The organism is Leifsonia sp. 10N434 (assembly GCF_056394405.1).
In genome coordinates this window covers 1-228,554 of sequence record NZ_JBFTHV010000002.1, presented here as the reverse complement: position 1 = coordinate 228,554, position 228,554 = coordinate 1, and the positions used below count along the sequence as shown (strand labels likewise).

The following is a 228,554-nucleotide window of genomic DNA, read 5'->3' as shown; positions in this document are numbered from 1 at the left end:
AGCCGTGAGTAGTCGGCGAGGCCCTCGTCGCCGAGGTCGGTGATGCGGTGGATGCGCACAGGAGGCCGCCTTTCGTGGTCGGGTGCAGCATCCAGATTGCCAGTAGCCGGAAACAATTCGGAAAACTCCGGTGTTTAGACTCAGGGCAGGCTGTATCAGGAGGTGTCGATGGCTGCGTTCACGACCGAGGTCCCGCCCGAGCTGGCGAGCGATCTCGACCGCGCTGTCGACATCCTGTCGGGGCGGCGGTTCGCGATGCTCACCGGCGCGGGCGTGAGCACCGATTCGGGCATCCCGGATTATCGGGGCGAGGGCGCGCCCAAGCGCACTCCGATGACCTTCCAGCAGTTCCTCGCCGACGAGGAGTACGCCAAGCGGTACTGGGCCGGCAGCCATCTCGGCTACCGGCGATTCGCCGCCGCCTCGCCGAACGCGGGCCACCGGGCGATCGCCGACCTGGAGCTCTCCGGCGCTGCGAACGGCGTCATCACCCAGAACGTCGACGGGCTGCACAAGCAGGCCGGCTCGCGAAAGGTCGTGGACCTGCACGGGGCCATGGACCGCGTGCTCTGCCTCACCTGCGGTCAGATGTTCGCCCGTGAGAGCGTGTCCGCGCGCATCGACGACGCCAACCCGTGGCTCGACACCGAGGGCGCCGTGGAGATCGCGCCCGACGGCGACGCGATCGTCACCGACATCGACTCGTTCGTGGTTCCGACCTGCACGGTGTGCGGCGGCCGTCTCAAGCCCGACGTCGTCTTCTTCGGCGAGTTCATCCCCGCCGAGAAGTACCGCGAGGCGAGCGCCCTGGTGCGTTCGTCGGACGCGCTCGTGATCGCCGGCTCGTCCCTGGTGGTCAACTCCGGCATCCGGCTGCTCGAAGAGGCACGGCGCAAGCGCCTGCCCATCGTCATCGTCAACAGGGGCGTGACCAAGGGCGACACCCGGGCGACCGTTAAGCTGGACGCCGGGACCACGGAGACTCTGGTCGAACTGGCCAGGCGCCTCGCCTGACCGCCGCGCGTCCTGCGACGAAAGGACGCGCGTGACCCGGATCTCCCTCGTACGCCACGGTCAGACCGACTGGAACCTCGCCAAACGCATCCAGGGCTCCAGCGACATCCCGCTCAACGCCACGGGACGGGCGCAGGCCGAGGCGACGGGTCGCGCCCTGGCCGGCGGCACGTACGACGCGATCTACACGAGTCCGCTCGGGCGGGCATCCGAGACGGCGGCGATCATCGCGGAGCACACCGGGCTGGATGCTCCCCTGCCGTTGCCCGCCGTGGCCGAGCGACGCTACGGCGAGGCGGAGGGGCTGACCGGCTCTGAGATCCTCGCGCGCTGGCCGGAGGGCACGCCCGTCCCCGGTCGCGAGTCGCGGGACGCCGTCGTCGAGCGGGCGCTGCCCGCGCTGCTCGAGCTCGGCGAACGCCACCCGGGGGAATCGATCATCGTCGTCAGCCACGGCGGCGTCATCGGATCCCTGGCGCGGCACGTCACCGACCACGCACGGCCGGGCCCGAACGAGGTCATCCCCAACGGCTCGGTGCACGAGTTCGTCTACGACGACGGCGCCCTCACCCTCGACCGCTTCAACCTCACGCCGGAAGAGCGCGACCTCTACACCGCTTCGGTCCTCTAAGGACGAAGGCGGGGCCAGCTACCTCCGGCGCCGGTCGGCACGCCCCACGACCGCCGTGAGCACCGTCAGCAGGTGCTCCGCCGACGCCTCCCAGGTGAACCGGGCCGCCTCGGTGCGCGCGGCCGCCGACCGCGCCGCCCAGACCCCGGATTCCTCCAGGTGCCGGATGCGCGCCGCCAGGTCTCCGGCGCTCGTCGCCTCGAAGTAGAGCGCGGCGTCTCCCCCGATCTCGCGGAAGATCGGGATGTCGCTCACCACCACCGGCGTCCCGAGCGTCATCGACTCCACCAACGGGATGCCGAAGCCCTCGTCGAGCGAGGCCGTCACGAGCGCCGTCGCCGAGGCGAGCGTCTCCGCGTACTCCTCGTCGCTCGCGCCGTTGTGGAACACGATCCGGGCATCCGGTGCGATGGCGCCGAGGCGCTCCCGCTCCGCATCGCTCACCCTGCTCATGAGGTGCAGCTCGTAGTCAGGCAGCAGCGCCGCCGCCTTCACGAGCGTCTCCGCGTTCTTGTACGGCATGAAGGAGCCCATGTAGACCAGGCTCTTCGTCTCGGGCAGGCTGCGGGCCGCGCGCTCGGGGGCGATGGGCGGCATGTCCGCCGCGTTCGTCACGACATGCACCGGCCGGCGCGTGAGGCGATGGTCGGCGATGAGCTGCTTGGTGGTCTTCGAGACGGTGACCACCGCATCCGACCGGTTGAGCAGCATCCGCTGCGGCCACCAGGCCAGGTGGTACAGCCGCCAGAGCAGCCGGATGGGCGCGGGGAGGTCGCGCGGAGGCGTGCGGTTGCGGTAGTAGATGAGGTCGTGCACGGTCAGCACGAGGCGGTACCGGCGGCCCCAGCCTCCCATCGTCTGCATCGGAGTGAAGACGACATCCGGGGCAAGCCTGTTGACCTGACGGGCCACCCACGGCTCCCCCGCACTCGTCGGCGAGCTCACGAGCTCCCAGGGCAGGTCGGGGAGCATCTCCAGCTGCCGGTGGTCGCTGATCAGCATCGTGACCGCGTGACGCTTCGCCAGCGCCGAGACGAGTCCGGCCGTGTAGCGGCTGATCCCGTCGTGCCTCCCGATCCGCGTGTAGCGGCAGTCGAAGACGATCTTCACCGGACGTCCTCTGCCAGGAATGCGTCGATCGCCTGCGCGGCCTCACCGGGCGTCTCGTAGTGGATGAGGTGGCCGACGCCGTCGATCACGACGAGCCGGGCATCCGGGAACAGGGTCTGCAGGTGGTATTCGGCCGCGATCGGAGTGATGTCGTCCTTCTCGGCGGCGATCAGCAGCGTCCGCTCCGGGATGCGCGCCGCGTACTCGCTCACATCGTGCGAGACCGACGCGCGGAACGCCTCCAGCACGACACCGCGGTCGCTGAAGGCGCTGAAGTAGCGGTCGTGCTGGTCGTGGATCCAGCGCCGCAGCCCCTTCTTCCTGGTCTTGGCCATTGTCATGCTCATGACACGCACGATGACGCCGTTGCGCAGCAGCCAGAAGCCGAGCCGCTCGGGCAGCACCGCCGCGAGCCAGTAGTAGAAGATCGCGAGGCGCGTGAACACCCCACGCGGACCTTCGAGCGCCGGCTGGCCGATCGGGTTCACCAGGATGACCGCGTCGGGCTCGAGCGCGTTGGGCACCGCGTGGTCGGCCAGCGTCGCCGCCACCACGATCGAGCCGAACGAGTGCCCCAGGATGACCAGGCGCCCCTGGATGCCGAGGGCGGCAACGAACTCGCGGAGCCAGCGGGCGTAGCCGTCGATGTCGTGCGCGGTCTCGCGCAGCGGGTCGGACTCCCCGAAGCCGGGTAGGTCCGGCGAGACGATCCGGACGCCCCGCAGGTTCGCGACCACCGGCTCGAGCCCGTGGTGGTCACCGCGGAAGCCGTGCACGAGCACGATCGTCGTCGTGGCGTGCGGGTCGCCGTAGTCCCAGTAGCGCGTGACGCCGCCCAGGATCGAGGCCTGATCTGCGCGCACGGGTATGCGTCCGAGCGCGTCGGCGTATGGTGAGGAAACGGTCATCGCAGACCAGTCTAGGCAGCAGGGCTGGACGCTCCCGGCAATACGCCGCTGGGACTGGACAGGCCACCCTCGCGTGCACCTAGACTCGTGTGGTTGTAATCGCTTGCAGTCGGCCGCCGCGCCAGAAGGAGAACCGTGAGTTTCACTGCGCCCATCACGCTCCCCGGGCTGACGCTCGACCCCCAGTGGTATCGGCGGTCCGTGTTCTACGAGGTGATGGTGCGGTCGTTCGTCGACAGCAACGGCGACGGCTCCGGTGACATCGCCGGCCTCACCTCCAAGCTGGACTACCTGCAGTGGCTCGGCATCGACGCGCTGTGGCTCCCCCCATTCTTCCAGTCGCCGCTTCGCGACGGCGGCTACGACGTGTCGGACTTCCGCGCGATCCTGCCGGAGTTCGGCACCATCGACGAGTTCAAAGACCTCGTCACGAAGGCGCACGAGCGCAACATGCGCATCATCATCGACCTTCCGATGAACCACACCTCCGACCAGCACGAGTGGTTCCAGCAGTCGCGCTCCGATCCCGAGGGCCCGTACGGCGATTTCTACGTCTGGGAGGACACCGACGAGAAGTGGCCGGACATCCGGATCATCTTCGTCGACACCGAGGACTCCAACTGGGCGTTCGACGAGGCCCGCCGCCAGTTCTACTTCCACCGCTTCTTCTCCCACCAGCCCGACCTCAACTTCGAGAACCCGGCCGTGCACGAGGCGATGTTCGACATCGTGCGGTTCTGGCTCGACCTCGGCGTCGACGGATTCCGGCTCGACGCCATCCCGTATCTCTACGAGTCCGACGAGGGCAACGGCGAGGGCGAGCCGAAGACCCACGAGTTCATCAAGCAGCTGCGCTCGATGGTCGACCGCGAGTACCCCGGACGCATGATGGTCGCCGAGGCGAACCAGTGGCCGCGCGAAGTCGCGGCCTTCTTCGGAACCGAGGACGAGCCGGAGTGCCACATGGCCTTCGACTTCCCGGTGATGCCGCGCATCTTCTACGCCCTGCGGTCGCAGCAGGCCGCGGAACTCATCCGGGTGCTCTCCGAGACCACCGACATCCCGGATGGCGCGGGCTGGGGCGTCTTCCTGCGCAACCACGACGAGCTCACCCTCGAGATGGTCAGCGAGGAGTACCGCCAGGCGATGTATGGCTGGTACGCCTACGACCCGCGGATGCGCGCAAACATCGGTATCCGCCGCCGCCTCGCTCCCCTGCTCGACAACTCGCGCGCCGAGCTCGAGCTCGCCCACGCGCTGCTGTTCTCCCTGCCCGGCAGCCCGTTCCTCTATTACGGAGACGAGATCGGGATGGGCGACAACATCTGGCTGCCCGACCGCGACAGCTCCCGCACGCCGATGCAGTGGACGCCCGACCGTAACGCCGGATTCTCGACGGCCGACCCCGGCAAGCTCTTCCTGCCGGTGGTGCAGTCGCTGGTGTTCCACTACAACCAGGTGAACGTCGAGGCCCAGCTCGCCCAGTCGCGCTCCCTGCTGCACTGGATCCGCAACGTGATCCACGTGCGCAAGGCGCATCCGGTGTTCGGGCTCGGCGAGATCCGGGTGCTGCAGACCAACCACGAGTCGGTGCTGGCATTCGTGCGGTCGTATGCCGGAAGCGGCACGCACTTCGGCGACCAGCCGGAGGACGTGCTCTGCGTGTTCTCGTTCGCGCACAATCCGGTGTCGGTGTCGCTGGAGGCGTCCGAGTTCGCCGGCAGCACGCTCTACGACATGTTCGGCGGAGCCGAGTTCCCGACCGTCGCAGAAGACGGCCGGTTCACGCTGACGCTGGGCACGCAGAGCTTCTACTGGCTGCACATCGAGCAGCGCCACAACTGACGCGCCGACCGGCCACCACGGCGGTGACGGTGGTCCCGCTTACCCTGGTGCCATGAGCAACTGGCACGATCAACTGGGCGTCTTCGATCTCGAGACCACGGGGATCGACGTCGAGTCGTCCAGGGTCGTCTCAGCGCACGTCGGACTGCTCGACGACACCGGGCGCGTCGTCGAACGGCACGACTGGCTCGTCGACCCCGGCGTCGAGATCCCGGCCGGTGCGACCGCCGTGCACGGCATCAGCACGGCGCACGCCGCCGAGTTCGGGATGCCGGCAGCACAGGCGGTCGCCGAGATCGTCGCCGCCCTCCGTGAGCTGTTCAACCGGGGAACGCCCGTCGTCGCCTACAACGCGCCGTACGATTTCACGCTCCTCGACCGCGAGGCACACCGCCACGGCATCTCGCCGCTCGTCGCGCCCGGCCCGATCATCGATCCGCTCGTCATCGACAAGGCGGTCGACAAGTACCGGCGCGGCAAGCGCACGCTCGAGGTCACCGCCCTGCACTACGGCGTCGACCTGACCGACGCGCATGACGCGGGGGCCGATGCCATCGCCGCCGGTCGTGTCGCCCAGGCACTCGCCCGGGTGCACACCGAAGCGCTCGCCCTGGAGGCGGCGGAGCTCCACCGACTGCAGATCAATTGGTGTCAGCAGCAGGCGGAAGACTTCCAGGCCTACATGCGGCGCGAACGCGACCCGTTGTTCACCACCTCGGGCGCGTGGCCCGTCCGCTAGGGTCCTTCCCCCGGCACCGTGCGCCGCACTAGAGTCGGCGCATGAGCACACCAGAGCAGCCTCCGCAACAGCCTGAGCAGCAGCCCCCGTCTCAGGAGCCGCAGTCTCAGCAGCCGCAGTACGCACAGCAGCCCGCCTACCCGCCGGCGCCGCAGTACGGGGAGCAGACGTACCAGGGCGGCGCTCCGCAGCGCGGCTACAACACGATGGCGATCGTCGGCTTCATCCTGTCGTTCTTCATCTCTCTCGTCGGCATCATCCTCGGCTTCATCGCGCTCTCGCAGATCAAGAAGAGCGGCGAGCAGGGTCGTGGCTTCGCGATCGCCGCCATCATCATCGGCTTCGCCGAGATCGTGCTCGGCATCATCTTCGCGATCATCTTCGTCGCCATCGCTGCGAACGTCGGCTACCAGTACAGCACCACCTGATCGGCTGCGCGGCGGCGGTTCGCCGGCACAACTCCGGAACTCGAACCCGACACGCCGCCACTTGCCGCTGAACTCCGGAACGTCGGGGCGGCGTCGGTTCGAGCATCCGGAGTTGTGCTGCGGCCGGCGTCGGCCACCGCAATCAGCCGCCGTCAGCCGCCGTCAGCCACCGACAATCGGCGTCGGCGCGTGCAGCGTTGCCAGGAAGAGTGCACACAGCACGACGCTCGCGCCCATCGCCATGACGACCGGCACCCATGCGCGAGGGCGGCGGGCACTCAGGATGACCGCGAACGCCGCCGTGGCGCCGATCGGAATCGGGATGAGCGCACCGGCGGCGGCACTGCGCGCGTCCGAGCCCAGCCGGTACAAGTCGTCCTTGCCGGAGATCTCTCCACCTCCGACAGCGGACGAGACCTGCAGCACGACGACCAGCAACAGCACCGCGAGCAGCACATGCGCTCCGATGAGGGCGAGCGCCACCAGTATCGGCTTCCACCGCTCGAACCCGGTCGGCTCCGACGGGAACAGCACGTCCGCGGTCGACGGACCGCTCTCCTCATCCGGCATGTCCGCCTCTCCCCCGACACCGTTCCCCGACTGCTCCGCGCCAGTCTAGGTCGGCCGTTCCGGGCTCCGGATCCGTCTGCAGAACGATCTAACTCCGGAACTCTGATCCGACACGCGGGTCGCTCCCGCATAACTCCGGAACTTCCGCCGGAATCGCCGCCGAACTTCCGGAGTTGCGCCCCGAGGCACGTCCCGCTGCCCGCAGCGCACACGCAGAACGGCCCCCGCCGGAAGGCGAGGGCCGTTGAACGGAAGAAGCGGTGAGCTTACTTGCCGAAGTTCTTGTAGCGCGAGTTGAACTTCTCGACGCGGCCGGCCGAGTCGAGGATGCGCTGCTTGCCCGTGTAGAACGGGTGCGACTCCGAGGAGATCTCGACGTCGATCACCGGGTAGGTGTTGCCGTCTTCCCACTCGATCGTCTTGTCGCTCGACACGGTCGAGCGGGTAAGGAACGTCGCACCCGAGGCCAGGTCGCGGAAAACGACGGGAGCGTAGTCGGGGTGGATGCCAGTCTTCATCAGGACTTCCTTGTTGCGTAGTTGTGTGTGGTCGTGTCCAGGGCTCTGCCGGGACGGGAAGCTAGTGGCGCGAGTCAACAACCTCGTCGGCCAGCTATCGAGTTTAGCAGATGATGCGGCGTGCTTCGGCCTTCACTCCGCCGCGGCCTGTCGGGCACGTGCCGAGTAACGACCGTCCTGCTCCGTGAGCTCGATCTGCAGGCCGAAGGTGTCGCTCAGACGCTCCGACGTGATGACGTCGGCCACGGTGCCCTGCGCCGCGACGCGGCCGTCGGTCAGCAGCAGCGCATTGCCGAACCCGAGCGGGATCTCCTCGACGTGGTGCGTGACCATGATGATCGCCGGCGAGCGGGGGTCGCTCGCGTACCCGCCGAGCAGCTGGAGCAGCTCTTCACGTCCGCCGAGGTCGAGGCTGGCCGCCGGCTCGTCGAGCAGCAGGATCTCGGGGTCGGTCATGACCGCACGCGCGATCTGCACCCGCTTCTGCTCTCCGTCGCTGAGGTTGCCGAACGTGCGCTCGGCGAGGTGGTCGAGGTTCCACTCGGAGAGCACGCGGTGCGCGCGGCGCTCGTCGATCTCCTCGTACTCCTCGTTCCATCGGCCGGTGACCGCGTATGCGGCCGTCATGACGACGTCGAGCACCGTCTCGTTGCGCGGGATGCGGCGCGCGAGCGCGCTCGACGCGAAGCCGAGCCGCGGACGCAGCTCGGCGAGGTCGCTGTGGCCGAGGGGCTCTCCGAGCACCGTCGCCACGCCGGACGTGGGGTGCATGGCGGCCGCCGCGATCTGCAGGAGGGTCGTCTTGCCCGCACCGTTCGGGCCGAGGACGACCCAGCGTTCGTCCGGCTCGACGGTCCAGTTAACCGAGTCGAGAATCGAATTCTCATCACGGACGACGGACACATCTTCGAGCTTGAGAACGCTGGCCATGACCTCTAGCCTAGCGGCGTCGTCAGCTCACGAGTGACCGGTAGATCGCTCGTGTCTGCTCCCCGATGGACGTCCAGCTGAACGCCGTCTCCGCCCGGAGGCGCCCTGCGGCGCCCATCAGCGCGGCACGCTCAGGATCACTGACCACGTCGATCAGGGCGGCCGCGAGTTCGGCCACGAACGCATCCGGGTTCGTCGGCGTGCCGGTGCCGTCGTCCGCCTGCTGGATCGGCACCAGCCGGCCCGTGACGCCGTCGACGATCACCTCGGGGATGCCGCCCGTCGCTGTTCCGACGACCGGGAGACCACACGCCATCGCCTCGAGGTTCACGATGCCGAGCGGCTCGTAGACGGAGGGGCAGACGAACACCGTCGAGGCCGTCAGCGCCACCCGCAGCTCCTCCTGCGACAGCAGCCGGTCGATCCACACGACGCCGGCGCGCTCGGCCTGCAGCGCCTCCACGCCGCGCGTGACCTCCGCCATGATCTCGGGGGTGTCCGGCGCCCCGGCGCACAGGATGACCTGCACCTCCTTGGGCAGCAGCCGCGCCGCCCGGAGCAGATAGGGCAGACCCTTCTGGCGGGTGATCCTGCCCACGAAGACCACGGCCGGGCGCTCGGGATCGATCCCCAGCGCGCGTGCCCTCTCGTCGTCCTTGAGCGGCTTCCAGCGGTCGAGATCGATGCCGTTGTACACGACCGTGACCTTCTCGGGATCGAGAGCCGGATACGCGTGCAGGATGTCGCGGCGCATCCCCTCGCTGACCGCGATGACGCGATCGGCGCCCTCGAACGCCGTCTTCTCGATCCAGCTCGACACACGGTAGCCGCCGCCGAGCTGCTCGGCCTTCCACGGGCGCAACGGCTCGAGGCTGTGCGCCGTCACCACATGCGGGATGCCGTGCAGCAGCTTCGCGAGATGGCCTGCGGCGTTGGCGTACCAGGTGTGCGAGTGCACCAGATCGGCGCCCCCAGCATCCTGTGCCATCTGAAGGTCCACGCCGAGTGTGCTGATCGATCCGTTGGCTCCGGCGAGCTCCTCGGGAACGCCGTACCCGAATGTGTCGGGCTCGTCAACGGGGTCTCCGAAGGCCCGGACGATCACGTCGGTGTCCGTGCGCAGCGCACGGACCAGTTCGGCCACGTGAACACCGGCCCCGCCGTAGATGTTGGGCGGATACTCCCTGGTCAAAAGATCGACGCGCATGAGGTGAACGCTAGTACACCACCTCGGTTGCCTCTACTGTGGTGGCATGGCAGGCAAGAAGATCTTCGGCATTGTTCTCGCGGGTGGCGAAGGGAAGCGCTTGATGCCCCTCACCGCCGACAGAGCGAAGCCGGCCGTCCCCTTCGGTGGGCAGTACCGTCTCATCGATTTCGCCCTCTCGAACCTGATCAACTCGCAGCTGCGACAGGTCGTCGTGCTCACCCAGTACAAGTCGCACAGCCTCGACCGTCACGTCTCGCAGACCTGGCGTCTCGACGGGATGCTCAACTCGTACATCGCGTCGGTTCCGGCGCAGCAGCGCCTCGGCAAGCGCTGGTTCAGCGGCTCGGCCGACGCGATCCTGCAGAGCCTCAACCTGCTGCGCGACGAGAAGCCCGACATCGTCGCCGTGGTCGGCGCCGACCACGTGTACCGCATGGACTTCGGCCAGATGATCGACGCGCACATCGCGTCCGGCGCGCCGGCGACGGTCGCGGCCATCCGGCAGCCGATCTCCCTCGCCGACCAGTTCGGCGTCATCGAGGTCGACCCGGCGCATCCGGATCGCATCGGCGCGTTCCGTGAGAAGCCGTCGGATCCGATCGGCCTGCCCGACTCCCCCGACGAGGTGCTCGCCTCGATGGGCAACTACGTCTTCGACGCCGACGCCCTGATCGATGCCGTGGTCCGCGACGGTGACCGCCCCGACTCCAACCACGACATGGGCGGCGACATCATCCCGGACTTCGTCGCACGCGGCGAGGCGGGCGTCTACGACTTCAATCGCAACGACGTGCCCGGCTCCACCGACCGGGACCGCTACTACTGGCGCGACGTGGGAACGATCGACTCGTTCTTCGAAGCGCATCAGGACCTGATCTCTGCGCTGCCGGTGTTCAACCTCTACAACCGCGAGTGGCCGATCTTCAGCCAGGTGCTCAACTCGCCGCCCGCGAAGATCGTGCGCGACGGCCGCGGAGCGCTCGGCACGACCATCGACTCGATCGTCTCCCTCGGCTCCGTGATCTCGGGCGCCCACCTCGAGCGCAGCGTGCTCGGCCCGTGGGCGAAGGTCGACTCCGGCGCGAAGGTGGTCGACTCCGTCGTGTTCGAGCGGGCCGTGATCGAGCCCAACGCATTCGTCGGCCGCGCCATCCTGGACAAGGACGTGGTCGTCGCCGAGGGCGCCAGCATCGGCGTCGACCCCGAGCGGGACCGCGCGCGCGGCTTCACCGTCACCGACTCCGGTCTCACCGTCGTCGGCAAGGGAGTGCACGTCGTTCCATGACGCTCAGCAGTCCCCCGAACCGAACATCCCCGCGTTTCCTCGTCGTGCTCGACGCCGACTCGACCCTGATCCACGATGAGGTGATCGAGCTCCTCGCCGAGGAGGCAGGAGCCCGCACCGAGGTCGCCGAGATCACCGAGCGCGCCATGCGCGGCGAACTCGACTTCGCGCAGAGCCTGCGTGAACGGGTGAAGACCCTGGCCGGACTGCCGGCCGAGGTCTTCTCTCGCGTCGGAGAGCGCATCCGGGTCACCGACGGCGTGCCCGAGCTGATCGCCGGCGTGCACGCCGCCGGGGGTCTGGTGGGCGTCGTCTCCGGCGGCTTCCACGAGACGCTCGATCCCCTGGCCAAGCGTCTCGGCCTCGACCACTGGCGGGCGAATCGCCTCGAGGTCGTCGACGGCGCACTCACCGGCGCGACCGTCGGCCACGTCGTCGACGCGCAGGCGAAGGCGGATGCGCTCACCGAGTGGGCGCAGGCCGCCGGCATCCCGCATGCGCGCACCGTGGCGATCGGCGACGGCGCCAACGACCTCCGGATGATGGAGATCGCCGGACTCGCCGTCGCCTTCAACGCCAAACCGCGGGTGCGGGCCGAGGCCGACGTCGTTATCGATCGCCAGGACCTCTCGCAGATCCTCCCGCTGCTCGGCCTGCGCGGCTGACCGGCTAGTGGCCCATGCCGAGGCCGCCGTCGACCGGGATGACCGCGCCGGAGATGTAGCCGGCATCGTCGCCGGCCACCCACGCCACGACCTTCGCGACCTCGGAGGCCGTGGCGAAGCGCCCGGCCGGGATGTTCTTCTTGTACTCGGCCTGCTGGGTGTCCGGCAGCGCCGCCGTCATGTCGGTCTCGATGAAGCCGGGTGCGACGACGTTCGCCGTGATGCCGCGGGCGCCGAGCTCGCGCGTGATCGACCGCGCCATGCCGACGAGTCCCGCCTTCGACGCCGCATAGTTCACCTGTCCGGCCGAGCCGTAGAGCCCCACGACGCTCGAGATCAGCACGATACGGCCGAACCGCGCCTTGAGCATGCCCTTCGAAGCACGCTTGACGACGCGGAACGATCCGCCGAGGTTGGTGTCGACGACCGTGTCGAACTCCTCGGCCGACATCCGCATCAGCAGCGTGTCGCGGGTGATGCCGGCGTTCGCGACCACGACTTCGACCGGGCCGAGCTTCTCTTCGATCTCGGTGAACGCCGCGTCGATCGCGTCGACGTCGGTGACATCGGCGCGTACGGTGAGAGAACCCTCAGGACCTTCGCCGGAGCGAGCGGTGACGGCCACCCGGTGACCCTGGGCCAGGAACTCCTCGGCGATCGCGTAGCCGATCCCGCGGTTTCCTCCGGTGACGAGCACGGTGCGTTGGGTGGTCATTCAATATCCTCTCGAAACGGAACGGGTACCAGTTTATGGACGTAGGCTTGACCCAACGGACATGAAGCATCAGCAGCAGCAGTCGATAACGAATCTTCCGCTCTCCCCCGACGACGAGCGACGACACCGGATGATCAAGTATTCGGTCGCCATGGGCGTTCGTGTGCTCTGCATCATCGCCATCCCGTTCTGCCCGGGTCTCTGGTGGATCATCCCGGCCATCGGTGCGGTGTTCCTTCCGTACTTCGCCGTGGTCGTCGCGAACGTCGCGAGCGACCCGCGTAAAGAGGACGTTCAGCGTCCAGGCAATATCCTTCCCATGACGCCTCCGCCGCCGGCGGGAGGCCGCGACGACACGAAAGGCCACGACGCGTGATCGGGTTCGGAGAGCCGGAGCGATTGACCTGCTCCCGGGCGGGATGCTCGGAGACCGCAACGTCGCGCATCGAGTGGCGCAATCCGAAGATCCACACCGCCGACCGCGTCAAGGTGTGGCTCGCCTGCGACGAGCACGTCGACTTCCTGCGCGAGTTCCTCGCCGCCCGTGACTTCCCGGTGGCGGTCGTCGCCATCGACGACGAGCGGACCACCGCGTGAAGGCCAGCTGGGGCTTCGCCTTCTCGCGGCGCTGGCTCGGGTATCTGGCGTTCGCCATCGTCTTCGCCATCGCCTGCGGCTGCCTGTCGGCCTGGCAGCTCGCCCGCAGCAAGGAGGCCGCCGCGGCCAACGCGCTGATCTCCGCGAACTTCGACTCCCGTCCCGTCCCGCTCACCGACGAACTCACCAGCCTCGACGCCTTCAGCGCCGACCAGCAGTGGAAGCGGGTCAGCGTCACCGGCACGTACGTGCGCGATCAGGAGCTCCTGGTGCGCAACCGGCCGTTCAACGGCGGCCCCGGATTCGAGGTGCTGACACCGCTGCGCACCGCCAGCGGGGCGCTCTTCATCATCGACCGCGGCTGGCTGCCCACCGGCAACTCCGACGACAAGCCCGATTCGGTGCCTCCTGCCCCGGCGGGGGCCGTCTCGGTCGTCGCGCGCCTCAAGCCCAGCGAGCCCGGCATCCCGGGGCGCACCGCCTCCGGCGATCAGGTCGGCACGATCCAGCTCTCGGTCGTCAAGCAGAAGCTCGGCGGCGCCGATGTGTACACGGGCGCGTACGGGCTGCTCGACTCGCAGAAGCCGAGCCCGGCGACGGCACCGACGCCGACCGTCACCGATCCCCCGACGCAAGACGAAGGCCTGCACTGGTCGTACATGATCCAGTGGATCATCTTCGCGCTGATCGGCTTCTTCGGTCTCGGCTACGCGCTACGCACCGAGTACCGCAAACGCAATGAGGACGACCCGGAGGAGCGCGTGCGCGCCGCCGAACGCGAGCGCAAACGGGCGCTGAAGCGCACCGACGCCGACGTGGAGGACGACCTGCTCGACGCCGCCCGCTGAGCCCGATCAGGCCGGCGAGGCCGGGCCGATCAGGCCGGCGAGGCCGGGCCGATCAGGCCGGCGAGATCAGGCCAGCGAGATCAGGTCGAGGTAGTCCTTGTTCCAGTGGTCTTCCTGACCCTCCGGCATGATGAGCACCCGCTCCGGATTGAGCGCCTCGACGGCGCCCTCGTCGTGGCTGACCAGAACGACAGCGCCCTCGTAGTGGGCGAGCGCATCCAGGATCTCTTCGCGGCTCGCCGGGTCGAGGTTGTTGGTCGGCTCGTCGAGCAGCAGCACGTTGGCGCCGGACACCACGATCATCGCCAGGGCGAGGCGCGTCTTCTCGCCACCGGACAGCACGCCGGCCGGCTTGTGCGAGTCGTCGCCCGTGAACAGGAACGATCCGAGTACGCGGCGCGCCTCGGTCTCCGTAAGGTTCGGGGACGACGAGACCATGTTCTCGAGCACGGAACGATCGACGTCGATGGTCTCGTGCTCCTGTGCGTAGTAGCCGATCCGCAGACCGTGGCCGGGCTCGATGGCACCTGTGTCCGGCTTGTCGACGCCCGCGAGCATCCGCAGCAGGGTCGTCTTGCCCGCGCCGTTCAGGCCGAGCACGACCACCTTGGAGCCGCGGTCGATCGCGAGGTCGACGGCGGTGAAGATCTCGAGCGAGCCGTAGCTCTTCGACAGGTCCTTGGCCTGCAGCGGCGTGCGGCCGCACGGAGCGGGAGTCGGGAACCGCAGCTTGGCGACGCGGTCGACAGCACGCACGTCCTCGAGGCCGGAGAGCAGCTTCTCGGCGCGCGCCACCATCTGGTGCGCAGCGGCGGCCTTCGACGCCTTCGCACCGAACTTCGCGGCCTGCAGCTGCAGAGCGCCGGCCTTCTTCTCGGCGTTGACGCGCTCCTTCTTGCGTCGCTCCTCGTCGGCCGCTCGCTGCTGCTGATAGTGGCGCCAGCCCATGTTGTAGATGTCGATCTGCTGACGGTTCGCGTCGAGGTAGAACACGCGGTTGACGGTCTCGCCGACCAGTTCGACATCGTGCGAGATCACGATGAAGCCGCCGCTGTAGCTCTTGAGGAACTCGCGCAGCCACACGACGGAGTCCGCGTCGAGGTGGTTTGTCGGCTCGTCGAGGATCATCGTCTGGGCATCCGAGAACAGGATGCGCGCCAGCTCGATGCGTCGGCGCTGACCGCCGGAGAGCGTCTTCAGCGGCTGGTCGAGGATGCGGTCGGGCAGATTGAGGTTGCTGGCGATCGACGCGGCCTCCGCCTCGGCTGCGTAGCCGCCGAGCATGTGGAAGCGCTCTTCGAGTCGCCCGTACGTCTTCATGGCGGCTTCGGAGACGGCGGACTCGGTGCTGGCCATGTCGAGCGTGGCCTGCTGCATCCCGAGCACGATCGACCCGAGGCCGCGAGCATCCAGGATGCGCGTGCGGGCGAGGTCGTCGAGGTTGCCGGAGCGCGGGTCCTGCGGCAGATAGCCGAGGTTGTCGCTGCGCTCGACCTTGCCGCCGTTGGGCAGGAGGTCGCCGGCGAGCACCTTGGTGAGGGTGGTCTTGCCGGCGCCGTTGCGGCCGACGAGCCCGATCTTGTCGCCGGCGGCGACGCGGAAGCTCACGTTCTCCATCAGGAGGCGGGCTCCGACTCTGAGCTCAAGGTTCTGCACGTTGAGCACAGGCGTCATCCACTTTCGTTCGTCGGGGGGAAGCTAACAGTATATTGCGGGCATTACACGCGTGAGGCCCCGGCAGCAGCCGGGGCCCACGTCGTCATGGTCGGATCAGTCGGATCTGTCGCAGCGCCTAGATCGCGAAGCCGAGCGCGCGCATCATGTCGCGCCCGTCGTCCGTGATGCGCTCCGGGCCCCACGGCGGCATCCACACCCAATTGATGCGGAACGCCTCCACGATGCCGTCGAGCGACTCGGCGGTCTGCTCCTCCAGCACGTCGGTGAGCGGGCAGCCCGCCGAGGTGAGCGTCATCGAGATGATGAGCGCGTTGTTCTCGTCGTCCCAGGCCAGGTCGTAGATCAGGCCCAGGTCGACCACGTTGATCCCGAGTTCGGGGTCCATCACGTTCTTCAGCGCCTCTTCGACCTGATCGAAGAGCGCCGGGCTCAGTGTGGCGGGCATGCGTCCAGCCTACGCTTCCGCGCCGATGGGGGCATCCGCGTCGATGGCGTCGGCCTTGGCGGGCTCGGGGGCGTCGACGAAGCGGTCGTAGCCCTCTTCTTCCAGACGCTCGGCGAGCTCGGGGCCGCCCTCCTCCGCCACGCGGCCGGCGACGAACACGTGCACGAAGTCCGGCTGGATGTAGCGCAGGATGCGCGTGTAGTGGGTGATGAGCAGGATGCCGAGGCCGGTGTTCGCCTTGGCGCGGTTGACGCCCTCGGAGACGACCTTCAGCGCGTCAACGTCGAGGCCCGAGTCGGTCTCGTCGAGAACGGCGAACTTCGGCTTGAGGAGCTCGAGCTGCAGGATCTCGTTGCGCTTCTTCTCGCCACCTGAGAAGCCCTCGTTGACGTTGCGCTCGGCGAACGACTTGTCCATGCGGAGCTTGTCCATCGACTCGCGGACGTCCTTCACCCACGAGCGGATCGAGGGCGCCTCGCCGTCGATCGCGGTCTTCGCCGTGCGGAGGAAGTTGGTGTTGGTCACCCCGGGGATCTCGACCGGGTACTGCATGGCGAGGAAGAGACCGGCGCGGGCGCGCTCGTCGACGGTCATCGCCAGCACATCGGCGCCGTCGAGCGTGATGGTGCCCTGGGTGACGGTGTACTTCGGGTGACCGGCGATCGTGTACGCGAGCGTCGACTTGCCGGAGCCGTTCGGGCCCATGATCGCGTGGATCTCGCCCTCGCGGATGGTGAGGTCGACGCCGTTCAGGATCGGCTTGATGCCCTGCTCGGTCTCGACGGTGACGTGGAGGTCGCGGATTTCGAGAACTGACATGAATCTAAATCTCTTTCGTTGCGTTCGGGTCGATGAAGACGTCTCCGTCGATCAGCTCGACCTGGTAGACGGGTACCGGCTCGTACGCCGGGAGGTTGAGGGGTTTGCCGCTGATGAGCGAGAACTGCGAGCCGTGGGCCCAGCACTCGAGGGTCTCGCCCTCGACGAAGCCCTCGGAGAGCGAGATCTCGCCGTGAGTGCAGGTGTCGCCGATCGCGTGCACATCACCGGCGGAGTCTTTGACGACCGCCATGGGCACACCGTCGATGACGACGCGTGTCGCCTGGTCGACCACGAGCTCGTCGAGCGAGCACACTCGCGTCCCCATCAGCGGGTCGCTACCGTGACGGCTTCCAGCTCCGCCTCGATGGCGGCCTGAAGCCGCTCCTGCAGCGCGGGCGAGCCGATCTGCTGGACGATCTCGGAGAGGAATCCACGGACGACGAGGCGGCGCGCCTCGTCTTCGGTGATGCCGCGCGACTGCAGGTAGAAGAGCTGCTCGTCGTCGAACCGGCCGGTCGCGCTGGCGTGGCCGGCGCCGACGATGTCGCCGGTCTCGATCTCGAGGTTGGGAACCGAGTCGGCGCGGGCGCCGTCGGTGAGCACCAGGTTGCGGTTCTGCTCGTAGGTGTCGGTGCCGACCGCCTTCGGGCCGATCAGCACGTCGCCGATCCACACCGTGCGGGCGTTCTCCCCCTGCAGCGCACCCTTGTAGGTGACGCGGCTGCGGGTGTTGGCGGCGTCGTGGAAGACGTACACCTGCTGTTCGAGGTGCTGTCCGGCGTCGGCGAAGTAGGCGCCGAAGAGCTCGGCGTCGGAGCCGGCGCCGGCGAGGTGGGCCGCCGGGTTGAGGCGCACGACACCGCCCCCGAGCGTGACGGCGATGTGCTTCAGCTTCGCGTCGCGGCCGATCGTGGCGAAATGCGTCGCGACGTGCAGAGCGTCGTCGTCCCACTCCTGCACCGTGACCAGCGTGAGCTGCGAGCTTTCGCCGAGCACCAGCTCGACGTTCTCGGCGAGGTGCGCCTGACCGGTGTTCTGCAGGATGAGCGTGGCGCGGCTGAACGGCGCGGTCTCGATGATCGTGTGGGCGGCCCGCGGAGCGTCGCCGAGCGAGGACCGCGTGAGCGTGACCTCCTTGGCGTCCTCGCCGCTGATCGAGACGACGAGCGCCTGCTCGAACGCGCTCCAGGCATTGGCGGACGCGCGGTCCTCCGGCTTGCCTGCAGCTCCGATGCGCGCGTCGTCGCGGCCGACCCAGCCGGTGGTGACACCGGGTGCGGTCGTGACGTCGTACACGTACGACGCGCCGTCGAGCACGCCCGAGATCAGTTCGGCGAGCCGGGCGACCGGCGTGTACTTCCAGCCGGCCTCGCGGCCCGTGACGGCCGGGAAGTCGGCGACGTCGGTCGAGTGGAAGCGGTCGTTGCGCGTCTGAACGGGCACAGCACTGCGCATGTGCTTGGGTGCGGCCTCGTGTGCGGCGTCGGTGGTCTTCGTCGGTGTGGTGGCGGAGGTCATCATTTAGCCGACAGAGCCTTCCATGCCCATCTCGATGAGCTTGTTGAGTTCGAGTGCGTATTCCATGGGGAGCTCGCGTGCGATCGGCTCGATGAAGCCGCGCACGATCATGGCCATGGCTTCGTCCTCGGGGAGGCCGCGGGACATCAGGTAGAAGAGCTGCTCCTCGCTGACCCGCGAGACGGTGGCCTCGTGGCCGAGCTGCACGTCGTCGACCCGGATGTCGATGGCCGGGTAGGTGTCGGAGCGCGAGATCGAGTCGACCAGCAGCGCGTCGCAGCGCACGGTGTTGGCCGCGTGATGCGCGTTGGCGTCCACCCTCACCTCGCCGCGGTATCCGGCACGTCCGCCGCCGCGCGCGATCGACTTGGAGACGATCGACGACTGGGTGTACGGAGCCATGTGGATCATCTTGGCGCCGGCGTCCTGGTGCTGACCCGGACCCGCGAAGGCGACGGAGAGCGTCTCGCCCTTGGCGTGCTCGCCCATCAGGTAGATCGACGGGTACTTCATCGTGACCTTGGAGCCGATGTTGCCGTCGATCCACTCCATGGTGGCGCCCTCGCCGGCGGTGGCCCGCTTGGTGACGAGGTTGTAGACGTTGTTCGACCAGTTCTGGATCGTCGTGTAGCGCACGCGGGCGTTCTTCTTCACGATGATCTCGACGACGGCCGAGTGCAGCGAGTCCGACTTGTAGATCGGCGCCGTGCAGCCCTCGATGTAGTGCACGTAGCTGCCCTCGTCGGCGATGATCAGCGTGCGCTCGAACTGGCCCATGTTCTCCGTGTTGATGCGGAAGTAGGCCTGCAGCGGGATCTCGACCTTGACGCCCTTCGGGACGTACACGAACGAGCCGCCCGACCACACAGCGGTGTTCAGCGCGGCGAACTTGTTGTCGCCGGCCGGGATGACCGTGCCGAAGTACTCCTCGAAGATCTCGGGGTACTGCTTGAGAGCGGTGTCGGTGTCGAGGAAGATGACGCCCTGCTGCTCCAGGTCCTCACGGATCTGGTGGTAGACGACCTCGGACTCGTACTGAGCGGCGACGCCGGCGACGAGGCGCTGGCGCTCCGCCTCGGGGATGCCCAGCTTCTCGTAGGTGTTGCGGATGTCCTCTGGCAGGTCCTCCCAGGTCTGGGCCTGCTTCTCCGTGGAACGCACGAAGTACTTGATGTTGTCGAAGTCGATGTCCGACAGGTCGGCGCCCCAGGTGGGCATCGGCTTGCGCTCGAAGAGCTGCAGGGCCTTGAGGCGGCGCTGCAGCATCCAGTCGGGTTCGTTCTTGAGGGCGGAGATGTCGGTCACCACCTGCGGTGAGATGCCGCGGCGTGCTGAGGCACCCGCTGCGTCGGAATCCGCCCAGCCGAACTCGTATTGCCCAAGGCTTTCGAGTTCGGGGCGGTCGATCAGGATGTCTGACATATCTACCTCGTTTCCTTCCACTCGTAACCGGCTATCAATCCGGCTCATTCCCTACTGCGGCCGACAGCGTCGATCGAAGCGGTTGGTGATTGTGCGGGTGGCTGGTGTGCGTACCTAAACTGTTCAAGAACACGGGCGACGGTGCCCCGGCCGCACTGCGCGATAGCAGGGCGGGCACGCGCAGGACTGCGCGTTTCTCGAACCCACCAATTCTACAGGTGCAAAGCGGTAATAGTAGAGGCGCGCCTGCACGTTGGCCGAGTATCCGATCCAGAAGCAAGGAAACATCCCGAGAATGAAGCGCATCATCCAGTGGCTGCCCGACCGTGTCGACGTGCGGCTGCGCGTGATCGCCTGGGTCTACCTCGTCGCTCAGATCATCCTGGTCGGCACGGGCGGCCTCGTCCGTCTCACCAGCAGCGGGCTCGGCTGCCCCACCTGGCCGTCGTGCACCGGCAGCTCGCTGGTGAACACGCCGGAGATGGGCGTCCACGGCGTCATCGAGTTCGGCAACCGGCTGCTCGGCGTCGTGCTCGGCCTCGTCGCGATCGTCGCCTTCCTCGCGGTCCTCCGGCTGCGCAAGACGCGCCCCGAGCTCTTCTGGCTCACCCTCCTCGCCGGCCTCGGCATCCCGATGCAGGCGGTCATCGGCGGACTGAGCGTGCTCTCCGACCTGAACCCCTACGTCGTCGGCCTGCACTTCGTCGTCTCGATGGTGCTCGTCGCGCTGTGCACCGCGTTCCTGCTCCGGGTCTACGCCGTCCCCGGCCCCCGTGCACGAGCCGTGCCACGGTGGTTCGCCATCCTCACGCACATCACGAGCTTCGTCGTCGCCGTGACCATCCTGGTGGGCATCCTGACGACCGGGTCCGGACCGCACGCCGGCGACGCCAAGGCGCCCCGCAACGGCCTCGACCCCGAGATCCTGCAGCACGTCCACGCGATCCCGGCCTACGTCACGTTCGCGCTGACGCTCGTCCTCGTAGTCGCGTCGCTGCGCATCCGTACGACGCCGGTGCACCGCTACACGATGTATCTGCTCGCCGTCGAGGTGCTTCAGATCGCGGTCGGGCTGATCCAGGCGAACACGGGACTGCCCCCCATCCTGGTCGGCATCCACATGACGCTGGCCGCGCTCCTCGCAGCGGCGATGACGGCGGTCGTGCTGTCGCTCAAGGCGCCGGTCGCCGATGCCGCAGACCCCGCGGTGGCGTCAGCCGCGCCCAGCGCCGTCGCCCGCTGAGCGGGTACGACGCGTAGCACGCGCGGAGTCGGCCGCGCGCACGCGGGCTTCGGCTGCGCGCACGTCATCGGCCGGCGCACGCAGATATCCGATCCGCGCCGGCCGCTCGTCGCCGAACGCGCGGGTCGATCCCGGCTCCTCGTCGAACACGAAGCCGACGCTCTCCGCCAGCCGCCTGCTCGCCGAATTGCCGTCGAGGTGCTCCCAGCGCAGCCGGGTGAACGCCATCCCGTTCGCGTCGAGCGCGAACGCGACCACTCTGGCCAGCCCCTCCCGCATGTAGCCGTTGCCCCGTGCATCCGCTGCGAGCCAGCAGCCGACCGACGCCGATCCGACCGTGCGATCGCGCCGCACTTCGACGACCCCCAGCAGCGGCGCATCGTCGATCCGGAGCGCCCACACCGTGAATGCGCCACTCGCCTCGCCGTGCGGGACATAGCTGCGCACGAAGAACTCGGCGCTCTCGACCGTGTACGGATTCGGCAGCGGGATCCAGCGCAGGATGTCCGCGTCCTGGCAGGCGCGGTAGACCGCGTCGATGTCCGACTCGCGTGGCGCATCGAGGCAGAGCCTCTCCGTGCGCAACGCGATCATCGTCAGAACGGCAGCAGCGGATCGATGGCGACCGCGAGGAAGATCAGCGTCAGGTAGGCGATCGAGCCGTGGAACACGCGCATCGGAGACACCGTCTCGTGGCGGATCGAGAGGTTGTAGAGCCGGTGCGACTCGTAGATGAACCAGCCTCCGGCCACGAGCGAGACCGCCGTGTAGAGCAGGCCCATGTGGCCGACCGGGATGAGCAGCAGCGAGCACGCCACCATCGCCCACGCGTACAGGATGACCTGCAGCCCGACGACCGCGCGACCGCGGACCACCGCGAGCATCGGGACGCCCGCCTCCTTGTAGTCGTTGCGGTACTTCATCGACAGCGGCCAGTAGTGCGGGGGCGTCCAGAGGAAGATGACCCCGAACAGGATGAACGGCGCCCAGTCGAGCGAGCCGGTGACGGCCGCCCAGCCGATCAGCACGGGCATGCAGCCGGCGACTCCGCCCCAGACGATGTTCTGCGCGGTGCGCCGCTTGAGGATGAGCGTGTAGAAGACGACGTAGAGCAGGATCGCGACGAGCGAGAGCCCTGCTGCGAGCCAGTTCGCGAAGAACCCGAGCACCAGGATCGACGCGATGCCGAGCCCCCAGGCGAACACCAGGGCCTCGCGATCCGTCAACTCCCCGGTGACCAGGGGCCGGTTGCGCGTGCGCTTCATGACCCGGTCGATGTCGCGGTCGATGTAGCAGTTGAAGGCCCCGGCCGAGCCTGCGCTCATGTACCCGCCGATGACGGTGGCCAGCACCAGCCAGAGGTTCGGGATGCCGCCCTCCGCGAGGATCATTGTCGGCACCGTCGTGACGAGCAGCAGCTCGACGACCCTGGGCTTGGTGAGAGCGACGTACGCCTTCAGCTTGCGACCGAAACCGATACGGTTCGACTCGACACGGCTCTCTACAGCGACGTCCATTGCTCCTCTAACGACTCGGTGACCCCGAACGAGTCTACGATATCGTTCCCCGGCTACCCCGCTCGGAGGATATGCACAACCGGCAGGGGGAACACTCCACGTTTCGTGCGTGTTACCTATACTTGGAGGTGCTCGCCAGCCGAAGCCGCCACAATCCGCCCGTCCTTTGTAGGACGTGGACGGGATGCGGCCCCGGTGCCGATGACGTCCACGGCGCGCACTACCTCAATCGGTGCGGGACCATGACGGCCCTCACCATCTCTACGAAGGGTCAGTTTTCACGTGGCAGCTCTGCAATGGGATCCCATTGACAACAAGGCAGTAGACACCGCTCGCGTTCTCGCGGCGGACGCGGTCGAGAAGGTGGGCAACGGTCATCCCGGCACCGCGATGAGCCTCGCCCCCGCCGCGTACCTCCTGTTCCAGAAGGTGATGCGCCGCGATCCCCACGACCAGCACTGGCTGGGACGCGACCGGTTCATCCTGTCGGCGGGTCACAGCTCGCTCACCCAGTACATCCAGCTCTACTTCGGCGGCTACGGCCTCGAGCTCGACGACCTCGAGAAGCTCCGCACGTGGGGCTCCCTCACCCCGGGTCACCCCGAGTACGGCCACACCGACGGCGTCGAGATCACGACCGGACCTCTCGGTCAGGGCATCTCCTCCGCCGTCGGTTTCGCATATGCGAGCCGTTTCGAGCGAGGACTGTTCGACCCCGAGGCCGACCAGGGCACCAGCCCGTTCGACCACTTCGTCTACGTGATCGCCGGCGACGGCGACCTGCAGGAGGGCGTGAGCAGCGAGGCCTCCTCGCTCGCCGGCCACCAGCAGCTCGGCAACCTGATCGCGATCTACGACAGCAACCAGATCTCGATCGAGGACGACACCAACATCGCCTTCACCGAAGACGTCAAGGCGCGCTACGAGGCGTACCACTGGCACGTGCAGGTCGTCGACTGGAAGAAGACGGGCGTCTACACCGAAGACGTTCGCGAGCTGAACGACGCGATCGTCGCAGCCCAGGGCGTCACCGACAAGCCCTCGCTGATCATCCTGAAGACGATCATCGGCTGGCCGGCCCCCAAGAAGCAGAACACCGGCAAGATCCACGGCTCCGCCCTCGGCGCCGACGAGCTCCGCGCCGTCAAGGAGGTGCTCGGGTTCGACCCCGAGAAGACCTTCCAGGTCGACCCCGAGGTCATCGAGCACACCCGCAAGGCAATCGAGCGCGGCGCAGAGCAGCGCGCCGAGTGGACCGTCGCATTCGACGCATGGGCCGCCGCCAACCCGGAGCGCAAGCAGCTCCTCGACCGTCTCCTCACCGGCGAGCTCCCGGAGGGCGTCGAAGCGGCGCTCCCCGTGTTCGAAGCGGGCAAGGACGTCTCGACCCGTGCCGCCAGCGGCAAGGTGCTGAACGCGCTCGGCCCGGTCATCCCGGAGCTGTGGGGCGGTTCGGCCGACCTCGCCGAGTCGAACAACACCACCATCGAGGGCGCGGCATCGTTCGTGCCGACCGAGCACTCGACGCACGAGTGGACGGGCAACCCGTACGGCCGCGTGCTGCACTTCGGCATCCGCGAGCACGCGATGGCGGCCATCCTGAACGGCATCGTCCTGCACGGCCCGACGCGCGCGTTCGGCGGCACCTTCCTGATCTTCAGCGACTACATGCGCCCCGCGGTGCGTCTGGCCGCGCTGATGAAGGCTCCGTCGATCTTCGTCTGGACCCACGACTCGGTGGCGCTCGGCGAAGACGGTCCGACCCACCAGCCGATCGAGCAGCTCTCGGCGCTCCGCGCCATCCCGCAGCTCGACGTCGTGCGTCCCGGTGACGCCAACGAGGTCGCGTACGCCTGGAAGACCATCCTCGAGCGCCGCAAGGGACCGGCCGGCATCGCGCTGACCCGCCAGAACATCCCGGTGTTCGAGCGCGGCGACGGCGACGCCACGGGCGACACCTTCGCCTCTGCCAAGAACGTCGTCAAGGGTGCGTACGTGCTCGCCGAGGCACCGGGCGGAACGCCCGACGTGCTGCTGATCGCGACCGGCTCCGAACTGCAGATCGCCGTGGATGCGCGCGAGGTGCTGAAGGGCGAGGGCATCAACGCCCGCGTCGTCTCGGCCCCGAGCCTCGAATGGTTCGAGGAGCAGAGCGACGAGTACAAGGAGTCGGTGCTGCCGTCCGCCGTCAAGGCGCGCGTCTCGATCGAGGCCGGCCTGGCTCTGAGCTGGCGCAAGTACGTGGGCGACCACGGCCGCAGCGTCTCCATCGAGCACTTCGGTGCCTCGGCGGACTACAAGACCCTGTTCCGCGAGTTCGGCATGACCACCGAGCACGCCGTCGCCGCCGTCAAGGAATCGCTCGCGTCGCTTTGAGCGCGGGCATACGAGGAGAAACAGAAGAAATGACCGACACCACTCCCACCGCACAGCTCTCCGCCGCCGGCGTCAGCATCTGGCTCGACGACCTCTCGCGTGAGCGCATCAAGACGGGCGGCCTCCAGAAGATCATCGCCGAGAAGAACGTGGTCGGCGTGACCACCAACCCGACGATCTTCGCCACGGCCCTCTCCAAGGGCGAGGCGTACGACGAGCAGGTCCGCCAGCTCGCCGCCGCCGGGCTCGATGTCACCGACGCGGTCTTCGAGATCACGACCGATGACGTCGCCGAGGCCAGCGACATCTTCGCCGAGGTGTTCGAGAGCTCGAACGGCGTCGACGGACGCGTTTCGATCGAGGTCGAGCCCGGCCTCGCCCACGACGCAGCCGGCACGATCACCGAGGCCAAGAAGCTCGCGGCCAAGGTCGACAAGCCGAACGTGCTCATCAAGATCCCCGCGACGGTCGAGGGCCTCGAGGCCATCACCGAGACCATCGCCGCCGGCATCAGCGTCAACGTGACCCTGATCTTCAGCCTGCAGCGCTACCGCGAGGTCATCAACGCCTACCTCACCGGTCTCGAGAAGGCCAAGGCCGCCGGCATCGATCTGGCGGGCATCCAGTCGGTCGCATCGTTCTTCGTGTCGCGCGTCGACACCGAGATCGACAAGCGCCTGACCGCGATCGGCACCGACGAGGCCCTCGCGCTCAAGAGCAAGGCCGGCATCGCCAACGCACGTCTCGCCTACCAGGTGTACGAGGAGACGTTCGCCAGCGAGCGCGCCAAGGCGCTCGTCGCGGCCGGCGCCAACGAGCAGCGTCCGCTCTGGGCATCCACCGGTGTCAAGGACCCGAGCCTGCCCGACACGCTCTACGTGACCGAGCTCGTCGCTCCGAACACCGTGAACACCATGCCCGAGAAGACGCTGGACGCGACCTTCGACCACGGCGTCATCACCGGCGACACCGTCACCGGCAACTACGACGACGCCAACGCCGTGCTGAACGCGATCGACGCGCTCGGCATCTCGTACGACGAGGTCACCGAGCTGCTCGAGAAGGAGGGCGTCGACAAGTTCATCGTCTCCTGGAACGAGCTGCTCGACACCGTCACCAAGGCGCTGGAGGCCGCGAAATGAGCTTCAAGATCCACGTGACCGGCGCCGCTGAGGAGGCCGTCAAGACGGTCGTCCCTCAGCTGGTCGCCGATCTGGTCGCGTCGGGCATCACCGCTCAGGACCCGGCACTCTGGGGCCCGGATGCGGAGGCCGAGTCCTCCAAGCGTCTCGGCTGGACCGAGGCCGTCGCCATCTCGCGTCCGCTGGTTCCGGAGATCGTCGCCCTGCGCGACGAGCTGCGCAGCAAGGGCGTCGACCACATCGTGCTCGGCGGGATGGGCGGCTCCTCGCTCGCCCCCGAGGTCATCACGCGCACCGCCGGATACGAGCTCACGGTGCTCGACTCGACCGAGCCCGGCCAGGTCCTCTCCGCCCTGCGCGACCGCCTGGAGACCACGGCACTCGTGATCTCCAGCAAGTCGGGTTCGACGCTGGAGACCGACAGCCAGCGCCGCGTCTACGAGAAGTGGTTCACCGACGCCGGCATCGATCCGCGCGAGCGCATCGTCGTCGTCACAGACCCGGGCTCGCCGCTCGACGCGTCGGCCCGCGAGGCCGGATACCGCGTCTTCAACGCCGACCCGAACGTCGGTGGCCGGTACTCCGCGCTCACCGCATTCGGTCTCGTCCCCTCCGGCCTCGCCGGTGTCGACCTCGAGGAGCTTCTCGAGGAAGCGGAGACGATCTCGCTCGAGCTCGCCATCGACGACCCGACCAACCCCGGGCTCATCCTGGCCGCCGCGATCGCCGGCACCAACCCGCTCAAGGACAAGCTCGGCCTGATCGCCGACGGCACGCACATCGTCGGCTTCCCCGACTGGGCGGAGCAGTTGATCGCCGAGTCCACCGGCAAGCAGGGAACCGGCCTCCTCCCGGTCGTGCTCGACCCGCTGGCGCCGGAGCTCAGCGAGAACCTGAGCGATCTCCAGATCGTCCGCCTGGTCGACAACGCCGAAGCCCACCACCTGTTCCCGAGCAACCGTCACGAGGGCGAGATCCTCGTCTCGGGCAGCCTCGGCGCCCAGATCCTGGTGTGGGAGTTCGCGACGGCCGTCGCCGGACGCCTGCTCGGCATCAACCCGTTCGACCAGCCCGACGTCGAGGCTGCTAAGGTCGCCGCACGCTCGCTGCTCGACAACCGCCCCGAACCGGCCACCCCGGCCTTCGTCGCCGACGGTGTCGAGGTCCGCACGGTCGGCGACTTCCTCGGCGACGCATCCACGCTCGATGCCGCCGTCGACGCGCTGCTCGCGCAGCTCGGTCCCGACGGCTATGTGTCGATCCAGGCATACGTCGACCGCGTGGCGCTCCCCCAGCTCGCCGGTCTCCGCGACCTCCTCGCTGCCAAGGCGAAGCGTCCGGTCACCTTCGGATGGGGTCCCCGCTTCCTGCACTCCACTGGTCAGTTCCACAAGGGCGGCCCCGCGGTCGGCGTGTTCCTGCAGATCACCGCTCAGGCCACCGAGGATCTCGAGATCCCCGGCCGTCCGTTCACGTTCGGTCAGCTCATCCAGGCCCAGGCCGCCGGCGACGCGAGCGTCCTCGGCGAGCACGGACGCCCGGTCCTGACCCTCAACCTCACCGACCCAGAAGCGAACCTGGTGCCGCTGTTCGAGGCCCTCAACTAGCTACGCACTCCCCGCATCCAAGGAGCTTCATGTCCCCGGTGGAAATCACCCCGGAGTTCAACCCGCTGAGGTTGCCCTCCGATCGCCGCCTCAACCGCATCGCTGGTCCGAGCAGTCTCATCATCTTCGGCGTGACAGGCGACCTGTCCCGCAAGAAGCTGATGCCGGCCGTCTACGACCTCGCCAACCGCGGCCTGCTCCCTCCCGGCTTCTCGCTGGTGGGGTTCGCGCGCCGCGACTGGGAGGATCAGGACTTCGAGAAGGTCGTCTACGAGGCGGTCAAGCAGTACGCCCGCACCCCCTTCCAGGAGGAGGTGTGGCAGCAGCTCGCGCAGGGCATCCGGTTCGTCCCGGGTGAGTTCGACGACGACGCGGCGTTCGAGCGTCTCAAGGAGACGGTCGACGCACTCGACAAAGAGCGTGGAACGATGGGCAACCACGCGTTCTACCTGTCGATCCCGCCGAAGGCGTTCCCGCTCGTCACCGAGCAGCTGCGCAAGTCCGGTCTCGCCGATCAGCGCGAAGGCGGCGGCTGGCGCCGTGTCGTCATCGAGAAGCCGTTCGGCAGCGACCTGAAGTCGGCGCGCGAGCTGAACGCCGTCGTCGAGACGGTCTTCCCGCCCGACTCGGTCTTCCGCATCGACCACTACCTCGGCAAGGAGACGGTCCAGAACATCCTGGCCCTGCGCTTCGCCAACGAGTTGTACGAGCCGATCTGGAACGCCAACTACGTCGACCACGTGCAGATCACGATGGCGGAGGACATCGGGGTGGGCGGCCGTGCCGGCTACTACGACGGGATCGGCGCCGCGCGCGACGTCATCCAGAACCACCTCCTCCAGCTCCTCGCCCTCACGGCGATGGAGGAGCCGATCTCGTTCGACGCCGCAGACCTGCGTGCCGAGAAGGAGAAGGTCCTGGGCGCCGTGCGCCTGCCGAAGGACCTCGCCACCTCGACCGCCCGCGGGCAGTACTCCAGCGGCTGGCAGGGCGGCGAGAAGGTCGTCGGCTTCCTCGAGGAAGACGGGATGAACCCCGCCTCCACCACCGAGACGTACGCCGCGATCAAGCTCCTGATCGGCACGCGCCGGTGGGCGGGCGTTCCGTTCTACCTCCGCGCGGGCAAGCGCCTCGGCCGTCGCGTCACCGAGATCGCCGTCGTCTTCAAGCGCGCTCCGCAGCAGTTGTTCGCGGAGAGCCAGACGTCGGCCCTCGGCCAGAACGCGCTCGTCATCCGCGTGCAGCCCGACGAGGGTGTGACCATCCGCTTCGGCTCGAAGGTCCCCGGCGCCGGCATGCAGGTGCGCGACGTGAGCATGGACTTCGGATACGGCCACGCCTTCACCGAGGCGAGCCCCGAGGCCTACGAGCGCCTCATCCTGGATGTCCTCCTCGGCGACCCGCCCCTCTTCCCCCGTCACGAAGAGGTCGAGCTGTCGTGGAAGATCCTCGACCCCATCGAAGAATTCTGGGCGACCCAGGGCCAGCCGGAGCAGTATCGTCCCGGAACCTGGGGGCCCAGCTCCGCGGACGAACTGCTCGCCCGCGACGGCCGCGTTTGGAGGCGTCCATGATCGTCGATCTGCCCGACACCACGACGAGCAAGGTCTCGAAGGCCCTCGTCAAGATTCGCGAGGAGGGCGGCGCCGTCGCCCTCGGCCGCGTGCTGACGCTCGTCATCGCGACCCACCTCGGCGAGGAGGAGGAGGCCATCGAGGCCGCCAACGACGCCTCCCGCGAGCACCCGATGCGCGTCATCGTCGTGTCAACCGAAGAGGAGCGCACGTCCACCGGCGATGGCCGCGTGGATGCGCAGATCCGGGTGGGCGGCGACGCCGGCGCGAGCGAGGTCATCGTGCTCCGCGCCTACGGCGAGACCGCGAGCGACGAGGAGGGACTGGTCACCGGCCTGCTCCTGCCCGACGCGCCCGTCGTCGTCTGGTGGCCCGGGCTCGCCCCCGAGGTCGTCTCGAAGTCGCCGCTCGGTCGCATCGCGACGCGCCGCATCACGGATGCGTCGGCGCAGCCCGACCCGCAGGCAGCGCTCCGTCACCTCTCGCGCACCTATGCGCCCGGCGACACGGACTTCTCGTGGACGCGGTTGACCCTGTGGCGGGCGCAGCTCGCCGCAGTGCTCGACCAGCCGCCCTTCGAGCCGATCGAGAACGTCGAGGTCGCCGGCGCCGCCGACTCCCCCTCGACGCTGCTCCTCGCGGCCTGGCTCTCACTGCAGCTCCAGGTGCCCGTGCAGCACGACCTGACGTCGCGCGCCAACGGCTCCAGCGGCATCCACGGGGTGCGCATGGGACGCGCATCCGGTGTCATCGAACTCGAGCGGGAGATCCCGAACGTGGCACGGCTCTCTCAGCCCAACCAGCCGACGCACGACCTGTCGCTTCCGCGCCGGAGCCTGCGTGATTGCCTGGCCGAGGAATTGCGTAGGCTGGACCCCGATGATCTGTACGGTGAGGTGATCACCAAAGGCCTCGATCAGCTCGAGGCAAACGACACGGGAGTGGGCGTCACGGCATGACGAACGAACGGCGGGTGCTTGTACACCCCGATAAACAAGCGCTCACCGGCTCGGTGGCGGCGCGTTTCCTGACCAAGACCGTCGACATCCTCGACGACCTGGGTGAGGCCAACGTCGCCCTGACCGGCGGAACCGTCGGCATCGCCGTGCTCGAGGCGGTGAACAGCTCCCCCGCGCGCGACAGCGTCGACTGGAGCAAGGTGCACTTCTGGTGGGGCGACGAGCGCTTCGTCGCAAAGGACAGCGAGGAGCGCAACGAGCGCCAGGCCCGCGAGGCCCTGCTCGACCACATCGCCGTTCCGCCGGAGAACATCCACCCGTTCCCCGCGTCGGACGAGATCGCGGACATCGACGAGGCGGCCGCGGTGTACGCCGCCGAGCTCGAGGCGTTCGCCTTGGATGGCGCGCGTCACCCGCGGTTCGACATCACGTTCCTCGGTGTCGGGCCCGACGGGCACATCGCCTCACTGTTCCCCGACCGTGCCGGCATCCGTGAGACGGAGGCGACGGTCATCGCCGAGCGTGACGCGCCGAAGCCCCCGCCGCAGCGCCTCAGTCTCACGCGACCGGTGCTCAACGCGTCCGACCGCATCTGGCTCGTCCTCGCCGGCGCCGACAAGGCCTCGGCCCTCGGCCTCGCACTCGCGGGCGCGAGCTACACCGAGGTCCCGGTCGCCGGCGCCAAGGGACGCAAGCGCACGGTGTTCTTCGTCGACAAGGACGCCGCAGTCGACGTTCCGGAGAATCTCATCGCGCCGAGCTACTGACCTCGCGCACAACGCATGATGCCCCGCTGCCGCATCGACGGCAGCGGGGCTTCGTCGTCGGTGGGGGTGCCTTCGCGGATCGCCGGGCGCCGGCACCACGCAGAAGGCCCCGCGGGTGAACCGCGGGGCCTTCTGCGTGGTGCCGGCTAGTTGGTGGCGCTCAGCTTGCCGCGCCGGGCGCGAAGCTGGTTGAGTGCGTCCTCGAGAAGCTGCTCGGCCTCTTCTTCGGTGCGACGCTCTTTGACGTACGCCAGGTGGGTCTTGTAGGGCTCGAGCTTCGCCACCGACGGTGGGTTCGCCTTGTCGCGACCGGCCGGCAGGCCGGACGACGGCGAGTCGATGACGTCGGGGATCTCTTCGTCGGGCAGGTTCGCCGCGAAATGACGGACCGTCTCGTTGCCGAGGGCGTCCCAGTACGAGACCGAGATGCGTTCCGCGTGGAAACCGCGGTCCTGCTCCCCCATCGGGCCCGCGCCGACGCGCGAACCTCGAATTGCGCTTCCTCCGGATGCCATGCTGCTCCTCGCTGTGTGTACTTGGGCGCCTACGCGCCGGAATCGAACTTCGTGATGAGGCCCAGAACGACGATGCAGGTGATCCAGATCAGTCCGAGGATCACCGTGATGCGGTTGAGGTTGCGCTCCGCCACCCCGGATGCGCCGAGGTTCGAGGTCACGCCGCCGCCGAACATATCGGAGAGGCCGCCACCACGTCCCTTGTGCAGGAGGATGAGCAACGTCAGCAGGAGGCTGGTGATGCCCAGCAGCACCTGCAGGACGACCTGGAGAATTTGCACGAGAAACCTTTCGCAGTGCGACCGGGTCGGATGCCCGGGAAGACCAACGACCAGTATAACTGCAGGCGGCTCCGTGAGCCGCCTGCAGTTGTGTCGGACCTGGAAGACCTAGAGTCCGACGTGCTTCTGGTAGCGCACGATGCTCGCGAATTCCGCGACATCGAGGCTCGCGCCTCCGACGAGAGCGCCGTCGACGTTCGGCTCCCGCATGAAGCTGGCGATGTTGCTCGACTTCACCGAGCCGCCGTACAGGATGCGCGTCTTGGCGGCGACGTCCTCACCGAGCACCTCGACGAGCACGGCACGCAGCGCTGCCGCGACCTGCTCGGCCTGCTCCGGCGTCGCCGCCTGACCCGAGCCGATGGCCCACACCGGCTCGTACGCGACCACGATGTCAGCCGCGGAGGTGACGTTCGCCAGTGCGGCGCGCAGCTGCGCGACCGGCACGGCGCTCGCGCCGTGCACTTCGAGGTCTTCCGCCGTCTCGCCGACGCAGATGATCGGGGACAGGTTGTGTGCCAGCGCAGCAGCGACCTTGCCGGCCACCTGCTCGTCCGTCTCGCCGTGCAGCGTGCGGCGCTCCGAGTGACCGATGATCACGTAGCGGCACTCGAGCTGGGCGAGGAACGTCGCCGAGATCTCACCGGTGTACGCGCCCGACTCGTGCTCGGAGACATCCTGACCGCCGAAAGCGAGCGGCAGCTTGTCCGCCGATACCAGGGTCTGCACACTGCGCAGGTCGGTGAACGGCGGGAAGACCGAGACCTCGACCGCCGTGAAATCATGCCCGGCGTCCTTCAGGCTCCAGGCGAGCTTCTGAACGAACGCGATCGCCTGCAGGTGATCGAGGTTCATCTTCCAGTTGCCGGCGATGAGCGGCGTACGCCGCACCGACGAGCTCACTGCTGCCATCCGAGGACCTCCAGTCCCGGCAGGTGCTTGCCCTCGAGGAACTCGAGACTCGCACCGCCACCCGTTGAAATGTGACCGAACTGGTCGTCGGAGAATCCGAGTGCGCGCACCGCGGCCGCGGAGTCGCCACCGCCGACGACACCGAGGCCGTCGATTTCGGTCAGCGCCTGAGCGATGGCCTTGGTTCCGGCCGCGAAGGGGGCGAGCTCGAACACGCCCATGGGCCCGTTCCAGAAGACCGTGCGCGCGGCGCGGATGTACTCCGAGAACAGCTCGGCGGTCTCCGGGCCGATGTCGAGCCCGAGTCCGCTCGAGCCCCAGTCGGTGTCTTCGATGCCGTCGATCGGACGCACGACGTGTTCGGCGTCCGCCCCGAACTTCGAGGCGACGACGACGTCGCGCGGCAGCACGATCTCGACACCGAGCTCCTCTGCCTTCGCCAGGTAGCCCTTCACGGTCTCGATCTGGTCGGTCTCGAGCAGGCTCGACCCGACCTTGTGCCCGAGGGCGGCGAGGAAGGTGAAGAGCATGCCGCCGCCGATCAGCAGCGAGTTCACGCGCGGCAGCAGGTGCCCGATGACCCCGAGCTTGTCCGACACCTTCGAGCCGCCGAGCACGACCGCGTACGGCCGCTCGGGGTTCTCGGTGAGGCGATCGAGCACGTCGAGCTCCGTGGCGATGAGGAGCCCTGCAGCGCTCGGAAGCGCCTTCGCGAGCTCGTACACACTGGCCTGCTTGCGGTGCACGACGCCGAAGCCGTCGGAGACGAACGCATCGCCGAAGGCGGCGAGCTTGGCGGCGAACGCCTCCCGCTCGGCATCGTCTTTGCTGGTCTCCCCCGGGTTGAACCGCAGGTTCTCCAGCAGGGCGACGTCGCCGTCCGTCAGGCCGGCGACCGCGTCCTGCGCTCCGGAGCCGACCGTGTCACGGGCGAAGGTCACCGGCTTGCCCAGCAGCTCCGAGAGCCGCTGGGCGACCGGCGCCAGGCTGTACTTCGCGTCGGGCGCGCCCTCCGGGCGGCCCAGATGGGAGATGACGACCACCTTCGCGCCCTGATTGATCAGGGCGTTCAGGGTGGGAATCGACGCTCGCACGCGGCCGTCGTCCGTGATCTGTCCGTCTTTCAGAGGGACGTTCAGATCACAGCGGACGATGACCGCCTTGCCGGCGAGCGAACCGAGTGAATCAAGTGTGCGTAGCGTCACGTCGGTTCCCTTGGTGCTAGAGGCGCTCGGCCACGTACTCGGTCAGGTCGACGAGACGGTTGGAGTAACCCCACTCGTTGTCGTACCACGACGCGACCTTGACCGTGTTGCCGATGACCTTGGTGAGGCCCGCGTCGAAGATCGACGAGTGCGGGTCGCTGACGATGTCGGTCGAGACGATCGGGTCCTCGGTGTACTTGAGGATGCCCTTGAGGGGACCCTCGGCTGCAGCCTTGTAGGCGGCGTTGATCTCGGCGACCGTTGCGGTCTTCTCGAGCTCGACGGTGAGGTCGGTGATCGAGCCGGTGATCACGGGCACACGCAGGGCGTAGCCGTCGAGCTTGCCGACGAGCTCCGGGATGACCAGGCCGAGGGCCTTGGCCGCGCCGGTCGAGGTCGGGATGATGTTCGCGGCGGCGGCGCGGGCGCGACGGAGGTCGCTGTGCGGGCCGTCCTGCAGGTTCTGGTCGGCGGTGTAGGCGTGGACCGTGGTCATCAGACCGCGCTCGATGCCGAAGTTGTCGAGCAGCACCTTGGCGAGCGGCGCGAGGCAGTTCGTGGTGCACGAGGCGTTCGACAGGATGTCGTTGACCGCGCTGTCGTAGGTCTCCTCGTTCACGCCGAGGACGATGGTGGCGACGTCGTCACCGGTGGCCGGAGCCGAGACGATGACCTTCTTGGCGCCTCCGGCGATGTGCTTGCGCGCATCCTCCGACTTGGTGAAGCGGCCGGTGGACTCGATGACGATGTCGACGCCCAGCTCACCCCACGGCAGGTTGGCCGGGTCGCGCTCTTCGAGGACGATGATCGGCTTGCCGTTGACGACGATCTTGTCGCCGTCCAGCTCGACGGTCGCGTCGAGACGGCCCGTGATCGAGTCGTACTTCAGAAGGTGTGCGAGCGCCTTGTTGTCGGTGAGGTCGTTGACGGCGACGATCTCGAGGTCGCTGCCTTTGGCCAGAGCCGCGCGGAAGAAGTTACGACCAATGCGACCGAACCCGTTGATTCCGATCTTTACGGACACAGATGTCTCCTGTTACTGAGAGGCGCCGACGGCGCACTTGTATGGGATGAAAACGGACGGCGGTGTCCCGGGAGGCAACCCTTCCGGGACACCTCTCCCCGCTACGACAGTAGCAGCAGGCCCGATGTCTTTTCGCGCGCCCGGGTGAAGCGCTCGTTAACGTCGCCCCAGTTCGTAATGTTCCAGAACGCCTTTACGTAGTCCGCCTTGACGTTCACGTAGTCGAGGTAGAACGCGTGCTCCCACATGTCGAGCAGCAGCAGCGGGATCGTGGCCGCGGCGAGGTTTCCCTGGTGGTCGTAGAGCTGCTCGATGATCAGCTTCTGACCGAGGGAGTCCCACGCCAGGATCGACCAGCCCGAGCCCTGGATGCCCAGGGCCGACGCGGTGAAGTGCGCACGGAACTTGTCGAAGGACCCGAAGAACTCGTCGATCGCCGCGGCCAGTTCGCCGGTGGGCTTGTCTCCGCCGTCGGGCGACAGGTTGTTCCAGAACACGGTGTGGTTGACGTGGCCGGCGAGGTTGAAGGCCAGGTCTTTCTGCAGCTTGTTCACGTACGTGAGGTCGTCGGCGTCGCGAGCCTCGGCGAGCTTGGCGATCGCGGTGTTCGCACCGTCGACATAGGCCTTGTGATGCTTGTCGTGGTGCAGCTCCATGATCCGACCGCTGATGTTCGGCTCAAGCGCCGAATAATCGTACGGAAGGTCTGCGAGCGTGTAGTCAGCCATTACTCATCTCCTCATATGGTTCCCGGCCCGAGCGGTTCGGAGCGGGCTTCGAGCGACATTTTCAGTCTAGTAAGGGCAACCGATTCGACCAGGGGTTGCTTCCCGGACGTTACACCTCGTCGAGGTCGGCCGGGAGGTTCGCGTCCGTCCCGGGGATTCCTTCGTCTGCAGCGCGCTTGTCCGCCATCGCGAGCAGCCGGCGGATGCGACCGGCGACCGCGTCCTTCGTCATCGGCGGGTCGGCGTGGTGGCCCAGCTCGTCGAGGCTCGAGTCGCGGAAGTTGAGGCGCAGCTCGCCGGCGTAGCGCAGGTGCTCCGGCACCTCGTCACCGAGGATCTCGAGGGCGCGCTCGACGCGGGCGCAGGCGGCGACGGCGGCCTGGGCGGACCGGCGGAGGTTGGCGTCGTCGAAGTTGACGAGGCGGTTCGCGGTCGCGCGCACCTCGCGGCGCTGACGCAGCTGCTCCCAGTTCTCGACGGTCTTCGTCGCACCCATGTGCACGAGCATCGCGCTGATCGCGTCGCCGTCGCGGATGACGACCCGGTGCACACCGCGCACCTCACGCGCCTTCGCGGCGACACCGAGACGGCCGGCGGCGCCGACGAGGGCCATCGCCGACTCATTGCCGGGGCAGGTGACCTCGAGAGCGGCCGAACGGCCGGGATCGGTCAGCGAGCCGTGGGCGAGGAAGGCGCCTCGCCAGACGGCGGCCAGTTCGTCGCGGGAGCCGGTGGTGAGGCGATTCGGCAGGCCACGGATCGGCCGGCGACGGGCATCCAGCAGGCCGGTCTGGCGGGCGAGCGTCTCGCCGCCGTCGAGCACCCGTACCAGATACTGGCTCGTGCGCCGAAGCCCGGAGGCGGAGATCACTGACACTTCGCTGCGCACTCCGTAGAGTTCTGCGAGGTCTTTGCGCACCCGACGGGCGAGCTCAGGGGTGTCGAGTTCGCTCTCCACCGCGATCCGGCCGCTGATCAGGTGCAGCCCACCGGAGAACCGCAGGATCGTTGCGAGCTCCGCCGCGCGGACCGTGGTCTTGCTGATCTCGACCTTGGTGAGTTCGTCTTTGACGTCGGCGGTGAGAGCCAATCGGGTTCCTATCTGTCGTGTCGGCCGTTGTGCGGCCGTAAGTCGGTGGCCGGCGTCATTCACGGCCGAGATCGCGGTGTTTCGTGTTCACCGCGACCCCCGGGAGTTCCTGCAATCGAGTGGCGAGCTCTTCCGCAATCGCCACCGAACGGTGCTTTCCCCCCGTGCAGCCTACAGCGATCATCGCGTGCCGTTTGTTCTCACGCTGGTAGCCGGCCAGGATCGGGCGCAGCGCGGCGACGTACGCCTCGACGAACTCCATCGCGCCCTCCTGCTCGAGCACGTAGTCGCGCACCACCTCGTCGAGCCCGGTGAACGGGCGCAGTTCCGGGTTCCAGAACGGGTTCGGAAGGAAGCGCGCATCCGAGACGATGTCGGCATCAGGCGGCAGTCCGTACTTGAACCCGAAGCTCATCACCGTGACCTGCACGCCGGCCGTGTTCTCGGCAGCGAACGTCTCGGTGATGTTGGTCGCGAGCTGGTGGATGTTGAGGTCGGAGGTGTCGACGATGATGTCACTGGCCTCGCGGATCTCGCGCAGCCGGGAGCGCTCGGCGGAGATGCCGTCGAGGATCGTGCCGTCGCCCTGCAGCGGGTGAGGGCGCCTGACCTGCTCGAAGCGCCGCACGAGAACCGAATCGGTGGCCTCCAGGAACAGCACGCGCACCTTGGTGCCCTCGCGCAGGCTCTGGATCATGTCGCGCAGATCGGTGAAGAAGTTGCGGCCGCGCACGTCGACCACCGCGGCGATTCGGGGCAGCGTCGACCCGGCCCGGTTCGCGAGTTCGATGAGGGGCCGAAGCATCTGTGGAGGCAGATTGTCGACCACGTACCAGTCGAGGTCTTCGAGCGCATTCGCAACCGTCGACCGCCCTGCCCCCGACATTCCAGTGACGATCAGCACTTCTTGCTGCTCGTTGTCGGTGCTCATCAGGCGCGCTCCTCGTGCTCGGTGGTGCCCCCAGCCTATCGACTGGCGAGTCGTTCATGGATGGCCCCAGCAAGGGTGGGGCCGACACCGCGCACCTCGGCGATCTCGTCGACGCTCGCCTTCCTCAGCTGGGCGACGGAGCCGAAGTGCTTGAGCAGCTCCTTCACCCGGGACGGCCCGAGACCCGGGATCTCGCCGAGCACCGACCCGATGTCGCGCTTGCGCCGTGCGCGCTGGTACGTGATGGCGAAGCGGTGCGCCTCGTCTCGGATGCGCTGGATCAGGAAGAGCGCATCACTGTTGCGCGGCAGGATGACCGGGAAGTCGGAGTCGGGGAGCCAGAGCTCCTCGAGTCGCTTCGCGATGCCGACGAGCTGGATGCCCTTCACCCCTGACTCCTCGAGCGCACGCCGCGCCGCCGCGACCTGTGGCTGGCCGCCGTCGACGATCAGCAGATTGGGCGGGTAGGAGAACTTCTTGCGCCGCTTCTCGGCCGCCTCCTGGAGCTCGGCGTCGATATCGATCGTCGGATCGTCGCCCGCGTCGTCGTCGCCCGCGCCGTCCGCGCCGGCGTCGATCGCCGACGCACCGTTCGCCGACGCACCGTTCGCCGACGCACCGTTCGCCTCCTGGACCTCCTGGGCCTCCAGCGCCGGGTCCTTGAGGTAGGCGAGCCGGCGCGTGATCACCTGGTAGATCGACTCGGTGTCGTCCGTCGACTCCGGGATGCTGAAACGACGGTACTGGTCTTTGCGCGGGAGGCCGTCTTCGAACACGACCATCGAGGCGACGATGTTGGTCCCGCTGAGGTGCGAGACGTCGTAGCACTCCATCCGCAGGGGCGCGTCGAGCATGCCCAGCGCATCCTGGATGTCATTGAGCGCCTTCGAGCGCGCGACGAAGTCGGAACTGCGGCGGGTCTTGTAGAGAATCAGCGCGTTCTTCGCGTTCATCTCCACGGTCTGCACGAGCGCGGCTTTGTCACCGCGCTGGGCCACCCGCAGCGCGACCTTGCCGCTGAGCGAACCGCGCGGCGAGGCGGGATCGCCGATCTCGTGCCGGCGCGCGGTGAGCCACTGCTCCAGTTCGGCGGCGTCCTCGGGGAGCTCGGGGACGAGGATCTCGCGGGGCGGGGCGTCCGACCCCTCGTAGGCGTTCTGCACGACGGTCTCGACCAGGTCGCCGAGCTCGACGTCGAGTTCCTTGTCGACCACCCAGCTGCGCACACCGCGTATCCGGCCGCCGCGCACGATGAACTGCTGCACGGCGGCGGCGAGCTCGTCGTGGGCGATGCCGAAGACATCCGCGTCGACGTTGTCGGGCAGCACGACGGCGCTCTTGCCCATCGCGGCCTCCAGGGCCTGGATGGCGTCGCGGTGGCGGGCGGCGGCCTCGTAGTCCTGCGTGCTCGCAGCTTCGCGCATCCGCTCGTTGAGGGCGCGGATGTATTTCGTGTCGTTGCCCGCCATGAACGACACGAAGTCCTCGGCGAGTTCGCGGTGCTCCTCCGGGCTGACCCGGCCGACGCAGGGTGCGGCGCACTTGCCGATGTCGCCGAGCAGGCAGGGCCGGCCGGTGAGCTCGGCGCGACGGTAGACGCCGTCGGAGCAGCTCCGCACGGGGAACGCCTTCAGCATCAGGTCGACAGTGTCGCGGATCGCCCAGACCTTCGTGTACGGGCCGAAGTACCGCGCGTCCTTGATGCCGCGATTGCGGGTCACCATGACGCGCGGGATGCGGTCCCCCAAGGTCACCGCCAGGTACGGATACGACTTGTCGTCGCGGAACTGCACGTTGAACGGCGGGTTGAACTCTTTGATCCAGGTGTACTCGAGCTGCAGGGCCTCGAACTCGCTCGCGACGACCGTCCACTCAACCGAGGCAGCGGTGGTGACCATGCGCCGGGTGCGGTCGTGCAGGCTCCGCAGCGGCTGGAAGTAGTTGCTCAGCCGCGCACGCAGGTTCTTGGCCTTGCCGACGTAGAGCACACGCCGATTCGGATCACGGAAGCGATAGACGCCGGGCTGTGTGGGGATCTCCCCGGCCTTCGGCCGGTAACTGACGGTGTCTGCCACGCGGGTATCCTACGCAGCGCCCCGGGCGCTCTCCGCCCCCTGCAGGATCTCCTTGAGGAAGTAGCCCGTGTGGCTGCCCTTGGCGTCCGCGACCTGCTCCGGCGTGCCCGTCGCGATCACCTGGCCGCCGCCGGCGCCGCCTTCCGGACCCATGTCGATGATCCAGTCGGCCGACTTGATCACATCGAGGTTGTGCTCGATGCAGATCACCGTGTTGCCCTTGTCGAGCAGCCCGTTGAGCACGAGGAGCAGCTTGCGCACGTCTTCGAAGTGGAGACCGGTGGTGGGCTCGTCGAGCACGTAGACGCTGCGTCCGTTCGATCGACGCTGCAGCTCCGTGGCCAGCTTCACACGCTGCGCCTCGCCGCCGGAGAGCGTCGTGGCGCTCTGGCCGAGCCGCACGTAGCCGAGGCCGACGTCGACCAGCGTCTGCAGGTATCGGTGGATCGCCGAGATCGGCTTGAAGAACTCCGCCGCCTCGCTGATCGGCATGTCGAGCACCTCTGCGATGTTCTTGCCCTTGTAGTGCACGGCGAGCGTGTCGCGGTTGTAGCGCGCTCCCCCGCAGACCTCGCACGCGACGTACACGTCGGGGAGGAAGTTCATCTCGATCTTGATCGTGCCGTCGCCCGAGCACGCCTCGCAGCGCCCGCCCTTGACGTTGAAGCTGAACCGACCGGGCAGATAGCCGCGGGTCTTGGCCTCGATCGTCTCCGAGAACAGGGTGCGGATGCGGTCGAACACACCGGTGTAGGTCGCCGGGTTCGAGCGCGGGGTGCGGCCGATCGGCGCCTGGTCGACGTGCACGACCTTATCGAGGTTGTCGAGACCGGTGACGGTCTTGTGCTTGCCCGGCAGCTTGCGGGCGCCGTTGAGCTTGTTCGCGAGCACCCGGTAGAGGATGTCGTTGACGAGCGACGACTTGCCCGATCCGCTCACGCCGGTGACCGCGACGAAGGTGCCGAGCGGGAAGTCGACCGTCACCTTCTTGAGATTGTTGGCCTCGGCGCCCACCACCGAGATCATGCGCTTCTTGTCGATCTTGCGCCGTTTCGAGGGGATGTCGATCTCTTTGCGACCCGCCAGGTAGTCGCCCGTGAGCGACTTCGTGTTCGCCAGCAGATCGTCGTACGAACCCGAGTGGACCACATGGCCGCCGTTGACTCCCGCGCCGGGGCCGATGTCGACGATCCAGTCCGCCGTGCGGATGGTGTCTTCGTCGTGCTCGACCACGATGAGCGTGTTGCCCAGGTCGCGGAGGGCGACCAGCGTGTCGATGAGCCGGCGGTTGTCGCGCTGGTGCAGGCCGATGCTGGGCTCGTCGAGCACGTAGAGCACGCCGGTGAGGCCCGACCCGATCTGGGTCGCGAGCCGGATGCGCTGCGCCTCGCCTCCGGAGAGGGTCGCCGCGGCGCGCGACAGGTTGAGGTAGTTGAGCCCGACCTGGATCAGGAAGTCGAGACGCACCTTGATCTCGCGCAGCACCTGTGCGGCGATCTTCTCCTCGCGCTCGGTGAGGTGCAGCTTGTCCATGAAGCCACGGGCGTCGCTGAGGCTCAGCTCCGCCGCGTCGGCGATGCTCGCGCCGTGCACGAGAACCGCGAGGACCTCCGGCTTGAGCCGCTTGCCGCCGCACACCGGGCACGGCACCTCACGAAGGTACTCGGCCCAGCGGGCGCGCTGCGTGTCGGTCTCGGCCTGCAGGTACTGGCGCTCGATGTAGGGGACGACGCCTTCGAACCCCGAGGTGTAGCTCATCTCGCGGCCGTAGCGGTTCTTCCACTTGACCTTGACCTCGAAGTTGTCGCCGCGCATCACGGCCTCGCGCACCTGCTGGCTGAGCTTGCGCCACGGGGTCTTCAGCGAGAACTTGAGGTCGCGGGCGAGGCCGTCGAGCAGCTTCTCGTAGTAGTTGAAGAGCCCCTTGCCCTGGGTGGTCCAGGGGATGATGACGCCTTCGGCGATGCTCAGGTCGTCGTCGCCGAGCAGCAGATCCTCGTCGACCGACATGCGCGTGCCGAGGCCGGAGCACTCGGGGCACGCACCGAACGGCGCGTTGAACGAGAAGGTGCGCGGCTCGATCTCGGTGAGCTGGATGGGGTGGTTGTTCGGGCACGACAGCTTCTCGCTGAACGTGCGCCACGCGTCCGGGCCCTCTTCGTCGACGAAGTTGATCTGGACCAGGCCGTCGGTGAGACGGAGCGCCGTCTCGAGCGAGTCCGTGAGACGGGTCAGCAGCTCCGGCCCGGCGACCAGGCGGTCGACCACGACGGAGATGTCGTGCTTGTACTGCTTCTTCAGCACGGGCGGATCGCTGAGCTGGATCTGCTCGCCGTCGACGATCGCACGCGAGTATCCGCTCGCCGCGAGCTCCTTGAAGAGGTCGACGAACTCGCCCTTCTTCTGCGAGACGACGGGGCTGAGCACCTGATAACGGGTGCCGGGCTCGAGCTCCATGAGCTGGTCGGCGATCTGCTGCACGGTCTGCCGCTGGATGGGCTCGCCGCAGATCGGGCAGTGCGGAACACCGATGCGCGCCCAGAGCAGACGCATGTAGTCGTAGATCTCAGTTATCGTGCCGACGGTCGACCGCGGGTTGCGGTTGGTGGACTTCTGGTCGATCGACACCGCCGGGCTGAGACCCTCGATGAAGTCGACGTCGGGCCGGTCGACCTGGCCCAGGAACTGACGCGCATATGCGGACAGCGACTCGACGTAGCGGCGCTGCCCCTCCGCGAAGATCGTGTCGAAGGCGAGGGACGACTTGCCCGAGCCCGACAGGCCCGTGAAGACGACCAGCGAATCGCGTGGGATCTCGAGGTCGACATTGTGCAGATTGTGCACGCGTGCGCCCCGGACGCTGAGGTGGGATCCGGTCACCTTACTGATACTCACTCGATCAATTCTCCGCTAGTTGTGGGTGGTGCCTGGCCGTGTTCGCCGAGCGCGCATCGAAGATATGTTCGATTCTAACCGATGGGGCGCACACGGGACCCCGGGCACGCGGCGAGTCTATGCCGCACCACCGACATTGCAAGGTCAGTCCCGGGGCCTCCGGAGGAGCGGCCCCGCGAGCGCGATCACCAGGACCACGAGAGCCGCCGCCGAGACCGCCGCCAGCCAGAGCACGGATGCCCGCGAGAACGCCGTCGTCAGCGCTAGCGCGCCGGCCGCGACGAGCTGCACCGGCGCCTGGATCAGCAGGAAGCGCCGCGCACTCGGCCCCAGTGACGCCGGATGGACGAGGGCGCGCGGGCTCACCACGAGCATCCACGACGCGAGCACGTGAAGCGCATGCGCGCCCGCGATCAGCACGTAGGGTCGCCAGTCACCCACGGACTGATCGCGAAGGAGCACCGTGAACGCCAGGAGCCCGATGAGGAACCACGCGGTCAGCCAGCGCGGCATCGCGATCGCGAGCGCCGCGAGCACGAGGGCGACAGCCACCCATTGGGTCTCGGCCTCCGCCAGGCAGAGCGCGACTGCGACGGCACCGAAGGCCACGCGCAACCACCAGCCGGGGAAGACGCGTCCGATCCCGAGCGCGGATTCCACCGCGACCGCGTCGCCGGCCCGCGGCGCAGCCGGCGCATCCGGCGCGCCCGGTACGACAGGGCCCTCCGTCGCGCGGGTCATCGCGGCCGCCTGGGCATGCTCAGCTCGCGGAGCCGCGCACCACGGGTGTCGCCCGCCTCGTCCTGCCATCGCATCACGTCGATGCCGCCGGCCGCGAGCCTCCGGAACCGCAGAGTGCGCTCCAGCTCGACCACCCGGAGCGCCACGCGGTCGCGCGGAGTGAGATCCGAGGTGAGCCGGTCCGGCAGCGTGTCGACGGCGATCACCCGATGCCCGGCGGCGCGCCAGACGAGGGCGAGGCCGAGTGCCTGCTCGTCGAGGAACGTCGACAGCACGAAGACGAGCGCGCCCGGTGCGAGCACGGGCGCGCGGACGCGCTCCGTGGCGATGCCGCGCGGCCCGGTCCGGGCGACGGCGCGGAGCACGCGCTGAAGATGCCGGGAACCCGAGCGCGGCGGGATCCCCCGGCGGGCGTCCGCCAGGTCGTCGAACCCGACCCGGTCGCCGGCCGCCGCGTACGCGCTCGCCAGGCTGGCCGCCGCCTCGCGGGCGAGATCCTGCGAGCCGATACCGGGGCGGGGGTACGCCGCCGCCCAGTCCGCGACCCGGCCCGTGAGGTCGTCGCGGCTGTCGATGACGAACTGGATCGCCGCATCCGACGTCGCCATCGTTCGCCTGACGTAGAGCTCCCCCGCAGTCTGCGCCCGGCGCGCTGTCGCCTTCCAGTCGATGCGTCGCAGGCGATCCCCGGCCGCGAACAGCCCGACGTCGCGGAACTCGCCGCCGTCCCCGGGGCGTGCCGAATCGTGTGGTCCGGTGAGTCCGATCAGGCGCGACGGGAGCGGCAGGCTGCGTACGGCCCGCACGCGCGGCGCCACGACGCGTTCCGCAGTGACGGGTGGTGTCGGCTCGGTGACGATCGCGGCATCGGCGCCGATCATCCTGGTCTCGACGGAGACCAGGCGCTGAGGGCCGGAATGCCCCGCTGTCAGGGTTCCAGTGAGGCGCTCGGCACGGCGACGGGACACCACCGCGTCGATCGGCGGCTGCCCCCTCAGCGAGATCCGAAGCTCCACCGCGTCGGCTCCGGCATCCGACGTCGCCTCGACCGTCGAGGTCAGCCGAGCCCCGCCGGCCGCGTCCACCCTCGCCGAGACACCGACCCGCGCCTGCTCCCCCGGACGTCGATCCCAGGCGATCGCGGCGGACACGAGCAGCGGGATGCCGACGAGCGCCAGATCGACGCGCGACGCGAAGAACCCGGCGGCGGCGCAGACGACGCCGACCACGACCGCCGCGGCGACGGCCGGGCTGAGGTTCCAGCGCGCTGTGAACCAGGTCAGCCGGCGCGCTCGCGCGGCGTCCGCCTGCTCCTCCGCCTGCTCTCCGGTCACACCGTCGGTCCGTCCTGGCCGCTCGCCGTCACATGCGCTCGGGTTCCGACGACGGGCGGCCCGGCCACCGAGTTCACGACCTCGTCGACCACCTGCACGGCCTGCACACCGCTCGTCCAGGCCTGAACGGTGAGGGTGAGTCGATGGGCGAGCACGGCCCCGGCGACCGCCTTGACGTCGTCCGGGATCACGAAATCGCGACCGGCCATGACGGCCCGCGCCCGCGCCACCAGCAGCAGTCCCTGCGAGCCGCGCGGCGACGCCCCGACCTCCACCGCCCGGTGCCGCCGCGTCGCCGTGGCGAGGGACACGCAGTACGCCGCGATGTCCGGGTCCACGTCGACCAGCTCGACGCCGGCCTGCATCGAGCGCAGGGTCGCCGCATCGATGACGGCGTCGACCGAGGCGCGCTCCCTGCGCCTGCCGACCCGCGCGAGCAGCACCCGGCGCTCCCCCTCCGGATCCGGGTAGCCCACGGCGAGGCGCACCATGAACCGGTCGAGCTGCGCTTCAGGCAGAGCGTAGGTGCCCTCGTACTCGATCGGGTTCGACGTGGCCACGACGTGGAACGGCCGGGGCAGCGGGAAGCTGCGTCCCTCGACGGTCACCTGGCCCTCGGCCATCGCCTCGAGCAGCGCCGACTGCGTCTTGGGTGACGTGCGGTTGATCTCATCCGCCAGGAAGAGCCCCGTGAAGACAGGACCGGGCCGGAACTCGAACGTACCCGACGACGGCACATAGACGTACGAGCCGGTGATGTCGGCCGGGAGCAGGTCTGGCGTGCACTGCAGCCGGCGGAACTCGAGCCCGATCGCCGACGCGATGCTGCGGGCGGCCAGCGTCTTGCCGAGCCCCGGCACGTCTTCGAACAGCACGTGACCGCCGGCCAGGATGGTCGCCAGGGCCAGCTCGAGCGCGGGCCTCATGCCGACCACTACGGTCGACACGCGCTCGAGCACCTCTTCGCTGAGCCGGGCGATGTCCGCGACCGCCAGCGGCGTCGCGTCGTCGATCATCGTGTCGTCATCGGTCATCGGGGTTCTCCTCGGGATGGGCTCGGGGTGGCGGGCGCGCCAGTGGCGGTCGGGACAGTGCCGGTCGGAACAGGGCCGGTCGGATCGGGGCCGGTCGGATCCGGGCGGGCCGCGCCAGAGCCGACCGCGGCCACGCCCGCGTCAGCGGTGAGCGGGCCGGGACGAGCGGCGGCCAGCCGGTCGAGGCGATCGAGCACCGACGCGTACGTGGCGCGACGGGGCAGCTCCGACGACCCACGCCGGATGATGCGCAGCACGTCCGCACCGAGCACGCGCTCGATCTCGGCGCGGTCGCCCGGCGCATCGAGGTCGAGACCGTGCAGTTCGAGCGCCTGCGCGGTCAGGGTGCGCAGCCGTCGTACCGCCTCCGGCGCGACGGTGCCGCGGCGGGTATGAAGCGCCCAGCCGAGCTGCACCACATCACGCCGCGATCCGTCCCGCTGAACGAGCGGGTCGGGCGCACGCTCCACGCCGGCCTGGTCCCCCACCATCGACAGGCAGGCCGTGGCGGCGAAGACCACCCCGCCGATCCCGAACGCATGGGCGACGTCGACGCCGAGATACCAGGAGGCACCACCCACCACGAGGGCGAGCACGAGGCACCAGATCATCCGCCGGCGGTAGGGCGGCCGCAAGAGTGACCGCCGTCGTTCGATCGTCGTCATCGCGCGGCTCCCCCACCCGCCCCTGAGCGGCCGCGGGCGACGCCCGTGCTCCAGGATGCCTGCAGCGCCTCGATCGCCGACGTCGCGCGCGCCAGGTCCGCGGAGGTCACCGGAGCGTCGCCGAACCGCGCGCGCAGATAGAGGTCGAGCAGTGTTCTGGCCGCCGAGCGGTCAGCGCCGACCCGCGCCAGCACCCGCGCGGCGAATTCGCCAGGGGTCTCGGCGGGCAGGCGCCGCACGCCCGAGTCCTCCGCCGCGTCCTGCAGGCTCAGCCACGCCTGCTCGATCGCATCGCGCGGCTCGCGGTCGTCGTCGAGGAGGTCGAGCGCTCGGTCGAGGCCACGGCGCAGCTGCGGTGCATCCGGCTCGGCCTCCGGGGCGGGCTCGACGTCGCCGAGCGCTTCGACCTCCAGCTCTACGTCCGGGTCGGGCGTGCGCTGCAGGCGCTTGCGCACGGCCCGCCAGATCAGGATGGCGACCACTCCGAGCACCACGACGGCCACCAGCAACGCGAGCCACGACAGGTCGATGCGGGTGATGTGCTGTGCAGCCGGAGGGGCGCTCGCGCGCGGCCCCGGCGTCTGCGTGATAGCGATGCTCGGCGCCGGCTGCGGAGCGAACTCGGGCACCCAGACGATCCCGCCGAGCACCGGAGCGCCCTGCAGAGCCACGGCCAGGATAATGAGCAGAGCGAGCGCGGAGCACACGAGGAGCGTTCGATGATGCTTCATCGGCCGTCCCGTCGCGTCCCCATGCTGCCACCGTATCGCGGCCGGTCAGGTGGATGCTGCAGGAGCCTCGACGGGCGGCGCAGGAGCGTCAGCCGAGGTGGCCCGCCTTCTCCATCTGGCGCAGATCGCGCTTCAGGTCGCCCAGCTCGTCGCGCAGGCGCGCGGCCAGCTCGAACTTCAGCTCGGCGGCGGCCGCGAGCATCTGATCGTTGAGGTCGGCGATCAGCGACTCGAGCTCCGCACCGCCCTGGGCGGCGATTCCGCCCTTGCGCAGATTCGGCGTCGGGCTCTTCTTCTTGGCGTCGCGTCCCGCGAGCATCGCGGCGGTGTCGGCGCCCTCGCGTGCGAGTACGTCGGTGATGTCGGCGATCCGTTTACGCAGCGGCGTGGGATCGATGCCGTTCACCCGGTTGTACTCGAGCTGCCGGTCGCGTCGGCGGTCCGTCTCTTCGATGGCGTTCTTCATCGAGTCGGTCAGGACATCGGCGTACATGTGCACCTGGCCGGAGACGTTGCGCGCCGCGCGTCCGATCGTCTGGATGAGCGACGTCGACGATCGCAGGAAGCCTTCTTTGTCGGCGTCGAGGATGGCGACGAGCGAGACCTCGGGGAGGTCGAGGCCCTCTCGCAGCAGGTTGATGCCGACCAGCACGTCGTAGACGCCCGCGCGCAGCTCGGTGAGCAGTTCGACGCGGCGCAGCGTGTCGACGTCGGAGTGCAGGTAGCGCACCTTGACGCCGGCCTCGGCGAGGAAGTCGGTGAGCTCCTCGGCCATCTTCTTGGTGAGCGTGGTGACGAGCACGCGCTCGTCGCGCTCGACCCGCTGCCGGATCTCCTCGAGCAGGTCGTCGATCTGCCCCTTGGTCGGCTTGACCACGATCTCCGGATCGACGAGGCCGGTCGGGCGGATGATCTGCTCGACGATGCCGTCGGCGATCCCCATCTCGTACCGACCGGGCGTCGCCGACAGGTACACGGTCTGCCCCACCCGGTCTTTGAACTCGTTCCACTTCAGCGGACGGTTGTCGAGCGCGCTCGGCAGGCGGAAGCCGTGCTCCACCAGGGTGCGCTTGCGCGACGAGTCGCCCTCGTACATCGCCCCGATCTGCGGAACGGTCACGTGCGATTCGTCGATGACGACGAGGAAGTCGTCGGGGAAGTAGTCGAGCAGGCAGTTCGGGGCCTCGCCGGCCGAGCGGCCGTCGATGTGCCGCGAGTAGTTCTCGATGCCGGAGCAGAAGCCGATCTGCTCCATCATCTCGATGTCGAACTGGGTGCGCATCCGCAGCCGCTGCGCCTCGAGCAGCTTGCCTTCGCGCTCCAGCTCGACCAGCCGGTCGTGCAGTTCGGTCTGGATCGTTCCGATCGCACGCTGCATCGTCGCGGGGCTCGCGGCGTAGTGCGTCGCCGGGAAGATCGAGACCGCGTCGACCCGGTCGATGATGTCGCCGGTGAGCGGGTGCAGGGTGTAGATCGCCTCGATCTCGTCGCCGAAGAGCTCGATGCGAACGGCGTGCTCCTCGTACACGGGGATGATCTCGATGGTGTCGCCGCGCACCCGGAACTTGCCGCGCGAGAAGTCGACGTCATTGCGCTCGTACTGCATGCCGACGAACCGCCGGATCAGCTTGTCGCGTCCGACGTTCTCGCCCACCTGCAGCGCGACCATCGCCTCGAGGTACTCCTCCGCCGCGCCGAGGCCGTAGATGCAGGACACGGTGGACACGACGATCACGTCGCGCCGGCTGAGCAGCGAGTTCGTGGTCGAGTGCCGCAGTCGCTCGACCTCGGCGTTGACCGAGGAGTCCTTCTCGATGAAGGTGTCCGTCTGCGGGACGTACGCCTCGGGCTGGTAGTAGTCGTAGTAGGAGACGAAGTACTCGACGGCGTTGTTCGGCATCAGCTCGCGGAACTCGTTCGCGAGCTGCGCCGCCAGGGTCTTGTTGTGCGCCAGCACGAGCGTCGGCCGCTGGACCTGCTCGATGAGCCATGCGGTCGTCGCGGACTTTCCGGTTCCGGTGGCGCCGAGGAGCACGACATCCGTCTCGCCGGCATTGATGCGACCCGCGAGCTCGGCGATCGCCTGCGGCTGGTCGCCGCTGGGCTGATACTCGCTCACGACCTCGAAGGGACGGACGGCGCGCGTGGGTTCCATAGCTCAAGTCTAAAGAGCACCACCGACATCGGGCTCGGGATGCGCTCAGAGCGGAACGGGCGGGAAAAGCCGAACGGGCATCCGGTCAGGCGGTCAGCCGGCTCCAGAGCAGATCGGTCTGCTCGAGCGTCTGCTCCAGCGTGCCGTCGGTGTCGATCACGATGTCCGCCACGGCCAGGCGCTCGTCGTCCGACGCCTGCGACCCGATGCGTCGCTCCGCCTCCGCACGCTCCATGCCGCGCAGCGCGACCAGCCGCTCCACCCGGGTGGCCGCATCCGCGTGGGCGACGACGACGAGGTCGAACGGATAGGCGTTGGCCGACTCGACCAGGAGGGGCACGTCGTAGACGACCACGGCATCGGGGTTCTCGGCGGCGGCCTGCTCGAACCGGGCGGTCGACGTGCGGAGCACGGCGGGGTGGGTGATCGCGTTCAGCCGCAGCCTGGCCTCCTCGTTCGCGAAGACGATCGCTCCGAGAGCGGGCCGGTCGAGACTGCCGTCTGCCGCGATGACTCCGGGCCCGAACGCCTCGGCGATCTCGGCGAGGGCGGGGGTGCCCGGCTCGACGACCTCGCGGGCGATCCGGTCCGCGTCGACGACGACGGCGCCGTTCTCGGCGAGGCGACGGGCGATGGTCGATTTGCCGGAGGCGATCCCGCCGGTGAGTCCGATCAGCTGCACTCCCCCATGCTAGGCGAACCGCCGCCGCGCGAGAGTGCCGTTAACGCCGGAACGGCCGGCCCCGAAGGACCGGCCGTACCGTGACGTGCTGCTCGATCAGTTGTTCGAGCTGAGCTTCTCGCGCAGAGCGGCGAGCGACTCGTCGTCGGCGAGGGTGCCGGCCGAGGTCGGCTCGCTCGAGAACGTCGAACCACCGGTGGATGCACCTTCGGTGGCAGCCTCCTCGAGACCCTTGGCGACCTGCTTCTTGTGGGCCTCCCAGCGAGCCTGGGCTGCAGCGTAGTCCTGCTCCCACTTCTCGCGCTGGGCCTCGAAGCCTTCCTTCCACTCGTTCGTCTCGGGGTCGAAGCCCTCCGGGTACTTGTAGTTGCCCTGGTCGTCGTACTCGGTGAGCATTCCGTAGAGCGCCGGGTCGAACTCGGTGCCCTCGGGGTCGACGCCCTCGTTCGCCTGCTTCAGCGAGAGGGAGATGCGACGACGCTCGAGGTCGATGTCGATGACCTTGACGAAGACCTCGTCGCCGACCGACACGACCTGCTCGGCGAGCTCGACGTGCTTGCCCGACAGCTCCGAGATGTGCACGAGGCCCTCGATGCCGTCTGCGACGCGAACGAACGCACCGAACGGAACCAGCTTCGTGACCTTGCCCGGTGCGACCTGTCCGATCGCGTGGGTGCGGGCGAAGACCTGCCACGGGTCCTCCTGCGTCGCCTTGAGCGAGAGCGACACGCGCTCGCGGTCCAGGTCGACCTCGAGGATCTCGACGGTGACTTCCTGTCCGACCTCGACGACCTCGGAGGCGTGCTCGATGTGCTTCCAGGAGAGCTCGGAGACGTGGACGAGACCGTCGACGCCACCCAGGTCGACGAACGCACCGAAGTTGACGATCGACGACACGACACCCTTGCGGACCTGACCCTTGTGCAGGTTGTTCAGGAACGTGGTGCGGCTCTCGGACTGGGTCTGCTCGAGCAGAGCGCGACGCGACAGGACCACGTTGTTGCGGTTCTTGTCGAGCTCGAGGATCTTGGCCTCGATCTCCTGGCCGAGGTACGGCGTGAGGTCGCGCACGCGGCGGAGCTCGATGAGCGAAGCCGGGAGGAAGCCACGAAGACCGATGTCGACGATGAGGCCGCCCTTGACGACCTCGATGACGGTACCGGTGACGACGCCGTCAGCGTCCTTGATCTTCTCGACGTCGCCCCACGCACGCTCGTACTGCGCGCGCTTCTTCGACAGGATGAGGCGGCCTTCCTTGTCCTCCTTCTGGAGAACCAGTGCCTCGACGGTGTCGCCGACCTCGACGACCTCGCTGGGGTCGACGTCGTGCTTGATGGAGAGTTCGCGGGAGGGGATTACACCCTCGGTCTTGTAGCCGACGTCGAGGAGGACCTCGTCGCGGTCGATCTTGACGACGGTTCCTTCGATGAGGTCTCCGTCGTTGAAGAACTTCAGCGTCTTTTCGACCGCGGCAAGGAAGTCTTCAGCAGATCCGATGTCGTTGACGGCGACCTGCTTGGGTGCCTTGTCGGTCGTTGCGGTTGTCATGTAGTGAGTGCTCCGTTATGGACATAATTCAGGCCGATCGCGTGATGCTGCATTGTTAGTTCCGCGAACGGCAGGCGGATAGAGGTGTCACAAATGTGACAGTCTAGTCTAGCTGTGCGCGGGGGTGCGCGGCAACCCGCGTGCCGTCACGATCTCCCGCACCGCCGGCTCGAGCTCCGGATGGTGGAATTCGTAGCCCGCGTCGAGCAACCGTTCGGGCACCACCCAGCGGCTCTTGAGCACCAGTTCGGTCTCCGTGCGGATCACCGCGGACCCGATCTCGAGCATCCACCGGTACGCCGGCAGGCCGAAGGGCCGGCCGACGACGCGCCGAAGGGTCGCCATCATGGCCCGGTTCTCGACCGGGTTCGGCGACGAGACGTTCAGCACCCCGTCGAGCTCCGGATGCTCGCGCACGAAGTCGATCGTCCCGAGGACGTCGCGGATGTGAACCCAGCTGAACTGCTGCCGCCCGCCGCGCGCACGGAACTCGTGGAAGGTGCCGGCGTTGCGCCGCGCGGCCGTCGCGAACCAGCGACCGTCGCGCTGCGGGCCGCCCAGGCCGAACTGCGTCAGCCGCATCAACGGGATGAGGGCGCTCCCGTCTCCGAGGACGATCGCCATCCGCAGCGCGACGCGCCGGGTGCCTGGCAGGTCGCGGGCGAAGAACGCCCTCTCCCACGCGGTGGCGACATTCACCGAGAATCCGGTGCCGATCTCACCGGTCGCCTCGGCCATCGGCCGGTCCTCCGCGTGACGGTAGATCGTCGCCGTCGAGGAGTTGATCCAGAGCGGCGGCGGATTCACGCTCGCGGCCACTGCATCGGCCAGCGCCCGCGTGGTGTCGAGCCGCGAGCGGAAGATCTCGGCACGGTTCACGTCGTTGTAGCGGCAGTTGACGCTCTTGCCCGCGAGGTTGATGAGGAGGTCGGCTCCGTCGACCACGCGCAGGATGCTCTCGGGGTCGCCCCACGACGCGTCCGGCCCGTTGCGGCCGATCAGCCTGACGGACGCGCCACGGCGACGGAACGCGTCGGCCAGGTAGGCGCCGATGAAACCGGATGCACCGGCGATGACGATGCGCTCGCTCACGCGGTCCGCTCCCCCGTTCGGATCTCGTAGCGGAAGTCCCCCGCGTACTCGTAGAGCCTACCGATCAGCGGCACCTCGACCACGATGGAGACACGCTGCACGTCGCGCTCGGCATCGAACCGTTCGGAGAGCTCCACCCGTGGCGCAGCGAACCGCGGTATCCGGATGCGCACCCGCCCGAACCGCACGCCCACCGCCGTCGAGCTGAGTCGCAGGCCGCCATCCACCACCCTTGCCTCGAAGCGCGCGACGATGCGCTCCGGGCGCCCGAGCCGGTCGACGATGGCTCCGGCGACGACGCCGATCTCGTCGACCATGGTGCGCTCGCCCGAGCGCAGCCCGAACGTGCGCTCGGCCGCCACCGCGGGCTGACCGTCGGCGGACACCACCGGCCGGTTGACGACCGTGAACGCCACGTCGCGTTCCCACACCGGGAAGGCCACGCCGGTACGCGCGGCCACCCAGAGTGCGGGCCACAGCCACCGCCGGGGCGTGCCGACGGTGTCGAACACGCCCCGGCCGAAGCCGTGAGCCGTGGGAGGGATCGCCTCGAAGTACGGCCGGAGACGCGGGTGGAGCCGATCGAGCTCATCGCCGAGCACCGCCCGGTACGGCGACACCGCGCCGGTCTCGCGGCGCGGGCCGCCCGCGTCGTCGCTCACCCGCGGCCGCGTCAGTCGAGCAGTGCCGACTTCAGGGTGTCCAGGCCGACACCGCCGATGTCGAGCGCCTTCTTGTGGAACGCCTTGATGTCGAAGGCAGCGCCTTCGCGGCGGGCGTACTCGTCGCGCAGCTGCTCCCAGATGCGCTGGCCGATCTTGTACGACGGCGCCTGTCCCGGCCAGCCGAGGTAGCGGTTCACCTCGAAGCGCACGAACCCGTCGTTCATGTTCACGTTCTCGCCGAGGAACTGGAAGGCGTACTCGCCGGTCCACGGTCCCGATCCGTCCGGCAGGGGCTTCTCGAGGTGCACGCCGATGTCGAGCACGACGCGGGCCGCGCGCATCCGCTGGCCGTCGAGCATCCCGAGGCGGTCGGCGGGGTCGTCGAGGTAGCCGAGCTGCTCCATCAGACGCTCCGCGTACAGCGCCCAGCCTTCGGCGTGCCCCGACGTGCCCGCGATGCGCCGCCACGAGTTGAGCTGCGCCTTGTTGTAGGTCGCCTGGGCGATCTGCAGGTGGTGTCCGGGAACACCCTCGTGATAGACGGTCGTGAGCTCGCGCCAGGTGTCGAACTCGGTGACGCCCTCGGGGACGCTCCACCACATTCGGCCGGCGCGCGTGAAGTCGTCGCTCGGACCGGTGTAGTAGATCCCGCCCTCCTGGGTCGGGGCGATCATGCACTCCAGCCGGCGGATCTCGGTGGGGATGTCGAAGTGCGACTTTCCGAGCTCCTCGATGGCACGGTCGCTGGTCTCCTGCATCCAGCGCTGGAGGGCGTCGGTGCCGTGCAGCTTGCGGCTCGGGTCGCCGTCGAGGAACGCGATGGCCTCGTGCACACTGGCGCCCGGCTTGATCTCGCGGGCGATCGACTCCTGCTCGGCGACCATGCGCGCGAGCTCTTCGATTCCCCACTCGTACGTCTCGTCGAGATCGACCGTCGCTCCCAGGAAGTCGCGCGAGGCCAGGGAGTACAGCTCTCGGCCCACGGCGTCCTTCTCCGGAGCGTGCCCAGCGAGCTCGTTCTCGAGGAAGTCCGCCAGTTTCGCGTACGCGGCGGCCGACTCCTGCGCTCCCGCGGCGAGGTCGGAGGCGAGCGACGCGGGGAGTTCGCCGTCGCCGGCCTTCGCGTCGCCGGTGAACTCGAAGAAGAAGCCGGTGGAGGCGACCTGCTTCTTCGCCTGGGTCAGCACCTCTCGCACCTGCCGGATAGCCGGGACGTTTCCAGCGGCGATACCGCTGCGCAGCGTCTCGATGTAGCCGTCCATCGCGGCGGGCAGGTTGTGCAGCCGCTTGGCGACGTTCGACCAGTCGTCTTCGGTGTCGGTCGGGACGAGGTCGAAGATGTCGCGGAGCTCCTGCGCCGGCGACGCGATGACGTTCAGGTCGCGTTGGCCGAAGCCGGCGTCGTGCTTCTCGACCTGCAGTTGCAGGTCGCGCGTGAGGTCCATCTTGGTGACGCGATCGATGTCGTCGACGGGCTCCGCCGCCTCGATCTTGGTCAGCGCCTTCTTGACCTCGGCCACGGCGCGTTCGGCGCCGGCCGGCGAGTAGTCGGCGTACTCGCCCTCACGTCCGGGGCGGCCGAGCCACACGTGGAACTCGGGGAACAACTCCAGCTGGGTGTCGACCCACTCCTCTGCGATCGTGTCGATCGGAGTGGGCTCTCGCTTCTCTGCGTTCGTCATGCTTCGACCTTATTGGCCGAGGGGCCGGACGTGCCAGGCCGAGCAGCCCCCGCGTGTCAGTGCGCGGCGGCGTCCCAGTTGTCTCCCCGCCCGACCTGCACGTCGAGGGGCACCCGCAGGTCGGCGGCGTGCGCCATGCGGTCGCGCACGATGGCCTCCAGGGCGTCCCACTCCCCCGACGAGACCTCGAAGATCAGTTCGTCGTGCACCTGCAGGAGCATGCGCGACGAGAGCTTCTGGTCGATCAGGTCGCCGGCGATGCCGAGCATGGCGATCTTCATGATGTCTGCGGCCGAACCCTGGATCGGCGCGTTGAGCGCGGCGCGCTCGGCGTTGTCGCGCAGCACGCGGTTGGTGCTCGTGAGATCGGCGAACGGCCGCCGGCGCCCGAAGATCGTCTCGGTGTAGCCGTCGACCCGCGCCTGCTCCACGACCCCGCGCAGATAGTCGCGCACGGAGCCGAAGCGCTCGAAGTAGTCGCTCATCAACTGCTTGGCCTCGGCCGTCTCGATGCGCAGCTGCTTGGACAGGCCGAACGGGCTGAGACCGTATGCGAGACCGTACGACATCGCCTTGACCTTGGTGCGCATCGCGGGCGTGACCTCGGCAGGCGTGACCCCGAAGATGCGCGCACCGACGAAACGGTGCAGGTCTTCGCCGGCGTTGAAGGCCTCGATGAGTCCCGGGTCTTCGGAGAGGTGCGCCATGATGCGCATCTCGATCTGCGAGTAGTCGGCCGTGAGCAGGGTCTCGAACTCGTCGCCGCGGCGGATGGCCGAGCGGATCTCGCGACCCTCCTCCGTGCGAACGGGGATGTTCTGCAGGTTGGGGTCGTTGGAGGAGATGCGTCCGGTGCTGGTGCCGGTCTGGTCGTAGGTCGTGTGCACGCGACCGTCGGTCTCGACCGAGCGCTCGAGCGTCTCGACGATCTGCTTGAGCTTCGTGGCGTCGCGGTGCTGCAGCAGCAGACCCAGGAACGGGTGCGGGTTCTTCTCCTGCAGATCGGCGAGCGAGGCCGCGTCGGTGGAGAAGCCGGTCTTCGTCGCGCGCGTCTTGGGCATCTGCAGCTCGTCGAAGAGCACCTGCTGCAGCTGCTTGGGCGAGCCCAGGTTCACCTCGTGGCCGATCTCGGCGTAGGCGCGGGCGGCGTAGTCGTTCGCCTTGTCGGTGAGCTCACCGCGCAGTCGCGCAAGCACCTCGGGATCGATGGTGACGCCGGTGAGCTCCATCTCGGAGAGCACCGCGACGAGCGGCAGCTCGATGTCGTCGAGCACGGCGCGGGTGCCGTCGTCGAGGGCCAGCGCCTGGGCCTCGGCCACCCGTCGCAGGTACCACGCCTCGGTCGCGGGGCTGACGGTGTCGGTGAGTGCGACAAGCTGATTGGGGTCCGAGACGGGCAGCGTCTCGCCCAGCACCTCGTAGACCTGTTCGGCCAGCGACTGCGGTGCGCTGCCCGGGCGGACCAGCCACGAGGCGATCCTCGTGTCGAACGCCAGACCGTCGACGATGAGCCCGGCACGACTCAGCGCCTTGAACTGCGGTTTGGCGTGGAAGAAGTGCTTGGGCGCGCTCGAGGCGAGCCACTCTTCGAGCGCCTGGTAGTCCATCCGGCCCGCGGCCCACGGCACGTACACGGTGTCGTCGGCGCCGGCGAGGCCGAAGCCGATGATGCCGGCCGGACCGAGTTCGACCTGCACCCCGATCGCCGCGCCGTCCGCCGAGTTCTTGGCGAGCCAGTTCGCGAGCTCCTCGTCGACCATCGTGCGGACCGGCGGAATCGTCACGGCACCGGTCTCGATCGCCTCGCTGAACCCGCCGGACGCGTCGTAGTGGCCCTCTTCTGCCGCGGTCTTGAGCAGGCGCTCCAGCAGGGTCTTGAACTGCAGCTTGGCGAAGATGTCGCGCACGGCGATCTCGTTGAGGGCGCGCCGTTCGAGATCGCCAGGGCGGACCGGCAGCTCGACGTCGGTGAGCAGGCGGTTGAGCCGGCGGTTGCGGAGGGCGTTCTCCTTCTGGTCGCGCAGGTTCTGCCCGACCACGCCCTTGATCTCGTCGGCGTGCGCGACGATCTCGTCGACCGTGCCGTACTGCTGCACCCATTTGACGGCCGTCTTCTCGCCCACCTTGTCGATGCCGACGAGGTTGTCGCTGGTCTCGCCGACCAGTGCCGCGATCTCCGGATACTGATACGGCTCGATGCCGTAGCGCTCGCGCACCGCGGCCGGGTCGTAGACCTTGAGCTCGGAGACGCCGCGCACGTTCGGGTAGAGCAGGGTGACGTCGTCGTTGACGAGCTGGATCGTGTCGCGGTCACCCGAGACGATGAGCACGCGGTAGCCCTCGGCCGCGCCCTGCGTCGCCAGGGTCGCGAGGATGTCGTCGGCCTCGAAGTCCTCTTTGGTGACCGTCGTGATGTTCATGGCGTGCAGCGCCTCTTCGAGCAGCGGGATCTGCCCGACGAACTCCGGCGGGGTCTCGCCGCGGGTGCCCTTGTACTCCGGATACTCGCGTGTGCGGAACGAGTACCGCGAGATGTCGAACGCCACAGCGATGTGCGTCGGCCGCTGCTGCGAGAGCAGGTTGATGAGCATCGCGATGAAGCCGTGGATGGCGTTGGTGTGCTGCCCGTCACGGTTGACGAAGCTGTCGACCGGCAGAGCGTAGAAGGCCCGGAATGCCAGCGAATGGCCGTCGATGATCAGGAGGGTAGGCTTTTCGGAGTCTGACACCAGGACAGCCTACAAGGCACCTGTGACAAGAGAATCGCCCCTGCCGACGAAGGTGAGAGAGACCCGGATGACCGAGGATGCGCTGGCATACGTCAACGAGAGAGGGCTCGGCAGACTGGCCGAGAAGATGGGGATCGAGATCCTCGAGTTCACCATCGAACGCGCTGTGGCCCGGATGCCCGTCGAGGGCAACACGCAGCCGGCGGACCTCCTCCACGGCGGCGCCTACGTGGTGCTCGGCGAGTCCCTCGGGTCGATGTCGGCCAACCTGCACGCCGGCAAGGACCGCCTCGCCGTCGGCATCGAGATCAACGCGACGCACACCCGCTCGGCCACGAGCGGCTACGTCACCGGCGTCTGCACGCCCATCCACCTCGGCCGCACCCTGACCACGCACGAGATCGCCGTCACCGACGACCAGGGGCGACGCTGCTCGACCATCCGCATCACGAACCTGATCAGGGATCTCTAGAGGCGCATCCAGCCCCCAGCAACGCGAAAACGCGGCTCCCGGTGATCCGGGGCCGCGCTTTTACGATGTTCGGAGGCTGCTCTGCTTACTTCTTGGCAGCGAGCTGCTCGATGATGGCCTGGGCCACGTCGTGCATGGTGAGGCGACGGTCCATCGACGCCTTCTGGATCCAGCGGAAGGCCTCGGGCTCGCTGAGCCCCATCTTCTCGTTCAGCAGACCCTTGGCGCGGTCGACCAGCTTGCGGGTCTCGAAGCGCTCGACCATGTCGGACACCTCGGCCTCGAGCGCGATGATCTGCGCGTACCGGGCGAGGGCGATCTCGATGGCGGGGAGCAGGTCGTTCGGCGTGAACGGCTTGACGACGTAGGCGAGGGCGCCGGCCTCGGTCGCCCGCTCGACGAGCTCCTTCTGGCTGAAGGCGGTGAGGAGCACGACGGGGGCGATGTGGCCCTTCGACAGGCGCTCCGCCGCCGAGATGCCGTCGAGCTGGGGCATCTTGACATCCATGATGACCAGGTCGGGTCGCAGCTCGGTGGCGAGTGCGACGGCGGTCTCGCCGTCTCCGGCCTCCCCGACGACCTCGAATCCGTTGTCACGGAGGATCTCGACGATGTCGAGCCGGATCAGGGATTCGTCTTCCGCGACGACGACGCGTCGCGGGGTGGTTGAGGTAGCTTCCTGGTCAGTCACGGGTAAAAGCCTACGGTATTCTGTCGATGTTGTTGTGCGCCGGTGTGGCGGAATGGCAGACGCGGAGCACTCAAAATGCTTTGTCCGAAAGGGCGTGTGGGTTCGAGTCCCACCACCGGCACCGACGCTCATTGCACATCTGTGCAGAGTGATCGGAGGCCGACGACACCGGCGCGGTGACCGTCTCGCCTACGCGATGGTCCCCTTGCGCGGATCGCCGAACGGCACGTTCTCGGTCACCAGCACCTCGGGCTGGCCGTCGAGATGTCCGGCGTTCAGACGGTTGAGCTCCGCGATGGCCGCGCCGGCGGAGTGCGCCTGCAGGTCGGCCAGCTCGGTCCAGCGCTCGACGACCACCACCCGCGTGCCGTCGGTGTGGACCGCGTAGAGCTCGCATCCCCGCTCGGCGTGCACCAGCGGAGCGGCCACCTCGAAGGCGTCGAGGACGTTCTGCGTGTGACCGTCGAGCGGGGTGAGAACGGCGACGACGACAGGCATGGGCTTCTCCTTCTGATGCTTTCTTGGGCCGGATCAGTGCTGCCGCAGCGATGAACTGCGGGAGCGGCGCCTCCAGCCTGGCGCGACGGACGCGGTGGGTCAACACGGCTGGCGCGACGCCCGGGCGCGCGACTAAAGTGCACGGAGGCCCCCGTTCGGGGGTGTTCGGTGCTGAACGGAAACGGTGACTCCATGACCACTCGATTCGACTCCCCCGCCCCGCGGACGCCCATCCGGCGCTCGCTCGGAGCGACCGCCGCCACCGTGGCGCTCGCCCTGGGGCTGACCCTCGTCGGAGCATCCGGCGCCCAGGCCTGGGATCCGGGCCCCGGCGGCGGGCACGGCGGCGGCCATTCGCAGACACTCGCGCCGCGCACGCAGTTCACGATGGCCCCCGACGGCTCCAGCGGCGCGAAGGTCGGCGGTGAGGGCATCCCGAACATCGACTCGGACAAGAAGACGATCGCCACCTACTACGGCGACCCCGGAACCGGCATCGCGAACAAGACCGCGTCGCCGTACATCACCGAGATGGCCTCGATCGTCTCCCGCGAGACCGCGAAGCTGAGCTCGCTGTACCGTGACGCCAAGCGTCACGGCGAGAAGCCGGCCATCGTCTTCGACGCCGACGACACCACGCTGTGGACGTACGACATGGAAGTCGGCGACATGCACTTCAACTTCAGTCCGGCCGAGCAGGACGTCTGGGTGCAGGACCAGAGGTTCCCCGCGACCCCGAGCATGGTCGCCTTCGTGAACAAGGCCGCCGCCATGGGCTTCGCCGTCTTCGGGCTCACCGGACGCAACGACGACCAGAAGGCGGCAACGCTGGGCAACCTCAGCAAGGTCGGGTACACGCCGTTCAACACGCAGAACTTCTTCACGAAGTGGACCGGAGTCGGCACCTCCCAGCAGCCGTCGTACATCACCTGCGTCACCGCCAAGTGCACGACGGTCGAGTACAAGGCGCTCACCCGCAAGCACATCGAGAGCCTCGGCTACGACATCGCGCTGAATGTCGGCGACCAGTGGTCCGACCTGCAGGGCGGTTACGCCGACCGCGCACTCAAACTGCCGAACCCGACCTACTACCTGCCGTCGGCGAACCTTCCCGGCGTCTCGCAGCCGTGGCTGGCACCCCGCACGCACTTCACGATGGCGGCCGACGGCTCCAGCGGTGCGAAGGTCGGTGGCGAGGGCATCCCGAACATCGACTCGGTGAAGTCGACGATCTACACCTACTACGGCGACCCGGGCACGGGCATCGCGAACAAGACCGACTCTCCGTACATCCGTGAGATGCGGTCCCTCGTCCAGCGTCAGCTTCCGGCCGTCGCCGCGGCGTGCTTCGTGGGCAAGAAGCTGCATAAGAACCCGGCCATCGTGCTGGATGCCGACGACACCACCCTGTGGACGTACGACATGGAGGTGGCCGACATGCACTTCAACTTCAACCCCGCCGAGCAGGACGTCTGGGTGCAGGACCAGCGCTTCCCCGCCACGCCCTCGATGGTGACCCTCGCCTCGGTCGCCCAGAAGTCCGGATGCACGATCGTCGGACTGACCGGCCGCAATGACGACCAGAAGGCAGCCACCCTGGGCAACCTCGCCAAGGTCGGCTATACGGGCTTCACCGCCGCGAACTACTACACCAAGTGGACGGGCGTCGGCACGTCGCAGCAGCCGTCGTACATCACCTGCGCGACCGCGAAGTGCACCACGATCGAGTACAAGTCGCAGACCAGGGCGCACGTCGAGTCGACGTCCGGCGGACGCTACGACATCGTGGCGAACTTCGGCGACCAGTTCAGCGACCTGATCGGCGGCCACGCCGACCGCGCCATCAAGCTGCCGAACCCCACGTACTACCTTCCCTGACCGGATCGGGAGGCCCGCGGCGCGCCGCTGCGGGCCTCTCTCCCGGCCCCGCTCGATCAGAGCCGGGGGTCGACCGGCTCCGACTCCATCGCGAGCACGGCGAACACCGCCTGGTGCACCTGCCACAGGGGCGCACCGCCCACCAGCCGCTCCAGCGCCTCGAGGCCCAGCGCATACTCCCGCAGCGCCATCGAGCGCTTATGGGCGACGTTCCGGTCGCGGAGACGCACCAGGTTCTCGGGCTCGGTGTAATCGGGTCCGTAGATGATGCGCAGGTACTCGCGGCCGCGCACCTTGATGCCCGGCTGAGCGAGCCCGGAGTCGGTGCGCACCAGGTTCGCGAACGGCTTGACGACCATCCCCTCGCCTCCGGATTCGGTGAGCTCCGTCCACCAGGCGGTCGCCGCCGCGACCGACTCGGCATCGTCGAGGTCGATCGGCAGGCGGCGGGTGCGCCGCACGAGCACCGGATCGGCGGCGGCCACACGGTCGACGATCGCGAGATGCCAGCCGTGGTCGTGGTCGGCGAACTGCCTTCCCTCGGCCGCGAGCACCTGGAACGGCGCGAGCTGCACCCCCGTGAGTCCATCGGCGTGGCCGACGTACCGGCGGTAGGCGTCGACGTACCGGTCGGCATCGCGCTCACGCATCCTGGTGCTGGTCAGGAGCGCGCCGACCTCGATGCCGCGAGCCGCCGCGGCCTCGAGCGCCGCCACCGCGGGAGGCAGCGCTGCGCGTGCGGCAGCGCCGACGGTCGCGTACTGCTCGCGGATCATCGCTCCCGCCTTCAGCGACCACGGCAGCAGTTCGGCGTCGAAGAGCAGCCAGTCGGTCTCCAGCTCGTCCCACACTCCGGCCGTCGCGACCGCACGGTCGAGCCGTCGAAGGAACCCCTGCTCCAATCCCGGCTCGAAGAACCGGCGCCCGGTGCGGGTGTGCACGGTGCCGAGCCATCCCGGCTCGCCGCCGAACCGCTCGGCATCGTGGGTCAGCAGCACGACGGCGCGCGAGCCCATGTGCTTCTCCTCCGCCAGCAGCCGAGTCACGCCCTCGCGCCGATACGCCGCGAACGCCTCATCCGGATGCTCGAGCAGTCCCTCGCGCGCGCTCGCGTTCGGCGGCGACATGGTCGGCGGAAGGTAGAGCAGCCTGCGCGGATCCACGGCCCAGCGGCTCATGACCTCCAGCGCCCCCGCGGCGTTCTCCTCCCGCACGCCGATGCGGCCGTGTGTGGATGTCTCGATGATGTGCTTGCCGAGCACGTCGTCGATGCGCAGCAGGCCGCCCTCGCGCTCCGGAGACGTGTCGCCGTCGCCGTCCTCGGGGAGGAACGGCCGGGCGGGCTCGTACCAGACCCGTTCGGCGGGCACCGAGACGACCTCGCGCTCGGGGTAGCGCAGAGCGCTGAGCGACCCGCCGAACACGCAGCCCGTGTCGAGGCACATCGTGTTGTTGACCCACTCCGCCCGCGGGGTCGGCGTGTGCCCGTAGAGCACGGTCGCCGATCCACGGTAGTCGTCGGCCCATGGCAGGCGCACGGGCAGGCCGAACTCGTCGGTCTCCCCCGTGGTGTCCCCGTACAGCGCGAACGAACGAACCCGGCCGGATGCCCGCCCCTGGTACGCCTCCTTAAGTCCAGCGTGAGCGACCACGAGGCGTCCGTCGTCGAGCACGAGATGCGACACCAGGTCGTGGCAGAAGGTCTCCACCCGGGCACGGAACTCGGGTGTCTCATCTGCCAGCTGCGCGAGCGTCCGCTCCAGCCCGTGGCTGACCTGCACCTTCGCCCCGCGGAGTGCGCGCACCAGCTTGGCCTCGTGGTTGCCGGGCACGGCCAGGGCGTGGCCGTTCTCGACCATTCCCATCGTCAGGCGCAGCACGCCGGGGCTGTCAGGACCGCGATCGACCAGATCGCCGAGGAAGACGACGCGCCTGCCCTCCGGATGCTCGGCGTCGACCGCGCGCCCCTCATCGTCACGGCGCAGCGCGTAGCCGAGCGTCGTCAGCAGGCCCTCGAGTTCCGACAGGCAGCCGTGCACGTCGCCGATGGCGTCGAACGGCCCGGTCTCTCCGCGCCGGTCGGTGAGCAGCGGAACCCTCTGCACCCGCGCCGCGGCGATCTCCGCCACGCTGCTCAGCACGTGGACGGAGCGGAACCCCTCCGTGGCGAGGAATCGAAGGGACTTGCGCAGCTGCCCGTGCTGGCGATGCACCACGGCTGCGCCGAAGTCGCGGTCCGGCCTCGCGGCGTTCCGCTCGACGCAGATGCGCTCGGGCAGGTCGAGGACGACGGCCACCGGGAGCACGTCGTGTGCCTTGGCCAGGTCGACGAAGCTCTTGCGCGAGCTCTGCTGAACGTTCGTGGCGTCGATCACCGTCAGCAGACCGGCCTCGAGACGTTTCGCGGCGACGAACCGCAGGGCATCGAATGCGGCCGCCGTCGCCTCCTGACTGTTCTCGTCGTTGGAGACCAGCCCGCGGAAGAAGTCGCTCGACAGCGTCTCGAACGGCGCGAACTTCTCCCGTGCGAAGGTCGACTTGCCCGAGCCGCTGACGCCGACGAGCACCACCAGCGACAGGGCCGGAATGCGCAGTTCCGCCGGCTCGGCGATCGATCCATCCATCCCGGTCATGCGTCCTCCCTCCGGAACAGTGCGAGCTGGGTCGGCGACCCCCGGCGCTCATCGACGTCGCCCACGTCTCTGAACTCGACGCCATAGCCGGTGCGTCCGGCCACACCCGTCGCCCATGCACGGAACTCGCCCCTGCTCCACTCGAACCGGTGATCCGGATGGCGCATCGCCCCGGCTGACAGCGACGGATAGAGCTCGTTGTACTCGCGGTTGGGCGTCGTGACGATCACCGCCGCCGGACGCGCGGCAACGAACACCGCGCGCTCGACGGCCGCGTGGCGTTCCGGATCGATGTGCTCGATGACCTCCATGAGCACGACGGCGTCGAGCCCGGCGATCCGGTCGTCCTGGTACGTCACCGACGACTGCAGCAGTCGCACCCGGCCCTGCTGGGCATCGCTCAACCGGCCGAGCTGAAGACGTTCGGCCGCCACGGCCAGCGCGCCGGCGGACACGTCCGTTCCGACGATCTCAACGTGCGCGCGGTCGTCGAGCAGCGGGCGCAGCAGGGCTCCTGGTCCGCAGCCGAGATCGGCGACACGGCGAGCGCCGAGCTCGCGGAGGATGCCCAGCACGACCTCGGCCCTCACGCGGTTGAGCGGAGCGCGGTCGTCGCCGGCGACCGCCCCTGCCTCCGCAGCATCTGCTGCCTCCGGTGTCTCCGGCCCCTCCGCGGCGAGCGCCGGCACACCGTCCGCCTCGGCGAGCCGTGTCGCCGCGTCGTCGATGTACGACCGCTGGTGCTTCAGGTAGCGCTGCGTGATCAGTTCGCGTTCCGGATGCCCGGCCAGCCATCCCTCGCCGGCGCGCAGCAGCTTGCCCACCTCGTCGTCGCTCACCCAGTAGTGCTTCGCGTCGTCGAGCACAGGCAGCAGCACGTACAGGTGCCGGAGAGCGTCGGCCAGCCTCACCGTGCCCTCCAGCCGGATGGCCTGGTAGGGAGAGGATCCCCACTCGGGGAAGGCGTCGTCGAGCGGCTGCTCCGTCGCCGTGACCTGCCAGCCGAGCGGCTCGAAGAGTCGGGCGGCGAGATCGACGGGCCCGCGGACGGGGACCGCGCTCAGCTCGATCACGAGCGGCATCGGATTCGCCACGAGGTCAGGACGCGCGTCGCTGCGACCGGTCATGGCTGTGCGGAAGACGGCGCCGACCGCCGTCGCCATCATCGATCCGGATGCGTACGGCCGGTCGTTCACGTAGTGGGCGAGCGTCCCGTCGCCGGACCCGCGGAACCGCTTGCTCCGCACCAGCTCGATCGGGTCGATCTCGAGCAGCAACGCCGCCGTGCACTGCGCGTCGTCTGCGACCGGGTAGAAGACATGCGCTCGCCCGACGCTCAGGTCGAACACGTGCGCACGCTCCGGGTTCTTGTGCAGCAGGAAGCCGAGGTCCGTCGCCGACGGTCCGGTGTAGGTGAGAGTGACGAGCATCGGGCCCCCAGGTCGCGTCAGGCCACCCTATCGGCCCGGATGCCGTCAGAGCGCGCGTACCCGGTTGTTCCGTGCGTCGTGCGTGAGTTCGGCGAGACCGAGCGCCTCGAGCAGCGGTGGCAGGTACATCCCGAACCGTCCCCGGTAGCCCTTGCGCAGGCCGTACCAGCCACCCACCGGGTTGGACTCGTCACGTCCCCACGCCTCCACCGTGCCTGCGGCGGCCTGCTTCTGCTCGTCGGCGGCGCCGAGCGGCACCCAGTCACCCTGTTCGCGCAGCCACCCCGCGAGATCGTCGATCGCGCTGAGGTGGTATTTGAGGGTCGTCGGCCCCACCTGGCACACCAGCGCGGGTGGGTCGCCCGCCTCGTCACGCCACATCGAATACTCCGACGATCCGGGGGCCGTCTTCAGGAGCCACGGGTCGTCCTTCGTGCCGTCGGCCATCGTGGCCTCCTTCTCGAGGGATAAATCGAGTATGCGGCTAGATGCGCGCGCCCACCACCGTGTTGGCGAAACGGCGGGCGCGCTCGGCGAGCCCGGCGATGCGGTCGGCGACCACCAGGTCGGCATCGAAGCCGACGTACGAGGGCGGCGGGGTGCGGCGCACGTTCTCGCAGCACTCGAAACCACCGCACAGCAGCGTGCCGACAGTGTCGCCGTTGCGGCCGGCCTGCCCCGCCCGCTTGGCCACGTACAGGTACACGTCGTGGGTGAGGTGCACGTCTTGGCACCAGCCGCACATCGTGGGCGCGTGTGAGCGCATCGACGCCTCGGATGCCCGCAGCACGATACCGACCGGACCGTTCTCCGTCGGAACCACCACGTAGCCGCGCTGCGGCACGCGGGGATCGCGCCAGCCGAGATACTCGCGGCGCGACCAGTCCACCTCGTGGAGCCCCGGCGGCATGGGGAGTTCGGCGGCCTCGCTGCGGGAGCAGTTCACGAACGCGTCGCGGATCTCCGCCTGCGAAAGGATGTCCATGCTTTTTCCTCCTCCTCCATGCTGTCACAGCTTGACCTTGCCCCTGGGGTCACGGTCTAACCTCGCCGCATGACTCACCTCACTGCTGTCACCGACGCCACCTTCGACCAGACGGTACTCTCCGCCGACAAGACCACCATCGTCGAGTTCTGGGCCCCGTGGTGCGGGCCGTGCCGGGCACTCTCGCCCATCCTCGAGCAGCTCGCCGCGGAGCACGCCGACACCATCACGATCCTCAAGATCAACGCTGACGAGAACCTGAAGTCCGCCATGGAGTACCGCGCGATGTCGCTTCCGGTGATGAAGGTCTTCCAGGGCGGCGAAGTGGTGAAGACGATCGTCGGCGCCAAGCCCAAGCCGGCGCTCGAGTTCGAGCTGGCGCCCTACCTCACGTGAGGTGGTCGTTCGCGCCGGTGACCCACGCGATGTAGCGGTCGGCCGAGCGCAGCACCGCGCCCCGCGCATCCTGGAGCACGGAGTTGCCCAGGTTGCCGTAGAGCCGGTCGAACGGCCGTTCGCACACCGCATCGGCCACCCGCCGCGCCACCGCCCCCGAGAGCGGGATGTCGTTCGGGTAGCTGCGCTGGAACGTCACCCAGCGACCGGACGGCCCGGGGAACACCGTGTCGCCGGAGAGCACCACGCCGCGATCCCAGTGCACCACCGCACTGCCGGGGAAGTGGCCGCCGATCGTGCGCAGCGTCACCCCCGGGAGCACCTGGCGCTCCCCCGACCAGGTCTGGATGCACGGCTCCTCGCGTTGCACCCACCGGCGGTCGCGCTCGTGCACCAGCACCGGGACGTCTCCGAGCAGCCGTGACCACGACGTCTGCGCCCCGAGCATGTGCGGGTGGCTGGTGGCGATCACGGATACACCGCCGAGGGCGCGCACCGCGGCGGCCGCCTCCTCGTCCACGTAGCCGGTCGGATCCCACAGCAGGTTGCCCTGCGGAGTGCGCAGGAGCATGCTCTGCTGACCGATGCCCACCTTCGGTTCGGACCGGAGAGCATAGAGGTCGGGTTCGAGTTCGGAGACGCCGATGCGCTCGCCGTCCGACGCGAGCTGCTGAAGCGAGGTCCACACCTGACCCGTGGGTGGCACGTACTGCCGTTCGTCCTCGCAGATCGGGCACGTCACCGGATGCTCCGCGCCCGCCGGATACTCGACGGCGCACGTCGCGCACAACCAATCGACCATGCGGAGACCATACTCCCCGGTCAGCCATTGCTTGCGGCCGCATGCCGGGAATAGCCTGTGCCTGCGACACCCGATCTCCCCTCCTCGACGTTCCTCGAAAGGTACGAGCACATGGCGAATCAACCGGTGATCTTCATCCACGGCCTCTGGCTCCACGGCACCAGCTGGCAACCCTGGATCGAGTACTTCCAGAACGAAGGCTTAGACGCGGTCGCGCCGGGCTGGCCCGGCGAGAAGGAGACCGTCGCCGAGACGCGCGAGCACGCCGACGACGTCGCCGGCAAGAGTATCGACGAAGTGACGGACCATTTCGCGAAGATCATCGACGGCTACGACCAGCCGCCGATCATCATCGGCCACTCGTTCGGCGGTCTGATCACCGAAAAGTTGCTCGGCCTCGGCTACGGCAATGCCGGCGTCGCAATCGACCCGGCACAGATCAAGGGCGTGCTCCCGCTCCCCCTCGCCCAGCTCAAGGCCGCGCTCCCCGCCCTCGGCAATCCGGCGAACATTAACAAGGCGATCAGCCTGACGGAGAAGGAGTTCAAGTACGGCTTCGGCAACGCGCTCACCGATGAGGAGTCCAAGCAGCTCTACGACGCCTGGACCATCCCGTCGACGGTGCGCCCGCTCTTCCAGGCCGCCGCGGCCAACTTCACGCTGCACTCCCAGGCCGCAGTGGACACCAAGAACGAAGACCGCGGCCCGCTGCTGCTGATCTCGGGCACGGCCGACCACACCGTCCCGGATGTCACGACCGACGCCACGATGAAGCAGTATCGCGACTCCAACGCGGTGACCGAGCTGATCAAGTTCCACGGCCGCGGGCACTCGCTGACCATCGACCACGGCTGGCACGACGTCGCTACCGAGGTGCTGGTCTGGCTCCGCCAGCAGCACGTCGGCGACTGACACCCGCAAACCGACATCGACGCCGGGCGCCGCCGGGGCAGGAATACCGGCGGCGTCACCGGCCTTGGGATGAACGTGAAACGCATCGGATTCCTCTCCTTCGGACACTGGCAGCCGATCCCCGGCTCGGTCTCTCGCACGGCCTCGGATGCTCTGCTCCAGTCGATCGACCTCGCGGTCGCGGCCGAAGAGGTCGGGATCGACGGCGCCTACGTGCGCGTGCATCATTTCGCCCGCCAGCTCGCCTCGCCGTTCCCGCTGCTCGCGGCGATGGGCGCCCGCACCAGCCGCATCGAGCTGGGCACCGCGGTGATCGACATGCGCTATGAGAACCCGCTGTACATGGCCGAGGATGCCGCGGCGGCCGACCTCATCAGCGGCGGCCGGCTCCAGCTCGGCATCAGCCGGGGATCACCCGAGACGGCATTGCAGGGGTACGAGTCCTTCGGCTACGCGCCGAACGACGGTGAGACCGACGCGGATCTCGCCCGGCGCCACACGGAGGTGTTCCGGGCGGTGATCGCAGGTGCGGGCGCGGCGATGTCGAACCCGCAGATGACCGGGGTCGAGCAGCCGCTGGCGATCGAACCACGCTCGGAGACCCTGCCCGACCGCATCTGGTGGGGCTCGGGCACACGGCAGACGGCGGTCTGGACGGCCGAGCAGGGCATGAACCTGATGAGCTCGACGCTGCTCACCGAAGACACCGGCGTGCCGTTCGGAGACCTGCAGGCGGAGCAGATCCGGCTGTACCGCGAGGCCTGGGCGGAGGCCGGCTGGGAGCGCGAGCCGCGCGTCTCGGTCAGCCGCAGCATCCTGCCGATCACGAACGACCTGGACCGGCGCTACTTCGGGGCGACGGCGCTCGGCGAGCGCACCGACCAGCTCGGCCACCTCGACGGCGGCATCGCCCGGTTCGGCAAGACCTACGCCGGGGACCCGGAGCAGATCGTCGAGGAGCTGCGCGACGATGCGGCGGTGCGAGACGCGGACACCGTGCTGGTGACGGTCCCGAACCAGCTCGGGGTCGAGTACAACGCCCACCTGCTCGAGACGATCGCCACCCAGATCGCGCCCGCACTCGGCTGGCGCGACTGACCCCGGCCGCCGGGCCGGCTGCGGTGCACACCCCCTCGAAGACGGGGCACCGGCCGTCGTGGCACCCGCTGGCGCGCGCGGCACACCACCTGACAGAATGAGTGCGCTGCACACCCGAAGCGCGGCGACGACAACGACGAAGGGGTGTGCTGTGCCTGCGTTCAGGGTGAGATCGGTGGTGGTGAGTGCGCTCGCCGGCGCGATCGTCGCGGGAGGATCGCTGATCGCCGCGGCCCCCGCCGTCGCGGTGCAGAACAGCACCGAGGGCTCCGCTCCCTCCGCCATCACCAGCATGTGGGCGTGGGGCAACCCGATCGATCCGGCGACGGATGCGCGTGGCCTCGGCCAACCGCAGTTCGAGCCCGCCGCCCTCGTCGCGTTCGCTCAGGAGCACCACCTGCGCTCGGTCTACCTGTCGGTGCCGTGGGCCGCCAACCAGGGCGCCTTCGCGACCTGGTTGCCCGAAGCCGTCACCGCACTGCACGAGGCGGGCATCTCGGTGTCGGCGCTCGGGGGCGACTCCGGATGGACGACCCAGCCGTCGCTCGCCGCGCAATGGGTGACCGATGCCCTGAGCACCGCGCCGTTCGATGCTGTGCAGTTCGACGTCGAGCCGTGGGCGGGCATCCCGAACCCGGATCTCGCCACGATCGTGCCCCAGTACGCGGCGATGCTCGACGCGGCGCGCACCGCCGCGGGCGATGTGCCGATCGGGGCCGACCTCCCCTGGTGGCTCGCCGCGCATCCGGTCGGTGACGGCACCGCGTTCGACGCGCTCCTGCCGCACCTGCAGAGCGTCGCGATCGTCGCCTTCTCCGATCACGCCGCCGGATCCGACGGGATCATCGCGCTCGCGGAGCCCGCCGCTCAGGCCGCCGCCATCGCCGCCGTGCCGTTCACGATCGGCGTCGAGACGGACACCCCCGCCGTGGCCGGCGGCGCCCAGTACACCTTCGGCGACGACTCGCCGGTGGCTCTCGAGACGGAGACCGCGCTCGTGCGATCGCACTTCTCGACCACCGCCGGGTACGGCGGCGTCACTGTCGAGCACCTGCTCGCCTGGCAGACGCTCCTCGGCTGACCCCGTCCCGCCTCTCGGCTGCGCTCAGGCGGCGTCGGCGGCGGCTTCGAGGGCCGCGATGTCAAGCTTGCCCATCGAGAGCATGGCCTCGGTGGCGCGGCGCACCCGAGCCGGGTCCGGATCGGAGAACAGCCGGTCGAGCGCGGTCGGCACGATCTGCCACGACAGCCCCCAGCGGTCTTTGAGCCAGCCGCACTGGCTGGGTTCGCCGCCATCGGCGATGAGGGCGTTCCAGAGGCGGTCGATCTCCTCCTGCGTCTCGACCTGCACCATGAACGAGACCGCCTCGGTGAACGGGAACAGCGGCCCGCCGTTCAGCGCTCCGACCTCCATGCCGTCGATCTCGAACCGCACGGTCGTGACGCCGGCCGCCTGACCCGGCGCGTCGTCTCCGAACCGCCTCACCTCGAGGATGCGCGAGTTCGGAAAGAGCGAGACATAGAATTCGGCAGCCTGCTCGGCCTGGTCATCGAACCACAGGTACGGGGAAATGGTTTGCATCGCGGTACTCCTTCACGTCTGGTCGCGCGTCGATGCGCGTCTGAGTGGATCGTTCTGTGGGGCACGTGCGGCCCATGGTACGCGCGACGGGTAGCGTAGCTATGTGTTTACGAGTTACATCGCCATCGGCGACAGTTTCACCGAGGGTGTCGGCGACGAGCTTCCCGACGGACGCACGCGGGGCTGGGCCGACTTCGTCGCCCTCGGTCTCGCCGCGGCGTCGAGTGAGCCGGTGCGCTACGCCAACCTCGCCATCCGCGGTCGCAAGCTCCGGCCGCTCATCACCGAGCAGCTGCAGCCGGCGATCGATCAGCGACCCCAGCTGATCAGCCTGAACGGCGGCGGCAACGACATCATGCGGCCCAAGGTGTCGATGGAGTCGGTGGTCACGATGCTCGACGACGCCGCCACGCGCGTCACCGCCGCCGGGCTGCACATGCTGCTTCTCAGTGGCGCCAATCCGACCGCGCACCTGCCGCTCGGGTCAGTGATGCGGCGTCGTGGCGACGAGCTCGACGCGGCCGTACGCGCTCGACTCCCCCTCGACAACGTGACCTTCGTCGACAACTGGGTCGACGAGGGACTCGGTGACATCCGGTACTGGTCCGTCGACCGGCTGCACCTCAACTCCCTCGGGCACGCCCGGGTGGCGAGCAACGTGCTCACCGCCCTGGGCGTTCCCGTGCCCGCCGAATGGGGCGTCGACGAGGTCGCGGCCGCCCCGGCCGGCGAGAAGTCCCGCCGCACCGTGGACTACTACCGCCGCTACGTGCTGCCCTGGATCGGCCGCCGCCTCACGGGGCGGTCGTCGGGCGACGGCCGCACGGCCAAGATCCCGTCGCTCACGATCGTCGACCCGTCGGCGGCCGCCCCGCTCTGAGGCTGAGCCCGCCGTCAGTCGTTGTCGCCGCCCGTCGTGTCGAGGCGGGTGCGCTTTGTGCCGCCGCCCCACGCCCATTCGGCGACCTCGGGGATGTCCTCTCCGTGCTCGCGCGTGTACTGACGCGCCCGCAGCCGGGCATCCTGCATCTCCTGCCGGAAGGCGCCCTCGCGCTCCCCGAGCCCGGGCACCCGGTCGAGTACGTCGATCACCAGGTGGTACCGGTCGAGGTCGTTGAGCATCACCATGTCGAACGGCGTCGTGGTGGTGCCCTCCTCCTTGTACCCGCGCACGTGCAGATTGGAGTGGCCGTTGCGCCGGTACGTCAGCCGGTGGATCAGCCACGGATACCCGTGATAGGCGAACACCACCGGCTTGCCCGTCGTGAACAGCGCGTCGTACTCGCGGTCGTTCAGGCCGTGCGGATGCTCCCCCTCGCTCTGCAGGCGCATCAGGTCGACCACGTTGACCACCCGCACGCGCAGCGACGGGATGCGCTCGCGCAGGATCGACGCCGCCGCCAGCACCTCGAGGGTCGGGACGTCCCCCGCGCAGGCGAGCACCACGTCGGGCTCTTCGCCCTCGACCTCGGTTCCGGCCCAGTCGAAGATGCCGATCCCGCGAGTGCAGTGCTCGATCGCCTCCTGCATCGTCAGCCAGTTGGGGGCCGGCTGCTTGCCAGCCACGACGACGTTGACGTAGTCCACCGACCGCAGGCAGTGGTCGTAGGTCGAGAGCAGGGTGTTGGCGTCGAACGGCAGGTACACCCGCACGACGTCGGCCTTCTTGTTGATGACGTGATCGATGAATCCCGGGTCCTGGTGCGAGGCGCCGTTGTGATCCTGGCGCCAGACATGGGAGCTCAGCAGGTAGTTGAGCGACGAGACCGGCCGGCGCCACGGGATGTGGCGTGACGTCTTGAGCCACTTGGCGTGCTGGTTGAACATCGAGTCGACGATGTGGATGAACGCCTCGTACGAGGTGATGACGCCGTGCCGCCCGGTGAGCAGGTAGCCCTCGAGCCAGCCCTGGCACTGATGCTCGCTGAGCATCTCCATCACCCGTCCGCTCGGGGCGAGGTGGTTGTCGTCGTCGATCGGCCAGCGCTCGGCGTTCCACTGCTTGTCCGTCACCTCGAAGACGGCCTGGAGGCGATTGGAGGCCACCTCGTCGGGCCCGAACAGCCGGAACGTCTCGTGGTTGTCGATCATCACGTCGCGCAGCCATTCGCCGAGGACCTTCGTGGCCTCGGCGACCGTCTCGCCGGGAGCAGGAACGTCGACGGCGTAGTCGCGGAAGTCGCGCAGCCGGAGGTCTTTGCGCAGCAGGCCGCCGTTGGCGACCGGGTTGGCGCTCATCCTCCGGTCGCCCTCTGGCGCCAGCCCCGTGATCAGGGGCAGCGGAGCGCCCTCGTCGTCGAACAATTCTTCCGGGCGGTATGAGGCCAGCCACGATTCGAGCAGCTTGGTGTGCGCCTCGGTGTCCCGCGCATCCGCCAGCGGCACCTGGTGCGAGCGCCAGTTGTTCTCGGCCGGGTGGCCGTCGATCTCCTTCGGGCAGGTCCACCCCTTCGGCGTGCGCAGGATCAGCATCGGCCACGCGGGCCGCTCGGTGAGGTCTCCCGCCTTCGCCGCACGCTTGATGCCCGCGATCTGGTCGAGGATCTCGTCCATCGTCTGGGCCATGCGCTCGTGCACGGCGCGCGGATCCTCCCCGTCGAAGCCTCCGGACACGACGTACGGCGTGTGACCGTACCCGCGCATCAGCTCGAGCAGCTCCTTCTCCGGGATGCGCGCCAGCACCGTCGGATTCGCGATCTTGTACCCGTTGAGGTGCAGGATGGGCAGCACGACGCCGTCGGTCGCCGGATCGAGGAACTTGTTCGAGTGCCACGCCGTGGCGAGCGGCCCGGTCTCGGCCTCGCCGTCGCCGACGACGGCTGCGACCAGCAGGTCGGGGTTGTCGAACGCCGCGCCGTAGGCGTGCGAGAGGGAGTAGCCGAGCTCACCGCCCTCGTGGATGGAGCCCGGTGTCTCCGGCGCCGCGTGACTCGGGATGCCACCGGGGAACGAGAACTGGCGGAAGAGCTTGCGCAGGCCGTCAGCCGTGCGGTCGATCCGCGGATAGATCTCGCTGTAGGTGCCGTCGAGGTAGGCGCTCGCGACCACTCCGGGTCCGCCGTGGCCTGGGCCGGCGATGAAGATCGTGTCCAGGTCCCGCTCCTGGATGACGCGGTTGAGGTGCGCGTAGATGAAGTTCAGCCCGGGCGTGGTGCCCCAGTGGCCGAGGAGCCGGGGCTTGATGTGGTCCCGGGTCAGCGGCTCACGCAGCAGCGGATTGTCCAGCAAGTAGATCTGACCGACGGAGAGATAGTTGGCGGCGCGCCACCAGGCATCCAGTCGGTCGAGCGTTTCGGACGTGAGCGCGGTGGACGTGCGAGTTCTCATCGAGTACCTTCCCCTTTTTCGGCATCCTACGCGGGGGTCCGCTCCGAACAACGACTATGGAGAGAACGTTCATCGACACCTCGCTCGGCTGCGTGGCTGTACGCCACGGCGTGCGCGAATCCGGCACGGCGACCATCCTGCTCCACGGCGCGGCCGGGTCCTGGACCACGTGGCGCGCAGCGATCGCTGCGGCCGAGACCGGAGGCGCGGTGGCCGACCTCGTCGTTCCCGATCTCCCCGGCTGGGGCGACTCCCCCGCCGACGACCTCTCCCGCGTGGATGCTCAGACCCTCGCAGCCTCGGTCGCGACGGTCGCCCGTGCGCTCGGCTACGAACACTGGCGCGTGGTCGGTCACTCCCTCGGCGGGTTCATCGCCCTCGAACTCGCCGCCGCCGAGCCGGTGGCCACGGAATCGGTGCTCCTCGTCTCGGCCACGACGCTGGGCGGCCGGGGCGACCGGCTCTCCGCGTTCATGCGGTTGGTGCACTATCCACTGCTCGTGGGACTGCTGCAGGGCATCCGGCTGCTCCTCCTGCTCGGGCCGTTCGCCGCGCGCTTCGTGCGGGCGCTCGACCGGTCCGGCGTGCTCACGATCCTCGCCGCGCCGCTCTTCGCCCGCACCGATCGCAGGGCGGTGCACGAGCTCGCCCGCGACCTGCGGCCGGGAGCGTTCGTGCGCGCGATGCAGTGCGCGCACGACTACCCGGCGGAGGAGCGCTGGTCGCGCATCCGGTGCCCGGTGGTCGGCCTGCACGGCGACCGTGACGTCTTCGTCGGCCGGAACGACGACGAACTGCTTACCGGGATCATCCCCCAGTACCGTGCGATCGCGGTGCCGGCGACCGGGCACTTCGGCCACGTCGAGCATCCGACCCTACTGGCCGGTGCCCTGCACGCCCGCTAAATTGTGCGTATGGCTGACTCGATCACCGTCGAACCCGTGCGCGACGAACTGTGGCCCGAACTCGAGCGCGTCTTCGGCGAGCGGGGCGACCCGTCCGGATGCTGGTGCCAGTGGTTCAAGCTGACGGGAACGCAGTATCGCGAGCTGCCACGGGAGCAGAAGGCCGACCGGCTGCACACGTCCATCACGACGGACCCCGCGCCCGGCGTGATCGCGTGGATCGAGGGCGAGCCCGTCGGCTGGGCGGCAGTCGAGCCGTTCTCCGCCTACCCGGGTCTCGCACGATCACCGATCACCAAGCGCCTTCCCGACGACCCGCCCGACCCGTGGGCGGTCACCTGCTTCGTGGTGCGCGACGGCTTCCGCAAGCGCGGCGTCGCGCACGCGCTGCTCGATGGGGCCGTCTCCTTCGCCGGCGAACACGGAGCTGACGTCATCGAGGGGTATCCCGTCGACACCGAGGTGCGACCGGGGCTCTCGAGCGCCGAGCGGTTTCACGGCACCGTCTCGCTCTTCCGCTCCGCCGGATTCGACGTGGTGCGTCGCCCCTCGGCGACCCGCGCGATCATGCGCCTGACAGCGCATCCGGCGGCGCAGTGACCCCGTAAGCTCGACGGGTGAGCTCCGCACCCGACCGTCCTGCACGCCGGACGCTGATCGGGGCGGGAACCCAGGTCGGCACCGAGGTCAGCATCAATTTCGGCTCCTCGATCGCCGGGCTGCTCATCCCGATCGTCGGTTCCGTGGTGGTCGTGGCGGTGCGGCAGGTGATCACGGCGATCGCCGTGCTTCCGTTCTACCGCCCGAAGCGCGCCGAGCTGACCTGGCGACGGCTCTGGCCGGCTCTGCTGCTCGGGCTCGTGCTGGTCTCGATGAATCTGAGCTTCTACGAAGCGGTCGGACGCCTCGGGCTCGGCATCGCGGCGACCATCGAGTTCCTCGGACCGTTCGCCCTCGCCCTCGCCGGGTCGCGCCGAGTGCTCGATGTGCTCTGCGCGGTCGTCGCAGCCGGAGGCGTCGTGCTCCTCACCGGAACGGAAGGGGCGATCGACCCGATCGGCGTCGTGCTCGCTCTGACCGCCGCCGCGTCGTGGGCCGCCTACATCCTGCTCACCCGGCGCGTCGCGCTGCGTCTGCCCGGACTGGAGGGCCTCAGCGTCGCGAGCGTGGTCGCCACCGTCGTCCTGCTGCCCATCGCGCTGATCATCGTCGACTACTCGCGGCTCGACTGGACCGTGGTCGGGCTGCTGGTCGCGGCCGGCATCCTCTCCTCCGCCATCCCGTACAGCCTCGACACCTTCATCCTGCGGCGCATCCCGCCGCGCCTGTACGCGGTCATCACCAGCTTCGGGCCGGTGATCGCGACGATGTTCGGCGTGCTGGTGCTGCACGAGCACTTCTCAGCAGTGCAGCTCGCCGGAATCGTGATCGTCTGCCTCGCCGCCGGCGTCACGATCGCAACGCAGCGCGAGCATCCGCGCTCCGACCTCGAGGGAACCGCCGAGACCATTCCTTAGCCGACGCTACGAGAGGATGTCCTTCGTCGTGAATCGGCCGACCGCGAGCGCACCGAAGACCGCGATGTAGCCGAGCTGCAGCACGGCGTTGCTGCCGAAGGAATCCCAGGAGATGGGCTGGCGCAGCAGGTCGGCGAATCCGAACCAGTAGTGGCTGAACAGCCAGGGGTGGATGGCGTCGAGCTGCGGCAGCTGGTCGAGCACCTGCGAGACCACCGACAGAACGATCGTGGCCGCCATGGCCCCGACAGGGACATCGGTCAGGGTCGAGAGGAACAGGCCGATCGCGCACAGACCGAGCAGCGAGACGGTCACGTAGGCCGCGATCGCCAGCAGCCGCAGGAAGGCGTCTCCCAGGCTCACCACGGTGCCCGAGAGCAGCGTCACCGGACCGATCGGGAACAGGATGGCGCCGATCGCCGACCCGGCGAGGATGACGACCAGGGTCGCGACGATGCAGAACACCGCGGCGCCCGCGTACTTCACCGCGAGCAACCGGATGCGCCCCGCCGGCGCGATCACCAGGTAGCGCAGGGTGCCGTGGCTGGCCTCGCCCGCGATCGTGTCGCCCGCCACGACGCCGACGGTCAGGGGCAGGAAGAGCGGAACGCACACCACGAGAGCGGTGAACCCGACGAACAGGCCGTTCGCGGTGATCTGGTCGAGGAAGGCGGGGCCGCGACCGGCGTCGGGGCCCCCGCGCACGCGTACGGCGACCGCGATCAGGATGGGCACCGCCGCCAGTGCGGCGAGCATCGCCCACGTACGCCAGCGCCGGAAGAGCACCCAGAGCTCCGACCAGAGCAGCGACCAGCCGGCCGACGGTCGCGGTCGTCCCTGCGCCGTGAAGGCCTCGGAGCCCGAGACGGCCGCCTCACTGCTCGACATCGAATCCCTCCCCGGTCAGCGCGACGAAGCGTTCCTCGAGGGTCGAACCGTGCACGGCGAAGCCGCGGACCCGCACATCGGCGGCGACAAGCGCGGCGACGAGGCTCTCTGCGGACGGGCCGGCATCGGGAAGGGAAGCGTCGACCACACCGCCCTCCGCTGCGGCGTCGGCGAGCCCGAGGCGGGTGAACACTTCGACCGCCGCCGCCGGATCCGGCGTCTCCAGGCGGACCCGCGGAATCCCGGCGCCGCGCAGCTCGTCGAGGGATCCCTGGGCGACCAGTCGCCCGGTGCGCATGATGGCCGCGTGCGTGCAGATCTGCTCGATCTCGGCCAGCAGGTGGCTGGAGACGAAGACGGTGGTCCCTTCGTCGGCCAGCGACCGGATGAGCGAGCGCACCTCCCTGGTGCCCTGCGGGTCGAGCCCGTTGGTCGGCTCGTCGAGCACGAGCAGATCGCGGTCGGTCAGCAGCGCTCCCGCGATGCCGAGCCGCTGCTTCATGCCCAGCGAGTACGCCCGTACATTGCGACCCGCTGCGTGCGAGAGGCCGACACGCTCCAGCGCCGCGGCCACCCTCGCGCGCCGCGTCGCCGGAGGCGCGTACCGATCGGCGGTGTCGCGGCGCAGCAGGTTCGCCGTTCCGGAGAGGTACGGGGCGAAGGCGGGGCCCTCGACGAGGGCGCCCACGCGGGGCAGCACGTGCGCACCGCGGGCGGGCATGGTCTCGCCGAGCAGCCGGATGTCGCCGGCCGTCGCGTTGACCAGCCCCAGCAGCATGCGGATGGTGGTCGTCTTGCCCGAGCCGTTGGGGCCGAGGAAGCCGAAGACGGCGCCGCGCGGTACGAGCAGGTCGAGCCCGTCGACGACCGTACGCGACCCGAACCTCTTGGAGAGGTCGCTCGTCGCGATCGCGGCGTCGGGTTGCGTCACTTGGCGGCGGCGGCTTCGAGGGCCGACACCGGAACGGCGCCCGCGAGGACGCGGCCGTCGTCGGTGAGCAGCACCGAGACGAGGGACGTGCTGAAGGCGCGGCCACCGGGAACGGCGGTCGTCAGCTGGGCGAACAGCGGCGACGAGGTCACCGATGCCGGCACGGCGCCGACGGACGCGGTGACGATGCTGCTCCAGCCGGAACCGCTCACGACCGGCTCGGGGTGATCAGCGGCTTTCGCTTTGTCGGACGCCCTCGCGTGGGAGCCGGGGGCCGGGAGCGTCTGCTCGGTCACCGTGGCTCCGGCCGGCGGGGTGAAGGCGAACACGTCGGCAGAGGGAGCAGACGGGTCGAACGTGCTGAACGCGACCTCGAAGGCCGGCGTGGACTGTCCCCGCGCATCCACCTGCACGCTGAGGGGGACGCCGGTGGCGCCGTCCACCGCGATCGAGACGGAGCCGACGAGGGTCGCCGACGTGCGTGGAGTCAGCACCAGGTCGTAGGCGTCACGGCCGGCGACCTTCGTGTTGTCGCCGAGGGTGACCGCTGTGCTGTCGTCGACAGCGGCCAGGAAGCGCTGGGCGAGCTGGGCAGGCGTGGTGGTCGAGGCATCCGGCGTCGTCTTCTCGGCCGTGCGGCTCGGCAAGGTGACGTGGGTCACCTTCGTGCCCGTGGAGGTGTACAGCCAGACATCGGAGCCGTTTCTGACGACGTCACGCTCAGCGAGCTGGTCGAGCACCTGAACGCGCGCCTTCGTCGGCCCGTCCGCGTAGACCTTGGCGGTGTGCGACCCGGTGAGCAGTTCCAGTGCGTCGGATGCGTCGGACGACGAGCTGGAGGCGGCCCCGCCGCCGCTCACACTCGGCATCGACGGCAGCCCGAGGTCGGAACTCTGCTCGATGGTGCCGGAGAAAGCGCGGACGTCGCTGGCTGCGACGAGCTTCAGCACATCCGACGGAGTCTTCGACGGCAGGTCGGCGGCTCCAGCGGCCATCGGGGCGATGAGCGCTCCCGCAGCGATCGCAGCCGGGATCACGGCTGCCGGCAACCAACGGACCCAGCGACGTTTCATGGGATCGAGACTACGCCGGTCATGCGTGCGTGAACCCCTCGGTTGCTGCGAACTCCGTGGGAACCGGTCCGCACTGCGCCGGGCGACGGTGATGCCGCAGGCGGAGACGAAGAACGGCCCCCGATCGCTCGGGGGCCGTTCTGTCATCCGGTGCGGGGGCGTCTCAGAGGACGTCGCCCACGCGGTGCACGCGGATGTCGTTGGTGGTTCCGGGGATTCCGGGAGGGGAACCCGAGATGATGATGACCTTGTCGCCGTTCTCGGCGCGGCCCGTCGACTTCAGCGCCTCGTCGACCTGCGCGACCATCTGGTCGGTGTGGGTGACGCGCGAGACGACGAACGACTCGACGCCCCAGTTCAGCGACATGCGACGGCGGATCGACTCCTCCGGCGTGAACGCGAGGATGGGGATCTTGCTGCGCAGACGCGACATACGACGCGCCGACTCGCCCGACTCGGTGAACACGCAGAGGTACTTGGCCTCGACGAAGTCGGCGACCTCGACCGCGGCGAGCGTGATCGCACCGCTCTGCGTGCGCGGGCGGGTGCCGAGCGGAGCGATGCGGTCGAGACCGTGCTCCTCCGTCGAGCTGACGATGCGCGCCATGGTCTGCACGGTGATCACCGGGTACTCGCCGACGCTGGTCTCGCCGCTGAGCATCACGGCGTCAGCACCGTCGAGGACGGCGTTGGCGACATCGGAGGTCTCTGCACGGGTGGGGACCGGGCTGGAGATCATCGACTCGAGCATCTGCGTGGCGACGATGACCGGCTTGGCTGCGCGACGGGCGAGCTCGACCGCGCGCTTCTGCACGATCGGCACGGCCTCGAGCGGGAGTTCGACGCCGAGGTCGCCACGGGCGACCATGATGGCGTCGAACGCCTCGATGATCTCCTCGAGGTTGTCGACCGCCTGCGGCTTCTCGACCTTGGCGACGACGGGGAGCTTGCGACCCTCTTCTGCCATGATCTCGTGCACGCGCTCGATGTCGGCCGCGCTGCGGACGAACGAGAGCGCGATCAGGTCGGCGCCGAGCTTGAGGCCCCAGCGGAGGTCCGCCTCGTCCTTCTCGGACAGCGCAGGCACGTTGACCGCGACGCCCGGGAGGTTGATGCCCTTGTTGTTCGAGACCGGGCCGCCGACGATCACCTCGGTGGTCACGACGGTTCCGTCGGTCTCGAGCACGCGCACGCGCACCTTGCCGTCGTCGATCAGCAGGAAGTCCCCGGCCTTGACGTCCTGGGGCAGGCCCTTGAACGTCGTGGAGGAGATCTCCTTGGTGCCGATGATGTCTTCGATGGTGATCTTGAAGATGTCACCTTCGTGGAGCTCGTAGGGACCCGCCTCGAACTTGCCGAGACGGATCTTCGGGCCCTGGAGGTCGACCAGAACGGCGACCGGCTTGCCGGCGTCGTCAGCGGCCTTGCGCACGTTCGCGTAGACACCCTCGTGGACGTCGTAGCTTCCGTGGCTCAGGTTCATTCGAGCAACGTCCACACCCGCGTCGATGATCGCGCGGATGTTCTCATAGCTCGAGGTCGCGGGCCCGAGGGTCGCGACGATTTTCGCCCTTCTCATACTTTTCTTCTTGCTCCGTGATTCTGCGCTCTGGGCGCTCGATTCGGTGATGACGTGCACGGCGGTTCCGCACGCGCGTCCAACAGCTCGTTCGTAAGCCGACTCAGACCAGGATGCCCCGGTCTGTAGGTCGGATCGGGGACGGCAGCTGCGTCTCCCCTTCAAGATACCGGTCAACGGAGGCCGCCGCTGCACGGCCTTCTGCGATAGCCCACACGATGAGCGACTGACCGCGGCCCGCGTCGCCGGCGACGAACACGCCCGGCTGGCTGGTCTGGTAGTCGCCGTCGCGCTGCACATTGCCGCGCTGGTCGAACGGGACCTCGAGCTGGTTGCCGAGGTCCTCGGACTCCGGACCGGTGAATCCGAGGGCGAGGAGGACCAGGTCGGCCGGGATCTCGCGCTCGGTGCCGGCCTTCGGGACACGACGGCCGTCGAGGTACTCGGTCTCCGCGACGCGGATCGCCCGCACCTCGCCGTACTCGTTCGCGAGGAACTCGACGGTCGAGGCGAGGAACTCGCGGTGGCCACCTTCTTCGTGCGCGCTCTGAACTTCGAAGAGCGTGGGCGTAGTCGGCCAGGGCTGGTGTGCGGGGCGTTCGCTCGGCGGCTGCGTGCCGATGGCGAGGTTGGTGACACTGGCCGCACCCTGGCGGTGCGCCGTCCCGATGCAGTCGGCACCGGTGTCGCCTCCGCCGAGAACGACGACATGCTTGCCCTCGGCGGTGATCTGGTCGGCGACCTGGTCACCGGCCCCCGCCTTGTTCTGCTGGACGAGGTACTCCATCGCGAAGTGCACGCCGCTGAGGTCGCGCCCCGGGATGGGGAGGTCGCGGGGCACCATGGCTCCGGTCGCCACCACGACGGCGTCGTACCGGGCACGCAGGTCGTCCCACGTGATGTCCACGCCGATGTTCACACCGGCGCGGAACCGCGTGCCCTCGGCCATCATCTGGTTCAGACGCGCCTCGAGGTGCTTCTTCTCCATCTTGAAGTCGGGGATGCCGTAGCGGAGCAGGCCGCCGATGCGGTCGTCCCGCTCATAGACGGCGACGGTGTGCCCGGCACGCGTGAGCTGCTGGGCCGCGGCGAGACCGGCAGGACCGGAACCGACGACGGCGACCGTCTTGCCCGTGAGGCGCTCCGGCGGATGCGGCTGCACCCATCCGTTCTGCCACGCCTGGTCGATGATCGAGACCTCGACCTGCTTGATCGTCACCGCCGGCTGGTTGATGCCGAGAACGCACGACGACTCGCAGGGCGCCGGGCACAGCCGGCCGGTGAACTCCGGGAAGTTGTTGGTCGCGTGCAGACGCTCGATGGCCTGACGACCCTCGCCGCGCCACATGAGGTCATTCCACTCGGGGATCAGGTTGCCCAGCGGGCAGCCCTGATGGCAGAACGGCACGCCGCAGTCCATGCAACGCCCGGCCTGACGGCGCAACTGCGCCGGGTCGCCGGCCTCGTAGACCTCTTTCCAGTCCATGAGGCGCACGGAGACCGGGCGGCGCTTGGGGAGCTCGCGCTCCGTAACTTTGAGGAAGCCCTTCGGGTCAGCCACCGGTCACCTCCAGAATTCTGTTCCATACGATGTCCCCGTCGGGGTCGAGACCCTCGTCGACGGCGGTTTGACGCATCTGAAGCACGGCCGCGTAGTCGCGCGGCAGCACCTTGACGAATTTCGCGACGGTCTCGTCGAAGTTCGAGAGCAGCTCGGCGGCGAGTGCCGAGTCGGTCTCCGCCACGTGCCGCTCGAGGAGGTCGCGCACGATCTCCACGTCGGCGCTGCCGAGCGGCAGCAGCTCCAGCTCGCCGCTGGCGAGCGAGTCGCGGTTGACCCGGTCCTCGTCGAGCTCGTACACGTAGGCCGTTCCGCCGGACATGCCCGCACCCAGGTTGCGGCCCGTACCGCCCAGGATGACGGCGAGCCCACCGGTCATGTACTCCAGCGCGTGGTCGCCGACGCCTTCGACGACCGCGGTCGCTCCGGAGTTGCGCACCAGGAACCGCTCCCCCACGATGCCGCGGATGAACATGCTCCCCTGGGTGGCGCCGTAGCCGATCACGTTGCCCGCGATGACGTTGCGCTCCGCCGGGAACACGCTGTTCTTGTCGGGCCGGATCACGATCTGGCCGCCCGAGAGGCCCTTGCCGACGTAGTCGTTGGTGTCGCCTTCGAGCCGCAGCGTGATGCCGCTCGGCAGGAAGGCGCCGAGCGACTGCCCTGCGGAGCCCGTGAGGCTGATCTCGATCGAGCCGGTCGGCAGGCCGTTCTCGCCGTGACGCACCGTCACCTCGTGCCCGAGCATCGTCCCCACCGCCCGCTCCGTGTTGCGGATCGGCAGGTCGATCGCGATGTGGCCGCCCTTCGCGAGCACGTCGGCGCTGCGCTCGATGAGCTGGTTGTCGAAGTGCTTGTCGAGCTCGTGGTCCTGCTGGCGCGCGTTCTTGCGCGGCGCGTCCTCCGGGAAGTCCGGTCCGCGCAGGATCGGCGCCAGGTCGAGGCCCGACGCCTTCCAGTGGTCGACCGCGCCGTTGACGTCGAGCAGCTCGCTGTGGCCGATCGCCTCGTCGAGGCTGCGGAAGCCCAGCTCGGCCAGGTACTCCCGGACCTCCTGCGCGATGAACTCGAAGAAGTTCACCACGAACTCGGGCTTGCCGGAGAACCGCGAGCGGAGCTCCGGGTTCTGGGTCGCGACGCCGACAGGGCAGGTGTCGAGATGGCAGACGCGCATCATGATGCAGCCGGAGACGACCAGCGGCGCCGTGGCGAAGCCGAACTCCTCAGCGCCGAGCAGCGCGCCGACGATGACGTCACGGCCGGTCTTGAGCTGACCGTCGACCTGCACGACCACGCGGTCGCGCATCCCGTTGAGCATCAGCGTCTGCTGGGTCTCGGCGAGGCCGAGTTCCCACGGCGTACCCGCGTGCTTGAGCGAGTTGACCGGCGAGGCGCCGGTTCCGCCGTCGTGCCCGGAGACGAGCACGACATCGGCGAGGGCCTTGGCGACGCCCGCCGCGACCGCTCCGATGCCGGACTCGCTCACGAGCTTGACGTGCACACGGGCATCCGGGTTCGCGCGCTTCAGGTCGAAGATGAGCTGCTTGAGGTCTTCGATCGAGTAGATGTCGTGGTGCGGGGGCGGCGAGATCAGGCCGACACCGGCCGTCGCGTGACGGGTGCGGGCGACCCACGGGTACACCTTGGTCGGCGGCAGCTGGCCACCCTCGCCGGGCTTGGCGCCCTGGGCGAGCTTGATCTGGATGTCGTCCGCGTGGGTGAGGTACATCGACGTGACGCCGAAGCGACCGGATGCGACCTGCTTGATCGCGCTGCGGCGCTCCGGGTCGAGCAGGCGGTCGAGGTCCTCGCCGCCTTCTCCCGTGTTCGACTTCGCGCCGAGACGGTTCATCGCGATCGCGAGGTTCTCGTGCGCCTCCTTGGAGATCGACCCGTAGCTCATCGCGCCGGTGGAGAACCGCTTCACGATCGACTCGACCGACTCGACCTCGTCCAGAGGGACCGGGGGCCGGACGCCGGTCTGCAGCTTGAACATGCCGCGCAGCGTCATCAGGGTCTCGGCCTGGTCGTCGACTGCGCCGGTGTACTCCTTGAAGATGTCGTACCGGCGGGTGCGGGTCGAGTGCTGCAGGCGGAACACCGTCTCCGGGTTGAAGAGGTGCGGCGCGCCGTCACGGCGCCACTGGTACTCGCCGCCGGTCGCCAGCCGCTCGTGCGCGAGCGCCGCGCCCTCCGCCGGGTACGCGCTGGTGTGGCGCGCCATGTTCTCGATGCCGATGACGTCGATGCCGACGCCGCCGAGCTTCGTCGTGGTGCCCGTGAAGTAGAGGTCGACGACCTCCTGGCTGAGGCCGACGGCCTCGAACGCCTGGGCGCCCGCGTACGACGACACCGTCGAGATGCCCATCTTCGACATGATCTTGAGCACGCCCTTGCCGAGCGCCTTGATCACGTTCTTGACGGCCTTCTCCGGGGTGACCCCGGTGATCAGGCCACTGCGGACGAGCTCCTCGCAGGTCTCCATCGCGAGGTACGGGTTGATGGCCGACGCGCCGTAGCCGATGAGGAGCGCGACGTGGTGCACCTCGCGCACGTCACCGGCCTCGACGATGAGCCCCACCTTCATGCGGTTCTCCGCACGGATGAGGTGGTGGTGCACAGCGGCGAGCATCAGCAACGACGGGATCGGCGCCAGGTCTTTGGTGGAGTCGCGGTCGCTCAGCACGATGAACTGCGCGCCGGCCTCGATCGCCTCGTCCACCTCGTCGCACATCTCGGCGAGACGCTTCTCCATCGCGTCGGCACCCGACTCGATGCGGTACAGGCCCTTCACCGTCGTGGTCAGCCGGCTCCCCGGGCGGGGGTCGATGTGCTGGATCTTGGCCAGCTCGTCGTTGTCGATCACCGGGAAGTCGAGGACGACCTGGCGTGCGTGCTCCGGGCCGGCGGAGAGCAGGTTGCGCTCCGGGCCGAGGCCCAGCTTGAGCGAGGTGACGACCTCTTCGCGGATCGAGTCGAGCGGCGGGTTGGTCACCTGCGCGAACTGCTGGGCGAAGTAGTCGAAGAGCAGCCGCGGCCGGTCGGAGAGCACGGCGACGGGCGTGTCCGAGCCCATGGCGCCGAGCGGCTCCGCTCCCGTCGTCGCCATCGGCTTCAGCAGGATGCGCACCTCTTCTTCGGTGTAGCCGAAGGTGCGCTGGCGGCGGGTGATCGACGCCGGGGTGTGCACGATGTGCTCGCGCTCCGGCAGGTCCTTGAGGTTGATGCGGCCCTCGTCGAGCCAGTCGCCGTACGGCGCTCCGGCGGCGAGCTCCGACTTGATCTCGTCGTCCTCGATCAGGCGGCCCTCCGCCGTGTCGACCAGGAACATGCGGCCCGGCTGCAGGCGGCCCTTGCGCACGACGCGGCTCGGCTCGATGTCGAGCACGCCGATCTCGCTGGCCAGCACGACGAGTCCGTCGTTGGTCACGACGTACCGGCCGGGGCGCAGGCCGTTGCGGTCGAGGGTCGCGCCGACCAGCGTGCCGTCGGTGAAGACGATCGCGGCGGGGCCGTCCCACGGCTCCATCAGCATCGAGTTGTACTCGTAGAAGTTGCGGCGCACAGGATCGATCTCGGTCTGGTTCTCCCAGGCCTCGGGCACCATCATCATCACGGCGTGCGGAAGCGAGCGACCGGAGAGCGAGAGCAGCTCCACGACCTCGTCGAACGACGCCGAGTCGCTCGCCCCTGGCGTGACGATCGGCAGCACCGGCGCGAGGTCGCCGAGCAGCTCGCTCTCGAGCTGCGACTGGCGGGCGCGCATCCAGTTGCGGTTGCCCTGCACCGTGTTGATCTCGCCGTTGTGCGCGATCATCCGGAACGGCTGCGCGAGCGGCCACGACGGGAAGGTGTTCGTGGAGTAGCGCGAGTGCACGAGTGCCAGCTTCGAGGCGAAGCGCTGGTCGGACAGGTCGGGGTAGAACGGCTCCAGCTGGAGCGTCGTGACCATGCCCTTGTAGACGAGCGTGCGGCTCGACAACGAGGTGAAGTAGACGTCGAGCTCCCGCTCGACGCGCTTGCGCAGGAAGAAGGTCTGACGGTCGAGCAGGATGCCGCCGACCGGCTCGTCGTCGGTGCCGGTGCGCGTGCTCGACACGAACAGCTGCTCGATGGCGGGCATAGCGCCACGCGCCAGGTTGCCGATCTCGTCGGGGCGCACGGGGACCTCGCGCCAGCCGATGACCGTGAGCTCCTGCTCGATCGCGATGGCCTCGATCGCAGCCTTGACGGCGGCGCGCTCGCCCTGCTCGATGGGGAGGAAGACGTTGCCGACGGCGTAGCGACCGGCGCCGGGCAGCTCGAGCCCGGAGACGGCGCGCAGGAAGGCATCCGGCACCTGGGTGATGATGCCGGCTCCGTCACCCGTGCCGGCGTCGGAGCCGACGGCCCCGCGGTGCTCCAGGTTGCGCAGCGCGTTGAGCGCGGCATCGATGATGTCGTGCCCGGCGGTGCCGCGGAGCGTCGCGACCATGGCCAGGCCGCACGCGTCCTTCTCGAAGGCAGGGTCGTACAGGCCCTGCTTGACCGGGGTCGTGCTGAAGCGGGAGTGGGGAGGCGTAAGCGCCATCTTCGACCGTCCTCACGTTGATACGTAATTGCGGGGGGACACCATCGGCCCGGGGACTGGGGAGGGTTCCGACGCTCTCGGCAGCGTGTGTGCTGCCCGGTGGAGGTGCGGTGAGAGGTGCTTTCTTAGATCGCCTCGACAGGTGGACTTTTACGAGCCGAGTGAGCTTGTGGCTTTGGCTGCGCCCGGTTCGTTCGGCGTGGCGGCATCGTCGCCCTCATCCTCATCGTCCGAATCGGTGTCGTCAGAGTCTACCTCAGCATCCGGCTTATGCCATTCACGACCCGTCACGTACACGCCGGGCTCGAGGCCGGGGTGCCTGCGGGTCTGCACGATGAACAGGACGACGCCGAGCACGACCGCCAGGAACGCGGCCCAGACATTGCTCTGGATGCCGAGGATCGAGAACTCGCTCGGGTCGATGCGGATCGACTCGAGGTACGAGCGGCCGAGCCCGTACCAGATGAGGTAGACGGCGAAGGTCTTGCCCCAGCGGAGCTTGAACTTGCGCTCGAGCCACAGGATGACGACGATGCCGATGACGTTCCAGATGATCTCGTAGAGGAACAGCGGCTGGAACAGCGTGTTGTCGGGCAGGCCGACGGGGATCGCCTTGTTGCCCGCGTCGATCTGCAGGCCCCAGGGAACGTTGGTCGGCAGGCCGAACAGCTCCTGGTTGAAGTAGTTGCCGAGCCGGCCGATCGCCTGGGCGAGCAGCAGTGCGGGGGCGAGCACGTCGGCGAACGACCAGAACCGGATGCCCGTCCAGCGGCAGCCGATCCAGGCGCCGATGGCCCCGCCGATCAGCGAGCCGAAGATGGCGTTGCCGCCGTCCCAGATCGCGACGACCTTCCAGAGCTCGGCGCCGGGGTAGAAGTAGTCCCCCGGGTGCGTGATGACGTGGTAGAGCCGCGCTCCGATGATGCCGAGGGGAACCGCCCACAGGATGATGTCGAGCACCACACCGGGCTCACCGCCGCGCTTGGTGAGGCGGCGCGAGGTCCAGATCGCGGCGACGACGATGCCGACGAGGATGATCAGCGCATAGGTGGTGATGCGGTACGGCCAGAAGGGCAGGGGAATCTGCTGCCACTCCGGTCCGGGGCTCGGAATGCTCGCGTACCAGCTGCTCATCGTCGCAAACACCCGATGACTCACCTTTCGTGTTGATCAGACCGCGCGGAACGTGCGCGCGGCCACCATAGTCTATTTTGCTTTCGCGGTGCCGTCGGCCAGAGCGGCCGCGACCCGGGCGACGCCGTCGACGCCGTCATCTGCCAGCGCCTTGACCAGCGCGGAGCCGACGATCGCACCGTCGGCGTACTCCAGCACCTCGGCCACCTGCACGGCGCTCGAGATGCCGAGCCCGACGCACGCGCTCGTCGAGCCGGCCTCGCGCAGCCGGGCGACCAGCGAGCGGGCCGCACTGTCGACGTCGCTGCGGGCACCCGTGATGCCCATCGTCGACACGGCGTAGACGAACCCGCGACTCGCCTCGACGGCCTGGCGCAGCCGCGCCTCGGTCGACGACGGGGCCGCCAGGAAGACGCGGTCGAGACCGGTGCGCTCCGACGCGGCGAGCCAGTCGGCCCCCTCGTCGGGGATGAGGTCGGGCGTGATGAGTCCCGCTCCCCCTGCCGCGAGCAGATCGTCGGCGAAGCGCTCGACGCCGTACTGCACGACGGGGTTCCAGTAGGTCATCACCAGCACCGGCACGTCGACCGCCGCCGTGATCTCGCGAACGGCGGTGAAGCCGTCGCGCAGCCGGAACCCGTTGGAGAGGGCCCGCTGCGTCGCGGCCTGGATGACAGCGCCGTCCATCACGGGGTCGGAGTACGGCAGGCCGAGCTCGATGATGTCGACGCCGTTGCGCGCGATCGCCACCGCCGCGTCGATGCTGGTCTGCAGGTCGGGGAAGCCGGCGGGCAGGTAACCGATCAGCGCACCCGCGGCTTCGGCGTTGCGGCGCGCGATCGTGCTCGCGACGCGGCTCTCGACCGAGGTTCCGCTCACGACTGCACCGCTCCCTGATCGATCAGGTCGAAGTACCGTCCGGCGGTCTCCATGTCTTTGTCACCGCGGCCGCTGAGGTTCACCAGGATGATCGCATCCGGGCCCAGTTCGGCGCCGAGCTTGAGGGCGCCCGCGAGGGCGTGCGACGATTCGATCGCCGGGATGATGCCCTCGGTGCGGCTGAGCAGGCGGAGGGCATCCATCGCCTCGGCGTCCGAGATGGGCAGATAGCTGGCGCGGCCGATGGACGCGAGCCACGAGTGCTCGGGCCCGACACCCGGATAGTCGAGTCCGGCCGAGATCGAGTGGGACTCGATGGTCTGGCCGTCCTCGTCCTGCAGCAGCATGCTGCGCGCCCCGTGGAGCACGCCGGGGCGCCCCTTGGTGATCGTGGCCGCGTGGCGGGGCGTCTCGGCGCCCTCCCCGCCGGCCTCGTAGCCGACGAGCCGCACGTCTTCGTCGTCGAGGAACGCGTGGAAGATGCCCATCGCGTTCGAGCCGCCGCCGACGCAGGCCACGACGGCGTCGGGCAGCCGGCCGGTGAGGTCGAGCACCTGCTGGCGCGCCTCCTCGCCGATGATCTTCTGCAGGTCGCGCACCATCGCGGGGAACGGATGCGGCCCGGCCACGGTGCCGAAGATGTAGTTGGTGTCCTCGACGTTCGTGACCCAGTCGCGCATCGCGTCGTTGATCGCGTCTTTGAGGGTGCGGGAGCCGGTCGTCACCGCGACGACCTCGGCGCCGAGCAGGCGCATCCTGGCGACGTTGAGCGCCTGGCGCTCGGTGTCGACCTCACCCATGTAGATGGTGCACTTGAGACCGAACAGGGCGGCGGCCGTCGCGGTCGCGACGCCGTGCTGACCGGCGCCGGTCTCGGCGATGACGCGGGTCTTGCCGATGCGCTTGGTCAGGATGGCCTGGCCGAGCACGTTGTTGATCTTGTGCGAGCCGGTGTGGTTCAGGTCTTCGCGCTTGAGGATGATGCGCGCGCCGCCGGCGTTCGCGGCGAACCGCGGCACCTCGGTGATGAGCGACGGTCGGCCGGTGTACGAGCGGTTGAGCTCGTCGAGCTCCGCGTGGAACGCGGGGTCGGCCTTCGCCTCCTCCCACGCCACCGACAGCTCGTCGAGCGCGGCGATGAGCGACTCGGGGACGAAGCGTCCACCGAACTCGCCGAAGTACGGGCCCGTCTGCGCGCGCAGGGAGGGGTCGGTTCGGCGCGAACCGTCGGAGGGGTTGGACATCAGACCACCAGGAATTCTTCGAGCGTTGCGACAGGGTCGCTCGTGACGAGCGCCTCGCCCACGAGCACGACATCCGCGCCCGCAGCCCGATAGTGCGCGACGTCGGCGGCCGAGGTGACAGCCGACTCCGCGACGCGGATGACACCGGACGGGATGCGGTCGGCCAATGTGCCGAACAGATCGCGGTCCAGTTCGAATGTGGAGAGGTTGCGGGCGTTGATGCCCACCAGGCCGGCCCCGGTGTCCAGAGCACGGCTGAGTTCGTCGGCGGTGTGCGCCTCGACGAGAGCGGTCATGCCGAGCGACGTGATGAGCTCGTGCAACGAGACCAGCTCGCGCTGCTCGAGTGCCGCCACGATGAGCAGCACGAGATCCGCGCCGGCTGCACGCGCCTCGAACACCTGGTACGGGTCGGAGATGAACTCCTTGCGCAGCACCGGGATCGACACCGCTGCTCGCACCGCTTCGAGGTCGGCGAGCGAGCCGCGGAAACGGCGCTCTTCCGTGAGCACGCTGATCGCGCTGGCGCCACCCGTCTCGTAGGAGACGGCGAGTGCGGCCGGATCGGCGATCTCGGCGAGGGCGCCGCGCGACGGACTGGCGCGCTTCACCTCGGCGATGATCTTGATGCGTGCGGCCGGCGAGAGGGCGGCCAGGGCGTCGAGTGCGGGGGCGCGCTCGGCGGCGGCCGCCTCGACGACGCTCAGCGGACGCTCGGCCTTGCGGCGTTCAGCGTCTTCGCGCGCGCCGGCGACGAGGTCGGCGAGCACGCGTCAGTGGCCTTTCGGCTGGTATTTGGTTCCACCGACCCCGTAGCCGGCGCGCTTCATGAACCAGCCGACGAGGAGACCGATGATGGCGAGCCCTGCGGCAGCCCAGACGACGATCGGCGCGTCGAAGAAGAACGCGACGGCACCGATGGTGAAGGCGACCAGCATGATGATGACGGCCGTCCACGCCGCCGGCGAGTGACCGTGACCTGGCTCGACTGACTCGGTGCTCATGGGACTCCTGCTCGTGAGGTGCACCGCCGGATGACGGCGCACGGGTGGATCGATGGGGTACTCGTCAAGTCTAGCCAGATGCGCCGAGGCGCTCGCACGCCGGGCCGTCCTGCGACTCAGCGCGTCGGGTCCTCGCCGCGGCTGAGCTCGTCCCAGCTGTCGATGGCCTGATCGCGCTCGAGCGGTGCCGCCGGCGTCTCGCCGTCGCCCTGCTGCTCGGCCTCCGCGAGGGCTCTGGCCTCGTCGTCGTCCGAGACCTCTGAGGTGACACCCGTCGTCGCAGGGATCGCCGCGCCGGTCGCCGTGGCGGTGGTCGCCGCATCCGGGTCTTCGAACCGCGTCTGGTAACGCTTCGAGGGCCCGGGCCAGAGCCGGGTCGTGACCACGACGGCCGCGGACGCGAGCACGAGGATCGCGCCGCCGATGATCGCGACGGTCGGCCAGATCCCCGCGTCGATGCGCTCGACCATCCGGTGGAGGGACGCGTTCCCCGCGACGCCGGTCGCCGTCGTGATGGCCGCGGAGGCCGATCGCAGCGGGTCGCCCAGCGCGCTTCCGGCAGAGATGAGCACGCTGACGCCCAGCAGGATGCCCAGCAGAGCGAGCACGACGCGGAAGATCGGCCCTGCGATCGCCAGCGCGGCGGTCAGGGCGAGGCCGGCGAGCGAGAGCGCGGTGAGCGCGGGCGCGGCGGCAGAGCCCGCGACGGTGATCGCCGCTCCGCTGTCGGCCGCCGACGTCAGGTGCACGGTGAACCAGGTCTGCGTCGAGGCGAGCAGGGTCAGCCCGCTGCCGACCACAAGTGCCAGCAGTGTGACGTACTTCGCACGGCGCGAGACGCGCCGCGGCGTCGGCTCGCCAGCCTCGGCTGTGTCAGCCGTCACCCTGCACCCGCCTCATCGCGTTCGCGACCGCGACCGCACGGAGCGGTGCGGCCGCCTTGTTCTGCGACTCCTGGAACTCGCTCTCGGGGATCGAGTCGGCCACGAGGCCTCCCCCGGCCTGCACCCGCGCGACGCCGTCCATGATGGTCGCCGTGCGGATGGCGATCGCGAGGTCGGCGTCGCCCGCGAATCCGAAGTAGCCGATCACGCCGCCGTAGACACCGCGCTGCGCCGGTTCGAGCTCGTCGATGATCTCGAGAGCGCGCGGCTTGGGGGCGCCGGAGAGCGTCCCGGCGGGGAACGTCGCCCGGAACACGTCGATCGCCGTCGCCGTCGGAAGCAGGTCGCCCTCGACCGACGACACGATGTGCATGATGTGGCTGAACCGCTCGACGCGCATGAATTCGGTCACCTCGACCGATCCTGCCTCGCAGACCTTCAGCAGGTCGTTGCGGGCGAGATCGACGAGCATCAGGTGCTCAGCGCGCTCCTTGTCGTCTCCGAGGAGCGTCGCCTCGAGGTCGAGGTCCTCCTCCGGGGTCGCCCCGCGCGGCTTGGATCCGGCGATCGGATGCGTGAACGCGCGCCCGTTCTGGACCTTGAACAGCGCCTCCGGTGACGACCCGACGATCGAGTACGCGCCGCCATCCGGGCGCTCGAGGGCGAGCAGATACATGTACGGGCTCGGATTGAGACTGCGGAGCACCCGGTAGACATCGAGCGGATGCGCGGAGCATTCCAGCTCGAAGCGCTGCGAGATGACGACCTGGAAGATGTCGCCGTCGACGATCCGCTCCTTGGCGGTGACCACGGAGGCGAGGAAGTCCTCGCGCCGCGTGCGCGAGACGGGATCGGCCGGCGTCGCCAGGTCGACCTCGGCGAGCCAGGCCTCCGACGGCTGCGCGAGCCCGTTCTGCATCGCATCGAGTCGTCGCTGAGCTTCGTGCCACAGTGTGTCGGCGTCGTCGACGCCGTCGTTGAGCACATTGGCGATGAGCGTGACCGTGCCGAAGCGGTGGTCGATCACCACGAGGTCCGCGCTGAAGGCGAGAGCCTGCCCCGGCACGTCGAAGTCGGCGGGCGGCTGGTGCGGAAGGCGCTCGATCTGCCGGATGGCCTCCCAGCCGATGAACCCGACGAGGCCGCCGGTCAGCGGGGGGAGTCCGTCGATCCGCGGCGTCTGCCAGCGGGCGTAGAGCGCCGCGAGGGCTTCGAGGGGCGGAAGCTCCGCCGCGGTGCCGAGGGCGCGCTCCGCCGGCAGCCCGTAGTCGAGCCAGCGGACCGCATCCTGCTCCTGGGTGAGCACGCCGAAGGACGACACACCGACGAAGGAGAAGCGCGACCAGATTCCGCCCTGCTCGGCGGACTCCAGCAGGAAGGTGCCTGGCCGGTTGGCGGCGAGCTTGCGGTAGATGCCGACCGGGGTCTCACCGTCGGCGAACAGCTCGCGCACGACGGGCACGACGCGGTGGTCGGCGAGGAGCGCGGAGAAGTCGGTGCGGGCGGTCGAGCCGGATGCGGTGGCGATCACGGGGCCTCCGATGCGCCGACGGGTGCCGCACCGACGGCCGGTGCCAGCTGATCGCCGTCGAAGCAGGTGCGCGTGCCGGTGTGGCAGGCGGCGCCGATCTGCTCGACGGTCACCAAGAGCGTATCGCCGTCGCAGTCGAGCGCCGCGGCCTTGACGTACTGGGCGTGGCCGGAGGTGTCGCCCTTGCGCCAGTACTCCTGACGCGACCGCGACCAGAAGGTCACCCGACCCTCCGTCATGGTGCGACGGAACGCCTCGGCGTCCATCCAGCCCATCATGAGCACCTCGCGCGTGTCCCACTGCTGGATGATCGCGGGCACGAGCCCGTCGCTGTTGAACGTGATGCGCTCCACGATCGCGCTGTCGACCGCGCTCATGATCTGACCTCCAGGCCGGCTTTGACCAATTCCTCTTTGACGTCGCCGATCGTCATCTCGCCCGAGTGGAAGACGCTCGCCGCGAGCACCGCATCGGCGCCGGCCTCGATGGCCGGGACGAAGTCGGTGACCGCCCCGGCGCCGCCGGACGCGATGACCGGGACGCTGCTGATGCCGCGCATCAACGCGATGAGCTCGGTGTCGAACCCCTCTTTGGTTCCGTCGGCGTCGATGGAGTTGACGAGCAGCTCCCCCGCGCCGAGCTCAATGGCGGTCGACGCCCACTCGAGCGCGTCGAGCTCGGTCTCGGTGCGCCCGCCGTGCGTCGTGACGACGAAACCCGACGGCGTCGCGGCCGAGCGCTTGACGTCGAGCGAGAGCACGAGCACCTGCGCGCCGAAGCGGTCGGCGATCTCGGCCACCAGGGCGGGACGCGCGATCGCCGCGGAGTTGACCCCGACCTTGTCGGCGCCGCTGGCGAGCAGCCGCGAGACGTCCTCGGTGCTGCGCACGCCACCGCCGACCGTAAGCGGGATGAAGACCTGCTCGGCCGTGGCGCGCACGACGTCGTAGGTCGTCGAGCGGTTGTCGACCGTCGCCGTGACATCGAGGAAGGTCAGCTCGTCGGCGCCCTGCTCGTAGTACGAGCGGGCGAGCTCGACCGGGTCTCCCGCGTCACGCAGATTCTGGAAGTTGACACCCTTGACTACGCGGCCGGCGGCCACGTCGAGACACGGGATCACCCTGACCGCGACGCTCATCAGATGCGCGCCGCGTGGATCGAGGTGACCAGGATGGCGCGTGCGCCCAGCTCGTAGAGCGCATCCATGGTGTGGTTGGTGCTCTCGCGCTTGATCATCACGCGCACGGCCACCCAGTCGGGCTCGCCGAGCGGCGAGACGGTGGGCGACTCGACACCGGGGGTGAGTGCGACCGCGCGCTCCAGCAGAGCGACGGGCAGGTTGTAATCGACCAGCACGTACTGGCGGGCGACCATCACGCCCTGGAGCCGCCGGAGCAGTGTGTCGACACCGGGGGCCGGAGCGGCCGACGAGATGAGCACGGCCTCCGACTCGAGGATGACCGGGCCGAAGATCTCGAGGCCCTGCTTGCGCAGGGTGGCGCCGGTCTCGACCACGTCGGCCACCGCATCCGCGACGCCGAGGCGCACGGCCGACTCCACGGCGCCGTCGAGCTTGATGAGCGTCGAGTCGATGCCCTTGTCGGCGAGGAAGTCGCCGACGAGCCCGGGATAGCTGGTCGCGACCCGCTTTCCCTCGAGGTCGGCGAGGTCGGTGAGAAGGCCGGTCGGGCCGGCGAACCGGAAGGTGGAGGCGGCGAAGTCGAGTGCGGCGATCTCCGCGGCGGAAGAGCCGGAGTCGAGCAGCAGGTCGCGGCCGGTGATGCCCACGTCGAGAGCACCGCTGCCGACGTAGGTGGCGATGTCGCGGGGGCGCAGATAGAAGAACTCGACATCGTTGCGCGGGTCGGAGACGATGAGCTCTTTGGGGTCGCGGCGGCCGTGGTAGCCCGCCTCCGACAGCATCTGCGCCGCGGTCTCGGAGAGGGAACCCTTGTTGGGAACGGCGATCTTCAGCATTGTTGGGTCTTTCGTGTACGTGGGGTGATCAGAACGGGGAGGTTCGGTTCACAGATGTCGGTACACGTCGGCCGGCGTGAGGCCCTTGGCGATGAGCAGGACCTGCAGGTGGTAGAGCAGCTGGGAGATCTCCTCAGCCGTGCGCTCGTCGGTCTCGTACTCGGCGGCCATCCAGACCTCGGCGGCCTCCTCCACGATCTTCTTTCCGATGGCGTGCACGCCCGCGTCCAGCTCGCGCACCGTTCCGGAACCGTCCGGACGGGACACGGCCTTCTCGCTGAGCTCGGCGAAGAGGTCGTCGAAGGTTTTCACCGTTACAGGCTACTAGTTCCCGCCGGGGTGGATGTGCTCGGCCGCCGTATCGCGCAACAGGGAGATCTCTCGCTCGGTGTTCTCGGCCCGGAACACGGCGGAACCGGCGACGAAGGTGTCCGCCCCGTTCTCGGCCGCGGTCACGATCGTCTCCTCGGTGATACCGCCGTCCACCTGCAGCCAGACGTCGAGACCGGCGGCATCGACCGCGGAGCGGAGTCGCGCCAGCTTCGGCATCGTCTCCGGCATGAACGATTGCCCTCCGAAGCCCGGCTCCACCGTCATCACCAGTACCTGGTCGAATTCCGGCAGGAGCTCGAGGACGTCGTCGACCGGGGTGCCCGGCTTGAGCGCGATGCCGGCGCGTGCTCCGATCGCCCGCAGACGCCGCGCGAGCCGCACCGGGTCCGCCGCAGCCTCCGCATGGAACGTGACCGAGTACGACCCCAGCTCCGCATAGCCGAGCGCCCACCGATCGGGATCGTCGATCATGAGGTGCACGTCGAGCGGAATCGGCGACACGGCCTGGATCCGCTCCACCATCTGCGGCCCGAACGTCAGGTTGGGCACGAAGTGATTGTCCATCACGTCGACGTGCACGAGATCGGCGGAGGCGATGCGCTCCAGGTCCCGCTGCATGTTCACGAAATCGGCGGCGAGGATACTGGGGTTGATCCGTGCTGGCATGGGCTTCAGTCTCTCTCTTCGGCGGGGGCGTTCTTCGTCAGCAGCGCGATGAACATGGCATCGGTGCCGTGGCGGTGCGGCCAGAGCTGCGCGTGCAGCACGTCGTCGGCCAGGTCGAGACGCTCGACGGCGAGCTGCTGCACCACCTCGGCCGTGCTGAGCGCTTCGAGGTCGTCGTGGCGGTCGAGCGCAGCGGCGACGATCCCCCGGGTCTCCCCGATGTGCGGCGAGCAGGTCACGTAGGCCAGCACACCGCCGGGCGCGAGAGCGTCGACGGCGGAGTCGAGCAGCCGGGTCTGAAGGGCGGTGAGCTCGGCCACATCGCGCGGAGTCTTGCGCCAGCGGGCCTCCGGACGGCGCCGCAGCGCCCCAAGACCGGTGCAGGGCGCGTCGAGCAGGATGCGATCGAAAGCCTCGGGATGCGACGCGCCGATGGTCGTGCCGTCGCGTTCCCACACCTCGACGTCGAGCGGAACGGGCGCGAGGGCGCGGCGGACCAGCTCGGCGCGCGCCGGGACGACCTCGTTGGCGACGAGCGTCGCTCCCCCGGTCAGCGCCTCGGCCGCGAGGAGCGCCGCCTTGCCGCCCGGGCCGGCGCACAGGTCGAGCCAGCGCTCCCCCGGCAGGATCGGCCGCGCACGGCTGAGCGCGAGCGCGGCGAGCTGGGAGCCTTCGTCCTGCACCCGCACACGACCGTCGTTCGCCTCGACCAGGGCCTGAGGGTCGCCACCGCCGGCGGTGAAGCCGGGCGGCGAGTAGCGGTCCGGCGTCGATCCTTCAGGCGCGTCGGCCAGGCCGGGGAGGGCGATCAGGTTCACGCGCGGGGCCACGTTGTCCGCTGCCAGCAGCTCCTCGAGTTCGGCGCCGCGGCCTTCGGCCTCGAGGGCGCGTCGGAACGCGCGCACGACCCAGACCGGGTGCGAGCTGACGGACGCCAGCTCGTCGTCCTGGTTCTTCGCCGCGGCGAGGATGCGCTGCCGCCATTCCTCGGGCGTGTGACGGCCGATTTCGCGCAGCACTCCGTTGGTGAAACCGGTCGTCGAGCGCGAGCCCACCATCCGGGCGAGCGCGACCGACTCGTTGACGGCGGCGTGCGGAGCCACGCGAGTGGAGAGCAGCTGGTGGGCGCCGAGGCGCAGCACGTCGAGGATCGGTGCATCGATCTTGTCGATCGGGCGTCCGGCGGCGATCGCGATGACACGGTCGTAGTAGCCCTGCATGCGCAGGGTCCCGTACGTGAGCTCGGTGGCCAGCCCGGCATCCGCCGGTGACAGACCGGCGCGCACGATGCGGGTCGGCAGGAGCAGGTTGGCGTAGGCGTCGGATTCACGCACTGCCGAGATGACGTCGTAGGCCACCTGGCGCGCGGGCTGTACGCGGGTCGGGCGCTCGCTCATGAGAGGTGTACTCCTTCGGGGTTCGAACGGCCCCGCCACCAGTCGGCGGCCGCCATCGCTCGCTTGCCCGCCGGCTGTACGGTGACCAGCTCGAGCGGGTCCGTCGCCGTCCCGACCTGGACGGCCTTGCCACGCAGTTCGACGGCGCCAGGAGCCAGCGGCTCCGCCTCGGGCGCCCGGCGGGCGGACAGGATCTTGAAGCGCTCGCCGTCGAGCAGCGCGAACGCGCCCGGCTCCGGCGTCACGCCGCGCAGCCGGGCGTAGACGGCCTCGGCGGGCGCCGCCAGGTCGAGGTGGGCGTCGTCCAGCGTGAGTTTCGGGGCGAGCGTCGGCTCGCCGGTCTGCTCCGTCGCGACGGCCGAGCCGTCGGCGAGCGCGTCGACCGTCTCGGCGAGAAGTCCGGCGCCCGGGATGGAGAGCGCTTCGAGCAGCTCGCCGGCCGTCTCATCCGGGCCGATCTCGCGGCGCAGCTCCGAGAAGACCGCTCCGGCATCCAGGTCGGGCACGAGCTGGAAGACCGCGGCGCCCGTCACGGTGTCTCCGGCGATGACCGCTCGCTGCACCGGCGCGGCGCCGCGCCACAGGGGCAGCAACGAGAAGTGCAGGTTGATCCAGCCGAGCCGCGGCAGCGAGAGCAGGGGCTCGCGCACGAGTCCGCCGTACGCGACGATGGCGCCGAGATCGGGTGCGAGCTCCCGGATGCGCTCAGTCACCGTGTCGTCGAGACGGTTCGCCTTGATCGTCTCGATGCCGAGCTCCTCCGCGGCCGCCGCGACGGGCGACGGGGTGAGGACGCGCTTGCGGCCGAGCTCGGCGTCGCGCCGGGTGATCACCGCGACGACGTCATGCCGCTCGGCGAGCGCACGCAGTGCGGGGACAGCCACCGCCGGGGTGCCGGCGAAGACCAGCCTCAAACGTGTCACGTACATCTCCGGATCGTCGAACAGCGGAAGGGCCGGCGCGGCGAACGGTCGCCGACGGGCCAGCATCCATTCTCCGACACCGCGGCCGACGGCGCGAACCTAGCCGAGCTCGGGGTCGTCGAAACGCACCCGCAGGGTCGGCGCGGGACGGAAACCGCTCTTGCCCGCCGGCGCGCGACGCCGCTTGGTGGCGTTGCGCACGAACGCCGCGCGCACCGCCGTGGCGACTTCGCCCCCGCGCGCGTACTCGAACCGCAGGATGCTCCGCACCAGGCCGTCCGCCGCCGGTGCCGGCCCGAGCACGTCGATGAGCAGGTCCTGGTCCACGGCGGCGACCAGCTGCTCGACCGCCTCCGCCGAGCCCGTGATCGACGCCAGCCGCACCGCCGGAGGGAACCGCAGCTCCCGGCGCGCGGCCAGCTCCGCCCGGGCGAACTCGGTCAGCCGCCCCGTGGCGAAGTCGCGCGCGAGCGGGCCGGCGACGCCGACGAGCACCGTCGGCGCCCCGGGGGCGGCCAACGCGGATGCGTTGGTCCACCAGCGCAGGCAGTCCTCCGCCACGCGCAGGCTCTCCCGGGCGAGCATCCGCTCGCCGTCGAGCAGGAGCACGGCGCGGTAGCCGCCGGCGGCGATCGGTTCGGCCCCACGCGTCGCGACGACCAGCGCGGGCGCGTCGCCGACGGTCTGCACCGGATGCTCGCCGTCGGCCACCACGACGCGCACACCCGGAAACGCTCGGCCGAGCTCCTCTGCGGTGCGGCCGGATCCGACGGTGACCATCCGGAACCGGTCGTGCTCGCAGTTGCCGCAGTGCCAGTCGGTGGCGAGCGCGCCGCACCAGCCGCACGCCGGGGTGGCACCGGCGCGACTCTGGCCGAGCGGGCCGTCGCAGCGGTTGCACCGGGCCGCCTGCCCGCAGCGCGCACAGGCGAGCATGGGCGCGTATCCGGGGCGTGCCACCTGCACCAGCACCGGCCCGGCAGGATGGTCGGCCGAGCCGGTGAGCGCGGCCCGTGCGGTCTGCCAGGCGCCCGACGGGATGCGGGCGGCACGCGCCGCGGGCTCGTCGGCCGCCTGGTTGGCGGTCAGCACGACGCGCGGCGACACGGCCCGCTCCGGGGCGATCTCGTCGAGCCAGCCGACGTCGACCAGGCGCTCCACTTCCACGGTACGGGCGTGACCGGCGAAGACGAGGGCGCAGTGCTGCAGTTCCTGGCGCACCAGCGCCGCGTCCCGCGTGTGCACATAGGGGCTCAGCGGCTCGGCGTAGAGCGGGTCGCCGTCACTCCAGAGCGCGATGAGGCCGAGGTCGGACGCCGGCGCGTAGACGACGGACCGGTTGCCGATCACGATGCGTGGCCCGGAGAGCGCTTCGAGGAACCCGCGGTAGCGCTCCGCATTCGCCTGCGACGCGTCGGCGCGCACCACGGCGCCGGCGGGCGCGATGGCGTGCAGGGCCGCGGCGAGCTGGTCGAGGTCGCGGTAGTCGGGGACCGCGATGATCGCGGATCGGCCTGCGACGAAGCATCCGGTCGCCAGCGTCGCGAGGGTGACGGCCCACTCGCCCACCCAGGAGCCGTCGGGGAGCTGCGCCAGGCGCGGGATCGAGCGTACGGCGACGCGCCGGCCGTCGGCGACCGCCGCCTCGAGCACGCCGTCGCCGTAGCCGCGCACGGCGGGTGCGGGGACGTGCGCGGCCGGAGCCGTGCGGTGGTCGGCGCCCTCCGCCCCCTCGGCGACCTCCGGTTCATCGGCCCCCGGTTCTGCGACCTGCGCCTGGGCGGCCAGCCACGCCTTCTCGACGCGCACCGCCCGGCCGGGCACCGCGAGCCGCACGATGTCGTTGGCCGTCCCGGCGCTCCGGTCGGCCAGCCGCCGAGCCAGCCGCCAGACCTCCGGCGAGAGCACCGGCACCGGCGACACGACCGCCTCGATCGGGCTGAGCTCGCCCTCGTACGCCTCCTCGGACTCGTCCGCGAACTCGGCGATGTAGCCGTCGGCGATGCGACCGGCCGTGCGCAGCGGCACCTTGACCCGAACGCCCGGCTGCGCCAGGTCGGCGAGCTCGGGCGGTACGCGGTAGTCGAAGTAGTGGTCGAGCTGGGGAAGCGCCGAATCAATGACGATGCGGGCGACCCGTGCGGCCGCCGGCATCGCTACAGCCCCGCGGCCGACCGCAGATCGTCGATGCGGTCGAGGCGCTCCCAGGTGAAATCGGGCAGCTCGCGGCCGAAGTGGCCGTAGGTCGCCGTCTTCGCGTAGATCGGGCGCAGCAGGTCGAGCGATTCGATGATCGCTGCGGGCCGCAGGTCGAAGACCTCCCGGATGGCCGCGATGATGCGGTCGTCGGGAATGGTGCCGGTGCCGAACGTCTCGACGTAGAGGCCGACGGGCGCCGCCTTGCCGATGGCGTAGGCGACCTGCAGTTCCAGGCGGTCGGCGAACCCGGCCGCGACCGCGTTCTTCGCGGCCCAGCGCATCGCGTACGCCGCGGAGCGGTCGACCTTCGACGGGTCCTTGCCTGAGAAGGCGCCACCACCGTGGCGGCTGGCGCCGCCGTAGGTGTCGACGATGATCTTGCGACCCGTGAGGCCGGCGTCTCCCTTGGGGCCGCCGATCTCGAACCGGCCGGTCGGGTTGATCAGCGTGCGCACGTGCGCCGACTCCAGCCCGGCAGCGTGGAGCACGGGAGCGATGACCTCTTCGATGACCTCGGCCTGCAACGTCTCGTTGGAGACGTGCGGCGCGTGCTGGGTCGAGAGCACGACGGTCTGGACCGACTTCGGCACGATGCCCTCGTAGCCGATGGTGACCTGGGTCTTGCCGTCGGGCCGCAGGTAGTCGAGCACTCCCTGCTTGCGCACCTCGGCCAGGCGCTCGGCCAGGCGGTGCGCGAGCCAGATCGGCAGCGGCATGTACTGCGGCGTCTCGGTCGTGGCGTAGCCGAACATGATCCCCTGATCGCCGGCGCCCTGGTGGTCGAAGGGGTCGATGCTCTGCTCGGAGCGCGTCTCGAGGGCGTTGTCGACGCCCTGGGCGATGTCGGGCGACTGCGCGCCGATCGACACGGAGACGCCGCACTGGTTGCCGTCGAAGCTGACGTCGGACGAGTCGTAGCCGATCTCCACGATCTTCTCGCGGACCAGCGCGGGGATCTCGACGTAGCCGTTCGTCGTCACCTCGCCGGCGACATGCACGAGGCCGGTGGTGACCAGCGTCTCGACCGCCGCGCGACTGTGCGGGTCGACCGCGAGCAGCGCATCCAGGATGCTGTCCGAGATCTGATCGCAGATCTTGTCGGGGTGGCCTTCGGTGACGGATTCGGAGGTGAAGAGGCGCAGTTCGGCCAAGGTTCTCCCTAGCTCGGGCCCGTCACATCTGGTTTGCGTCAGGCGATGACGTCGAGAATACGATCGGCCACCGACAGCTTGGAGCCGGAGGCCTCCATCACTATATCGCCGCCCCGTCGGAGCACGACGACTTCATTGCTCTCCGTGGCGAACCCCTGGGTCCAGCCGACCTGGTTGATCACGAGGAAGTCGCAGCCCTTGGCCTCCAGCTTGCCGCGCCCGAGCTCGATCAGCGCGGAGGGATCCGGTTCGGTCTCGGCTGCGAAGCCGACGACGACCTGACCTTCGCGCCGACCCGCCGACAGTCCGGCCAGGATGTCGGGGTTGGCGACCAGCTCGAGGGTGAGGGTCTCCCCCGCCTCGGTCTTCTTGATCTTCGCGTCGCGCACCTCGGCCGGGCGGTAGTCGGCGACGGCTGCGGTCATCACGACGATGTCGGCGGAGGCGGCGACCTCGGTCACGGCCTCCTGCAGCTCGAGTGCCGTCTGCACCTCGATCACCGTGAGGTCGTCGGGCGCCGGCACCTCGAGGTGGGCGGCGATCAGTGTCACCTCGGCTCCCCTGGCTCGCGCGGCCTGGGCCAGGGCGACGCCCTGCCGTCCGCTCGACCGGTTGCCGAGGAAGCGCACCGGGTCGAGAGGCTCGCGCGTTCCGCCTGCCGTCACCACGACCCGCTTGCCGGCCAGATCGTTGCCGCCACGCGGTCGACGCGTCGCCTCGTTCGCCCGGCGGCGTTCGGAGAGCACGACGATGTCGGCCACGGCATCCGCCGCCGGAACGACGATCGCCTGCGGCTGCTCGGAGACCACCGGCGGCAGCGATCGTTCCGGATGCGCCCCGACGGTCTCGAGGGCGGCGCGCACGATCGTCGCCGACTCCTCCATCCGGCCGGGACCGGAGTCTTTGCCCGTGAGCTGTCCGCTGGCCGGACCGACCACCGTGACGCCGCGCCCGCGCAGGGTCGCGATGTTCGCAACCGTCGCGGGGTTCTGCCACATCTCGGTGTGCATCGCCGGGGCGATGACCAGAGGCGCCGTGCTGGCGAGCACGGTGTTGCCGAGCAGGTCGTCGGCGAGTCCGGCCGCGAGCTTCGCGATCGTGTTGGCCGTGGCGGGCGCGATGACGATCAGATCGGCGGACTGGCCGATCGCGACGTGCCGCACCTCGGCGACACCCTCGTAAAGATCGGTCGCCACCGGATTGCGGCTGATCGCCTCGAGCGTCGGGCGGCCGACGAACCGCAGCGCGGCCTCCGTCGCCACCACGTGCACCGAGTGCCCCTCGAGCACGAGGGCCCGGATCACTCCGACGGCCTTATACGCGGCGATGCCGCCGGTAACTCCGACGACAATGGTCAATCGTGCGCCCACGGCGGCATCCCCTCATGCCGGGAGAACCCCGGCCGTGCTACTTATTCGACGATCGGCTTGATCTCGAGCTTGTCCTCGTTGATCTCGTGCAGGGCGACCGAGAGCGGCTTGTCGTCGACCGACGAGTCGACCAGGGGGCCGACGTTGTCGAACAGGCTTCCCTCGTGCAGGTCGGCGTAGTAGTCGTTGATCTGACGGGCGCGCTTGGACGCGAAGATCACCAGGGCGTACTTCGACTCGACCTTGGCCAGGACGTCGTCGATGGGCGGGTCAATGATGCCCTTGTTGCTGAGTGCCATACGTGTATTGCTCCTTGTGTAAGGTGGGTCGTCACGGTGACGACGGGCGTCTCCAGGACGCCAAGAGAACGGTCTACGGGCGCGACGGCGCCGTGCGGATCTTCATCAAGTCTACGACCTCCCGCGCGGCCTCGGCCACGTCGGTGTTCACGACCCGGTGATCGAACTCGTCCTGAGCGGCCAATTCGATCTTCGCGGTCTCGAGCCGGCGCTGCTGTTCCGCGGCCGATTCGGTGCCGCGGCCGATGAGCCGCCGCACGAGCTCCTCCCAGGTCGGGGGCAGGAGGAAGATCAGGCGCGCCTCCGGCATGGCGGCACGCACGCTGCGCGCTCCCTGCAGGTCGATCTCGAGCAGCACGCTCCTGCCCGCCTCGAGCGCACGCTCGATCGGCGTGCGCGGCGTGCCGTACCGCGAGGCGTTGTGCACGGTCGCCCACTCGAGCAACTCGCCGTCGGCGATCATCCGGTCGAACTCGGCGTCGTCGACGAAGTAGTAGTTCACGCCGTCGACCTCGCCGGGCCGCGGGGCGCGGGTGGTGGCCGAGACGGAGAGCAGGACATCCGGATAGTTCTCGCGAATGTATGTGGAGACGGTGCCCTTGCCCACCGCGGTAGGACCGGCCAGCACGACCAGCTGGTTCTTCTGACGCCCCGAGCGCGACTCGCGCTCGATGAGGAACTCGCGCAGGCGAAGGCGCTGATGCCGGCCGAGTCCGCCGAGGCGCTTCGCCGGCGAGATCGCGAGCCGCTCCAGGGCGTCCTTCATCTTGGTGGTGCCGATCGCGGGCACGCTGAGCAGGAACTCGGTGACGCGCAGCCGGCCTTCAACACCCTCCGGCTCGGCCGTCGCCTTGTCGAGGACGGTGAGCGGAGAGATCTCGTGGGCAGCGATCGCGGCCTTCACCGCTGCACGCGCCCGACGCGCAGCGACGGCGGCCTGCGAGGCGGCGCGGCGGTCGACCTCAGGGGGCGCCGGACGAAGCGAAGCGGTGCGGGGCTCAGACATGACTGCTCCGCACCTCGTCGGCGCGTGCCGCGATGGCATCGGCGAGTCCGTCGGGGCCGGCCCCGAGCAGGCCGCGCGACTCGCTCACGATCACACCACCGGCCAGCGAGCCGAAGAGCCGCGCCGCGTCGGCGACACGAGCGCCCTGGTGCCCGAAGCCGGGTGCGAGCACCGGAGAGGCATTGACGCGCGCGCTCGCGGTGGTGTCGATGCCGAAGTCGGCGAGGTCGAGGGTGGCACCGAGCACGAGCCCGATCGAGCCGAAGGCGTGCTGCGCCTGGGCCTGGTTGAAAGAACTCACGTCTTCGATGATCGCACGCGCGACCGTGAGTCCCGAATGCGCTCCCGACGCCACGACCGCCTGCTGGATGGCCGCCGCCTCCGGATTCGACGTGGCGGCGAGCACGAACAGGCCCTTGCCTGCGCTCTCGGCGAGCCGCATCGGCTCGGCGATCGACCCGACCCCCTGGAACGCGGCGATCGTCATCGCGTCGGCCTCCAACGGCGATCCCGGCGTCAGCCAGGCCTCCGCGTACGCGGTCACGCTGGTGCCGATGTCGCCGCGCTTCGCGTCCGCGATCACCAGCAGTCCGGCATCCCGGGCGGCGGCGAGCACCTCTTCGAGGGCGGCGTAGCCGGCCGACCCGTAGCGCTCGAAGAAGGCCACCTGCGGCTTGACGATGCCCGCCCGTCCCGCCGTGGCCGCCACGACCGCCAAGCCGAAAGCCCGCACACCGTCCGCCGAGGCCGGGAGGCCCCAGCTCTGCAGCAGGTGCTCGTGCGGGTCGATCCCGACGCAGAGGCGCCCTTCGCTGGCGAAGACTCCGGCGAGCCGGTCACCGAAACTCACGCGCGCGCGGCCCGATCGAGTGCATACTCCTGCAGCGACTTCACCTCGAAGCCTTCGCGGATCGCGTCGACCGAGGCGACGGCGGCGCTGAGCTCCGCGATCGTCGTGAACAGCGGCTTGTCGCCGGCCACGGCGGCCGCGCGGATCTCGTACCCGTCCGCACGGGCCGATCGGCCGCTCGGAGTGTTGATGACGACATCCACTTCGTTGCGGTTGATCAGGTCGACGATCGACGGGGCCGAGCTGTCGGTCTCGCTGAACTTGCGCACGACGCTGGCGGCGATGCCGTTGCGGTTGAGCACCTCGGCTGTGCCCTCGGTGGCGAGGATCTCGAAGCCGAGCTGCTGCAGGCGCAGCACCGGCAGCACGATCGAGCGCTTGTCGCGGTCGGAGACGGAGACGAACGCGGTGCCTCCGAGCGGCATCCCGCCGTACGCGGCCGACTGGCTCTTGGCGAACGCGCGCGGGAAGTCCTTGTCGATCCCCATCACCTCGCCGGTCGAACGCATCTCCGGGCCGAGCACCGAGTCGACGATGTTGCCGTCCTTCGTGCGGAACCGCTTGAACGGCAGCACGGCCTCCTTGACGGCGACCGGCGAGTCCATCGGGATGACCGAGCCGTCTTGCACGGGGAGCAAACCGGACTCGATCAGCGAGGCGATCGTCTCGCCCACCATGATGCGCGATGCCGCCTTGGCGAGCGGGATGCCGAGCGCCTTCGAGACGAAGGGAACCGTGCGGGATGCCCGCGGGTTCGCCTCGAGCACGTAGAGCACGCCGGCGCCGATCGCGAACTGCACGTTCAGCAGCCCGCGCACGCCGACGCCCTCGGCGATCTTGAGCGTCGCGTCCCGGACCCGGTCGATCTCGCGGCGTCCCAGGGTGATCGGAGGCAGCGTGCAGCTCGAGTCACCGGAGTGGATGCCGGCCTCCTCGATGTGCTCCATCACGCCGCCGATGTAGAGCTGCTCGCCGTCGTAGAGTGCGTCTACGTCGATCTCGATGGCGTCGTCGAGGAAGCGGTCGACCAGCAGCGGATGCGCCGGGCCGACGATCCCCTGACCGGCGACGCGCTCGAAGTAGTCGGCCAGCGACGGGCTGTCGTAGACGATCTCCATGCCGCGGCCGCCGAGCACGTAGCTCGGCCGCACCAGCACCGGGTAGCCGATCTGCTCGGCCACCTGCACCGCGCCGGGGAAGTCGAACGCCGTGCCGTTGCGCGGTGCGAGCAGGCCGGCGTTCTCGAGGATCTCGGCGAACAGCCCGCGCTCCTCGGCCAGGTCGATGGCCTCGGGGGTGGTGCCGAGGATGGGGACGCCCGCCGCTTCGAGCCCCTTCGCGAGTCCGAGGGCCGTCTGGCCGCCGAGCTGCACGACGACACCGACGAGCTCGCCGCTCTGGGATTCGGCGTGGATGACCTCCAGCACGTCCTCGAGCGTGAGGGGCTCGAAGTAGAGCCGGTCGCTGGTGTCGTAGTCGGTCGACACGGTCTCGGGGTTGCAGTTGATCATGATCGTCTCGAACCCGGCGTCGTGCAGCGCGAACGAGGCGTGCACGCACGAGTAGTCGAATTCGACGCCCTGACCGATGCGGTTCGGGCCGGAGCCCAGGATGACCACCTTGCGGCGATCGCTCGGCTCCACCTCGGTCTCCAGGTCGTAGCTGGAGTAGTGGTACGGCGTGAGTGCAGGGAACTCGCCGGCGCAGGTGTCCACCGTCTTGTAGACCGGGCGCACACCCAGGATGTGCCGGATCTCCCGCACGTCGGTCTCGCCGAAGCCGCGCAGCTGGCCGATCTGAGCGTCGGAGAAGCCGTGGTCCTTCGCGTAGCGCAGGGTGTCGGTGTCGAGCGTCTCGGCGTTCTTGAGCTGGTCGGCGACCTCGTTGATGAGCACGATCTGGTCGAGGAACCACGGGTCGATCTTGGTGGCCTCGAAGACCTGCTCGATGGTCGCGCCCAGGCGAAGCGCCTGCTGCACGTCGACGATCCGGCCGTCGGTCGGCGTGCCGATCGTGGAGAGCAGCTCGTCGAGCGTGCGCGACTCGGCGCCCCAGTGGAACGACGATCCGCGCTTCTCGAGCGAGCGGAGCGCCTTCTGCAGCGCGCTTGTGAAGCTGCGGCCGATCGCCATCGCCTCGCCGACCGACTTCATGGTGGTGGTGAGCGTGGGGTCGGCGGCCGGGAACTTCTCGAACGCGAAGCGCGGGACCTTGACGACCACGTAGTCGAGCGTCGGCTCGAAGCTCGCCGGGGTGACCTTGGTGATGTCGTTCGGGATCTCGTCGAGACGGTAGCCGATGGCGAGCTTGGCCGCGATCTTGGCGATCGGGAAGCCGGTCGCCTTCGATGCGAGCGCCGACGAGCGCGAGACGCGGGGGTTCATCTCGATGACGATGATGCGGCCGTTCGACGGGTCGACGGCGAACTGGATGTTGCAGCCGCCGGTGTCGACGCCGACGGCCCGGATGATGTCGATGCCGATGTCGCGCAGCTTCTGGTACTCGCGGTCGGTCAGGGTCAGCGCGGGCGCGACGGTGATCGAGTCGCCGGTGTGCACGCCGACCGGGTCGACGTTCTCGATGGAGCAGACGACGACCGTGTTGTCTGCCGTGTCGCGCATCAGCTCGAGCTCGTACTCCTTCCAGCCGAGGATGGACTCCTCCAGGAGCACCTCGCTGGTGGGGCTCTGGTGCAGGCCGTCGCCGACGATGCGCCGCAGCTCCTGCTCGGTGTAGGCGAAGCCCGACCCCAGGCCGCCCATCGTGAACGACGGGCGCACGACGAGCGGGTAGCCGAGGTCCTCGGCGAAACCGATCGCCTCCTCGACCGTGTGGGCGATGTGCGAGCGGGCGACCTCCGCGCCGGCGGCGATCACCAGCTCCTTGAAGATCTGGCGGTCCTCGCCCTTCTGGATGGCCTCGAACTTGGCGCCGATCAGTTCGACGTCGTACTTCTCGAGGATCCCGTGCTCGTGCAGCTGGATGGCCGCGTTGAGCGCGGTCTGGCCGCCCAGGGTCGGCAGGATCGCATCCGGGCGTTCCTTGGCGATGATGGTCTCGATGACCTCCCACGTGATCGGCTCGACGTACGTGGCGTCGGCGAAGTCGGGGTCGGTCATGATCGTCGCCGGGTTCGAGTTCACCAGGATGACGCGCACGCCCTCCTCGCGGAGCACGCGGCACGCCTGCGTGCCGGAGTAGTCGAACTCGCAGGCCTGGCCGATGACGATCGGGCCGGAGCCGATGACCAGGACGGAGCTGATATCGGAGCGTTTCGGCATTAGTTCTGGCCTTCGTTCTCGGTGGCGGTCGGGTAATCGGTCGCCGGCACGCCGGACGGCTTCTCGCCGGCGGGCTTGCGGATCATGTCGATGAAACGGTCGAACAGGTAGTTGGCGTCGTGCGGTCCGGCAGCGGCCTCGGGGTGGTACTGCACGCTGAACGCATCGAGGTCGAGGCAGTTGAGCCCCTCCACCACGTTGTCGTTGAGGCTGAAGTGGCTCACCTCGACGCGGCCGAAGCCGGCGGGCGAGTCGAAGGTGCCCTCGATCGGCGCCTCGACCGCGAACCCGTGGTTCTGGGCCGTGATCTCGACGCGGCCGGTGCGCTTGTCGAGCACCGGCTGGTTGATTCCGCGGTGCCCGAACGGCAGCTTGTAGGTCGTCAGGCCCAGCGCGCGGCCGAGCAGCTGATTGCCGAAGCAGATGCCGAAGTACGGCACTCCGGCGCGGAGCACCTCCTGGAGCAGCTGCACGTGCTTCTCCGATGCGGCGGGGTCGCCGGGACCGTTCGAGAAGAACAGCGCCGACGGCTGCAGCTCGAGCACGTCGCGGGCGCTGACCATCTGCGGCAGCACGTGCACGTCGAGTCCGCGTGCGGCGAGGTTGTTGAGCGTCGAGGTCTTGACGCCGAGATCGAGCACCGCCACCGAGCCGATCTTCTCGCCGACGGCGGGCACCGTGAAGGGCTCCGGGGTGGAGACCTCGGCCGACAGGTTGCGCCCCGCCATCCCGCTGCCGCTGCGAACGAGGTCGAGCTGCTCGCTCTCGCTGAGCTCGAAGTCCGGACCCGAGAAGATGCCGGAGCGCATCGCGCCGGCCGACCGGATGTGACGGGTCACCGCGCGGGTGTCGATCCCGCTGATCCCCACGACGCCCTGAGCGACGAGGTCGTCGTCGAGGCTGCGCTGAGCGCGGAAGTTCGACACGACGCGGGACGGCTCGCGCACGACGTAGCCGGCCACCCAGATCTGACGCGACTCCATGTCTTCGTCGTTGGTGCCCGTGTTGCCGATGTGGGGCGCCGTCATGAGGACGATCTGCCCGGCGTACGACGGGTCGGTCAGCGTCTCCTGGTAGCCGGTCATGCCGGTGGAGAAGACCGCTTCGCCGAGGGTGCGGCCGACCGCCCCGTATGCCCGCCCGACGTAGCGGGTTCCGTCTTCGAGGACGAAGACGGCAGGTTGTGCTGCAGCCACGTCACACCTCACTTTCGGTGGTCGATCCCGCCGAGTGCGCGGCGGGGAGAAGGGTTTCGATCGCGGCGATCAGTGGCGCGCGGTCGGCCGGGTCGGCGACCCGGAAGTAGCTGTCGGCGGCAGTGCCGCCACTGGTGGTCCACGAGAGGCGGACGAGTCCGTCCTTCTCGACCACGCGGTCGATCGTGACGGTGGCGGTGGCGACGCCGGCGATCGCCTCGGATCGCACGAACACCGGCGCTTCACCGGTCACCGCGATGGTGACTCCCGCGTCGGCGACGGTGACGGTGGCCCGCCCGCGGAACGACAGCCCGGGCAGGGCGAGACGCTCGAGCGGCTCACCGCCGGCGGTGGTCGCGACGTAGAGCGCGTCGACCTCGGCCAGTGGCGCGTCTGTCGTCTGCGCGGGCGCTCCCGCGGGATAGCCCGAGCCCGCGCCGGCGTCGCGTCGCGCGCGACGGCGCCAGCCGAGCCACATCAGCAGGAACGCGGCGGCCAGAACGACGACGACAACGATCGTGGGGAGGAACTTATCCACGGAGAGCATCCTCTTCCGCGCCGGCGAACGAACGGGCCCTGGCGGCGACGACGTCGGCCTCGACGACCACACCGTCGAGCACCGTCGGGTAGCCGTGATGGAAGGTCGCCACCACCCGCCCGGGGAGCGTCATGGACAGGTACGGCGAGTTCACGCCCTTGCCCGCCAGGTCGGCGGTCGAGAATTCACGGGACGCCTGCGGGTCGTACAGGGTGAACTCCGCGGGCGCGCCGGCCTCGAGCGGCTGGCCGTGGCCGGACAGGCGTCCGATGCGAGCCGGGGCGGACGAGAGCACCCGCGCGACGTCGGACCAGCCGAGCATCCCGTTCTCGACCACGGAGGCGTGCACGACGGAGAGCGCGGACTCGAGCCCGACCATTCCGAACGCCGCGGCATCCCACTCGCAGTCCTTCGACTCGACCGGATGCGGGGCGTGGTCGGTGGCCACGATGTCGATGGTGCCGTCGGCGAGGCCGGCGCGGAGCGCTTCGACGTCTTCCCGGCGGCGCAGCGGCGGGTTGACCTTGTAGCGGGCGTCGTAGCCCTGCACCAGATCCTCAGTCAGCAGCAGGTGATGCGGGGTGACCTCCGCGGTGACGTCGATCCCCCGGGCCTTGGCCCAGCGGATGACGTCGACCGAACCGGCCGTGGAGACGTGGCAGACGTGCAGGCGGGAGCCGACGTGCTCGGCGAGGAGCACATCGCGCGCGATGATCGACTCCTCCGCCACAGCGGGCCAGCCGGTGAGCCCCAGCTCGCCGGAGAGCGCCCCCTCGTTCATCTGTGCGCCGATCGTCAGTCGCGGCTCCTGCGCGTGCTGGGCGATGACCCCGTCGAACGCCTTCACGTACTCGAGGGCACGACGCATGAGAAGCGGATCGGAGACGCACTTACCGTCGTCGGAGAACACCCGCACCCGTGCGCGGGAGTCGGCCATGGCGCCGAGTTCTGCGAGACGCTCTCCCTCGAGTCCCACGGTGACGGCGCCGATCGGACGCACAGTGGCGTAGCCGGCCGCATCACCGAGGCTCAGCACCTGCTCGACCACCCCGGCCGTGTCGGCGACGGGCGACGTGTTCGCCATCGCGAACACCGAGGTGAAACCGCCGGCGGCGGCCGCGCGCGTGCCCGTCAGCACGGTCTCGCTCTGTTCGAAGCCCGGTTCACGCAGGTGCGTGTGCAGGTCGACGAGCCCAGGGAGCGCGATCAGTCCCGCCGCGTCGACGACCGTCGCGCCCGGAGCCGAGAGACCTGCTCCCACTTCGGCGATCCGTCCTCCGTCGACCAGCAGGTCGACCGTTCGGCCGTCGGCGAGCGTCGCGCCCGCGATCAGATATGTCTCGTTCATGTTCTATGCGTCTTCCCGATCTCCACCGGACAGCAGCAGATACAGCGCCGCCATCCTCACGGACACTCCGTTCGCGACCTGTTCTCTGACGGTCGAGCGGGGCGAATCGGCCGCCGCCGCCGAAATCTCCAGGCCCCGGTTCATCGGGCCGGGGTGCATGACAATGCTATCGGTGCGGAGCCGGGAGAGGCGCTCGTCGTCGAGACCCCAGCGCCGCGCATACTCGCGGGTGTTGGGGAAGAACGCCGCATTCATCCGCTCGGCCTGGATCCGCAGCATCATGATCACGTCGGGCCCGGCGTCGATGGCCGCGTCGAGGTCGAAGCCGATCTGCGCCGGCCAGCCGCTGACATCCACCGGCAGGAGGGTCGGCGGGGCGACCAGGGTGACGGTGGCGCCGAGGGTCTCCAGCAGCCAGACGTTCGACCGGGCGACCCGCGAGTGGAGGATGTCGCCGACGATCGTCACGGTCACACCGTCGAGGTCGCGTCCGCGCGATGCGGCGCCGTGGAGCCGGCGCCGCATCGTGAACGCGTCGAGCAGAGCCTGCGTCGGATGCTCGTGCGTGCCGTCGCCGGCGTTGATGATGCCGGCGTCGATCCAGCCGCTGGTCGCAAGGGTCTGCGGGGCTCCGCTGGCGTGGTGCCGCACGACCACGGCATCCGCGCCCATGGCGGCCAGGGTCTGGGCGGTGTCTTTGAGACTCTCGCCCTTCGAGACGCTTGACCCCTTGGCGCTGAAGTTGATCACATCGGCGGAGAGTCGCTTGGCCGCCGCCTCGAACGAGATGCGCGTGCGCGTCGAGTCCTCGAAGAACAGGTTGACGACCGTCTTGCCGCGCAGGGTCGGGAGCTTCTTCACCTCGCGGTCCTGCACATCCGCCATGTCCTCGGCGATGTCCAGCAGCCGGATGGCGTCGTCGCGGCCGAGCGTCCTGGTCGAGAGCAGGTGCCTCATGCGCTCGCCTCCCCCGTCTCCTCGATCGTCACGGATTCGTCGCCGTCGATCTCGGTGAGCCGCACATTGATGCGCTCGCTCGCAGCGCTCGGCAGGTTCTTGCCGACGAAGTCCGCCCGGATGGGCAGCTCGCGGTGGCCGCGGTCCACCAGCACGGCGAGGCGCACGGCACGCGGTCGCCCGAGGTCGCTGATCGCGTCGAGAGCGGCCCGGATGGTGCGGCCGGAATAGAGCACGTCATCGACGAGCACGACCGTCTTGCCGTCGATCGAGCCGGGCACCGAGGTGGGCGCCGGGGTGCGCGTCGGGTTCCGCGAGAGATCGTCGCGGTACATCGTCACGTCGAGCGCGCCGACGAGGTCGCCGGTGCCGGGCTCGATCCGCTGGATGTTCTCCGCGATGCGCTGCGCCAGGACGACGCCGCGCGTGGGGATCCCGAGGATGACGAGGTCGTTCGTTCCCCGGTTGGACTCCAGGATCTCGTGGGAGATCCGAGTCAACGCCCGGGTGATGTCAGCGTGTTGCAGCACAGTGCGTACTGTCATGCCGACCTCCTTCCCCGCCTCACTGGACGGCTGTTAAAGGATGTCTACCGTGGACGAGCATAGCAGGACGCCGGCTGGCGCCTGCCGACCTCGGAGGGCCTGTCAGTTCTCCGACAGGAAGGACCGGAACGCCGGTCCGTCGTCCACTTTGCCTGTGAACAGCTTGCCGTCGACGAGCACCGTCGGCGTCCCCTCGATGCGGTCGAGCACCTTCTTGCCGTCGACGGTGATCGGCCCGGTCTGCGAGTGCGCGGTGTTCGCCTGCGCCCACGACTGATACGGGCCGCTGTCGGCCAGACAATTCGAGATGTCCCCGATGCCGGCATCCGTCGCGAGCTTTGCCAGCTGCTTGTCGGTCAGGCCGTCGCTGTTCTCCTCCGGCTGATTCGAAAAGAGCGACTGGTAGTACTCGAGAGCCCTGGCCGGTTCCTTCACCGCGACGCAGGTGAGTGCCGCGACGGCACGGGTCGAGTATCCGGTGCCGTTGGAGAGGCGGTCGAGGAACGTCAGCGGATGCAGCCGCAGGGTGATCGACCCGTCGGCGACCGCCTTCGAGAGCGTCTCGCCGTTGGTCTTCTCGAAGATGCCGCAGATCGGGCACATCGGGTCGAACCACAGATCGACCTTCTTGTCGCCCGTTCCTGCCTGGATGTAGCGCTCGTCGAAGTTCACCGCGCCGTCGACACCGGTCGGCGCCTTGGCGGTCGACGACGGGACGGGAGACGAGCCGCCGATGAGCGAGCACGCGCTGATCCCGGTCGCGAGGGCCATGGCCACGAGAACCGCGCCGAGTGCCCGCAGGCCGCGGCGGCGAGTGGGTCGGACGAGGGTGGTGCTGCTCATTCTGCTCTTCTCGCTCACCTGGTGACGTTCCGCGTCGCTAGTGGGACTTGTTCTGGGAGATCTTGGCCAGCAGCCCGTTGATGAAGCCGGCCGAGTCGTCGGTCGACAACACTGTCGCGGCTTCGACGGCCTCGGAGATGGCGACGCCGTCGGGGACCTGGTCGTTGAACAGGACCTCCCAGACACCGATGCGCAGGATGGCACGGTCGACGACCGGCATCCGCGCCAGGGTCCAGCCCTGGGCGTACGTTTCGATCTGCTCGTCGATCTCGTCGCCGTTGTCGACGACCCCGTCGACGATCTCCCGCGCATACATCCACGACGCCTCGCGCTGCGGCTCGTTCGCCGCGCGCTCGGCCTCGGTCGCGAGGGCCTGGTTCAGCGGGATCTGCCGGATGTCGGCGCCGTACAGCACATCGAGGGCGCGCTTGCGGGCTTTGGTTCGTGCACTCATCGGGTGGTCGTGTCTCGGGCGATCTAGTCGTTGACGCGGCCGAGGTAGTCCCCGGTGCGGGTGTCGACCTTGACCTTGGTGCCCTGCTCGAGGAAGAGCGGGACCTGGATCTGGTAGCCGGTCTCGACCGTCGCGGGCTTGGTGCCGCCAGTGGAGCGGTCGCCCTGCAGGCCGGGCTCGGTGTAGGTGATCTCCAGCACGACGGAGGCCGGGAGCTCGACGTAGAGCGGCTCGCCCTCGTGCAGCGCGACGGTGACGTTCTGGTTCTCGAGCATGAAGTTGGCCGCGTCGCCGACGACGACACCCGGAACGGAGAGCTGGTCGTAGTCGCTCGTGTCCATGAACACGAAGCTCTCGCCGTCCTGGTACAGGTACTGGTAGTCGCGGCGGTCGACGTTCGAGGTCTCGATCTTCGAGCCGGCGTTGAACGTGCGGTCGACGGTCTTGCCCGAGGTGACGTTCTTCAGCTTGGTGCGCACGAAGGCGCCGCCCTTGCCCGGCTTCACGTGCTGGAACTCGATCACGGTCCAGAGCTGGCCGTCCATGTTGAGGACGACGCCGTTCTTGATGTCAGCAGTAGTTGCCATGCCTGTGTTCCGTTCGATTGGGAGAAGTTGCGGGTGGATGCGCGCCCAAGGCGGTCCACGGTGGCTGGCCATCCGGCGGCAGCCTCAAGAGATTCTAGTTCTCAGCGCGCGTTTCGGCGAATGTAGACGAGCGCGAGGCGGTAGGACTCGAAGCCGAAACCGGCGACGACGCCCGTCGACACCGCGCTGATCACGCTGGTGTGGCGGAATTCCTCGCGGGCGTGCGGGTTGGAGAGGTGGACCTCGATCACGGTCCCTCCCGGCTTCGTCACCATCGAGACGGCGTCGCGGAGTGCGTACGAATAGTGCGTCCACGCGCCCGCGTTGAGGATGACCGGCTCGCCCGTGTCGGCGGCCTCGTGCAGCCAGCCGAGCAGCTCGGCCTCGGCATCGGTCTGACGCAGGTCGATCGCGGCATCGGGCGCGTCGGCTTCGAGCACGGCGCGCAGGTCGTCCAGCGTGCCGGACCCGTAGACGTCGGGCTCCCGCGTGCCGAGCCGGCCCAGGTTGGGGCCGTTCAGTACCAGGATGCGGGAGGCGGAGTCGCTCATGACGCCTTAGCCTACTGGCGCTTCCCCGTCGGCGAGCGGACGCACGCGCACCGCCGACCACGTGTCGTCGCCCGGCTCGATCTGCCGTTCGGCGACGACGGTCTTCACTGCCGGACCCGCCGTCGTCACGAGCCGATCTCTTGGTACGCCGCGAAGAGCAGGCTCTGGTCGGGACCGGCGAGCACGGTGGGCCGCGCCAGGTCGTCGAGCACGATGAAGCGCAGCAGGCTGCCGCGCGCCTTCTTGTCGCGCTGCATGGTGGCCAGCAGGGTCTGCCAGCGCCCCAGAGGGTACGTCGTGGGCAGGGTGAGCGACTCCAGGATGCGACGGTGCCGGTCGACCACGTCGTCGCTCAGCCGGCCGCTGAGTCGCGCGAGCTCCGCGGCGAAGACCATCCCCACCGACACGGCGGCGCCGTGACGCCACTGGTAGCGCTCCGCATGCTCGATGGCGTGACCGAGCGTGTGACCGTAGTTGAGGATCTCCCGCAGGCCCTGCTCGGTGAAGTCCTCGCCGACGACGCGCGCCTTGATGCCGATGGAGAGCTCGACCAGCCGACGGAACTCGGGGCTCGACGGATCGGTCGCCCGGTCGACGTCGCGCTCGATGATGTCGAGGATCTCCGGCTCGGCGATGAAGCCGTACTTGACGACCTCGCCGAACCCGGCGAGCAGTTCGTTGCGGCCGAGGGAGGTGAGCGTGTCGAGGTCGCAGATCACCGCGGCCGGCGCGTAGAACGCACCGACGAGGTTCTTGCCCTCCGCCGTGTTGATGCCGGTCTTGCCGCCGACGGCCGCGTCGACCATGCCGAGCAGTGTGGTCGGCACCTGCACCAGGCGAACACCGCGCAGCCACGTCGCGGCCACGAAGCCGGCGAGGTCGGTCACCGCTCCCCCGCCGAAACCGATGACGGCGTCCGACCTGGTGAAGTCGGCCTGGCCCATCACTTGCCAGCAGAACGCAGCAACCTCGACCCGCTTGGCCGCTTCGGCATCCGGGACCTCGGCGAGGAGCACCTCGTACCGTCCGACGAGCGATTCGCGGAGCTCTGCCGCGGCGGCGCCGAGCGTCGGCGGATGCACGACCAGCACCTTGTTCACCCCCGCGCCCAGGTAAGGCGCAAGGTCGGCGCGGAGGCCGCGCCCGACGACCACCGGGTACTGGTCGACCCCCGGCACGAGGATCTCGGTGGGCTGGTCGTGCTCGATGTCGGTCATCGGTGTCCTTCTTCCACCCAGGCGGCGATCTCTTCCACGATGGTCTCGATGGGCCTGGTCGATGTGTCCGCCGTGTAGTCGGCGAGCGAGTTGTACAGATCGGAACGTGCCGCGACGAGCCGCTTCCACGACTCGAGGTCGGTCACGAGCGGCCGCTTCGCGTTGGAGATGCGCGACGCGATCGCGTCGGCCTGCACCGTGAGCAGCACGACCGTGGTCGCGGCCAGGTCGGACTGCGTCTCCGGGTCGAGCACGGCCCCGCCGCCGAGCGAGACCACCCCGGGCTCGGCGATGGACTCTGCGACCGCCACCCGTTCGAGCGCGCGGAAGTGCGGTTCCCCGTGCTCGGCGAAGATGCCGGGGATCGGTCCGTGCTGGGCGACGATCACCGCGTCGGTGTCGACGAATGGGAGCCCGAGCCGTTTCGCGAGGCGCCGGCCGATCCGCGTCTTGCCGGCCGCCGGCGGTCCGATGAGGACGATCGTCACACCGTTCACTCCGCGTACGGCGCAGACAACCGCGTCGTGGCGAGGTTGTCCGGGATGGCGTCGAGGTACCCCTGGAGGTTGCGCGACGTCTCGGCGATCGAGTCGCCGCCGAACTTCTCGAGCACCGCGTTGGCGAGCACCAGTGCGACCATCGCCTCGGCGACGACGCCCGCGGCGGGAACCGCACAGACGTCGGAGCGCTGGTGGTGGGCCGGTGCGGCTTCACTCGTCGCGATGTCGACTGTGCGGAGGGCGTGCGGGATGGTCGCGATCGGCTTCATGCCCGCGCGGACCCGCAGCACCGTTCCGGTGCTCATGCCGCCCTCGGTGCCGCCGGCTTTGTCGCTCGTGCGCGAGATCTCGCCGTCGCCCGGCACGAGCTCGTCGTGCGCGTCGGACCCGCGACGTGTCGTCGTGAGGAATCCGTCACCGACCTCGACGCCCTTGATCGCCTGGATGCCCATGAGAGCGGCGGCGAGCTGCGCGTCGAGTCGGCGGTCCCAGTGCACGTGCGAGCCCAGGCCAGGCGGGAGGCCGTACGCGAGCACCTCGACGACGCCGCCCAGTGTGTCGCCGTCTTTGTGGGCGGCGTCGACCTCGGCGACCATCGCGGCCGAGGTCGCAGGATCGAAGCACCGCAGCGGGTCGGCGTCGAGCGCCTCGACGTCGCTGGGCAGGGGAAGCGGCGACCCCTCGGGGACGCGGACCGGACCGATGGAGAGCGTGTGGCTCACCAGGGTGATGCCGAGCTGCTCGAGGAACGACCGTGCAACCGCACCGAGGGCGACGCGCGCTGCCGTCTCGCGGGCGCTCGCGCGCTCGAGCACCGGCCGTGCCTCGTCGAACCCGTACTTCTGCATGCCGACCAGGTCCGCGTGCCCCGGTCGCGGCCGCGTGAGCGCCGCACCTCTGCCACCGGCGAGCTTCTCGGCGTCGACGGGCTCCGCGCTCATCACGTCGACCCACTTGGGCCATTCCGTGTTGCCGATGCGCACGGCGATGGGGCTGCCGAGGCTGTAGCCGTGGCGCACGCCGCCCGAGATATCGAGCGCATCCTGTTCGAATTTCATGCGGGCGCCGCGGCCGTAGCCGAGTTTGCGGCGCGCCAGATCGGCGCGGATCGCGTCGAGGGAAACCGGCACGCCGGCGGGGAGCCCTTCGAGCAGGGCGATGAGTTCGGGGCCGTGGGATTCCCCGGCCGTGAGCCAACGAAGCATGATTCGATTCTGGCATAGCGCCACAGGGCCGCCCGTTCGTGTGACGGAACGGCTGACGGAAGGCGCGACGTGCGCGTCAGGACAGCGGGGAGCCGGTCTCGTCGATGCGGACGGCGTCGAGCATCGCAGCGAGCACCGCATCCTCGTTCTCGAGGGGCTGCAGCGGGTCACCGGAGACGAAGATGCGCACCTGGAGCAGCGCCTGGTGCGCGAGCATCGCGAGCCCGGAGACGACGCGGCCGTCGACCGCCTTCCACGCCGCACCGAGCACGCTCGGCCACGGGTCGTAGGAGACGTCGAGGAGCAGCGCGCGGCGCCGGGTCGAGTCGGTGTAGACCGCATCCGTGGTCACCCCGCCCGGCAGGGTGCTGATGACCAGCTCCGGGATGTCGAGCGAGCGATCGGCCTGACCGAACGGGCGGATCCGGATCATCAGCCCGAGGTCGTGTGCGAGCGGCTCGAGCCAGACGCTGCGCTCAAGCGACCGCACATACACGTCGACCCGCTCGGCACCGAGCTCGGCCGCGGCGACCAGGGCCGAGGCCGCCGTCGCCCCGCCGCCGAGGATGTGGACGAAGCGGGCGCTCTCGAGGCCGGTCGCCCGCACCGCGCGAACCAGGCCGGCGACATCGGTGTTGAACCCGCGCACGGCGCCGTCGTCGAGGAGGACGGTGTTGGCCGCGCCCGTCTGCTCGGCCACCCGGTCGGTCTCGTTCAGCAGCGGGATCACCGACTGCTTGAGCGGCATCGTCAGCGACAGGCCGCGCCATTCGGGGCCGAGACCGTCGATGAAGTCGGCCAGCCCGTCCTCTGCGACGTCAACGCTCTCGTACTCCCAATCGAGCCCGAGGGCCTCGTACGCGGCGCGATGGAGGGCAGGCGACTGGGAATGACCGATCGGCGAGCCGAGCACGGCCAGTCGACGCACCGGCGCCTTGGGCGAACGGGACGTCTTCTTGCGCGGGGTCCGCGGAGCAGCGGGTTCCGGGACGGCGGCCTCGGCTTCGACCGCGGGCTCGGCGTCGGCATCGGCTTCCGCCTCAGCTTCATCGTCGGCAGGGTCCTCCCGGTCGGCGGCGTCCTCGGCCTCGGCGACGGCCGCCTCCTCGGCCTCGCGCGCACGCTCGGCTTCGACGAGCGCAGCGATTCCCGCCTCCGCATCCGCCTCGGACACACCGTTCTCGGCAGGATCGAGCGACTCCGCCTCGCCATCGGCGACGACCTCGTCATCGTCGTCGGTCACGTCCGCATCGGCGGCGTCCTCGTCGTCGTCGTCCTCGTCGACCTCGTCGGCATCCTCGGATTCCTCGGGTTCCCCCTCGAGCATCACCGCGGGCTCGGCCAGTTCGTCGATGATCGCGTCGCCGTTCTCGTCGTCCGCCGGGGTCGATCGCTTGTCACTCATAGCCAGGATTGTCCCTCATCCACTGTTGCCACTTCTCGACGGCGGCGTCGTGCTCGGCCGCGGTCGTCGAGAAGATCGTCTCGCCGGTCTTCAGGTTCCAGGTCACGAAGAACATCCACGGTCCGGCTGCCGGATGCAGCGCCGCGTTGATCGCGAGGTCCCCAGGGTTCGAGATCGGCCCGACCGGGAGCCCCGGATGCACGTAGGTGTTGTACTTGTTGGACGCGTCGGCGCGCTCGGCGTCCGTCGTGGTCACTGTGTGGGTGTTGCCGGTGCCGTACGCCACCGTTGCATCGGACTGCAGATCCCAGCCCTGCGCGAGACGGTTGAGGAAGACCCGCGACACCTTGGGGTAGTCGGGCGCGAGCCCGGCCTCGCGCTGCACCAGTGAGGCCAGCACGATCGTCTTCCAGCGGTCGGCCGGCTTCACCCCGGCGTCGTCGAGCGACTGGAACGTGCGGTCGACCAGCGTCTTTATTACGTCATGCGCCGTGATCCCCGGCGTGAACGTGTAGGTCGCAGGGAACAGGAAGCCCTCGAGCGTCGTCGCCTGTGCGGGAGCACCGTACTGCTGCGGATTCTTGGCCGCCGCCGTCAACTCCGCGACGGGAATCTTGGTGGCGGTGGCGAGGAGCGGCAGGATGTCCTTCTCCGCCGTCCCCTCCGGGATCACGGCCGTGTTCTGCACACGCGACGCCGGGTCCTCCATCGCGAGCAGCGCCGCCTGCGCGCTCATCTTCTTCGCCAGCTTGAACGCGCCGGGCTGGAACTCGACCTCCTGCTGCTGGCGGAGCAGCAGCGAGTAGAAAGCGCTGTACGTCTTGGTGACGCCGGCTTTCTGAAGCTTGGTCGCCACATCCGAACCGGTGTCGCCCGACACGATCGAGACGATGACCGTCCCGCTGCCGTTGCCGGAGTAGTCGTCGTCTTTCGGCGTGATCGCCGCGACCAGCTTGGCGACCTGCGGCTGGAAGGCTGCGTAGGCACCGCCGACGAGCCCGCCCAGGATGGCGACGACGATGAGCGTGACCCAGAGCGGCTTGAAGCTGCGCTTCTTCTTGGGCTCGCGGTGCGAGAGGTAGTTCTGCTGCCGCCAGGCGAGGGGCGACTCGGGGCCCCCGGGCACCTGCCCACCGGGGCCACGCGCGTCGCCGGCCTCGGGGTCGGCGACGGCGGCGATCTCCTCGAAGGTCGCGAACGGACTGTCGAGCACTGTCTCGGCCGCAGACCTCGGGCGGGCGGCAGCCGGGCTGTCGGCCGCCACGTCGCGGTCGGCGGCCAGGAGGGCGTCGAACTCCGCGTCCGCCTCGTCGGGGGTGCCGGCGGTCAGGGCGGACCCGCCCTGCGCCATCCGGGCCTCCCGGCGCGTCATGGGCGGTCGGTCCGAAACGGGTGCGTCGACGTCCGGGATCGTTTCGCCCGGCCCGGGAGGGTGTGGGTTCTGCGACAAACTAGGGTCCAATGCTCGGTTCGATGGGAGAGCCCGGCGGATGACCTGTAGCGCGCTCCGCATCGAGGGCGTGCTGCAAAATTATCGTGGCGGCGACCTGATCCACCACCGGACGCGCAGATTTCGAGTTCTTGCCGGATGCTCGCAGTGCTGAGTGAGCGGAAACGGTCGAGAGCCGCTCGTCCACGAGGCGTACCGGGACATCCACGTCGGCCTCGAGGGCGGTGGCGAATCCGATCGCGTCAGCGGTGGATGCCGTGTGTGCTCCCGAAAGCGCCAATGGCAGTCCGACGATAATCTCGAAAACTCCGAGTTCCGTCATAATCTCCGCGATCCGGCGGCGATCCGCAGCATCTTCGGAGCGTGGCACGGTCTCTACGGGCGTGGCGAGCATGCCGTGCGGGTCGGACCGGCTCACGCCGATCCGTACCTTCCCGACGTCGATGCCGAGTCGCACTCCCGTTCGCACCGGCGCCTAGCCCCCGATGCCCGAGATCACGGCGTTGAGTGCGGCCGGGATGGCGTCGACGTCCGTTCCGCCGCCCTGGGCGAGGTCGGCCTTTCCGCCGCCGCCTCCGCCGAGTACGCCGGCCGCCGTCTTGGCGAGCGCGCCCGCGTTCGCCCCGGTGTCGCGCGCCGCCTGGTTCGTGGCGACGATCACGACCGGCTTGTCGCCGGCCCGGGCCGCGAGAGCGACGACCGCCGGGTCCGAGCCGAGGCGCTCACGCACCGTCGTCACGAGGAGGCGCAGGTCGTCGGCCGAGTTGAGCGTTCCCGCATCCTGGGCGACGACTGTCACCGCACCGTGACGCGCGGCGCTCTCGAGCAGCGCCGGCACCTTGTCGAGCACGGCACGGGCCTCGAAGGCGGCGATCCGCTTCTCCGCCGCCTTGAGGTTGGCCATCAGATCGGCGATCTTCTCAGGAAGCTGCTCGCGCGGCGTCTTGAGCGAACCGGAGAGCTGCGAGACGATCGTGCGCTCGACCGCGAGGTCGCGGAAGGCCTCCAGTCCCACCAGTGACTCCACTCGGCGGTTGGTCGAGCCGACGGACGCCTCGCTGACCAGGTTGATCATCCCGATCTCGGCGCTGGACGTCACGTGGGTGCCGGCGCAGAGCTCGCGCGACCAGGGTCCGTCGATGTCGACCACGCGCACGGTGTCGCCGTACTTCTCGCCGAAGAGGGCCATCGCGCCGAGCGCCTTGGCCTCGGCGAGCGGCATCTCCCGTGTGGTGACCTCGAAGTTCTGCCGGATGGCGTTGTTCGAGATCTCTTCGATCTCGGTGCGCGTCTCGGGCGAGAGCGCCTGGTTCCACGAGAAGTCGAGACGCAGGTAGCCGGCCTTGTTGTACGAACCGCTCTGGTGCGCGTTCGAGCCGAGCACCTGACGCAGGGCCGCGTGGATGATGTGGGTGCCCGAGTGCGCCTGTCGCGCCCCGCGCCGGTAGTCGTGGTCGACGAGGCTCGTCGCGGGCGCGCCAACGCCGACCTCGCCGCTGCGCACCAGCACCTTGTGGCTGATGAGGCCCTTGACCGGCTTCTGCACATCGAGGACGTCGAGCTCATAGCCCGGGCCGACGATCGTGCCGGCGTCGGCATCCTGCCCGCCGGACTCGGCGTACAGGGCCGTCGCGCCGAGGATGATCTCGGCGATCTGCCCCTCGGTCGCCTTCGAAACCGAGGCTCCGTCGACGATGAGGCCCAGCACGCTCGACTCCGTCTCGAGCTCGGTGTAGCCGGTGAACACGGTCTCGCCGAGCGAACGGAACGAGCTGTAGACCGACAGGTCGGCCAGCGCGGTCTTCTTCGCCTTGGCGTCGGCCTTCGCCCGGGAGCGCTGGTCGGCCATCAGCGAATCAAACGCGTGGCGGTCGACGCTGAGCCCGGCTTCCTCCGCCATCTCGAGCGTGAGGTCGATCGGGAACCCGTAGGTGTCGTGCAGCAGGAACGCGGTGTCGCCCGCGAGCTCCTTCTTGCCGGCACGCTGCGTGTTGGAGACCGCGGTGTCCAGGATGCCCGTTCCGGCGACGAGGGTGCGCAGGAACGTCTCCTCTTCGGCGTAGGCCAGCTGGGAGATGCGCGGGAAGTCCTTCTCGACCTCCGGATACGCGGCCTTCATCGCGTCGCGCGACACCGTGAACAGCTCCGGGAAGGTCGCGTGGTCGACACCGAGCAGGCGCATCGCGCGCACGGTGCGACGCATCAGACGGCGCAGGATGTAGCCCCGGCCCTCGTTCGACGGCGTCACGCCGTCCGACATCAGCATGAGCGCGCTGCGCACGTGGTCTGCGATCACGCGCAGACGCACGTCGTCGTCGTGCACCGCACCGTAGGTCTTGCCGGCGAGCTGTGCCGCACGGTCGAGGACCGGGCGCACCTGGTCGATCTCGTACATGTTCTCGACGCCCTGCTTGAGGAACGCGACGCGCTCGAGCCCCATACCGGTGTCGATGTTCTTCTTGGGCAGATCGCCCAGGATGTCGAAGTCGGCCTTTCCGGTGCCCTCGCCGCGCAGGTACTGCATGAAGACGAGGTTCCAGATCTCCACGTAGCGATCGTCGTCGGTGGCCGGACCCCCGTCGATGCCGTACGCGGGACCACGGTCGAAGAAGATCTCCGAGCAGGGCCCTGCGGGGCCGGGCTGGCCGGTGGACCAGTAGTTCGTGTCCTTGCCCAGGCCCTGGATGCGCTCATCCGGCAGGCCGGCGACCCGGCGCCAGATGTCGCGCGCCTCGTCGTCCTCCTCGTACACCGTGACCCAGAGGTCCTTCGGGTCGAAGCCCAGACCGCCGTCGTCCTCGGACGTCGTCAGGAGATCCCAGGCGAACGTGATCGCCTGCTCCTTGAAGTAGTCGCCGAAGGAGAAGTTGCCGCACATCTGGAAGAAGGTGCCGTGCCGCGGGGTCTTGCCGACCTCGTCGATGTCCAGCGTGCGGATGCACTTCTGAACGCTCGTCGCGCGCGGGAACGGCGCCGGCACGAGGCCGGTGAGATACGGGACGAACGGCACCATCCCGGCCACCGTGAACAACAGCGACGGGTCGTCGCTGACGAGCGAGGCGGAGGGGACGACGGTGTGTCCGCGCTTGGCGAAGAAGTCGAGCCAGCGGCGGTGGATTTCAGCAGTCTGCATGGGTTCCGAGCGGTGAGAAGTGGTGAATGGGTCTGGAGCCGGTGCGGTCGTCGCGGTCGGTCAGTCGCCGTCGATGGCCGAGCGGAGTTCGGCCTCGCGCTGACGGTAGCCGTCGCCGACGGCCTCACCGAAGTCACGTGCCTTCTTGTCGAGCGAGCTGAAGAACTGCTTGCCCTGCGGTGTCTCGTTCACTTTGTGCGCGACGGCGAATCCGATCGCCACGCCGACGATGAGCCACAGAAAACTCTTCATTCCGATACTCCCTGAAGTGGATGGGACACGCGGAATCACCCGCGCGCCTGGGTCAGTTTAGTGCGTCGTGCCGCGCGAACGCCGAGAGCCGCCCGCAGCCCGGAAGGCCGCGCGCACCGCTGCGCTGAACCCCGCGAGCTTGATCAGCGGCCCGCCGACGGTCGCGGCGAACAGGGCGACCAGCGCCGAGACGTTCCCCGTGACATCCGCCACGTTCTTGGTGATCACGTCGACCCGCGCGAGCTGCTTGTTCGTCTCCTGGATGGTCGTCGCGGTCTCGTCGAGAATGGGCGTGATCCCGTCGCTGGCGTCTTTGATCGCCTCGCGCGTCTGATCGAGCACCCGGCCGAACTTGACCAGCGGGATCGCGATGAACCCCACGAGCACGGCGAAGACGACCGCCGCGATCAGCCCTGCGATATCGCCACCCGACACGAGTCCACCATCCATTCCGCCATCGGCATACTGTCCCAGCGTAGTCTCACCGCGCCGGAAAAAGGAGAACGGGGCCGTGGCACGAAGCCACGACCCCGTTCCGGGAGTCTTGCGATCCTTAGCGGGCCGCGTAGTACTCGACGACGAGCTGGACTTCACACGTCACGGGCACCTCGGCGCGCTTCGGGCGACGGACCAGACGAGCGTGCAGCTTGTCGAGCTCGACATCCAGGTAGGCCGGAACCTTCGGCAGGACGTCGACGTGTCCGCCGGCGGCCGCCACCTGGAACGGCTCGGTGCCCTCGGAGCGTGCCTTGACGTGGATCAGCTGACCCGGCTTCACGCGGAACGAGGGACGGTCGACGATGTTGCCGTCGACGAGGATGTGACGGTGCACGACCATCTGACGAGCCTGGGCTGTGGTGCGGGCGAAGCCGGCGCGGAGCACGAGGGCGTCGAGACGCATCTCGAGCAGCTCGACCAGGTTCTCACCGGTCAGGCCCTGCGTACGACGGGCCTCTTCGAACGCGATCTTCAGCTGCTTCTCGCGGATGCCGTACTGGGCGCGCAGACGCTGCTTCTCGCGCAGACGAACGGCGTAGTCCGAGTCGGCCTTGCGCTTGGTGCGACCGTGCTCACCGGGAGCGTAGGGACGCTTCTCGAGGTACTTGGCGGCCTTCGGGGTCAGGGCGATGCCCAGTGACCGCGACAGGCGGGTCTTGCTACGGGTACGTGACTTGGTAGACACGAGTTCCTTTCGGTTGTCTCTCTAACACAATGAACGCAGCACACTTCGTGCTGCAAAAATTAGAGGGATGTCGCCAAGGACGCCCGGCTACAGGGCCTGTCCCTTCGAGAGCGAATGTCGACGCAGCCGCACGCGACACACACTTCTAGGCGCAGCAATTCTAGCAGAACCGCGACTAGCTCCCGCGCACGATCTTGCGCAGCTTCGCGAGGCGTGCGGAGACGTCGCGCTCGTTGCCGTGCTCGGTCGGCTGGTAGTAGGCGGCGTCGGAGAGTTCGTCGGGCAGGTACTGCTGCCGGAGCACGCCGAGCGCGTCGTCGTGCGGATACTGATATCCCTTGCCGTGGCCGAGCCGCTTGGCGCCCGGGTAATGCGCGTCGCGCAGATGCTTCGGCACGCGTCCGATCCGTCCGGCGCGCACATCGGCGACGGCCGCGTCGAGCGCCATGTAGGCCGCGTTCGACTTCGGGGCGGTCGCAAGGTGAACCACAGCCTGGGCCAATGGGATGCGCCCCTCGGGCATCCCGATGAACTGCACGGCGTCGGCGGCGGCGATCGCCACCACCAGCGCCTGAGGATCGGCCATACCGATGTCTTCCGACGCCAGGATGATGATGCGGCGCGCGATGAAGCGCGGATCCTCCCCCGCCTCGATCATGCGGGCGAGATAGTGGAGCGAAGCATCGACGTCCGAACCCCTCACCGACTTGATGAAAGCGCTGATGACGTCGTAGTGCTCGTCGCCGTTGCGGTCGTAGCGCAGCAGCGCACGGTCGACCGCCTGCGCGACGATCTTGGCCGTGATGACCGGCTTCTTCTTGGAGGTGGCCGGCGTGGAGGACGCCGCACTCACCGAGCCCGCCTCCAGCGCCGTGAGGGCGCGGCGCGCATCCCCCGAGGCGAGCCGGATGATCGCTGCTCTGGCCTCCGGGTCGAGCGTGTACTGACCGGCGAGCCCGCGATCGTCGGCGACGGCGCGGTCGATGACGGTGCCCAGGTCGTCGTCGCTGAGCGTCTCCAGCGTGAGGAGGAGCGAGCGGGACAGCAGCGGCGAGATCACCGAGAACGACGGGTTCTCCGTGGTCGCAGCGACCAGGATGACCCAGCCGTTCTCGACGCCGGGGAGCAGGGCATCCTGCTGGGCCTTGGTGAAGCGGTGGATCTCATCGAGGAACAGCACGGTCGAGACGCCGTACAGATCGCGGGTCGAGAGCGCCTCGTCCATCACGAGACGCACGTCTTTGACGCCGGCCGTGACGGCGGAGAGCTCGACGAACCGTCTGCCGGACGAGTGCGCGATGGCCTGCGCGAGCGTGGTCTTACCCGTACCCGGCGGCCCCCACAGGATGACGGAGACCGAGCCGGTCTCGCCGCTCTGGTCGGAGGCCAGCGCGACCAGCGGAGATCCGGGACGCAGCAGGTGCTTCTGACCCGCCACCTCGTCGAGCGACTTCGGACGCATCCGCACAGCCAACGGGGTCGCCCCTGTGCGGAGCCCGGGTTGCACGTCGACCATTCCTCCAGGCTAGTCGGCACCGCCGACATGCTGGCTGGGAGCGGCGACTTTGTCACCCATAGGCAAGTCGCATAAAGTTCATCCTGATCCGCGGCCGGTGGCGCGACGGATCGTTCGCACGACGGCGCGCCCTCGGAGGAATCACGTGGCATCAAACAGGCAGAACGACCGCGAAGCCCGGCAGGCCCGAGAGCGGCTGCGCGCCTATCAGGCGCGCCAGACCGTTCACGAGACCAAGACCAAGCGGCGTCAGCGCGACAACTGGATCGCCGGCGGAGCGGTGCTCGTCGTCATCGTGCTCGCCGTGGCCACGCAGCTGCTGTACTTCGCCAAGCCGGGGACGCCGAGCGCATCCGCCTCGCCGTCGGCCTCTGCGCAGACCTACACGCTGCCGCCGAAGACGCTCGCGGGCAACCGCCACTGGACGGGCGCCCTCACGATCAACGACATCGCGCTCGGGGTCGACCTCGACGGCGCGAAGGCACCGCAGGCCGTGTCGAGCACGATCGGGCTCGCGTCAAAGGGCTTCTACGACGGGCTCACCTGCCACCGTCTCACCAACGGCGGCTTCTATGTGCTGCAGTGCGGCGACCCCAAGGGCGACGGCTCCGGCGGTCCCGGATACTCGTACGGTCCGATCGAGAACGCACCGAAGGACGACATCTACCCGGCGGGCACGCTCGCCATGGCGCGACAGAGCGACAACGCCTCGAGCCAGGGCAGCCAGTTCTTCATCGTGTACAAGGACACCAAGATCCCGTCCGACAGCGCAGGCGGCTACACCGTGATCGGAAAGGTCACGAGCGGACTCGACAAGCTCATCTCCGGCGTCACGGACAAGGGCGTGCAGGGCGGCGGAACGGATGGCAAGCCGGTCGTCGCGACGACCATCGACAGCTTCTCGCTCCAGTAGCGGATCATCCGGGGGCGGCTGCACGCCGCCCCTGCGTGCAATAGGCTGAATCGCAACTGTGGGCGGTCTCCCGCTCGGAACGTCATCAGCAAGGTGAGGGTCTTGGCTACTACTGATCAGCAACCGTGGGGTCGTGTCGATGAGACAGGCACCGTCTTCGTGCGCGAGGGCGACGGCGAGCGGGCCGTCGGCCAGTATCCCGACGGCACGGCCGAAGAGGCTCTCGCCTACTTCGAGCGCAAGTACACCGACCTCGCCGGCCAGGTGACGCTGCTCGAGCAGCGCGCCAAGCGCGGCGCCCCCGCATCGGACATCGCCAAGGCGGTCGCATCGCTCCGCACGAGCGTCGCCGGCGCCAACGCCGTCGGCGACCTCGCTTCGCTCGCCGCCCGTCTCGACACCCTCGGGGGAACCGTCGAAGAGCTCACGGAGCAGCAGAGCGCCGAGGCGAAGGCCCAGGTCGAGCAGGCCGTCGCTGAGCGCACGGCCATCGTCGTCGAGGCCGAGGCCCTTGCCGCCGAGGATCCTGCGCGCACGCAGTGGAAGCAGACCACCTCGGCTCTCGATTCGCTGTTCACCCGGTGGCAGACCCACCAGCACGATGGTCCGCGCATCCCCAAGAACGAGGCGAACGAGCTGTGGAAGCGGTTCCGCACCGCGCGCTCGACGATCGAGCACAACCGCAAGGCCTTCTTCGCCGAACTCGACAACCAGCACCGCGATGTCCGGGCCCGCAAGACCGCGCTCATCGAGCAGGCGGAGGCGCTGATCCCCCGTGGCGCCGACGGCGTCCCCGAGTACCGTCAGCTGCTCGACCAGTGGAAGCTCGCCGGGCGCGCAGGCAAGCGCAACGACGACGCCCTCTGGGCCCGCTTCAAGGCCGCCGGCGACGCGATCTACTCCGCCAAGGCCGAGGTCGACGCCAAGGACAACGAGGAGTACTCGGCCAACCTGGAGCTGAAGCTCGCCCTCCTCGACGAGGCGGAGCCGCTGCTCAAAGCCACCGACCGCGAGTCGGCTCGGGCGACGCTCCTCTCGATCCAGCAGCGCTGGGATGAGATTGGCCGGGTGCCGCGCGATCAGGTGCGCCCGATCGAAGACCGGCTCCGCAAGGTCGAGGCCGCTGTGCGCCGCCTCGACGAAGAGCACTGGGAGCGCAACAACCCCGAGAAGAAGGCGCGCTCCGAGGGGCTCGCGAGCCAGCTCACCGAGGCGATCGCGAAGCTTCAGCAGGAGCTCGACGACGCCAAGGCGTCCGGCGACCAGCGCAAGGTCAAGGAAGCACAGGAAGCACTGGACGCCCGCAAGATCTGGCTCGACGCGCTGCAGTAGACGCGGTGCGTCCGTCCACAGGGCGGATTCTCCACCACTCTTCTCTGCACGACCCTCGACCGGTGGGTGCGGCGCGAAGCTGGGTGCATGACATCGGTGCTCCCCCGGCTTCTCGGCCCTCCCACGATCCCGCAGGCCGAACTGTGCGCCCTGCGGCTCGACGGACAGCTCTACCGGGTCGGCGACTCCTACGCGACGCTCGACACCCCCGACACGCACGAGTTGCGCGCTGAGGCATTCGCCCTCCTCGCCGCGCCGTCCATGATCGCCGATCGTCGTACGGCGGCCTGGATCCACGGCGTCAGGGCGGAGCCCCCTCCCGTGCTGCACGCGTGCGTCGACCGGGCCCGACGGGGCCCAGCATCGAATCCGCCCGGCATCGACCTGCGTCAGTGCGCACTCGAACGCGGCGATGTGCTGCGCGTCGGGCGCGCGCGGCTCACCTCGCCGCTGCGCACCGTGGTCGATCTGCTCCGCACCGAGCAGCGATTCACGGCGGGACTCGCCCTACAGGTGCAGGCGCTTCTGGCACTGGCCGGCGTCGCACCGGCGGAGTGCCAGGCGCACATCAAACGGCACATCCAGTCGCCCGGCACGCGCCGAGCCCTGGTCCGGCTCGCAGCGGTCCCGCAGCATCGGGCCGCACCCGAGAGTCAGCCCGCGCTCACCCGGTACACGTCGTAGACGGCGTCGATCCGGCGCACCGCGTTCAGCACGCGGTCGAGGTGAGTGGTGTCCCCCATCTCGAACACGAATCGGCTGAGGGCGAGGCGATTGCTCGACGTCGTGACCGTGGCCGACAGGATGTTCACGTGGTGCTCGGAGAGCACGCGTGTGACGTCGGACAGCAGCCCGGCCCGGTCGAGGGCCTCGACCTGGATCTGCACGAGGAACACGCTCTTGGAGCTCGGCGCCCACTCGACGTCGATCATCCGTTCGGGCTCCTGCAGCAGCGACTGCACATTGTGGCAGCTCGCCTGGTGCACGGAGACACCGGCCCCGCGGGTCACGAAGCCGACGATCGGGTCGCCGGGCACCGGGGTGCAGCACTTCGCGAGCTTGACCAGGATGTCCGGTGCACCGCGCACGAGCACGCCGGAGTCGCTGTTGCGCAGCTGACGAGACCGTCCCTTGACGGGCAGCTCGAGGTCGCCATCCGTCTCGGCCTCGGTCTGCACCGACGCGACGACCTTCTCGATCACGGACTGCGTCGAGACGTGACCCTCGCCCACCGCGGCGTACAACGACGAGACGTCGTCGTACTTGAGCAGCGACGCGACCTCGACCAGGGAGTCCTGCGACATCAGCTTCTGCAGCGGCAGGTTCTGCTTGCGCATGGCACGGGCGATCGCGTCCTTGCCCTGCTCGATTGCCTCGTCGCGGCGCTCCTTGGTGAACCACTGGCGGATCTTGTTCCTGGCACGCGGGCTCTTGACGAAATTGAGCCAGTCCTGGCTCGGACCGGAGTCGGGGTTCTTCGACGTGAAGACCTCCACGACGTCCCCGGTCGTGAGGGTGCTCTCGAGCGGCACCAGGCGACCGTTGACCTTCGCGCCCATCGTGCGGTGGCCGACCTCGGTGTGCACGGCGTAGGCGAAGTCCACAGGCGTCGCGCCGGCCGGCAGGCCGATGACGCGGCCCTTCGGCGTGAAGACGTAGACCTCTTTGGCACCGATCTCGAAGCGGAGCGAGTCGAGGAACTCGCTGGGGTCCGCGGTCTCGGCCTGCCAGTCGGAGATGTGCGCGAGCCAGGCGAGGTCGGTGTCGTCCTTGGCGGGGCCACCGGAGCTCTTGCCTGTCGTCTGCTCCTTGTACTTCCAGTGCGCGGCGACACCGAACTCGGCGCGCTGATGCATCTCCTCCGTACGGATCTGGATCTCGACCGGGCGGCCCTCCGGACCGATCACCGTCGTGTGAAGCGACTGGTACAGGTTGAACTTCGGCGTGGCGATGTAGTCCTTGAAACGCCCGGGCATCGGCGTCCAGCGCGCGTGGATCTGACCGAGCACGGCGTAGCAGTCGCGCACCGAGTTCACGAGCACCCGGATGCCCACCAGGTCGTAGATCTCGTCGAACTCACGTCCGCGCACGACCATCTTCTGGTAGATCGAGTAGTACTGCTTGGGTCGCCCGACCACCTTGCCGCGGATCTTCGCGCTCTTCAGATCGTCGTTGATCGAGTCGATGACCTGCTGGACGAGGCGCTCGCGCTCGGGAGTGCGCTGCCGTACGAGGCTCTCGATCTCTGCGTAGAGCTTCGGATAGAGCACCGCGAACGAGAGGTCTTCCAGCTCCCACTTGATGGTCTGGATTCCGAGGCGGTGCGCGAGCGGCGCGTAGATCTCCAGCGTCTCTGTCGCCTTGCGCGTCGCCGACGCGGCGGGCACGAACCCCCAGGTGCGGGCGTTGTGGAGCCGGTCGGCGAGCTTGATGATCAACACGCGGATGTCCTTCGACATCGCCACGATCATCTTGCGGACCGTCTCGGCCTGCGCGCTGTCGCCGTACTTGACCTTGTCGAGCTTGGTCACGCCGTCGACGAGCATCGCGATCTCATCGCCGAACGCGTCGCGCAGCTCGTCGAGGGTGTACTCGGTGTCTTCGACCGTGTCGTGCAGGAGGGCGGCCGCGATCGTCTTGGCGCCGATCCCCAGATCGGCGAGGATCTGCGCGACCGCGACGGGGTGCGTGATGTACGGCTCGCCCGACCGGCGCTTCTGTCCCGAGTGGGCGCGCTCGGCCACCGTGTAGGCGCGTTCGATCAGCGACAGATCGGCCTTCGGATGGTGCAGCCGCACCGTCCGGATGAGCGTGTCGACCGCTCCCGCCGGTTGCGCGCGCGAGAAGATGCGCGGCACGAGGCGGCGCAGCGAAGCAGTCTGTGTCGTATCAACCATGCGCGCGCCTCCTTCTCCCTATTATCGCCGCCGCGACACCCCGCTCGTTCACGGGGCCGACTCCGGCGTTCAGACGACGTCTCCCGTAGAGCCGTCGTCACGGACGACGGCGGCGCCGTGCGCCTGCCACGCGCTCATCCCGCCGGCCACGTTGGCCGCGGGATAGTCCGCCCGGTTGAGCGCGTCCGTCGCAAGACGGGAGCGACCACCCGAATGACAGATCACCAGGATCTGCTGATCCTCGGGCAGTTCGTGCTGTCGCGTCTGGAGTTCGTACAGCGGGATGTGGTGAGCATCCGGCGCGTGTCCGGCCTCCCACTCGTGCGCCTCGCGGACGTCGAGCAGCCAGGCCGAACCCGCTCCGACGAGTTCGCTCGCGCGCGCGGCGCTCACCTCGTCTTCGTCGAGATAAGAACCGCTCACGGTCACCTTCTATTCCGCCGTGACCGGCACCGGCTGCGGTGCGGCGGCCTTGGGCCGGATGGAGAGCACCTTCGCGTCGTGCTTCTTGATGGCAGCCTCGCCCTCGCGGAACTGCGAGTACATCGGAGCAGCAAGGAAGATCGTCGAGTAGGTTCCGACGATGATGCCGATGAGCAGCGCGAGCGAGATGTCGCGCAGGGTGTCGGCGCCGAGCGCGAATGCTCCGATGAAGAGGATGGAGGCGACGGGCAGCACGGCCACGACGGCGGTGTTGATCGATCGCACCAGCGTCTGGTTCACCGCCAGGTTCACCGATTCCGCGAACGTGCGGCGGGTGAGTTCCAGCTCTTCCTTGGTGTTCTCACGCACCTTGTCGAAGACGACGACCGTGTCGTAGAGCGAGTAGCCCAGGATGGTCAGGAAGCCGATCATGGTCGCGGGAGACACCTCGAACCCGACCAGCGCGTAGATGCCGGCCGTGATGATGAGGTCGTGGAACAGCGAGATGATCGCCGACGCCGACATCTTCCAGGTGCGGAAGTAGAGGGCCATCGCGATGAACGCCAGCAACAGGAACACCACGATGCCCTGGATCGACTGCTGCGTCACATCCGCGCCCCACGAGGGTCCAATGAACGTCGACGAGACGTCGGTGGCGGGCACGTCGTAGGCCTTCGCCAGCGCGTCCGCTACCTCCTTGGTCTGCGTCTCGGTCAGCTGGTCGGTCTGAACGCGAACGGAGTCGTTGTTGACCGTGGTGACGTGAGCGACCTTGTTGGGAACGACGCTGTCCAGCGCATCCTGCGCCTTGGCGGTCGAGGTGTCGTCGACGTTGGTGATCGTGAACTGCGATCCGCCACGGAACTCGATGCTGAAGTTGAAGCCGCCCTTGATGACGGGGATCAGGATGGACAGGATGACCATGACGGCCGCGATCCAGTACCAGATCTTGCGCTTGCCGACGAAGTCGAACGAACGGGCGCCGGTGTAGAGGTCGTTACCGAATGTGGTGAGTCGACTGGCCATCAGGAGTCCTTCCCCCCGCTCTTGCTATCCGACGACGCCGATGCGGAGGCCAGTTCGGCCGCCTTGCGCTCGGCGATGGTCTGGCGGCGGGCCGCCTCCTTGCTGGCGGATGCAGCCTTTCCGGGTGCGACAGCCACCGGCTTGCGGAACTGAGCGGCGCCGCGGTACACGGCACCGAGCGCCTGCGGGTCGAGACCGCTCCACGGGCTCCCGCTGTTGAAGTAGCGGGTCTTCGCGAGCAGCTGCAGCACCGGATGCGTGAACAGCAGCACCACGAGCACGTCGATGATCGTCGTGAGTCCGAGGGTGAACGCGAATCCACGGACGTTGGCCGCGGCGAGCACGTAGAGCACGACGGCGGCGAGCAGGTTGGTGGCCTTGGAGGCGTAGATCGTGCGCTGGGCTCGCTTCCAACCCGCCTCGACGGCGGATTCGAGACCTCTGCCGTCGCGCAACTCATCGCGTATTCGTTCGAAGTACACGATGAACGAGTCGGCCGTGAATCCGATCGCGACGATCAGACCCGCCACACCTGCCAACGACAAGCGGTAGCCGTAGTGCCACGAGAGCAGAGAGATCGTGAGGTACGTGAGCAGGGCGGCGACCACGAGCGAAATGATCGTGACGAAGCCGAGCAGGCGGTATTGGAACAGGGTGTAGATCGCGACCAGGATCAGACCGATGAGACCGGCGATGAGACCTGCGAGCAGCTGGGACGAACCGAGCGTCGCCGAGATCGTGTCCTGGCTCTGCACCTTGAACGAGAACGGCAGCGCGCCGAACTTCAGCTGGTCGGCCAGGGTCTTCGCGCTGTCCTGCGTGAAGTTACCGCTGATCTGCGGACGGCCGTCGGTGATCACGGCGTTGGTGGTCGGGGCCGAGATGACCTTGCCGTCGAGCACGATCGCGAACTGGTTCTGCGCGCCGGTCAGGCCGTTCAGGCGGGTGGTGACGTCGGCGAAGGCCTTGGTGCCCGCATCGTTGAAGATGATGTTGACGGCCCACTGACCGTTGCTGACACCGCTGGAGCTCTGCATGAGCCCGCTGTTGGCGTCTTTGATGTCCTGACCGCGGACCTCGACGGGGCCGAGCAGGTACTTGACCGTGCCCCCGTCGTCACAGGTGATGAGCGGTTCGTCCGTCGGCGCGGTACCGGTGTTCTTGGCGGCGTCCGAGTCGCACGAGAACGCGTTGAACTGCGCCTGGAGCTCCGGCGTCACCCAGGCGAGGTCGCTGCCGTTGGTGGGCTTGGTCGAGGGCGTGGACTGCAGGCCGGGAGCCGGGCTCGGTGCCGGTGTCGTCTTGCCGTCGGCCCCGACGACCTCGTTGGTCGGGCCGCCCGAGATGAGCACCGGACGGAAGTCGAGCTTGGCGCTCGCCTTGATGCGGTCGAGCGTCTGCTGGTCGGGGGTGCCGGGGATCGAGACGACGATGTTCTTCGAACCCTCGGTCGAGATCTCCGACTCCGAGACGCCGGCGGCGTCGATGCGCTGCCGGATGATCGACACGGCCTGGTCGAGCTGCTGCTGCTCGATCGCCTGGCCGTTCTGCACCTGCGGCGCCAGGATGATCTGGGTTCCGCCCTGGAGGTCGAGAGCGAGCTTGGGCAGCCACGTCGCGTTGCTCCAGATGACGCCAGCCGTGAGCGTACCGAGGAGCACCACGACGATGACGCCGAGCCAACTCAGTGAACGCCAGGCCTTCTTGACCGGGGTCGACTTTGCCACCTAATACTCAGCTTTCTACGAGCGTGCCCGCGCCGAACCGACGCGGGCACACAGGAAATGGGGTCAGTCGTCGCTCTTCGCGCCGGGCTTCTTCGAGACGTCGTCGACGCGCTCTCCGAACTCGGGCTCGGTGAGCGGGACGGCGTGATCCTCGTTCAGCTCAGGGGCGGCAGCGGTCTCGACCTCGGCCGGCTCGTCGACCTTGGGCTCGACGACGCGCGCGAGCACCTGACGGTGCACCTTGATGACGGTGCCCGGGCTGGTCTCGATGAGAGCGGTGTTGTCGTCGTCGTCGACGGAGAGCAGGTGGCCGTACAGGCCGAAGTTGGTCATGACCTCGACACCGGGGACCATCTTCGAACGCGTCTCAGCCGCCTCCTTCTGACGCTTGCGGCTGTTGCGGAACATGAAGAAGACCAGGGCCGCCAGTACGACGACCATGACAATGGTCAGAGTTGTGTCACCCATGAGTTGGGGTCACCTTCCAGTGCGCGGCGCAAGGCCGCTTCAATCGGTTTGAGAATGGTTGGCCGACAGGCCAGCTTGAATTATAAGTCATCCATCAGTGATGGTTGCTGTGAGCCTACCTGCTGCGGGTGGTCGATCCCGAAATGGCGCCACGCCGACGGTGTCGCCACGCGACCGCGCGGAGTGCGGGACAGCAGCCCGATGCGCACCAGGAACGGCTCCACGACCGATTCGATCGTCTCCGCCTCCTCACCGACCGAGACGGCGAGGGTGTTGAGCCCGACCGGTCCCCCGCCGAAGCGTTCCAGGATGGCGTGCAGTACGGCGCGGTCGAGACGGTCGAGGCCCAGCGGGTCGACATCGTAGAGTTCGAGCGCCCCGCGCACGGCCTCGATGTCGGCGGCTCCCCCGCGCACCAGGGCGAAGTCGCGCACCCGGCGCAGGAGTCGGTTCGCAATGCGCGGTGTGCCCCGGCAGCGTCCGGCGATCTCGGCGAGGGCCGCCCTGTCGATGTCGAAGTCGAGCATCACCGCCGCGCGCTGGAGCACCTGCGTGAGCTCCGCCTCGTCGTAGAACTCGAGGTGCGCCGTGAAGCCGAAGCGGTCGCGCAGCGGGTTGGGCAGCAGACCGGACCGCGTCGTGGCGCCCACGAGGGTGAACGGCGCGAGGTCGAGCGGGATCGACGTCGCCCCCGCTCCCTTGCCGACCATGATGTCGATGCGGAAGTCCTCCATCGCCAGGTACAGCATCTCCTCGGCGGAGCGGGCCATCCGGTGGATCTCGTCGATGAAGAGGACCTCACCAGGTGTGAGGGAGGACAGCAGGGCCGCCAGATCTCCCGCGTGCTGGATCGCGGGACCGCTCGACAGCCGCAGCGGACGCCCGCTCTCATGGGCGACGATCATCGCGAGCGTGGTCTTGCCGAGCCCGGGAGGGCCGGCGAGCAGGATGTGGTCGGCGGTGCGGTCCTGCATCTTCGCCGCGGTGAGAAGCAGCTGGAGCTGGCCGCGCACCTTGGCCTGCCCGACGAACTCGGCGAGCGAGCGCGGGCGCAGGGCGCCCTCGAAGGCCAGTTCCGATTCGGACTCGAGTTCGGGAGCGGTGGGGTCGCTGGCGTCGCTCACCGTCATGCCAGCCCGCTCTGCTTCGCCGGACCGAGGTGCGCAAGAGTGAGACGCAGGAGCGCCTGCATGCTGTCGCGGTGACTCTCGTCGGTCTCCGCGACCACCTCTGCCAGGGCCTCGGCGGCCACCTTCTCGGGCCAGCCCAGGCCGACCAGCGCGACCAGGACGCTGTCGCCGATCGATGACGGAGCTGCGGACGCGCGCGACACCGGGGCGCGTCGCGTGACGGTGAGCTTTCCGGCCAGCGACACGACGATGAGCTTCGCGGTCTTGGGTCCGATGCCGGACACCTTGCGGAACGGCGCATCGTCGTCGGCCGCGACGGCTTCGGCGATCTGGTCGGGAGAGAGCACCGACAGCACGCCGATGGCGGACTTGGGCCCGACGCCGGAGACGCCCGTGAGCAGCTCGAACACCTGCAACTGCTCGACGTCGGAGAATCCGAAGAGCGAGAGCGCGTCTTCGCGCACGATGAGGGAGGTCATCACGAACGCTTCGTCACCGATGCGGAGGGAGAGGACGTGGTCGGGGGTCAACTGCACCGAGAATCCGACACCGCCGACCTCGATCACGGCCGTTCCACCGCTCGCTGAGAGAACGATGCCACGGAGGGAGGAGATCACCTGGCCAGCCTACGTGGCGCCGCCGACGCTCGGCTGCTGGAGCGTTCCGCGGCGCGCCATGCCGCTTGAGCGGGCGTCAGGTCGCCGCCATCCGGGCCAGCGGCTGCTGCGGGGGCACCCCGCCAGGCGTGGCAGATGGCGATCGCGAGCGCGTCGGCGGCGTCCGCCGGCTTCGGCACCTCCGCCAGACCCAGGATGCGCGCCACCATCGCCTGCACCTGCTTCTTGTCGGCGGAACCGTAGCCGGTGATCGCTGCTTTCACCTCGCTCGGGGTGTGCAGGGCGACCGGGAGTCCGCGTTTCGCCGCCGCGTGCAGTGCGACACCGCTCACCTGCGCGGTGCCCATCACCGTGCGCAGATTGTGCTGGGCGAAGACGCGCTCGATGGCGACGACGGCCGGGCCGTGGGCGTCCAGCAGCTCTTCGATGCCGTTGCCGACCGCCAGCAGACGCTGCTCCAGGGGCATCGCCGGCGGCGTGCGGATGACCGTGACCGCCACGAGCGTCGCACGCCGATCCGGATGCACGTCGACGATGCCGACGCCGCAGCGGGTGAGGCCGGGGTCGATGCCGAGGACGCGCACCGACATGTCGGCCGCTACTCGGAGTCGGACTCGAGCTCGGCCTGGACCTCAGCGGTCAGGTCGAGGTTGGTGTAGACGTTCTGCACGTCATCCGAGTCTTCGAGCGCGTCGATCAGGCGGAAGACCTTGCGCGCCGTCTCGGCGTCGGCCTCGACATTGACCGTGGCGACGAACTCGACGTCGGCGGAGTCGTAGTCGATTCCTGCATCCTGCAGCGCCGCACGGGCTGCGACCATGTCGGTCGCCTCGGTGAGCACCTCGAAGGTCTCGCCGCGGTCGGTGACCTCTTCTGCGCCGGCGTCGAGCACCGCGGTGAGCACGTCGTCCTCATCCACGCCGTCGGCGTGCGGGACGACGATGACGCCCTTGCGGTGGAAGTTGTAGGAGACGCTGCCCGGGTCGGCCATAGTGCCGCCGTTGCGGGTCATCGCGGTGCGCACCTCGGCGGCCGCGCGGTTCTTGTTCTCGGTGAGGCACTCGATCAGCAGTGCGACGCCGTTGGGGCCGTAGCCCTCGTACATGATCGTCGCGTAGTCGATGCTCTCACCGGTGAGGCCCGCTCCGCGCTTGATCGCGCGGTCGATGTTGTCGTTCGGGACAGACGTCTTCTTCGCCTTCTGCACCGCGTCGACGAGGGTCGGGTTGCCGGACATGTCGGCGCCGCCCATCTTGGCCGCCACCTCGATGTTCTTGATCAGCTTCGCGAACGACTTGGCGCGACGCTGGTCGATCACGGCCTTCTTGTGCTTGGTGGTGGCCCACTTGGAATGCCCGGACACTGTGCTCCCTCAGACTGCTTTCAAAGATCCTGACCATTGTAGAGCCTCGGCTCCCGCGGATCCGTACTCCGCGCGCCGCGGATGCGCCGGTCAGCCGGGCAGCGCGCCCGGGCGCAGACCGGCCTCCGCGACGATCGTCGCCGCTGTCTCCGCCGCCGAACTCTGCGCGGGGATCAGCCGCTCGCGCACGAACGGGAGCAGGTCGTCGTCCACGAACCACTGACGCAGTTCGTCCGCACCGAACGAGCCGGCCTTGTCGCGCGTCGCGTGCCGGGCGACCGTCTCGTCGAACGGCACGTCGAAGTAGTAGAACCACGCGGTGACGCCGGGCTCCGACGCCAGCTCGCGCAGCATCGCGGCGTAGCGCGCGCTCGACAGCATTCCCTCGACCACCACCGCATCGGATGCGTGGAGCGCGTGCCGGGCGACGAGGGCGATGAGCTCCTGGTTGCCTCCGGCGTCCGTCTTCTGCTGGCCGAGCACGGTGCGCGCAAGGTAGTCCTGCTCGACGAGAGCGACCCCGTCTCCGAGCATCCGGCGCAGCTCTCTCGCGACCGTGCTCTTGCCCGATCCCGAGTTGCCCCGCAGCACGATCAGCTTCATGCCGCTGCGCGCACTTTGCTCAGGAAGTACTCGTGGAACCGGACGTCGCCGGTCATCTCGGGGTGGAACGACGTGCCGAGCAGGGCGCCCTGCTCCACGGCGACGACGCGGCCGTCGGCGAGCCGGGCGAGCGGAGTCGCCCGCTCCCCCACGCTGTGCACGATTGGCGCCCGGATGAACACGGCGTGCATCGGCTCGGCGCCGACCGCGGGGATGTCGAGATCGGTCTCGAACGAGTCGAGCTGGGAACCGAAGGCGTTGCGCCGCACCTGCACGTCGAGGCCGCCGAGCGTCTGCTGGCCCGCGATCCCGTCGAGGATGCTGTCGGCCAGCATGATGAGGCCGGCGCACGTTCCGTAGACGGGAAGACCGCCGGCGATGGCCTGCTTCAGCGGCTCGGCGAGGCCGAACGTGCGCGACAGCTTGTCCATCACACTCGACTCGCCGCCGGGGATCACCAGGCCGCCGACCTCGGCGAGCTCCGACGGCCGGCGCACCGGCACCGCGTCGGCGCCCAGGGAGCGGAGGACCGCGATGTGCTCGCGGAAATCCCCCTGCAGTGCGAGGACGCCGACTCTGGTGCTACCAGCCACGCTCGGAGAGGCGGTGCGGCGCTGCGAGGTCGGAGACGTTGATGCCGACCATGGCCTCGCCCAGTCCGCGGGACACCTCGGCGATGACCGACGGGTCGTCGTAGAACGTCGTGGCCTTGACGATCGCGGCCGCGCGCTGCTCGGGGTTGCCCGACTTGAAGATGCCCGATCCGACGAACACGCCGTCGGCGCCCAGCTGCATCATCATCGCCGCGTCGGCCGGGGTGGCCACGCCGCCGGCGGTGAACAGCACGACGGGAAGCGTGCCGGTCTCGGCGATCTCGGCGACGAGCGCGTACGGTGCCTGCAGCTCCTTGGCCGCGACGTACAGCTCGTCCCGGCTCATGGAGGTGAGCGCCGCGATCTCCGACTTGATCTTGCGGATGTGCTTGGTCGCCTCCGAGACGTCGCCGGTGCCGGCCTCGCCCTTCGAGCGGATCATGGCGGCGCCCTCGTTGATGCGGCGCAGCGCCTCACCCAGGTTGGTTGCACCGCAGACGAAGGGGACGGTGAAGCCCCACTTGTCGATGTGGTTCACGTAGTCGGCCGGGCTCAGCACCTCGGACTCGTCGATGTAGTCGACGTCGAGCGCCTGCAGCACCTGCGCCTCGACGAAGTGGCCGATGCGGGCCTTCGCCATGACGGGGATGGACACCTCGGCGATGATGGCCTCGATGAGGTCGGGGTCGCTCATGCGGGCGACACCACCCTGCGCACGGATGTCGGCGGGGACTCGTTCGAGCGCCATCACGGCGACCGCACCGGCGTCTTCGGCGATGCGTGCCTGGTCCGGCGTCACGACGTCCATGATCACGCCGCCCTTCAGCATCTCGGCCAGGCCGCGCTTGACGCGGTCCGATCCCGTCGCTGTGCTCTCCGTGTCGACCATCGTGGTCCTCTCGTCCGTCGTTCAGTAGTATTTGACCTATGCCAAACGATATCACTCCCCCTGGTGCTCGTTAGGCTCGAGCTCGGAGCGACATGGACGAACAGATCATCACGGGCGCGACGGCGGCGGAGATCACCGCGAGCGTGCGAACGCTCCACGAACGCGGTGCGCTGCGACCGGGTGACGCACTCCCCCCGGTGCGGGAACTGGCCGCCCTGCTCGGCGTGAACCGCAACACGGCCGTGGCGGCCTACCGTCTGCTCGCGCAGGCCGGCGTGGTCGTCGCCCGCGGCCGAGCCGGGACGGTGATCGCCGGCCACGAGGCCGTCGCCCAGGAGGGCTACGCGCCCGACTCGGTCCTCCGCGACATCGGCACCGGCAACCCGGATCCCCGCCTGATCCCCGATCCGACCACGGCGCTCGCGCGGGCGACCGGGCGACCCGTGCTGTACGGGGAGCCCGTGATCGACCCCGCCCTCGAAGACCGTGCGCTCGCCTGGGTGCGCGACGATCTCCCCGGCCGGGACCTCCGGATCACCGTCACCAGCGGAGCCGTCGACGCCGTCGAACGACTTCTGGCCCAGGCGCTTCTGCGCGACGACGCGGTCGCGCTCGAAGACCCCTGTTTCCTCGCCAGCATCCACACGGTGCGCCTGGGCGGCTACCGGGCCGTTCCGGTCCCCGTGGATTCCGAGGGGATGACCGTCGACGGCCTCCGCGCCGCTCTCGACGACGGCGTGCGGGCGATCATCTGCACCCCGCGCGCACAGAACCCGACCGGCGCGACCCTCTCGCCGCGCCGGGCCGCCGACCTGCGCGCGCTGCTCGCCGAGCATCCGTATGTGCTCGTCATCGAGGACGACCACTTCTCGATGCTCTCCCAGCGGCCGTACGAGACGCTCATCGGCGAGGGACACCGCCGCTTCGCCCTCGTCCGGTCCGTGTCCAAGTTCCTCGGGCCAGATATGTGCCTCGCCGTCGCGGCGACCGATCCGGAGACGGCGGAGCGGCTCGCCCTCCGGCTCAGTCCCGGCACGACCTGGGTGAGCCATCTGCTGCAGCGTCTTGTGCTCGCTCAACTGACAGACGAGACGGTGCTGCACGAGATCGCCGCGGCCGGTCGCCACTACGCCGAACGCAACGCGGCCTTCGCCGCCCGGCTCACCGAGCGCGGTCTGCCGACGGAGGCGGAGGACGGCCTCAACCTCTGGGTCAGTCTCCCCGTCGAGGCGAAGATCGTCGCGGAGCGGCTCGTGCTGCGGGGCTGGCTCGCCAGGACCGGCGACGAGTTCGTCCTGTCGGAGCGGTCGGCCCCCTCGCACCACCTGCGGCTCACGGTGCACGACCTCACCGACGAGGAGACCGCCCGCCTCATCGACGACCTGGCGGAGGCCACCCGCTGACCGAGGCGAGCACAGCCTCCGCGGGATGAGAGGATCGACGGATGAAGATCCTCTCGATCCAGTCCGCGGTGGCCTACGGTCACGTGGGCAACTCCGCCGCCGTGTTCCCCCTCCAGCGCATCGGGGTCGAGGTCCTCCCCGTCTACACCGTGAACTTCTCCAACCACACCGGCTACGGCGCATGGCGCGGTCCGCTCATCGCCCCGGAGGACGTGCGCGACGTCATCACCGGCATCGAGGAGCGCGGTGTGCTCGGGCAGATCGACGCAGTGCTCTCCGGCTACCAGGGCAGCGAAGGCATCGGCGATGTGATCGTCGACGCCGTCTCGCGGGTCAAGGCCGCCAATCCGGATGCCGTGTACGCCTGCGATCCGGTCATGGGCAATGCGACATCCGGCTGTTTCGTCGCCCCGGCGATCCCCGACCTGCTCCGCGACCGGGTCGTGCCGGTCGCCGACATCATCACCCCGAACCAGTTCGAGCTCGGGTACCTCACCAACACCTCGCCCGACACGCTCGAGTCCACGCTGGACTCGGTGGACGCGGCGCGGGCCATGGGGCCGCGCACGGTCCTCGTCACGAGCGTCGAACGACCGGACCGCCCCGACGACACGATCGAGATGCTCGCCGTCGACGACGAGGGCGCATGGATCGTGCAGACGCCGCGGCTGCCGATGAAGGCCAACGGCTCGGGCGACGTCACCGCCGCCCTGTTCACCGCCCACTACGTGCGCACCGGGGACGCCGAGCTCGCCCTCCGCAAGACGGTCTCGAGCGTGTACGACCTGCTCGCGCGCACGCTGGAGTCGGGCGAGCGGGAGCTCAAGCTAGTCGAGTCGCAGGACGTCTACGCGAACCCGCTCGAGCAGTTCCCCGTGCGTCGCGTGCGCTGACGCCGCGCGCCGGTTCAGTCCGTCGGCCAGGCCTCGGCGATCGCCGTCCGCACATCACCGAGGAGCTGCGGGAGCGCCTTGGTCTTGGCGATGATCGGCAGAAAGTTGGCGTCCTGCGCCCAGCGCGGCACGATGTGCTGGTGCAGGTGCGCGGCGATCCCTGCTCCGGCGATCGCACCCTGATTCATGCCGAGGTTGAAGCCGTCGTTCTTCGACACCTGCCGGATGACGCGCATCGCCGTCTGCGTGATGCTGCCGATCTCGGCGACCTCCTCCGGCGTCGCCTCGTCGTACAGCGCGACGTGCCGGTACGGGCAGACGAGCACGTGGCCGCTGTTGTAGGGGAACAGGTTGAGCAACGCGAACGCGTGCGTGCCGCGATGGACGATGAGGGCGTCCTCGTCGCTCATGGTCGGAGCGACGCAGAACGGGCAGTCCTCATGTCCCGGCTGCTGACCGTGCTGGATGTAGACCATCCGGTGCGGCGTCCAGAGGCGCTGGAACTCGTCGGGCACACCCACCAGATAGCCGGGGTCGTCGATGCGCACCGCGTCGGATGCCCCGTCGTCTCCCCCGGCTGCCTGGCCGGAATAGTCGTCGATGCTCAGTCGAGCCATGCCGTGACGACCTGCTCGTGGTTCGCGATCGACGACACGATGCGTTCGATCGCCTCGTCCACGGTCACGCCGTTGCACTGAGTGCCGTCGCGGAAGCGGAAGCTGACCGTGCCGGCCGCGGCATCCTCTTCACCGACGATGAGCTGGTACGGGACCTTCGCCTTGGTGTGCGTGCGGATCTTCTTCTGCATCCGGTCGTCGGAGTGGTCGACTTCGGCCCGCACGCCGCGCGCCCGGAGACGGGAGATGACGTCGTCGAGCACGGGGCCGTACGCATCCGCGACCGGGATGCCGACGACCTGCATCGGCGACAGCCAGACCGGGAAAGCGCCGGCGTAGTGCTCGAGCAGGATCGCGAAGAAGCGCTCGATCGAGCCGAGAAGGGCGCGGTGGATCATCGCCGGCTGCTTGCGCGTGCCATCGGCCGCGTTGTACTCGAGTTCGAACAGCTCCGGCTGGTTGAAGTCGAGCTGCACGGTCGAGAGCTGCCAGGTGCGACCGATCGCATCGCGGGCCTGCACCGAGATCTTCGGGCCGTAGAACGCGGCGCCGCCCGGGTCGTCCACGAGCTCCAGGCCGGACTCGACGGCGACCTCGCGCAGCGTCTCCGTCGCCTGCTCCCAGCTCTCGTCGGAGCCGACGTACTTGTCGGGGTCCTTCGTCGATAGCTCGAGGTAGAAGTCGGTGAGGCCGTAGCCGCGCAGCGTCTCGAGAACGAACTCGAGCTGGCGCGCGACCTCGTCCTTGATCTGGTCCTCGGTCACGTAGATGTGCGCGTCGTCCTGCGTGAGGCCGCGCACCCGCGTGAGGCCGGACAGCGTGCCGCTCTTCTCATAGCGGTACACGGTGCCGAACTCCGCCAACCGCAGCGGGAGCTCGCGGTAGCTGCGACCGCGCGCCCGGTAGATCAGGTTGTGCATCGGGCAGTTCATGGGCTTCAGGTAGTAGTCCTGGCCCTGGCGGGTCACGTGACCCTCGGCATCCGTCTCCTCATCGAGGTGCATCGGAGGGAACATCCCCTCCCGGTACCAGTTGAGGTGCTGGCTGATCTCGTACAGGCGCCCCTTGGTGATGTGCGGGGTGTTGACGAGCTCGTAGCCGTTGGCGATGAGCCGCTCGCGCATGTAGTTCTCGATCTCGTTGCGGATGATGCCGCCACGAGGATGGAAGACCGCGAGACCGGAGCCGATCTCGTCGGGGAAGCTGAAGAGATCCAACTCGGCGCCGAGCTTGCGGTGGTCGCGCTTGGCGGCCTCCTCCATGCGGGTCTGGTAGGCGCGCAGCTCGTCCTTGGTCGGCCAGGCCGTTCCGTAGATGCGCTGCAGCTGCTTGTTCTTCTCCGAGCCGCGCCAGTAGGCGGCGGCCACGCGGGTGAGCGCCCAGCCGTTGCCGATCATCCGGGTGTTGGGCAGGTGCGGGCCGCGGCAGAGGTCCTTCCAGACGGTCTCGCCGGTCTTGGGGTCGACATTGTCGTAGATGGTCAGCTCGCCGCCGCCGACCTCGACGCTCTCCTCGGCGTCGAACGCCGCGGTGTCGCCCTTCTGCGCTCCGCCCTTGAGGCCGATCAGCTCGAGCTTGTACGGCTCGTCCGCCAGCTCGGCGCGCGCCTCGTCGTCGGTGACGACCCGGCGCACGAAGCGCTGGCCGGCACGAACGATGCGCGACATCTCCTTGTCGAGGGTCTTGAGGTCCTCCGGGGTGAACGGCTCGACGACATCGAAGTCGTAGTAGAAGCCGTCGGTGATGGGCGGCCCGATGCCGAGCTTGGCCTCCGGATTGATCGACTGCACGGCCTGTGCGAGCACGTGAGCGGTGGAGTGGCGCAGGATGTTCAGACCGTCGGGCGAGTCGATCGTGACCGGCTCGACGGTGTCGGTGGTCGTGACCTGCGTCGCGAGATCTTTCAGTTCGCCGTTGACGCGCATGGCGACAACGGAACGGTCGGTGAAGAGCTCGAAGCCGTCAGCCACCTGTTCCACTCCTAATGTTCGTTGTTGGACGGTTCAACTTTAGTGCGGGCAGGCGTCCCGGCCGACCATCCCTATGCTGTTGGCCATGAGCGCAGACGCACAGACCCGCCGGGTGGCCTTCCAGCTCCGGGTGAAGCCCGACCGGCTCGACGAGTACCTCGACCGGCACACCGCCGTGTGGCCGGAGTTCCTCGCGGAGATGGAGGCGGCAGGGGTGCGCAACTACAGCATCTTCTCCCGCGGCGACGGGGCGCTGTTCGGCTACTACGAGTGCGACGACCCGGCGGCCTCTCAGGCGCAGTTGACGGCGACGGATGTCGACGCCCGCTGGCAGGCCGAGATGGAGGAATTCTTCGACCGCTCCCAGGCGGGGGTTGAGGGCTTCACCGATCTGGTCGAGGTCTTCAACCTGGATGCTCAGCTGAGCCGGGCGCGGGCCGAGGGGTTCACCGGCTGACGTTGAACACCGTCAACACCGTCACGACGGGTTCGGGGTTCCGTCTATCGTGACGCGTCGCTTCAGGACGCCCGCGAGCACGATGATGATCACGCCGGCGATGGGAACGATCAGGAGGGCGACCCGCAGATCGGTCGCGTCGGAGACGACGCCGATGATGAGCGGTGAGAGCAGGAAGCCGAGCCGCATCAACCACGTCACCACGGTCAATCCGGTGCCGGGCCGCAGGCCGGGGATGCTGTCGGCAGCGGCCATCGTGGCGGGTACGAGCGTCGCGATTCCGAAGCCGGCGGCGGCGAATCCGAGCAGGGTCGTCGCGATCGACGGGAACGCCAGCGCGACGGCCATCCCGATGAAGACGAGCACCCCGCCCGCCCTGGCCACCGCTCGTTGGCCGAGACGGTCGACCAGGCGGTCCCCGACGAGCCGCCCGATGAACTGAAAGCCGATCAGCGCGATGTAGCCCGTCGCGGCCAGGGCGGCCGGCGCGGCGAGCGAGTCGGCCAGGTAGAGGGTGGCCCACGAGTTGCCGACGTCTTCCACGATCGTGCTCGCGATGGCGATGAGCGCCAGGCCGGCCATCAGGGCGACGATGCGCGGCGAGATCCGGGCCCTGCGTCGCACGCTGTTGAGTGCTACGGGAACGTCGGGTACGGCCCCGTCGGGCACGGCCTCGTCGTGTCCGGGGAGGCAGAAGCGGAAGGCCACGATCGCCGTCGCGGAGAAAAGCACCGCGGTGCCGAGCAGATGCACGGACAGCGGAAGGCGGAGGGCGATGGCCGCGGCGGCCATGAACCCGCCCGTGACGGCGCCGAGCGACCAGATCGCATGGAACGAGTTGATGATCGAACGGCCGTAGCGACGCTGCACGCGCAGCCCGTGGGCGTTCTGGGCCACGTCGGTGATCGAGTCGAGCAGCCCGACGACGAACAGGCTGGCTGCGAACATCCAAGGGGCGGCAGTCAGCCCGACCACGAACATCGCGACGGCGAGCAGTACGGTGCCGATGGCCGCCAGCCGAGCGGAACCCAGCCACCGGATGAACGTGCCGGCCGCGAGACCCGAGAGGAGCGCGCCGACGGGCACGGCGGCGATCGAGAGGCCGTAGAGCGTGTCGCTGAGTCCGAGGGCGGCCTTGATCTCAGGAAAACGCGGGATCACATTCGCGTAGATCGCGCCGTTCGTGAAGAACAGGGCAGCGACCGCGACGCGCGCCCGTCGCTCGGCGGTCGAGGGGGCGACGACGGCGGGGGCGGTCATCGAGCGCACGGCACGGTCGGATGGGCGAAGGTGAAGGGTGGGGCAGGGATCACACCGAATTATCGAGGCGCGCCGACCGCCGTGTCCAGTCGACGCGGACCGATATCCGGCGCAACGGGAACTCAGATGTGGATGCGGTCGGCATGAGCGTACGTTCGGGTAGGTACGGCCGCTCGAATCACGGAAGAGAACGAGATGAGACCCCTTCGATACGCCATCAACGTCACTCTCGACGGCTGCTGCCATCACGAGGCAGGGCTTCCTCCCGACGAGGAGTCGATGCGTTACTGGACTGGTGAGATGGAGCGTGCAGATGCTCTGCTCTTCGGCCGGGTGACCTACGAGATGATGGAGTCGGCGTGGCGGCGGCCGGCCACGGGCGCGTGGCCCGAGTGGATGGACGACTGGCAGCTCCCGTTCGCCGAGGCGATCGATGCGGCGAAGAAGCACGTCGTGTCGGGCACGCTGAGCGGCGTCGACTGGAATGCCGAGCTGCTGCCGGGAGACCTGAGGCAAGCGGTCGAGAGACTCAAGCAGGAGCCGGGCGACGGCCTGTTCGTGGGCGGGGTGACGCTTCCCCTCGCGTTGGCCGATCTGGGACTGATCGACGAGTACGTGTTCGTTGTGCAGCCGATCCTCGCCGGAAACGGGCCGACGTTGCTCGCTGGCCTGCGCGAGCACATCCAGCTCGAGCTCGTGGATCGCCAGGAGTTCCGCTCAGGAGTGACCGCGCTGCGCTACCGACCCAGCGCGTAACCACGCGCACGCCCGGATTCGAAACGGACAGTTCCACTAAAAACGGAAAAAGCCCCCGGATCTCCGGGGGCTTCTCTCTGTGGGCGATACTGGGATCGAACCAGTATCAGGACGATTCACCTACTTCCGCTAGATGACTGGCAACTCCCCCGATTCCCTTGAAAACACTGGGATCAATCAGGCGCGAGGCACCCGCCACGAGTAGACTCAAGACGACACGCGTGGACACAATTCAGCCCACGCTCAGCCCACGCGAGGAGTTACGGATGCCAGCCAAGCGACAAGCCCGCCAATGGGGCACCGTCGAGAAGCTCAACTCGGGGCGTTACAGAATCCGCTACACGCACAACGGGAGGCGTTACTCCCCCGAGGTCACCTTCGGCAACGAGCGGGATGCCCGCACTCAACTCGGCATCATCCGAGCCGACCTCATCCGCGAACGCCTTGACCCCGAGGCGACCAAGCGCACAACGGAGACCCTCGCGCAGTACGCCGATCGGTGGATCGACAAGAGGCGCAACAAGAAGGGTGAGCCCCTCCGCATCCGCACCCGCGCAGAGTATGGCCGCCTCCTCGCCGGTCCCCTTGCCGACCTGGCAGCTATGCGGTTCGCCGCCATCACGCCCGACGTCGTCAACGCGTGGGAACGTGAGCAAGCCAAGGCCGGCACCGTAACGCAGACGGCCCGCGCCTACTCCCTTCTCAAGTCGGTCATGGCCGACGCCGTCAAAGACAAGCGCATCGCGTCGAACCCTTGCGACATCCGCGGCCTCGCATCCGCCGTGACCGGCAAGGAGGTCAAGCCACCCACCGACCTCGAACTCGACCTCATCGAGCAAGCCATCTCGGAGAAGTACAAGGCCGCGGTAGCGATCGCCGCATGGGGACCGCTCCGCTACGGCGAACTCACCGAGCTCCGTCGCAAGGATGTCGAGGTCATCCGCTCCACCGACCCCGCTCGCCCCGACGAAGTGCTCGCCATCATCATCCATGTGACGCGCGCCGTGACGCACACGCCGGGCGTCGGCTACGTCGTCGGCAAGACGAAGAGCGCTGCGGGAGTCCGCTCGGTCTCAATGCCCCCTCGCACTTTCGGCGCCATCTTGGCGCACCTCGCTCAGCACGTCGAGCGCACCGACGACGAAGCACTGCTCTTCCCCGCTCGTGACGGCGAGACGCATTTGGCCGAATCGACCTTCGTAAAGCACTACTACCCGGCGCGTGAGGCCGCTGGACGCCCTGACATGCCCTGGCACGCCCTGCGCCACCACGGCGGCACGAAATACGCTCAGACGGGTGCCACCATCAAAGACCTCCAGGCACGATTGGGCCACTCCTCCGTGACCGCGGCGATGCGGTATCAGCATGCCTCTGCCGAGCGTGACGCCGAGCTCGCGCGGAGGATGGGATGAGCGGCCACTACCTCGGCCCCGCCCCGGACGGCGGCCACTTTGAGCGCGAAAAGGACGGGCGACTCATCCACGTCACCGACTGTTTCCAGGCACCGACCGACGAACCGCCCGCCCATGTAGCGGAGGAGGGCTAGTACCCGTAACCGCCGCCCGTGAAGACGGCCGGGATCGGATCGCCCATCTGCTCGGGGTCGATGTACTTGACCCGCACGAGGCGCGGGCCGAGTCGGATGGCCTTGAGCCGGCCTTGCTTGATCCAGCGCTCGACGGTTCGCGTGGAGATACCCAACCGCTTCGCGGTCTCGGCGATGGTGATGAGTTCGGCGTTAGCCATGACGTGACCTCTCGTATCGAGTAGGTCACTCCCGAATGACGACACCCTCTCGGGCTCGGTTCATGACTGCGCCCTCGTGGGCGACTACCGGGGCTTACCCGGCCTCATGGCGGCAACGGCGGCCCCGAAGGGACGTACCAGCACTCTATCCGACAGGGGCAGACAATGCCGGATATTCGTCGGCGCTGCCTGTTAAGCTGCCGCCGATGGCCGGGGTCGGGGCGGTGGCCGTAGCTCCCCACCGCCTCCTCCCTCCCTCCCATCGGGTCCTCGATCTTATGAAGCGTGGCCGATAGTCTTCTCGCCAACGCGGGCAGATGAGGGAGCAGTTATGGCCACGGCGGTAAAGCTCAAGCTAGTTGCCCTGCCTGCGGTTCGGTCAAGGCGACCAGAATTCGCAGGCGCATATGGACGCCTTCGCGGTGCGCACGAAGCGGTACAGGGCCTGCTTGACAATTTGGAGTACCTGCGCGAGACAAAGCGGCTCGGTGGTGTCAAGCTCGCCCGCCTCAAGCACCCCGAAAGCGATCTGCTTCGAGCAGCAATTCTGTTTGCTGGCGCAGGCATCGATGCGGTACTTAAGGCGCTCATCGAGGACTGTCTGCACAAGATATTGCTCGCAAACAAGGCCGCGCGAACGAAACGCGGTGCGTTCATATCGAATCTGGTGAAGGACGAAGCGGGCAATGCAATCAGGGTGTTGAATTCCTTGGATATCGAGAAGGCGCTGCACCGGTGCTACGTCGAGACAATGACGCAGCGCAGCCTCCAGGGCGAGAAGGCTCTCAAGGACGTCCGCGACGCGCTAGGCATCGAGCCCACGGGGCGATTTTCCGACCAGGAACTTGAGTCATTCCGGGATTTCTTCGAGGCCCGAAACGAGATTGCCCATGAGCTCGACTTGAAAGACCCGCGCGGTCGCGGTGACTCCTCTCGCAAGGATCGAGCGATGTCGACGACGATGAAGCAGTGCAATGGAGCCCTTCAGCTAAGCGCCGCCTTCATTCGCGCGACCGAAGAACTCCTCTATCCCACCCTTTACCGAGAATGATTGGCGGGCCGGCAACGTCGCCGGATGCGACGCGCCGACCCCGATTCAGCTACGCGTGGTGCGGGAGGCCGAAGCCGAATCCGCGGTACATCGCGAGGCCCTTATCGATGAGCTTGCCGATATCCAGCAGCACTGAGATGACTCCACGCATGCGGCTCAGCATGTCGGGAGAAAACGCCGCGTGGAACCTGCGCATTGTTCCGATGTCGGCGGTTGGTGGGATATTGTGTCCTAAGTCGGACGGGTTCTCGGGGATCACGATTGGGCGTTCCACCTTCCTGTTTGATGTCGGTTGCAGCCGACATGATTGTCAGTAATTTGCAAAAGCCTCGACTCGCTTAGAGCCGAGGCTTTTCTGCGAGGTGAGGGTAAAAGACTACGTCGGGCCTACGACGCTCGGAACACATCCGATGCGTGTTGCAGCTCGGCGGGATAGCCGGTCGTGAACGTCACCCATTCGTTCGTGCCTCGCGGAGGTCTAGACCGGGAGTGGTGCTGGCTGCTTGGCCCTAGGCGGCTCGCTGATGTCTTGTCGACGGTCGGCGTGTCGCTCGCCTGATGTAGTCGGGCACCCCGTTGAGGTTGCTGTCGGACAAAAGACGGCCCCCTCGCCTTCCACTGGCAAGGGGGCCGTCGTGCCCGGCGCGGGCACATGGAATCGCGCCGGGGGTCTATTGCGTGAGCAGGTTGCGGAGTTCCTCGGCTTCCTTGCCGTAGTCGGTCGACTCGACAGATAGCTGCTGCGGAGCGTAGAGGCCGAGGAGCTTTGCGCGATCCTGCTCGACCCGGAGAATGACCCCGAGCGCGTCGGAGATGATCTTCTCGGCCCGGTAGTCCACCAGCCCGACTGCGCCTGACCGAGTCACAGCCTGGGCAGCCCGCTCGATCTGGCCTACCGCGGTGGCGGCGACCTTGTCGAGCCGATCGAGCGCCATCGTCAGATCGCTGAGGTTGGCCCCCTGGGCGATCTCGTCACTCATTCGTCGTCGAGGTCGTCGGGATCGATGCCCAACGCCTTGAGCTTGCGGTCGAGGCGAGCCTCAGCGTCCCGCACGGCCGTGGCTTCCGACGGCGCGCTAGTCGGCTGCGCCAGGCCAGCGGCGCGCACCTGGCGGTCGGTGGCCGCAGAGGGAGCGTTGAAGCGGCTTGCATCGGCTGCCTGCTGCTGGCGCACGCCCGTCGCGTAGTGGTCGAGCGTGCCCTTGAGTTGTGCCGCCTGGCGTTCGGTGGCGCTCATCTCGTTTTCGGTCATGTCAATCGTCCCTTCCATCCCAGTCGCCGAAGTCTTCGGCGTCGTTGTCGTTGTCGTTGTCGTCGGCGCTCATGATCGGCACTCGCACATCGGCGGAGAGCGAGCGCAGTTCGATGAGGCGGAGCTCGGCGCTCTCAACCTCAAGGGCCGCCAGCTTCATGAGGATGCGATACTCGGCCTCCTCATCGTCATCGCGGCGCGGGTCGGCCCGCAGTGTGCGGAGCCGGCGGAGTTCGGAGTCAGTCACGATCGCCTCACGCGGTCGCAATGTCGACATCGAACGAGTCGTCATCGTCGTCGGCCGGCACGTCAGGGGCGTGGAACTTGCCGGGCACCAGTTCGGTGGTCCTGGGGTGTCCGACACCTCGTATCCGATCCGGATGGATTCGAGCGCTTCCGCGATCGTTGCGAGACCAGCCATCAACGAGTCCCGACCGATCTTGAGGGCCGCCATCGATTGCACGCCCCGTGGAGCGAGGCGAGTGAAGGCCTCGGGATCACCCGAGCGGGCGCCCTCGTCGCGGTTGCGATCAATCATTTCGACCATGCTGAGCGCGTAGTCGAGTCGGTCGACGGCGTCGGTAATGGCCGCAGACGCGCCGAGGAGGTCCGCGTCAAAGGCGTTGAGCGCCTCCCGCTGGTTGTAGTCGCGGATGGAGTCCCCGTGCTCTGCGGTGAGGCCGAGCACGGCACGCGCGGCCTGCTGCACGCCGATGTTGGCCGCCTGCTGCTGCTCAAGCAGGACGGCGAGACGCTTCTGCTCCACCTCAATCTCGGGGAGCTTGCCGTACCCGTTGGCGAGCTCGTCGAGCGCCGCATCCGAGAGCCCCTCCTCGGCCCAAACGTTGACGAGGCCGGCACTCGCGCGGTTCTGAATGTCGAGCACGACGGTTCGCTGCTGCTCGATCCTGGCGACGAGCTTGCTCTGCTGCTCGACGACGCCGGCGAACTTCTGCAATGCCTCGTCGACTTCGGGAACTCCGGTCGTGCGGGTGAGGTCCATGTGAATCCACACGTTGCGCATATCGCTCGTGTAGTTGATCTTCTTGTGGGCGGGGGTGCTGGTCTTGCGTGCCATTTTCCTGACTCCTTAGAGGGTTGGTAGTGCGGGCGTTTCGGGTGAGAGATAGCGGCTCCACGTCTCGGCCCAGTCGCCGCGGCGCCAGCCACGCTGCGGGGTCTGGTGGTCCGGAAACCGAAGGGAGTAGTTGCTCGGGATGCCGTAATCCTTGAGAAGGCGCATCATCATTCGCGTGTCGAGCGGCTGGCCGTGGTCCCACTCCCCCCAGGGGCTTTCCTCCATCATTCGGAGACGATTGAGAAGTTCCGAAGCAGTGATGCGGTCGGAATCCCCAAATGCGGTCCGGACGTCGCCGAGGAGCATGTTGGACGTCGAGCGCGGCCGGCGAGAAACGCTCGTGACGTCAGCGATTGCCGCCGCACGAGCTCGCTCCGGCCATCCGCCGCCCAGCACATCGGCGACCGCAATGATGCCCTCCCATTTCTGAGCATCGCGGTTCTCCAACTCGTTGGGGAGGTCTCGGCCAAGGCGTCGCTCGATCGCGCCGACATTCGCCAGCGCCCATTGCGTGATGCTGGTCCGAAGTTCATTTACGGCGGGCTCTTGCTCTCGGAGACGGAACCTCTCAACAACTTCGCCCGGAAGCTTCTTCTTCTGGTGCTGTTTGATCGCCCTCGTAGCAATCGACTCGGGCAAGTCGCCACGTCCGATCAAGACGCATGCCGCGTAGACCCGAATCTCGCGCGGTATCCATTCACCCGACTCACCATCGCGCTCAGACCGAATGAAGCCTCCCGTGGGATAGCAAGCTGTGTCGATCACGGCTCGCATGCTCTCGGTGCTGTCGCTCGACGACTGACCTCCAACCCAGTATGCATCGACCTCATCGAGGACCATGACCGAGGCAGGCTTGGCTTCCTGATATCGAACGAACGATGACGGCGAAAACGATGCGGCCATCATGTAGTCGGGCGCAAGCAAGCCGACATATTCGCCGTGGTTCGTCTTGCCTGTGCCGTACTCGGGTGCACAGATGTGAAGAAACGGCATCATGACCCCGAGCGGACGGAAAACGTTAGCGAGAATCAGCCACAGGGCGTCGATGTTCGCGCCGTGGTCATCGCCGTAGTAGTTGAACCGCTTTAGCCATTTCACCGAACGGTCAGCGATATCCTCGCCGTCGATGTACTCGGCGGGCGCTTGTAACGAGTTGTGCAGCGCGACACGGCGCTGAATGGCGCGGGACTCTGGCGAGAGGCCCTTGCGAAGCGCCTTCCGCTTGGTCTTGGTCATCGCGTCGAGCTCGGCCTTTGCCGCTTCAAAAACAGCTAGGTTCGCCTTCTGCTGAGCCTTGGTGGGGAGCGAGCGCCCGCGTCTATATGCCTTGCTGGCCTTTCGGTCGGCCGTGTGCGCCTCGTTGACGGCGGCGGCGACCTCCCCAGCGTTGGCGTTCGGCTCGTGCTTCATGCGGAACTCCTCGGCGACGCCCAGGGCGCGCCGACGGCTGAGGTGCCGGCCACTCTCGGCGAGAGAGCCGATGGCGCCGTGGTGAAAGTGCTCAGCGAGCTCAGCCTCGGCGAGCTCCTCGGCGTCAATCTCTTCGTCGCTCCAGGCGAGCGGGTCGTCATGCACACCGTTCACCGGCCCTGGCTCTGAATGCGACGGAGTTGCTCACGGCGGAGACGGCGAGCGAGCTTATAGCGGCCTTCGAGGTCAAGGTCGGGGCGGTCCCGCTGGGCCTTCACCATGAAGTAGGCGATGCCCCCGTCAAGCTCGATGGCCTTCGCAGTGGCAGCGAGACGATCGCGACGCCGAGCCTCCGTAGTCGCTTGGCGCGCTTCACGAGCGGCGGCGGTCGCATCTCTGCGCTGCTCGGCGGTGGTTCCCGCCCATCTGATCTGCGCACCTTTACGGCCGGCCTCGACGTGCCCGCTCTCGCGCATTTTCTTGGTCTTGTGCTTCTTGCCCATGGGTAGCTCCCGTGTAGTTGGGCTCATACGGGAGGGCGATGAAGTCGGGACATGCCCGTGACACCCCGCTCGCATGAGCGGCTTTTAGAACGGTGTCCATCCGGACGGTGGGGCTCTCGCCCAAGTTTTAGGTCCATCCCGGACCGGCGTTCGCCATACTGGCCATCACGGCCGACGGGGCTCTCGCCCAAGTTTTAGGTCCATCCCGGACCGGCTCTCGCCTCAGGCACGGCCATCCGGCCAGCTACCTACAGAGACCATAATCACACGCATGTCATTCGCGCAAGCTGTAGCTCAGCAATTTCATTTCGGCGTGTCGCGGTCGCCGCCGCGCTGTCGCGTTTGTACCGGATGTGTCGCGTATCCGGAAGTGTCCTAGGAGGTTGCGCGACGACGAGGGGCGATCCTGCACTCTCATGTGCTTCTTTCAAAGATCTATTTTTTTTGTCTTCTTTGACTCCCCCGGTTTGGCGTTACATCCGATACCGACGTGGCAAGGAGTCGGGTGCGGCCATGGTTCGGACGCCGCCCAGAGAATTCGGCACTGAGAGCCAATAATTGGCCGCGCTACATCGTGGCTACAGGAATTTCGACCGATACCTACGGGCCCCCTCGGAGCCCCTTCTAGCGCGTCCGGTCGTGTCGGCGAATGTCGACTCAGCCCACGTTCAGCCCAGGCGGTGCCTGCAGAAACAGAAAAAGCCCCGGTCAGGGGGCTCTTTCTCGTGGTGGGCGATACTGGGATCGAACCAGTGACCTCTTCCGTGTCAGGGAAGCGCGCTACCGCTGCGCCAATCGCCCAAACCCGAGCTTTACCCCGGGTTGGAGGTGGATACGGGATTCGAACCCGTGTATACGGCTTTGCAGGCCGCTGCCTCGCCTCTCGGCCAATCCACCGTTTGGGTTCACCACCGTGATGAGAGGCCCGATCTTTCGATCGGGCCGACTCGAGCGGATGACGAGATTCGAACTCGCGACCCTAACCTTGGCAAGGTTATGCGCTACCACTGCGCCACATCCGCATTTTTGTTCCGCATCTCTGCGGCACTTGAATGACTTTAGCCGATGCGATCGCCGAATTCCAAACTGGAGACGTAACCGGGTGTGTCGCGTGGCCGATGTGCGCCGGGGCCGTTTCGTCGGCTAGTATCGAGTCTCGCGGCCGGGATTCTCCGGCGCAGTTCAGGGCGATTGGCGCAGTTGGTAGCGCGCTTCCTTCACACGGAAGAGGTCATCGGTTCGAGTCCGGTATCGCCCACCACATAAAGGCTTCTGCATCACAGTCCCCCACTCTCGATCTGTCGGCGGGCTTTGTCGCGCAGCGTGGTGCGACCGTCGTGCACTAGGCAGAATCCCCCCAGCTCCGGTGCCTCTGACGGCTGGTCCGTGCCGCCCCTAGCGCGAACTCCGTCCTGCAGCCGTGTGGCACGATGACCCCATGGCCCAGACTCCCCGTGACAGCGCGCCCACCGACGACCACTCGGCGGGAACCGCGTACGACAGTATCGCCGAGGGGTACGCGGCCCTCAATGAGACCAGTCTCCTGAACGAGTACTACAACCGGCCCGCGCTGATCGAGCTCGCGGGCGACGTCACCGGGCGTCGGATTCTCGACGCGGCATGCGGCTCGGGACCGATCCTCTCGGATCTGCGTGACCGCGGCGCGGTCGTCACGGGCTTCGATTCGAGCCAGGGGATGCTGGATCAAGCCAGGCAACGGCTCGGCACTGACGCTGACCTGTTCGTCGCCGACCTGGCGGATGCGCTCCCGTTCGCCGACGACACCTTCGACGACGTCATCGTGTCCCAGGCGCTGCACTACCTCGAGGACTGGGCACCCACATTGGCTGAATTCCACCGTGTGTTGAAGCCCGGCGGTCGCCTGATCGTCTCCGAAGAGCATCCATCGGCGACGTTCCTCGGCGATCGTCTCTCAGGCGGAATGTCAGAGTATTTCGGGACACGGCCCCGTACCGAGGAATGGACTTTGGGCGCCGGAACGGCCGAGCTCACTTTCTGGGACAGACCTCTTCACGCCATGACGGACGCGTTCGCTGCGGCCGGTTTCCGCATCGAAACCATCAGCGAACCAGCGCCGGCGGCGGCCGCGTATGAACGATTCCCCGACGAGTTCGAGAACCGCCCAAGCGGACGCTTCCTCGCGTTCTTGCTCTTCGTACTGATCGGAGTTGAGGCATAACGCACAGATCAGAACGGCCTTCGCACGGGTTCGCGGCTCACCCTTCCTACGCGCCGCTCAACCGGCGCGACCGACGATGTTTCGCATCGACTGGATTCGTGCTCACTCCTCGGACCCCCAGAGGTCGAGGCGCACCGCTTTCCGCACGGCGTCGATCCGGGAGGTCGCACCGAGCTTCGCATAGATGTTGGTCGTGTGCCGCTTGACCGTGCCCTCCGCGATGTGCAGGCGCCCGCTGATGTCGCGATTCGTGTAGGCCTGGGCGATCATCCTGAGCACTTCGAGTTCGCGGAGAGCAGCTTCTTCGTGACCACACGACAATGATGGCCGCTCCGCCGGTCGAGGGACGACCACCACGATGTGACCTTCGGCACATTCCTCTTCGGCCCGATCGTGCATAGTCTCTTCGGGTGGTGCCGCCCGGGGGAAGCGCGGCGCTCAGGTGGCAGGTGTTCGGGGGGACCCTGCCACCCCACGCTTCGCGCGCGACGCGAAGTCGACGAGCCGCTGCTGCGACTCGTCATAGGAGGTCGCGGTCGGTACGTCGCGCCTGTCACGCACCGCTCTGGCGACGTCCACGGCGGCGTCGATCGCAGCGCGATACGGCAGCGACCCGGTGCTGACCCTACGGATGCCCAGGTTCTTCAGATCGTCCAGCGTGAGGCTCGGCACGACCAGCACGTTGACGGGCAGCGGGATGCCGGCGGTCAACTGTTCCAGCGTCGCCGGGTCCGCCGCACCCGGGATGAAGATCCCGTCCGCTCCCACATCGGCGTACGCCTTTGCCCGCTCGAGGACGGCAGCAACCGTGTCGTCCTCATGGAACCAGTAGGAGTCCACCCGCGCATTGACGAACACCTCGGGCGCGGCACGCTTGATTGCGGCGACCTTCGCGGCCAGCACTGCCGGATCCACCAGTCGCCCGTCAGCCGAGTCTTCGATGTTCACGCCGTCAACGTCAAGCCCCGCGACAAGGTCGGCGACCTCACCCGGATCATCGCTGTAGCCGTCCTCGATGTCAGCGGAGATGTATACGGGAAGCGAACTGATTCGCCCGACCAACGCGACGGTGGCATCCCGGCTGGCGCCTGCAGCATCCGGTTGCCCGGCCGACGCATTCACGCCGAAACTCGTCGTGCCGATCGCCGGAAAATCGGCTGCGGCGAAGGCGAGCGCGGAGCCGACATCCCACGCGTTCGGCAGCAGCAACAACTCGTCTTCGAAATGCAGTTCGCGGAACGTCATGGTTGTCCCTCCCACCCTGCGAGGCTAGCGCTGCGCCGGCGAGCGCGATACCCGGTCGTCGCACGCGGGCGATGGCGATCGTTCAGCGACCGGGCGTGATACGCGGATGCAAGCCGCGCTAACCCTGATCCCACACCGTTCGCGCCTGCGAAGCCAGCTCGAGGAGCGGCGCACTGTCCAACACGACGTGCGACTCAGGCACGCCGAACGCCGGCCATTGAGCAACCACCTCGAGCGGTCCCTCCGGCGGCAATGGCCAGAGCCACATACCATCGTCAAACCGGTAGAAGTCCTCGGACCCGCCGCCGTTGCCACCTGACAGGGCGAGGCTGTGCTTCTCGGGTCTCTCGACGAACATCCCGGACGGCTGGTCGAGGATCAGCTGCTGACCGTCGCCCAGTACCAGGCCGTAGCGGAGCCGGTCGGGATCTCGAATGCCTGCGTGCCCGTGAATCTGCCATTGCATCTGCTGCCATTCGCGGTTGCTGATGCCGTACCGTCTCAGGCGACGATCGATTACGAACTCGACTCCGTTGCTGTACACGCGAGCCGAACTCAGAATGAGCGCCGCGGTGTCACTTTGCGCGATCGTCTCGCCGATCGGGAAAAGAGCGGGCAGTTCCTCGTCCGAAGGCTTCCACCACGGAGCTGGATCGTCGGCGACGCGATTGGTCTGCGCTTCTGGGAGGTCCGGCGGAAAGAAGGTCACGGAGAAAGACGACCACACTCGGACGGGACCCACAAGAGCCTGTGTCGTCGTTCGAGCAGACACGTATCGATGACCGACGGACTCTTCGGTCCCGATCAGAGCGCCTTGCTCGTGAACAGCGAGTCCCCGTGCACGGCATCCGGCTCGACCCGGTCGGTCTCGACGAAGCCGAGCTTGGCGAGCACGCGTCGGGACGCGATGTTCCAGTCGCGCACTGTCGCCCACAGGCGGCGGTAGCCCGACGCCTCCGCCCAGGCGAGCACGGCCCGCGACGCCTCCGTCGCGTACCCCTGGTTCCAGACCCGGCGCAGGAACTCGAAGGCCAGTTCCGGCTCTCCGTCCTGCCCGTGCACGTTGGGGATCAGCCCGCAGTAGCCGATGACGTCGCCCTCACCCGTGCGCTCTGCGACCAGCAGGTCGCGAGCCGAGGCGCGCTCATCGCGGATCCAGCCCTCGATGTCCTCGACGGTGGGATGTCCGTCCGCATCGATCCGCCGGCGGGGAGGGACCCGCGGGTCACGCTCGGTCCACAATTCGTGCTGCACGGCGGCGTCTGAGACGCGCCACCGTCTCAGGTGCAACCGGCCGGTCTCGAGAACGACCTCGCCCGCCGGCGCTCGCGACTCATCCATGGAGATAAGTATGCCGGGCGTCGCCGTCGTCCTCGCCCGACGCGGTCGGCGCGGACCGTAGCTCAGCGCAGCGACCGCAGGTACCTCCGGCGAGCCACGCGCTGCGCGACGAGCAGCAGCAGGAACAGCGCGCGCCACGGCTGCTGAGCGGCCGCGCGCGTGAGCGATCGCACGACGAGGCTCACCTGATCACCGTCTCGCTGCACGATGAACGACTCCTCCCCCGACACCGGATGCCCCGGCCTGGTCCGGTAGGCGAAGCCCACGCGATCGGTCTCCTCGACCACCTCGACGACTTCGATCGGTTCTCTGATGGCGAGGCCGAGTACACGCGCGGTGATCACCAGCCGTTGCCCCGCAGCGACACGTTCAGCGGAATCGACGGTGAACCCGCTCTCGGTCTTCACTCGCCAGTGCAGCACGTCGGTGCTCGCTCGCTCCCAGACGGCGGGGCCGGAGCCGATGACGGCCGACACCTCCGACCGCCGATAGCAGGGATCCGTCGCCGGCCAGACGTCGATCTCCGGCGCCGTCATCCCCATGTCCGCCCTCCAAGCCGTCGGAGCGAGAGTATCAACCGCGCAGGGGCCGATTCACCGACGACCACCCCCGAGCGACGACGCGCGGAAATCCGCGGCGAAGAACGCGATAGCCCCTAGGGTGTGCTCAGGCACATGGACGCGAGCGCTGTCTGGATCGGCAGCGCAGCGGAGAAGGGGGCATTGTGGCGCGGAACGTCAGTCGACTCAAGCAGTTCGCGACGGCAGCGGCGACGCTCGCTGCGGTCGGCCTGCTCGTCGGCTGCGCCGCCACGGCCTCCGCGCATCCGGATGCTCGTTCAACGGCGACGCCGACGCCCGAGGCCGTCACCGTGCCGATGCCCGATCTCGGCCCCTCGCCGGCACCGGCTCCGCAGACCGCTGCCCAGACGGAGCAGTTGAGGATCGCACGCGCGGATGAGGCGTGGAAACAGCTTGTGCAGCAGTACCCCTCGGCGGTTCGCCCCCAGGTGACGTTCGACGGCTACATCTCGGACGCGACCGAGATGGACGTGATGACACAGTGCTACACGGAGCAGAAGGTTCCCATCGCACTCGGCTATCCGGCCGGCGCGCAGAAGGGCGACAAAGCCACCAGCGTCGGCGCGGAGACGACCAACGAGCAGGAGGCGATCGGCGCCTACGTGTGCAACGTCGAGCATCCGTACCCGCCCACGTCACCAATGACACAGCAGCAGCTGGGCTGGCTCTACGACTACCTGACCCGGTTCCTGGCTCCGTGCTACCAGGCCAACGGCATCGCCAACCCTCCGGCGCCGTCTCGCGCCGACTTCATCGCGAAGTGGCCGCACCAGAACTGGTTCCCGAGCGACGGCGGTCTCATGGACGGCCCGAGGGCCGCGGCCATCGTCAAGGCATGCCCGTCGCCGAAATGATCTGGGCGCGGCTACGGTCGTGCCCCGCTGCGCCAAGCAGAAACGGGCACTGCGCGGGGCGACAAGACGTAGCGGGAGAAGCGCACGCCACCAGGGCTGCTGGCGGCCGCAGCACGGCGACTCACACGACGCGCTCGCGCAGGAACACCCCGATCCCCTCCGTCGCCTCGGCCGCCTCCGGGGTGCCGAGCATCAGCTGGTACACGTGCGGGAGTCCGTCTCCGACCTCGAAGCGTACGTCGACGCCCTCCTCCGTCGCCGCGCGCGCCAGGCGTTCCGCGTCACTGAAGAGGAGGTCGGCCGTCCCCACCTGCACCAGCAGCGGCGGGAGGCCGGCGAGGGACGCGAACAGGGGCGACGCCAGCGGATTCCGAGGGTCGGCCCCCGCCAGGTAGTCCGACGCCAGCCGGCTGAGTAGTTGCGGGGTGGATATCGGATCTTCGTCGACGCGGTCGGTCATCGATGCGCCCGAGCTCGTCAGATCCACGGTCGGCGACAGCAGAACGGCGGCGGCCGGCAGGTCCTCTCCGGCGTCCCGGGTGGCCACGAGCAGCGCAACCGCAAGCCCGCCACCGGCGGAGTCACCGGCCACCGCGAGCGATCGCGCCGCAGTTCGCCGTCGAAGCCAGCGCCACACGGCCAAGACATCGTCGACGGCCGCGGGAAACGGATGCTCGGGCGCGAGCCGGTACTCGGGGAACAGCACCCGCATCCCGGCCGCCCTGCCCAGGCGCGCCGCCAGCTCGCCGTCGCTGCGCAGCGACCCGAACTGATAGCCGCCGCCGTGCAGAAACAGGAGCGCGCGTCTGCCGTCGACCCCTGGCGCGTCCAGCCAGTGCGCCGCCACGCCCGCGGCGTCCACAGCGGTGACCACGACATCGTCGGGCACCGGATGCGCGGATCCGGCCGGCTCGAAGCCCGCGCGTGTCTCCGCGAGCGATTCGGCCGGCTCGTTAGCACTCGCCCGCTGGCGCTCTCTCAACGCCTCCATCACATCCAGCATCGCCTGACTCGGCATGTCGAACCGGCCCCGGTCTCCCGCGTCGGCCTAGCCGGCGGCCGGCAGTGCCGCCGGGCGCACCTCGCTCACCCGGCCGGTGTCCAGATGGAAGATGAACCCTCTGACCGCCACATCCGCCGCGATCCACGGGTGCGAGCGGGCCTTCTGCATCTGCTCCCGCGTGTTCCGTTCCGTGTCGGTGAAGCTGTAGAACTTCGCCGGCGCGATCGGAGACACCCCCGTCTCGTTCCGGAGCCGATCCTCCAGTTCGTCGTCCGTGAACCGGAGCATGCCGCAGTCGTCGTGATTGATGATCATGATCTCGCGGGTGCCGAGCACTCTGGTCGAGATCACGAGGGAGCGGATCGAGTCGTCGTCGATGACCGTGCCCACATTCCTGATCATGTCGACGTCGGCGTCGGCCAGCCCCAGTAGGCGCACGATGCCGGACAGGCGCGGATCCGCGCAGGTGACGATCGCGATCTTGGGCGAGGGAGGCCCGCCCGGGCCGGGATCATAACCGTCGGCGATCGTCGCATTGGCGTTCAGCGCCTCATCGATGAGACTCATGGTCGTGTACCTCCTGTCGGCACGGGCTACGCGCGTGGATGCTCTCAGCTGCGGCAGCTGCTGTGACCCAAGCGCGACTCTATGTCCGCCGGTAGGTCGACCGGAACGCGGGGTTCCCCCCATCTCACCGCCAGCCCCACCCTGTTCGTGAGGGAAGTCCGACACGTCGCTCTCCGCACAGCACACCGCTCTTGCGGCCCCAGCTGCAGCGGTGGGACCATGAGGGGTTGAGACCGACCGGAAGGACGGGCAACAGTGACCCGTCGACCGGGCGAACCAGCAGACGACAGCAGCGATCGGGCGGAACAGCGCCTTCAGCAGTTCATCGCTGCGCACGCAGACGTTCCTGCTGACGATGAGGCTACGTCGGGTGAGGAATCGAACGGTCACGAAGCCGACCGCGCGACCGGCACCACGCCGGTCGACCCGCGTGCCACGGGCACGCACTCCGCGAACCCTCCCGGGAGTTCGAGCTGAGCATGTGACCGGCGCTGCCGGACGCTTCTCCAGGAGGTGAGCGTACGTGCACGGACCAGAAGACACGACGACCGCGGCCGCAACGACGACCGCAGCGAAACCACCCCGACCACCCGGCGGCAAAGCACTGCTGCGGCTGATCGAGACGCTGGCCAAGGCGGGGCTCGACGATGTCGCGCGGCAGACCGTCGCGGATGCCGTCAGCGAGCGCGCGCCCGCCGTTCTCGCTCTCGCTCCCGAGCTGAACGCCGCGCCGGCACCGCGCAGCACGCGAGGCCGAGGGCGCGCCAGGACCCCCGCCCCCGAGGCCGCGGAACCCGGCGCGACAGCAGCCGAAGCCGCGCGCGCGTATGCCGAGGACTCGGCCGCTGCGGCGCTCCTGCTCGGGCCCCCCACCAGGACCGGCCCGCAATGGCGCCCGCTCGGACCGGCGACCATCACCAACGGCCAGACCTACGGCGCGAGCAGGATCAACGTCAGCGGACGCGCCTCCGCACTCGCCGTCGATCCGGCGCGCCCCGATCACGTGCTCGTCGGAGCCGCGAACGGCGGCGTCTGGGAGAGCTCGAACGGCGGCGACAGCTGGGCGCCCCGCACCGACTACGCGGCCACAACGACCGTCGGGGCTCTTGCGTTCGACCCCTCGAACCCGTCTCTGGTCTATTGCGGCACCGGCGAGGGCGACTGGTGGTCGTGGCTCGGAAACGGCGTGCTTCGCTCGACCGATGGCGGAACGAACTGGACGCCACTTGCGACCAAGCCGTTCGTCGGCCAGGGGTTCCACAGCCTCGTCGTCGACCCGTCGACACCCACCAGGCTCTTCGCCGGAACCACAGGCGGCCTGTACATCTCGACCGACAGCGGTGTGACCTGGATGCAGAGCCGCTTTCAGCGCACCTGGTCGATCTCAGTGTCGCCGACCGGTGGCGAACTGCTCGCCGGATGCGCGGACGGCGCGTTCTCGACCACCGACAGCGGCGCGACGTGGAATCCGATCACGCTGCCCGGCGCACCGGCGAGCTACCAGCGCGTCGCCGTCTCGATCGCGCCCTCCTCCCCGACGGTCGCGTACGTCTGGGCGGCCGACAACGCGTCGCCCTCGGCGGCCTACCTCTGGCGGCGCGCCCGCTCGCCGCGCGCCGTGCGGTGGACGCAGTTCCCTGCGCCGCCCGGGTCGAGCGGCGGTCAGGGCTGGTACGACTGGTACGTCGCGGCGTCACCGGACTCGGCGACCGAGGTCTACTGCGGTGAGATCCATCTGCACCGAGGCGACCTGACCGGGTCGACGTTCGCGTGGGAGAACATCTCCAGCAAGCCGGCCGGCGACTCCATTCACCCCGACCAGCACTCGATCGCCTTCTCCCCGCGCTCCGCCGCCACGCTCTACGCAGGCAGCGACGGCGGTGTCTTCCGCTCGGATGACCGGGGCGTCACCTGGCGCCACCGCAACAACGGTCTGGCGATCAGCGAGTACGAATACCTGGCGCACGACATCGGGTCGCCGCGCTGGCTCATCGGGGGAACCCAGGACAACGGCACCAACCGGTACACCGGCTCCGCGACCTGGGAGCACGTGCAAGACGGCGACGGCGGCGACTGTGCGAGCAATCGCACGAACTCCGACATCGTCTTCCACACGTTCCAGAACGGCTCGGCCGAACGGTCGACGACCAAGGGAGCCTGGGCGAGCTGGTCGAACATCACGCCGGCCCGGCCCGCCGGCGAGAGTTCGGGACTCTTCTACGTGCCGTTCGAGGCGAGCGAGTCGGGTGGCGACACGGTCGCGCTCGGCGGCGACGCACTCTACGTGTCGCGCGACAACGGGACGACCTGGACCAGGGTCGGCTATCCGACGGGCGGCACCGCGAGCGCGATGCATGTTCCGGATCCCGACACCGTCGTCGTCGGCCTCACCGGCGGCGGCCTGCTGGTCACCCGGTTCAGTGGCGGAGCCTGGGGCGCGTTCTCGAGCCTCACCACTCCGCGTGCCGGAGCCTGGGTGAGCGACATCCGGGCGGTGCCGGGAGGCTCGGGGCGGCTGTGGGCGACGAGCTCCAGTCGCGGCGGCGGGCGTGTCTTCCGATCGTCGGACGGTGGCACGACGTGGACCGACTGCTCCGCCGGACTCCCCAACCTCGGGATCAATGCGATCGCGGTGGATCCGGCGAATCCGTCACGCGTCTGGGTCGCAGCCGACCTCGGCGTCTACCAGAGTCAGGACGCCGGAGCGACGTGGAGCCCGTTCGCCTCCAGCCTCCCCAACGCCTACATCGGTGACCTGATCTTCCATCCGCACGCGCGGGTGCTGCGCGCAGCGACCCGCAATCGCGGCGTCTGGGAGATTCCGGTCGACGGCTGGCCGACCTCGCCGACCTGCGGAGTGCAGTGGACGGGAACGCTCGCCCCACACGCATCAGGCCGCTGGTTCACGTTCAATTGGCCCGCCGCCTGGCACGTCATCTGGACGGCGATGCCGACGGTCATCACGCCCGGCGGCCCGCAGCTGTCCTGCTCGACCCAGGTGGAGCGCGCGAGCTCCGAGTTCGCCACCTACTGGATCACCGTGCGGAACCTCAGCAACGCGCCCGTCACGTTCGAGGGCCGCTTCGAGATCTTGAGCTTGTACTGAGAGGGAGAACAGATCATGTGGACGAACGTTCAATTCACCGGCACCCTCGCCGCCGGTGCCTCGGGCAGCTGGTACACGTGGGGCTGGCCTCCGGCGTGGCATGTCGTCTGGTACCTGATGCCCACCACACCGAAGCCGGGTGCGCCCCAGGTCGACTGGACCATCCAGGTCGAGCGGGGCGCGACCGATCAGTGCACCTACTGGATCGTTGCACGCAACCTCACCACGACGCCTCTCACCTTCGAGGGCCGTTACGCCGTTCTGAACTGAAGGAGCGCACCATCATGCACGTCAGCATCACGATCGACGACGGCGCACCCGATGCCGTCGAGGTGACGTCGGGTGACCAGGGATCGGCTGCAGCCGACTCCGCACCCGCAGAAGTCCTCGCCCGTGCGGCGGCCGTCGGCGCGAAGTCGGCGGGAGCAGCACCGACGGGTCCTGGCGCAGCCGGGGCGACGGGCGACGTCCCGGCAGCGCCAGGGGCCGGAGATCGACCGGGCGTACATGCCTCTGACCCCGGCGACGCGTTCTCCGCCGGTCCCGCCGTCCCGTTCGGAGGCGAGTGAGATGCGCCGCCGACTCACCATCCGGATGTCCGTCGAAGGAGTCATCGCGCTGATCGCGGCGATCGTCGCGATCGTGACGCTCATCCAGCCGCAGTGGATCGAGCGGCTGACCGGTCTCGATCCCGATGAGGGCAGCGGCACGGCCGAGTGGCTCGTCGTCGCCGCGCTCGCGCTGATCGCCGTCGTCTTCGCCGTGCTTGCCGCGGTGACGGGAGCACGCCTCAGATCCGCCCGCGACTGACCACGGTCGACGCCGGTCGTCAGCTCCAGCCGTAGCGGCCGGCGAGCGCTGCCCGCACGACGTCGAAGCGCGCGCGCTCGAGCGCGGCCGCCTCGCGGCGCATCCCTCCCTGGTGCACGCGGAAGACCCGCTGCAGGTTCACATAGCTCGGGCGCCCCTGGCCGTCCCATGGTCCGCTGCCGATCGGCACGTATTCCGGGCGGCCCGGATGCGCCTGGCTGGTCAGCTGCACCGCGAGCACGGCGCCCGATCGCTCGCTCGCCACCACCAGCACCGGACGGTCCTTGCCGCGGCCGTCGGCCTCCTCGTACGGCACCCAGGTCCAGACGATCTCCCCCCGGGTCCGCGTCGCCATCGGTGGACGGCGCATAGGCCGTGCGCACCGGACCGATGCGGTGCGGGTCGACCTCAGCGGTCGCGTCCCGCCCGCTGCGTCCCGGCTCGTCCCCCGCGAGCTGCGCCCGGGTCCTGGTCGTCGTCGACGCCGGTTTCGAGCTCGGCTTCGGGTCCGGGTTCGACCGGAAGAGGTTCGCCAGAGTGCGCAGGAGTCTCATCGGGGATGCCACGGTGGGCACGATACCGGACGCGCGTGAGCCCGATCGTCACACGCAGAAGCACCGCGATCAGTCCCGAGATCAGAACCGATGCCGCGGCGACGGACAGGGCGGCGACGGCCTGCGACACGAACAGGTCGAAGTTGCCGCTGTCGATCATCCCGCCGCCGCTGGCGAACAGGCCGATGAACAGCAGCCCGACCAGGCTCGCGACAATGTGGATCACGCAGATGGTCATCGGAACGCCGAACCGGGCTCGCGCCGCCACGTCGACCATCGAGGCGCAGGCGAGCGCCGCGAGCACGCCGAGGAGCAGCGACCACCCCGTGGTGATGACGCCGGATGCCGGAGTGATCGCCACCAGCCCGGAGACGGCGCCGCACAGTGCACTGGTGACGGTCGGACGGCGGAGCATCACACGGTCGACGACGATCCAGGTCAGGGCGCCTCCCGCCGAGGCGATGAGGGTGTTCATCCAGATCAAGGGAGAGAAGGAGTCGACGGCGCCCTCCGATCCCATCGTCAGCCCGAACCAGCCGAACCAGATGAGCGCGCCGCCCGCGGCCACCAACGGGAGGCTGTGGGGACCTGCCACCGGATGGCCGGCGCGCCCGCACGCGAGGATCACCCCGGCCGCGCCGCTCCCGGCGGCAAGGCTCACCGGGATGGCGCCCCCGAAGTCGATCACGTGCATCCCGGCCACGGCCCAGCCGTTCGACAGGGCGAACACCGCGTAGCAGGCCGGGAACAGCACGAGCACCGACCACAACGCGACGAAGACGACCCAGGCGCGCAGCGTGACGCGCGACGCGACGGCGGCACCGAGGATCGCGACCGCGACCACGCAGAGAGCGATCAGGTAGCCCGCATGGGCGAGCGGGTACGGGTCGATCTTCGCGAAACCGCCCGTGCCGAGGCCCGCATCGCCGAGCAGTCGCATGAGTGCCCAGTCCGGCTGCCCGACGACCGTCGGAACGAGCGCCGGACCGAGCATCAGCCCGAAACCGCCGAGCACGGCCAGCACGACCACGACGGCCGCCCCCGAGAGCGCGGCCCTGAACGCCTGCGCCGCTCCATCGCGACCGGTCATCCCGCCGTAGAAGAGCGCGATGCCCGCGACCACCAGCATGACGAGCGTGGCGCTCACGAGCATGAGCAGGCTGTCGACCTGTTGCGACGACGCCGGTGCTGCGACGGCGACCGCGTGGGAGCGCCACGTGATCATCCGCCCTCCTTCTGCGCACGCCGACTGGCTCTCACCCTAGCGCCAGCCCGCACACGGAGCGGGGTGCCGCCCGAAGGCGACACCCCGCTCTGCTGCTGTGTGAGTGAGTTGCGTCGGATCAGACGGTCTCGAGGGCGTAGCCCTCTTCGCCGTGCACCACCGTGTCGACACCGGCCAGCTCGTCCTCGTTCTTGATCCGGAAGCCCATGGTCTTCTGGATGACCCAGCCGATGGCGTAGGCCAGCACGAACGAGTAGATCATGACCGCGAAGGCTCCGACGGCCTGCACGCCCAGCTGCTGGAAGCTGCCGCCGTACAGGAGGCTGGAGAAGGAGTCCGTCGCCTCGCCCTTGGAGTTGTAGACGTGGGTGAAGCCGAAGATGCCGATCCAGAGGGTTCCGATCAGACCACCGATGAGGTGGATGCCGACCACGTCGAGCGAGTCGTCGAAGCCGAGCTTGAACTTGAGGTCGATGGCCAGGCAGCACACCGCGCCGGCGACGATTCCGAGGAGGATCGCGAAGCCGGGGGTCAGGATGTTACAGGCCGGGGTGATGGCCACCAGACCGGTGACCGCGCCGGACGCCGCACCGATCGACGTCGCCTTGCCGTCCTTGAGCTTCTCGACGATCAGCCAGCCGATGATTGCGGCGGCCGGTGCGGCGAGCGTGTTGATCCAGGCGATGGCGGCGACACCGTCGACCGCGGCCTCCGAGCCGGCGTTGAAGCCGAACCAGCCGAACCACAGGAGGGCGGCACCGAGCAGGGTGAGCGGAACGTTGTGCGGCTTCGACATGCCCTTCTGGAACCCGACGCGCTTGCCGAGCACCAGAGCGAGCGCCAGGCCTGCGGCACCGGCGTTGATGTGCACCGCAGTACCACCGGCGAAGTCGTTCACGTGGAGAACGGCGGGAGCCCAGCCGTCAGCCAGGTTGAACACCCAGTAGGCCACCGGGAAGTAGACGACCGTGACCCAGACCCCGGCGAAGACCATCCACGCGCCGAACTTGGCGCGGTCGGCGATCGCTCCGGAGATCAGGGCGACGGTGATGATCGCGAACGTGGCCTGGAAGCCGGCGAACGAGAGACCGGACAGGTCGGGTGTGATGCCGTCCTTGCCCATCAGGCTCGAGAGCATCCAGTCGGGCGTTCCGAGGAAGTGCGGGATGGAGGCCGGTCCGAAGCTGAGGCCGTAGCCGTAGGCCACCCAGAGGACTCCGACGAGGGCCATGGCGCCGAAGCTCATCATCATCATGCTGATGACGCTCTTGGCGCGAACCATGCCGCCGTAGAAGAAGGCCACGCCGGGGGTCATGAGCAGGACAAGCGCTGCGGCGACGAGCAGCCACAGGGAGTTGACGGTCCCTGCCTCTGCGTAGTCCGCTGCTGTGTGTAGCAACATACGAATGGTCTACCTCTCTGTGAATGCACACGGTGACCCCGGTGATGCTGCTCGGGAGCGCTTCGGGGTGTCGCCAGTTTTGTCGGGAGAGGTTTCGGTCGAGCGATGCTCGTGTTTCGCGAGTGTTACGCATGCGCCATGCATGTAAACATCGTGTTTCGGCGAGCGGAGAAGTCGATGCCAGACCGCCGGGATTATGCCGGAGTCAGGACCGGATCGCGTCGTCGTCGGGAACGTCGATGGTTTCCGAACGCTGCTCGACCGCTGTCGGCGCCGCCGGCGGCGTCGAGAAGAACGTCGGAGCCACTCCGGCGAGCGCCCCGACCGCAACCCCGAGCAGCGCGATCACCAGCACGTGCAGCTGTGCGACGAAGGCGACCAGCGCCGCCACGACGATCACGGCGAGAACCAGGGTGGCCCCTCGCTGCACCCGATACACCGTTGTCCGCGGCCCGGCACGGAAGCGGGCGTCGGTGTCGGAGTCGAGACGCCGGGTCAACGAAGCAACCCCCGAGATCACGAGAATCGTCGCGAAGTTCGCGATCGGGAAGCCGACATGGCGTGTGAGCCAGCCGGCCTCCGCCGCGGCGACCAAGCCGACGAACATCATCACGGCCACGGCGAGATTGAGATAACCCAATGGCCCGAACTCCGGCACCCGCCCCAGCGGACGGATCGTCCCCTCGGCCGACTCATCGACCGGCACAGCACGAGCGCCCATGGTCGCCCCGCCGACCACCCGATTCTGCAACATGCCCCGACCCTACCCGTCGGCCGCACGGCGCCGCCAGGGACTCAGCCGAGGAGTTCCGCCAGCCGGCGCGCCACCGGCCACGCGCCGTCGGAGCTGTTCGAGATCACCGTGACGGTCTCGTCGCGGTCGACTCGATGCCAGCTGCGGAAGGAGACGCCCGCGTCGTACCCCTCGAGCAGCACGGCGCCGTCGGCGTCCCGCAGCCAGAAGCCGAGGCCGTAGCCCATGCCGTCGCCGGCGTCGCTGACCCGCTCGAGCATCCGGGCGATCGCCGACCTCGACACGATGCGACCGCCGAGCAGCGCGGACCAGAATCGGCCGACGTCGCCGACCGTCGAGTATGCACCGCCGTCGCCGCTTCCGACGACCGGCAGGTGGAACACATTGGTGCGGTCGTGCCCCGCGATCGGCAGGTACCCGATGGCGGCGTCGCCCGGCAGTTCGTCGGAGCGCGGGAACCCTGTCGCCGTCATCCCGGCCGGCTCGCAGACCCGGGTGCGCACGAGCTCATGGAACGGCACCCCGGAGACACGCTCAGCGAGGAGGGCGAGCACCACGTACCCGCCGTTGCAGTACGAGAACCGCTCCCCCGGCGCGAACTTCTGCGGATGCCCACCGAGCACGCGCAGGTAGTCCTCGGTTGCGACCAGCTCGTGCACCGGCACGGGCAGCACGTAGTCGGTGATCTCCCCTTCGGCCTCCTCATCGAAGTAGTCGCCGATCCCGGAGCGGTGCGCCAGCAGCTGCTCGACGGTCACCGCGTCGTCGATCAACGGCAGGTCTCCGCCGAGCACCGACCGTGCGGTCGTCTCGAACGCCAGCGCACCGTCGGAGATGAGCGACACCACGGCGAGCGCCGTGAGCCCCTTCACCCCGCTCGCGATCCCGAACCGGGTGCCGGCAGTGTTCCGGATGCCGCGGGCGCGGTCAGCGAGACCGTACGCCTTCTCGACGACGGTCTCCCCTCCACGCACGATCGAGACGGCCCCGGCGAACCCGCTCTGCCGCGCGACCGCGTCGACACCATCGGACAGGGTGACCTCGTCGGGAAGCGTGGACATCGGGCTACTCGTCGTGCGGCGGCAGTTCGCCCGTGGTGAGCGCGATCATGCGCGACACCGAGCGCAGGTACTTCTTTCGGTAGCCGCCGCCCAGCATGTCGTCGTCGAACACCTCGTTGAGCGCCTCGCCGGTCTGCACGATCGGGATCTCGGCGTCGTAGACCCGGTCGATGAACGCGACCAGGCGCAGCGCGGCCATCTGGTCGTGCAGGATGCGCACCCCGGTGAGCCCGATCACATCGACGCCGTCGAGCAGCTTGATGTACTTCGACGGGTGGACCGTCGCCAGGTGCGCGATCAACGCGTCGAAGTCGTCGCTGGTGACCGACTCGCCGCGGTCGGACAGTGTGCTCACGATGCGGTCGTAGACCTGCTGGTCGACCGTCACCGCGCGTCCCTCGGTGTCGCGGCGCCGGTAGTCGAGTCCGTCGATGCGGATGGTCTCGAACCGGTCGGAGAGCGCCTGGATCTCGCGCAGGAAGTCGCTGGCGGCGAACCGCCCCTCGCCGAGCGCGTTCGGGGGCGTGTTGGAGGTCGCCGCGATGCGGGTGCCGGAGGCGACGAGCTCGCCGAGCATCCTGGTCATCATCATCGTGTCGCCCGGGTCGTCGAGCTCGAACTCGTCGATGCAGATGAGCGCCGAGCCGCGCAGCAGGTTAACGGCGCCGGCGTAGCCGAGCGCGCCGACGAGAGCGGTGTACTCGATGAAGGTGCCGAAGTACTTGGGCCCGGGCGCCTCGTGCCAGAGCGCAGCCAGGAGGTGCGTCTTGCCGACACCGAAGCCGCCGTCGAGGTACACACCCGGCTTGGTCTCCGCCTTCTTGCGATTGCGGCTGAAGAGCCCGGCCGGGCGCTGCGGTTCCCACGACTTCGCGAACGACTTCAGCAGCCCGACGGCCTCGGCCTGCGACGGGTAATCGTGGTCGGGACGGTACGACTCGAAGGTCGCGTGGACGAACTGCGACGGCGGCACGAGCGACGCGGCGATCTCCGCCCCCGTGATGTCGGGCGTGCGGTCGGCGAGACGCACGACAGCGCCGGTCTGTTCGATGGTCATGAAAGCTGCACCTTTGTGTCGAAGTCTTACCGCACCTGTTTACGCCGGATAGCCTTGAACGTAAGTTCACAGAGTGTCGAGGTTCCCCAGCCTAATCCGACGCCGATGATTGTTACCCGTGCCCACGAGGCGCTCCCAGGAGGTACATCCGCATGACCATCGAGGCCGACCCGTCCCCCGATTTCGCCGACTACGCCCACCCCGAGCGGCTGGTGAGCACCGAATGGCTCCAGGAGCACCTCGGAGACCCAGGACTCGTCGTGGTCGAGTCAGATGAGGACGTCCTCCTCTACAACACCGGACACATCCCCGGAGCGGTCAAGATCGACTGGCACACAGATCTCAACGACCCGGTGCAGCGCGACTACGTCGACGGCGAGCACTTCGCCCAGCTGCTCAGCCGCAAGGGCATCAGCCGTAACGACACGGTGGTCTTCTACGGTGACAAGAACAACTGGTGGGCCGCCTACGCTCTCTGGGTTTTCAGCCTGTTCGGCCACGAGGACGTGCGCCTGCTCGACGGCGGGCGCGACAAGTGGATCGCCGAGGGCCGCGAGATCACGAAGGTCGTCCCCGAGCGGGAACCGGTCGAGTATCCGGTCCCCGAGCGCGATGACACGATCATCCGCGCGTTCAAGGACGACGTCCTCGCGCACCTCGGCAAGCCGCTCATCGACGTGCGGTCACCCGAGGAGTACAGCGGCGAGCGCACCGAGATCCCCGGCTACCCCACCGAGGGCGCGCTGCGGGCCGGCCACATCCCGTCGGCCGCCTCGGTGCCGTGGGCGCGCGCGGCCGCTCCGGATGCCACGTTCAAGCGTCGTGCCGAGTTGGAGTCCATCTACCTGGGAGAAGCCGGGCTGAAGCCGGGCGACGACGTGATCGCCTACTGCCGCATCGGCGAGCGCTCCAGCCACACCTGGTTCGTGCTCACCCACTTGCTGGGCTTCGGGAACGTGCGCAACTACGACGGATCGTGGACCGAGTGGGGAAGCGCCGTGCGCGTTCCCATTGCGACCGGAAGCGAGCCGGGCGAGGTTCCCGCGACGTAAAATCGGATCATGACTGATTTGGCTCCGGCACTGGCGGAGATCCGCGACGACTTCCTGGCGCTCGAGCAGCCCGACCGGCTGGAGCTGCTGCTGGAGTTCTCCGAGGAGCTGCCCGAGCTTCCCGAGCGCTACCGCGACCATCCGGATCTGCTGGAGCGCGTCGAGGAATGCCAGTCGCCCGTCTACATCTTCGTGGAGGTGGACGGGGAGGGCATCGTGCACCTGCACGCGACCGCGCCACGGGAGTCGCCGACCACACGGGGTTTCGCATCGATCCTGGTGCAGGGCCTCGCCGGGCTGAGCGCGGACGAGGTGCTGGCGGTGCCCGACGACTACCCGCAGACGATCGGCCTCACCCAGGCGGTGTCGCCCCTGCGCATCCGGGGCATGTCTGCGCTGCTCGGCCGCACCAAGCGGCAGGTGCGCGAGAAGCTCGCCGCGTAGCGATCCGTCTCAGTCGATGTTCTCGGCGAGCCAGGCAGCGATCGACGACGTCCACCGCTCCTGGTCGTAGTTCCAGAGCTTCGTGTGCAGCGCGACGGCGAACGGCACCAGGGTCACGATTTCACTGCGGGCCTCCGCGAGCGCGCGGGATGCGGTCGAGGGCACGAAGCCGTCGTCGTCGCTGTGCAGGATGAGCGTCGGCAGGCTCAGGTCGGCCGCACGCGCCACGAAGTTCATGCTCGCCAGGTCGATGGGTGCGCCCTGGCCGGTGATCGGGCCGCCCCAGGCCGACTCGATGATGCGGAGGGCGCCCTGGGTGATCGGGTCGGGCAGTCGCAGCAGCTTCGCCTGGTATTCGAGCGTGTCGATCCAGTCGATCACCGGAGAATCGAGCACGATCCCGTGGATCAGGTCGACGGACGACGTGCGCGTGATGGTCTGGAGCACGACGGCGCCACCCATCGACCACCCCATCAGCACGATCGAACGAGCACCGCTGTCGGCCGCGAACCGGATGGCCGCGTCGATGTCGCGCCACTCGGTGCCGCCGAGGCCGTACCGTCGGTCCGCGCTCTCGGGCGCATCCCCGTCGTTGCGGTACGACGCGAGCAGGCACGTGTACCCCTGGTCGTGGAACGCGCGGACAGCGCGCAGCCCCTCCTGGCGGCTCGCCCCCCACCCGTGCACCTGGATCACCCAGCGGTCCGATCCGGCGTCGTCAGCGGAGGGGAACAGCCAGGCCGGCGCCTCGCCGAGATCGGTGTCGATGATCACGCTCTGCACCGGCAGGCCGAGCTCCTCCGGTTCGAGGTAGTAGTACCCCGTGATCCGGGCGCGCCACGTCGGCCGCAGCTCCCCGAACGCCACCGACTCGAGGGTGCGGGTCACCGAGCCGTTGACCTTCTCGATGACACCGCCGATCTTGGCGTAACCGGTCTCGTCATCGAACCAGAGGCCGTATCGGCCCGGCACAGCGGCATCGGGCGTGCTGCGCAGGGTGACGGTGCCGGCATCCCGATCGACGGCCCTGATCGTCTGGTTCTGCGGCCTCTTGCGCACCGGAGTGATCACCGTGCGGGCGACGCGCGCCATCACGAATCCGGCGCCGGCAGCCGCCACCAGCGCGAGCCCTCCCGCGACCCCGGCGGCCGTCCACAACGTCTTCGCGATCATCGACCTCGCCATGGCAGCAGGGTAGCGCGCCACTCTCTGTTCGCGCTCAGGAGTTCTCCAGCGGCGTGCCTTACCGCCGGGCACGAGAAAACGACTCTAGTGTTCGTATCGTGCCGACGACATCCTCCACTCCCAGCACTCCTCCGGAGTTCGCCGCGGCGCTGGAGACCATCCGTGGTGTGCAGTCCCGTTCCGAGCTCGTGATCAGCGAGATCCCGGCGCCGGGGCAGCTCGCTCCGTGGGCCGTCGCGCTCGCCGCCGACGTGCGTCCCGCGCGGCACGGGATCGACTCCGATCTCGGCACCGGGCGATTCATCCTGCTCTACGACCCCGATGAGCCGGAGGCCTGGGGCGGCCGTTTCCGCATCGTCTGCTTCGCGCAGGCGCCCCTCGAGACCGACATCGGCCTCGACCCGTTCCTCGCCGACGTCGCCTGGTCGTGGCTGGTCGACGCGCTCGACGCGCGGCACGCCAAGTACACGGCGGCGAGCGGCACGGCGACCAAGATCATCTCGACCGGCTTCGGTGAGCTCGCCCGGCAGGGCGACGGCTCGCAGATCGAACTCAGGGCGTCGTGGACGCCGCTGGAGAACGACATCACGGCGCACGTCGAAGGCTGGGGCGAACTGCTCTGCATGCTCGCCGGACTCCCGCCTGCAGGCGAGGGTGTGAGCCTGCTCTCCACACGACGGAATCCGCGTGGCTGAACACACCGTCATCACCACCAGAGACGACTATCTGGCCGCGGTCGACGCGATCGCAGCGGGGAACGGCCCCATCGCCGTCGACGCCGAGCGCGCCTCCGGCTTCCGGTACTCCCAGCGCGCCTACCTCATCCAGGTGTTCCGGCGCGGCGCGGGCACGTTCCTGTTCGATCCGCCGGCGGTCGGCCGCTTCGACGAGCTGAACGCCGCCATCGCCGACGAGGAATGGGTGCTGCACGCCGCGACCCAGGACCTCACCTGCCTGCGCGAGGTCGGCCTCGACCCCCACACCATCTTCGACACCGAGCTGGCGGCCCGCCTGCTCGGGATGCCCCGCGTCGGTCTCGGCACCGTGGTGGAGGAGCTGCTCGGCATCCACCTGGCCAAAGAGCATTCGGCCGCCGACTGGTCGACCAGACCGCTGCCGGAGCCGTGGCTCGTCTACGCCGCCCTCGACGTCGAGCTCCTGCCCGACCTCCGCGACGCGATCGCCGCCCTGCTCGACGAGGCGGGCAAGACGGAGATCGCCCAGGAGGAGTTCGCCGACGAACTCGCCCGCGACCTCAAGCCCGTGCGCGCCGAGCCGTGGCGTCGGCTGTCGGGCATCCACTCGGTGCGCGGCATCCGCAACCTCGCCGTCGCCCGCGAGCTCTGGCTGAGCCGCGACGAGCTGGCGCGCGAGATCGACACCGCTCCCGGGCGCCTCGTGCCGGATGCCTCACTGACCGCCGCCGCCAAGGCGATGCCGGAGACCAAGCGCGCCCTCGCGGGCCTGCGCGAGTTCAACGGACGCGCGAGCCGCACCGAGATCGACCGCTGGTGGGCCGCCATCGAGGCCGGACGCACCACGACCGACCTGCCCGTCATGCGCGGCAACGGAGACACCCTCCCCCCTCCGCGTGCCTGGGCCGATCGGAACCCCGAGGCGGATGCCCGTCTCAAGGCCGCACGCGCCGCCGTCACCGCACTGTCGGAGGAGCGCGCGATCCCGGTCGAGAACCTGCTCACTCCGGAGACTCTGCGCCGGGTCGCGTGGGCTCCTCCGGCCGAGATCACCGTCGAGTCCGTCGGCTCCGCGCTGGCCGACTGGGGCGCACGACCGTGGCAGATTGAGGCAACCTCACAGATCATCGCCCAGGCGTTTGTGGAAGCCCACCAAAACGCGGGCGACGCCGCCGAATCGGATTCGTAGAAAGAATCAAACGATTCTCGCCGCTCCGGGGCCCTCTTTAGGATCGATGCAGACCTGAAAGTGGGAGGCATTGTGGCCGATAGAGCTGATGTCGTCTTCGTCGACGGAGTCCGCACTCCGTTCGGGCGAGCCGGCGAAAAAGGGCAGTACTGGAACACTCGCGCAGACGATCTGGTGGTCAAGGCCATGATCGAGTTGCTCGAGCGCAACCCGAACGTGCCCAAGGACCGTATCGATGACGTGGCGATCGCCGCGACGACCCAGCAGGGCGACCAGGGTCTGACCCTCGGCCGCACGGCCGCGCTGCTCGCCGGCCTGCCCAAGTCCGTGCCCGGCTTCGCCATCGACCGGATGTGCGCCGGCGCCATGACGAGCGTCACGACTCTCGGCTCCGGTATCGCATTCGGCGCGTACGACCTGGCGATCGCCGGCGGCGTCGAGCACATGGGACGCCACCCGATGGGCTTCGGTGCCGACCCCAACCCGCGCTTCCTCTCGGAGCGCCTGGTCGGCGAGGACGCGCTCAACATGGGTATGACGGCCGAGCGCATCCACGACCGGTTCCCTGCTCTCACCAAGGAGCGCAGCGACCGCTTCGCCATGCGCAGCCAGCAGAAGACCGCCGCGGCCTACGCCGCCGGCAAGATCCAGCCCGACCTCGTGCCGGTCGCCATCCGCTCCGAGAGCGGCTGGGGCCTCGCCACGCAGGACGAAGGCATGCGTCCCGAGACGAACATGGAGTCGCTCGCCACGCTGCGCACCCCGTTCCGTCCGCACGGCCGCGTGAGCGCCGGCAACTCGTCGCCTCTCACCGACGGCGCGACCGCGAGCCTCCTGGCCTCCGGAGACGCGGTCAAGGAGTTCGGTCTGCAGCCGAAGATGCGCATGGTGAGCTTCGCGTTCGCGGGCGTCGAGCCCGAGATCATGGGCATCGGCCCCGTCCCGTCCACGGAGAAGGCACTGCGCAAGGCGGGCCTGACCATCGATGACATCGGTCTGTTCGAGCTCAACGAGGCGTTCGCCATCCAGGTGCTCTCGCTGCTCGACCACTTCGGCATCGACGACGAGGACGACCGCGTCAACAAGTGGGGCGGCGCCATCGCCGTCGGCCACCCGCTCGCCGCGAGCGGCGTGCGCCTGATGATCCAGCTCGCCCGCCAGTTCGAGGAGCACCCGGAGGTGCGCTACGGCCTCACCGCGATGTGCGTCGGCCTCGGCCAGGGCGGCAGCGTCATCTGGGAGAACCCTCACTACAACAAGCGCGCCCGGAAGGCCTGACACGTGACCGACTACTCCACCATCGACTTCAGCCCGCTCGTCGACCTGACCAGCGACGAGGTCGTCACCCACTCGTTCGTGAAGGACATCCCGCTGAAGAGCGGCAAGACCCTCGCGCTCGTCACCCTCGACAACGGGCGCGACCACACGCGCCCGAACACGATGGGACCGGCGACGCTGCTCGAGCTCGGCAAAACCTTCGACGAGCTGACCGAGCGGGCATCGCGAGGCGAGATCGATGCGGTCGCCGTCACCGGCAAGCCGTTCATCCTGGCCGCCGGGGCCGACCTCAGCCGCGTGGGCGACATCCCGAGCGTCGAGGTCGCGAAGCTGCTCCCCCAGCTCGGCCACTACGTGCTCGGCAAGCAGGCCGCCTTCGGCGTCCCGTCGTTCGTGTTCACCAACGGCCTGGCCCTCGGCGGCGGCGTGGAGATCGGCCTCAACGCCGACTACCGCACCATCGACCGGTCGGCCGCGGCCTTCGCCCTGCCCGAGGTCTTCCTCGGCCTCATCCCGGGCTGGGGCGGCGCGTACATCCTGCCCAACCTCATCGGCATCGAGAACGCCCTCAAGGTGATCGTCGAGAACCCGCTCAAGCAGAACCGGATGCTCAAGCCGCAGGACGTCTTCGACCTGGGCATCGCCGACGCGATCTTCGATTCGGCGAACTTCCTCGAGGACTCCCTGGCATGGGCCGACAAGGTGCTGACCGGCGAGCTCACGGTGAAGCGACCGAACGTACCGGGCAAGGTCGAGCGGATGGTCAAGTGGGACGCCGCTATCGGCATCGCCCGCAAGATGCTCGAGAGCCGCATCGGCACCGTTCCGAAGTCGCCGTACGCGGCGCTCGACCTGCTGAAGGCGGCCAAGTCCGGCACCAAGGAGGAGGGCTTCGCCCGCGAGGACGACGTTCTCGCCGAGCTCATCTCCGGTGACCAGTTCCAGGCGAGCATCTACGCCTTCAACCTGGTGCAGAAGCGCGCGAAGCGTCCCGCCGGCGCACCTGACCGGAAGCTCGCCAAGAAGGTCACCAAGGTGGGCGTGATCGGCGCCGGCTACATGGCCAGCCAGTTCGCACTGCTCTTCGTGCGCCGCTTGCGGGTGCCGGTCGTCATCACCGACCTCGACCAGGCGCACGTCGACAAGGGCGTCGCCTACATCCACGACGAGATCGGCAAGCTGCAGGAGAAGGGGCGCATCTCACCGGATGAGGGCAACCGGCTGCGCGCGCTGGTCACGGGCACGACCGACAAGTCGCTGTTCGCCGACGCCGACTGGGTCATCGAGGCCGTATTCGAGGAGCTCTCGGTGAAACAGAACGTCTTCGAAGAGATCGAGCAGTACATCTCGGACGACGCTGTGCTCGCGACCAACACCTCCTCCCTCTCCGTCGAGCAGATCGGCGCCAAGCTGAAGCACCCGGAGCGCCTCGTCGGCTTCCACTTCTTCACACCGGTCGCCGTGATGCCGCTCATCGAGGTCGTCAACACCCCGAACACCGACGAGGCGACCCTGTCGACCGCGATGGTGACGGCGGCTGCCCTCAAGAAGAACGCGGTCATCACCGCCGACACCCCCGGGTTCGTGGTCAACCGCGTGCTGGCCAAGGTGCTCGGCGAGGCGATGCACGCGGTCGACGACGGCACCTCGTTCGAGACGGTCGACAAGGCGTTCGCGCCGCTCGGCCTGCCGATGCCGCCGTCGGCCCTGCTCGACCTGGTCGGGCTCAAGGTCGGCGCGCACGTGCTCGACACGCACCACGCCGCCTTCCCCGACCGGTTCTACCGCAGTGAGAATCTGCACAAGCTGGCCGAATACGGCACCCTGCTCGAGAAGGACTCGAAGGGCAAGATCAAGGGCGTCGACAAGCAGGCGGCCAAGATCATCGCGGGCGGTAAGAACCCGTGGTCGGAGGAGGAGATCCTCCGCCGGCTCGAAGACGGGCTGGCCGACGAGATCCACCGGATGCTCGTGGACGACACGGTCGTCGCGGCACCGGAAGACATCGACCTCTGCATGATCCTCGGCGCCGGCTTCCCGTTCCAGATGGGCGGCATCACCCCGTACCTCGATCGCGTCGGGGCGTCGGAGCGCGTCTTCGGAGACACGTTCCACCACCCGCCCGTGAAGGGCGTCGCCTAGGCGGCACGCGGTTCCCTTCGAAGGGGCGGATGCTCAGGCATCCGCCCCTTCGTCGTCTGCGCTCACGATCACGAGGTCGAGATAGGCGCGCAGCGCGTCGGCCGCGTGGATGCGGCCGGGGGCGTACAGCCACTGCAGCTGGATGCCCTCCCACAGCGCGACGACGCTGGCCGCTGCCATCGCCGGGCCGACACCGCTGCGCAGGCGGCCCTGCCTGCGCACCTCCTCGAATTCCGCCGTGTATCCGGCGCGCAACGAGTCGTAGCGGCGCAGGAAGAACTCGCGCCCCGGATGCCCGTCTGTGACGCCCTCGGCCGAGAGCACGCTGTACAGCGCGATCAGCCCGGGGATGCGCTCGTTCGCGGCGGCCCGCGCCACGATGGCTGCGTAAAACGGCACGTCGGCGTTCTCGGCGGTGTTCTCGGCGGTGTCGGCGTCGGCCGTCTCGGCTGCAGGGGTCTCGTCGCGACGCTCCAGCACCGCGAGCAGCAGTTCCTCCTTGCTCGCGAAGTGGTGCTGCAGGTTCGAGAGGCTGATGCCCGCCGCCCCGGCGATCTCGCGGAGCGAGCTGGCGTGGTAGCCGCGCGTGGCGAACATCCGGTACGCCTCGTCGACGATCTGGCGCCGCCGTTCGGCGCTCTTCGCGTAAGGTCCGCGTGCTCGCCCCGCGGGGCTGTCGGTGTCCATCTCTCTAAATTAGGTCATCCGATCGGTTTTCGGATAGCGTCGACTCCACGAACCCTCGCACGACGCCGTGACCGAACTGGAGCACCGTGACCATCGCATCCACCTCCTCCGTGCCGTACCTCGCCGACACCGCACCTGGCCGTGGCCCGCGGCGGCCGCCCCGCTCCTGGTTGCACTCGGATGCGCCGACCCTCTCGCTCGACGGCGCGTGGCGGTTCCGGCTCTCCCCCGTCGCCCCCGCCGACGAAGACCTCGCCGACGACGGCTTCGACGACAGCGCGTGGGACAGCATCCCGGTCCCGTCGCACTGGGTGCTGGAAGGCGACGGAGCGTACGGCCGGCCGATCTATACGAACGTGCAGTTTCCGTTCGCGATCGATCCGCCGCACGTGCCCGACGAGAACCCGACCGGCGACTACCGACGGCGCTTCACCCTGCCCGCCGACTGGAGCGCGGCCGAGCGCATCCTGCTTCGCTTCGACGGCGTGGAGTCCCTGTACAAGGTCTGGCTGAACGGCATCGAGATCGGCATCGCGACCGGCAGCAGGCTGGCCACCGAATTCGACGTCACCGATGCGGTGCGGCCGGGCGAGAACGTTGTCGCCGTGAGAGTGCACCAGTGGTCACCGGCCAGCTACCTCGAAGATCAGGACCAGTGGTGGCTGCCGGGCATCTTCCGCAGTGTGACGCTCGTCGCGCGCCCGGCGGGCGGAATCGACGACGTCTGGCTGCGCGCCTGCTACCGCAACGGCGCCGGCACGCTCGACGCCGAGCTCACCGCCGACCCCTCGGCCTTCCCGATCACGCTGAACGTTCCGGAGCTCGGAGTGGAGCGGACCTGGCAGACGCCCGACCATGTCGGGCCGATCGCCGTCGACACCGTGGAGCCGTGGTCCGCCGAGCGTCCCCGGCTCTACGAGGCGACCGTCTCGTCGGCGGCAGAGAAGATCACGCTGCGCGTCGGTTTCCGCACGGTGGAGATCCGGGGCGACCGCTTCCTGGTCAACGGGAACCGCGTCGTGTTCCACGGGATGAACCGGCACGAGGCGCATCCCGACCGCGGCCGCGTCTTCGACGAGGAGCACGCCAGGGCCGACCTCGCCCGCATGAAGCAGTTCAACGTGAACGCGATCCGCACCAGTCACTATCCGCCGCATCCGCGCCTGCTCGATCTCGCGGACGAGCTCGGGTTCTGGGTGATCCTCGAGTGCGACCTCGAGACGCACGGTTTCGAGAAGGGCGGCTGGCGTGGCAACCCCAGCGACGACCCCGCGTGGCGCGACGCCTACCTCGACCGCATCCGGCGCACCGTCGAGCGGGACAAGAACCACCCCAGCATCGTGATGTGGTCGCTCGGCAACGAGTCGGGCACGGGCGCGAACCTCGCCGCCATGTCGTCGTGGGTGCACGCCCGCGACACCGGACGCCCCGTGCACTACGAGGGCGACTACACCGGGGAGTACACCGACGTGTACTCCCGGATGTACCCGACCGTGATCGAGACGGCCGAGATCGGCATAGACGGCTCGCGCGCGCCGCTGCTGAACTGCACGCCTGCGCAGGGCGCACGGCAGCGCACCAAGCCGTTCATCCTGTGCGAATACGCGCACGCCATGGGGAACGGGCCGGGCGCGCTCGACCAGTACGAGCAGCTCGTGCACGAGCATCCGCGCCTTCACGGCGGTTTCGTGTGGGAGTGGCGCGACCACGGCATCCGCACGACGACGCCCGACGGTGCCGAGTTCTTCGCGTACGGCGGTGATTTCGGGGAGGTCGTGCACGACGGCAACTTCGTGATGGACGGGATGGTGCTGAGCAACGACGTGCCGACGCCCGGCCTGCACGAGTACAAGGCCGTCGTGCAGCCCATCCGGTTCGTGTTCGACGTTGACGCGGTGGCACTCACCAACCTGCGGCACTCGGCGGATGCGTCGGACCTGCGGTTCCGCTGGCGTGTCGAGCACGACGGGGCCGTGGTGCGCACCGGCGAGCTCGACGTTCCAGAGCTGGAGGCAGGCGCGACCGTGCTGGTGCCGCTGCCCGAGGTGCCCGTCGCACACGACGCGGAGACCTGGCTGACCGTCGACGCCGAACTGCGCGACGACGTCGCGTGGGCTCCCGCCGGGCACATCGTCGCCAGCGCGCAGGTCGATCGATCGGCGCGCATCCCGGTGCCGGCCGCACCGACCGTGCCGCTCCGGTCGGGGGATGCAGCAGCACCGGCATCCGGCACACTCACCCTCGGCCCGGCGTCGTTCGAGAACGGCCGGCTGGTGTCGCTCGGCGGTCGTCCCGTATCCGGGCCGCGCCTGGAGCTCTGGCGCGCACCCACTGACAACGACGAGGGCGCCGCGTACAGCGACCCGACCGGATCCGACGGCAGCGTCGTCGGCGTCTCCAGCGCGAGCCTCTGGCGCGAGCAGGGCCTCGACCGGCTCACCCGGCGACTGGTGTCGTCGTCGGGCGACGCGACGAGCCTGCGCACCGTCGAGCGTGTCAGCGCGGCGAACGCCCTCGCGTCGGTGTCGGTGGAGTCGACCTGGACGCTGAACGACGGCGAGCTCGAGTTGCGCGTCGAGATCCTGCCGTCGGCCGGATGGAGCACGGTGTGGCCGCGCATCGGCGTGCGGTTCGATCTGCCGGACGACGCGACGGCCGTCGACGGAGCGAGCTGGTTCGGGCTCGGCCCGCTGGAGTCGTACCCCGACAGCATCCACGCCGCCGCAGTCGGCCGTTACGAGTCGACCGTCGACGACCTGTCGGCGGACTACGCGCGCCCGCAGGAGACGGGGCACCGATCGGCCGTGCGGCGTCTCACGCTCCGTGCCGGCGAGGCCGACGTGCTCGCTCTGACGTTCCTGCCGGACACGCGGGGGCGCCGCTCCGGCTTCACGCTGAGCAGGCACACCCCGCAGCAGCTTGCGGCGGCCGGGCATCCGTTCGAGCTGCCCGCGAGCGACACGACCTACCTGTTCGTCGACGCGGCACAGCACGGGCTGGGCTCGCGCACCTGCGGCCCCGACGTCTGGCCCGAGTACGCGCTACGACCCGAAGCGCGCACCCTGCGCATCCGCTTCGCCTAGCTCTCTTTTCGTTGAGGGGCGGCAAACGCACCGAAACACGCCGGTGAAACCTGCGTTAGCCGCCCCTCAACGAGACCGACCCGACGAGACCGATCCCGCCGAGATCGACCCCGACGAGACCGGCCGTGCCGAGCTACTTGTTGAGCGGGCTCATGTCCGCGTAGCGGTCGCCGACCGCCGGGGCCACCTCGGCGAGGCGCTCGAGCTGATCCGCCGAGAGCACCAGCTCGTCGGCCTTCACGTTCTGCTCGAGGTTGGCGACGCGTCGCGTGCCCGGGATGGGCGCGATGTCGTCGCCCTGGGCGAGCAGCCACGCCAGCGCGACCTGTCCCGGCGTCGCGTCGAGTTCCTTCGCCACGGCGTCCACCTGCTCGACGATCCGGATGTTCGCCTCCAGGTTGTCCCCCTCGAAGCGCGGGTTGAACCGGCGGAAGTCGTCATCGGCCAGCTCGTCGAGCGAACGGATGGTCCCCGTGAGGAAGCCGCGGCCGAGCGGCGAGTACGGCACGAAGCCGATCCCGAGTTCGCGCACGGTCGGAAGCACCTCGGCCTCCGGATCGCGCGTCCACAGCGAGTACTCGGTCTGGATCGCCGTCACCGGATGCACGGCGTTCGCGCGCCGGATGGTCGCCGGCGCCGCCTCGGACAGTCCGTAGTGACGGATCTTGCCCTCCTGGATCAGCTCGGAGAGGGCGCCGACGGTGTCTTCGATCGGCGTTCCCGGGTCCATCCGGTGCTGGTAGTAGAGGTCGATGTAGTCGGTGTTCAGCCGGCGGAGCGAGCCCTCGACCGAGAGCCGCACGTTCTCGGGCGAGCCGTCGAGGGTGCGGACCGGCTGGCCGTTCTCCTCCGGGACGCGGTGGTTGATGGTGCCGAACTTCGTCGCGATCACGACCTCGTCGCGGTGCCCGGCGAAGGCCTTGGCGAGCAGTTCCTCGTTGCGGTACGGGCCGTACATCTCGGCGGTGTCGAACAGCGTCACGCCGAGCTCCATGGCACGGTGGATCGTCGCGATCGAGCCGGCGTCATCCGCGCCCGCGCCCGTGTAGAAGGCGGAAATGCCCATGCAGCCGAGGCCCAGGCGTCCGACCTCGAGCTTCTCGGTTCCCAGTGTGATCTTCTTCATGCGGTTACCTTTTCTTGATAGAGGCCGATCTTGTAGTCGATGGCGGCGAGACTCGCCGTCATCTCCTCGAGCTGGCGCACCACGTTCATCCGGTGGATGAGCAGGAGTTCGAGCCGGTCGGCGACGCTGTCGTCACCGCGGCGGGCGAGCTCGACGTATTCGCGCATCTTGGCGATGGGCATCGAGGTCAGCCGCAGCTTGGTGAGGAAGATCACCCAGTTCACGTCGGCCTCCGTGTAGCGCCGGTGCGTCGACGATGCGCGATCGACGGGCGCGAACATCAGCCCCTCGCGCTCGTAGTAGCGCAGCGTGTGCGTCGAGAGACCCGTGCGGGCCGCGACGCCGGAGATCGACAGTGTGCCGGTGAGCGCCGTCTCGGAAGATTCGGTCATATGAGCCACGATAAGACTTAGAGCGCACTCGAAGTCAATTGCGGGCTTAGTCTGGGAGAACGGAGCCACCGCGGCGCCCACGAGGGAGCCATCATGTCGGCCGATTCCATTCTTTCCGTCCCGCTCACGCTCGGCGTGCTCGCGACCTCCGCGAAACCGGATGAGCGGCGCCTGCCGCTGCACCCGGCTCGCCTCGACCGTGTCCCGGCCGAACTGCGTGAGCGCATCGTGCTCGAGAGCGGGTACGGCTCGCGGTTCGGCGTCGACGACGACGACCTGCGTCCGCTGGTCGGCCGGATCGCCTCCCGCGCCGAGGTCATCGCCTCCGCCGACGTCGTGCTGCTTCCCAAGCCGCAGCCCTCCGACCTCGACGACCTGCGCGACGGCCAGGTGCTGTGGGGCTGGCCGCACTGCGTTCAGGACCGCGAGATCACGCAGCGCGCCATCGACAAGCACCTCACGCTGATCGCGTTCGAGGCGATGAACCACTGGACCAGCAAGGGGAACTTCGCCCTGCACGTGTTCCATGTGAACAACGAGCTCGCCGGCTACTGCTCGGTCGTGCACGCTCTCGGGCTCGTCGGCCGCACCGGCGACTACGGGCGGCGGCTGAACGCGATCGTCATCGGCTTCGGGGCCACGGCGCGCGGAGCGGTCACGGCCCTCAACGCGCACGGCATCCACGACGTGCAGGTGCTGACCAACCGCGAGGTCGCGGCCGTCGGCTCCCCCATCCACTCCGTCCGGATCGTTCAGTTCGACCACGACGACGACGCGCCCCACCTCAGTCACGTGATCACCGATCACGGACGCGTCCCGCTCGCGCCGTTCCTGGCCGAGGCCGACATCGTGGTGAACTGCACACTCCAGGATCCGAACGCGCCGCTCACCTACCTGCAGGAGCCCGACCTCGCCGCCTTCACGCCCGGCAGTCTGATCGTCGACGTCTCGTGCGATGAGGGGATGGGATTCAGCTGGGCGCGGTCGACCACCTTCGACGACCCGATCTTCGAGGTCGGTGACCACGTGCAGTACTACGCCGTCGACCACAGCCCCTCGTACCTGTGGGACTCGGCGACCTGGGAGATCGGCGAGGCGCTCACACCGTTCCTCGAGGTCGTGATGGGCGGGCCCGAGGCGTGGCAGGCCGACCCGACCATCCGGCGCGCGATCGAGATCCAGGACGGCCTGATCGTGAATCCGGCCATCCTCACCTTCCAGAATCGCGAGCCTCTGCCGCCGTACCGGGATGTCCTCCGTCGCTGATACCGTCGCGGCATGGCTCTCACCCAGTACTACGTCGCCTCGTCCATCGACGGCTTCATCGCCGACTCCTCCGACCGCATCGACTGGCTGCTGCAGTTCGGGTTCGAGGCGTTCGACGAGCACTATCAGCGCTTCCTCTCGGGCATCGGCGCCATCGTGATGGGCGCAGCGACGTACGACTTCCTGCTCGCCGATCCGTCGCTCCAGTGGCCGTACGCGGGCATCCCGACCTGGGTGGTCACGCACCGCTCGCTCCCGGTGGTCGAGGGCGCCGACATCACCTTCTTCGAGGGCGACCTGGCGCAGCTCGATACCGAGCTACGCGACACCGCCGGCGATCGTGACGTGTGGGTGGTCGGCGGCGGTTCGATCGCCGCTCAGTTCGCCGACGCGGGGCTCCTCGATGAGTTGCACGTCACCTACATGCCGGTGCTCGTGGGGTCGGGCAAGCCGCTGCTGCCCGTCTCCGAGGTGAGCCGCCCGCTCGAGCTGCTGCGCACCACGCCGTTCGCCGGCGGGGCGATCGAGCACGTCTACCGGGTCGCCTGACCCGACGAGCGCTCGCGGCGGCTACGCGTCGAGGTGGCGCTCGCTGAGCTCGTCGGCCGGGAGCGGCCGAGCGATCGGGATGCGGCTGCCGAGCACCTGCGCCACGAGGTCGCGCGCGATCTTCTGCGGCGTCAGGCCGGCCTCTTCGAGGATCTGCTCGCGGGTGGCGTGATCGATGAACTCGTCGGGAAGGCCGAGCTCGTCCACCGCCGTGTCGATCCCGGCCTCGCGGAGGTCCTGACGCACCCGGGTGCCGATACCGCCCACCCGGATACCGTCCTCGATGGTGACGACGATGCGGTGGTCGGCGGCGAGGGTCAGGATGCTGCGGGGAACGGGCACCACCCAGCGCGGGTCGACGACGGTCGCACCGATGCCCTGGGCGGCGAGACGTTCGGCGACGGTGAGTCCGAGGGACGCCATGGGGCCGACCGCGACGATGAGGACGTCTTTGCGCTCCCCTTCGGCCAGCACGTCGACTCCGTCGTCGGTGCGGCGAACCGCCTCGATGTCGGGGCCGACCGAGCCCTTCGGGAACCGCAGGACCGTCGGCGCGTCGTCGACGACGACGGCCTCGGCCAGCTCCTCGCGGAAGCGCGCGGCATCCCGCGGCGCCGCGAGCCGGATGTTCGGCACGACCTGCAGGATCGCCAGATCCCAGATGCCGTGGTGACTGGGGCCATCCGGGCCGGTGACCCCGGCGCGATCGAGCACGAACGTCACCCCGGCGCGGTGCAGCCCGACATCCATCAGCACCTGATCGAAGGCGCGGTTGATGAACGTGGCGTACACGGCGACGACCGGATGCAGCCCGCCGAAGGCGAGCCCGGCCGCGCTCGTCGCCGCGTGCTGCTCGGCGATGCCGACATCGTGCACGCGCTCAGGGAAGCGCTCCGCGAACTTGTGCAGGCCGGTCGGGCGCAGCATCGCCGCGGTGATCCCCACGATCTTCGGGTTCTTCTCGGCCAGCTTCACGATCTCGTCGGCGAAAACCGACGTCCATGACGGCTTGCTCGAACTCTCGATGGGCTCGCCGGTCTCGGGATCGATCTGTCCGACCGCGTGGAACTGGTCGGCGGCGTCGCGCAGGGCGGGCTCGTAGCCGCGGCCCTTCTGCGTGATGGCGTGCACGATGACCGGCGCGCCGTAGTTCTTTGCCTGCCGGAGCGCCTCTTCCATCGCCTCGATGTCGTGGCCGTGCACCGGCCCGATGTACTTGATGTCGAGGTTGGAGTAGAGGGCTTCGTTGTTGGAGAAGCGGCTGAGGAAGCCGTGCAGTCCACCGCGCACGCCGCGGTAGAACGAGCGGCCCGGGCCGCCCAGCCGGTCGAACGCTTTGCGGCTGCTCAGGTACAGGCTGCGGTAGCTGCGCCGCGTGCGCACAGTATTGAGGAAGCGGGCCATGCCGCCGATCGTCGGGGCGTACGAGCGTCCGTTGTCGTTGACGACGATGATCAGGCGACGGGTGTTGTCGTCGCTGATGTTGTTGAGCGCCTCCCACGTCATGCCGCCGGTGAGCGCACCGTCGCCGACCATCGCGATGACGTGCCTGTCGTTCTGACCTGTCATGGCGAAGGCGCGCGAGATGCCGTCGGCCCACGAGAGGGAACTCGAGGCGTGGGAGCTCTCGACGATGTCGTGCTCGGACTCCGAGCGCTGCGGGTAACCGGCGAGGCCGCCCTTCTGGCGCAGCATGCTGAAGTCCTGCCGGCCGGTGAGCAGCTTGTGCACGTACGACTGGTGCCCGGTGTCAAACACGATCGCGTCCCTGGGCGAGTCGAACACCCGGTGGATGGCGATCGTCGCCTCGACGACGCCGAGGTTCGGGCCCAGGTGACCGCCGGTCTTCGCCACGTTCGCGACGAGGAACGCACGGACCTCCGCCGCGAGCTGGACGAGCTGCTCCTCGGAGAGACCGTCGAGATCGCGGGGACCGTGGATGGTCTCGAGGATGCTCATGGGTTCGAGTCTAGGCGCGGACGAATCAGAGGTGGCTCGGAAACATCGTTTCCGAGCCACCCCTTGACAGACCGAGCGTCAGACCAGGCTCCGCAGCACGTACTGCAGGATGCCGCCGTTGCGGTAGTAGTCGGCTTCACCTGGCGTGTCGATACGGACGACCGCGTCGAATTCGACCGTCTGCTTGCCCTCGGGCGAGTCGGCGGTCGGTGCGGCGGTCACGTGGACCGTCTTCGGCGTCGTGCCCTCGTTCAGCTGCTCGAGGCCGTCGATCGAGATCAGTTCGGTTCCGTCGAGGCCGAGCGACGCCCAGCTCTCGCCGGCCGGGAACTGCAGCGGAACGACGCCCATGCCGATGAGGTTGGAGCGGTGGATGCGCTCGAAGCTCTCGGTGATCACCGCGCGGACGCCGAGGAGGCTGGTGCCCTTCGCCGCCCAGTCACGCGACGAGCCCGAACCGTACTCCTTGCCGCCCAGGATGACGAGCGGGACGCCCTGTTCCTGGTAGTGCTGCGACGCGTCGTAGATGAACGACTGCGGGCCGCCCTCTTGCGTGAAGTCGCGGGTGTAGCCGCCCTCGACGCCGTCGAGGAGCTGGTTCTTGAGCCGGATGTTCGCGAAGGTTCCGCGGATCATCACCTCGTGGTTGCCGCGGCGCGACCCGTAGGAGTTGTAGTCCTTGCGGTCGATGCCGTGCTCGTCGAGGTAGCGGCCGGCGGGGCTGTCCGCCTTGATGTTGCCGGCGGGGCTGATGTGGTCGGTGGTGACCGAGTCGCCGAGCTTCGCCAGCACCCGCGCGCCCTGGATGTTAGTGACCGGCGTGGTCTCCAGCGTCATGCCCTCGAAGTACGGGGGCTTGCGCACGTACGTCGACTTCTCGTCCCACTCGAAGACCGAACCGGTCGGGGTCGGCAGCGACTTCCAGCGCTCGTCGCCCTCGAAGACGCTCGCGTACTCGTGCGTGAACATCCCCTCGTTGATCGAGGAGTCGATGGTCTCCTGCACCTCGGCGGCGTCGGGCCAGATGTCCTTGAGGAACACGTCGTTGCCGTCCTGGTCCTGACCGAGCGCGTCGACCTCGAAGTCGAAGTTCATCGACCCGGCGAGGGCGTACGCGATGACCAGGGGCGGGCTCGCCAGGTAGTTCATCTTGACGTCGGGGTTGATGCGGCCCTCGAAGTTGCGGTTGCCCGAGAGCACCGCGGTCACGGCGAGGTCGTTCTGGTTGACGGCCTGCGAGATCTCCTCGATCAGCGGGCCGGAGTTGCCGATGCAGGTGGTGCAGCCGTAGCCGACCGTGTAGAAGCCGAGGTCTTCGAGGTAGCCGGTGAGTCCCGCCTTCTCGTAGTAGTCGGTGACGACCTTCGACCCGGGAGCCAGCGTGGTCTTGACCCAGGGCTTGGACTTCAGGCCCTTCTGCGCCGCGTTGCGGGCGAGCAGACCGGCAGCGAGCATCACCGACGGGTTGGATGTGTTGGTGCACGAGGTGATCGCGGCGATCGCCACGGCGCCGTGGTCGAGCGTGAACGACGTGCCGGTCTCGGCGAGCGTGACCGGGGTCGGACTCGAGGCGGCCTTGGGCGCGTGACTGTGGTGGTGGTGCACGTGCATGCTGTTGGTGTCCTGCGGGCTGAGCTCGCCCGGGTCGGACGCCGGGAACGACTCCGAGATCGTCAGGTCGACGATGTCGTGGTCGATCTCCGCGTAGTCGACGAGGTCCTTCTCGAACTGGTCCTTCGCCTCGGCGAGGACGATGCGGTCCTGCGGGCGCTTCGGGCCGGCGATCGACGGCACGACGGTGCCGAGATCGAGTTCGAGGTACTCGCTGAAGACGGGCTCCGTCGACGGGTCGTGCCAGAGCGACTGCAGCTTGGAGTACTGCTCCACGAGCGCGATCTGCTCCTCGCTACGGCCTGTCAGACGCAGGTAGTCGAGGGTGACGTCGTCGATCGGGAACATGGCGGCGGTGGAGCCGAATTCGGGGCTCATGTTGCCGATGGTGGCCCGGTTCGCGAGCGGCACCTCGGCGACGCCGGCTCCGTAGAACTCCACGAACTTGCCGACGACGCCGTGCTTGCGCAGCATCTGCGTGATGGTGAGCACGACATCCGTCGCCGTCACACCGGTCGGGATGGCGCCGGTGAGCTTGAAGCCGACGACCTTGGGGATGAGCATCGAGACGGGCTGGCCGAGCATGGCCGCCTCGGCCTCGATGCCGCCGACGCCCCAGCCGAGCACGCCGAGGCCGTTGACCATCGTCGTGTGCGAGTCGGTGCCGACGCAGGTGTCGGGGTAGGCCTGGACGGCCCCGCCGACCTCGCGCGTCATGGTGACGCGGGCCAGGTACTCGATGTTGACCTGGTGCACGATGCCGGTTCCCGGCGGGACGACCTTGAAGTCGTCGAAGGCGGTCTGGCCCCAGCGGAGGAACTGGTACCGCTCGCCGTTGCGCTCGTACTCGATGTCGGTGTTGCGCTCGAGTGCGTTCTCGGTGCCGAACAGGTCGGCGATGACGGAGTGGTCGATGACCATCTCGGCCGGAGCGAGCGGGTTGATCTTGTTCGGGTCGCCGCCGAGGGCCGAGACGGCCTCGCGCATCGTGGCGAGGTCGACGATGCAGGGGACGCCGGTGAAGTCCTGCATGATCACGCGCGCCGGCGTGAACTGGATCTCGGTGTCGGGCTCCGACTCGGGGACCCAGCCGCCGAGGGCCCGGATGTGGTCGGCGGTGATGTTCGCGCCGTCTTCTGTGCGCAGCAGGTTCTCGAGGAGAACCTTGAGGCTGAACGGGAGCTTCTCATAGCCCTCGACCTTGTCGATACGGAAGACCTCGTACTCGGTCGACCCGACGGTCAGGGTGTCTTTCGCTCCAAAGCTGTTTACCGCAGACACTGTGCCCTCTCCTTCATTGGCAGGCCTGGTAACGCAAGCCCTCTGTCAATCTTGGTTGTGCGTCGAACTGTGTTTCCAGCAAGGCAAGCCTAAGTCGTCCGGCTGAAAATATATCTTGACGTCAAGATAAATCTACCACGCGTCATTCCCGATCGAAGACCAGCCCGCGGCGCTTCGCGAACCGGTAGAACAGCTCGATCCCGGCGGCGCCGACGGCGCCCACCACGATCCCCCACAGCAGCGCCAGGTCGAGCGACACGTGCATCTCGAAGAACTTCGCGGTGAACGGGATGACGCACACCAGCACCATCGCCGCCGCCACCGCGCCGAGCAGCCCCCACCGTGCCGGACTGAGCGGCCTGGTCAGCACGCAGAGGATCCAGAGCGAGACGCAGAAGAGGGCGATGGTCGTCACGCTGCGCGCCTCGTGCAGCGGGATCGACCGGTACAGCGGCACATACGCCACGACGCAGGTCAGTCCGGCGATCACGCCGGTCGGGATCGAGTACCGCAGGATCCGGCCGAGCACGCCGGCGCGATAGATGCGCCGGTTCGGCGCCAGAGCCAGGAAGAACGACGGGATGCCGATCGCCAGGGTCGACACCAGCGTGAGCTGCCGCGGCAGGAAGGGGAACGGCCACAGCGCCACCGCGCTGACGAGCGCGAGCAGGATGCCGTAGACGGTCTTGGCGAGGAAGATGTTCGAGACCCGCTCGACGTTGGCGATCACCCGGCGCCCGAATGACAGCACATCGGGCAGACGGTCGAAGCGGCTGTCGAGCAGCACGAGACGAGACACGGCCTTGGTCGCCGCTGTCGCATTGCCCATCGCGATGCCGAGGCTGGCATCCTTGATCGCCATCGCGTCGTTGACACCGTCACCGGTCATCGCGACCGTGCGTCCCTGCTCGCGGAGCAGCCCCACGGCAGCACGCTTCTGCTCGGGGCTGACCCGCCCGAAGACGTCGGAGGTGGCCAGGGCGGCGGCGAGCGCCTCATCGTCCGCGAGCACCGAGGCGTCGACGACCTCCCCCGAGAGCCCGAGCCCACCGGCGATCGCCGCGACCGTCGCCGGGTTGTCCCCCGACATCACGATCACGCGCACGGATTGCTCGGCGAAGTAGCCGAGCGTGGCGGCCGCCTCCGGCCGCACCGTCTCGCTGAGCACCAGCAGCGCGGCCGGCTCCACCGCGAGCCCGGCGATCGGCGCGTGCGAGCCCGCCGGGAGCGCGTCCACCGCACGCACCAGGGCGAGCGTCCGCTGCCCGGTCGCCGCCACCGTCATGGCCGCGGCCAGCTCATCCGGATGATCGGCCAGCACGCGTTCCGGGGCACCCAGGATCCACGACTGGGAGTCGCCGTCCACCGTGATCACCACCGCGCTGTACTTGGTCGCCGAGCTGAACGGCACGCGCCGGTGCACCCGGAAGCGCTCGGAGCGGAAATGGCTCGACAGGATGCCGGCGGTCGCGTTGCCGGCGTCGTCGCTGCCGAACGCCGCGAGCGCCACCCCGACCTCGTCGTCGCCGATCGCGTCGCCGAGGAGCTCGGTGCGGTCGAAGCCGAGCTCACCGGTCGTGAGCGTGCCGGTCTTGTCGAGGCAGAGGACGTCGACGCGGGCCAGCACCTCGACCGCGGCCAGCTCCTGCACGAGCACCTTGCGCGCTGCGAGCTGGATCGCGGCGACGCCGAACGCGAGGCTGGTGAGCAGCACCAGCCCCTCCGGGATCATCCCGACCACGGCCGCGACCGCGTCGAGCAGTGCGCGCCGCCAGCGAGCGTCGACGAACAGGGTGTTCCAGCCGCCGTAGGTGAGCACCCGTCCGATCAGCGTGATCAGGATGACCGGGCCGAGGATCCACGACAGATAGACCAGGATGCGGTTGGTCGCGTCGCGCAGTTCCGAGTGCACGAGCGTGCGCTTGCGGATCTCGCTGGTCAGCTTGCCCGCGTACGAGTCGGCGCCGACCGCCGTGACCACGGCGAAGCCGGTTCCGCTGGTGACATGCGAGCCGGAGAGGAGCACCGCGCCGTCGTCCTTGAAGACCGGGTCCGACTCCCCGGTCAGCATCGACTCGTCGAGGGCGAGGCCCGTGCTCTCGACCACTCGGGCGTCGGCCGGCACCTGATCACCGGGGCGCAGCACCAGCAGGTCGTCGAGCACGACACCTTCGAGTGCCACGGAGACGACCTGCCCGTTGCGCCGCACCCGGCTCTCCGGGGCGGCGAGCAGCGCTGCCCGGTCGAGCACGATCTTCGCGCGCACCTCCTGCACGATGCCGATCAGTGCGTTCACGACGACGACGCCGTAGAAGAAGCCGTCGCGCAGGTCGCCGAGCACGAGCACGGCGATGAAGCACACCGTGAGGATGCCGTTGAACAGCGTGAAGATGTTCTCGCGGAGGATGTCCGCCATCGACCGCGAGGTCGGTTGGTGCTGGGTGTTGCCGCGACCGTCCGACAGACGTTCGACGACCTCCGCGCTGGTCAGCCCCTCCCTGGTTCGCGCGTCCAGCATGGCCTACCCCTCGGCCGGCTTCTTCGTGCCGGTGCCCGCGAACTGCCCGCGCACCACGAACCAGGTGATGAGCAGGAGCGGGGCATAGAGAGGGACGCCCATGAGGAGCTTGGTGAGGGCGAGCGCGCTGGTCGCGGCGTCGGTGTGCGCAAGATAAAGAGGTACCTGCACCAAAAGCCTCGCGGCGAACAGCAGGAACCAGAGGAACGTGAGCGCCTGCATCACCCGGTAGGTGTTCTTGCGCGAGCGCCACGCCAGGCCGTCGCCCATGAGGTAGCCGGCGGCGAGACCGATGAGCGGCCAACCCACCAGGATCGAGATCAGGAGAGCGGCGCCGTAGGCGGCGTTCGTCCAGATGCCCAGGATGAAATTGTCTTCGCCACGTCCGGTGATCAGGGCGAGGATGGCCGAGATCCCGACGCCGAGCAGACCGGCGATCGCCTGGGTCACCGGCGTCTTGCCGATCAGCCGTACGGCGGTGAAGATGATCGCGACCAGCACCGAGCAGCCGATGGACAGCGGCACGTTCTGCGTGAAGGTGAAGAGGATCAGGAAGACCAGGCCGGGCAGGATGGTCTCCGCCAGCCCGCGGAAGCCGCCGAGCGCGCCGAGGAGAGCCGCGCCGGTCGAGTTCTCGCGGTCGGCGAGCTGTCCGAGACCAGACTTCTGCGCTGCCCGGGCGAGCGACTCCCCGATGGCCGACGGGACGGCGTCGCGGGCGGCGTCGTCCTCGTGTCCCGGGTCCTCCGGGGAACGATCGGTCATGGAACCCGCCTAGAGGGACGTGTAGTCATCGGGGCCGGTCGACGGCGCGGTGGGCATCCGGAGCGGGATGAGGTCGCGCGGCGGCATCGGCGACGAGCCGCGCACCACGACGATGCTGCGGAACAGGTCTTCGACGAGGGCGGCGGCATCCGGCTTGATCGCGGCGTCTCCCGCGATGACACCGCGGAGGAACCAGCGCGGGCCGTCGACGCCGACGAAGCGCGCGACGCGGGTCTCGCCGGGTGCGCCCTGCGGTGCCGCGACGGGGATCTCGGCGACGAGTTCCGGACCGAATACGCCCTCGCGCTCGGTCGTGCGCCCGCCCTGGCGGTTGACCTGATCGGTGATCTGCTCGCGGATCTCGTGCCACAGCCCGCTCGAACGCGGAGCGGCGAACGGCTGCACCTGCAGGGTCGAGTTGGCGTAGTCCAGGCCGACGGCGACGACGCGCTGCGTCTCCTCCTCGACCTCGAGCCGGAGGTGCAGACCTTCGCGCGGGAGGATCTTCACGCCGCCGAGGTCGACGTACGGACGCACCGGATTGGCTTCGCTCTCGTCGAGCGGTCCCTCGGTCTCGCGGTCCTCCGGCGCCGACTTCTCCCAGATCTCGGGATCGGTGCTAGACGTATCGCTCACGCGTGTTCTCCTGACTGCGTCACTGTGTATCCGGTCGAGCCGAAGCCTGCGGCTCCTCGGGTGCTCTCCGGAAGGCTCTCGACGGGCACGAACCGGGCCCGGGTGACCGGCATCACGATCAGCTGCGCGATCCGGTCGCCGACGGCGATATCGTACGGCATCGAGCTGTCGGTGTTCAGAACGGTCACGCGGATCTCTCCGCGGTAGCCGGCGTCGACGGTGCCCGGCGAATTCACGATCGTGATGCCGTGCTTGGCGGCGAGGCCGCTGCGCGGGACCACGAAGGCCGCGTAGCCGTCGGGCAGCGCGACCGAGACGCCCGTCGGCATGGTGTGGCGCTGCCCGGGAGCGAGCGTCACGGGCTCGGCGGCGCACAGATCGGCGCCGGCATCGCCCGGGTGGGCGTAGGCGGGGAGCACGTCGGCGACGATCGGAACGTCAACGGTATCGGTCACGTGTCGAGGGTAGTGCAGAAGTCTGATCGAATAGAGCCATGGACCTGTACCGCGAGCGCCTCTACGCTGCCCCCTGGCTCTTCATCTCGAGCGCCCTCGTCATCCCGATCACGATCCTGATCCTCGCGCCGATCGACCTGGCGGTCGGCATCGTCGTCTCGATCATCTTCTACGCCGCGATCGTGGCGGCGTTCATCCTGTCGGCGCCGACCATCCGGGTCACGGCGACCGAGCTGTTCGCGGGCCGGGCGCGCATCCCGCTGTCGCTGATCGGACAACCGGCCGGCTACACGGGCGAGGAGGCGAGCCTCCAGCGCGGGCAGCGCCTCGATGCGCGTGCGTGGCTGCTGATGCGCGGCTTCATCTCCGGGGTCGTCACCGTCCCCGTGCTCGACCCGGACGACCCTGCGCCGTACTGGCTCCTCTCAACAAGAAACCCGGACCAGTTGGTCCGGGTTCTCGATGAGGCTCGCCTCGCGTCAAGCTGACCGCCCTTAGGCTGCGCACTCCACGCAGATCGGTCCGAGCTTCGTCTCGTGATCGATCTGCGAGCGGTGCTTCACCAGGAAGCAGTTCACACAGGTGAACTCGTCCGCCTGGGGCGGCAGCACGACGACGTCGAGGTCGAGGTCCGACAGGTCGGCACCGGGGAGCTCGTAACCACCCGGGTTGTCGGCGTCTTCGACGTCGACGACCCCGGACATCTTGTCCGGCACTCGCTCCTTGAGGGCCTCGATCGACTCTGAGTCGTCTTCGGTCTTCCGCGGTGCGTCGTAATCCGTTGCCATGCCCATCCACTTCTTATACATAACGGCCGATTCTTCGCAATCGGCGGCGATAGTTTGCATCAATCCCAGGGGAATAGCAAACCACTCAAAAAGCTCCCAGGGATTGCTCGGTTTTCAACTTCCGGCACGCCCGCGTTATTCCCTGGAAACCCGCTTCACGCGTGGCATTCTTGGGCCGTACGCCAATAGCTGGGAAGGCATCCACCATGCAGGATCTGAAGGTCATCGGAGTCGAAGACGGAGCGCTCGTCGCCGTCGGCGATGACGGTGAACGTTTCCGCATCGCCATCGACGAAGCACTCCACTCGAAGGTGCGCCAGTTCAGGCAGGAAGCGTCCGCCGCGTCACCCAAACTCTCGCCGCGCGAAGTGCAGGCGCACATCCGCTCCGGCATGTCCGCAGAAGACGTGGCCACGGTCACGGGCGCGCCGCTGGAGTACATCCAGCGGTTCGAAGGTCCCATCGTCGCCGAGCGCGAGCACATCGTCGCCAGCGCCCTGAGCGTGCCCGTGCACACCACGGTCGATGTCGACCCGCTGGGCGAGGGCAACACCTTCGGCGCGGTCATCCGCGACCGCCTGGCCTCCCTCGGCGTCACCGGTGAGCGCTGGGCGAGCTGGAAGGATTCGGAGGCCGGCTGGATCCTCAAGCTCGAGTTCACGGCCGACCAGATCGACCACGATGCGCGTTGGAGTTACGACGCGCGCAAGCACGCACTCTCCCCGCTCAACTCGGAGGCCACGACGCTGTCGCAGGCCGGAGAGCTGAAGGGCGCACTCATCCCCCGGCTGCGGGCCGTGATGCCGCACGACTCCGAACCCGATGAATCGCGGTTCGACAGCGGCGCGTTCACGTTCCCCGAGCCGCCGAGCGACCTGATCGGTCCCGACACGGCCCCGTTCCTCGAGCCGCTGGTCTACGGCCGCACGCTGACCTCGGCCAACAACTCGATCTCGGTGTCCGCGATCAAGCGGGCCGACGACGAGACGCCGCGCGACCTGCACCAGACGGCCGATCTTCTCGAGGCGCTCCGGCGCCGTCGCGGAGAGCGCGAGGCGGCCACCTACGAAGAGCGCACCGAACCGTCCGTCGAGCTGGCGGACGCGCCCGTCGAGGCACCCGTGCCCGTGCGCGTGATCGACGAGCCGTTCGACATCTTCGAACCGCTGCGCGAGGACTCGCCGGAGGGCACGCCCCCGAACGCTCCCGTCTCGTCGGCGGCCTCGGCTCCGTCGTCGGTGATCCCGTCACCGTCGCCGTCTTCGTCGGGCGCCACCGGGCCGCAGCCGCGGGCCGGCAAGAAGGGCCGCGCGTCGATGCCGAGCTGGGACGAGATCGTCTTCGGCGCGCGCACGGACGACGACCTGGCCTGAGTCAGCGCGTACTCGACGCGAACGCTCCGAACCGGAGCAGCGGGACACGCGTCTCGTCGGCGGTGAGCGAACCGTGCTGGCCGATCATGTTCTGCCCCGTGCGTGACGGATCGCGCGAGTCGTAATAGGCGATCCGCTTGCGGGCGGCCACCAGCACATCGCCGATGCGCGGCAGGACCTCCGGAGCCACCTCCGGACCGAACCACCCCATCGCCACGGCCTCGTCCCTGGTCGCCACCCATGCGCGGTCGCCCTCGACGTCGCGCCAGCGCTCGGCCAGCTGCGTCGCCGCCTCGGCCCCGGGGGTCTCGAGATAGAGATGCAGCAGTCGCGGCTCTCCGCCGATGGCCGAGACCCCGTCGACCAGTTCGGGAGCGGTGTCGAACAGCACGTGCCCGCTCGACGGAACATCGATCACGCCGTGGTCGGCCGTGAGCAGCGCACCGTGCCGCGGACCGAGCCGTCTCGTGAACGACGCGACCAGCGCATCCAGGGTCTCGAGGGCATCCGTCCAGTCGGGCGACTCCCAGCCGCGCGCATGGGCGAGCTGGTCGAGCTCGGACACGTAGAGGTAGGTGAGCCCCGGACCTGGCGTCTGCACGATCCGCTCGGCCTCGGCGAAGCGCTCCGCCATCGTGCGACCGCCGACGTACTCGGCCCCGCGCAGGATCGCGTGCGTGAACCCGGAGTCGCTGTGCTTCGGCATCCCGATCGCCCAGCTGCGCACGCCGTTCTCCGACGCCTGCTCGAACACCGTGCGCGATCGCTGCCAGGTCGCAGGATCGAGCCGACCGTCCCAGCCGTTCAGCTGGTTGACGAGACGCCCATTGACGGTATCCCGCACCTTGTATCCGACGAGACCGTGCTCGCCCGGGTACGTCCCCGTCGCGAGGGTGGCCAGCGCGGCCGCGGTCGTGGTCGGGAAGCCGGCATCGATCGTCGTGGTCTTGCCGAGCAGGGGCGCCAGAGTCCTGGCGTGACCGGCGCGGGAGCGGAGTGCAGCGGCCCCGAGTCCGTCGACGACGATGACGACCGCGTGATCGACCTCCGGGAGGTCCAGCTCGTTGGCCTCACCGGCGAGCGCGGCCGAGCAACTTGGCAGAACAGCGGCAAGGCTCGAACGCGTGGTGAAGGCGGCCGGTAGCATGGGGGGCATCCGGCCCAGTTTGTCATACGGCGTCCGACCGCACGAGGTGGCGCACGACGAACGGGGCCGGCACCGTGAGACCCCTCTCCCTTCCCGAGATTGCACGAATGACACCGACAGACGACCAGCCCGGCGCGGGCACCACCGAACGCATCGAAGACGTCGACGTCACGACCGAGATGCAGGGCTCGTTCCTCGAGTACGCCTATTCGGTGATCTACTCCCGCGCCCTCCCGGATGCCCGTGACGGCCTCAAGCCGGTGCAGCGGCGCATCCTGTACCAGATGACCGAGATGGGGCTGCGGCCCGACCGCGGACACGTGAAGTCCGCGCGCGTCACCGGCGAAGTGATGGGAAAGCTGCACCCGCACGGCGACAGCGCCATCTACGACGCCCTGGTGCGCATGGCGCAGGACTTCACGCTGCGCGTTCCGCTGATCGACGGCCACGGCAACTTCGGATCCCTCGACGACGGCCCGGCCGCCCCGCGCTACACCGAGGCCCGCCTGGCCGCGGCCGCGCTCGCCCTCACCGAAGACCTCGACGAAGATGTCGTCGACTTCGTCCCCAACTACGACAACCAGCTCATGCAGCCGGATGTACTTCCCGCGGCCTTCCCGAACCTGCTCGTCAACGGCGCCAGCGGCATCGCGGTCGGCATGGCCACCAACATGGCGCCCCACAACCTCATCGAGGTCGTCGGGGCGGCCCGCCATCTCCTGGCGAATCCGGATGCCACGCTGGACGACCTCATGGAGTACGTCCCCGGCCCCGACCTGCCGACCGGCGGCACCATCGTCGGCCTCGCCGGGGTCCGCGACGCGTACGCCACCGGGCGCGGAAGCTTCAAGACCAGGGCCAAGGTCTCGGTCGAGTCGATCACCGCGCGCAAGAGCGGGCTCGTCGTCACGGAGCTCCCCTACCTCGTCGGCCCCGAGAAGGTCATCGAGAAGATCAAAGACGGCGTCAACTCCAAGAAGCTCTCCGGCATCTCCGACGTCACCGACCTCAGCGACCGCCAGCACGGCCTCCGGCTCGTCATCGGCATCAAGACGGGCTTCAGCCCCGAGGCCGTGCTCGAGCAGCTCTACCGGCACACGCCGCTCGAAGACGGCTTCTCGATCAACAACGTCGCGCTCGTCGAGGGCGGCCCGCAGACGCTCGGGCTCCGCGAGCTCCTCACCGTCTACATCGACCACCGCGTGCGCGTGGTCACGCGCCGCTCCGAGTTCCGCCTCGGCCGCCGCAAAGAACGGCTGCACCTGGTCGAGGGTCTGCTCATCGCCATCGTCGACATCGACGAGGTCATCCAGGTCATCCGCACCAGCGACGACACGGAGCAGGCACGCACGCGCCTGATGGACGTCTTCGACCTCAGCACACTGCAGGCCGACTACATCCTCGAGCTGCGTCTGCGCCGCCTCACGAAGTTCTCGCGCATCGAGCTCGAGAACGAGAAGGCCCAGCTCGAGGCGGAGATCGCCGAGCTCGAGGAGCTGCTGAGCAGCCGCGAAAGCATCAACGCGCTGGTCTCCGACGAGCTCGAGCAGGTGGCCGCCAAGTTCGGCACGCCGCGCCGCACGCTGCTCACCGAGGCCCGCCCGTCCATCGCCACGGCGTCGGTGCGCGGCAAGCAGCCCGTCGTGCTCGAGGTGGCGGATGTGCCGTGTCGCGTGCTCCTGTCGACGACCGGCCGCATCCTGCGCGTCGATCAGCAGCCGGATGACGAGGGCGGCCTCGACCGCATCGCCGCGCCGGCACGGCGCAGCAAGCACGACGCGATCCTCACGCAGCTCGACACCACCACGCGCACCGAGATCGGCGCCGTGACGAACACGGGCCGGCTCATCCGGTTCTCCCCCGTCGACCTGCCGGCCGTGCCCGTGAACTCGGTACAGCTCGGCGCCGGAGTGAAGGTCGGCGACTATCTGGCCCTCGCCGATCGCTCGGAGAAGATCCTCGCGGTGGTCTCCCTGACCTCGCCGAAGTCGATCGCGCTCGGCACCCGGCAGGGCGTCGTGAAGCGCGTGACGGCCGGCGACTGGGCGAACAAGCCCGAGTTCGAGATCATCGCTCTCAAGCCCGGCGACGCGGTCGTCGGCGCCGTGCAGGGCGACGACACCGACGAGCTCGTGTTCGTGGCCAGCGACAGCCAGCTGCTGCGCTTCCCGGCGTCCGCCGTGCGCCCCCAGGGGCGCGCCGCCGGCGGTATGGCCGGCATCAACCTCGGCGCGGATGCGCGGGCCGTCCACTTCACGAGCATCCCGGCGGAAGAGCGCGACGAGGTGGTCGTGGTGACGATCGCCACGGGCGGCGACACGCTGCTCGGCGCCGACCCCGGCAGCGGCAAGGTGAGCGACTTCTCGGAGTTCCCGGCCAAGGGACGCGCGACCGGCGGTGTCCGCTCGCAGCGCTTCCTCAAGGGCGAGACGGAGGTCGCGCTCGCCTGGGCCGGCCGGGCCCCCGCCCTCGCCGTCGGGCCGGACGGCGCCGCGCGCGTGCTCCCGGAGGGCGGCTCACGCCGCGACGCCTCCGGCACCCCGCTCGACATGGTCGTCGGCTCCATCGGCCGCCGCCTCGGCGCCTAGCGCCCCGCGCCCATACGCGCCTGCGCTCGCACCCACGTGCGCTCGCACCCACGCGATCGAGTCCGAACTTGTTGCTCCGACACGCCGGATTTCGGCGCAACAAGTTCGGACTCGATCGCGTCGAGCCGGGGCTCGCGCTAGGCGTCGATGCGGGCGCGGGAGAGGTCGTCCGCTCCGGCGATGATGAACTCCTTGCGCGGCGCGACATCGTTGCCCATCAGCAGCTCGAAGACCGCCGAGGCCTGCTCGGCGTCGGGAACGCGCACCCGCCGCAACGTGCGGTGGTGGCGGTCCATCGTCGTCGTGGCCAGCTGGTCGGCATCCATCTCGCCCAGCCCCTTGTAGCGCTGGATCGGCTCCTGGTATCGCTTGCCGCGCTTCTTCAGGTCTGCGAGCACGGCCTGCAGCTCCGCCTCCGAGTACGTATAGATCGTCTCGTTGGGCTTCGTGCCGGGGTTCATGACGATCACCCGGTGCAGCGGAGGAACGGCCGCGAACACGCGACCCTCCTCGATCATCGGGCGCATGTAGCGGAAGAACAGGGTGAGCAGCAGGGTCCGGATGTGCGCTCCGTCGACATCCGCGTCGCTCATGATGATGACCTTGCCGTAGCGCGCCGTCGACAGGTCGAAGCTGCGGCCGGATCCGGCGCCGATGACCTGGATGATCGCCGCGCACTCCGCGTTCGAAAGCATGTCGGAGACCGACGCCTTCTGCACGTTGAGGATCTTGCCGCGGATCGGCAGCAGAGCCTGGTACTCGCTGTCGCGGGCGCGCCGGGCGGTGCCGAGCGCCGAGTCGCCCTCGACGATGAAGAGCTCGCTGTTGCCGACGTCGTTCGACCGGCAGTCGACGAGCTTGGCCGGCAGCGACGACGTCTCGAGCGCATTCTTGCGGCGCTGCGTCTCCTTGTGAGCGCGCGCCGAGATCCGGGACTTCATCTCGGCCACGACCTTATCGAGCAGCAGCGCGGACTGCGCCTTGTCGTCGCGCTTGGACGAGCCGAACCGCTCGGACATCGCCTTCTGCACCACCTGCGCCACGATCGCCCGCACCGCCGGGGTGCCGAGGATCTCCTTGGTCTGGCCCTCGAACTGCGGCTCGGGCAGACGCACCGTGAGCACAGCGGTCAGGCCGGCCATCACGTCGTCCTTCTCGAGCTTGTCGTTGCCGACCTTGAGGCGGCGCGCGTTCTGCTCGACCTGCTGCCGCAGGAACTTCAGCATGCCCTGATCGAAGCCGGTCTGGTGGCTGCCGCCCTTGGGCGTGGCGATGATGTTGACGAAACTGCGCATCACGGTGTCGTATCCGGTGCCCCAGCGCAGCGCGATGTCGACCTGGCATTCGCGCTTGAGCTCGGTCGGAAGCATCGCACCCGAGTCGGAGAGCACCGGAACCGTCTCGGTGAAGTGGCCTTCGCCGGTGAGCCGCCACGTCTCGGTGATCGGGCTGTCGGGGGCGAGGAAATCGACGAACTCCGAGATGCCGCCCTGGTACTCGAACGCGGTCTTCTCCCCCTCGGGGCTCCGCTTGTCGTCGATGGTGATCGTGAGTCCCGGCACGAGGAACGCGGTCTGACGCGCGCGGCCGATCAGGTCGTCGCCCTGGAAGTCCGCACCCTTGGTGAAGATCTGACGGTCGGCCCAGTACCGGATGCGCGTGCCGGTGACGCCGCGCTTCACCTTGCCGACGACCCGCAGCTCGCTGTTCTTCACGAACGGCGTGAAGGGGGCATCCGGGCTCGGCTCGTTCTTGCCGTCGTCGAAGATGCCGGGCTCGCCCCGGTGGAACGACATCGCCCAGGTCTTGCCGTCGCGGTCGACCTCGACGTCGAGCCGCTCGGAGAGCGCGTTGACGACCGATGCTCCGACGCCGTGCAGACCACCGGATGCGGCGTACGAGCCCGTGCCGAACTTGCCGCCGGCGTGGAGTTTCGTGAAGACGACCTCGACGCCGGACAGCCCGGTCTTGGGCTCGGCGTCGACGGGGATGCCGCGGGCGGTGTCCCTCACCTCGACGCTGTCGTCGGAGTGCAGGATCACGTCGATCGTCGAGCCGTGACCGGCCAGCGCCTCATCGACCGAGTTGTCGATGATCTCCCAGAGGCAGTGCATGAGACCGCGCGAGTCGGTCGAGCCGATGTACATGCCTGGGCGCTTGCGCACCGCCTCCAGTCCCTCGAGGACGGAGAGGTGTCTGGCCGAATAATCTGAGCTCGCCACGAGCGCTCCTTGCAGAAGTCGGGGCGCCGCGGGTGCTGATGAGGGGGCTGGCGCCATCCCACCCTCCAGCCTACGGAGTCTTCGGGCCGACGCCCGCCACCGACACCCACGGCCCATGGGCTACGCGTTGAGCGAAATAGCAGGCAAATCACGCAGTGTTCCCGTGAGAACGTGGTTCTATAGAGGTATCGAGTTCACGGGTTGCGATCTGAAAGGAGCATCACATGTCGACGATCACCACGGAGAACGGTGCGGTTGACGAGCTCGCATCGGGGCCGCAACTGACGGCGGCCGACCGTTGCGACAGCTGCGGAGCACAGGCGTACATCCGCGTCGTCGTTAATAACGGCGAGCTCCTCTTCTGCGCTCATCACGGCAAGAAGCACCAGGAGAAGCTGTCGGAGATCGCGCACAGCTGGCACGACGAGACCGCGCGTCTCTTCGAGGACCAGCGCGCGTAGGCTTCGCGACGTTCCCCCTGACTGCTGACGATGGATTCGCGGCCGACGAGTGTGCACAGGCACGCGTTCGTCGACCTCGAACGAATCGTCCGTAACGCAGCAGACAGCGGTTCACCGCTCACCGACTCCACCGCCGACCTCCGCGCCGACGCGTACGGACACGGGCTCATCCCCGTGGCACGTGCGCTGTCGGATGCGGGGGTCGGCGGTTTTCTCGTCTCCCGGTACGAAGACGCAGCCGCGCTTGCGGACGCCGGTCTGAGCGGAGCCGTCGTCGCGAGCGTCGACGACCCGTCCACCCGCGGCCCCCTCATCGGGACCGAGCTGTTCGGCCTGGACGAGGCACGCGGACTGCCCGCGCTCCGGCTCGTCGGCGAGGTCATCGCCGTCAAGCACGTCGGCGCCGATCGCGGTGTCTCGTACGGCTACACCTACCGCACGGCGAAGCCGACGAGCCTCGCGCTCGTCGCCCTCGGGTTCGCCGACGGCATCCCGCGCGTCGCCTCGAACAAGGCGCCGGTGCGTGTCGGTGACTTCACCGGCCGCGTGACGGGCCGCATCGCGATGGACCAGTTCGTCGTCGATCTCGACGGAAACTCCGCCGAGCCCGGTGACCGCGCCGTTCTCTTCGGCGATCCGGTGCGCGGCGAACCGAGCGTCGCCGACTGGGCCCGGGTGATCGGCATCGCCGCCCCCGTCATCACCAGCCGGCTCGGCACCCGCATCGAGAGGGTGTACCGCGCATGACGATCACCGACGCCATAGCCGAACCGCTGCCGCGCGCAGTGATCGATCTCGCCGCACTGCGGCACAACGTCTCCCACCTCGCCGCACTCATCGCGCCGTCCGAGGTGATGCTCGCGGTCAAGGCCGACGCCTACGGGCACGGCCTCCTCCCGATCGCCCGCGCCGGGCTCGAATCGGGTGCGACCTCCCTCGCCGTCCTGGAGATCCCGGCCGGCCTGGTGCTGCGCGGGGCCGGTATCACCGTGCCGCTCCTGGCCTGGCTGCACGGACCCGACGCCGACTTCCGCGCCGCCATCGAGGCCGACATCGAACTCGGCGTCTCCGCGCGCTGGCAACTCGACGCGATCGCCGCCGCCGCGGCGGACCGTCCCGCCGTGATCCATCTCAAGGTCGACACCGGCCTCAGCCGCAATGGCGCCACCATCGAGGAATGGCCGGGTCTGATCGATGCCGCCGTGGCCCTGCAGGAGCAGGGCGTGGTGCGCATCCGGGCCGCCTGGTCGCACCTCGCCGACGCCTCCATCGACGACGACGAGAAGGCGCTCGGCGAGTTCCGCGCCGCCGTGGCGATCGCCGAGGAGCGCGGCGCCCGGTTCGAGATCCTGCACCTGGCGGCCAGCTCCGCGGGCATCCGGATGCCGGAGGCCCGCTTCGACCTCGTGCGTCTCGGCATCGCCGCGTACGGCATCTCCCCGTTCGACGACAGCACGGGAGCCGATCTGGGTCTGGTGCCGGTCATGCGGCTGGAGGCTCCGGTGACGGAGATCCACGTCGGCGGCACCTCGCACGCCCGCATCGCCATCGGCTACGGCGACGGCGTGCCCACTCTCGGCATCGCGAAGGCGCACGTCGCCATCGGCGGCATCCCGCGACAGGTGGTCGCGGTGGAGGTCGACTCGATGCTGGTTGAGATGGGCAGCGATCGGGTTCGTGTGGGAGACACGGCGACGCTGTTCGGCCCCGGCGTCAACGGCGAGGTCATCGCCGAGAAATGGGCGGACTGGGCCGAGACGATCGCTGACGAGATGGTCACCGGCGTCGCACAGCGTGTCCCCCGCGTCTACCTCGGCTGACCCAGCCGTCAGCCGTCAGCCGTCAGCCGTCAGCCGAGCTTGACTCCGAGGCGATCGGCGATGGCGCGGCGCGCGTTCGCGGCGAACCGATCGACGTGCTCCAGCTCGCTCGTCGTCGCCAGCGGCTCGGACGTGCCACGGAGCGCAAGCGCAGAGCCGAGCATCCGGTCGGCGAGTGACGGGTTCATCGGGAGCACCGGACCGTGCAGGTGCGTGCCGATCGCAGCCGCGATGCGCACGCCCTCGTACCGCACGGACGACGACGCCTCGTTCCCGAAGCCGCTGATGACGGTGCCGAGCGGCTCGGCGCCCTCGAGCACGGTGGTCGCGGAGTGGTTCTCGAAGCCGGCGAGCGTTCCCTCGGAGGTGCGCACGACGATCTCGCCCACGTGACGTTCGGCGCCCAGTGTCGCGCGCGTCGGGAACACGCCGGCGCCGGCCAGTCGCTCGCCGTCGCTCGTCACGAGCTCGGAACCGAGGAGCTGCCAGCCGCCGGCGATCGCCAGAACGGGGACTCCGCCGTCGCGCCAGTCCCGCAGGGCGGGCGCGATGCGCTGGACGTCCTCGAGCACGACGCGCTGCGACGACAGCGGGCCGCTGCCGATGTGCACGATGTCGATGTCGTCGGGGAGCCGGCCGCCGGCCTCGTGCGTCACGACCTCGGTCTCGATCCCCCGCCACCGGGCGCGCTCGACGAGCGCGGTCACGTTGCCGACGTCGCCGTTGATCCCGAGCTCGCGCGGGTACAGGTGCAGGATGCGCAATGCCGTCATTTCTCGCCGCCCTCCAGGTCGAGGAAGCCGAGCTGCTTGCGGATCAGCATCATCTGCTCGTAGTTCACGATCATGGTCTTGGTGCCGTGCGACGGCTTGGGCAGTGCGAGGAAGGCGTTGAGGGCCGGCCGGAGCTCCGGCACGACGGATCCGACCGGAATGCCCGCATAGCCGAAGCGCGTCGCGAACTGCCAGGCCTTGGTGCCCGAGATCACGTCGACGTGCGCGATCGACGAGAGATCGATGTCGTACACCCACGACGGGTCCGGCGTCCCCTCGTCGACGGCGACGAACACCTGCTCGGGCGCCTCCGCCAGGTAGTCGAGGTTGAGCTGCAGGCTCGGCGGGTTCTTCATCATGATGATCTCGATGTCCTCGTCGCCGACCCGGAGCGTCTCGCCGCGTCCGTAGACGGTGCGGAGCGACGTCATCGCCCTGGTCACGGCGTCGGCACGGAACCGGTCGCCGAGAAGGCGGCGGGCCATCGCCGTCGCGCCGGCCGCGTCGACCGCGTAGTGCAGGCCCCGCGCGGGCAGTGCGATCTCGACGCTCGAAGCAGGTGTCGACGGCCCGGCAGCGGCGAGGTCGAGCGACGCCGTGCGGGCGCCGAGGGAGGCGACGGTGACGGTGGGCAGCGGGAGCGTGCCGGAGGCGACGCCCGAGAAGTCCTCGACGTTCGCGAGCCCGTTCGGCGACGCGGCGATCAGAGCCGGAGCGACCGCGAAGGTCGAGACGTCGCGACCCTCGGCGGCGAGCTCGGCGCCCACGCGCGCCAGGCTGTCGTCATCGGCGTTCACCACGACGAACTCGGACGATCGCGCGCCGATCGTGCGGAGCATCCCGACCACGCGGGTGGGCTCGAAGAAGCGGTTCAGCTGATCGATCTGCACGTTGAGCAGCAGCGACGCCCGCGGCTTGAGCACGGTCGCCAGATCGACACCGTAGGCCTCGTCGACCTCGATCACCCCGACGTCGCCGCGCACGTAGCCGTCGAGCGGAACGCTCGCCAGTAGAGCGGAGGCGATGCCCTGCGGGAGGTTGCCTCCCGACGGGTTCGTGAAGACGTTCAGACCGTGCTCACGCAGGATGCCCGTGAGCATGTTGGTCGTCGTGGACTTGCCGTTCGATCCGGAGACGAACACGACTCCGAGGGGAAGCCGGCTGACCGACCGCTCCAAGAAGCGCGGGGCGATCGCCAGGGCGACCCTGCCGGGCACGGCCGATCCCCCGCCGCGCAGGCGCAGAAGCCAGCGGGCGAGGCGACCGGCGATGACGGCCAGTCTGTAGCGCACTCCCCCGGCCTACTCGAGGTAGTCGCGCAGCGACTGCGAGCGCGACGGGTGGCGCAGCTTCGCCATGGTCTTCGACTCGATCTGGCGGATGCGCTCACGCGTCACACCGAAGGTGTCGCCGATCTGGTCGAGCGTCTTCGGCATTCCGTCGCCGAGACCGAAGCGCATGCGGATCACGCCCGCCTCGCGCTCGGACAGCGAGTCGAGGAGGCTCTCGAGCTGCTTCTGCAGCATCGTGAAGCCCACCGCGTCGGCCGGCACGACCGCCTCGGTGTCCTCGATCAGGTCGCCGAACTCGCTGTCGCCGTCTTCACCGAGCGGAGTGTGCAGAGAGATCGGCTCGCGGCCGTACTTCTGCACCTCGATGACCTTCTCCGGCGTCATGTCGAGCTCGCGGCTCAGCTCTTCGGGCGTGGGCTCGCGACCCAGGTCCTGGAGCATCTGGCGCTGCACGCGGGCGAGCTTGTTGATGACCTCGACCATGTGCACCGGGATACGGATGGTGCGCGCCTGGTCGGCCATCGCGCGGGTGATCGCCTGACGGATCCACCAGGTGGCGTAGGTCGAGAACTTGAAGCCCTTGGTGTAGTCGAACTTCTCGACGGCACGGATGAGGCCCAGGTTGCCTTCCTGGATCAGGTCGAGGAACTGCATGCCACGGCCGGTGTAACGCTTGGCCAGCGAGACGACCAGTCGGAGGTTGGCGCCGAGCAGGTGGCTCTTGGCACGCTGGCCGTCACGGGCGACCCAGCGCAGCTCGCGCTCGAGCTCCTTGGGCATGTTCGGCGTGTTCGCGAGCTTGTCCTCGGCGAACAGTCCGGCCTCGATGCGCATCGCGAGCTCGACCTCTTCGGCCGCGTTCAGCAGGGCGACCTTACCGATCTGCTTCAGGTAGTCCTTGACCGGGTCGGCGGTGGCGCCGGTGATCGCGGTGGAGTAGACGGGGATGTCGTCGTCCTCGTCGACGGCGCGCAGTACCAGCGCGCCGGTCGGAAGGGGCTCCTCGACGGCTGCCGGCTTCTCAGTGTCGTCGTCGGTGTCCTCCGCCTTGACCTCGGCATCGTCGCCCTCGGTCTCGGTGGCGTCCTCCGCCGTCTCCACTTCGTCGATCTCGACCGCTTCGTCGTCGCCGACCTCGTCGTCGTCGCTCTTGGCGGCGCGGCCCTTGGGCTTGGTCGCCGCCTTCTTCGCGGCGGGCTTCGCCGTCGCCTTCGGCGCGGCCTTCTTCGCGGCGGGCTTCACGGCCGCCTTCGCGGTCGCTGCCGTCACCTCGTCGACGGCCGGATCGGCCGTCGGAGTCTTCGTTGCTGCACGGGTTGCCATGTGAACACCTTTCATACCAAGCGGAGGGGCCGAGTTCGCGCCTTGGCCTGGCTCAGGTTGCGTGCGGACATTACTAAGACCCATGTCAAGTCCTGGGTCTTTTCGCCGGGCATCGTCAAATGCTCCGAGCCCCTGGATATGAACGGGTCCGAACTACAATTATTGCACGAATCCCGGCCGCCCCCGACCAATCCTCAGCAGCCGTTCCCGACGCTCTCAGCGGGCCGTCCGGCCCCTGCGGCCTCTCCACGCCTCCATCAGTGCAACCCACAACGGGGCCACTTCTATTCCCTCATCCTCCGAGAGACGGCGCCGGGTGCGGCGCCGTGCATGCAGGAGGAACCCGACGCCGATCCCCACGATCACGTACTGCACCGCGAAGGCCCAGCGGAACGAGTCGAACGCGTAGAGATCAGACGGTTGGCCGGCCGCGACGCGGATCGAATTCTCGGTGTCCAGGGCGACGCCGATGAGGAACATCATGATGAAACTGGCCAGGAAGCCGCCGACGTTCACGATCCCGTTCGCCGATCCCAGGCTGCGCAACGGGTTGAAGGTGCGGGCGAAGTCGAAGCCGATCAGGGAGCCGGGGCCGCCGATGCCGAGCACGACGAGCAGCACGATGAGCATCCAGAGCGGCGGGACGCCCGGCCAGAGCAGCACGAAGGCCCAGGTGACCCCCATCAACCCGACGATCCCGAGCACCAGGTTGCTGCGTCGTGACGGGAAACGTGCCGTCAGCAGGCCGAGGATCGGCCCGGCGATGAGCCCGGCGACCACCGGGACGATCAACAGCCCGGCCGCCTCGGCGGGATCGATCCCGAGCGCGTAGACCATGAACGGGAGCCCCCACATCAGGCTGTACACCGTTCCGGACGACTGCGTCACGAAATGCGACCAGAACCCGAGCTGCGTGCCCGGCCGGGCCAGACTGACCCGGAGCTGCCGCATCGACTCCGCCCAGGAGGCCGGTCGCGGACCCTCCAGCGAGCCGACCGGACGGTCGCTGATCACGACGACGATCCCGATGAAGGCGATCACCGAGAGGGACGCCGCCGTGAGGAAGGCGGTGGTCCATCCGGCCTGGTGCAGGATCAGCGCGAACGGGATGGCGGACAGGACCTGCCCGAGCTGACCGATGTTGCCGATCCATTGCGAGAGCTGCGGCACGATCCGTCCGCTGAACCAGGAGTTCGTCAGGCGCATCAGAGAGGTGAAGACGGTCGCGTCGCCGGCGCCCACCAGGATGCGCCCCGCGATCGCGACGCCGATCGTCGGCGCGAAGGCGACCGTGATCTGGCCGGCGACCATGAACGCCGTGCCGAACGCCATCAGCCAGCGGGAGCCCACCCGGTCGATCAGCACGCCGACCGGGATCTGCATCGCCGCGTAGACGACGAGTTGCACGACCGCGAGCGTCGAGAGCACCGAGGCCGAACTGTGGAAGCGCTCGGTCGCGGCCACACCGGCGACACCGATCGTGGTGCGCTGCATCACGGCGATGAGATAGGCGAAGACGCCGACCCCGAAAATCAGCCAGGATCGACGCGAGTTCACCCGTCAAGCGTATTACCCGTCGCGGAGGCGCCCGCGCGTGGGCCCTACTTCGACGACGGGTCGGCGGAGCATCCGGTCAGGAAGCGGCCGGACCGCCCGGCTCGTCGTCGCCGTGACGGCGGAAGGCGAGGAAGTTCTCGAGTTCGGCGGCGATCTCGTCGGCCGACGGCAACTCCCCCTCGCTGTCGGTCAGCGGCGACCGCAGCTGGTTGTCTTCCATATAACTGTCGTGGCGCTCCTCGAGGGTGCCCACCAGCCGCGCCAGTTCGGCGTTGCCTGCGACCTGTTCGTCGATGTTCGCGATGAACTCCCTGTCCTCCTGCCGCAACCGGTCGGTCGGGAAGATCAGGCCGGTCGCTGCGCTGATGCTGTCGAGCGCCGTGATGGCGGCGGCCGGGTACTCCGTGTCGGCCAGATAGTGCGGAATGAGCAGGATGAACCCGGCGATCGGGTACGACAGCTGCTGCAGCCGGTACTCCAGCAGGTGCAGCGCATTCGCCGGCACCTGGGTGTGCGGCTTCCAGATCGACATCGTCTCGATCAGCTCGGAGCGGTTGCCGCTGACCGTGACGCCGATCGGGCGGGTGTGCGGCACCGGCATCGGGATGGCGTGCACCCACGTGACGCTCTTCACCTTGAGCTCGTCCAGCAGCCCGAGCACGGCCTGCGTGAAGCGCTCCCACTGGAAGTCGGGCTCGAAGCCGGAGAGGAGGAGGAACGGCTGGCGCAACTCGTCGTACGCCAGATACAGCTTGAGCGTCGCCGGCTGGTAGTCGGTGAGGTGATCCTGATCGAAGTAGATGATCGGGCGGCGCGCGCGGTAGTCGAGCAGGATGTCGGCGTCAAACGTCGCCACGACGTCGGTGTCGAGCGTTCCGAGAAGGTAGGTGCCGAGCTGGCTCACGCCGGAGCCCGCGTCGGCGAACCCGGTGAGGCCGGCGACCAGGTGGAGACCCTCCGGGACCTCGAGGGCCGGATTGCGGTCGTAGAGTTCGCCAGGATCGTGCATGTTTTAACTCTAGGCCGACCCCTGCGGGCGAATCCTGCGAACAGGCCGCGAAGCCTCACGCCCACAGCGAACAGGGGGCTCGCGGCCCCGGGCGGTAGATTCGATGCATGACGGTTCCTTCTCTCTCGCTCTCCCCCGCAGGCACTCCTTCTTCCTCGTCCGACATCGTGCTCATCGGCGCCCGGCTGTCCGGCGGGTCGGCCACCCTGTTCACCGTGGAGGGCTACGAGGCCATCGCAGCTCAGCTGGACGCGATCGGGTTCACGGCCGGACGCGACGAGCTGGTGCGACTGCCCGGCCTCGAGGGCGGCACGCCCATCGCCGTGATCGGCGTTCCGGACGCGGTGGATGAGGACGCGCTGCGGTATGCCGCCGGGTCGGGCATCCGGCAGCTCGCGGGCACGGGATCGGTGAGCATCGCGTTCCCGGTCGAGGGTGACGAGCAGCTCGGCGCGGTTCTCGAGGGCGCTGCTCTCGGTTCGTACGCCTTCACCGCCTACCGCGAGGCTTCCAAATCGGCGACGAAGACACCGGTCGCGACCATCGAGGTGCTCGGCTCGAGCGCCGACGGCGACCAGTTCGTGGCGCGGGCGACCGCCGTCGCCGAGGCCGTCGCCCTGGTGAAGGATCTCGTCAACACGCCTCCTCTCGACCTCTATCCCGAGACGCTCGCCGAGGCCGCGCGCTCGAATGCGCAGGGCCTCCCCGTCGACGTGACCGTCTGGGATGAGAAGCAGCTCGCCGCCGATGGCTTCGGCGGCATCCTCGGTGTCGGTCAGGGCTCCACCCGGCCCCCTCGCCTGGTGAAGGTCACCTATGACCCCGCCGGTTCGACCGCGCACCTCGCCCTCGTCGGCAAGGGCATCACCTTCGACACCGGCGGGCTCTCCCTCAAGCCGCCGACCGGCATGGTCGGCATGAAGTACGACATGACCGGCGCCGCGACCGTGCTGGCCGTGACGCTCGCCGCCGCTCGTCTCGCCCTCCCCGTGACCGTGACCGCGTGGCTCTGCATCGCGGAGAACATGCCGTCGGGCTCGGCGATCCGGCCGAACGACGTGCTCCGCATCCGCGGCGGCCGCACCGTCGAGGTGCTCAACACCGACGCGGAGGGGCGCCTCGTGATGGCCGACGGACTCGTGGCCGCCAGCGAGGAGAACCCGGATGCGATCGTCGACGTCGCCACCCTGACCGGTGCCGCCATGGTCGCTCTCGGCACGCGCTACGCCGCTGTGATGGGTGAGGACGCCCTCGTCGAGCGGGTGCTCGACGCGGCGAAGACCAGTGGCGAACTGCTCTGGCCGATGCCGCTCCCCGGCGAGCTGCGTGCGACCATCAACTCCGACGTCGCCGACATCGCCAACGCGAACCCCGGCAACACGGCAGGCGGGATGCTCCTTGCAGGAGTCTTCCTGCAGGAGTTCGTCGGACGCACAGGAGATGCGGAGGATTCGCCCCGCATCCCGTGGGCCCACCTCGACATCGCCGGACCGGCGAAGGGTCCGGCCGCGCCCTACGGATTCACCGGCAAGGGCCCGACCGCCGTGACCGTCCGTGCGCTCATCCGGTTGGCCGAGGACTTTTCACGGAAGTAGTAGGGTCGTAGAGGCAAGAAAATCTTGCCGAATCAACGCCTGCCCACGAGTGATCCCTCGGGGCAGGGTCGTGTCACGAATCCTGATGCGCGAGGGAGTAGCTGGGTGTCTGAGCAGAACTTTGACATTGTGGTGCTCGGCGGTGGAAGTGGAGGCTACGCAGCAGCGCTGCGTGCGGCCGAGCTCGGTTTCACCGTTGGCATGATCGAGAAAGACAAGGTCGGAGGCACCTGCCTGCACCGAGGATGCATTCCCACCAAGGCGCTGCTTCACGCCGCCGAGGTGGCCGACTACTCGCGTGAGTCGTCGAAGTACGGCATCATCACGGAGTTCCAGGGCATCGACATCAACGGTGTCACCGAATACCGGCAGAACATCATCGCCAAGAAGTACAAGGGCCTGCAGGGCCTGGTGAAGGCTCGCGGCATCACGGTCATCGAGGGCGAGGGCCGCCTGGTCTCCCCCACGACCGTGCAGGTCGGCGAGAACACCATCGTCGGCAAGAACGTCATCCTGGCCACCGGCTCCTACTCCCGCTCCCTTCCGGGGCTCGAGATCAGCGGCCGTGTCATCGCCAGCGAGCAGGCGCTCGAGCTCGACTTCGTTCCCAAGAAGGTCGCCGTGCTCGGCGGCGGTGTGATCGGCGTCGAGTTCGCCAGCGTCTGGAAGTCGTTCGGCGCCGAGGTCACGATCATCGAGGCCCTCCCCCACCTCGTCCCCAACGAGGACGAGGCCATCAGCAAGTCCCTCGAGCGCGCGTTCCGGCGCCGCGGGATCGACTACCGTCTCGGCGTGCGGTTCGCCGGCGTCACCCAGAACGAAGACGGCGTCGTCGTCTCGCTCGAGAACGGTGACACCGTTGAGGCCGAACTGCTCCTCGTCGCCGTCGGGCGCGGCCCGAACACCGCCAACCTCGGCTACGAAGAGGTCGGCGTCACGATGGACCGCGGCTTCGTCATCACCGACGAGCGCCTGCACACGAACATCCCGGGCGTCTACGCCGTCGGCGACATCGTCCCCGGCCTGCAGCTCGCGCACCGCGGGTTCCAGCAGGGCATCTTCGTCGCCGAGGAGATCGCGGGCCTGAACCCGATCGTCGTGGCGGACGTCAACATCCCCAAGGTCACCTACTGCGACCCCGAGGTCGCGTCGGTCGGCCTCACCGAGGCCAAGGCGGTCGAGCAGTTCGGCGCCGACAAGGTGTCGAGCTACGACTACAGCCTCGCCGGCAACGGCAAGAGCGAGATCATCGGCACCAGCGGCTCCGTCAAGGTCGTCCGCGTGGTCGACGGCCCCGTCGTCGGCGTGCACATGATCGGTGCCCGCGTCGGCGAGCTCATCGGCGAAGCACAGCTCGCGGTGAACTGGGAGGCGTACCCGGAGGACATCGCTCCGTTCGTGCACGCGCACCCCACGCAGAACGAGTCGCTCGGAGAGGCCTTCCTCTACCTGGCGGGCAAGCCGCTGCACACTCTTTAGGTCCGTCGATCGTCGACGCGACTGCAATAAGCTACTGAACGAATTGGTTTGAAGGAGACAAGCTCATGAGCGAATCCGTCAGCCTCCCGGCACTCGGTGAGAGTGTCACGGAAGGCACGGTCACCCGCTGGCTGAAGAACGTTGGCGACCGTGTCGAGGTCGACGAGCCCCTGCTCGAAGTCTCGACCGACAAGGTCGACACCGAGATCCCGTCACCGATCGCCGGCGTGATCGAGGCGATCCTGGTGCAGGAAGACGAGACCGTCGAGGTGGGCACCGCGCTCGTGACGATCGGCGACGGTTCCGGCGGTGGCGAGGCTCCGGCCGCGCCGGCCGCTGAGGCCGAGGCCGCTCCGGCACCTGCCGAGGCTGCGCCTGCCGAGGCCGCGCCTGCCGAGGCCGCGCCTGCCGAGGCCGCGCCTGCCGAGGCCGCGCCCGCGGAGGCCGCTCCGGCGGAAGCCGCACCGGCAGAGACTGCTCCGGCAGAGGCTCCGGCACCTGCCGAGGCACCGGCTCCGGTCGCTGCCGCTCCGGCTGCGGCGCCTGCGCCCGCTCAGGAGGCTCCGGCTCCGGCTGAGGCTCCGGCCCCCGCCGCGGAGACGCCCGCTCCGGCGGCCGCCCCCGCCGAGGCACCCGCGGCAGCTGCTCCTGCGCCCGCTGCCGCGCCTGCTCCCGCCGCCGCGCCTGCTCCCGCAGCATCGTCGGGCGGTGCACACGCCGGCAACGCGGGCTACGTCACCCCGATCGTCCGCAAGCTGGCGAACGAGCAGGGCATCGACCTCGCGAACGTCACCGGCACCGGTGTCGGCGGACGCATCCGCAAGGAGGACATCCTCTCGGCTGCTGCTCCCGCAGCTGCGGCCGCCCCGGCCGAAGCAGCACCCGCTGCCGCACCGACTCCCGAGGTCTCGCCGCTGCGCGGCACGACCCAGCCGATGTCCCGTCTGCGCAAGGTCGTCGCCGAGCGCGCCGTCGTCTCGATGCAGTCGTCCGCTCAGCTCACCACCGTGGTCGAGGTCGACGTCACCAAGGTCGCCGCGTTCCGCGACAAGGTGAAGGCCGACTTCCAGGCCAAGACGGGCGTCAAGCTCTCGTTCCTCCCGTTCTTCGCTCTGGCGGCGGCCGAGGCGCTGAAGACGTACCCCGTCATCAACGCCACGATCGACGGCGACTCGATCGTCTATCCGGACCACGAGAACATGTCGATCGCGGTCGACACCGAGCGCGGCCTGCTGACCCCCGTGGTCCGCAATGCGTCCGAGCTCGACCTCGCCGGGCTCGCCGCGGAGATCGCGGACCTCGCCGAGCGCACCCGCGAGAACCGCCTCAAGCCGGATGAGCTGGCCGGCGGCACGTTCACGCTGACCAACACCGGTTCGCGTGGCGCGCTGTTCGACACCCCGGTCGTCTTCCTCCCGCAGGTCGCGATCCTGGGCACCGGTATCGTCACCAAGAAGCCCGTGGTCATCTCGGCCGACGGAACCGACTCGATCGCGATCCGCTCCACCGTGTACCTTGCGCTGTCGTACGACCACCGCATCGTCGACGGCGCCGACGCCGCTCGCTTCCTCGTCGCGGTGAAGAACCGCCTCGAGGGTGGCGACTTCTCCGGCAACCTGGGCATCTAGTCGCGATAGACATCACGCAAGCGCCAACCGGCCTCGTTCCTGACCATCAGGACCGAGGCCGGTTCGCTTTTCCCGCTCGCCCCGCTCTGCGCGGCAGACGGTGTCGCCGACACCAGCGCCGCATCGCCCCAGCGCTGCACCAGCGCCAGGCGGGCATCCGAGAAGTCCCGGAGCACGTCCGCCCCGACCGCACCGAGCGCGGCGGCATCCTCCCGGTACAACGCCGAGTCGACCCGCAGCGATGTTTCGAGGCACGACGGCTCGGCAGCGGCACGGAAGCAGGCCAGCCGGGCGGCGAGCAGGCCCGCTGCCGCGACCACCGGATCATCGGATCGCAGCCGCTGATCGCCCGCGCCACCACCACTGCTACCTGAGGCCTTGGACGTCGCTGTCACTCGTGGAGTCGACGTCGATGCCGGAGCTGTGGACGCGGCGCCCGACGGGGCGTCTTGGGCCGCCGCCGCCGCCGGAGACACCGTCGGAACCGCGCCAGAGGTCGGGGCGTCCGGGGGCACCATCGCCACCGCGAGAGCTGCCAGCGCGATCGGCGTCACGGCCACGGCCACCAGTTTCCTGCGCGTGCCGAGCCATCCGGTGATCCGCTGCACGACCGCCGCGATCGGGTGCCCCTCCAGCACTGTGTCGAGCATCCCCGCGTGCGGAGCCATGGCCCGCGACGGCACGGCGTGCGACGCCAGCGCGGCGGTCGGCCGAGTGTCCGGACCGGCGACGTCGCCACTCCCGACGGGAATCAACACCGCCTCGGGCTCGACCGCGACCGCCACCGCGTCGGACACGGACTCCCAGCTCCCCGACCGGAGCGGCTCACGGATCGCCTCCAGGATCCGATCACCGTCGGCCCTCGGGAGGGAGCCGGCCAACCGCTCTGCGAGGCGCAAGAAGCCGCGGCGGTCGCCGTCGGCGCTGTCCGCCGTCAGACGGCGCGCTCCCGCCAGGGACGCGAGCGCCGGGCAGGAGTCGTGCCGGAACACGACGCACCGCGTGGTCAGCGCCCCGTGGGCCCAGCCGCGCTCGTTCAGGGCCGACAGCCCCGCTGCCACCCCGAGCAGGACCGTGGCCACCTCCCCCGCCCTCAGGTAGGTGCGGTGCGCGAGCAGGTCGGCGAGCAGGCCGCCTGAGGCGTGTTCGCGAAGCACGGCGGGCACCACCGTCGTCCCCCTCAGCTCGCGGCGCCGTGTCGTCTCCGTCACCACCTCGACGAGCCCGAGCAGATGCTCGGACGCGCCGGGGGCCGCGAGCTCGATCTCCGTCTGCACCCTGGTGTGCGCATCCGGCGACGGCGTCTGCAGCCAGAGTTCCACGGGGAAGGCAGCACCGGACGGGAGCACGAGCTGACGCAGTTCGCGCTCATCGGCTGCCAGCGTCGCCAGCGTCGTCCAGTCGTGCTGAGCGGCCAGGGCCGAGGCGCGACGCGCGAGGTCGAGTGCGGGTGTCGGCGCCATGACTCCATCCCAGTCCAGCTCCCGCGGACCGGCAACCGTCCGACGCACGTCGGTGCACAACGCGCGGCCGGCGTGGACTGTGGAGAACCGGCGAGCGCATAGACTGACCCGGTGACCGCGTTTATCGTCACGGGGCTAAGCGCCAACTCCGTGCCGTATCTCGAGGCCCTCGAACAGCAACGTGCCCTGCACGCCGCTGTCGTCGCAGGCCGGGCGCCCGATACCGTCATCCTCCTCGAGCACCCGTCGGTGTATACCGCCGGAAAGCGAACCGAGCCCGACGAAAGGCCGACAGACGGCACCCCCGTCATCGATGTCGACCGCGGCGGGAAGATCACCTGGCACGGGCCGGGTCAGCTCGTGGGGTACCCGATCCTCCGTCTCGCCGAACCGATCGACGTCGTCGGATACGTCCGCCGGCTCGAGGGCATCCTCATCGACGTGCTCGCCGACCTCGGCGTGACCGGTGAGCGGGTGCAGGGCCGTTCCGGCGTCTGGATCCGCGGGGTGCAGCGCGACGAGAAGATCGCCGCGATCGGCATCCGTGTCGCCGAGGGGGTGACGATGCACGGCTTCGCCCTCAACTGCTCCAACGGGTTCGAGGCGTACGACGCCATCGTCGCCTGCGGCATCCGGGATGCGGGGATCACCTCGATCAGCCGGGTGCTCGGCCGCACGGTGACGCCTCAGGACGTCGCGCCGCTCGTCCAGGCCCGCTTCGAGCAGGAACTGGCGGCCGTCGCGTGAGCGCCGCACCCGAGGGACGCCGGATGCTGCGTCTCGAGGTCCGCAACGCCGAGACACCGATCGAGCGCAAGCCCGAGTGGATCAAGACCAAGGCGAAGATGGGGCCGGAGTACCGGCAGCTGCAGTCGCTGGTGAAGAGCGAAGACCTGCACACCGTGTGCCAGGAGGCCGGCTGCCCGAACATCTTCGAGTGCTGGGAGGACCGCGAGGCGACCTTCCTCATCGGCGGAGCCCAGTGCACCAGGCGCTGCGACTTCTGCCAGATCGACACCGGCAAGCCGGCCGACTACGACACCGATGAGCCGCGCCGCGTCGCCGAGTCCGTCACGCGGATGAACCTGCGCTACGCGACAGTGACCGGCGTCGCCCGCGACGACCTGGACGACGAGGGGTCGTGGCTGTACGCCGAGACGATCCGCGAGATCCATCGGCAGAGCCCCGGCACGGGCGTCGAGATCCTGGTACCCGATTTCTCCGGCAACCCGGACTATCTCGGCGAGGTGTTCTCGGCCGAGCCGGAGGTGTTCGCGCACAACGTCGAGACCGTGCCCCGGATCTTCAAGCGGATCCGGCCGGCGTTCCGCTACGACCGCTCCCTCGACGTCATCACCCAGGGACGCGCTGCCGGGCTCATCACGAAGTCCAACCTCATCCTCGGGATGGGCGAGGAGCGCGACGAGGTCAGCCAGGCGCTGCGCGACCTGCACGACGCCGGAACCGACATCATCACGATCACCCAGTATCTGCGCCCGAGTGCGCGGCATCTGCCGGTGGCGCGCTGGGTGCATCCGGACGAGTTCGTCGAGCTGAAGCACGAAGCCGAGGAGATCGGATTCCTCGGGGTGCTCGCCGGTCCCCTCGTGCGATCGTCCTACCGCGCCGGGCGCTTGTGGGCCCAGTCGATGCAGGCGAAGGGCCGTCCGGTGCCACCCGAACTGCATCAGCTGGCCGACGCGTCACTCGGGTTCGCACAGGCGGTTTCCTGAACGCGAACGAGGTCACGCCGAGCCCGGTCTTGCCGGTATCCTTAGACCTATGGCACGCAAGGACAAGTCCACCAAGGAGCCCGGCCGTCTGAAGCAGATGTGGCAGGTCTTCCAGATGACCCGCCGCTACGACAACCGGGCCGTCGCATACATCGTCGGCGGACTCGTGCTGCCGATCATCGTGGGCGTGCTCCTGTCGATCTTCCTGTCCGACGGCAACGTCTTCACGATGATCCTCTGGATCGTCGCCGGGCTGCTGGCCGGCGTGCTCATCGCGCTCATCATCCTCGGCCGCCGTGCCGAGCGTGCCGCCTACTCGCAGATCGAGGGTCAGCCCGGTGCCGTCGGCGCCGTGCTGCGCAGCTCGCTCAAGCGCAGCTGGCGCGGGTCCGAGATGCCCATCGCGGTCAACGGCAAGACGCAGGACGCGGTCTATCGCGCCGTCGGCCGTGGCGGCGTGGTGCTGATCAGCGAGGGTCCCAAGACCCGCACCGTCCGGATGCTCGACGAGCAGCGCCGCAGCGTCAACCGCGTGCTCCCGAACGTGCCGGTCACGACGATCAGCGTCGGTCCGGATGCCGACTCGGTGCCGCTGCACAAGATCCCGCGCACGCTCGCCAAGATCAAGCCGACGCTCACCAAGGCCGAGGTCATGGCGATCAGCAACCGTCTGCAGTCGCTCGAGAACCCGATGCCGATCCCCAAGGGCATCGACCCGATGAAGGTGCGCGCGCAGCGTTCCCGCTGACCCGCCGCGCTCAGGGCTGATCGGCCGCGCTCAGGGCTGACCCGCCGCGCTCAGGGCTGACCCGCCGCGCTCAGGGCTGACCCGCCGCGCTCAGGCGCGGATGAGGACCGTCCCGGCGATCTTGTCGTGGAAACCGCGCTGATCGGAGTCCCAGACCAGGGCCGGCACGACGACGCAGAGCAGCAGGGTGCGCACGATGGGCCGCCAGATCCCGATCCAGCCGCCCTTGAGCGCGACCACGCGCATCCCGAACACGCGGTGGCCGATGCTGCCGCCGATCGTCGGGATGAAGACGATCTGCATCAGGGCGAAGATGCCGAGCGTCGTCCAGCCGTCCGCTGTTCCGTCATGACGGAACAGGCCCCACGAGATCAGATACGCCAGTCCCCAGTCGATGACGAGGGCGCCGATCCGGCGCCCGGCGCGGCCCACGGAGCCGCGGCCCTCCTCGGGGAGACCGAGGCGCTGCCCGGGATATCTGCTCGGTGCGATGTCGCCGGAACGGGAGGCGGAGGGATTCTGGGGCACCCTCGCAAGTTTACCGGCCAGGGGTACGCGTAACATGCCGGAAACATTTGCGTCACCGCGGGGAAACTCCCTCCCCCTAGGTTGGGACTCGGGCTGCACGCGCAGTCCGCCCCGCTTCAACCCATTTGGGAGTCCTCCGCATGTTCCGTGATTCTTCCGAGGTGCTCAAGTTCATCAAGGACACTGACGTCAAGTTCCTTGATATCCGCTTCACCGATCTGCCCGGTGTCCAGCAGCACTTCAACATCCCCGCGTCGACCGTTGATGAAGAGTTCTTCTCCGTCGGCCAGCTGTTCGACGGCTCGTCCATCCGCGGCTTCGCGTCGATCCACGAGTCCGACATGCAGCTCATTCCGGATGTCTCGACGGCCTACGTCGACCCGTTCCGCGCCGAGCGCACGCTCATCATGGTCTTCGACATCTACAACCCGCGCAACGGCGAGATCTACGCGAAGGACCCGCGTCAGGTCGCCAAGAAGGCTGAGAAGTACCTCGCCTCCACCGGCATCGCCGACACCGCGTTCTTCGCCCCCGAGGCGGAGTTCTACATCTTCGACGACGTGCGCTACGAGGTGAAGCAGAACTCCAGCTTCTACTCCGTGGACTCCGAGGAGGGCGCCTGGAACAGCGGCCGCGTCGAAGAGGGCGGCAACCTCGCCAACAAGACCCCGTACAAGGGCGGCTACTTCCCCGTCTCGCCGGTCGACAAGCAGGCCGACCTCCGCGACGACATCTCGCTCAAGCTGATCGACGCCGGGCTCATCCTCGAGCGCGCGCACCACGAGGTGGGCACCGGCGGCCAGGCCGAGATCAACTACCGCTTCGACACCATGGTGCACGCGGCCGACGACATCCTGAAGTTCAAGTACATCGTGAAGAACACGGCGCAGGAGTGGGGCAAGGTCGCGACCTTCATGCCGAAGCCGCTCTTCGGCGACAACGGCTCGGGCATGCACACGCACCAGTCGCTGTGGAACGACGGCAAGCCGCTGTTCTACGACGAGGCCGGCTACGGCGGCCTGTCCGACCTGGCCCGCTGGTACATCGGTGGCCTGCTGAAGCACGCCCCGGCTGTGCTCGCCTTCACGAACCCGACGGTGAACTCGTTCCACCGCCTGGTCCCCGGCTTCGAGGCCCCGGTCAACCTGGTCTACTCGGCCGGTAACCGTTCGGCGTCCATCCGCATCCCGATCACGGGCACGAACCCCAAGGCGAAGCGCATCGAGTTCCGCGCTCCGGATGCCTCGGGCAACCCGTACCTCGCGTTCGCCGCTCAGCTCATGGCCGGCCTCGACGGCATCAAGAACCGCATCGAGCCGCACGAGCCGGTCGACAAGGACCTCTACGAGCTCCCGCCCGAGGAGGCCAAGAACATCCCGCAGGTCCCCGGTTCGCTGGGCGAGGCCCTGGACGCGCTGGAGGCCGACCACGACTTCCTGCTCGCCGGCGGCGTCTTCACCCCGGAGCTCATCGAGACCTGGATCGACTACAAGCGCGAGAAGGAGATCAAGCCCCTCGCGCAGCGTCCGCACCCGTTCGAGTACGAGCTGTACTTCGGCGTGTAACGACTGCACCCGCACCGCACGGAAGGCCGCATCCCCGGGATGCGGCCTTCTGTCGTTCCCGGCGTCTCCCCCGAGGTCACGGGGAGCGAGTTGCGTCGAATGGGCGGTTCGACCATCGCCCGACCGCCCATTCGGCGCAACTCGATCGCGTGGGGTCCCCGGCGGGGGCATCGAGGGGTCGGGCCAGCCGCCGCCGGGGTGCTCGGGGTCAGTCGGCGGGCACGAGCGTGAAGTTCGCCGCCGGTCTGACGATTCCGGTGCTGAAGGCCTGCCGCGAGTCGGCGCGGGAGTCGATGCGCCAGTCGTTCGTCGACCGTTCTCCACTGACGTAGCTGGTGATCGCCAGGCTGAACCACGAGAACCCGATGATGTCGGCGTTCTCCGGATCCGCGAAGCCGTCGAAGAACGAGTTGATCCACTTCACCTTGTGACCGCCGGTCTCGGATGCCCCCACCTCGGCCAGCAGGATCGGTTTCGACGTGAGAGTGCGCATCTGGTGCAGGCTCGCGCCATACGTGTAGTCGAAGGTGAAGTTGTTGCCGGCGCGGTACGGCGGGCGCAGATAGCCCGAGAGGCCGACCCAGTCGACGTAGTCGTCCCCGGGGTAGTAGCCCTCGAGGAAGGCCTGCGTCGCGTGCGAGGAGGGCTGCATGTTGTTGACGATGTTCGGCGCCCACACCCAGATGACGAGAGCATTCGCTCCCTCCTGCTGGAAGATGTCGTGCACATGGCGCCACATCTTCACGTAGTCGCCCACGTTGTTGCCGTTGATCGACCGGTTGCCGCCGTTCAGCTCCGACCACGGGTACCACGTTCCGTTCATCTCGTGATCGAGCCGGATGGCCAGCGGAAGCCCCGTCGAGACGATGTCTTTGGCGTACTTGTGCAGATACGCGTCGAACGAGCCGCCGATGATCTTGGGCAGCGAGTAGTCCGGCGCGACGTTGGAGTCGTTGCCCGCGGCGATCGGGCGCGACTCCCACGTCATCAGCGGCAGGCGTCCCTGCTGCCAGGCGCGCGTGACCGCGCTCACCCGGAAGTCCTCGTCCCAGCCGCTGAAGTAGCCGACCATGTTCGGCTGCACGCCGATCTTCGCCGAGGTCGCGTCGAGGGTCGCCCAGTTGAACGGCGCCTGCTCGGTGTACATCCCGAAGTAGCGTTTGGCCGGCGCCACCAGCGAGGCACGACTGGGTGCCGTGATCGCAGCCGTCGTCGTCCCGTCTCCCCCGGTGCTCGTCGTGCCGCCGCCGGTCGTCGAGGAACCGCCCGAGCCGCCGGGCCCTCCCGCACCGCCCGAGCCGCCCGAGCCGCCGGCCGACCCGGATCCGCTCGCCGACCCCGGGTCGGCCTGCGACAGCTGCGACTTCAGCTGGGCCACCTCGCCCTGCGCCACAAGCACCTGGCGCTGCGCCGTCGCGAGCTCCTTCGCGTGGGCAGCGGCCGCGACGGCAGCAGCCGTGGATGCGTGCGCGAGCTTCTTCTGCTGGGTCGTGATCGTCCCCTTCGCCGAGCCGAGCGCGGATTGGAGCGTCGCATTCTGGGCGGCGAGCGGATTGACCGCCGCGACCGCCGTATCCGTCGCCTTGCGCAGCGCGCTGTCGGGCGACGACCACACGAAGTACGTGAGCCCCGCGAGAACGAGGGCCAGGATGGTCGCGGATGCGGCCGTGACGCGGGCGCGCGAGCGGCTCCCCGCCCACCAGGAAGGAGTACTAGACAAGGAACATCGCCTCCAGCGCAAGGATCGAGAGACCGATCAGGTACGGGATGACCGCGTACGGATTGACGCGGCGGGTGCGAGGTCGCGCATGCGCCACGGTGGCGCGCGCGACCCGAGCCGGGGCGACGACCAGCGTCGATCCGGTGAAGCCGAGCCGGGCGAAGGCGTCCGGTTCGTCCGTTGCAGCCAGGCGCGCTCCCCCGGCGTCCGGCTGCGGTGACAGGGATGGTGTGCTGTTGTCGGGGATGGCGTCGTCGGCGGTGATTTCGGCGGGTCCGCCGGCGTAGGCGCCGGCGCGGGTGCCCCACCCGGAGGCGTGTGCCATCCGGAAGAAGCCGAGGAGCCGGATCGGCATCAGGAAGAAGGTGGAGACGATGATGAACACCGGCAGCCGGAAGAAGTCGGAGGGTTTCTCCGACAGGTGCCGGATCTGCCGGATCGACATGCTGATCACCGACGACGCCACCATCAACGCGATCACCGCGAGGATCCCCGCCTGCACCCCGTACTCGGCCAGGAACCCTTGGTAGAAGTTGTAGCCCTGCCCGGTGAACGCCCGATACACCCACCCGCCCAGCACCCCCGCCAACACGAACGGCAGGATGATGTCAGTCACAAAGAAGAACGCCAACAGGGGCGCATGGCCCAACATCCAGGGCAGCATCCGCAACGTGTTGTACTGCGACCCGCGCGCCCACCGCAACTGCTGCTTGAACAGCTTCTTCACCTTCAACGGCGCATCCGTGAACACCAACGACGT

General features: G+C 68.7%; 215 protein-coding genes and 5 tRNA genes (1 of these 220 running past the window's edge). 66 read left to right on the top strand and 154 right to left on the bottom strand.

From position 1 onward, the window contains the following. On the bottom strand, nt 1-59 hold the 5' portion of the coding sequence (locus tag AC1DB1_RS06725) for a TrmH family RNA methyltransferase (protein WP_477200217.1). The gene continues 766 nt to the left of window position 1, outside the view; the window shows 59 of its 825 coding nt (coding positions 1-59); the start codon lies at nt 57-59; its stop codon lies off the left edge, out of view. A gap of 109 nt (nt 60-168) precedes the next feature. Here AC1DB1_RS06725 and AC1DB1_RS06720 point away from each other — a divergent pair, with 109 nt between their 5' ends. Next, nucleotides 169-1,014 (top strand): Sir2 family NAD-dependent protein deacetylase, encoded by an 846-nt coding sequence (locus AC1DB1_RS06720; RefSeq protein ID WP_271178707.1) that lies wholly within the window; start codon nt 169-171, stop codon nt 1,012-1,014. Nucleotides 1,015-1,045: 31 nt separating this feature from the next. Then, on the top strand, nt 1,046-1,645 hold the full coding sequence (locus AC1DB1_RS06715; RefSeq protein ID WP_271178708.1) for a histidine phosphatase family protein: 600 nt from the start codon (nt 1,046-1,048) through the stop codon (nt 1,643-1,645). Between the two features lie 18 nt (nt 1,646-1,663). Here the strand turns inward: AC1DB1_RS06715 and AC1DB1_RS06710 are convergent, their stop codons facing one another. After that, nucleotides 1,664-2,755 (bottom strand): glycosyltransferase family 4 protein, encoded by a 1,092-nt coding sequence (locus tag AC1DB1_RS06710; RefSeq protein WP_477200216.1) that lies wholly within the window; start codon nt 2,753-2,755, stop codon nt 1,664-1,666. Further along, entirely contained in the window at nt 2,752-3,663 is a 912-nt protein-coding gene (locus AC1DB1_RS06705; protein WP_271178710.1) for an alpha/beta fold hydrolase, read from the bottom strand. Before AC1DB1_RS06705 ends, AC1DB1_RS06710 begins: the two co-directional genes overlap by 4 nt. Before the next feature lie 135 nt (nt 3,664-3,798). On the opposite strand from AC1DB1_RS06705, the gene treS reads away from it, so the two are divergent. Genes treS through AC1DB1_RS06690 form a run of 3 tightly spaced genes read left to right on the top strand, consistent with a single transcriptional unit; the run spans nt 3,799 to nt 6,675 of the window. Beyond that, nucleotides 3,799-5,508 carry a maltose alpha-D-glucosyltransferase gene (gene treS / locus AC1DB1_RS06700; protein ID WP_271178711.1) on the top strand — a complete coding sequence of 570 codons (1,710 nt, stop codon included), beginning with the start codon at nt 3,799-3,801 and terminating at the stop codon, nt 5,506-5,508. Nucleotides 5,509-5,560: 52 nt separating this feature from the next. Next, nucleotides 5,561-6,247 (top strand): exonuclease domain-containing protein, encoded by a 687-nt coding sequence (locus AC1DB1_RS06695; protein WP_271178712.1) that lies wholly within the window; start codon nt 5,561-5,563, stop codon nt 6,245-6,247. A gap of 41 nt (nt 6,248-6,288) precedes the next feature. Continuing rightward, the gene (locus AC1DB1_RS06690; RefSeq protein ID WP_271178713.1) at nt 6,289-6,675 is read left to right on the top strand and encodes a DUF4190 domain-containing protein; all 387 of its coding nucleotides are present in this window, start codon (nt 6,289-6,291) and stop codon (nt 6,673-6,675) included. Nucleotides 6,676-6,837: 162 nt separating this feature from the next. Here the strand turns inward: AC1DB1_RS06690 and AC1DB1_RS06685 are convergent, their stop codons facing one another. The 4 genes from AC1DB1_RS06685 to glgA all read right to left on the bottom strand — a co-directional run bounded on the left by AC1DB1_RS06685 (nt 6,838) and on the right by glgA (nt 9,900). Then, a complete protein-coding gene (locus tag AC1DB1_RS06685; protein ID WP_477200215.1) occupies nt 6,838-7,245 on the bottom strand; it encodes a hypothetical protein in 408 nt (135 codons plus the stop codon). 266 nt (nt 7,246-7,511) lie between these two features. Then, entirely contained in the window at nt 7,512-7,763 is a 252-nt protein-coding gene (locus AC1DB1_RS06680) for a type B 50S ribosomal protein L31 (RefSeq protein ID WP_115696813.1), read from the bottom strand. 132 nt (nt 7,764-7,895) lie between these two features. Next, the gene (locus tag AC1DB1_RS06675) at nt 7,896-8,693 is read right to left on the bottom strand and encodes an ABC transporter ATP-binding protein (protein WP_271178715.1); all 798 of its coding nucleotides are present in this window, start codon (nt 8,691-8,693) and stop codon (nt 7,896-7,898) included. A 22-nt stretch (nt 8,694-8,715) separates the two neighbouring features. After that, on the bottom strand, nt 8,716-9,900 hold the full coding sequence (gene glgA / locus AC1DB1_RS06670; RefSeq protein WP_477200214.1) for a glycogen synthase: 1,185 nt from the start codon (nt 9,898-9,900) through the stop codon (nt 8,716-8,718). Between the two features lie 46 nt (nt 9,901-9,946). Here glgA and AC1DB1_RS06665 point away from each other — a divergent pair, with 46 nt between their 5' ends. Continuing rightward, nucleotides 9,947-11,188 carry a glucose-1-phosphate adenylyltransferase gene (locus AC1DB1_RS06665; protein WP_271178717.1) on the top strand — a complete coding sequence of 414 codons (1,242 nt, stop codon included), beginning with the start codon at nt 9,947-9,949 and terminating at the stop codon, nt 11,186-11,188. Further along, nucleotides 11,185-11,853 (top strand): phosphoserine phosphatase SerB, encoded by a 669-nt coding sequence (gene serB, locus AC1DB1_RS06660; RefSeq protein ID WP_477200213.1) that lies wholly within the window; start codon nt 11,185-11,187, stop codon nt 11,851-11,853. The genes AC1DB1_RS06665 and serB overlap by 4 nt, the downstream gene beginning before the upstream one ends. A gap of 4 nt (nt 11,854-11,857) precedes the next feature. Here serB and fabG read toward each other — a convergent pair whose 3' ends face one another. Further along, nucleotides 11,858-12,568, bottom strand: a complete 711-nt coding sequence (fabG, locus tag AC1DB1_RS06655; RefSeq protein WP_477200212.1) for a 3-oxoacyl-ACP reductase FabG — start codon at nt 12,566-12,568, stop codon at nt 11,858-11,860. A gap of 61 nt (nt 12,569-12,629) precedes the next feature. On the opposite strand from fabG, the gene AC1DB1_RS06650 reads away from it, so the two are divergent. The 3 genes from AC1DB1_RS06650 to AC1DB1_RS06640 are packed head-to-tail and all read left to right on the top strand — an operon-like array spanning nt 12,630 to nt 14,013. Beyond that, complete coding sequence (locus AC1DB1_RS06650; protein WP_477200211.1) at nt 12,630-12,944, top strand: DUF3099 domain-containing protein; 315 nt, start codon at nt 12,630-12,632, stop codon at nt 12,942-12,944. Continuing rightward, complete coding sequence (locus AC1DB1_RS06645; RefSeq protein WP_271178721.1) at nt 12,941-13,165, top strand: hypothetical protein; 225 nt, start codon at nt 12,941-12,943, stop codon at nt 13,163-13,165. Before AC1DB1_RS06650 ends, AC1DB1_RS06645 begins: the two co-directional genes overlap by 4 nt. Continuing rightward, the gene (locus AC1DB1_RS06640) at nt 13,162-14,013 is read left to right on the top strand and encodes an SURF1 family cytochrome oxidase biogenesis protein (RefSeq protein WP_477200210.1); all 852 of its coding nucleotides are present in this window, start codon (nt 13,162-13,164) and stop codon (nt 14,011-14,013) included. Before AC1DB1_RS06645 ends, AC1DB1_RS06640 begins: the two co-directional genes overlap by 4 nt. Before the next feature lie 66 nt (nt 14,014-14,079). Here AC1DB1_RS06640 and AC1DB1_RS06635 read toward each other — a convergent pair whose 3' ends face one another. The 6 genes from AC1DB1_RS06635 to sufB form a co-directional block, all read right to left on the bottom strand. Further along, nucleotides 14,080-15,678: an ABC-F family ATP-binding cassette domain-containing protein gene (locus AC1DB1_RS06635; RefSeq protein ID WP_271178945.1), complete on the bottom strand. Its 1,599-nt coding sequence runs from the start codon at nt 15,676-15,678 to the stop codon at nt 14,080-14,082. A 127-nt stretch (nt 15,679-15,805) separates the two neighbouring features. Beyond that, on the bottom strand, nt 15,806-16,135 hold the full coding sequence (locus AC1DB1_RS06630) for a metal-sulfur cluster assembly factor (RefSeq protein ID WP_055893974.1): 330 nt from the start codon (nt 16,133-16,135) through the stop codon (nt 15,806-15,808). A gap of 9 nt (nt 16,136-16,144) precedes the next feature. Beyond that, nucleotides 16,145-16,954, bottom strand: coding sequence for a Fe-S cluster assembly ATPase SufC (gene sufC, locus AC1DB1_RS06625; protein ID WP_271178723.1), 810 nt, complete (start codon nt 16,952-16,954; stop codon nt 16,145-16,147). A gap of 4 nt (nt 16,955-16,958) precedes the next feature. Further along, on the bottom strand, nt 16,959-17,282 hold the full coding sequence (locus tag AC1DB1_RS06620; RefSeq protein WP_373877163.1) for a non-heme iron oxygenase ferredoxin subunit: 324 nt from the start codon (nt 17,280-17,282) through the stop codon (nt 16,959-16,961). Continuing rightward, nucleotides 17,282-18,475, bottom strand: a complete 1,194-nt coding sequence (gene sufD / locus AC1DB1_RS06615; protein WP_477200549.1) for a Fe-S cluster assembly protein SufD — start codon at nt 18,473-18,475, stop codon at nt 17,282-17,284. The genes AC1DB1_RS06620 and sufD overlap by 1 nt, the downstream gene beginning before the upstream one ends. 3 nt (nt 18,476-18,478) lie before the next feature. Beyond that, nucleotides 18,479-19,897: a Fe-S cluster assembly protein SufB gene (sufB, locus tag AC1DB1_RS06610; RefSeq protein WP_271178725.1), complete on the bottom strand. Its 1,419-nt coding sequence runs from the start codon at nt 19,895-19,897 to the stop codon at nt 18,479-18,481. 295 nt (nt 19,898-20,192) lie between these two features. On the opposite strand from sufB, the gene AC1DB1_RS06605 reads away from it, so the two are divergent. Next, nucleotides 20,193-21,140 (top strand): COX15/CtaA family protein, encoded by a 948-nt coding sequence (locus tag AC1DB1_RS06605; RefSeq protein ID WP_271178726.1) that lies wholly within the window; start codon nt 20,193-20,195, stop codon nt 21,138-21,140. Here AC1DB1_RS06605 and AC1DB1_RS06600 read toward each other — a convergent pair. Beyond that, nucleotides 21,111-21,734: a GNAT family N-acetyltransferase gene (locus AC1DB1_RS06600; RefSeq protein WP_477200209.1), complete on the bottom strand. Its 624-nt coding sequence runs from the start codon at nt 21,732-21,734 to the stop codon at nt 21,111-21,113. The genes AC1DB1_RS06605 and AC1DB1_RS06600 overlap by 30 nt on opposite strands. A 2-nt stretch (nt 21,735-21,736) precedes the next feature. After that, on the bottom strand, nt 21,737-22,657 hold the full coding sequence (locus tag AC1DB1_RS06595) for a heme o synthase (RefSeq protein WP_271178728.1): 921 nt from the start codon (nt 22,655-22,657) through the stop codon (nt 21,737-21,739). Between the two features lie 282 nt (nt 22,658-22,939). Here AC1DB1_RS06595 and tkt point away from each other — a divergent pair, with 282 nt between their 5' ends. Genes tkt through pgl form a run of 6 tightly spaced genes read left to right on the top strand, consistent with a single transcriptional unit; the run spans nt 22,940 to nt 31,082 of the window. Then, nucleotides 22,940-25,033, top strand: a complete 2,094-nt coding sequence (tkt, locus tag AC1DB1_RS06590) for a transketolase (protein WP_477200208.1) — start codon at nt 22,940-22,942, stop codon at nt 25,031-25,033. Between the two features lie 29 nt (nt 25,034-25,062). Next, a complete protein-coding gene (gene tal / locus AC1DB1_RS06585; RefSeq protein WP_477200207.1) occupies nt 25,063-26,175 on the top strand; it encodes a transaldolase in 1,113 nt (370 codons plus the stop codon). Continuing rightward, the gene (locus AC1DB1_RS06580) at nt 26,172-27,782 is read left to right on the top strand and encodes a glucose-6-phosphate isomerase (RefSeq protein ID WP_477200206.1); all 1,611 of its coding nucleotides are present in this window, start codon (nt 26,172-26,174) and stop codon (nt 27,780-27,782) included. Before tal ends, AC1DB1_RS06580 begins: the two co-directional genes overlap by 4 nt. Nucleotides 27,783-27,811: 29 nt before the next feature. Then, nucleotides 27,812-29,356, top strand: a complete 1,545-nt coding sequence (zwf, locus tag AC1DB1_RS06575; protein WP_271178732.1) for a glucose-6-phosphate dehydrogenase — start codon at nt 27,812-27,814, stop codon at nt 29,354-29,356. Next, the gene (locus AC1DB1_RS06570) at nt 29,353-30,315 is read left to right on the top strand and encodes a glucose-6-phosphate dehydrogenase assembly protein OpcA (RefSeq protein WP_271178733.1); all 963 of its coding nucleotides are present in this window, start codon (nt 29,353-29,355) and stop codon (nt 30,313-30,315) included. Before zwf ends, AC1DB1_RS06570 begins: the two co-directional genes overlap by 4 nt. Then, complete coding sequence (gene pgl / locus AC1DB1_RS06565; protein WP_477200205.1) at nt 30,312-31,082, top strand: 6-phosphogluconolactonase; 771 nt, start codon at nt 30,312-30,314, stop codon at nt 31,080-31,082. The genes AC1DB1_RS06570 and pgl overlap by 4 nt, the downstream gene beginning before the upstream one ends. A gap of 146 nt (nt 31,083-31,228) precedes the next feature. On the opposite strand, the gene AC1DB1_RS06560 is transcribed toward pgl, so the two are convergent. The 22 genes from AC1DB1_RS06560 to polA form a co-directional block, all read right to left on the bottom strand. After that, nucleotides 31,229-31,597: an RNA polymerase-binding protein RbpA gene (locus AC1DB1_RS06560; RefSeq protein WP_271178735.1), complete on the bottom strand. Its 369-nt coding sequence runs from the start codon at nt 31,595-31,597 to the stop codon at nt 31,229-31,231. Nucleotides 31,598-31,626: 29 nt separating this feature from the next. Then, nucleotides 31,627-31,878 (bottom strand): preprotein translocase subunit SecG, encoded by a 252-nt coding sequence (secG, locus tag AC1DB1_RS06555; protein ID WP_271178736.1) that lies wholly within the window; start codon nt 31,876-31,878, stop codon nt 31,627-31,629. Nucleotides 31,879-31,986: 108 nt separating this feature from the next. Further along, entirely contained in the window at nt 31,987-32,790 is an 804-nt protein-coding gene (tpiA, locus tag AC1DB1_RS06550) for a triose-phosphate isomerase (RefSeq protein ID WP_271178737.1), read from the bottom strand. After that, nucleotides 32,778-33,995, bottom strand: coding sequence for a phosphoglycerate kinase (locus AC1DB1_RS06545; protein WP_477200204.1), 1,218 nt, complete (start codon nt 33,993-33,995; stop codon nt 32,778-32,780). Before AC1DB1_RS06545 ends, tpiA begins: the two co-directional genes overlap by 13 nt. Nucleotides 33,996-34,011: 16 nt before the next feature. After that, nucleotides 34,012-35,019 (bottom strand): type I glyceraldehyde-3-phosphate dehydrogenase, encoded by a 1,008-nt coding sequence (gene gap, locus AC1DB1_RS06540; protein WP_271178739.1) that lies wholly within the window; start codon nt 35,017-35,019, stop codon nt 34,012-34,014. Nucleotides 35,020-35,120: 101 nt separating this feature from the next. Then, nucleotides 35,121-35,747 (bottom strand): superoxide dismutase, encoded by a 627-nt coding sequence (locus tag AC1DB1_RS06535; RefSeq protein WP_271178740.1) that lies wholly within the window; start codon nt 35,745-35,747, stop codon nt 35,121-35,123. A 109-nt stretch (nt 35,748-35,856) separates the two neighbouring features. Beyond that, nucleotides 35,857-36,837: a DNA-binding protein WhiA gene (gene whiA, locus AC1DB1_RS06530; protein WP_271178741.1), complete on the bottom strand. Its 981-nt coding sequence runs from the start codon at nt 36,835-36,837 to the stop codon at nt 35,857-35,859. Nucleotides 36,838-36,892: 55 nt separating this feature from the next. Next, complete coding sequence (gene rapZ / locus AC1DB1_RS06525) at nt 36,893-37,768, bottom strand: RNase adapter RapZ (RefSeq protein WP_271178742.1); 876 nt, start codon at nt 37,766-37,768, stop codon at nt 36,893-36,895. 35 nt (nt 37,769-37,803) lie between these two features. Further along, a complete protein-coding gene (gene uvrC / locus AC1DB1_RS06520) occupies nt 37,804-39,843 on the bottom strand; it encodes an excinuclease ABC subunit UvrC (protein ID WP_477200203.1) in 2,040 nt (679 codons plus the stop codon). A gap of 9 nt (nt 39,844-39,852) precedes the next feature. Next, nucleotides 39,853-42,738 (bottom strand): excinuclease ABC subunit UvrA, encoded by a 2,886-nt coding sequence (gene uvrA / locus AC1DB1_RS06515; RefSeq protein ID WP_477200202.1) that lies wholly within the window; start codon nt 42,736-42,738, stop codon nt 39,853-39,855. Nucleotides 42,739-42,882: 144 nt separating this feature from the next. After that, a complete protein-coding gene (locus AC1DB1_RS06510; protein ID WP_477200201.1) occupies nt 42,883-43,479 on the bottom strand; it encodes a hypothetical protein in 597 nt (198 codons plus the stop codon). Beyond that, a complete protein-coding gene (locus tag AC1DB1_RS06505; protein ID WP_477200200.1) occupies nt 43,476-44,813 on the bottom strand; it encodes a DUF58 domain-containing protein in 1,338 nt (445 codons plus the stop codon). Before AC1DB1_RS06505 ends, AC1DB1_RS06510 begins: the two co-directional genes overlap by 4 nt. After that, nucleotides 44,810-45,847 carry an AAA family ATPase gene (locus tag AC1DB1_RS06500; protein WP_477200199.1) on the bottom strand — a complete coding sequence of 346 codons (1,038 nt, stop codon included), beginning with the start codon at nt 45,845-45,847 and terminating at the stop codon, nt 44,810-44,812. The genes AC1DB1_RS06505 and AC1DB1_RS06500 overlap by 4 nt, the downstream gene beginning before the upstream one ends. Next, nucleotides 45,844-46,512 (bottom strand): hypothetical protein, encoded by a 669-nt coding sequence (locus AC1DB1_RS06495; RefSeq protein WP_477200198.1) that lies wholly within the window; start codon nt 46,510-46,512, stop codon nt 45,844-45,846. The genes AC1DB1_RS06500 and AC1DB1_RS06495 overlap by 4 nt, the downstream gene beginning before the upstream one ends. Beyond that, a complete protein-coding gene (locus tag AC1DB1_RS06490) occupies nt 46,509-47,243 on the bottom strand; it encodes a DUF4129 domain-containing protein (RefSeq protein WP_477200197.1) in 735 nt (244 codons plus the stop codon). The genes AC1DB1_RS06495 and AC1DB1_RS06490 overlap by 4 nt, the downstream gene beginning before the upstream one ends. A gap of 88 nt (nt 47,244-47,331) precedes the next feature. Next, the gene (gene uvrB / locus AC1DB1_RS06485; RefSeq protein WP_271178750.1) at nt 47,332-49,398 is read right to left on the bottom strand and encodes an excinuclease ABC subunit UvrB; all 2,067 of its coding nucleotides are present in this window, start codon (nt 49,396-49,398) and stop codon (nt 47,332-47,334) included. A gap of 85 nt (nt 49,399-49,483) precedes the next feature. Further along, the gene (gene coaE, locus AC1DB1_RS06480) at nt 49,484-50,080 is read right to left on the bottom strand and encodes a dephospho-CoA kinase (protein WP_271178751.1); all 597 of its coding nucleotides are present in this window, start codon (nt 50,078-50,080) and stop codon (nt 49,484-49,486) included. 96 nt (nt 50,081-50,176) lie between these two features. Then, nucleotides 50,177-51,628: a 30S ribosomal protein S1 gene (rpsA, locus tag AC1DB1_RS06475; protein ID WP_271178752.1), complete on the bottom strand. Its 1,452-nt coding sequence runs from the start codon at nt 51,626-51,628 to the stop codon at nt 50,177-50,179. Between the two features lie 108 nt (nt 51,629-51,736). Further along, a complete protein-coding gene (locus AC1DB1_RS06470; RefSeq protein WP_477200196.1) occupies nt 51,737-52,720 on the bottom strand; it encodes an epimerase in 984 nt (327 codons plus the stop codon). Beyond that, nucleotides 52,717-53,382, bottom strand: coding sequence for a DUF4166 domain-containing protein (locus tag AC1DB1_RS06465; RefSeq protein ID WP_477200195.1), 666 nt, complete (start codon nt 53,380-53,382; stop codon nt 52,717-52,719). The genes AC1DB1_RS06470 and AC1DB1_RS06465 overlap by 4 nt, the downstream gene beginning before the upstream one ends. An 11-nt stretch (nt 53,383-53,393) precedes the next feature. Continuing rightward, nucleotides 53,394-55,067, bottom strand: coding sequence for a DUF885 domain-containing protein (locus AC1DB1_RS06460; RefSeq protein ID WP_477200194.1), 1,674 nt, complete (start codon nt 55,065-55,067; stop codon nt 53,394-53,396). A 56-nt stretch (nt 55,068-55,123) separates the two neighbouring features. Beyond that, a complete protein-coding gene (gene polA / locus AC1DB1_RS06455) occupies nt 55,124-57,796 on the bottom strand; it encodes a DNA polymerase I (protein ID WP_477200193.1) in 2,673 nt (890 codons plus the stop codon). 67 nt (nt 57,797-57,863) lie between these two features. Between polA and AC1DB1_RS06450 the strand changes: the two genes are divergently transcribed. Continuing rightward, nucleotides 57,864-58,268, top strand: coding sequence for a hotdog fold thioesterase (locus AC1DB1_RS06450; RefSeq protein WP_477200548.1), 405 nt, complete (start codon nt 57,864-57,866; stop codon nt 58,266-58,268). 85 nt (nt 58,269-58,353) lie between these two features. On the opposite strand, the gene AC1DB1_RS06445 is transcribed toward AC1DB1_RS06450, so the two are convergent. After that, complete coding sequence (locus AC1DB1_RS06445; protein WP_271178758.1) at nt 58,354-58,959, bottom strand: ANTAR domain-containing response regulator; 606 nt, start codon at nt 58,957-58,959, stop codon at nt 58,354-58,356. Between the two features lie 38 nt (nt 58,960-58,997). Here AC1DB1_RS06445 and AC1DB1_RS06440 point away from each other — a divergent pair. After that, nucleotides 58,998-59,080 (top strand) — tRNA-Leu (locus AC1DB1_RS06440). Nucleotides 59,081-59,148: 68 nt separating this feature from the next. Here AC1DB1_RS06440 and AC1DB1_RS06435 read toward each other — a convergent pair. Further along, nucleotides 59,149-59,457: a putative quinol monooxygenase gene (locus AC1DB1_RS06435; protein WP_271178759.1), complete on the bottom strand. Its 309-nt coding sequence runs from the start codon at nt 59,455-59,457 to the stop codon at nt 59,149-59,151. A 192-nt stretch (nt 59,458-59,649) separates the two neighbouring features. Here AC1DB1_RS06435 and AC1DB1_RS06430 point away from each other — a divergent pair, with 192 nt between their 5' ends. After that, the gene (locus AC1DB1_RS06430) at nt 59,650-61,335 is read left to right on the top strand and encodes an HAD family acid phosphatase (protein WP_477200192.1); all 1,686 of its coding nucleotides are present in this window, start codon (nt 59,650-59,652) and stop codon (nt 61,333-61,335) included. 56 nt (nt 61,336-61,391) lie between these two features. Here the strand turns inward: AC1DB1_RS06430 and AC1DB1_RS06425 are convergent, their stop codons facing one another. From AC1DB1_RS06425 to AC1DB1_RS06410, 4 genes are read right to left on the bottom strand one after another with little or no spacing between them, the layout of a single operon-like run. Next, the gene (locus tag AC1DB1_RS06425) at nt 61,392-63,968 is read right to left on the bottom strand and encodes a polynucleotide kinase-phosphatase (RefSeq protein WP_477200191.1); all 2,577 of its coding nucleotides are present in this window, start codon (nt 63,966-63,968) and stop codon (nt 61,392-61,394) included. Beyond that, on the bottom strand, nt 63,965-65,398 hold the full coding sequence (locus AC1DB1_RS06420; RefSeq protein ID WP_477200190.1) for a 3' terminal RNA ribose 2'-O-methyltransferase Hen1: 1,434 nt from the start codon (nt 65,396-65,398) through the stop codon (nt 63,965-63,967). The genes AC1DB1_RS06425 and AC1DB1_RS06420 overlap by 4 nt, the downstream gene beginning before the upstream one ends. Nucleotides 65,399-65,443: 45 nt before the next feature. Then, entirely contained in the window at nt 65,444-65,845 is a 402-nt protein-coding gene (locus tag AC1DB1_RS06415) for a DUF6855 family protein (RefSeq protein ID WP_477200189.1), read from the bottom strand. A 37-nt stretch (nt 65,846-65,882) separates the two neighbouring features. Next, nucleotides 65,883-66,383 (bottom strand): FBP domain-containing protein, encoded by a 501-nt coding sequence (locus AC1DB1_RS06410; RefSeq protein WP_271178763.1) that lies wholly within the window; start codon nt 66,381-66,383, stop codon nt 65,883-65,885. A gap of 69 nt (nt 66,384-66,452) precedes the next feature. Between AC1DB1_RS06410 and trxA the strand changes: the two genes are divergently transcribed. Next, nucleotides 66,453-66,779, top strand: a complete 327-nt coding sequence (trxA, locus tag AC1DB1_RS06405) for a thioredoxin (protein ID WP_477200188.1) — start codon at nt 66,453-66,455, stop codon at nt 66,777-66,779. Here the strand turns inward: trxA and AC1DB1_RS06400 are convergent. Then, complete coding sequence (locus tag AC1DB1_RS06400; protein ID WP_477200187.1) at nt 66,772-67,581, bottom strand: MBL fold metallo-hydrolase; 810 nt, start codon at nt 67,579-67,581, stop codon at nt 66,772-66,774. The two genes, trxA and AC1DB1_RS06400, sit on opposite strands and share 8 nt — an antisense overlap. Nucleotides 67,582-67,692: 111 nt before the next feature. Between AC1DB1_RS06400 and AC1DB1_RS06395 the strand changes: the two genes are divergently transcribed. The 3 genes from AC1DB1_RS06395 (at nt 67,693) to AC1DB1_RS06385 (ending at nt 70,672) form a co-directional block, all read left to right on the top strand. After that, a complete protein-coding gene (locus AC1DB1_RS06395) occupies nt 67,693-68,493 on the top strand; it encodes an alpha/beta hydrolase (RefSeq protein WP_477200186.1) in 801 nt (266 codons plus the stop codon). Between the two features lie 69 nt (nt 68,494-68,562). After that, nucleotides 68,563-69,591, top strand: a complete 1,029-nt coding sequence (locus tag AC1DB1_RS06390) for an LLM class flavin-dependent oxidoreductase (RefSeq protein ID WP_271178767.1) — start codon at nt 68,563-68,565, stop codon at nt 69,589-69,591. 151 nt (nt 69,592-69,742) lie between these two features. Then, a complete protein-coding gene (locus tag AC1DB1_RS06385) occupies nt 69,743-70,672 on the top strand; it encodes a hypothetical protein (protein WP_477200185.1) in 930 nt (309 codons plus the stop codon). 24 nt (nt 70,673-70,696) lie between these two features. On the opposite strand, the gene AC1DB1_RS06380 is transcribed toward AC1DB1_RS06385, so the two are convergent. Next, the gene (locus tag AC1DB1_RS06380) at nt 70,697-71,173 is read right to left on the bottom strand and encodes a VOC family protein (protein ID WP_271178769.1); all 477 of its coding nucleotides are present in this window, start codon (nt 71,171-71,173) and stop codon (nt 70,697-70,699) included. 103 nt (nt 71,174-71,276) lie between these two features. On the opposite strand from AC1DB1_RS06380, the gene AC1DB1_RS06375 reads away from it, so the two are divergent. Then, nucleotides 71,277-72,053, top strand: a complete 777-nt coding sequence (locus AC1DB1_RS06375; protein WP_477200184.1) for an SGNH/GDSL hydrolase family protein — start codon at nt 71,277-71,279, stop codon at nt 72,051-72,053. 14 nt (nt 72,054-72,067) lie between these two features. On the opposite strand, the gene AC1DB1_RS06370 is transcribed toward AC1DB1_RS06375, so the two are convergent. Continuing rightward, entirely contained in the window at nt 72,068-74,500 is a 2,433-nt protein-coding gene (locus AC1DB1_RS06370) for a phosphoketolase family protein (protein ID WP_477200183.1), read from the bottom strand. 56 nt (nt 74,501-74,556) lie between these two features. Here AC1DB1_RS06370 and AC1DB1_RS06365 point away from each other — a divergent pair, with 56 nt between their 5' ends. The 3 genes from AC1DB1_RS06365 to AC1DB1_RS06355 are packed head-to-tail and all read left to right on the top strand — an operon-like array spanning nt 74,557 to nt 76,922. Continuing rightward, nucleotides 74,557-75,405 carry an alpha/beta fold hydrolase gene (locus AC1DB1_RS06365; protein ID WP_477200182.1) on the top strand — a complete coding sequence of 283 codons (849 nt, stop codon included), beginning with the start codon at nt 74,557-74,559 and terminating at the stop codon, nt 75,403-75,405. Nucleotides 75,406-75,414: 9 nt separating this feature from the next. Continuing rightward, nucleotides 75,415-76,005 carry an N-acetyltransferase family protein gene (locus tag AC1DB1_RS06360; protein WP_477200181.1) on the top strand — a complete coding sequence of 197 codons (591 nt, stop codon included), beginning with the start codon at nt 75,415-75,417 and terminating at the stop codon, nt 76,003-76,005. A gap of 17 nt (nt 76,006-76,022) precedes the next feature. Then, nucleotides 76,023-76,922 (top strand): EamA family transporter, encoded by a 900-nt coding sequence (locus tag AC1DB1_RS06355; RefSeq protein ID WP_477200180.1) that lies wholly within the window; start codon nt 76,023-76,025, stop codon nt 76,920-76,922. Between the two features lie 6 nt (nt 76,923-76,928). Here AC1DB1_RS06355 and AC1DB1_RS06350 read toward each other — a convergent pair whose 3' ends face one another. The 48 genes from AC1DB1_RS06350 to AC1DB1_RS06115 form a co-directional block, all read right to left on the bottom strand. Continuing rightward, nucleotides 76,929-77,810 carry an ABC transporter permease gene (locus tag AC1DB1_RS06350; RefSeq protein WP_477200179.1) on the bottom strand — a complete coding sequence of 294 codons (882 nt, stop codon included), beginning with the start codon at nt 77,808-77,810 and terminating at the stop codon, nt 76,929-76,931. After that, nucleotides 77,797-78,741 (bottom strand): ABC transporter ATP-binding protein, encoded by a 945-nt coding sequence (locus AC1DB1_RS06345; protein ID WP_477200178.1) that lies wholly within the window; start codon nt 78,739-78,741, stop codon nt 77,797-77,799. Before AC1DB1_RS06345 ends, AC1DB1_RS06350 begins: the two co-directional genes overlap by 14 nt. Further along, nucleotides 78,738-79,814: a LolA family protein gene (locus tag AC1DB1_RS06340; protein WP_477200177.1), complete on the bottom strand. Its 1,077-nt coding sequence runs from the start codon at nt 79,812-79,814 to the stop codon at nt 78,738-78,740. Before AC1DB1_RS06340 ends, AC1DB1_RS06345 begins: the two co-directional genes overlap by 4 nt. Nucleotides 79,815-79,977: 163 nt before the next feature. Further along, entirely contained in the window at nt 79,978-81,393 is a 1,416-nt protein-coding gene (pyk, locus tag AC1DB1_RS06335; RefSeq protein WP_271178778.1) for a pyruvate kinase, read from the bottom strand. Between the two features lie 103 nt (nt 81,394-81,496). Next, nucleotides 81,497-82,954, bottom strand: coding sequence for a glutamate synthase subunit beta (locus AC1DB1_RS06330; protein WP_271178779.1), 1,458 nt, complete (start codon nt 82,952-82,954; stop codon nt 81,497-81,499). Next, a complete protein-coding gene (gene gltB / locus AC1DB1_RS06325; RefSeq protein ID WP_271178780.1) occupies nt 82,947-87,524 on the bottom strand; it encodes a glutamate synthase large subunit in 4,578 nt (1,525 codons plus the stop codon). Before gltB ends, AC1DB1_RS06330 begins: the two co-directional genes overlap by 8 nt. 150 nt (nt 87,525-87,674) lie before the next feature. After that, nucleotides 87,675-88,658 (bottom strand): prolipoprotein diacylglyceryl transferase, encoded by a 984-nt coding sequence (lgt, locus tag AC1DB1_RS06320; RefSeq protein ID WP_271178781.1) that lies wholly within the window; start codon nt 88,656-88,658, stop codon nt 87,675-87,677. A gap of 72 nt (nt 88,659-88,730) precedes the next feature. After that, nucleotides 88,731-89,537, bottom strand: a complete 807-nt coding sequence (gene trpA, locus AC1DB1_RS06315) for a tryptophan synthase subunit alpha (RefSeq protein WP_477200176.1) — start codon at nt 89,535-89,537, stop codon at nt 88,731-88,733. Further along, nucleotides 89,534-90,781 (bottom strand): tryptophan synthase subunit beta, encoded by a 1,248-nt coding sequence (gene trpB / locus AC1DB1_RS06310; RefSeq protein WP_477200175.1) that lies wholly within the window; start codon nt 90,779-90,781, stop codon nt 89,534-89,536. The genes trpA and trpB overlap by 4 nt, the downstream gene beginning before the upstream one ends. Further along, nucleotides 90,781-91,551, bottom strand: coding sequence for an indole-3-glycerol phosphate synthase TrpC (gene trpC / locus AC1DB1_RS06305; RefSeq protein ID WP_477200174.1), 771 nt, complete (start codon nt 91,549-91,551; stop codon nt 90,781-90,783). The genes trpB and trpC overlap by 1 nt, the downstream gene beginning before the upstream one ends. A 3-nt stretch (nt 91,552-91,554) precedes the next feature. Continuing rightward, nucleotides 91,555-91,785 carry a DUF6704 family protein gene (locus AC1DB1_RS06300; RefSeq protein WP_271178785.1) on the bottom strand — a complete coding sequence of 77 codons (231 nt, stop codon included), beginning with the start codon at nt 91,783-91,785 and terminating at the stop codon, nt 91,555-91,557. A 116-nt stretch (nt 91,786-91,901) separates the two neighbouring features. Beyond that, nucleotides 91,902-92,669: a Trp biosynthesis-associated membrane protein gene (locus AC1DB1_RS06295; RefSeq protein WP_477200173.1), complete on the bottom strand. Its 768-nt coding sequence runs from the start codon at nt 92,667-92,669 to the stop codon at nt 91,902-91,904. Beyond that, nucleotides 92,659-94,200, bottom strand: coding sequence for an anthranilate synthase component I (locus AC1DB1_RS06290; protein WP_477200172.1), 1,542 nt, complete (start codon nt 94,198-94,200; stop codon nt 92,659-92,661). Before AC1DB1_RS06290 ends, AC1DB1_RS06295 begins: the two co-directional genes overlap by 11 nt. Further along, nucleotides 94,197-94,577, bottom strand: a complete 381-nt coding sequence (gene hisI / locus AC1DB1_RS06285) for a phosphoribosyl-AMP cyclohydrolase (protein WP_477200171.1) — start codon at nt 94,575-94,577, stop codon at nt 94,197-94,199. The genes AC1DB1_RS06290 and hisI overlap by 4 nt, the downstream gene beginning before the upstream one ends. Next, complete coding sequence (gene hisF / locus AC1DB1_RS06280; protein WP_477200170.1) at nt 94,574-95,338, bottom strand: imidazole glycerol phosphate synthase subunit HisF; 765 nt, start codon at nt 95,336-95,338, stop codon at nt 94,574-94,576. The genes hisI and hisF overlap by 4 nt, the downstream gene beginning before the upstream one ends. Beyond that, nucleotides 95,338-96,177 (bottom strand): ATP phosphoribosyltransferase, encoded by an 840-nt coding sequence (hisG, locus tag AC1DB1_RS06275; protein ID WP_271178790.1) that lies wholly within the window; start codon nt 96,175-96,177, stop codon nt 95,338-95,340. Before hisG ends, hisF begins: the two co-directional genes overlap by 1 nt. A 48-nt stretch (nt 96,178-96,225) precedes the next feature. Continuing rightward, complete coding sequence (locus AC1DB1_RS06270) at nt 96,226-96,489, bottom strand: phosphoribosyl-ATP diphosphatase (RefSeq protein WP_477200169.1); 264 nt, start codon at nt 96,487-96,489, stop codon at nt 96,226-96,228. Between the two features lie 12 nt (nt 96,490-96,501). Beyond that, nucleotides 96,502-97,176: a ribulose-phosphate 3-epimerase gene (gene rpe / locus AC1DB1_RS06265; RefSeq protein WP_477200168.1), complete on the bottom strand. Its 675-nt coding sequence runs from the start codon at nt 97,174-97,176 to the stop codon at nt 96,502-96,504. 5 nt (nt 97,177-97,181) lie between these two features. Next, complete coding sequence (locus AC1DB1_RS06260; protein WP_477200167.1) at nt 97,182-98,573, bottom strand: RsmB/NOP family class I SAM-dependent RNA methyltransferase; 1,392 nt, start codon at nt 98,571-98,573, stop codon at nt 97,182-97,184. Continuing rightward, nucleotides 98,570-99,487: a methionyl-tRNA formyltransferase gene (gene fmt / locus AC1DB1_RS06255; protein WP_271178948.1), complete on the bottom strand. Its 918-nt coding sequence runs from the start codon at nt 99,485-99,487 to the stop codon at nt 98,570-98,572. The genes AC1DB1_RS06260 and fmt overlap by 4 nt, the downstream gene beginning before the upstream one ends. A 108-nt stretch (nt 99,488-99,595) precedes the next feature. Continuing rightward, the gene (locus AC1DB1_RS06250; protein ID WP_477200166.1) at nt 99,596-101,650 is read right to left on the bottom strand and encodes a primosomal protein N' family DNA-binding protein; all 2,055 of its coding nucleotides are present in this window, start codon (nt 101,648-101,650) and stop codon (nt 99,596-99,598) included. Nucleotides 101,651-101,652: 2 nt separating this feature from the next. Then, complete coding sequence (metK, locus tag AC1DB1_RS06245; RefSeq protein ID WP_271178795.1) at nt 101,653-102,846, bottom strand: methionine adenosyltransferase; 1,194 nt, start codon at nt 102,844-102,846, stop codon at nt 101,653-101,655. Between the two features lie 38 nt (nt 102,847-102,884). Beyond that, nucleotides 102,885-104,204, bottom strand: a complete 1,320-nt coding sequence (locus AC1DB1_RS06240) for a bifunctional phosphopantothenoylcysteine decarboxylase/phosphopantothenate synthase (RefSeq protein WP_477200547.1) — start codon at nt 104,202-104,204, stop codon at nt 102,885-102,887. 53 nt (nt 104,205-104,257) lie between these two features. After that, nucleotides 104,258-104,515 (bottom strand): DNA-directed RNA polymerase subunit omega, encoded by a 258-nt coding sequence (rpoZ, locus tag AC1DB1_RS06235; RefSeq protein ID WP_271178796.1) that lies wholly within the window; start codon nt 104,513-104,515, stop codon nt 104,258-104,260. A gap of 73 nt (nt 104,516-104,588) precedes the next feature. Next, complete coding sequence (gene gmk, locus AC1DB1_RS06230; RefSeq protein ID WP_477200165.1) at nt 104,589-105,521, bottom strand: guanylate kinase; 933 nt, start codon at nt 105,519-105,521, stop codon at nt 104,589-104,591. Continuing rightward, nucleotides 105,514-106,371, bottom strand: coding sequence for an orotidine-5'-phosphate decarboxylase (pyrF, locus tag AC1DB1_RS06225; RefSeq protein ID WP_477200164.1), 858 nt, complete (start codon nt 106,369-106,371; stop codon nt 105,514-105,516). Before pyrF ends, gmk begins: the two co-directional genes overlap by 8 nt. Next, nucleotides 106,368-109,652: a carbamoyl-phosphate synthase large subunit gene (gene carB / locus AC1DB1_RS06220; RefSeq protein ID WP_477200163.1), complete on the bottom strand. Its 3,285-nt coding sequence runs from the start codon at nt 109,650-109,652 to the stop codon at nt 106,368-106,370. Before carB ends, pyrF begins: the two co-directional genes overlap by 4 nt. After that, the gene (carA, locus tag AC1DB1_RS06215; RefSeq protein ID WP_477200162.1) at nt 109,652-110,848 is read right to left on the bottom strand and encodes a glutamine-hydrolyzing carbamoyl-phosphate synthase small subunit; all 1,197 of its coding nucleotides are present in this window, start codon (nt 110,846-110,848) and stop codon (nt 109,652-109,654) included. The genes carB and carA overlap by 1 nt, the downstream gene beginning before the upstream one ends. Before the next feature lies 1 nt (nt 110,849). Next, nucleotides 110,850-111,386: a PH-like domain-containing protein gene (locus tag AC1DB1_RS06210; RefSeq protein WP_477200161.1), complete on the bottom strand. Its 537-nt coding sequence runs from the start codon at nt 111,384-111,386 to the stop codon at nt 110,850-110,852. Beyond that, nucleotides 111,379-112,734 (bottom strand): dihydroorotase, encoded by a 1,356-nt coding sequence (locus AC1DB1_RS06205; RefSeq protein ID WP_477200160.1) that lies wholly within the window; start codon nt 112,732-112,734, stop codon nt 111,379-111,381. The genes AC1DB1_RS06210 and AC1DB1_RS06205 overlap by 8 nt, the downstream gene beginning before the upstream one ends. A 3-nt stretch (nt 112,735-112,737) precedes the next feature. Next, complete coding sequence (locus tag AC1DB1_RS06200; protein ID WP_271178803.1) at nt 112,738-113,691, bottom strand: aspartate carbamoyltransferase catalytic subunit; 954 nt, start codon at nt 113,689-113,691, stop codon at nt 112,738-112,740. Beyond that, complete coding sequence (pyrR, locus tag AC1DB1_RS06195; RefSeq protein ID WP_271178804.1) at nt 113,688-114,236, bottom strand: bifunctional pyr operon transcriptional regulator/uracil phosphoribosyltransferase PyrR; 549 nt, start codon at nt 114,234-114,236, stop codon at nt 113,688-113,690. The genes AC1DB1_RS06200 and pyrR overlap by 4 nt, the downstream gene beginning before the upstream one ends. Before the next feature lie 102 nt (nt 114,237-114,338). Beyond that, nucleotides 114,339-115,079 (bottom strand): DsbA family protein, encoded by a 741-nt coding sequence (locus AC1DB1_RS06190; RefSeq protein WP_477200159.1) that lies wholly within the window; start codon nt 115,077-115,079, stop codon nt 114,339-114,341. A gap of 37 nt (nt 115,080-115,116) precedes the next feature. Then, nucleotides 115,117-115,533, bottom strand: a complete 417-nt coding sequence (nusB, locus tag AC1DB1_RS06185) for a transcription antitermination factor NusB (RefSeq protein WP_271178806.1) — start codon at nt 115,531-115,533, stop codon at nt 115,117-115,119. 23 nt (nt 115,534-115,556) lie between these two features. Continuing rightward, nucleotides 115,557-116,120 carry an elongation factor P gene (efp, locus tag AC1DB1_RS06180; RefSeq protein ID WP_271178807.1) on the bottom strand — a complete coding sequence of 188 codons (564 nt, stop codon included), beginning with the start codon at nt 116,118-116,120 and terminating at the stop codon, nt 115,557-115,559. Nucleotides 116,121-116,221: 101 nt separating this feature from the next. Then, nucleotides 116,222-116,671 carry a type II 3-dehydroquinate dehydratase gene (locus tag AC1DB1_RS06175; protein WP_477200158.1) on the bottom strand — a complete coding sequence of 150 codons (450 nt, stop codon included), beginning with the start codon at nt 116,669-116,671 and terminating at the stop codon, nt 116,222-116,224. Nucleotides 116,672-116,677: 6 nt separating this feature from the next. Continuing rightward, nucleotides 116,678-116,800, bottom strand: coding sequence for a hypothetical protein (locus AC1DB1_RS06170; protein WP_477200157.1), 123 nt, complete (start codon nt 116,798-116,800; stop codon nt 116,678-116,680). Beyond that, complete coding sequence (gene aroB, locus AC1DB1_RS06165) at nt 116,797-117,888, bottom strand: 3-dehydroquinate synthase (protein WP_271178810.1); 1,092 nt, start codon at nt 117,886-117,888, stop codon at nt 116,797-116,799. The genes AC1DB1_RS06170 and aroB overlap by 4 nt, the downstream gene beginning before the upstream one ends. After that, nucleotides 117,885-118,376, bottom strand: coding sequence for a shikimate kinase (locus tag AC1DB1_RS06160; RefSeq protein ID WP_271178811.1), 492 nt, complete (start codon nt 118,374-118,376; stop codon nt 117,885-117,887). Before AC1DB1_RS06160 ends, aroB begins: the two co-directional genes overlap by 4 nt. 5 nt (nt 118,377-118,381) lie before the next feature. Further along, nucleotides 118,382-119,593 carry a chorismate synthase gene (gene aroC / locus AC1DB1_RS06155; protein WP_271178812.1) on the bottom strand — a complete coding sequence of 404 codons (1,212 nt, stop codon included), beginning with the start codon at nt 119,591-119,593 and terminating at the stop codon, nt 118,382-118,384. A gap of 76 nt (nt 119,594-119,669) precedes the next feature. Beyond that, a complete protein-coding gene (locus tag AC1DB1_RS06150; protein ID WP_477200156.1) occupies nt 119,670-120,998 on the bottom strand; it encodes a shikimate dehydrogenase in 1,329 nt (442 codons plus the stop codon). After that, nucleotides 120,991-122,370: an endolytic transglycosylase MltG gene (gene mltG / locus AC1DB1_RS06145; protein ID WP_477200155.1), complete on the bottom strand. Its 1,380-nt coding sequence runs from the start codon at nt 122,368-122,370 to the stop codon at nt 120,991-120,993. The genes AC1DB1_RS06150 and mltG overlap by 8 nt, the downstream gene beginning before the upstream one ends. Before the next feature lie 79 nt (nt 122,371-122,449). Next, on the bottom strand, nt 122,450-122,917 hold the full coding sequence (gene ruvX / locus AC1DB1_RS06140) for a Holliday junction resolvase RuvX (RefSeq protein ID WP_271178815.1): 468 nt from the start codon (nt 122,915-122,917) through the stop codon (nt 122,450-122,452). 6 nt (nt 122,918-122,923) lie between these two features. Then, nucleotides 122,924-125,581, bottom strand: a complete 2,658-nt coding sequence (gene alaS / locus AC1DB1_RS06135) for an alanine--tRNA ligase (protein WP_477200154.1) — start codon at nt 125,579-125,581, stop codon at nt 122,924-122,926. Between the two features lie 60 nt (nt 125,582-125,641). Further along, complete coding sequence (locus AC1DB1_RS06130; RefSeq protein WP_271178817.1) at nt 125,642-125,833, bottom strand: hypothetical protein; 192 nt, start codon at nt 125,831-125,833, stop codon at nt 125,642-125,644. A 57-nt stretch (nt 125,834-125,890) separates the two neighbouring features. Next, nucleotides 125,891-126,268, bottom strand: coding sequence for a DUF948 domain-containing protein (locus tag AC1DB1_RS06125; protein WP_271178818.1), 378 nt, complete (start codon nt 126,266-126,268; stop codon nt 125,891-125,893). 118 nt (nt 126,269-126,386) lie between these two features. After that, entirely contained in the window at nt 126,387-127,016 is a 630-nt protein-coding gene (rpsD, locus tag AC1DB1_RS06120; protein WP_271178819.1) for a 30S ribosomal protein S4, read from the bottom strand. Between the two features lie 175 nt (nt 127,017-127,191). Then, nucleotides 127,192-128,532 carry a replication-associated recombination protein A gene (locus tag AC1DB1_RS06115; RefSeq protein WP_477200153.1) on the bottom strand — a complete coding sequence of 447 codons (1,341 nt, stop codon included), beginning with the start codon at nt 128,530-128,532 and terminating at the stop codon, nt 127,192-127,194. Nucleotides 128,533-128,677: 145 nt separating this feature from the next. Between AC1DB1_RS06115 and AC1DB1_RS06110 the strand changes: the two genes are divergently transcribed. The 3 genes from AC1DB1_RS06110 (at nt 128,678) to AC1DB1_RS06100 (ending at nt 131,461) form a co-directional block, all read left to right on the top strand. After that, complete coding sequence (locus tag AC1DB1_RS06110) at nt 128,678-129,445, top strand: peptidylprolyl isomerase (RefSeq protein WP_477200152.1); 768 nt, start codon at nt 128,678-128,680, stop codon at nt 129,443-129,445. A 102-nt stretch (nt 129,446-129,547) separates the two neighbouring features. Beyond that, a complete protein-coding gene (locus tag AC1DB1_RS06105; protein ID WP_477200151.1) occupies nt 129,548-130,777 on the top strand; it encodes a DUF349 domain-containing protein in 1,230 nt (409 codons plus the stop codon). An 87-nt stretch (nt 130,778-130,864) separates the two neighbouring features. Continuing rightward, the gene (locus AC1DB1_RS06100; protein WP_477200150.1) at nt 130,865-131,461 is read left to right on the top strand and encodes a type IV toxin-antitoxin system AbiEi family antitoxin; all 597 of its coding nucleotides are present in this window, start codon (nt 130,865-130,867) and stop codon (nt 131,459-131,461) included. Here the strand turns inward: AC1DB1_RS06100 and AC1DB1_RS06095 are convergent. The 12 genes from AC1DB1_RS06095 to pdxS all read right to left on the bottom strand — a co-directional run bounded on the left by AC1DB1_RS06095 (nt 131,431) and on the right by pdxS (nt 142,513). Continuing rightward, nucleotides 131,431-133,674 (bottom strand): RelA/SpoT family protein, encoded by a 2,244-nt coding sequence (locus AC1DB1_RS06095; protein ID WP_271178824.1) that lies wholly within the window; start codon nt 133,672-133,674, stop codon nt 131,431-131,433. The two genes, AC1DB1_RS06100 and AC1DB1_RS06095, sit on opposite strands and share 31 nt — an antisense overlap. Before the next feature lie 69 nt (nt 133,675-133,743). Continuing rightward, complete coding sequence (locus AC1DB1_RS06090; RefSeq protein ID WP_477200149.1) at nt 133,744-134,097, bottom strand: rhodanese-like domain-containing protein; 354 nt, start codon at nt 134,095-134,097, stop codon at nt 133,744-133,746. Nucleotides 134,098-134,106: 9 nt separating this feature from the next. Beyond that, the gene (secF, locus tag AC1DB1_RS06085; protein ID WP_477200148.1) at nt 134,107-135,123 is read right to left on the bottom strand and encodes a protein translocase subunit SecF; all 1,017 of its coding nucleotides are present in this window, start codon (nt 135,121-135,123) and stop codon (nt 134,107-134,109) included. Continuing rightward, nucleotides 135,123-136,850 (bottom strand): protein translocase subunit SecD, encoded by a 1,728-nt coding sequence (gene secD, locus AC1DB1_RS06080; RefSeq protein ID WP_271178827.1) that lies wholly within the window; start codon nt 136,848-136,850, stop codon nt 135,123-135,125. The genes secF and secD overlap by 1 nt, the downstream gene beginning before the upstream one ends. Before the next feature lie 63 nt (nt 136,851-136,913). Further along, nucleotides 136,914-137,318, bottom strand: a complete 405-nt coding sequence (gene yajC / locus AC1DB1_RS06075; protein WP_271178828.1) for a preprotein translocase subunit YajC — start codon at nt 137,316-137,318, stop codon at nt 136,914-136,916. A gap of 80 nt (nt 137,319-137,398) precedes the next feature. Continuing rightward, nucleotides 137,399-138,448: a Holliday junction branch migration DNA helicase RuvB gene (gene ruvB / locus AC1DB1_RS06070; RefSeq protein ID WP_477200147.1), complete on the bottom strand. Its 1,050-nt coding sequence runs from the start codon at nt 138,446-138,448 to the stop codon at nt 137,399-137,401. Continuing rightward, nucleotides 138,445-139,065 carry a Holliday junction branch migration protein RuvA gene (ruvA, locus tag AC1DB1_RS06065; protein WP_477200146.1) on the bottom strand — a complete coding sequence of 207 codons (621 nt, stop codon included), beginning with the start codon at nt 139,063-139,065 and terminating at the stop codon, nt 138,445-138,447. Before ruvA ends, ruvB begins: the two co-directional genes overlap by 4 nt. Continuing rightward, nucleotides 139,062-139,649: a crossover junction endodeoxyribonuclease RuvC gene (gene ruvC, locus AC1DB1_RS06060; protein ID WP_477200546.1), complete on the bottom strand. Its 588-nt coding sequence runs from the start codon at nt 139,647-139,649 to the stop codon at nt 139,062-139,064. Before ruvC ends, ruvA begins: the two co-directional genes overlap by 4 nt. Nucleotides 139,650-139,663: 14 nt before the next feature. Continuing rightward, on the bottom strand, nt 139,664-140,428 hold the full coding sequence (locus AC1DB1_RS06055; RefSeq protein WP_271178831.1) for a YebC/PmpR family DNA-binding transcriptional regulator: 765 nt from the start codon (nt 140,426-140,428) through the stop codon (nt 139,664-139,666). A gap of 90 nt (nt 140,429-140,518) precedes the next feature. Beyond that, nucleotides 140,519-141,031: an AAA family ATPase gene (locus tag AC1DB1_RS06050; protein WP_477200145.1), complete on the bottom strand. Its 513-nt coding sequence runs from the start codon at nt 141,029-141,031 to the stop codon at nt 140,519-140,521. Next, nucleotides 141,028-141,624, bottom strand: a complete 597-nt coding sequence (pdxT, locus tag AC1DB1_RS06045; protein ID WP_477200144.1) for a pyridoxal 5'-phosphate synthase glutaminase subunit PdxT — start codon at nt 141,622-141,624, stop codon at nt 141,028-141,030. The genes AC1DB1_RS06050 and pdxT overlap by 4 nt, the downstream gene beginning before the upstream one ends. Beyond that, nucleotides 141,614-142,513 carry a pyridoxal 5'-phosphate synthase lyase subunit PdxS gene (gene pdxS, locus AC1DB1_RS06040; RefSeq protein ID WP_271178834.1) on the bottom strand — a complete coding sequence of 300 codons (900 nt, stop codon included), beginning with the start codon at nt 142,511-142,513 and terminating at the stop codon, nt 141,614-141,616. The genes pdxT and pdxS overlap by 11 nt, the downstream gene beginning before the upstream one ends. Before the next feature lie 92 nt (nt 142,514-142,605). Here pdxS and AC1DB1_RS06035 point away from each other — a divergent pair, with 92 nt between their 5' ends. Both AC1DB1_RS06035 and pdxY read left to right on the top strand, forming a co-directional pair. Next, complete coding sequence (locus tag AC1DB1_RS06035; RefSeq protein WP_477200143.1) at nt 142,606-143,916, top strand: aminotransferase class I/II-fold pyridoxal phosphate-dependent enzyme; 1,311 nt, start codon at nt 142,606-142,608, stop codon at nt 143,914-143,916. A gap of 41 nt (nt 143,917-143,957) precedes the next feature. Next, nucleotides 143,958-144,809, top strand: coding sequence for a pyridoxal kinase PdxY (gene pdxY, locus AC1DB1_RS06030; RefSeq protein WP_271178836.1), 852 nt, complete (start codon nt 143,958-143,960; stop codon nt 144,807-144,809). Nucleotides 144,810-144,823: 14 nt separating this feature from the next. Here the strand turns inward: pdxY and AC1DB1_RS06025 are convergent, their stop codons facing one another. Beyond that, nucleotides 144,824-145,426 carry an HIT family protein gene (locus AC1DB1_RS06025; protein ID WP_271178837.1) on the bottom strand — a complete coding sequence of 201 codons (603 nt, stop codon included), beginning with the start codon at nt 145,424-145,426 and terminating at the stop codon, nt 144,824-144,826. Beyond that, the gene (thrS, locus tag AC1DB1_RS06020) at nt 145,414-147,396 is read right to left on the bottom strand and encodes a threonine--tRNA ligase (protein ID WP_477200142.1); all 1,983 of its coding nucleotides are present in this window, start codon (nt 147,394-147,396) and stop codon (nt 145,414-145,416) included. The genes AC1DB1_RS06025 and thrS overlap by 13 nt, the downstream gene beginning before the upstream one ends. Nucleotides 147,397-147,481: 85 nt before the next feature. On the opposite strand from thrS, the gene AC1DB1_RS06015 reads away from it, so the two are divergent. Then, entirely contained in the window at nt 147,482-147,853 is a 372-nt protein-coding gene (locus tag AC1DB1_RS06015) for an L-rhamnose mutarotase (RefSeq protein ID WP_477200141.1), read from the top strand. Nucleotides 147,854-147,874: 21 nt separating this feature from the next. On the opposite strand, the gene AC1DB1_RS06010 is transcribed toward AC1DB1_RS06015, so the two are convergent. Next, entirely contained in the window at nt 147,875-149,113 is a 1,239-nt protein-coding gene (locus AC1DB1_RS06010) for an MFS transporter (RefSeq protein WP_477200140.1), read from the bottom strand. 195 nt (nt 149,114-149,308) lie between these two features. Here AC1DB1_RS06010 and AC1DB1_RS06005 point away from each other — a divergent pair, with 195 nt between their 5' ends. Further along, nucleotides 149,309-149,869 (top strand): dihydrofolate reductase family protein, encoded by a 561-nt coding sequence (locus tag AC1DB1_RS06005; RefSeq protein ID WP_477200139.1) that lies wholly within the window; start codon nt 149,309-149,311, stop codon nt 149,867-149,869. Between the two features lie 266 nt (nt 149,870-150,135). Further along, entirely contained in the window at nt 150,136-151,281 is a 1,146-nt protein-coding gene (locus tag AC1DB1_RS06000) for a tyrosine-type recombinase/integrase (RefSeq protein WP_477200138.1), read from the top strand. Nucleotides 151,282-151,411: 130 nt separating this feature from the next. On the opposite strand, the gene AC1DB1_RS05995 is transcribed toward AC1DB1_RS06000, so the two are convergent. Beyond that, on the bottom strand, nt 151,412-151,660 hold the full coding sequence (locus tag AC1DB1_RS05995) for a helix-turn-helix transcriptional regulator (RefSeq protein ID WP_477200137.1): 249 nt from the start codon (nt 151,658-151,660) through the stop codon (nt 151,412-151,414). A 286-nt stretch (nt 151,661-151,946) separates the two neighbouring features. Here AC1DB1_RS05995 and AC1DB1_RS05990 point away from each other — a divergent pair, with 286 nt between their 5' ends. Then, the gene (locus AC1DB1_RS05990) at nt 151,947-152,666 is read left to right on the top strand and encodes a hypothetical protein (RefSeq protein ID WP_477200136.1); all 720 of its coding nucleotides are present in this window, start codon (nt 151,947-151,949) and stop codon (nt 152,664-152,666) included. Nucleotides 152,667-153,337: 671 nt separating this feature from the next. On the opposite strand, the gene AC1DB1_RS05985 is transcribed toward AC1DB1_RS05990, so the two are convergent. The 8 genes from AC1DB1_RS05985 to AC1DB1_RS05950 all read right to left on the bottom strand — a co-directional run bounded on the left by AC1DB1_RS05985 (nt 153,338) and on the right by AC1DB1_RS05950 (nt 157,931). Further along, on the bottom strand, nt 153,338-153,646 hold the full coding sequence (locus AC1DB1_RS05985; RefSeq protein WP_477200135.1) for a hypothetical protein: 309 nt from the start codon (nt 153,644-153,646) through the stop codon (nt 153,338-153,340). Next, nucleotides 153,643-153,918 (bottom strand): hypothetical protein, encoded by a 276-nt coding sequence (locus AC1DB1_RS05980; protein ID WP_477200134.1) that lies wholly within the window; start codon nt 153,916-153,918, stop codon nt 153,643-153,645. Before AC1DB1_RS05980 ends, AC1DB1_RS05985 begins: the two co-directional genes overlap by 4 nt. Before the next feature lies 1 nt (nt 153,919). Then, complete coding sequence (locus AC1DB1_RS05975; RefSeq protein WP_477200133.1) at nt 153,920-154,996, bottom strand: hypothetical protein; 1,077 nt, start codon at nt 154,994-154,996, stop codon at nt 153,920-153,922. A gap of 12 nt (nt 154,997-155,008) precedes the next feature. After that, nucleotides 155,009-156,580 (bottom strand): DUF3631 domain-containing protein, encoded by a 1,572-nt coding sequence (locus AC1DB1_RS05970; RefSeq protein WP_477200132.1) that lies wholly within the window; start codon nt 156,578-156,580, stop codon nt 155,009-155,011. Further along, a complete protein-coding gene (locus AC1DB1_RS05965; protein WP_477200131.1) occupies nt 156,577-156,909 on the bottom strand; it encodes a hypothetical protein in 333 nt (110 codons plus the stop codon). The genes AC1DB1_RS05970 and AC1DB1_RS05965 overlap by 4 nt, the downstream gene beginning before the upstream one ends. A gap of 726 nt (nt 156,910-157,635) precedes the next feature. Next, a tRNA-Val gene (locus AC1DB1_RS05960) sits at nt 157,636-157,710 on the bottom strand. Between the two features lie 22 nt (nt 157,711-157,732). Beyond that, a tRNA-Cys gene (locus tag AC1DB1_RS05955) sits at nt 157,733-157,806 on the bottom strand. 53 nt (nt 157,807-157,859) lie between these two features. Beyond that, nucleotides 157,860-157,931 (bottom strand) — tRNA-Gly (locus AC1DB1_RS05950). A 163-nt stretch (nt 157,932-158,094) separates the two neighbouring features. Between AC1DB1_RS05950 and AC1DB1_RS05945 the strand changes: the two genes are divergently transcribed. After that, nucleotides 158,095-158,170, top strand: a tRNA-Val gene (locus tag AC1DB1_RS05945). Between the two features lie 177 nt (nt 158,171-158,347). Further along, the gene (locus AC1DB1_RS05940; RefSeq protein WP_477200130.1) at nt 158,348-159,109 is read left to right on the top strand and encodes a class I SAM-dependent methyltransferase; all 762 of its coding nucleotides are present in this window, start codon (nt 158,348-158,350) and stop codon (nt 159,107-159,109) included. Between the two features lie 102 nt (nt 159,110-159,211). Here AC1DB1_RS05940 and AC1DB1_RS05935 read toward each other — a convergent pair whose 3' ends face one another. From AC1DB1_RS05935 to AC1DB1_RS05915, 5 genes are all read right to left on the bottom strand, one after another. After that, the gene (locus AC1DB1_RS05935; RefSeq protein WP_477200129.1) at nt 159,212-159,508 is read right to left on the bottom strand and encodes a response regulator transcription factor; all 297 of its coding nucleotides are present in this window, start codon (nt 159,506-159,508) and stop codon (nt 159,212-159,214) included. Between the two features lie 39 nt (nt 159,509-159,547). Continuing rightward, nucleotides 159,548-160,354: an isocitrate lyase/PEP mutase family protein gene (locus AC1DB1_RS05930; protein ID WP_477200128.1), complete on the bottom strand. Its 807-nt coding sequence runs from the start codon at nt 160,352-160,354 to the stop codon at nt 159,548-159,550. A 118-nt stretch (nt 160,355-160,472) separates the two neighbouring features. After that, entirely contained in the window at nt 160,473-161,063 is a 591-nt protein-coding gene (locus tag AC1DB1_RS05925; RefSeq protein WP_477200127.1) for a hypothetical protein, read from the bottom strand. Nucleotides 161,064-161,158: 95 nt separating this feature from the next. Continuing rightward, nucleotides 161,159-161,695: a GNAT family N-acetyltransferase gene (locus AC1DB1_RS05920; protein WP_477200126.1), complete on the bottom strand. Its 537-nt coding sequence runs from the start codon at nt 161,693-161,695 to the stop codon at nt 161,159-161,161. A gap of 62 nt (nt 161,696-161,757) precedes the next feature. Then, a complete protein-coding gene (locus tag AC1DB1_RS05915) occupies nt 161,758-162,237 on the bottom strand; it encodes a DUF1990 family protein (RefSeq protein ID WP_477200125.1) in 480 nt (159 codons plus the stop codon). 182 nt (nt 162,238-162,419) lie between these two features. Between AC1DB1_RS05915 and AC1DB1_RS05910 the strand changes: the two genes are divergently transcribed. Then, on the top strand, nt 162,420-163,130 hold the full coding sequence (locus AC1DB1_RS05910; protein ID WP_271178849.1) for a hypothetical protein: 711 nt from the start codon (nt 162,420-162,422) through the stop codon (nt 163,128-163,130). A 121-nt stretch (nt 163,131-163,251) separates the two neighbouring features. Here the strand turns inward: AC1DB1_RS05910 and AC1DB1_RS05905 are convergent, their stop codons facing one another. Both AC1DB1_RS05905 and AC1DB1_RS05900 read right to left on the bottom strand, forming a co-directional pair. Next, entirely contained in the window at nt 163,252-164,148 is an 897-nt protein-coding gene (locus tag AC1DB1_RS05905; protein ID WP_477200124.1) for an alpha/beta hydrolase, read from the bottom strand. A 30-nt stretch (nt 164,149-164,178) separates the two neighbouring features. Beyond that, complete coding sequence (locus AC1DB1_RS05900; RefSeq protein ID WP_477200123.1) at nt 164,179-164,700, bottom strand: beta-class carbonic anhydrase; 522 nt, start codon at nt 164,698-164,700, stop codon at nt 164,179-164,181. 523 nt (nt 164,701-165,223) lie between these two features. Here AC1DB1_RS05900 and AC1DB1_RS05895 point away from each other — a divergent pair. From AC1DB1_RS05895 to AC1DB1_RS05880, 4 genes are read left to right on the top strand one after another with little or no spacing between them, the layout of a single operon-like run. Beyond that, complete coding sequence (locus AC1DB1_RS05895; RefSeq protein ID WP_477200122.1) at nt 165,224-167,806, top strand: WD40/YVTN/BNR-like repeat-containing protein; 2,583 nt, start codon at nt 165,224-165,226, stop codon at nt 167,804-167,806. A 15-nt stretch (nt 167,807-167,821) separates the two neighbouring features. Further along, nucleotides 167,822-168,076 (top strand): hypothetical protein, encoded by a 255-nt coding sequence (locus AC1DB1_RS05890; RefSeq protein ID WP_271178853.1) that lies wholly within the window; start codon nt 167,822-167,824, stop codon nt 168,074-168,076. A 14-nt stretch (nt 168,077-168,090) separates the two neighbouring features. Then, complete coding sequence (locus AC1DB1_RS05885; protein WP_477200121.1) at nt 168,091-168,375, top strand: hypothetical protein; 285 nt, start codon at nt 168,091-168,093, stop codon at nt 168,373-168,375. Nucleotide 168,376: 1 nt separating this feature from the next. After that, nucleotides 168,377-168,616 carry a hypothetical protein gene (locus AC1DB1_RS05880; RefSeq protein WP_271178855.1) on the top strand — a complete coding sequence of 80 codons (240 nt, stop codon included), beginning with the start codon at nt 168,377-168,379 and terminating at the stop codon, nt 168,614-168,616. A gap of 19 nt (nt 168,617-168,635) precedes the next feature. On the opposite strand, the gene AC1DB1_RS05875 is transcribed toward AC1DB1_RS05880, so the two are convergent. The 6 genes from AC1DB1_RS05875 to zapE form a co-directional block, all read right to left on the bottom strand. Next, a complete protein-coding gene (locus tag AC1DB1_RS05875) occupies nt 168,636-168,971 on the bottom strand; it encodes a type II toxin-antitoxin system PemK/MazF family toxin (RefSeq protein WP_477200120.1) in 336 nt (111 codons plus the stop codon). A 53-nt stretch (nt 168,972-169,024) separates the two neighbouring features. Further along, nucleotides 169,025-170,395, bottom strand: a complete 1,371-nt coding sequence (locus AC1DB1_RS05870) for an ammonium transporter (RefSeq protein WP_477200119.1) — start codon at nt 170,393-170,395, stop codon at nt 169,025-169,027. 118 nt (nt 170,396-170,513) lie between these two features. Then, nucleotides 170,514-171,797: an ammonium transporter gene (locus tag AC1DB1_RS05865; protein WP_271178858.1), complete on the bottom strand. Its 1,284-nt coding sequence runs from the start codon at nt 171,795-171,797 to the stop codon at nt 170,514-170,516. Between the two features lie 205 nt (nt 171,798-172,002). Next, the gene (locus AC1DB1_RS05860) at nt 172,003-172,551 is read right to left on the bottom strand and encodes a hypothetical protein (RefSeq protein ID WP_477200118.1); all 549 of its coding nucleotides are present in this window, start codon (nt 172,549-172,551) and stop codon (nt 172,003-172,005) included. A gap of 41 nt (nt 172,552-172,592) precedes the next feature. Further along, nucleotides 172,593-173,612, bottom strand: a complete 1,020-nt coding sequence (locus tag AC1DB1_RS05855; protein WP_477200117.1) for a serine hydrolase domain-containing protein — start codon at nt 173,610-173,612, stop codon at nt 172,593-172,595. A 4-nt stretch (nt 173,613-173,616) separates the two neighbouring features. Further along, nucleotides 173,617-174,669: a cell division protein ZapE gene (gene zapE / locus AC1DB1_RS05850; RefSeq protein WP_477200116.1), complete on the bottom strand. Its 1,053-nt coding sequence runs from the start codon at nt 174,667-174,669 to the stop codon at nt 173,617-173,619. Between the two features lie 152 nt (nt 174,670-174,821). Between zapE and AC1DB1_RS05845 the strand changes: the two genes are divergently transcribed. Beyond that, a complete protein-coding gene (locus AC1DB1_RS05845; protein WP_477200115.1) occupies nt 174,822-175,721 on the top strand; it encodes a sulfurtransferase in 900 nt (299 codons plus the stop codon). Nucleotides 175,722-175,730: 9 nt separating this feature from the next. Next, complete coding sequence (locus tag AC1DB1_RS05840; protein WP_271178863.1) at nt 175,731-176,165, top strand: SufE family protein; 435 nt, start codon at nt 175,731-175,733, stop codon at nt 176,163-176,165. 9 nt (nt 176,166-176,174) lie between these two features. Here AC1DB1_RS05840 and AC1DB1_RS05835 read toward each other — a convergent pair whose 3' ends face one another. Further along, nucleotides 176,175-177,350, bottom strand: coding sequence for an alpha/beta hydrolase family protein (locus AC1DB1_RS05835; protein ID WP_477200114.1), 1,176 nt, complete (start codon nt 177,348-177,350; stop codon nt 176,175-176,177). A gap of 98 nt (nt 177,351-177,448) precedes the next feature. Between AC1DB1_RS05835 and AC1DB1_RS05830 the strand changes: the two genes are divergently transcribed. The 4 genes from AC1DB1_RS05830 (at nt 177,449) to AC1DB1_RS05815 (ending at nt 182,654) form a co-directional block, all read left to right on the top strand. Beyond that, nucleotides 177,449-178,045: a DUF3000 domain-containing protein gene (locus AC1DB1_RS05830; protein WP_271178865.1), complete on the top strand. Its 597-nt coding sequence runs from the start codon at nt 177,449-177,451 to the stop codon at nt 178,043-178,045. Then, entirely contained in the window at nt 178,038-179,234 is a 1,197-nt protein-coding gene (locus AC1DB1_RS05825) for an HRDC domain-containing protein (protein WP_477200113.1), read from the top strand. Before AC1DB1_RS05830 ends, AC1DB1_RS05825 begins: the two co-directional genes overlap by 8 nt. 72 nt (nt 179,235-179,306) lie before the next feature. Then, nucleotides 179,307-180,512: a thiolase family protein gene (locus AC1DB1_RS05820; protein ID WP_271178867.1), complete on the top strand. Its 1,206-nt coding sequence runs from the start codon at nt 179,307-179,309 to the stop codon at nt 180,510-180,512. A 3-nt stretch (nt 180,513-180,515) separates the two neighbouring features. After that, entirely contained in the window at nt 180,516-182,654 is a 2,139-nt protein-coding gene (locus AC1DB1_RS05815; protein ID WP_477200112.1) for a 3-hydroxyacyl-CoA dehydrogenase NAD-binding domain-containing protein, read from the top strand. Between the two features lie 33 nt (nt 182,655-182,687). Here the strand turns inward: AC1DB1_RS05815 and AC1DB1_RS05810 are convergent, their stop codons facing one another. Then, entirely contained in the window at nt 182,688-183,341 is a 654-nt protein-coding gene (locus AC1DB1_RS05810; protein WP_477200111.1) for a TetR/AcrR family transcriptional regulator, read from the bottom strand. A gap of 86 nt (nt 183,342-183,427) precedes the next feature. Here AC1DB1_RS05810 and AC1DB1_RS05805 point away from each other — a divergent pair, with 86 nt between their 5' ends. After that, a complete protein-coding gene (locus AC1DB1_RS05805) occupies nt 183,428-186,424 on the top strand; it encodes a glycoside hydrolase family 2 TIM barrel-domain containing protein (RefSeq protein WP_477200110.1) in 2,997 nt (998 codons plus the stop codon). 133 nt (nt 186,425-186,557) lie between these two features. Here AC1DB1_RS05805 and AC1DB1_RS05800 read toward each other — a convergent pair whose 3' ends face one another. Continuing rightward, nucleotides 186,558-187,550 carry an aldo/keto reductase gene (locus AC1DB1_RS05800; protein ID WP_477200109.1) on the bottom strand — a complete coding sequence of 331 codons (993 nt, stop codon included), beginning with the start codon at nt 187,548-187,550 and terminating at the stop codon, nt 186,558-186,560. After that, entirely contained in the window at nt 187,547-187,942 is a 396-nt protein-coding gene (locus tag AC1DB1_RS05795) for a MerR family transcriptional regulator (protein ID WP_271178872.1), read from the bottom strand. The genes AC1DB1_RS05800 and AC1DB1_RS05795 overlap by 4 nt, the downstream gene beginning before the upstream one ends. Before the next feature lie 93 nt (nt 187,943-188,035). Between AC1DB1_RS05795 and AC1DB1_RS05790 the strand changes: the two genes are divergently transcribed. Continuing rightward, nucleotides 188,036-189,208, top strand: coding sequence for a N(5)-(carboxyethyl)ornithine synthase (locus tag AC1DB1_RS05790; protein ID WP_477200108.1), 1,173 nt, complete (start codon nt 188,036-188,038; stop codon nt 189,206-189,208). Nucleotides 189,209-189,220: 12 nt separating this feature from the next. Then, complete coding sequence (locus AC1DB1_RS05785; protein WP_477200107.1) at nt 189,221-189,757, top strand: dihydrofolate reductase family protein; 537 nt, start codon at nt 189,221-189,223, stop codon at nt 189,755-189,757. A gap of 21 nt (nt 189,758-189,778) precedes the next feature. Here AC1DB1_RS05785 and dxs read toward each other — a convergent pair whose 3' ends face one another. The 6 genes from dxs to dut form a co-directional block, all read right to left on the bottom strand. Next, a complete protein-coding gene (dxs, locus tag AC1DB1_RS05780) occupies nt 189,779-191,716 on the bottom strand; it encodes a 1-deoxy-D-xylulose-5-phosphate synthase (protein WP_477200106.1) in 1,938 nt (645 codons plus the stop codon). 78 nt (nt 191,717-191,794) lie between these two features. Next, a complete protein-coding gene (gene acnA / locus AC1DB1_RS05775) occupies nt 191,795-194,608 on the bottom strand; it encodes an aconitate hydratase AcnA (RefSeq protein ID WP_271178876.1) in 2,814 nt (937 codons plus the stop codon). 142 nt (nt 194,609-194,750) lie between these two features. Further along, the gene (locus tag AC1DB1_RS05770; protein ID WP_477200105.1) at nt 194,751-197,126 is read right to left on the bottom strand and encodes an HAD-IC family P-type ATPase; all 2,376 of its coding nucleotides are present in this window, start codon (nt 197,124-197,126) and stop codon (nt 194,751-194,753) included. A 3-nt stretch (nt 197,127-197,129) separates the two neighbouring features. After that, complete coding sequence (locus AC1DB1_RS05765) at nt 197,130-197,891, bottom strand: DUF3159 domain-containing protein (RefSeq protein ID WP_477200104.1); 762 nt, start codon at nt 197,889-197,891, stop codon at nt 197,130-197,132. Between the two features lie 9 nt (nt 197,892-197,900). Continuing rightward, the gene (locus tag AC1DB1_RS05760; RefSeq protein ID WP_271178879.1) at nt 197,901-198,527 is read right to left on the bottom strand and encodes a DUF3710 domain-containing protein; all 627 of its coding nucleotides are present in this window, start codon (nt 198,525-198,527) and stop codon (nt 197,901-197,903) included. Then, entirely contained in the window at nt 198,524-198,982 is a 459-nt protein-coding gene (dut, locus tag AC1DB1_RS05755; RefSeq protein ID WP_477200103.1) for a dUTP diphosphatase, read from the bottom strand. Before dut ends, AC1DB1_RS05760 begins: the two co-directional genes overlap by 4 nt. A 38-nt stretch (nt 198,983-199,020) precedes the next feature. Between dut and AC1DB1_RS05750 the strand changes: the two genes are divergently transcribed. Then, nucleotides 199,021-199,470 (top strand): DUF3093 domain-containing protein, encoded by a 450-nt coding sequence (locus AC1DB1_RS05750; RefSeq protein WP_271178881.1) that lies wholly within the window; start codon nt 199,021-199,023, stop codon nt 199,468-199,470. A gap of 6 nt (nt 199,471-199,476) precedes the next feature. Here the strand turns inward: AC1DB1_RS05750 and AC1DB1_RS05745 are convergent, their stop codons facing one another. Continuing rightward, nucleotides 199,477-199,770: a DUF4193 domain-containing protein gene (locus AC1DB1_RS05745; RefSeq protein ID WP_026307201.1), complete on the bottom strand. Its 294-nt coding sequence runs from the start codon at nt 199,768-199,770 to the stop codon at nt 199,477-199,479. Nucleotides 199,771-199,976: 206 nt separating this feature from the next. Between AC1DB1_RS05745 and sepH the strand changes: the two genes are divergently transcribed. Next, complete coding sequence (gene sepH / locus AC1DB1_RS05740) at nt 199,977-201,143, top strand: septation protein SepH (protein WP_477200102.1); 1,167 nt, start codon at nt 199,977-199,979, stop codon at nt 201,141-201,143. A 1-nt stretch (nt 201,144) separates the two neighbouring features. Here the strand turns inward: sepH and AC1DB1_RS05735 are convergent, their stop codons facing one another. Beyond that, nucleotides 201,145-202,299: an alkaline phosphatase family protein gene (locus AC1DB1_RS05735; protein WP_477200101.1), complete on the bottom strand. Its 1,155-nt coding sequence runs from the start codon at nt 202,297-202,299 to the stop codon at nt 201,145-201,147. A gap of 98 nt (nt 202,300-202,397) precedes the next feature. Here AC1DB1_RS05735 and AC1DB1_RS05730 point away from each other — a divergent pair, with 98 nt between their 5' ends. Beyond that, a complete protein-coding gene (locus AC1DB1_RS05730) occupies nt 202,398-204,878 on the top strand; it encodes a DNA gyrase/topoisomerase IV subunit A (protein ID WP_477200100.1) in 2,481 nt (826 codons plus the stop codon). Nucleotides 204,879-205,015: 137 nt separating this feature from the next. Here AC1DB1_RS05730 and AC1DB1_RS05725 read toward each other — a convergent pair whose 3' ends face one another. Further along, nucleotides 205,016-207,100, bottom strand: a complete 2,085-nt coding sequence (locus AC1DB1_RS05725; RefSeq protein WP_271178885.1) for a DNA gyrase/topoisomerase IV subunit B — start codon at nt 207,098-207,100, stop codon at nt 205,016-205,018. A gap of 224 nt (nt 207,101-207,324) precedes the next feature. Here AC1DB1_RS05725 and AC1DB1_RS05720 point away from each other — a divergent pair, with 224 nt between their 5' ends. Genes AC1DB1_RS05720 through alr form a run of 3 tightly spaced genes read left to right on the top strand, consistent with a single transcriptional unit; the run spans nt 207,325 to nt 209,381 of the window. Further along, entirely contained in the window at nt 207,325-207,561 is a 237-nt protein-coding gene (locus AC1DB1_RS05720; protein WP_223690763.1) for a DUF7455 domain-containing protein, read from the top strand. Nucleotides 207,562-207,591: 30 nt separating this feature from the next. Beyond that, nucleotides 207,592-208,308, top strand: a complete 717-nt coding sequence (locus AC1DB1_RS05715; protein ID WP_477200099.1) for an alanine racemase C-terminal domain-containing protein — start codon at nt 207,592-207,594, stop codon at nt 208,306-208,308. Further along, nucleotides 208,305-209,381 carry an alanine racemase gene (gene alr / locus AC1DB1_RS05710; protein WP_271178887.1) on the top strand — a complete coding sequence of 359 codons (1,077 nt, stop codon included), beginning with the start codon at nt 208,305-208,307 and terminating at the stop codon, nt 209,379-209,381. Before AC1DB1_RS05715 ends, alr begins: the two co-directional genes overlap by 4 nt. Before the next feature lie 29 nt (nt 209,382-209,410). Here the strand turns inward: alr and AC1DB1_RS05705 are convergent, their stop codons facing one another. From AC1DB1_RS05705 to AC1DB1_RS05685, 5 genes are all read right to left on the bottom strand, one after another. Further along, on the bottom strand, nt 209,411-210,154 hold the full coding sequence (locus AC1DB1_RS05705; protein WP_477200098.1) for a type 1 glutamine amidotransferase: 744 nt from the start codon (nt 210,152-210,154) through the stop codon (nt 209,411-209,413). Beyond that, nucleotides 210,151-211,446 (bottom strand): MurT ligase domain-containing protein, encoded by a 1,296-nt coding sequence (locus tag AC1DB1_RS05700; RefSeq protein WP_477200097.1) that lies wholly within the window; start codon nt 211,444-211,446, stop codon nt 210,151-210,153. Before AC1DB1_RS05700 ends, AC1DB1_RS05705 begins: the two co-directional genes overlap by 4 nt. Before the next feature lie 9 nt (nt 211,447-211,455). After that, complete coding sequence (locus AC1DB1_RS05695; RefSeq protein WP_477200096.1) at nt 211,456-212,769, bottom strand: RNA polymerase sigma factor; 1,314 nt, start codon at nt 212,767-212,769, stop codon at nt 211,456-211,458. A 216-nt stretch (nt 212,770-212,985) separates the two neighbouring features. Next, nucleotides 212,986-214,326, bottom strand: coding sequence for an MFS transporter (locus AC1DB1_RS05690; RefSeq protein ID WP_477200095.1), 1,341 nt, complete (start codon nt 214,324-214,326; stop codon nt 212,986-212,988). A 76-nt stretch (nt 214,327-214,402) separates the two neighbouring features. Next, nucleotides 214,403-215,335: a proteasome assembly chaperone family protein gene (locus tag AC1DB1_RS05685; RefSeq protein WP_271178892.1), complete on the bottom strand. Its 933-nt coding sequence runs from the start codon at nt 215,333-215,335 to the stop codon at nt 214,403-214,405. Nucleotides 215,336-215,442: 107 nt separating this feature from the next. Here AC1DB1_RS05685 and AC1DB1_RS05680 point away from each other — a divergent pair, with 107 nt between their 5' ends. The 3 genes from AC1DB1_RS05680 (at nt 215,443) to sucB (ending at nt 220,037) form a co-directional block, all read left to right on the top strand. Continuing rightward, nucleotides 215,443-216,930: a leucyl aminopeptidase gene (locus tag AC1DB1_RS05680; protein ID WP_477200094.1), complete on the top strand. Its 1,488-nt coding sequence runs from the start codon at nt 215,443-215,445 to the stop codon at nt 216,928-216,930. A 105-nt stretch (nt 216,931-217,035) separates the two neighbouring features. Further along, on the top strand, nt 217,036-218,409 hold the full coding sequence (gene lpdA / locus AC1DB1_RS05675) for a dihydrolipoyl dehydrogenase (RefSeq protein ID WP_477200093.1): 1,374 nt from the start codon (nt 217,036-217,038) through the stop codon (nt 218,407-218,409). 65 nt (nt 218,410-218,474) lie between these two features. Continuing rightward, complete coding sequence (sucB, locus tag AC1DB1_RS05670) at nt 218,475-220,037, top strand: 2-oxoglutarate dehydrogenase, E2 component, dihydrolipoamide succinyltransferase (protein WP_477200092.1); 1,563 nt, start codon at nt 218,475-218,477, stop codon at nt 220,035-220,037. Here sucB and AC1DB1_RS05665 read toward each other — a convergent pair. After that, entirely contained in the window at nt 220,034-221,500 is a 1,467-nt protein-coding gene (locus AC1DB1_RS05665) for a hypothetical protein (RefSeq protein WP_477200091.1), read from the bottom strand. The genes sucB and AC1DB1_RS05665 overlap by 4 nt on opposite strands. Before the next feature lie 111 nt (nt 221,501-221,611). Here AC1DB1_RS05665 and lipB point away from each other — a divergent pair, with 111 nt between their 5' ends. The 3 genes from lipB to AC1DB1_RS05650 are packed head-to-tail and all read left to right on the top strand — an operon-like array spanning nt 221,612 to nt 223,981. Further along, nucleotides 221,612-222,247, top strand: a complete 636-nt coding sequence (gene lipB, locus AC1DB1_RS05660) for a lipoyl(octanoyl) transferase LipB (protein ID WP_477200090.1) — start codon at nt 221,612-221,614, stop codon at nt 222,245-222,247. Continuing rightward, nucleotides 222,244-223,233 carry a lipoyl synthase gene (gene lipA, locus AC1DB1_RS05655; protein ID WP_477200089.1) on the top strand — a complete coding sequence of 330 codons (990 nt, stop codon included), beginning with the start codon at nt 222,244-222,246 and terminating at the stop codon, nt 223,231-223,233. Before lipB ends, lipA begins: the two co-directional genes overlap by 4 nt. Nucleotides 223,234-223,282: 49 nt before the next feature. Further along, a complete protein-coding gene (locus AC1DB1_RS05650) occupies nt 223,283-223,981 on the top strand; it encodes a DUF4191 domain-containing protein (RefSeq protein ID WP_271178899.1) in 699 nt (232 codons plus the stop codon). Nucleotides 223,982-224,071: 90 nt separating this feature from the next. Here AC1DB1_RS05650 and AC1DB1_RS05645 read toward each other — a convergent pair whose 3' ends face one another. Next, complete coding sequence (locus AC1DB1_RS05645) at nt 224,072-224,509, bottom strand: RDD family protein (protein ID WP_271178900.1); 438 nt, start codon at nt 224,507-224,509, stop codon at nt 224,072-224,074. A gap of 140 nt (nt 224,510-224,649) precedes the next feature. Here AC1DB1_RS05645 and glnA point away from each other — a divergent pair, with 140 nt between their 5' ends. Further along, the gene (gene glnA / locus AC1DB1_RS05640; RefSeq protein ID WP_271178901.1) at nt 224,650-226,074 is read left to right on the top strand and encodes a type I glutamate--ammonia ligase; all 1,425 of its coding nucleotides are present in this window, start codon (nt 224,650-224,652) and stop codon (nt 226,072-226,074) included. 208 nt (nt 226,075-226,282) lie between these two features. Here glnA and AC1DB1_RS05635 read toward each other — a convergent pair whose 3' ends face one another. Continuing rightward, a complete protein-coding gene (locus AC1DB1_RS05635; RefSeq protein ID WP_477200088.1) occupies nt 226,283-227,794 on the bottom strand; it encodes a glycoside hydrolase family 26 protein in 1,512 nt (503 codons plus the stop codon). Next, the coding region (locus AC1DB1_RS05630; protein WP_477200087.1) for a glycosyltransferase family 2 protein at nt 227,787-228,554 on the bottom strand (768 nt) is incomplete at its 5' end. The genes AC1DB1_RS05630 and AC1DB1_RS05635, both read right to left, overlap by 8 nt.

Excerpts from the sequence above, each read along its gene's own strand:
- AC1DB1_RS06720 (WP_271178707.1), top strand. The coding sequence starts at position 169 with ATGGCTGCGTTCACGACCGAGGTCCCGCCCGAGCTGGCGAGCGATCTC.
- AC1DB1_RS06705 (WP_271178710.1), bottom strand. The coding sequence starts at position 3,663 with ATGACCGTTTCCTCACCATACGCCGACGCGCTCGGACGCATACCCGTG.
- AC1DB1_RS06695 (WP_271178712.1), top strand. The coding sequence starts at position 5,561 with ATGAGCAACTGGCACGATCAACTGGGCGTCTTCGATCTCGAGACCACG.
- AC1DB1_RS06690 (WP_271178713.1), top strand. The coding sequence starts at position 6,289 with ATGAGCACACCAGAGCAGCCTCCGCAACAGCCTGAGCAGCAGCCCCCG.
- AC1DB1_RS06685 (WP_477200215.1), bottom strand. The coding sequence starts at position 7,245 with ATGCCGGATGAGGAGAGCGGTCCGTCGACCGCGGACGTGCTGTTCCCG.
- AC1DB1_RS06680 (WP_115696813.1), bottom strand. The coding sequence starts at position 7,763 with ATGAAGACTGGCATCCACCCCGACTACGCTCCCGTCGTTTTCCGCGAC.
- AC1DB1_RS06675 (WP_271178715.1), bottom strand. The coding sequence starts at position 8,693 with ATGGCCAGCGTTCTCAAGCTCGAAGATGTGTCCGTCGTCCGTGATGAG.
- glgA (WP_477200214.1), bottom strand. The coding sequence starts at position 9,900 with ATGCGCGTCGATCTTTTGACCAGGGAGTATCCGCCCAACATCTACGGC.
- AC1DB1_RS06665 (WP_271178717.1), top strand. The coding sequence starts at position 9,947 with ATGGCAGGCAAGAAGATCTTCGGCATTGTTCTCGCGGGTGGCGAAGGG.
- serB (WP_477200213.1), top strand. The coding sequence starts at position 11,185 with ATGACGCTCAGCAGTCCCCCGAACCGAACATCCCCGCGTTTCCTCGTC.
- fabG (WP_477200212.1), bottom strand. The coding sequence starts at position 12,568 with ATGACCACCCAACGCACCGTGCTCGTCACCGGAGGAAACCGCGGGATC.
- AC1DB1_RS06650 (WP_477200211.1), top strand. The coding sequence starts at position 12,630 with ATGAAGCATCAGCAGCAGCAGTCGATAACGAATCTTCCGCTCTCCCCC.
- AC1DB1_RS06630 (WP_055893974.1), bottom strand. The coding sequence starts at position 16,135 with ATGCCCGCCACACTGAGCCCGGCGCTCTTCGATCAGGTCGAAGAGGCG.
- sufC (WP_271178723.1), bottom strand. The coding sequence starts at position 16,954 with ATGTCAGTTCTCGAAATCCGCGACCTCCACGTCACCGTCGAGACCGAG.
- AC1DB1_RS06620 (WP_373877163.1), bottom strand. The coding sequence starts at position 17,282 with ATGGGGACGCGAGTGTGCTCGCTCGACGAGCTCGTGGTCGACCAGGCG.
- sufD (WP_477200549.1), bottom strand. The coding sequence starts at position 18,475 with ATGACCTCCGCCACCACACCGACGAAGACCACCGACGCCGCACACGAG.
- sufB (WP_271178725.1), bottom strand. The coding sequence starts at position 19,897 with ATGTCAGACATCCTGATCGACCGCCCCGAACTCGAAAGCCTTGGGCAA.
- AC1DB1_RS06605 (WP_271178726.1), top strand. The coding sequence starts at position 20,193 with ATGAAGCGCATCATCCAGTGGCTGCCCGACCGTGTCGACGTGCGGCTG.
- AC1DB1_RS06600 (WP_477200209.1), bottom strand. The coding sequence starts at position 21,734 with ATGATCGCGTTGCGCACGGAGAGGCTCTGCCTCGATGCGCCACGCGAG.
- AC1DB1_RS06595 (WP_271178728.1), bottom strand. The coding sequence starts at position 22,657 with ATGGACGTCGCTGTAGAGAGCCGTGTCGAGTCGAACCGTATCGGTTTC.
- tal (WP_477200207.1), top strand. The coding sequence starts at position 25,063 with ATGACCGACACCACTCCCACCGCACAGCTCTCCGCCGCCGGCGTCAGC.
- AC1DB1_RS06580 (WP_477200206.1), top strand. The coding sequence starts at position 26,172 with ATGAGCTTCAAGATCCACGTGACCGGCGCCGCTGAGGAGGCCGTCAAG.
- zwf (WP_271178732.1), top strand. The coding sequence starts at position 27,812 with ATGTCCCCGGTGGAAATCACCCCGGAGTTCAACCCGCTGAGGTTGCCC.
- AC1DB1_RS06570 (WP_271178733.1), top strand. The coding sequence starts at position 29,353 with ATGATCGTCGATCTGCCCGACACCACGACGAGCAAGGTCTCGAAGGCC.
- pgl (WP_477200205.1), top strand. The coding sequence starts at position 30,312 with ATGACGAACGAACGGCGGGTGCTTGTACACCCCGATAAACAAGCGCTC.
- AC1DB1_RS06560 (WP_271178735.1), bottom strand. The coding sequence starts at position 31,597 with ATGGCATCCGGAGGAAGCGCAATTCGAGGTTCGCGCGTCGGCGCGGGC.
- tpiA (WP_271178737.1), bottom strand. The coding sequence starts at position 32,790 with ATGGCAGCAGTGAGCTCGTCGGTGCGGCGTACGCCGCTCATCGCCGGC.
- AC1DB1_RS06535 (WP_271178740.1), bottom strand. The coding sequence starts at position 35,747 with ATGGCTGACTACACGCTCGCAGACCTTCCGTACGATTATTCGGCGCTT.
- rapZ (WP_271178742.1), bottom strand. The coding sequence starts at position 37,768 with ATGAGCACCGACAACGAGCAGCAAGAAGTGCTGATCGTCACTGGAATG.
- AC1DB1_RS06510 (WP_477200201.1), bottom strand. The coding sequence starts at position 43,479 with ATGACCCGCGCGACGGAGGGCCCTGTCGTACCGGGCGCGCCGGATGCG.
- AC1DB1_RS06500 (WP_477200199.1), bottom strand. The coding sequence starts at position 45,847 with ATGACCGATGACGACACGATGATCGACGACGCGACGCCGCTGGCGGTC.
- AC1DB1_RS06495 (WP_477200198.1), bottom strand. The coding sequence starts at position 46,512 with ATGACGACGATCGAACGACGGCGGTCACTCTTGCGGCCGCCCTACCGC.
- AC1DB1_RS06490 (WP_477200197.1), bottom strand. The coding sequence starts at position 47,243 with ATGAAGCATCATCGAACGCTCCTCGTGTGCTCCGCGCTCGCTCTGCTC.
- uvrB (WP_271178750.1), bottom strand. The coding sequence starts at position 49,398 with ATGGAACCCACGCGCGCCGTCCGTCCCTTCGAGGTCGTGAGCGAGTAT.
- rpsA (WP_271178752.1), bottom strand. The coding sequence starts at position 51,628 with ATGACAACCGCAACGACCGACAAGGCACCCAAGCAGGTCGCCGTCAAC.
- AC1DB1_RS06460 (WP_477200194.1), bottom strand. The coding sequence starts at position 55,067 with ATGACGAACGCAGAGAAGCGAGAGCCCACTCCGATCGACACGATCGCA.
- AC1DB1_RS06450 (WP_477200548.1), top strand. The coding sequence starts at position 57,864 with ATGACCGAGGATGCGCTGGCATACGTCAACGAGAGAGGGCTCGGCAGA.
- AC1DB1_RS06435 (WP_271178759.1), bottom strand. The coding sequence starts at position 59,457 with ATGCCTGTCGTCGTCGCCGTTCTCACCCCGCTCGACGGTCACACGCAG.
- AC1DB1_RS06430 (WP_477200192.1), top strand. The coding sequence starts at position 59,650 with ATGACCACTCGATTCGACTCCCCCGCCCCGCGGACGCCCATCCGGCGC.
- AC1DB1_RS06425 (WP_477200191.1), bottom strand. The coding sequence starts at position 63,968 with ATGACCGGGATGGATGGATCGATCGCCGAGCCGGCGGAACTGCGCATT.
- AC1DB1_RS06420 (WP_477200190.1), bottom strand. The coding sequence starts at position 65,398 with ATGCTCGTCACTCTCACCTACACCGGACCGTCGGCGACGGACCTCGGC.
- AC1DB1_RS06415 (WP_477200189.1), bottom strand. The coding sequence starts at position 65,845 with ATGGCCGACGGCACGAAGGACGACCCGTGGCTCCTGAAGACGGCCCCC.
- AC1DB1_RS06410 (WP_271178763.1), bottom strand. The coding sequence starts at position 66,383 with ATGGACATCCTTTCGCAGGCGGAGATCCGCGACGCGTTCGTGAACTGC.
- trxA (WP_477200188.1), top strand. The coding sequence starts at position 66,453 with ATGACTCACCTCACTGCTGTCACCGACGCCACCTTCGACCAGACGGTA.
- AC1DB1_RS06400 (WP_477200187.1), bottom strand. The coding sequence starts at position 67,581 with ATGGTCGATTGGTTGTGCGCGACGTGCGCCGTCGAGTATCCGGCGGGC.
- AC1DB1_RS06395 (WP_477200186.1), top strand. The coding sequence starts at position 67,693 with ATGGCGAATCAACCGGTGATCTTCATCCACGGCCTCTGGCTCCACGGC.
- AC1DB1_RS06390 (WP_271178767.1), top strand. The coding sequence starts at position 68,563 with ATGAACGTGAAACGCATCGGATTCCTCTCCTTCGGACACTGGCAGCCG.
- AC1DB1_RS06380 (WP_271178769.1), bottom strand. The coding sequence starts at position 71,173 with ATGCAAACCATTTCCCCGTACCTGTGGTTCGATGACCAGGCCGAGCAG.
- AC1DB1_RS06370 (WP_477200183.1), bottom strand. The coding sequence starts at position 74,500 with ATGAGAACTCGCACGTCCACCGCGCTCACGTCCGAAACGCTCGACCGA.
- AC1DB1_RS06365 (WP_477200182.1), top strand. The coding sequence starts at position 74,557 with ATGGAGAGAACGTTCATCGACACCTCGCTCGGCTGCGTGGCTGTACGC.
- AC1DB1_RS06360 (WP_477200181.1), top strand. The coding sequence starts at position 75,415 with ATGGCTGACTCGATCACCGTCGAACCCGTGCGCGACGAACTGTGGCCC.
- AC1DB1_RS06350 (WP_477200179.1), bottom strand. The coding sequence starts at position 77,810 with ATGTCGAGCAGTGAGGCGGCCGTCTCGGGCTCCGAGGCCTTCACGGCG.
- AC1DB1_RS06340 (WP_477200177.1), bottom strand. The coding sequence starts at position 79,814 with ATGAAACGTCGCTGGGTCCGTTGGTTGCCGGCAGCCGTGATCCCGGCT.
- pyk (WP_271178778.1), bottom strand. The coding sequence starts at position 81,393 with ATGAGAAGGGCGAAAATCGTCGCGACCCTCGGGCCCGCGACCTCGAGC.
- gltB (WP_271178780.1), bottom strand. The coding sequence starts at position 87,524 with ATGGCGCTTACGCCTCCCCACTCCCGCTTCAGCACGACCCCGGTCAAG.
- lgt (WP_271178781.1), bottom strand. The coding sequence starts at position 88,658 with ATGAGCAGCTGGTACGCGAGCATTCCGAGCCCCGGACCGGAGTGGCAG.
- trpB (WP_477200175.1), bottom strand. The coding sequence starts at position 90,781 with ATGTCCAACCCCTCCGACGGTTCGCGCCGAACCGACCCCTCCCTGCGC.
- AC1DB1_RS06300 (WP_271178785.1), bottom strand. The coding sequence starts at position 91,785 with ATGAGCACCGAGTCAGTCGAGCCAGGTCACGGTCACTCGCCGGCGGCG.
- hisI (WP_477200171.1), bottom strand. The coding sequence starts at position 94,577 with ATGAGCGCGGTCGACAGCGCGATCGTGGAGCGCATCACGTTCAACAGC.
- hisF (WP_477200170.1), bottom strand. The coding sequence starts at position 95,338 with ATGAGCGTCGCGGTCAGGGTGATCCCGTGTCTCGACGTGGCCGCCGGC.
- hisG (WP_271178790.1), bottom strand. The coding sequence starts at position 96,177 with ATGCTGAAGATCGCCGTTCCCAACAAGGGTTCCCTCTCCGAGACCGCG.
- rpe (WP_477200168.1), bottom strand. The coding sequence starts at position 97,176 with ATGCCAGCACGGATCAACCCCAGTATCCTCGCCGCCGATTTCGTGAAC.
- AC1DB1_RS06260 (WP_477200167.1), bottom strand. The coding sequence starts at position 98,573 with ATGAGCGAGCGCCCGACCCGCGTACAGCCCGCGCGCCAGGTGGCCTAC.
- AC1DB1_RS06250 (WP_477200166.1), bottom strand. The coding sequence starts at position 101,650 with ATGCCGGCGGCCGCACGGGTCGCCCGCATCGTCATTGATTCGGCGCTT.
- rpoZ (WP_271178796.1), bottom strand. The coding sequence starts at position 104,515 with ATGGCACTCAGCAACAAGGGCATCATTGACCCGCCCATCGACGACGTC.
- gmk (WP_477200165.1), bottom strand. The coding sequence starts at position 105,521 with ATGTCTGAGCCCCGCACCGCTTCGCTTCGTCCGGCGCCCCCTGAGGTC.
- carB (WP_477200163.1), bottom strand. The coding sequence starts at position 109,652 with ATGCCGAAACGCTCCGATATCAGCTCCGTCCTGGTCATCGGCTCCGGC.
- AC1DB1_RS06205 (WP_477200160.1), bottom strand. The coding sequence starts at position 112,734 with ATGAACGAGACATATCTGATCGCGGGCGCGACGCTCGCCGACGGCCGA.
- AC1DB1_RS06200 (WP_271178803.1), bottom strand. The coding sequence starts at position 113,691 with ATGAGGCACCTGCTCTCGACCAGGACGCTCGGCCGCGACGACGCCATC.
- pyrR (WP_271178804.1), bottom strand. The coding sequence starts at position 114,236 with ATGACAGTACGCACTGTGCTGCAACACGCTGACATCACCCGGGCGTTG.
- AC1DB1_RS06190 (WP_477200159.1), bottom strand. The coding sequence starts at position 115,079 with ATGAGCAGCACCACCCTCGTCCGACCCACTCGCCGCCGCGGCCTGCGG.
- nusB (WP_271178806.1), bottom strand. The coding sequence starts at position 115,533 with ATGAGTGCACGAACCAAAGCCCGCAAGCGCGCCCTCGATGTGCTGTAC.
- efp (WP_271178807.1), bottom strand. The coding sequence starts at position 116,120 with ATGGCAACTACTGCTGACATCAAGAACGGCGTCGTCCTCAACATGGAC.
- AC1DB1_RS06175 (WP_477200158.1), bottom strand. The coding sequence starts at position 116,671 with ATGAGCGACTCCGCCTCCCGCATCCTGGTACTGAACGGCCCCAACCTG.
- aroB (WP_271178810.1), bottom strand. The coding sequence starts at position 117,888 with ATGACCGACATCGAGCACGACCAGCCCACCGAGATCCTCGTGCCGGGG.
- aroC (WP_271178812.1), bottom strand. The coding sequence starts at position 119,593 with ATGCTTCGTTGGCTCACGGCCGGGGAATCCCACGGCCCCGAACTCATC.
- AC1DB1_RS06150 (WP_477200156.1), bottom strand. The coding sequence starts at position 120,998 with ATGAGTGACAAGCGATCGACCCCGGCGGACGACGAGAACGGCGACGCG.
- mltG (WP_477200155.1), bottom strand. The coding sequence starts at position 122,370 with ATGACGCGCCGGGAGGCCCGGATGGCGCAGGGCGGGTCCGCCCTGACC.
- alaS (WP_477200154.1), bottom strand. The coding sequence starts at position 125,581 with ATGCAGACTGCTGAAATCCACCGCCGCTGGCTCGACTTCTTCGCCAAG.
- AC1DB1_RS06130 (WP_271178817.1), bottom strand. The coding sequence starts at position 125,833 with ATGAAGAGTTTTCTGTGGCTCATCGTCGGCGTGGCGATCGGATTCGCC.
- AC1DB1_RS06115 (WP_477200153.1), bottom strand. The coding sequence starts at position 128,532 with ATGGTCGACGTGCAACCCGGGCTCCGCACAGGGGCGACCCCGTTGGCT.
- AC1DB1_RS06100 (WP_477200150.1), top strand. The coding sequence starts at position 130,865 with ATGACATCGGTGCTCCCCCGGCTTCTCGGCCCTCCCACGATCCCGCAG.
- AC1DB1_RS06095 (WP_271178824.1), bottom strand. The coding sequence starts at position 133,674 with ATGGTTGATACGACACAGACTGCTTCGCTGCGCCGCCTCGTGCCGCGC.
- secF (WP_477200148.1), bottom strand. The coding sequence starts at position 135,123 with ATGGCCAGTCGACTCACCACATTCGGTAACGACCTCTACACCGGCGCC.
- yajC (WP_271178828.1), bottom strand. The coding sequence starts at position 137,318 with ATGGGTGACACAACTCTGACCATTGTCATGGTCGTCGTACTGGCGGCC.
- ruvB (WP_477200147.1), bottom strand. The coding sequence starts at position 138,448 with ATGACGGTGAGCGACGCCAGCGACCCCACCGCTCCCGAACTCGAGTCC.
- AC1DB1_RS06050 (WP_477200145.1), bottom strand. The coding sequence starts at position 141,031 with ATGAAGCTGATCGTGCTGCGGGGCAACTCGGGATCGGGCAAGAGCACG.
- pdxS (WP_271178834.1), bottom strand. The coding sequence starts at position 142,513 with ATGGTCGACACGGAGAGCACAGCGACGGGATCGGACCGCGTCAAGCGC.
- AC1DB1_RS06035 (WP_477200143.1), top strand. The coding sequence starts at position 142,606 with ATGGACGAACAGATCATCACGGGCGCGACGGCGGCGGAGATCACCGCG.
- pdxY (WP_271178836.1), top strand. The coding sequence starts at position 143,958 with ATGAAGATCCTCTCGATCCAGTCCGCGGTGGCCTACGGTCACGTGGGC.
- AC1DB1_RS06025 (WP_271178837.1), bottom strand. The coding sequence starts at position 145,426 with ATGGCTCGACTGAGCATCGACGACTATTCCGGCCAGGCAGCCGGGGGA.
- AC1DB1_RS06015 (WP_477200141.1), top strand. The coding sequence starts at position 147,482 with ATGAGCGCAGACGCACAGACCCGCCGGGTGGCCTTCCAGCTCCGGGTG.
- AC1DB1_RS06010 (WP_477200140.1), bottom strand. The coding sequence starts at position 149,113 with ATGACCGCCCCCGCCGTCGTCGCCCCCTCGACCGCCGAGCGACGGGCG.
- AC1DB1_RS06005 (WP_477200139.1), top strand. The coding sequence starts at position 149,309 with ATGAGACCCCTTCGATACGCCATCAACGTCACTCTCGACGGCTGCTGC.
- AC1DB1_RS06000 (WP_477200138.1), top strand. The coding sequence starts at position 150,136 with ATGCCAGCCAAGCGACAAGCCCGCCAATGGGGCACCGTCGAGAAGCTC.
- AC1DB1_RS05990 (WP_477200136.1), top strand. The coding sequence starts at position 151,947 with ATGGCCACGGCGGTAAAGCTCAAGCTAGTTGCCCTGCCTGCGGTTCGG.
- AC1DB1_RS05985 (WP_477200135.1), bottom strand. The coding sequence starts at position 153,646 with ATGAGTGACGAGATCGCCCAGGGGGCCAACCTCAGCGATCTGACGATG.
- AC1DB1_RS05980 (WP_477200134.1), bottom strand. The coding sequence starts at position 153,918 with ATGACCGAAAACGAGATGAGCGCCACCGAACGCCAGGCGGCACAACTC.
- AC1DB1_RS05975 (WP_477200133.1), bottom strand. The coding sequence starts at position 154,996 with ATGGCACGCAAGACCAGCACCCCCGCCCACAAGAAGATCAACTACACG.
- AC1DB1_RS05965 (WP_477200131.1), bottom strand. The coding sequence starts at position 156,909 with ATGGGCAAGAAGCACAAGACCAAGAAAATGCGCGAGAGCGGGCACGTC.
- AC1DB1_RS05940 (WP_477200130.1), top strand. The coding sequence starts at position 158,348 with ATGGCCCAGACTCCCCGTGACAGCGCGCCCACCGACGACCACTCGGCG.
- AC1DB1_RS05935 (WP_477200129.1), bottom strand. The coding sequence starts at position 159,508 with ATGCACGATCGGGCCGAAGAGGAATGTGCCGAAGGTCACATCGTGGTG.
- AC1DB1_RS05930 (WP_477200128.1), bottom strand. The coding sequence starts at position 160,354 with ATGACGTTCCGCGAACTGCATTTCGAAGACGAGTTGTTGCTGCTGCCG.
- AC1DB1_RS05920 (WP_477200126.1), bottom strand. The coding sequence starts at position 161,695 with ATGGATGAGTCGCGAGCGCCGGCGGGCGAGGTCGTTCTCGAGACCGGC.
- AC1DB1_RS05915 (WP_477200125.1), bottom strand. The coding sequence starts at position 162,237 with ATGGGGATGACGGCGCCGGAGATCGACGTCTGGCCGGCGACGGATCCC.
- AC1DB1_RS05905 (WP_477200124.1), bottom strand. The coding sequence starts at position 164,148 with ATGCCGAGTCAGGCGATGCTGGATGTGATGGAGGCGTTGAGAGAGCGC.
- AC1DB1_RS05900 (WP_477200123.1), bottom strand. The coding sequence starts at position 164,700 with ATGAGTCTCATCGATGAGGCGCTGAACGCCAATGCGACGATCGCCGAC.
- AC1DB1_RS05890 (WP_271178853.1), top strand. The coding sequence starts at position 167,822 with ATGTGGACGAACGTTCAATTCACCGGCACCCTCGCCGCCGGTGCCTCG.
- AC1DB1_RS05885 (WP_477200121.1), top strand. The coding sequence starts at position 168,091 with ATGCACGTCAGCATCACGATCGACGACGGCGCACCCGATGCCGTCGAG.
- AC1DB1_RS05880 (WP_271178855.1), top strand. The coding sequence starts at position 168,377 with ATGCGCCGCCGACTCACCATCCGGATGTCCGTCGAAGGAGTCATCGCG.
- AC1DB1_RS05875 (WP_477200120.1), bottom strand. The coding sequence starts at position 168,971 with ATGGCGACGCGGACCCGGGGGGAGATCGTCTGGACCTGGGTGCCGTAC.
- AC1DB1_RS05870 (WP_477200119.1), bottom strand. The coding sequence starts at position 170,395 with ATGATCACGTGGCGCTCCCACGCGGTCGCCGTCGCAGCACCGGCGTCG.
- AC1DB1_RS05865 (WP_271178858.1), bottom strand. The coding sequence starts at position 171,797 with ATGTTGCTACACACAGCAGCGGACTACGCAGAGGCAGGGACCGTCAAC.
- AC1DB1_RS05860 (WP_477200118.1), bottom strand. The coding sequence starts at position 172,551 with ATGTTGCAGAATCGGGTGGTCGGCGGGGCGACCATGGGCGCTCGTGCT.
- AC1DB1_RS05855 (WP_477200117.1), bottom strand. The coding sequence starts at position 173,612 with ATGTCCACGCTTCCCGACGAGGTCACCCTGTCCGATGGTGTCGACGCG.
- zapE (WP_477200116.1), bottom strand. The coding sequence starts at position 174,669 with ATGACCATCGAACAGACCGGCGCTGTCGTGCGTCTCGCCGACCGCACG.
- AC1DB1_RS05845 (WP_477200115.1), top strand. The coding sequence starts at position 174,822 with ATGACCATCGAGGCCGACCCGTCCCCCGATTTCGCCGACTACGCCCAC.
- AC1DB1_RS05840 (WP_271178863.1), top strand. The coding sequence starts at position 175,731 with ATGACTGATTTGGCTCCGGCACTGGCGGAGATCCGCGACGACTTCCTG.
- AC1DB1_RS05835 (WP_477200114.1), bottom strand. The coding sequence starts at position 177,350 with ATGGCGAGGTCGATGATCGCGAAGACGTTGTGGACGGCCGCCGGGGTC.
- AC1DB1_RS05810 (WP_477200111.1), bottom strand. The coding sequence starts at position 183,341 with ATGGACACCGACAGCCCCGCGGGGCGAGCACGCGGACCTTACGCGAAG.
- AC1DB1_RS05800 (WP_477200109.1), bottom strand. The coding sequence starts at position 187,550 with ATGAAGAAGATCACACTGGGAACCGAGAAGCTCGAGGTCGGACGCCTG.
- AC1DB1_RS05795 (WP_271178872.1), bottom strand. The coding sequence starts at position 187,942 with ATGACCGAATCTTCCGAGACGGCGCTCACCGGCACACTGTCGATCTCC.
- AC1DB1_RS05790 (WP_477200108.1), top strand. The coding sequence starts at position 188,036 with ATGTCGGCCGATTCCATTCTTTCCGTCCCGCTCACGCTCGGCGTGCTC.
- AC1DB1_RS05785 (WP_477200107.1), top strand. The coding sequence starts at position 189,221 with ATGGCTCTCACCCAGTACTACGTCGCCTCGTCCATCGACGGCTTCATC.
- dxs (WP_477200106.1), bottom strand. The coding sequence starts at position 191,716 with ATGAGCATCCTCGAGACCATCCACGGTCCCCGCGATCTCGACGGTCTC.
- AC1DB1_RS05770 (WP_477200105.1), bottom strand. The coding sequence starts at position 197,126 with ATGCTGGACGCGCGAACCAGGGAGGGGCTGACCAGCGCGGAGGTCGTC.
- AC1DB1_RS05765 (WP_477200104.1), bottom strand. The coding sequence starts at position 197,891 with ATGACCGATCGTTCCCCGGAGGACCCGGGACACGAGGACGACGCCGCC.
- AC1DB1_RS05750 (WP_271178881.1), top strand. The coding sequence starts at position 199,021 with ATGGACCTGTACCGCGAGCGCCTCTACGCTGCCCCCTGGCTCTTCATC.
- AC1DB1_RS05745 (WP_026307201.1), bottom strand. The coding sequence starts at position 199,770 with ATGGCAACGGATTACGACGCACCGCGGAAGACCGAAGACGACTCAGAG.
- sepH (WP_477200102.1), top strand. The coding sequence starts at position 199,977 with ATGCAGGATCTGAAGGTCATCGGAGTCGAAGACGGAGCGCTCGTCGCC.
- AC1DB1_RS05735 (WP_477200101.1), bottom strand. The coding sequence starts at position 202,299 with ATGCCCCCCATGCTACCGGCCGCCTTCACCACGCGTTCGAGCCTTGCC.
- AC1DB1_RS05730 (WP_477200100.1), top strand. The coding sequence starts at position 202,398 with ATGACACCGACAGACGACCAGCCCGGCGCGGGCACCACCGAACGCATC.
- AC1DB1_RS05720 (WP_223690763.1), top strand. The coding sequence starts at position 207,325 with ATGTCGACGATCACCACGGAGAACGGTGCGGTTGACGAGCTCGCATCG.
- AC1DB1_RS05715 (WP_477200099.1), top strand. The coding sequence starts at position 207,592 with ATGGATTCGCGGCCGACGAGTGTGCACAGGCACGCGTTCGTCGACCTC.
- alr (WP_271178887.1), top strand. The coding sequence starts at position 208,305 with ATGACGATCACCGACGCCATAGCCGAACCGCTGCCGCGCGCAGTGATC.
- AC1DB1_RS05705 (WP_477200098.1), bottom strand. The coding sequence starts at position 210,154 with ATGACGGCATTGCGCATCCTGCACCTGTACCCGCGCGAGCTCGGGATC.
- AC1DB1_RS05695 (WP_477200096.1), bottom strand. The coding sequence starts at position 212,769 with ATGGCAACCCGTGCAGCAACGAAGACTCCGACGGCCGATCCGGCCGTC.
- AC1DB1_RS05685 (WP_271178892.1), bottom strand. The coding sequence starts at position 215,335 with ATGCACGATCCTGGCGAACTCTACGACCGCAATCCGGCCCTCGAGGTC.
- AC1DB1_RS05680 (WP_477200094.1), top strand. The coding sequence starts at position 215,443 with ATGACGGTTCCTTCTCTCTCGCTCTCCCCCGCAGGCACTCCTTCTTCC.
- sucB (WP_477200092.1), top strand. The coding sequence starts at position 218,475 with ATGAGCGAATCCGTCAGCCTCCCGGCACTCGGTGAGAGTGTCACGGAA.
- AC1DB1_RS05665 (WP_477200091.1), bottom strand. The coding sequence starts at position 221,500 with ATGGCGCCGACACCCGCACTCGACCTCGCGCGTCGCGCCTCGGCCCTG.
- AC1DB1_RS05650 (WP_271178899.1), top strand. The coding sequence starts at position 223,283 with ATGGCACGCAAGGACAAGTCCACCAAGGAGCCCGGCCGTCTGAAGCAG.
- glnA (WP_271178901.1), top strand. The coding sequence starts at position 224,650 with ATGTTCCGTGATTCTTCCGAGGTGCTCAAGTTCATCAAGGACACTGAC.